The organism is Streptomyces sp. NPDC048603 (assembly GCF_043199475.1).
Taxonomy (GTDB): Bacteria; Actinomycetota; Actinomycetes; order Streptomycetales; family Streptomycetaceae; genus Streptomyces.
Genome location: NZ_JBICVY010000002.1, coordinates 279,910 through 510,595 on the forward strand (window position 1 = coordinate 279,910; position 230,686 = coordinate 510,595).

General features: G+C 73.4%; 169 protein-coding genes, 2 tRNA genes, 3 pseudogenes and 1 riboswitch (2 of these 175 running past the window's edge). Of the genes and pseudogenes, 86 read left to right on the forward strand and 88 right to left on the reverse strand.

Going from position 1 to position 230,686, the window contains the following annotated elements; genetic code table 11:
- Positions 1–189, forward strand: a riboswitch (cyclic di-AMP (ydaO/yuaA leader) (it extends 7 nt beyond the left edge of the window).
- A gap of 4 nt (positions 190–193) precedes the next feature.
- The 5 genes from ACGFQ9_RS04995 (at position 194) to ACGFQ9_RS05015 (ending at position 6,104) form a co-directional block, all read left to right on the forward strand.
- On the forward strand, positions 194–1,189 hold the full coding sequence (locus ACGFQ9_RS04995; protein ID WP_393571268.1) for a peptidoglycan DD-metalloendopeptidase family protein: 996 nt from the start codon (positions 194–196) through the stop codon (positions 1,187–1,189).
- Positions 1,190–1,369: 180 nt separating this feature from the next.
- On the forward strand, positions 1,370–2,164 hold the full coding sequence (locus ACGFQ9_RS05000; RefSeq protein ID WP_393571270.1) for an SGNH/GDSL hydrolase family protein: 795 nt from the start codon (positions 1,370–1,372) through the stop codon (positions 2,162–2,164).
- A gap of 163 nt (positions 2,165–2,327) precedes the next feature.
- Complete coding sequence (locus ACGFQ9_RS05005; RefSeq protein ID WP_393571863.1) at positions 2,328–3,482, forward strand: MBL fold metallo-hydrolase; 1,155 nt, start codon at positions 2,328–2,330, stop codon at positions 3,480–3,482.
- A gap of 686 nt (positions 3,483–4,168) precedes the next feature.
- Positions 4,169–5,494, forward strand: a complete 1,326-nt coding sequence (locus ACGFQ9_RS05010; RefSeq protein ID WP_393571271.1) for a hypothetical protein — start codon at positions 4,169–4,171, stop codon at positions 5,492–5,494.
- 97 nt (positions 5,495–5,591) lie between these two features.
- Complete coding sequence (locus tag ACGFQ9_RS05015; protein ID WP_393571273.1) at positions 5,592–6,104, forward strand: hypothetical protein; 513 nt, start codon at positions 5,592–5,594, stop codon at positions 6,102–6,104.
- A gap of 125 nt (positions 6,105–6,229) precedes the next feature.
- Here the strand turns inward: ACGFQ9_RS05015 and ACGFQ9_RS05020 are convergent, their stop codons facing one another.
- A complete protein-coding gene (locus ACGFQ9_RS05020; RefSeq protein WP_393571275.1) occupies positions 6,230–6,376 on the reverse strand; it encodes a WD40 repeat domain-containing protein in 147 nt (48 codons plus the stop codon).
- A gap of 222 nt (positions 6,377–6,598) precedes the next feature.
- Between ACGFQ9_RS05020 and ACGFQ9_RS05025 the strand changes: the two genes are divergently transcribed.
- The 4 genes from ACGFQ9_RS05025 (at position 6,599) to ACGFQ9_RS05040 (ending at position 10,926) form a co-directional block, all read left to right on the forward strand.
- Positions 6,599–6,898 (forward strand): DUF1490 family protein, encoded by a 300-nt coding sequence (locus ACGFQ9_RS05025; RefSeq protein ID WP_393571277.1) that lies wholly within the window; start codon positions 6,599–6,601, stop codon positions 6,896–6,898.
- A gap of 2 nt (positions 6,899–6,900) precedes the next feature.
- The gene (locus ACGFQ9_RS05030; protein WP_393571279.1) at positions 6,901–9,087 is read left to right on the forward strand and encodes a heavy metal translocating P-type ATPase; all 2,187 of its coding nucleotides are present in this window, start codon (positions 6,901–6,903) and stop codon (positions 9,085–9,087) included.
- Positions 9,088–9,272: 185 nt separating this feature from the next.
- On the forward strand, positions 9,273–9,827 hold the full coding sequence (locus tag ACGFQ9_RS05035) for an SUKH-4 family immunity protein (RefSeq protein WP_393571281.1): 555 nt from the start codon (positions 9,273–9,275) through the stop codon (positions 9,825–9,827).
- A 106-nt stretch (positions 9,828–9,933) separates the two neighbouring features.
- Positions 9,934–10,926, forward strand: coding sequence for a hypothetical protein (locus ACGFQ9_RS05040; RefSeq protein WP_393571283.1), 993 nt, complete (start codon positions 9,934–9,936; stop codon positions 10,924–10,926).
- A gap of 159 nt (positions 10,927–11,085) precedes the next feature.
- On the opposite strand, the gene ACGFQ9_RS05045 is transcribed toward ACGFQ9_RS05040, so the two are convergent.
- A complete protein-coding gene (locus ACGFQ9_RS05045) occupies positions 11,086–12,822 on the reverse strand; it encodes an FAD-dependent oxidoreductase (RefSeq protein WP_393571284.1) in 1,737 nt (578 codons plus the stop codon).
- A gap of 537 nt (positions 12,823–13,359) precedes the next feature.
- On the opposite strand from ACGFQ9_RS05045, the gene ACGFQ9_RS05050 reads away from it, so the two are divergent.
- Both ACGFQ9_RS05050 and ACGFQ9_RS05055 read left to right on the forward strand, forming a co-directional pair.
- Complete coding sequence (locus ACGFQ9_RS05050; protein WP_393571286.1) at positions 13,360–13,935, forward strand: hypothetical protein; 576 nt, start codon at positions 13,360–13,362, stop codon at positions 13,933–13,935.
- Positions 13,932–15,203 carry an MAB_1171c family putative transporter gene (locus ACGFQ9_RS05055; RefSeq protein ID WP_393571288.1) on the forward strand — a complete coding sequence of 424 codons (1,272 nt, stop codon included), beginning with the start codon at positions 13,932–13,934 and terminating at the stop codon, positions 15,201–15,203. The genes ACGFQ9_RS05050 and ACGFQ9_RS05055 overlap by 4 nt, the downstream gene beginning before the upstream one ends.
- A gap of 79 nt (positions 15,204–15,282) precedes the next feature.
- On the opposite strand, the gene ACGFQ9_RS05060 is transcribed toward ACGFQ9_RS05055, so the two are convergent.
- Positions 15,283–16,194: a helix-turn-helix domain-containing protein gene (locus ACGFQ9_RS05060; protein ID WP_393571289.1), complete on the reverse strand. Its 912-nt coding sequence runs from the start codon at positions 16,192–16,194 to the stop codon at positions 15,283–15,285.
- A 522-nt stretch (positions 16,195–16,716) separates the two neighbouring features.
- Here ACGFQ9_RS05060 and ACGFQ9_RS05065 point away from each other — a divergent pair.
- On the forward strand, positions 16,717–17,784 hold the full coding sequence (locus tag ACGFQ9_RS05065; RefSeq protein ID WP_393571291.1) for a substrate-binding domain-containing protein: 1,068 nt from the start codon (positions 16,717–16,719) through the stop codon (positions 17,782–17,784).
- Between the two features lie 37 nt (positions 17,785–17,821).
- Here ACGFQ9_RS05065 and ACGFQ9_RS05070 read toward each other — a convergent pair whose 3' ends face one another.
- From ACGFQ9_RS05070 to ACGFQ9_RS05080, 3 genes are read right to left on the reverse strand one after another with little or no spacing between them, the layout of a single operon-like run.
- Positions 17,822–18,532: a sulfite exporter TauE/SafE family protein gene (locus tag ACGFQ9_RS05070; protein ID WP_393571293.1), complete on the reverse strand. Its 711-nt coding sequence runs from the start codon at positions 18,530–18,532 to the stop codon at positions 17,822–17,824.
- The gene (locus tag ACGFQ9_RS05075; RefSeq protein WP_393571295.1) at positions 18,529–19,953 is read right to left on the reverse strand and encodes an amidohydrolase family protein; all 1,425 of its coding nucleotides are present in this window, start codon (positions 19,951–19,953) and stop codon (positions 18,529–18,531) included. Before ACGFQ9_RS05075 ends, ACGFQ9_RS05070 begins: the two co-directional genes overlap by 4 nt.
- Entirely contained in the window at positions 19,950–21,338 is a 1,389-nt protein-coding gene (locus ACGFQ9_RS05080; protein WP_393571296.1) for a uracil-xanthine permease family protein, read from the reverse strand. The genes ACGFQ9_RS05075 and ACGFQ9_RS05080 overlap by 4 nt, the downstream gene beginning before the upstream one ends.
- Before the next feature lie 339 nt (positions 21,339–21,677).
- Here ACGFQ9_RS05080 and ACGFQ9_RS05085 point away from each other — a divergent pair, with 339 nt between their 5' ends.
- Positions 21,678–21,875 (forward strand): antitoxin, encoded by a 198-nt coding sequence (locus tag ACGFQ9_RS05085; RefSeq protein WP_393571300.1) that lies wholly within the window; start codon positions 21,678–21,680, stop codon positions 21,873–21,875.
- 30 nt (positions 21,876–21,905) lie between these two features.
- Here ACGFQ9_RS05085 and ACGFQ9_RS05090 read toward each other — a convergent pair whose 3' ends face one another.
- Both ACGFQ9_RS05090 and ACGFQ9_RS05095 read right to left on the reverse strand, forming a co-directional pair.
- Positions 21,906–24,335, reverse strand: coding sequence for a protein kinase (locus tag ACGFQ9_RS05090; protein WP_393571302.1), 2,430 nt, complete (start codon positions 24,333–24,335; stop codon positions 21,906–21,908).
- A gap of 107 nt (positions 24,336–24,442) precedes the next feature.
- Positions 24,443–24,898, reverse strand: a complete 456-nt coding sequence (locus ACGFQ9_RS05095) for a GNAT family N-acetyltransferase (RefSeq protein ID WP_393571304.1) — start codon at positions 24,896–24,898, stop codon at positions 24,443–24,445.
- Positions 24,899–25,327: 429 nt separating this feature from the next.
- On the opposite strand from ACGFQ9_RS05095, the gene ACGFQ9_RS05100 reads away from it, so the two are divergent.
- From ACGFQ9_RS05100 to ACGFQ9_RS05130, 7 genes and pseudogenes are all read left to right on the forward strand, one after another.
- A complete protein-coding gene (locus ACGFQ9_RS05100) occupies positions 25,328–27,844 on the forward strand; it encodes an ATP-binding protein (protein WP_393571306.1) in 2,517 nt (838 codons plus the stop codon).
- A gap of 41 nt (positions 27,845–27,885) precedes the next feature.
- Positions 27,886–28,314: pseudogene (locus tag ACGFQ9_RS05105) on the forward strand (roadblock/LC7 domain-containing protein); the annotation flags it as partial.
- 80 nt (positions 28,315–28,394) lie between these two features.
- Complete coding sequence (locus ACGFQ9_RS05110) at positions 28,395–28,799, forward strand: DUF742 domain-containing protein (RefSeq protein ID WP_393571308.1); 405 nt, start codon at positions 28,395–28,397, stop codon at positions 28,797–28,799.
- Positions 28,777–29,376, forward strand: coding sequence for an ATP/GTP-binding protein (locus tag ACGFQ9_RS05115; RefSeq protein WP_393571310.1), 600 nt, complete (start codon positions 28,777–28,779; stop codon positions 29,374–29,376). Before ACGFQ9_RS05110 ends, ACGFQ9_RS05115 begins: the two co-directional genes overlap by 23 nt.
- Positions 29,373–29,945: a GAF domain-containing protein gene (locus tag ACGFQ9_RS05120; protein ID WP_393571312.1), complete on the forward strand. Its 573-nt coding sequence runs from the start codon at positions 29,373–29,375 to the stop codon at positions 29,943–29,945. The genes ACGFQ9_RS05115 and ACGFQ9_RS05120 overlap by 4 nt, the downstream gene beginning before the upstream one ends.
- An 89-nt stretch (positions 29,946–30,034) precedes the next feature.
- Positions 30,035–30,451 (forward strand): annotated as a pseudogene (locus tag ACGFQ9_RS05125) (MmcQ/YjbR family DNA-binding protein); the annotation flags it as partial.
- A 91-nt stretch (positions 30,452–30,542) separates the two neighbouring features.
- Positions 30,543–30,953, forward strand: a complete 411-nt coding sequence (locus ACGFQ9_RS05130; RefSeq protein ID WP_393571314.1) for a RidA family protein — start codon at positions 30,543–30,545, stop codon at positions 30,951–30,953.
- A gap of 291 nt (positions 30,954–31,244) precedes the next feature.
- On the opposite strand, the gene ACGFQ9_RS05135 is transcribed toward ACGFQ9_RS05130, so the two are convergent.
- A complete protein-coding gene (locus ACGFQ9_RS05135; RefSeq protein ID WP_393571316.1) occupies positions 31,245–32,180 on the reverse strand; it encodes a transketolase family protein in 936 nt (311 codons plus the stop codon).
- Positions 32,181–32,212: 32 nt separating this feature from the next.
- Positions 32,213–32,959, reverse strand: a complete 747-nt coding sequence (locus ACGFQ9_RS05140; RefSeq protein ID WP_393571318.1) for a transketolase — start codon at positions 32,957–32,959, stop codon at positions 32,213–32,215.
- 153 nt (positions 32,960–33,112) lie between these two features.
- Between ACGFQ9_RS05140 and ACGFQ9_RS05145 the strand changes: the two genes are divergently transcribed.
- Positions 33,113–33,186: transfer RNA gene (locus tag ACGFQ9_RS05145), tRNA-Pro, on the forward strand.
- A gap of 230 nt (positions 33,187–33,416) precedes the next feature.
- On the forward strand, positions 33,417–35,348 hold the full coding sequence (locus ACGFQ9_RS05150; RefSeq protein WP_393571320.1) for an APC family permease: 1,932 nt from the start codon (positions 33,417–33,419) through the stop codon (positions 35,346–35,348).
- Between the two features lie 66 nt (positions 35,349–35,414).
- On the opposite strand, the gene lysA is transcribed toward ACGFQ9_RS05150, so the two are convergent.
- Both lysA and ACGFQ9_RS05160 read right to left on the reverse strand, forming a co-directional pair.
- On the reverse strand, positions 35,415–36,752 hold the full coding sequence (lysA, locus tag ACGFQ9_RS05155; RefSeq protein ID WP_393571321.1) for a diaminopimelate decarboxylase: 1,338 nt from the start codon (positions 36,750–36,752) through the stop codon (positions 35,415–35,417).
- Positions 36,753–36,771: 19 nt separating this feature from the next.
- Positions 36,772–37,170 (reverse strand): SAV_915 family protein, encoded by a 399-nt coding sequence (locus tag ACGFQ9_RS05160; protein WP_393571323.1) that lies wholly within the window; start codon positions 37,168–37,170, stop codon positions 36,772–36,774.
- Between the two features lie 345 nt (positions 37,171–37,515).
- Between ACGFQ9_RS05160 and ACGFQ9_RS05165 the strand changes: the two genes are divergently transcribed.
- Positions 37,516–38,079 carry a hypothetical protein gene (locus ACGFQ9_RS05165; RefSeq protein WP_393571324.1) on the forward strand — a complete coding sequence of 188 codons (564 nt, stop codon included), beginning with the start codon at positions 37,516–37,518 and terminating at the stop codon, positions 38,077–38,079.
- A 46-nt stretch (positions 38,080–38,125) separates the two neighbouring features.
- Here ACGFQ9_RS05165 and ACGFQ9_RS05170 read toward each other — a convergent pair whose 3' ends face one another.
- A complete protein-coding gene (locus tag ACGFQ9_RS05170; RefSeq protein WP_393571326.1) occupies positions 38,126–38,791 on the reverse strand; it encodes a hypothetical protein in 666 nt (221 codons plus the stop codon).
- Positions 38,792–39,190: 399 nt separating this feature from the next.
- On the opposite strand from ACGFQ9_RS05170, the gene ACGFQ9_RS05175 reads away from it, so the two are divergent.
- Positions 39,191–39,970 carry an SDR family oxidoreductase gene (locus ACGFQ9_RS05175; protein ID WP_393571328.1) on the forward strand — a complete coding sequence of 260 codons (780 nt, stop codon included), beginning with the start codon at positions 39,191–39,193 and terminating at the stop codon, positions 39,968–39,970.
- A gap of 74 nt (positions 39,971–40,044) precedes the next feature.
- Here the strand turns inward: ACGFQ9_RS05175 and ACGFQ9_RS05180 are convergent, their stop codons facing one another.
- Positions 40,045–40,809, reverse strand: a complete 765-nt coding sequence (locus ACGFQ9_RS05180) for an IclR family transcriptional regulator (RefSeq protein WP_393571330.1) — start codon at positions 40,807–40,809, stop codon at positions 40,045–40,047.
- A gap of 400 nt (positions 40,810–41,209) precedes the next feature.
- Here ACGFQ9_RS05180 and ACGFQ9_RS05185 point away from each other — a divergent pair, with 400 nt between their 5' ends.
- On the forward strand, positions 41,210–42,625 hold the full coding sequence (locus tag ACGFQ9_RS05185; protein ID WP_393571332.1) for a phenylacetate--CoA ligase family protein: 1,416 nt from the start codon (positions 41,210–41,212) through the stop codon (positions 42,623–42,625).
- On the forward strand, positions 42,622–43,539 hold the full coding sequence (locus ACGFQ9_RS05190) for a hypothetical protein (RefSeq protein ID WP_393571334.1): 918 nt from the start codon (positions 42,622–42,624) through the stop codon (positions 43,537–43,539). Before ACGFQ9_RS05185 ends, ACGFQ9_RS05190 begins: the two co-directional genes overlap by 4 nt.
- A gap of 89 nt (positions 43,540–43,628) precedes the next feature.
- Here ACGFQ9_RS05190 and ACGFQ9_RS05195 read toward each other — a convergent pair whose 3' ends face one another.
- A complete protein-coding gene (locus ACGFQ9_RS05195) occupies positions 43,629–44,057 on the reverse strand; it encodes a Fur family transcriptional regulator (protein ID WP_393571336.1) in 429 nt (142 codons plus the stop codon).
- Positions 44,058–44,307: 250 nt separating this feature from the next.
- Here ACGFQ9_RS05195 and katG point away from each other — a divergent pair, with 250 nt between their 5' ends.
- Positions 44,308–46,533 (forward strand): catalase/peroxidase HPI, encoded by a 2,226-nt coding sequence (gene katG, locus ACGFQ9_RS05200; RefSeq protein WP_393571338.1) that lies wholly within the window; start codon positions 44,308–44,310, stop codon positions 46,531–46,533.
- A 99-nt stretch (positions 46,534–46,632) separates the two neighbouring features.
- Here the strand turns inward: katG and ACGFQ9_RS05205 are convergent, their stop codons facing one another.
- A complete protein-coding gene (locus ACGFQ9_RS05205) occupies positions 46,633–47,466 on the reverse strand; it encodes a DUF1206 domain-containing protein (protein ID WP_393571340.1) in 834 nt (277 codons plus the stop codon).
- Between the two features lie 199 nt (positions 47,467–47,665).
- On the opposite strand from ACGFQ9_RS05205, the gene ACGFQ9_RS05210 reads away from it, so the two are divergent.
- The 3 genes from ACGFQ9_RS05210 to ACGFQ9_RS05220 all read left to right on the forward strand — a co-directional run bounded on the left by ACGFQ9_RS05210 (position 47,666) and on the right by ACGFQ9_RS05220 (position 49,653).
- A complete protein-coding gene (locus ACGFQ9_RS05210; RefSeq protein WP_393571342.1) occupies positions 47,666–47,821 on the forward strand; it encodes a DUF6131 family protein in 156 nt (51 codons plus the stop codon).
- 711 nt (positions 47,822–48,532) lie between these two features.
- Positions 48,533–48,925, forward strand: coding sequence for a molybdopterin-binding protein (locus ACGFQ9_RS05215; protein WP_393571344.1), 393 nt, complete (start codon positions 48,533–48,535; stop codon positions 48,923–48,925).
- Between the two features lie 86 nt (positions 48,926–49,011).
- Positions 49,012–49,653, forward strand: a complete 642-nt coding sequence (locus ACGFQ9_RS05220; RefSeq protein ID WP_393571346.1) for a class I SAM-dependent methyltransferase — start codon at positions 49,012–49,014, stop codon at positions 49,651–49,653.
- A gap of 49 nt (positions 49,654–49,702) precedes the next feature.
- Here ACGFQ9_RS05220 and ACGFQ9_RS05225 read toward each other — a convergent pair whose 3' ends face one another.
- Positions 49,703–50,572 (reverse strand): hypothetical protein, encoded by an 870-nt coding sequence (locus tag ACGFQ9_RS05225; RefSeq protein WP_393571348.1) that lies wholly within the window; start codon positions 50,570–50,572, stop codon positions 49,703–49,705.
- 94 nt (positions 50,573–50,666) lie between these two features.
- Here ACGFQ9_RS05225 and ACGFQ9_RS05230 point away from each other — a divergent pair, with 94 nt between their 5' ends.
- Positions 50,667–51,917, forward strand: a complete 1,251-nt coding sequence (locus ACGFQ9_RS05230; protein ID WP_393571350.1) for a PP2C family protein-serine/threonine phosphatase — start codon at positions 50,667–50,669, stop codon at positions 51,915–51,917.
- 90 nt (positions 51,918–52,007) lie between these two features.
- Here ACGFQ9_RS05230 and ACGFQ9_RS05235 read toward each other — a convergent pair whose 3' ends face one another.
- The 3 genes from ACGFQ9_RS05235 to ACGFQ9_RS05245 all read right to left on the reverse strand — a co-directional run bounded on the left by ACGFQ9_RS05235 (position 52,008) and on the right by ACGFQ9_RS05245 (position 56,803).
- Positions 52,008–53,783 (reverse strand): Imm49 family immunity protein, encoded by a 1,776-nt coding sequence (locus ACGFQ9_RS05235; RefSeq protein WP_393571352.1) that lies wholly within the window; start codon positions 53,781–53,783, stop codon positions 52,008–52,010.
- A 177-nt stretch (positions 53,784–53,960) separates the two neighbouring features.
- The gene (locus ACGFQ9_RS05240; RefSeq protein WP_393571354.1) at positions 53,961–55,595 is read right to left on the reverse strand and encodes a von Willebrand factor type A domain-containing protein; all 1,635 of its coding nucleotides are present in this window, start codon (positions 55,593–55,595) and stop codon (positions 53,961–53,963) included.
- A gap of 128 nt (positions 55,596–55,723) precedes the next feature.
- A complete protein-coding gene (locus ACGFQ9_RS05245; protein WP_393571356.1) occupies positions 55,724–56,803 on the reverse strand; it encodes a trypsin-like serine peptidase in 1,080 nt (359 codons plus the stop codon).
- 229 nt (positions 56,804–57,032) lie between these two features.
- Between ACGFQ9_RS05245 and ACGFQ9_RS05250 the strand changes: the two genes are divergently transcribed.
- Together ACGFQ9_RS05250 and ACGFQ9_RS05255 are read left to right on the forward strand one after the other, a co-directional pair.
- On the forward strand, positions 57,033–57,389 hold the full coding sequence (locus tag ACGFQ9_RS05250) for a DUF805 domain-containing protein (protein WP_393571358.1): 357 nt from the start codon (positions 57,033–57,035) through the stop codon (positions 57,387–57,389).
- Positions 57,390–57,526: 137 nt separating this feature from the next.
- Complete coding sequence (locus ACGFQ9_RS05255; RefSeq protein ID WP_393571360.1) at positions 57,527–59,752, forward strand: NADP-dependent isocitrate dehydrogenase; 2,226 nt, start codon at positions 57,527–57,529, stop codon at positions 59,750–59,752.
- Between the two features lie 119 nt (positions 59,753–59,871).
- On the opposite strand, the gene ACGFQ9_RS05260 is transcribed toward ACGFQ9_RS05255, so the two are convergent.
- From ACGFQ9_RS05260 to ACGFQ9_RS05270, 3 genes are read right to left on the reverse strand one after another with little or no spacing between them, the layout of a single operon-like run.
- Positions 59,872–60,324 carry an iron chaperone gene (locus tag ACGFQ9_RS05260; protein ID WP_393571362.1) on the reverse strand — a complete coding sequence of 151 codons (453 nt, stop codon included), beginning with the start codon at positions 60,322–60,324 and terminating at the stop codon, positions 59,872–59,874.
- 43 nt (positions 60,325–60,367) lie between these two features.
- Positions 60,368–60,820 carry a pyridoxamine 5'-phosphate oxidase family protein gene (locus ACGFQ9_RS05265; RefSeq protein WP_393571364.1) on the reverse strand — a complete coding sequence of 151 codons (453 nt, stop codon included), beginning with the start codon at positions 60,818–60,820 and terminating at the stop codon, positions 60,368–60,370.
- Entirely contained in the window at positions 60,817–61,173 is a 357-nt protein-coding gene (locus tag ACGFQ9_RS05270) for a VOC family protein (RefSeq protein WP_393571366.1), read from the reverse strand. The genes ACGFQ9_RS05265 and ACGFQ9_RS05270 overlap by 4 nt, the downstream gene beginning before the upstream one ends.
- 219 nt (positions 61,174–61,392) lie before the next feature.
- Here ACGFQ9_RS05270 and ACGFQ9_RS05275 point away from each other — a divergent pair, with 219 nt between their 5' ends.
- Entirely contained in the window at positions 61,393–64,206 is a 2,814-nt protein-coding gene (locus ACGFQ9_RS05275) for an ATP-binding protein (protein WP_393571368.1), read from the forward strand.
- 40 nt (positions 64,207–64,246) lie between these two features.
- Here the strand turns inward: ACGFQ9_RS05275 and ACGFQ9_RS05280 are convergent, their stop codons facing one another.
- The 4 genes from ACGFQ9_RS05280 to ACGFQ9_RS05295 all read right to left on the reverse strand — a co-directional run bounded on the left by ACGFQ9_RS05280 (position 64,247) and on the right by ACGFQ9_RS05295 (position 69,534).
- Positions 64,247–65,191, reverse strand: coding sequence for a formylglycine-generating enzyme family protein (locus ACGFQ9_RS05280; RefSeq protein WP_393571369.1), 945 nt, complete (start codon positions 65,189–65,191; stop codon positions 64,247–64,249).
- A 70-nt stretch (positions 65,192–65,261) separates the two neighbouring features.
- Positions 65,262–66,677, reverse strand: a complete 1,416-nt coding sequence (locus ACGFQ9_RS05285; RefSeq protein ID WP_393571371.1) for a sulfatase — start codon at positions 66,675–66,677, stop codon at positions 65,262–65,264.
- 259 nt (positions 66,678–66,936) lie between these two features.
- A complete protein-coding gene (locus ACGFQ9_RS05290; RefSeq protein WP_393571372.1) occupies positions 66,937–68,916 on the reverse strand; it encodes a flavin monoamine oxidase family protein in 1,980 nt (659 codons plus the stop codon).
- Positions 68,917–69,093: 177 nt separating this feature from the next.
- Complete coding sequence (locus tag ACGFQ9_RS05295) at positions 69,094–69,534, reverse strand: hypothetical protein (RefSeq protein ID WP_393571373.1); 441 nt, start codon at positions 69,532–69,534, stop codon at positions 69,094–69,096.
- A 455-nt stretch (positions 69,535–69,989) separates the two neighbouring features.
- Here ACGFQ9_RS05295 and ACGFQ9_RS05300 point away from each other — a divergent pair, with 455 nt between their 5' ends.
- A complete protein-coding gene (locus ACGFQ9_RS05300) occupies positions 69,990–71,693 on the forward strand; it encodes a glycoside hydrolase family 71 protein (protein WP_393571375.1) in 1,704 nt (567 codons plus the stop codon).
- A gap of 166 nt (positions 71,694–71,859) precedes the next feature.
- Positions 71,860–72,999, forward strand: a complete 1,140-nt coding sequence (locus ACGFQ9_RS05305) for an aminotransferase class V-fold PLP-dependent enzyme (RefSeq protein WP_393571377.1) — start codon at positions 71,860–71,862, stop codon at positions 72,997–72,999.
- Between the two features lie 90 nt (positions 73,000–73,089).
- On the opposite strand, the gene cobF is transcribed toward ACGFQ9_RS05305, so the two are convergent.
- The gene (gene cobF, locus ACGFQ9_RS05310; RefSeq protein WP_393571379.1) at positions 73,090–73,842 is read right to left on the reverse strand and encodes a precorrin-6A synthase (deacetylating); all 753 of its coding nucleotides are present in this window, start codon (positions 73,840–73,842) and stop codon (positions 73,090–73,092) included.
- 18 nt (positions 73,843–73,860) lie between these two features.
- Between cobF and ACGFQ9_RS05315 the strand changes: the two genes are divergently transcribed.
- The 4 genes from ACGFQ9_RS05315 to ACGFQ9_RS05330 are packed head-to-tail and all read left to right on the forward strand — an operon-like array spanning position 73,861 to position 77,213.
- Positions 73,861–74,616 carry a (Fe-S)-binding protein gene (locus tag ACGFQ9_RS05315; protein ID WP_393571381.1) on the forward strand — a complete coding sequence of 252 codons (756 nt, stop codon included), beginning with the start codon at positions 73,861–73,863 and terminating at the stop codon, positions 74,614–74,616.
- 35 nt (positions 74,617–74,651) lie between these two features.
- Positions 74,652–76,118 carry a lactate utilization protein B gene (locus ACGFQ9_RS05320; protein ID WP_393571865.1) on the forward strand — a complete coding sequence of 489 codons (1,467 nt, stop codon included), beginning with the start codon at positions 74,652–74,654 and terminating at the stop codon, positions 76,116–76,118.
- Positions 76,115–76,816, forward strand: a complete 702-nt coding sequence (locus ACGFQ9_RS05325; RefSeq protein WP_393571383.1) for a lactate utilization protein C — start codon at positions 76,115–76,117, stop codon at positions 76,814–76,816. The genes ACGFQ9_RS05320 and ACGFQ9_RS05325 overlap by 4 nt, the downstream gene beginning before the upstream one ends.
- Before the next feature lie 4 nt (positions 76,817–76,820).
- Positions 76,821–77,213 carry a VOC family protein gene (locus ACGFQ9_RS05330; RefSeq protein WP_393571385.1) on the forward strand — a complete coding sequence of 131 codons (393 nt, stop codon included), beginning with the start codon at positions 76,821–76,823 and terminating at the stop codon, positions 77,211–77,213.
- On the opposite strand, the gene ACGFQ9_RS05335 is transcribed toward ACGFQ9_RS05330, so the two are convergent.
- Positions 77,210–77,710: a DUF309 domain-containing protein gene (locus ACGFQ9_RS05335; RefSeq protein ID WP_393571387.1), complete on the reverse strand. Its 501-nt coding sequence runs from the start codon at positions 77,708–77,710 to the stop codon at positions 77,210–77,212. The two genes, ACGFQ9_RS05330 and ACGFQ9_RS05335, sit on opposite strands and share 4 nt — an antisense overlap.
- Before the next feature lie 105 nt (positions 77,711–77,815).
- Here ACGFQ9_RS05335 and ACGFQ9_RS05340 point away from each other — a divergent pair.
- A tRNA-Pro gene (locus ACGFQ9_RS05340) sits at positions 77,816–77,892 on the forward strand.
- Between the two features lie 379 nt (positions 77,893–78,271).
- Here the strand turns inward: ACGFQ9_RS05340 and ACGFQ9_RS05345 are convergent.
- The 6 genes and pseudogenes from ACGFQ9_RS05345 to ACGFQ9_RS05370 form a co-directional block, all read right to left on the reverse strand.
- The gene (locus ACGFQ9_RS05345; protein WP_393571388.1) at positions 78,272–78,844 is read right to left on the reverse strand and encodes an antibiotic biosynthesis monooxygenase; all 573 of its coding nucleotides are present in this window, start codon (positions 78,842–78,844) and stop codon (positions 78,272–78,274) included.
- 194 nt (positions 78,845–79,038) lie between these two features.
- Entirely contained in the window at positions 79,039–79,776 is a 738-nt protein-coding gene (locus tag ACGFQ9_RS05350; RefSeq protein ID WP_393571867.1) for an SAM-dependent methyltransferase, read from the reverse strand.
- An 18-nt stretch (positions 79,777–79,794) separates the two neighbouring features.
- A pseudogene (locus ACGFQ9_RS05355) lies at positions 79,795–81,021 on the reverse strand (glycosyltransferase); the annotation flags it as partial.
- Positions 81,022–81,245: 224 nt separating this feature from the next.
- On the reverse strand, positions 81,246–82,463 hold the full coding sequence (locus ACGFQ9_RS05360) for a serine hydrolase domain-containing protein (RefSeq protein WP_393571390.1): 1,218 nt from the start codon (positions 82,461–82,463) through the stop codon (positions 81,246–81,248).
- 163 nt (positions 82,464–82,626) lie between these two features.
- Positions 82,627–82,821: a hypothetical protein gene (locus ACGFQ9_RS05365; protein ID WP_393571392.1), complete on the reverse strand. Its 195-nt coding sequence runs from the start codon at positions 82,819–82,821 to the stop codon at positions 82,627–82,629.
- Positions 82,818–83,822: a GNAT family N-acetyltransferase gene (locus tag ACGFQ9_RS05370; protein ID WP_393571394.1), complete on the reverse strand. Its 1,005-nt coding sequence runs from the start codon at positions 83,820–83,822 to the stop codon at positions 82,818–82,820. Before ACGFQ9_RS05370 ends, ACGFQ9_RS05365 begins: the two co-directional genes overlap by 4 nt.
- Positions 83,823–83,965: 143 nt before the next feature.
- Here ACGFQ9_RS05370 and ACGFQ9_RS05375 point away from each other — a divergent pair, with 143 nt between their 5' ends.
- Positions 83,966–86,890 carry an AAA family ATPase gene (locus tag ACGFQ9_RS05375; RefSeq protein ID WP_393571396.1) on the forward strand — a complete coding sequence of 975 codons (2,925 nt, stop codon included), beginning with the start codon at positions 83,966–83,968 and terminating at the stop codon, positions 86,888–86,890.
- A 257-nt stretch (positions 86,891–87,147) separates the two neighbouring features.
- On the opposite strand, the gene ACGFQ9_RS05380 is transcribed toward ACGFQ9_RS05375, so the two are convergent.
- Positions 87,148–88,353, reverse strand: a complete 1,206-nt coding sequence (locus ACGFQ9_RS05380; protein WP_393571397.1) for an MFS transporter — start codon at positions 88,351–88,353, stop codon at positions 87,148–87,150.
- A 111-nt stretch (positions 88,354–88,464) separates the two neighbouring features.
- Here ACGFQ9_RS05380 and ACGFQ9_RS05385 point away from each other — a divergent pair, with 111 nt between their 5' ends.
- The gene (locus ACGFQ9_RS05385) at positions 88,465–89,436 is read left to right on the forward strand and encodes a LysR family transcriptional regulator (RefSeq protein ID WP_393571399.1); all 972 of its coding nucleotides are present in this window, start codon (positions 88,465–88,467) and stop codon (positions 89,434–89,436) included.
- Between the two features lie 128 nt (positions 89,437–89,564).
- Positions 89,565–90,854: a phosphatase PAP2 family protein gene (locus ACGFQ9_RS05390; RefSeq protein WP_393571401.1), complete on the forward strand. Its 1,290-nt coding sequence runs from the start codon at positions 89,565–89,567 to the stop codon at positions 90,852–90,854.
- A gap of 73 nt (positions 90,855–90,927) precedes the next feature.
- Here ACGFQ9_RS05390 and ACGFQ9_RS05395 read toward each other — a convergent pair whose 3' ends face one another.
- Both ACGFQ9_RS05395 and ACGFQ9_RS05400 read right to left on the reverse strand, forming a co-directional pair.
- Positions 90,928–92,997, reverse strand: coding sequence for a phosphocholine-specific phospholipase C (locus tag ACGFQ9_RS05395; RefSeq protein WP_393571403.1), 2,070 nt, complete (start codon positions 92,995–92,997; stop codon positions 90,928–90,930).
- 186 nt (positions 92,998–93,183) lie between these two features.
- Positions 93,184–93,813, reverse strand: coding sequence for a TetR/AcrR family transcriptional regulator (locus ACGFQ9_RS05400; RefSeq protein ID WP_393571404.1), 630 nt, complete (start codon positions 93,811–93,813; stop codon positions 93,184–93,186).
- Between the two features lie 63 nt (positions 93,814–93,876).
- Here ACGFQ9_RS05400 and ACGFQ9_RS05405 point away from each other — a divergent pair, with 63 nt between their 5' ends.
- Positions 93,877–95,508 carry an FAD-binding oxidoreductase gene (locus tag ACGFQ9_RS05405; RefSeq protein ID WP_393571406.1) on the forward strand — a complete coding sequence of 544 codons (1,632 nt, stop codon included), beginning with the start codon at positions 93,877–93,879 and terminating at the stop codon, positions 95,506–95,508.
- A gap of 95 nt (positions 95,509–95,603) precedes the next feature.
- On the opposite strand, the gene ACGFQ9_RS05410 is transcribed toward ACGFQ9_RS05405, so the two are convergent.
- The 9 genes from ACGFQ9_RS05410 to ACGFQ9_RS05450 all read right to left on the reverse strand — a co-directional run bounded on the left by ACGFQ9_RS05410 (position 95,604) and on the right by ACGFQ9_RS05450 (position 104,899).
- Positions 95,604–97,010: an ATP-binding protein gene (locus ACGFQ9_RS05410; protein WP_393571407.1), complete on the reverse strand. Its 1,407-nt coding sequence runs from the start codon at positions 97,008–97,010 to the stop codon at positions 95,604–95,606.
- A complete protein-coding gene (locus tag ACGFQ9_RS05415; RefSeq protein ID WP_393571409.1) occupies positions 97,007–97,741 on the reverse strand; it encodes a response regulator transcription factor in 735 nt (244 codons plus the stop codon). Before ACGFQ9_RS05415 ends, ACGFQ9_RS05410 begins: the two co-directional genes overlap by 4 nt.
- A 213-nt stretch (positions 97,742–97,954) precedes the next feature.
- The gene (locus ACGFQ9_RS05420) at positions 97,955–98,566 is read right to left on the reverse strand and encodes a hypothetical protein (protein WP_393571411.1); all 612 of its coding nucleotides are present in this window, start codon (positions 98,564–98,566) and stop codon (positions 97,955–97,957) included.
- A gap of 128 nt (positions 98,567–98,694) precedes the next feature.
- Complete coding sequence (locus ACGFQ9_RS05425) at positions 98,695–99,489, reverse strand: cytochrome c biogenesis CcdA family protein (RefSeq protein WP_393571413.1); 795 nt, start codon at positions 99,487–99,489, stop codon at positions 98,695–98,697.
- On the reverse strand, positions 99,486–100,106 hold the full coding sequence (locus ACGFQ9_RS05430) for a TlpA family protein disulfide reductase (protein WP_393571415.1): 621 nt from the start codon (positions 100,104–100,106) through the stop codon (positions 99,486–99,488). The genes ACGFQ9_RS05425 and ACGFQ9_RS05430 overlap by 4 nt, the downstream gene beginning before the upstream one ends.
- On the reverse strand, positions 100,103–100,897 hold the full coding sequence (locus tag ACGFQ9_RS05435; protein WP_393571416.1) for a thioredoxin family protein: 795 nt from the start codon (positions 100,895–100,897) through the stop codon (positions 100,103–100,105). Before ACGFQ9_RS05435 ends, ACGFQ9_RS05430 begins: the two co-directional genes overlap by 4 nt.
- Positions 100,898–101,216: 319 nt before the next feature.
- Positions 101,217–101,780, reverse strand: coding sequence for a hypothetical protein (locus ACGFQ9_RS05440; protein ID WP_393571418.1), 564 nt, complete (start codon positions 101,778–101,780; stop codon positions 101,217–101,219).
- 110 nt (positions 101,781–101,890) lie between these two features.
- Positions 101,891–103,735 carry a VWA domain-containing protein gene (locus ACGFQ9_RS05445; RefSeq protein ID WP_393571420.1) on the reverse strand — a complete coding sequence of 615 codons (1,845 nt, stop codon included), beginning with the start codon at positions 103,733–103,735 and terminating at the stop codon, positions 101,891–101,893.
- Positions 103,736–104,041: 306 nt separating this feature from the next.
- Positions 104,042–104,899, reverse strand: coding sequence for a CAP domain-containing protein (locus ACGFQ9_RS05450; RefSeq protein WP_393571422.1), 858 nt, complete (start codon positions 104,897–104,899; stop codon positions 104,042–104,044).
- Between the two features lie 560 nt (positions 104,900–105,459).
- On the opposite strand from ACGFQ9_RS05450, the gene ACGFQ9_RS05455 reads away from it, so the two are divergent.
- The 3 genes from ACGFQ9_RS05455 to ACGFQ9_RS05465 all read left to right on the forward strand — a co-directional run bounded on the left by ACGFQ9_RS05455 (position 105,460) and on the right by ACGFQ9_RS05465 (position 110,005).
- Positions 105,460–106,551: a globin domain-containing protein gene (locus tag ACGFQ9_RS05455; RefSeq protein WP_393571423.1), complete on the forward strand. Its 1,092-nt coding sequence runs from the start codon at positions 105,460–105,462 to the stop codon at positions 106,549–106,551.
- 179 nt (positions 106,552–106,730) lie between these two features.
- Positions 106,731–108,056: a cytochrome P450 gene (locus ACGFQ9_RS05460; protein WP_393571425.1), complete on the forward strand. Its 1,326-nt coding sequence runs from the start codon at positions 106,731–106,733 to the stop codon at positions 108,054–108,056.
- A 134-nt stretch (positions 108,057–108,190) separates the two neighbouring features.
- Positions 108,191–110,005, forward strand: coding sequence for an ABC transporter ATP-binding protein (locus tag ACGFQ9_RS05465; RefSeq protein WP_393571427.1), 1,815 nt, complete (start codon positions 108,191–108,193; stop codon positions 110,003–110,005).
- An 82-nt stretch (positions 110,006–110,087) separates the two neighbouring features.
- Here ACGFQ9_RS05465 and ACGFQ9_RS05470 read toward each other — a convergent pair whose 3' ends face one another.
- Positions 110,088–111,116, reverse strand: coding sequence for a hemolysin family protein (locus tag ACGFQ9_RS05470; RefSeq protein ID WP_393571429.1), 1,029 nt, complete (start codon positions 111,114–111,116; stop codon positions 110,088–110,090).
- Positions 111,113–112,459: a hemolysin family protein gene (locus ACGFQ9_RS05475; protein WP_393571431.1), complete on the reverse strand. Its 1,347-nt coding sequence runs from the start codon at positions 112,457–112,459 to the stop codon at positions 111,113–111,115. The genes ACGFQ9_RS05470 and ACGFQ9_RS05475 overlap by 4 nt, the downstream gene beginning before the upstream one ends.
- 272 nt (positions 112,460–112,731) lie before the next feature.
- Between ACGFQ9_RS05475 and ACGFQ9_RS05480 the strand changes: the two genes are divergently transcribed.
- Complete coding sequence (locus ACGFQ9_RS05480; protein WP_393571869.1) at positions 112,732–114,009, forward strand: SLC13 family permease; 1,278 nt, start codon at positions 112,732–112,734, stop codon at positions 114,007–114,009.
- Positions 114,010–114,074: 65 nt separating this feature from the next.
- Here ACGFQ9_RS05480 and ACGFQ9_RS05485 read toward each other — a convergent pair whose 3' ends face one another.
- Entirely contained in the window at positions 114,075–114,698 is a 624-nt protein-coding gene (locus ACGFQ9_RS05485; RefSeq protein ID WP_393571433.1) for a TetR/AcrR family transcriptional regulator, read from the reverse strand.
- Positions 114,699–114,885: 187 nt separating this feature from the next.
- On the opposite strand from ACGFQ9_RS05485, the gene ACGFQ9_RS05490 reads away from it, so the two are divergent.
- The 4 genes from ACGFQ9_RS05490 (at position 114,886) to ACGFQ9_RS05505 (ending at position 121,330) form a co-directional block, all read left to right on the forward strand.
- Positions 114,886–116,541 (forward strand): APC family permease, encoded by a 1,656-nt coding sequence (locus tag ACGFQ9_RS05490; protein ID WP_393571434.1) that lies wholly within the window; start codon positions 114,886–114,888, stop codon positions 116,539–116,541.
- Between the two features lie 296 nt (positions 116,542–116,837).
- Positions 116,838–118,484, forward strand: a complete 1,647-nt coding sequence (locus tag ACGFQ9_RS05495; RefSeq protein ID WP_393571871.1) for an AAA family ATPase — start codon at positions 116,838–116,840, stop codon at positions 118,482–118,484.
- Between the two features lie 324 nt (positions 118,485–118,808).
- A complete protein-coding gene (locus ACGFQ9_RS05500) occupies positions 118,809–120,764 on the forward strand; it encodes a serine/threonine-protein kinase (RefSeq protein ID WP_393571436.1) in 1,956 nt (651 codons plus the stop codon).
- 110 nt (positions 120,765–120,874) lie between these two features.
- Positions 120,875–121,330, forward strand: a complete 456-nt coding sequence (locus ACGFQ9_RS05505; RefSeq protein WP_393571438.1) for a YbhB/YbcL family Raf kinase inhibitor-like protein — start codon at positions 120,875–120,877, stop codon at positions 121,328–121,330.
- Between the two features lie 31 nt (positions 121,331–121,361).
- Here ACGFQ9_RS05505 and ACGFQ9_RS05510 read toward each other — a convergent pair whose 3' ends face one another.
- Together ACGFQ9_RS05510 and ACGFQ9_RS05515 are read right to left on the reverse strand one after the other, a co-directional pair.
- Positions 121,362–122,549 (reverse strand): aromatic amino acid transaminase, encoded by a 1,188-nt coding sequence (locus ACGFQ9_RS05510; RefSeq protein WP_393571439.1) that lies wholly within the window; start codon positions 122,547–122,549, stop codon positions 121,362–121,364.
- Complete coding sequence (locus ACGFQ9_RS05515) at positions 122,542–123,525, reverse strand: DMT family transporter (RefSeq protein ID WP_393571440.1); 984 nt, start codon at positions 123,523–123,525, stop codon at positions 122,542–122,544. The genes ACGFQ9_RS05510 and ACGFQ9_RS05515 overlap by 8 nt, the downstream gene beginning before the upstream one ends.
- Before the next feature lie 264 nt (positions 123,526–123,789).
- Between ACGFQ9_RS05515 and ACGFQ9_RS05520 the strand changes: the two genes are divergently transcribed.
- From ACGFQ9_RS05520 to ACGFQ9_RS05545, 6 genes are all read left to right on the forward strand, one after another.
- Complete coding sequence (locus ACGFQ9_RS05520; RefSeq protein WP_393571442.1) at positions 123,790–124,272, forward strand: Lrp/AsnC family transcriptional regulator; 483 nt, start codon at positions 123,790–123,792, stop codon at positions 124,270–124,272.
- Between the two features lie 180 nt (positions 124,273–124,452).
- The gene (locus ACGFQ9_RS05525; protein WP_393571444.1) at positions 124,453–125,994 is read left to right on the forward strand and encodes a sensor histidine kinase; all 1,542 of its coding nucleotides are present in this window, start codon (positions 124,453–124,455) and stop codon (positions 125,992–125,994) included.
- A gap of 35 nt (positions 125,995–126,029) precedes the next feature.
- Positions 126,030–126,416, forward strand: coding sequence for a roadblock/LC7 domain-containing protein (locus ACGFQ9_RS05530; RefSeq protein WP_393571873.1), 387 nt, complete (start codon positions 126,030–126,032; stop codon positions 126,414–126,416).
- Positions 126,413–126,775 (forward strand): DUF742 domain-containing protein, encoded by a 363-nt coding sequence (locus tag ACGFQ9_RS05535; protein ID WP_393571446.1) that lies wholly within the window; start codon positions 126,413–126,415, stop codon positions 126,773–126,775. The genes ACGFQ9_RS05530 and ACGFQ9_RS05535 overlap by 4 nt, the downstream gene beginning before the upstream one ends.
- Entirely contained in the window at positions 126,756–127,376 is a 621-nt protein-coding gene (locus ACGFQ9_RS05540; protein WP_393571448.1) for an ATP/GTP-binding protein, read from the forward strand. Before ACGFQ9_RS05535 ends, ACGFQ9_RS05540 begins: the two co-directional genes overlap by 20 nt.
- A 273-nt stretch (positions 127,377–127,649) precedes the next feature.
- Entirely contained in the window at positions 127,650–128,744 is a 1,095-nt protein-coding gene (locus tag ACGFQ9_RS05545; protein ID WP_393571450.1) for a selina-4(15),7(11)-diene synthase, read from the forward strand.
- A gap of 27 nt (positions 128,745–128,771) precedes the next feature.
- Here the strand turns inward: ACGFQ9_RS05545 and ACGFQ9_RS05550 are convergent, their stop codons facing one another.
- Positions 128,772–130,130 carry a cytochrome P450 gene (locus ACGFQ9_RS05550; RefSeq protein ID WP_393571452.1) on the reverse strand — a complete coding sequence of 453 codons (1,359 nt, stop codon included), beginning with the start codon at positions 130,128–130,130 and terminating at the stop codon, positions 128,772–128,774.
- A gap of 268 nt (positions 130,131–130,398) precedes the next feature.
- Between ACGFQ9_RS05550 and ACGFQ9_RS05555 the strand changes: the two genes are divergently transcribed.
- On the forward strand, positions 130,399–131,778 hold the full coding sequence (locus ACGFQ9_RS05555; RefSeq protein WP_393571454.1) for a cytochrome P450: 1,380 nt from the start codon (positions 130,399–130,401) through the stop codon (positions 131,776–131,778).
- Between the two features lie 138 nt (positions 131,779–131,916).
- On the opposite strand, the gene ACGFQ9_RS05560 is transcribed toward ACGFQ9_RS05555, so the two are convergent.
- Complete coding sequence (locus ACGFQ9_RS05560; protein ID WP_393571456.1) at positions 131,917–132,507, reverse strand: dihydrofolate reductase family protein; 591 nt, start codon at positions 132,505–132,507, stop codon at positions 131,917–131,919.
- 90 nt (positions 132,508–132,597) lie between these two features.
- On the opposite strand from ACGFQ9_RS05560, the gene ACGFQ9_RS05565 reads away from it, so the two are divergent.
- The 3 genes from ACGFQ9_RS05565 (at position 132,598) to ACGFQ9_RS05575 (ending at position 136,664) form a co-directional block, all read left to right on the forward strand.
- Complete coding sequence (locus tag ACGFQ9_RS05565; protein ID WP_393571874.1) at positions 132,598–133,632, forward strand: enoyl-CoA hydratase/isomerase family protein; 1,035 nt, start codon at positions 132,598–132,600, stop codon at positions 133,630–133,632.
- A gap of 76 nt (positions 133,633–133,708) precedes the next feature.
- Positions 133,709–135,595, forward strand: coding sequence for a protein kinase (locus ACGFQ9_RS05570; RefSeq protein ID WP_393571458.1), 1,887 nt, complete (start codon positions 133,709–133,711; stop codon positions 135,593–135,595).
- A gap of 214 nt (positions 135,596–135,809) precedes the next feature.
- Positions 135,810–136,664, forward strand: coding sequence for an iron-sulfur protein (locus tag ACGFQ9_RS05575; protein WP_393571460.1), 855 nt, complete (start codon positions 135,810–135,812; stop codon positions 136,662–136,664).
- Between the two features lie 13 nt (positions 136,665–136,677).
- Here the strand turns inward: ACGFQ9_RS05575 and ACGFQ9_RS05580 are convergent, their stop codons facing one another.
- Complete coding sequence (locus tag ACGFQ9_RS05580; RefSeq protein WP_393571462.1) at positions 136,678–137,607, reverse strand: SDR family oxidoreductase; 930 nt, start codon at positions 137,605–137,607, stop codon at positions 136,678–136,680.
- Between the two features lie 200 nt (positions 137,608–137,807).
- On the opposite strand from ACGFQ9_RS05580, the gene ACGFQ9_RS05585 reads away from it, so the two are divergent.
- Positions 137,808–142,127, forward strand: a complete 4,320-nt coding sequence (locus tag ACGFQ9_RS05585; RefSeq protein WP_393571464.1) for an AAA family ATPase — start codon at positions 137,808–137,810, stop codon at positions 142,125–142,127.
- 4 nt (positions 142,128–142,131) lie between these two features.
- Positions 142,132–142,986: a serine peptidase gene (locus tag ACGFQ9_RS05590; RefSeq protein WP_393571466.1), complete on the forward strand. Its 855-nt coding sequence runs from the start codon at positions 142,132–142,134 to the stop codon at positions 142,984–142,986.
- A gap of 94 nt (positions 142,987–143,080) precedes the next feature.
- On the opposite strand, the gene ACGFQ9_RS05595 is transcribed toward ACGFQ9_RS05590, so the two are convergent.
- The 9 genes from ACGFQ9_RS05595 to ACGFQ9_RS05635 all read right to left on the reverse strand — a co-directional run bounded on the left by ACGFQ9_RS05595 (position 143,081) and on the right by ACGFQ9_RS05635 (position 164,273).
- Positions 143,081–144,337, reverse strand: coding sequence for an MFS transporter (locus tag ACGFQ9_RS05595; RefSeq protein ID WP_393571468.1), 1,257 nt, complete (start codon positions 144,335–144,337; stop codon positions 143,081–143,083).
- 63 nt (positions 144,338–144,400) lie between these two features.
- Complete coding sequence (locus ACGFQ9_RS05600) at positions 144,401–145,714, reverse strand: alkaline phosphatase family protein (protein WP_393571470.1); 1,314 nt, start codon at positions 145,712–145,714, stop codon at positions 144,401–144,403.
- A gap of 71 nt (positions 145,715–145,785) precedes the next feature.
- Positions 145,786–146,769, reverse strand: coding sequence for a galactokinase (locus tag ACGFQ9_RS05605; protein WP_393571472.1), 984 nt, complete (start codon positions 146,767–146,769; stop codon positions 145,786–145,788).
- Positions 146,770–146,774: 5 nt separating this feature from the next.
- Entirely contained in the window at positions 146,775–148,847 is a 2,073-nt protein-coding gene (locus tag ACGFQ9_RS05610; protein WP_393571473.1) for a class I SAM-dependent methyltransferase, read from the reverse strand.
- Entirely contained in the window at positions 148,844–150,025 is a 1,182-nt protein-coding gene (locus tag ACGFQ9_RS05615; RefSeq protein WP_393571475.1) for a glycosyltransferase, read from the reverse strand. Before ACGFQ9_RS05615 ends, ACGFQ9_RS05610 begins: the two co-directional genes overlap by 4 nt.
- Positions 150,022–150,855 (reverse strand): alpha/beta fold hydrolase, encoded by an 834-nt coding sequence (locus ACGFQ9_RS05620; protein WP_393571476.1) that lies wholly within the window; start codon positions 150,853–150,855, stop codon positions 150,022–150,024. Before ACGFQ9_RS05620 ends, ACGFQ9_RS05615 begins: the two co-directional genes overlap by 4 nt.
- A gap of 7 nt (positions 150,856–150,862) precedes the next feature.
- Positions 150,863–151,240 (reverse strand): acyl carrier protein, encoded by a 378-nt coding sequence (locus tag ACGFQ9_RS05625; protein ID WP_393571478.1) that lies wholly within the window; start codon positions 151,238–151,240, stop codon positions 150,863–150,865.
- 18 nt (positions 151,241–151,258) lie between these two features.
- Positions 151,259–156,211 carry a beta-ketoacyl synthase N-terminal-like domain-containing protein gene (locus ACGFQ9_RS05630; RefSeq protein ID WP_393571480.1) on the reverse strand — a complete coding sequence of 1,651 codons (4,953 nt, stop codon included), beginning with the start codon at positions 156,209–156,211 and terminating at the stop codon, positions 151,259–151,261.
- Entirely contained in the window at positions 156,204–164,273 is an 8,070-nt protein-coding gene (locus ACGFQ9_RS05635) for an SDR family NAD(P)-dependent oxidoreductase (RefSeq protein ID WP_393571482.1), read from the reverse strand. The genes ACGFQ9_RS05630 and ACGFQ9_RS05635 overlap by 8 nt, the downstream gene beginning before the upstream one ends.
- 459 nt (positions 164,274–164,732) lie before the next feature.
- Between ACGFQ9_RS05635 and ACGFQ9_RS05640 the strand changes: the two genes are divergently transcribed.
- The 3 genes from ACGFQ9_RS05640 (at position 164,733) to ACGFQ9_RS05650 (ending at position 168,337) form a co-directional block, all read left to right on the forward strand.
- Positions 164,733–165,626, forward strand: a complete 894-nt coding sequence (locus tag ACGFQ9_RS05640) for a LysR substrate-binding domain-containing protein (RefSeq protein WP_393571484.1) — start codon at positions 164,733–164,735, stop codon at positions 165,624–165,626.
- A 100-nt stretch (positions 165,627–165,726) separates the two neighbouring features.
- Positions 165,727–166,998 carry a putative Ig domain-containing protein gene (locus ACGFQ9_RS05645; protein WP_393571486.1) on the forward strand — a complete coding sequence of 424 codons (1,272 nt, stop codon included), beginning with the start codon at positions 165,727–165,729 and terminating at the stop codon, positions 166,996–166,998.
- Between the two features lie 64 nt (positions 166,999–167,062).
- On the forward strand, positions 167,063–168,337 hold the full coding sequence (locus ACGFQ9_RS05650) for a cytochrome P450 (protein WP_393571488.1): 1,275 nt from the start codon (positions 167,063–167,065) through the stop codon (positions 168,335–168,337).
- 76 nt (positions 168,338–168,413) lie between these two features.
- On the opposite strand, the gene ACGFQ9_RS05655 is transcribed toward ACGFQ9_RS05650, so the two are convergent.
- From ACGFQ9_RS05655 to ACGFQ9_RS05670, 4 genes are all read right to left on the reverse strand, one after another.
- A complete protein-coding gene (locus ACGFQ9_RS05655; protein ID WP_393571490.1) occupies positions 168,414–170,048 on the reverse strand; it encodes a molybdopterin-dependent oxidoreductase in 1,635 nt (544 codons plus the stop codon).
- A gap of 17 nt (positions 170,049–170,065) precedes the next feature.
- Complete coding sequence (locus ACGFQ9_RS05660; RefSeq protein ID WP_393571491.1) at positions 170,066–170,260, reverse strand: hypothetical protein; 195 nt, start codon at positions 170,258–170,260, stop codon at positions 170,066–170,068.
- A 175-nt stretch (positions 170,261–170,435) separates the two neighbouring features.
- Positions 170,436–172,670 carry an alpha-N-acetylglucosaminidase gene (locus tag ACGFQ9_RS05665; protein WP_393571493.1) on the reverse strand — a complete coding sequence of 745 codons (2,235 nt, stop codon included), beginning with the start codon at positions 172,668–172,670 and terminating at the stop codon, positions 170,436–170,438.
- 86 nt (positions 172,671–172,756) lie between these two features.
- Entirely contained in the window at positions 172,757–174,445 is a 1,689-nt protein-coding gene (locus ACGFQ9_RS05670) for a ricin-type beta-trefoil lectin domain protein (protein ID WP_393571495.1), read from the reverse strand.
- Positions 174,446–174,668: 223 nt separating this feature from the next.
- On the opposite strand from ACGFQ9_RS05670, the gene ACGFQ9_RS05675 reads away from it, so the two are divergent.
- Positions 174,669–175,313, forward strand: coding sequence for a TetR/AcrR family transcriptional regulator (locus ACGFQ9_RS05675; RefSeq protein ID WP_393571497.1), 645 nt, complete (start codon positions 174,669–174,671; stop codon positions 175,311–175,313).
- Positions 175,314–175,359: 46 nt separating this feature from the next.
- Complete coding sequence (locus ACGFQ9_RS05680; RefSeq protein WP_393571875.1) at positions 175,360–176,286, forward strand: serine/threonine dehydratase; 927 nt, start codon at positions 175,360–175,362, stop codon at positions 176,284–176,286.
- A 33-nt stretch (positions 176,287–176,319) separates the two neighbouring features.
- Here the strand turns inward: ACGFQ9_RS05680 and ACGFQ9_RS05685 are convergent, their stop codons facing one another.
- The 3 genes from ACGFQ9_RS05685 to ACGFQ9_RS05695 are packed head-to-tail and all read right to left on the reverse strand — an operon-like array spanning position 176,320 to position 180,543.
- Positions 176,320–177,654, reverse strand: coding sequence for a serine/threonine-protein kinase (locus tag ACGFQ9_RS05685; RefSeq protein WP_393571498.1), 1,335 nt, complete (start codon positions 177,652–177,654; stop codon positions 176,320–176,322).
- Positions 177,644–179,770 carry an AIPR family protein gene (locus tag ACGFQ9_RS05690; RefSeq protein ID WP_393571500.1) on the reverse strand — a complete coding sequence of 709 codons (2,127 nt, stop codon included), beginning with the start codon at positions 179,768–179,770 and terminating at the stop codon, positions 177,644–177,646. The genes ACGFQ9_RS05685 and ACGFQ9_RS05690 overlap by 11 nt, the downstream gene beginning before the upstream one ends.
- An 11-nt stretch (positions 179,771–179,781) precedes the next feature.
- Positions 179,782–180,543 (reverse strand): SAVMC3_10250 family protein, encoded by a 762-nt coding sequence (locus tag ACGFQ9_RS05695; protein WP_393571502.1) that lies wholly within the window; start codon positions 180,541–180,543, stop codon positions 179,782–179,784.
- 162 nt (positions 180,544–180,705) lie between these two features.
- Between ACGFQ9_RS05695 and ACGFQ9_RS05700 the strand changes: the two genes are divergently transcribed.
- The 3 genes from ACGFQ9_RS05700 (at position 180,706) to ACGFQ9_RS05710 (ending at position 186,397) form a co-directional block, all read left to right on the forward strand.
- Entirely contained in the window at positions 180,706–183,750 is a 3,045-nt protein-coding gene (locus tag ACGFQ9_RS05700) for an alpha-mannosidase (RefSeq protein ID WP_393571504.1), read from the forward strand.
- 157 nt (positions 183,751–183,907) lie between these two features.
- A complete protein-coding gene (locus ACGFQ9_RS05705; protein WP_393571506.1) occupies positions 183,908–185,935 on the forward strand; it encodes an FAD-dependent oxidoreductase in 2,028 nt (675 codons plus the stop codon).
- Positions 185,936–185,983: 48 nt separating this feature from the next.
- Positions 185,984–186,397: a PaaI family thioesterase gene (locus ACGFQ9_RS05710; RefSeq protein ID WP_393571508.1), complete on the forward strand. Its 414-nt coding sequence runs from the start codon at positions 185,984–185,986 to the stop codon at positions 186,395–186,397.
- Positions 186,398–186,422: 25 nt separating this feature from the next.
- On the opposite strand, the gene ACGFQ9_RS05715 is transcribed toward ACGFQ9_RS05710, so the two are convergent.
- The 3 genes from ACGFQ9_RS05715 to ACGFQ9_RS05725 all read right to left on the reverse strand — a co-directional run bounded on the left by ACGFQ9_RS05715 (position 186,423) and on the right by ACGFQ9_RS05725 (position 189,906).
- Positions 186,423–187,616 carry a cytochrome P450 gene (locus tag ACGFQ9_RS05715; protein WP_393571510.1) on the reverse strand — a complete coding sequence of 398 codons (1,194 nt, stop codon included), beginning with the start codon at positions 187,614–187,616 and terminating at the stop codon, positions 186,423–186,425.
- The gene (locus ACGFQ9_RS05720) at positions 187,606–188,343 is read right to left on the reverse strand and encodes a tRNA-dependent cyclodipeptide synthase (RefSeq protein ID WP_393571511.1); all 738 of its coding nucleotides are present in this window, start codon (positions 188,341–188,343) and stop codon (positions 187,606–187,608) included. The genes ACGFQ9_RS05715 and ACGFQ9_RS05720 overlap by 11 nt, the downstream gene beginning before the upstream one ends.
- A gap of 279 nt (positions 188,344–188,622) precedes the next feature.
- Complete coding sequence (locus ACGFQ9_RS05725; RefSeq protein ID WP_393571513.1) at positions 188,623–189,906, reverse strand: serine hydrolase domain-containing protein; 1,284 nt, start codon at positions 189,904–189,906, stop codon at positions 188,623–188,625.
- A gap of 237 nt (positions 189,907–190,143) precedes the next feature.
- On the opposite strand from ACGFQ9_RS05725, the gene ACGFQ9_RS05730 reads away from it, so the two are divergent.
- Positions 190,144–191,217 (forward strand): cation diffusion facilitator family transporter, encoded by a 1,074-nt coding sequence (locus tag ACGFQ9_RS05730; protein ID WP_393571515.1) that lies wholly within the window; start codon positions 190,144–190,146, stop codon positions 191,215–191,217.
- On the opposite strand, the gene ACGFQ9_RS05735 is transcribed toward ACGFQ9_RS05730, so the two are convergent.
- Entirely contained in the window at positions 191,214–191,981 is a 768-nt protein-coding gene (locus ACGFQ9_RS05735; RefSeq protein ID WP_393571517.1) for a carbonic anhydrase, read from the reverse strand. The two genes, ACGFQ9_RS05730 and ACGFQ9_RS05735, sit on opposite strands and share 4 nt — an antisense overlap.
- A 94-nt stretch (positions 191,982–192,075) precedes the next feature.
- Positions 192,076–194,595, reverse strand: coding sequence for a SpoIIE family protein phosphatase (locus ACGFQ9_RS05740; RefSeq protein WP_393571519.1), 2,520 nt, complete (start codon positions 194,593–194,595; stop codon positions 192,076–192,078).
- A 417-nt stretch (positions 194,596–195,012) separates the two neighbouring features.
- Here ACGFQ9_RS05740 and ACGFQ9_RS05745 point away from each other — a divergent pair, with 417 nt between their 5' ends.
- Positions 195,013–196,458: a glyceraldehyde-3-phosphate dehydrogenase gene (locus tag ACGFQ9_RS05745; protein ID WP_393571521.1), complete on the forward strand. Its 1,446-nt coding sequence runs from the start codon at positions 195,013–195,015 to the stop codon at positions 196,456–196,458.
- A gap of 88 nt (positions 196,459–196,546) precedes the next feature.
- On the opposite strand, the gene ACGFQ9_RS05750 is transcribed toward ACGFQ9_RS05745, so the two are convergent.
- Positions 196,547–198,766, reverse strand: coding sequence for an SdrD B-like domain-containing protein (locus tag ACGFQ9_RS05750; RefSeq protein WP_393571523.1), 2,220 nt, complete (start codon positions 198,764–198,766; stop codon positions 196,547–196,549).
- A gap of 148 nt (positions 198,767–198,914) precedes the next feature.
- Positions 198,915–200,132, reverse strand: a complete 1,218-nt coding sequence (locus ACGFQ9_RS05755) for a Dyp-type peroxidase (RefSeq protein ID WP_393571525.1) — start codon at positions 200,130–200,132, stop codon at positions 198,915–198,917.
- A gap of 77 nt (positions 200,133–200,209) precedes the next feature.
- Here ACGFQ9_RS05755 and ACGFQ9_RS05760 point away from each other — a divergent pair, with 77 nt between their 5' ends.
- Positions 200,210–201,559, forward strand: coding sequence for a right-handed parallel beta-helix repeat-containing protein (locus tag ACGFQ9_RS05760; protein WP_393571527.1), 1,350 nt, complete (start codon positions 200,210–200,212; stop codon positions 201,557–201,559).
- On the forward strand, positions 201,556–202,329 hold the full coding sequence (locus ACGFQ9_RS05765; protein ID WP_393571529.1) for a hypothetical protein: 774 nt from the start codon (positions 201,556–201,558) through the stop codon (positions 202,327–202,329). The genes ACGFQ9_RS05760 and ACGFQ9_RS05765 overlap by 4 nt, the downstream gene beginning before the upstream one ends.
- 13 nt (positions 202,330–202,342) lie before the next feature.
- On the opposite strand, the gene ACGFQ9_RS05770 is transcribed toward ACGFQ9_RS05765, so the two are convergent.
- A complete protein-coding gene (locus ACGFQ9_RS05770) occupies positions 202,343–204,196 on the reverse strand; it encodes a VanW family protein (RefSeq protein ID WP_393571531.1) in 1,854 nt (617 codons plus the stop codon).
- A gap of 172 nt (positions 204,197–204,368) precedes the next feature.
- Positions 204,369–205,046, reverse strand: coding sequence for a M15 family metallopeptidase (locus ACGFQ9_RS05775; RefSeq protein WP_393571533.1), 678 nt, complete (start codon positions 205,044–205,046; stop codon positions 204,369–204,371).
- A gap of 130 nt (positions 205,047–205,176) precedes the next feature.
- Between ACGFQ9_RS05775 and ACGFQ9_RS05780 the strand changes: the two genes are divergently transcribed.
- Together ACGFQ9_RS05780 and ACGFQ9_RS05785 are read left to right on the forward strand one after the other, a co-directional pair.
- Positions 205,177–205,815: a hypothetical protein gene (locus tag ACGFQ9_RS05780; protein ID WP_393571535.1), complete on the forward strand. Its 639-nt coding sequence runs from the start codon at positions 205,177–205,179 to the stop codon at positions 205,813–205,815.
- 103 nt (positions 205,816–205,918) lie between these two features.
- Complete coding sequence (locus ACGFQ9_RS05785; RefSeq protein WP_393571877.1) at positions 205,919–208,561, forward strand: SpoIIE family protein phosphatase; 2,643 nt, start codon at positions 205,919–205,921, stop codon at positions 208,559–208,561.
- A 44-nt stretch (positions 208,562–208,605) separates the two neighbouring features.
- Here ACGFQ9_RS05785 and ACGFQ9_RS05790 read toward each other — a convergent pair whose 3' ends face one another.
- The 6 genes from ACGFQ9_RS05790 to ACGFQ9_RS05815 form a co-directional block, all read right to left on the reverse strand.
- The gene (locus ACGFQ9_RS05790; protein ID WP_393571537.1) at positions 208,606–209,136 is read right to left on the reverse strand and encodes a winged helix-turn-helix transcriptional regulator; all 531 of its coding nucleotides are present in this window, start codon (positions 209,134–209,136) and stop codon (positions 208,606–208,608) included.
- Complete coding sequence (locus ACGFQ9_RS05795; RefSeq protein ID WP_393571539.1) at positions 209,126–209,659, reverse strand: flavin reductase family protein; 534 nt, start codon at positions 209,657–209,659, stop codon at positions 209,126–209,128. The genes ACGFQ9_RS05790 and ACGFQ9_RS05795 overlap by 11 nt, the downstream gene beginning before the upstream one ends.
- A complete protein-coding gene (locus ACGFQ9_RS05800; protein ID WP_393571541.1) occupies positions 209,656–211,218 on the reverse strand; it encodes a tryptophan halogenase family protein in 1,563 nt (520 codons plus the stop codon). Before ACGFQ9_RS05800 ends, ACGFQ9_RS05795 begins: the two co-directional genes overlap by 4 nt.
- A gap of 7 nt (positions 211,219–211,225) precedes the next feature.
- Positions 211,226–212,464: a pyridoxal phosphate-dependent aminotransferase gene (locus ACGFQ9_RS05805; RefSeq protein ID WP_393571543.1), complete on the reverse strand. Its 1,239-nt coding sequence runs from the start codon at positions 212,462–212,464 to the stop codon at positions 211,226–211,228.
- Positions 212,465–212,564: 100 nt separating this feature from the next.
- Positions 212,565–213,311: an SDR family NAD(P)-dependent oxidoreductase gene (locus tag ACGFQ9_RS05810; protein ID WP_393571545.1), complete on the reverse strand. Its 747-nt coding sequence runs from the start codon at positions 213,309–213,311 to the stop codon at positions 212,565–212,567.
- Positions 213,308–214,093, reverse strand: coding sequence for a thioesterase II family protein (locus ACGFQ9_RS05815; protein WP_393571547.1), 786 nt, complete (start codon positions 214,091–214,093; stop codon positions 213,308–213,310). Before ACGFQ9_RS05815 ends, ACGFQ9_RS05810 begins: the two co-directional genes overlap by 4 nt.
- 120 nt (positions 214,094–214,213) lie before the next feature.
- Between ACGFQ9_RS05815 and ACGFQ9_RS05820 the strand changes: the two genes are divergently transcribed.
- Positions 214,214–215,842, forward strand: coding sequence for a (2,3-dihydroxybenzoyl)adenylate synthase (locus tag ACGFQ9_RS05820; RefSeq protein WP_393571549.1), 1,629 nt, complete (start codon positions 214,214–214,216; stop codon positions 215,840–215,842).
- A gap of 62 nt (positions 215,843–215,904) precedes the next feature.
- Here ACGFQ9_RS05820 and ACGFQ9_RS05825 read toward each other — a convergent pair whose 3' ends face one another.
- The gene (locus tag ACGFQ9_RS05825; protein ID WP_393571551.1) at positions 215,905–217,107 is read right to left on the reverse strand and encodes a cytochrome P450; all 1,203 of its coding nucleotides are present in this window, start codon (positions 217,105–217,107) and stop codon (positions 215,905–215,907) included.
- 299 nt (positions 217,108–217,406) lie between these two features.
- Here ACGFQ9_RS05825 and ACGFQ9_RS05830 point away from each other — a divergent pair, with 299 nt between their 5' ends.
- Both ACGFQ9_RS05830 and ACGFQ9_RS05835 read left to right on the forward strand, forming a co-directional pair.
- Positions 217,407–217,613, forward strand: coding sequence for an MbtH family protein (locus tag ACGFQ9_RS05830; RefSeq protein WP_393571553.1), 207 nt, complete (start codon positions 217,407–217,409; stop codon positions 217,611–217,613).
- A gap of 95 nt (positions 217,614–217,708) precedes the next feature.
- Positions 217,709–218,110, forward strand: coding sequence for a winged helix-turn-helix domain-containing protein (locus ACGFQ9_RS05835; protein ID WP_393571555.1), 402 nt, complete (start codon positions 217,709–217,711; stop codon positions 218,108–218,110).
- Between the two features lie 37 nt (positions 218,111–218,147).
- Here ACGFQ9_RS05835 and ACGFQ9_RS05840 read toward each other — a convergent pair whose 3' ends face one another.
- On the reverse strand, positions 218,148–218,867 hold the full coding sequence (locus ACGFQ9_RS05840; RefSeq protein ID WP_393571557.1) for a tryptophan 2,3-dioxygenase family protein: 720 nt from the start codon (positions 218,865–218,867) through the stop codon (positions 218,148–218,150).
- 188 nt (positions 218,868–219,055) lie between these two features.
- Here ACGFQ9_RS05840 and ACGFQ9_RS05845 point away from each other — a divergent pair, with 188 nt between their 5' ends.
- The 4 genes in view from ACGFQ9_RS05845 to ACGFQ9_RS05860 are tightly spaced (at most 28 nt apart) and all read left to right on the forward strand, a layout consistent with a single transcriptional unit that may run on beyond the window.
- The gene (locus ACGFQ9_RS05845; protein WP_393571559.1) at positions 219,056–220,933 is read left to right on the forward strand and encodes an amino acid adenylation domain-containing protein; all 1,878 of its coding nucleotides are present in this window, start codon (positions 219,056–219,058) and stop codon (positions 220,931–220,933) included.
- Between the two features lie 28 nt (positions 220,934–220,961).
- The gene (locus tag ACGFQ9_RS05850) at positions 220,962–225,713 is read left to right on the forward strand and encodes an amino acid adenylation domain-containing protein (RefSeq protein WP_393571561.1); all 4,752 of its coding nucleotides are present in this window, start codon (positions 220,962–220,964) and stop codon (positions 225,711–225,713) included.
- Positions 225,710–229,747, forward strand: coding sequence for an amino acid adenylation domain-containing protein (locus ACGFQ9_RS05855; protein WP_393571562.1), 4,038 nt, complete (start codon positions 225,710–225,712; stop codon positions 229,745–229,747). Before ACGFQ9_RS05850 ends, ACGFQ9_RS05855 begins: the two co-directional genes overlap by 4 nt.
- Positions 229,744–230,686 carry the 5' portion of a Gfo/Idh/MocA family oxidoreductase gene (locus tag ACGFQ9_RS05860; RefSeq protein WP_393571563.1) on the forward strand. 179 nt of this gene lie beyond the right edge of the window, so only the first 943 of its 1,122 coding nucleotides appear in the window; the start codon lies at positions 229,744–229,746; the stop codon falls past the right edge of the window. Before ACGFQ9_RS05855 ends, ACGFQ9_RS05860 begins: the two co-directional genes overlap by 4 nt.

Consider the following 230,686-nt stretch of genomic DNA (forward strand, 5'->3'; position numbering starts at 1 on the left):
GAACGCCGAATCCTGCCGCCGCCCGGGAAACCGCAACCAGACCATTCACGTGTACGGCAGGAGCGGGGGAACCAGGTAGGCCGCCGTCCGGATCTTTGATTCCGGACGGCTCGGGGTTAAGCCGTGGTAACGGCCGGACATCTCCAGTCCGAACCCGACAGCTCACCCCGCAGGCGACGGAGAGGAATGCGCCATGCCCGGAAAGGGTAAGCACCGCCGTCCCAAGTCCCGCCCGATATCCCGCGGTTTCGTCGCGGCCGGCACCGGCGGCGCGGCGCTCGCGCTCCCGCTGCTGGGTGCCACCTCCGCGAACGCGGTCGAGCTCCCGGCCGCGCCCACCGTCACCGCACTCCCCGCGCAGGCTCCGGCCGCCGCCCCGGTCCAGGCGGTGCCCGCCTCCCTGCGGCAGGCCCCCTCCGTCTACACCGTGGTGTCGGGTGACTGCCTGTCGCAGATCGCCCAGGACCAGGACATTCCGGGCGGATGGCCCAGCCTCTACGCCGGCAACCGCGAGGCCGTGGGCTCCAACCCGGACCTGATCCGCCCCGGCCTGCGGCTCACCCTGAGCGGCGCGGACGGTGCGGACGCCGGGCAGGCCGAGGCCCCCGCCGAGCAGCCGGCGGCCCCCGAGGCCGAGGCGCCCGAGGAGGAGGTCCCGGCCCCGCAGGAGGAGGCCCCGCAGGCGGCCGCCCCGCAGCCGTCCGCCCCCAAGTCCGCCGCGCCGCAGCGGACCACGACCGGCACCGCCTCCCGCAGTGAGCGCGCGGCCGCCCCGGCGAGCGCCGCCGGCTTCGTGGCCCCGGTCATCGCCGGCATCAACACCCCGTACAAGGCGAGCGGCAGCATGTGGGCCAGCGGTACCCACACCGGTGTCGACTTCGGCGCGACCTTCGGCACCAGCGTCAAGGCGGTCGGCGCGGGCACCGTGGTCTCGGCCGGCTGGGCCGGCTCGTACGGCAACGAGGTCATCATCCGGCACGCGGACGGGCACTACTCGCAGTACGGCCACATGTCCCAGCTGTCCGTCTCGGTCGGCCAGACCGTCACCGCCGGCCAGGAGGTCGGCCTGGTCGGCTCCACCGGCAACTCCACGGGCCCGCACCTGCACTTCGAGATCCGCACCACGCAGAGCTACGGCTCGGACATCGACCCGCTGGCCTACCTCCGCTCGAAGGGCGTCTCCGTCTGACGGGACCCGGGGGATGCCGCACGCGCGGCGGAGGTGACCGGGGCCGGGATTCCGAGGGGGATTCCCGGCCCCGGTCGCATGCCGGGGCCTATTCCGCCCGTCCGGGTGGCAAAGATCACGGTCCGTCAACCCCTGGCTACGGTCGCGTAGGTCACAGGTGTCGGGGAAAGATAAGGCGTCGTGGCAGGCGACGACTCGACGAACTCGACATTTCAGACCATTGGCTCGTATACGGCGCTCGGCGACAGCTTCACGGAGGGTGTGGGGGACCCGGGACCGGGGGACACCTTCGTCGGCTGGGCCGACCGGCTCGCCGTACTCCTGGCCGACCGACGCGAAGAGCACGACTTCCGTTACGCCAACCTCGCCGTACGGGGGCGACTGCTGGACCAGATCGTGGCCGAGCAGGTCCCGCGGGCCAAGGAGCTCGCGCCCGACCTGGTCAGCTTCTGTGCCGGCGGCAACGACATCATCCGGCCGGGCAGTGACCCGGACGACGTGGCCGAGCGGTTCGAGGCGGCCGTGGCCGACCTCACCTCCTCCGTCGGCCTGGTCATGATCACCACGGGCTTCGACACCCGCGGGGTGCCCGTGCTCCGGCACCTGCGCGGCAAGGTGGCGACGTACACAGCGCACGTCCGCGCGATCGCGGACCGGTACGGCTGCCCGGTGCTCGACCTCTGGTCGCTGAAGTCCGTACAGGACCGCCGCGCCTGGGACGACGACCGGCTGCACCTGTCCCCCGAGGGGCACACCCGGGTCGCGCTGCGCGCCGCCCAGGTGCTCGGCCTGGAGGTGCCCGCGGACCCCGACCAGCCGTGGCCGCCCACGGCACCGCGCGGCTCGGCGGAGGTCACCCGGGACAACATCCAGTGGGCGCGCGAGCACCTCGTGCCCTGGATCGGGCGGCGCCTGCGGGGCGAGTCCTCCGGGGATCATGTGGAACCCAAGCGGCCCGACCTGCTGCCCCTGTGACCACGGGGACGGGGGCTGCCCGCGGAATCCTCCGGGGTGGGTGTGCGTTGGGAAGGGCAGAGTACGTTCGGAGGGCGACGTACGCACCGATGTCCCTACCCTCCCCACCGTCCCAGGAGGCGCCTTGACCGGCTCCCGTCCCCTGCGTCCGCGGCTGCGCGAGATGCGGCCCGAAGCCTTCGGCGCGGATCCGTCCGGCGAACGGCTGGAGCGGATCCGCCGCTCCCCGAACTTCGCCGACGGCGTCTTCCAGAACCCGGTCGGAGCCCGGACCCGGCCATCCGGCTCCACGCTGGAGTTCGCCAAGATCTACTTCCACCGGGAGAGCCGGATGGCGCGCGCTCCGCGCGAGCGCATCCCGGTCCACCCGACCACCCTGGCCGACCTGGCGAAACCGCCGGTCAGCGGTCTGCGGCTGACCTGGATGGGGCACTCCAGCGTGCTCGCCGAGATCGACGGGCGGAGGGTGCTGTTCGACCCGGTCTGGGGAGAGCGGTGCTCGCCCTTCCCGTTCGCCGGGCCGAAGCGCCTCCACCCGGTGCCGGTGCCGCTGGCCGCGCTGGGGCCGGTGGACGCCGTGGTGATCTCCCACGACCACTACGACCACCTGGACCTGCCGACGATCAAGGGGCTGGCCGGCACCGACACGTTCTTCGTGGTCCCCCTCGGGGTCGGCGCCCACCTGGAGCACTGGGGCGTGTCCGCGGACCGGATCCGCGAGCTCGACTGGAACGAGACCGCCAAGATCGCCGGGCTCTCGCTCACCGCGACCCCCGCCCGGCATTTCTGCGGCCGCGGCCTGCGCAACCAGCAGCACACCCTGTGGGCCTCCTGGGTGGTCGCAGGTGACGAGCACCGCATCTACCACAGCGGGGACACCGGCTACTTCCCCGGCTTCAAGGAGATCGGCGCCGAGCACGGCCCGTTCGACGCCACCATGATCCAGATCGGCGCGTACAGCGAGTACTGGCCGGACATCCACATGACCCCGGAGGAGGGTGTCCAGGCGCACCTCGACCTTCAGGGCGGCGTCCCGCACGGAGCCCTGCTGCCGATCCACTGGGGCACCTTCAACCTGGCCCTGCACCCGTGGGCCGAACCGGGGGAGTGGACGGTCGACGCCGCGGAGGAGGCCGGCCAGCCGGTGGCGCTCCCGCGTCCCGGTGAGCCCTTCGAGCCCGCCGGCGCGCTGCCCGTGGATCCGTGGTGGCGCCGGATCACCCGTCCGATCGCACACCCGTGGCGTCTCCCGAAGCCGGTGGGGCCGACGCCGAGCGAGCCCCTGGCCGGCGATCTCGACCTGGCGGGCGAGCGGTGACACCGGCTGCGGAGCCGAGTCGGGCGGCTCACTGACGGGGCTGACTGAGTCCCGAGGGGCGCGAGCGGGTCGTCCGTGGCACCGACGGGTCCGCTCACGCCGAGCCGCGGAACCGTCATGGCGTCTTCGTTCCCGTTCCGTCTTCGAACGCGGTGACCTGGGGTGGTCGTGCAGACGCGGAACGTGTGGCCGTAGAGCGGCATGGCACCAGATGGTCGACTCGATCCTGGCGTCTCATGCACTCACTGATCACGAGCGCCCGGGGCCATGGCACCCGGGCGCCCGGCGTGTCCCCAGGCGTGGAGGACGGTCAGTTCTGGCGTGAGAGGGGCGGCGGCGCCGGGAGGCGGTGGCCGGCGCCCGCGGCGGCCGGGGTGGTGGCCGAGTGGTGGGTCCGTGCGGCCAGTCGCCGATGAGGCGGGTTGCCCGCCCGGCGTTGTCCAGGACCACGGCCGGACCGTCTCTGCCGCCCCGACCGGGGCGAAGCGGCCGGGCTCGAATCAACCAACCGTATCCGTAAGGGAGTTGGACCTCTCCCGTACGCGTTGACGGTCAGTCGAGGATGCATCCGGCCGGCCGTGGTGGCTGGAAAAAATCGGCAGATGTGAACGCCCATTCGATGTAGCGTGCCGCAGATCACGCCGGGGGGCGTCGTTCTCCTCGGCCCGTGCTGACCGGGAGGACACGTGAAACGCACACTCATGCCCGTAACGCTCGGAGCGGCCGCACTGACGCTCGTGCTGGGCATCGCACCCGGTGTTGCCGCACCTCGGCCCGACGGCCCCACGCCCTCGCAGTCCGGGCAGGAAGCGGCCGCCCCGTACAAGGCCCTCGACCGCTCCGCCTGGACCGTGAAGCCCGGACCGCTTCCCGCCGGGCTCGATGCCACATCCCCGGCCGACGACGTCATACCCGTGGTCGCGGAACGCCTCCACGAGTTGGGGGCGGCCCGCGGATTCGCCCGCCAGGAAACCGACTATCCGGGCCGGGCGGTCACCGTCCTGTGGAAGGGCACGCCCCCGGCCGACGTCACCGCCTACGCCGACAGCCGCCCCTACGGCGTCAAGGTCACGATCCGCAGCGGCGCGAAGTATTCCCGAGCCGAAGCCGAAGCCGCCCGCACACGGCTGCTCAACCACCCCGCCGCTGCCCGCCTCGGCATCACCTGGAGCGAGCTGAACGCCGACGGCAGCGGCGTCACCGTGGGCGTCGCCGCCCGTATCCGGGCCGCCGTCGACCCCGTGCCGGAGCTGCGCACCGCGGCCCGCATCCCGGACGTAGCGCTGAAACTCGGCGTCGAGAGGGTGGCCGGCGACGCCCTGTTCTCCCGGGGCAACGACTCCCCGCCGTGGAAGGGCGGCATCCGCACCGCCCACGGCGGCAGCCTGTGTTCCACCGGTTTCGCCGTGCTGGCCGGGTCCACCGGAAAACTCATCAGCGCGAGCCACTGTGACCGTTCCGGAAACCTGGCCGTGCGGGACGGGGCCGGGCAGACCATCGCCCCCGGCGGGACCTCCGTCGCGACGATCGACAGCATCGACTCGATGCTGATCGACCCCTCCAGCTCGCCCGCCACCACGCCGAGCATCTTCCGTGGCGGCCACTCCTCCACCTCCACATCGCTGGTGAAGGGCTGGTACTCCAACTGGCCGGGCGACCCGGTGTGCTCCTCGGGCGCCAGCACGGGCGAGCACTGCGGCACCGTCTACGACGACTCCGACGTCTACGTGGACGAGAACGGGGTGAGGGTCGGCGTCATCCAGGTCGCGGCCCCGGCCGGTCAGATCATGGGCGGCCAGGGCGACAGCGGCGGCCCGATGTTCAAGAAGGTGACCGGCGGCGTGCAGGCCCGGGGAATCCTCATCAGTGCGGACATCACGGCGGGCTCCATGACCACCTCGTGCGGTTCCGTGGCCCCCGACGCCTCGGGCATCCTCTGCTCGCGGTGGGTCAACTACGTGCCGATCAGCACCATCCTGAACACGTGGGGCGTGCAGCTGGAAGTCGGCTGACAGACGGCCGTGCCGCCGTACGGAACCCGTGCGGCGGCACGGCCGTCCCACCCGGGAGCGCACACCAGTCGTGCGTCTGGCGAACGGACGGGATGCGATGACAGACCAGCTCGGCACGCCGACGAGAAGGACCGTGCACCGTGGCGTAGCGGCCGTGGCGGGAATCCTGCTGCTGGCGGGGGTCACCGGCTGCGGGTCGCCCACCGGCCAACCCCGGGCGGACCGGACACCGGAGGCGGTCCCCGTCACGGGGAAGACGACCGGCACGGCCGAGAACCCCGGGACGTCACCCCGGATGATCCTGCGCGGAAAGGACGAACCCACGGCCGGCCTGCTGGCGCTCCTACCGGGAACGCTGGTGGTCACGGACAAGAACTGCGTAGCCGTGAAGTCGGACTCCGACGGAGGAATCGTCGCCCTCAACTGGGGGTACGGATGGACGGCCCGGGTCGAGGACGGCAAGGCCGTCGTATCCGACGCGCACGGGAAGGTCTTCGCGAGAGAGGGCGACAAGGTGAGCCTGGGCGGAGGGACGTCCTCCCGGTTCGCCGACCACCCGTGCGCCGGACACAGCATGTTCGCGGTCAACGACGCACCCACCGACACGTAGAGCCGCCACGCCCCAGGCACGACACCTCCCTTGCGGATGCTGTTGGTTGATGCGGGCCCGGCCGCTTCGCCCCGCCGTCATGCCGGCGGGGCGAAGTGTGCACGGCGGGGACATCCGGCACCTGGCTAGATGTGGGTGCTCCACAGCTGGATGGTGCCGTCGTTGCCCGCGGCTGCGAGGATCTCGCCGTCGGGGCTGAATGCCGCGGAGGAGACCCCGGCCGCGCCGTCGGTGTCCACACTCAGGACGCCGGCGGCCTCACGTTTCCGCACGTTCCACAGGGTCACGGCGCTGCCCCCGCCCCCGTCTTTGGCCTGGTGGCCGGATCGCGGGTTCCCGTCGTGCTGCTCGGGCGTCCAGGTCCGCTCTACCTGCGGAAAGGCGGTCCGCGGCGATCGTCTGCCCGGCCCGCTCGACCGTGGGGGCGGCCCGGGGCCACACTGGAGGAGAGATCCGTTTCGCTCCTCCGGGAGCGGCACGGAAGGAGGCATTTCATGCATCCCCTCGCCATCGCCGGTGCGGCCGCCGGCAAGCTGGCCCATTACGCGGTGTGCGGTGTGGTGGGCGCACTCATCATCAAGAAGCTGCCCGACGCCGCGCCCACCGCGCGTAAGGCGCTGGTCGGCGGCATCGCGGGCGGCATCGTGGCGAGCCGGTGGCTGAACTCGGCTGCCGAGGAGGCCCGGCTGAAGGCCGGGGACGTGCTCGCGGAGGCCCGTACCTCCCTGGGCGAGGAGGTCCCGCCGCCCTCCGCGGTGAAAGTCGACCACGACGACCACGGCCACGAGCACTGATCATGTCCGCGGTAGTGGTCCGCTCGGTGGCGACGGGGCGGGCCCGGTTGATCGTCCCCTGGCTGCGCGACCGGCCAGGCTGCGCCGGCCTCGTGGACGATCGGCTGGCGGGCCTCAGCGGCTTCAGGGCCCTGCGGATCTTCCCGCGCACCGGCAGCGTCGTGATCTGGGTGGCGCCCGAGGAGCAGGACGTGGACGCCCTGGTCGCCGCCCTCGAAGAGGCCCCGCCCCCATCGGCCCCCGCCAAGGCCACCAGATCGGTCCCCGACTCCTCCACCAGCGAGATCGCCCGCCTCGTCGTGGGCGGGGCAGTCCTCGCCTTCGTCGCACTTCGCCGCATCCTCGCCCGGCCCCGCATCGGCATCGGCTCCTCCGGACTCCTCGGCGTGATCACCGTCTTCACCGGTCTGCCGTTCTTCCGGGGCGCGCTGCGCACCCTGCGCGGCAGGAGCAGCCCTGGCACCGACACGCTCGTCACCGCCGCGACCGTCATCTCCCTGGTCCTGCGGGAGAACGTGGTCGCGCTGACCGTGCTGTGGCTGCTGAACATCGGTGAGTTCCTCCAGACCCTCACCCTGCGCCGCACCCGCCGCGCGATCGAGGACCTGCTCACCATCGGCGAGGAGCGGGTCTGGCTGGTCCGGGGCGAGGGCGTAGAGGTCGAGGTCGGACTGGAGGAACTGGAGGTCGGTGACGTCGTCGCCGTGTACGAGCACCACCGCATCCCCGTCGACGGACATGTGGTGGGCGGCGAGGCCCTGATCGACCAGGCCGCCGTCACCGGCGAGGCACTCCCCGTCTACGCACACGAGGGTGCCCACGTCTACGCGGGCACCATCGTCACCTCCGGCTCCTTGACCGTCCGAGCCGATTCCGTCGGCCGGGACACCACCGTCGGCCGGATCATCACCCGGGTCGAGGAAGCCCAGACCGACCGCGCGCCGATCCAGACCGTCGCCACCCGCTTCACCCAGCGCTTCGTCCCGGTCTCCTTCGCCCTGGCGGCCCTGACGTACGTCGTCACACGCGACGCGCGGCGGGCGATGACCATGCTGCTGATCGCCTGCCCCTGCGCCGCCGGCCTGGCCACTCCGACCGCCATCAGCGCCGCCATCGGCAACGGAGCCCGCCGCGGCACCCTGATCAAGGGCGGTACCCACCTGGAGGGGATCGGGCGGGTCACGGCCGTGGTCTTCGACAAGACCGGCACCCTCACCTTCGGCCGGCCCCTCGTCACCAGCGTGGTCACTGTGAGCGAACGCTTCGGCGCCGACCAGGTGCTCAGCCTGGCGGCCTCCGGCGAGCTGCACGCCCGCCACCCGCTCGCCCAGGCCATCGTCGCCCACACCGAGGAGCAACACCTGCACGTGCCGCTCCACCAGGCCTGCGAGGTCGTCCTCGGCATGGGCATGCGCGCCGAACTCGACGGCACCCGCCTGCTCGTGGGCAGCCCCGCGCTGCTGCGCCGGCACGGCATCGACCTCACCGAGGAAGCCCAGGGATGGACCGACCACCTTCGCCAGAGCGGCGAGACCGTCATCTGCCTGGCCCTCGACCAGGACCTCATCGGCCTGCTCGGAGTCTCCGACGCCGTACGCGCCGGCGCCGACATCGTCGTACAGCAGCTGCGCGACCTCGGCGTCTCACGCCTGCTCCTCCTCACCGGCGACGCACCCGAGACCGCCCAGGTCGTCGCCGACGCCCTCGGCATCACCGAAGTCCACGCCCACGCCCTCCCCGAGGCCAAGCTTCAGATCATCCGCGACCTCCAGGCAGAAGGCCACGTGGTCGCCATGGTCGGCGACGGCACCAACGACGCCCCCGCCCTCGCACTGGCCGACGTCGGCATCACCATGGGCGAGCACTCCTCCCATGTAGCGCTGGAAACAGCCGACATCGCCCTCGCGGGCAACGACCTGCGCCAGGTGGCGGCCGTCGTGGAACTCAGCCGCCACACGCTGCGCGTGGTACGGCAGAACTACGGTCTCGCCATCGGCGTCAACCTGCTCGGCCTGGTCGCCGGCGCCGGCGGCTCGATCAACCCGGTGCTCGCCGCCCTGCTGCACAACACCAGCAGCATCGCCGTCGTCGGAAACTCCGCCCGGCTGGTCAATCACACCCCGCACCTGCCGCCCGTAGGAGCGGAGTTCCTGCACGCCGCGCCGCTGGAGGAACGCAGGGTGAAGTGAACTCCGGTGGCATGGGTGTCGCGGGCACGATTGGTGCAGCCAACGCCTACGTCACCGGCACCACGCTCGCGATAGTCGGCGGCGCGGCACTGGTGTGACCCAGATACCATCCGGGCCATCAACGCCGCTGAAAATGTGGCCAACCGGAACGAAGTCCGAAAAGCCCACGGGGAACAGGGTTGAAAGTGAACTTCAGCGTTACTCGAGAGAAACTGATCGAGGTCTATGGTCTCCGCGACGTTACCTACGTTCCCCATCAGGGTGCCACTGGCCTTGATGTTCGCACGGCCAACTTCCTGAGTCGGGTCGGGTTGCCGACGTCAGAGGTGTTCACCTCCCGCATGGATGTGGAAGACCTCTACCGGCCTGAGATTGACGCGATCACGATCGGATCCCGATTCGACCACCATGGGCTCCAGTGCCCCGACGAGAGTCGCTCGTGGTGGAGCCTGGGCTACTTGTTCACCTCGCTGTTGGCTTTGGACCCGGCCTCGGGAAAGGTGTATGCCTTCCCTGAAGGCGCCGTCGACTACATCGAGCTGCACCGGGACATCGAGTCCCTGGTGTTCGCCTTGATCGAGCTCCGCAAGGTGGAGATCGACCACGACAACGAAGCCGACCCGGAAGAGCTCGCCTCACGCTTCCGTGCGACCGTCGAGGCTTTCGACCCAACACCGTTCGCCGACGAAGAATCCCAGTGGAGTCTTTCCATGGAAGAGCTCGAACACGGGATCTGGTGACGCTACACCTCCTCCAACACCTCCTCCAACACCTCCTCCAACACCTCATGCGGTCGTGTTACGGTCGGCTCGTTTGTCGGGTTGTCAGGGGGGAACTGTGCGATTCGTGCGTGAATACGGTGCCGCCGTGGCGGTGGTGGTCACCATCGCGGCGTCAGGATCCGGGGCCATGGTGTCTCCGGCAGTGGCGGCGTCCTCGGTGTTCGACTTCCAGGTGGATCCGCCCAACGCGCCGGACGTGTACAAGGACGTTCCCGGTACCGAGGTCGTGTTCGACGCGGCCGCGGGGGAGAAGTCCTACCTGTGGTCGCGCCGCCTGTCCGCCGTCCCGGTGACGGAGCTGAAGGCGGGCGAGAACATCGGGGTGACGTTTGCCGTGCGCTGTCAGTACGCGAACGGCCAGTCGCTGCCACAAGGCACGGAGAGCGGTGCCTACTGGGCGGCGAACCTGGTCCCGCCGGGCGAATCCGCCCTGAACCCGGGCCTGCGCTGGCTGTTCCAGGCGCCGACCTCCGGCACCTACCGGTGCCGGCTGTCGGTCGTGGGCTACTCCAGTGTCGTCAACCCCGGCCGCCAGGTGACCATGCGTGTCCCCGCCGGTGCCGAACTGGGGATCCTGCCCATGGCCGTGGCGACCCGCTGGACTCTGCCCGACGCATCCGCCACGACGGTGGCGCGCGGCACGACGGCCACCACCCTCGGCTACACGTACGTCCCGGCAGCAGGCGGGCGCACCACGATCGTGCAGGACGCCAACCTCACCACCTGCGTCGCAGGCAGCCGCATTTGCGGCGGCGGCACGGACGCCTACAGCGGTACCACTGCCGAGACCTGGATCGAGGCCCAGCCCCAGCAGCCCGACGGGACCCCGTGTGGCGGGCCGGTCAAGGGCCCGGTTGCCAAATGGAAGATCTCCGACGCGAAGCACCACCAAAGCGCCACGAACACCCTGAACCTCACCAGCGACCAGTTGGGCGGCTGCACCAGGATCCGCGCCACCCTCAAGGTGAGGAACGTCGACGGCAACCCCGTCCGGATTCACGCGGGCCACGCTTCGGAGGGCATCGCGGCCACTCACGGCCTCGCCTACACCCTCTGAACAACGCGGCAGACGAACCCGTCCGGGTGCCGGCGCTCCGTATGCCCGTCGGTCTTGCGGCAAACCGCTCCGGCTGAACGGCGGGTACACCCGTGATGAGGCGGGCAGGCCGCGTTCGGTGCCGTCGCCGAGTACTACCGCGGGCACTGACGGCGTTCCTCAGGCGATGCCCATCAGGCGGGCGCCATGGGGGTTGGCCCAGCTGTCGGGGGCGTGGAGGAGCTCCTGGTGGAGTTCGGGGATGGTGTCGAAGGCTTCCAGGGCCTGCCGGGTGGTCATGGCGTGGCCGGCCAGGGCTTCGGCTGCGCGCCTGCGGGCGTGCCAGTTCTCCAGGGGCTCGTCGAGGGTGAGCAGTCGTGTCGGTACCTGCTGGCCGAGCAGGAGGAGGTCGATGGAGGCCAGCCCGTAGAGGAGGGGCGCGGAGCGCTCGGCGAGGGCGCGGACGACGGGGTCGCGTTGGCAGAGCGGAGCACCGGCCGCGTAGAGGTCGAGCAGCGGCTGGAAGCCGGAGACGTCGATGGTGGTGTTGCAGGCCTTCCAGAACGGGGTGTCGAGGCGGGTGTTGAAGCGGTAGTGGATGGCGAGGAGCCAGCGCAGTCCGTCCCACTGCTGCCCGAGGACGGTGTTGACGGCCTCCCGGGGCTGCGGGTCTGACCAGGAGGCGGGCAGGAACGCGGCCAGGGTCAGGATCTCCGTGGCGATCATGAGCAGTCCGCTGGATTCCAGGGGCTCGACGAATCCGTAGGAGTTGCCGATGGCGATCACGTTGCCGCGCCAGAGCTTTTCGTGACGGCCGCTGCGGAAGCGGACCTGCCGGGGCTCGGTGATGCCGGGGAAACGGGTGCGGAATTCGTGGACGGCCTGGTCGTCGGTGATCGCGTTCGAGGAGTACACGTAGCCGCGGTGGTCGTCCTCGCGGGTCGGGATGCGCCAGGCCCAGCCGGCGTTCATCGTGGTGGCCTGGGTGTAGGGGACGATGTCGCCGTGGTGGGGGGTGTTGCCGGTGATCGCGGAGTCGGTGAACAGGCTGCTGTCGTAGGTGAGGTAGCGGGTCCTGAGGGCCTGGCCGAGCAGGCGGGAGCGGAAGCCGGTGCAGTCGACGTAGAGGTCGAAGGCGAGGGCGCGGCCGTCGTCGGTGCGGAGGTGGTCGACCCACTCGTCGTCGGACAGCGCGACGTGCTCCAGGGTGGCCTCGACGTGGTGGACGCCGCGGCGGGCCGCGACCTCGTGGAGGTAGGAGACCAGGCGGCCGTTGTCGAGGTGGTAGGCGAACGGCAGGTACTTCATCAGCGACAGGACGCCGCCGTCGCCGTCGCCGTCGCCGGTCCGGTAGACCGGGGCGCGGTCGCGGAGCATCAGCACCGAGCCCAGTGTCGCGCCGTTGGGCGAGCCGTTGCCGGTCCGGATCGCGCCGACCAGGCCCACCGAGTCGCCGGCCCAGTCGAACGGGCCGATGAACGGTTTCCCCGGGCCCCAGTCGAACTTGATCCCGAGCTTCCAGGTCGGCAGGACCTTCGCGTACAGCTCGGCGGGATCGATTCCGAGGTAGTGGTGCAGGAACATCGTCAGGTGCGGGGTCGTCGCCTCGCCCACGCCGATGATCGGGATGCTCGTCGACTCGACCAGGGTCACCTCAAGCCACGGCCGCTTGGCCTTCAGCGCCAGCGCGGTCAGGAGGCCGGCCGTGCCTCCGCCGATGACCCCGACGTGCCGGATGCCGCGGGGGTCGCCGTCGGAGGCGGGACGGACGTCACCGCCCGCCGGCGCGAGGCGGGCCATCAGGCCCGACGGATCCGTTCCGGCGCCCGCCCGGTCCGCCAGCCAGGCCCGGACTCCGGCCGCCGCCTCCTGCGGGAACGACTCCAGCAGCCGGTCCAGTACGTTGCCCTCAGTCATCTCGCTCCCCGAGATCGCAGGCCGCCCACTCCGACGGGCAGGCGGCCGAAGCACGCCTGGTCGCGTCCAAGCGCGCCGAAGCACGCCGACGCATCCCCGACGCCCGCCCGTCCGTCACTCCGTCCGGCCAGCATGGAGTCGGGAGCGGGAGTCCGGTACGGCGCGTGAGCGGCCCCGCGGAGCACGCGGTCGGTTCGCGGGCGCACCCCCGGCGCACGGTTGGAGCCGTCGCCCGGACTCGAGTGTCCTGGCCATCGGGCCGCGGTGTGTGGCCGCACCGGTCCGCCGATATGCTGCGTCCGGGTCGGGATCTTGTACGACCGCTCCGGGGCGGTCGGCGGATCAGTGCCCGCGGCACGGTGAGCGCGGATGCCGGCCCTCCCGGCCGTGCGGTCGCGCGCGTCCACCGCGCGGTCCCCGGTCCCCGGCGACAGCCCGCGGGAAGCGGTGGCCGCGATGGCTCACCCCGACGATCACGTGCCGAGGGAAGTCGTCCCCCGCGGCGCCACCCACCGAAGGCCACTGGAGCGGCAGAACATGCGATGGAGACTGCGCAGGCGTGACCGCGCCGTCCCGAGCCATCGGGCGGTACGCGAGGAAGCGCAGCGGATCGTCGCCGGCATGCCCCTGCCGTGTCCGTTCACCCTCGCCGGTCTGGTCGGCAACGTCGCGGCGGAACGGGGACGGGAGATCCATCTCGTCCCCGTTCCGGACCGGCTGCTCGGCGGTTCGTCCCTGTGCGGCCTGTGGCTGAAGCAGGAGGAGCTCGGGCTGGACCTGATCTTCTACCCGCACAGCACGAGCAAGTGGCACCAGGAAAAGATCATCCTGCACGAACTGGCCCACCTGTGGTGCGACGACGCGGACGGCGTCACACAGCAGGAAATGGCGGAGCTCCTGGGCGATTTCCCCCCGGCCCTGATCGGCATGCTCGTCGGCCGCGGGCAGGCCGCGGCCCGCCGCCGCTACGGAACCCACACGGAGGCCCGGGCGGAGACCGTGGCCGACGTCATCCAGCAACGCGCCTACGCCCAGAGCGCCCAGGAGTCCGGCGATGCCGTGCTGCGGGCCCTGTCCGACTCCCTCACCTACCCCAACCGGACCAGCCCGTGACCCATGTGACCACCTACGTCATCGTGGCCCTGCTGATGCTGCAGGCCCTCTGGCGCGCCCCGGCGGCCCTCCGGGGCCGCACACGAGAGCGGTCCCTGTGGGGCACGCTCACCGCCATGTCCCTGGCCTGGGTGCTGCGTACCGGACCCGGACGGTCACTCGTGGACCGCGTCGGGGTCCACGACCTCGCCACCCTGCTGAAGCACGTCCTCGTCATCACCGCCATGACCGCCCTCCTGCGCTACGTCACGGCGATCGACGCGGCCGCACTCCGGTCGGGTGCCCCCGCCGGCCGGCGCATCCGCGTCACCGCGGCCGCGCACCGGCACATCATCACGATCAGCGCGGTCACCTCGGCCGCGATGGCCGCCGTCTTCGTCCTCGGACTGCGGCGCACCGCGGTGCCCACGGCGCCGGAGTTCCTGGACCGGCACACGGGCGAACCCGCCGTGGCCCTGTACATGGGCCTCTTCTACCTGTTCTCGGGTTCGCTCATCGGCCTGTGCGCCTACCAGTGGGGCAGCAAGGCCCGCGAGGCCCGAGGTCCGGCCCTGCGCGGCGGCTTGTGGATGATGACGGCCGGCATGATCATCGGTGCCATCTACGCCGCGATCCGCCTGGTCTACAGCGTGCTCGCCGGTCTCCACCCCGTCTCCGCCGGCCACGCGGCGGCCCAGGAGGCCGTCACCGACGTGGTCCTCGACTGCTGTTTCCTCCTCTGGGGAATCGGCGTCCTCCTGCCCGTGACGCAGGCCGCCGCGAACCGCTGCCGCACCCTCCGCAAGACCGTGACGCTCCACCGGATGTGGCGCGACCTCGCGCTGGCCGCCCCGGACCTGGTCGCCGTACCGCCCAGCCGCCTCTTCCCCGGCAGCCGTGCCGCCGTTCCGCTGAACACGGCACGCGACGTCCTCTCCCGCGCGATGACCCCCGAGTTCCGCCTGGGCCGGTACATCACGGAGATCCTGGACGCGATCCTGGAGCTGCGGCGCCGGGCTCCCGAGGGCCTCTACGCGCGGGCCCTCGCGATGGCCGGACGCGACGGCACCGAGGGCCAGGACACCGAGGCCCGCGCGCAGGCGCTGTGGATCCGTGCCGCGCTGACCGCGGCGAACGGCCCCGCCGGTCCGCCCGCCGAATTCCCGTCGGGCAGGGGCCGGAGCCTGGCGGAGGAGGGCGCCCGGCTGCTGGGTGTCGCCGCCGCCTACGCCGAGGTCACCCCCTACGAGGTGGTGACCCTCCTCGCGGAGGAGAGCCTGCCGGCCTGACCGGGGAACCGGGCCGGGCCGGCCGGTGACCGCAGGGCCTGACCGCATGGCCGGGCCGCGGGGCCTGACCACGGCGCGCTCAGTCCTTCTCGGGCCTGGTCCCGTCCCCCTGTCCCGCGGGCAGCCCGGACCGGATCCTGGCCACCGTCTCGTTGATGAAGTCGAGCAGCTGCGGCGTCAGCCGGTCGCCGTCCCCGCGGGCCGCCATGCCGGTGAAGCCGCTGGTCAGCAGACGCGCCGCGCCGACGATCCGGTGGACCTCCTCGTCCTCGCTGGACAGGAAGAACGGGGGAGCGTCCAGTGCCGCCGTGAGGGCCTCGAACTCCTCTTCCGAAGCGGTGGTCCGCGCCCCCGAACGGAGCGCGGCGACCAGTCCGGCCGTCAGCACCGGGCGCCCGAGCGCCGTGTTCCCCCGGAGGGCCAGGGCCTCGTCCGACGTGTCCGCGTCCGGGGCGCTCCGCTCGAGGAGGAAGGCGATCCGCTCGGCGATGCTCATCGGGGTGACGGCCGGCCGCTCGCCCGCGGGCGCCGGGGCGCCCGGCCCGGCCCGGCGGGCACCCGGCTCGGCCACCTCATGGCCGAAGGAGCGCTCCTGGGCGGCGAGGAGCGCCGCGACCGTCACCCCGTACGCCTCGGCCAGCAGGGGCACGTACGCGTCGGCCAGTCTGCGCTTGCCGCTCTCCGCCTTGCGTACGGCGCTCTCGCTCCTGGTGCCCAGCGCCTTCGCGGCCTCCTTCTGGGAGAGACCGGCATCGCAGCGTACGTCGCCCAGGTCCCGCAGGCCCTCGCGGGGGAACAACTCGTCCATGTCCACGGCGAGTTCCCGGGCGATCGCCGGGAACTTCTCCGGCCCGGGCCGGGAGCGCCCCGCCTCCCAGTTGGCGGCGGCCGCCTCCGACACCCCCAGCCGTCCCGCCAGTTCCGCCTGGGTGAGATCCGCGGCTCTTCGGGCCCGACGTACCAGGCCCCCATCGAAGCGACGATGTGGCATGCGGGCATCTCCTGTACTGACGGACGATGAACTTAGGGTCACCCTGAATCGAGCGACTTGAAGGGTCGCTGAATTAAGGATAACTTCAGTCCTGCGACCGCGGGGTCCGGTCCATGAGACCGCCGGCCCCGGTCGCGGGATCCCGGCATGCACCGCGGGTCCGCCCCGTTCCGCACCTCCGGAACCCGGCGCCGGCCCGCGCCGTCACGTTGCCTGCCCGGGAAGCCGCCCCGCGAGGGGAGGGCGGCTCCCCGGGCACCGCTTCGTCCGGCAGTACACCTCGCACCCGAGCCTGACCCACTGCGTCAGCGACGACGGGCCGGTCCACGCGCTGACCCTGCACATCCGGCATCGCTGCCACGGCTGCGGCCGACGGCCGGGCGACGGCAGGCTGCCGGCCCCCGGCCGTCGCCCGGTTCAAGGCGGCCGACGGCCACCGCCGCGCCGCGATCGGCGAAGATGAGGGAGTCACCGCGAAGACGAGGACGCCACGCGCCCCGACCGTGAGGAGCAGTCGCGCCGATGCCCGTTTCCGGCCCCGGCCCCGGCCCCGGCCCCGGCCCCGGCCCCAAGCCGCCGACCATCGCCGACGTCGCCCGCGTCGCCGGCGTCTCGCGCACGACCGTCTCGCACGCCCTCAACGGGCTGGGCAAGGTCGACCCCCGGACGCGCGAGCGCATCAAGCAGGTGGCGGCCGAGCTCGGTTACCGGCCCAACCTGCGGGCACAGCGGCTGCGGCGCGGCCAGGCCAAGGCCATCGCGCTGGCCTCCTCCATGCCGTTCGCGGTGGCCGGCGGGGCCTCCCGGCTCGGGTTCTACATGGAGATCGCCGCCGCGGCAGCCGAGAGCGCCCTGCGCCACGAGTACGCGCTGGTGCTCGTACCCCCCGTGCGGTCCGGGTCGGGCCTGCACTCCGTGGACGTCGACGGCGCGATCGTGGTCGAGCCGGACGTGGGCGACGCGGCGGTGGCCTCCCTGCGCGAGCGCGGGCTGCCGTACGTCGCACTCGGCCGGCCCGTCTCGCCCGACGAGCCCGCGCCGTACGTCGACCTGCGCGGCGGGCCGGTCGCCGAACTGCTCCTGCGGCACCTGCACGAGCAGGGTGCGCGGAACCCGGCGCTGATCATCGGGTCCGGTGCCCGGCACTCCTCCGTGGACGCGCGGGCCGCCTACGAGCGGGTCGCCGAGGAGTACGGCTGGGTGCCGGTCGTGGCGACGGCCCACGAGACGGGCGGCGAGGAAGCCGGCTACGCGTGCTGTGCGGCCCTGCTGGCCGAACACCCCGGCATCGACGCCGTGTGCGCCCTCGTGGACGCGTTCGCCGTGGGCGCGGTCGCGGCGATCCGGGACAGCGGGCGCGCCGTACCGGACGACGTCATGGTCGTCACCCGGTACGACGGGCTGCGGGCCCGGACCTGCCGGCCGCCGCTCACCGCCGTCGACCTGCACCTGGACCGGGCCGCCTCCGACGCGGTGGACCTGCTGCTGGGACGGCTGCGCGGCGACGTGGACACCGCCGCGGTGGCCACGCCGCCCGAGCCCCGGCTGGTCGCACGGGCCTCGTCGGCGCGGGTCACCTCCCCGGGATGAGACCCGCGGGTCACCTCCCCGGGATGAGACCCGCCGGTCACATCCCGAGGATGAGGCCCGTCCCGGAGACCAGTGCGAAGAGCAGGACGAACAGGCGCATCCTGCGCCCGTCCACCCGGTGGTGCACCAGACGGCTCGCCCAGGCCCCGGCGGCGATTGCCGGCACCAGCAGCGCCGCCCACCCCAGGTCCGCCGGCCGGCCCTCTCCCGTCGCGAACAGCAGGACGAGCGAGGCGACTTCGCCGACGAGGAAGCAGACGGCCACGGTCGCGCGGAGCTCGGCCGGCGGCCGGTGCTGGTAGACCAGGGCGAGCGGCGGACCGCCGACGCCGGTCGCGGTCTCCGTCAGCCCGGTCACCGCGCCCGCGCCGAGATAGGCGGCCCGCCCGGGGGCGAACGCGGGCGCGGCGAGGCTCACGACCGCCGCCAGGACCGTGGCGACGCCGGTGAGCAGGCCGATCGCACGGTCGGGGACGAGCAGCAGCAGCGCCAGCCCGCCGGGGGTCGCGGCGAGCCGCGCGCCGGTGATCCAGCGCGCCCCCCGCAGGTCGAGCGCATCCCGTTCGCGCCAGGCCACGTACAGGTTGAGGGGGATCATCGAGGCGAGGACGAACACCGGGAGCAGGCCGGGATCGAGGATGCCGGCCACCGGGGCGACGATCAGGGCGAAGCCGAGCCCGCTGCTGCCCTGTACGAACGCGGCGGCGGTCACCGTGACGGCGAGGACGGCCAGGGTCTCGGCGGTCATCGCGCTCCGCTCCGCTCGCGCGCCGCCGTGGAGGTGGGGTGCGCACGGGTGACGTTCGCCCTCGCCACGGCGGCGCGGGCCAGGCCGGCCGCCCGCCGGACCAGTGCCGGCCCGTCCCACTGTGTGGGGAGGCCCTGCCACAGCCGGAGCCGGCCGGCGGTGAACACGGCGGTGATCAGGTCGCGGTTGCCGCGCCGTACCAGCTCCCACGGCAGGTCCCAGGAGAGCGCGAGTTCCGGGCCGGAGACGTCGACGAGGAGGAAGTCGGCGGCCAGGCCCTCGGCGACGGCTCCGGTACGGGCGCCCAGACCGAGGGCCTCGGCGCCGCCGTGGCCGGCGCGGCCGAGCCAGGTCCACCCGGCGCCGCAGGAGGAGTCGCCGGTGGCCAGGCCGTACGCCAGGCGCTGGGCGAACTCGGCCGCGTCGGCGAGCCGGAAGCCGTCGCCCCGGGTGCCGTCCGTGCCGAGTCCGAAGCGGATCCCGCGCTCGGCCATGGTGCCGGCCGGGGCCACGGCGTTGCCCTTCCAGGCGCTGGCGACGGGGTTGTAGGCGACGGCGGTCCCGGTGTCGGCGAGCAGGGTGACCTCGCGGGGGGTGAGCAGGGTGGCGTGGGCGGCGACCAGCTGCGGGCCGAGGGCGCCGGCGTGGTGCAGGTACTCCAGGGGGCGCAGACCGTGCCGGACCAGGGAGCGTTCGACTCCGGCCAGGTGTTCGTTGACGTGGATCTGTACGGTGGCCCCGGCCTCCGCGGCCAGCCGGGCGGTGTGCGCCAGGGTCCGGGCGGTGGCCGACTCGGGTGTGGGGACGGCGAGGGAGGGGTGGACGAGCGGGTCACCCTCGTACCGGGCGAGGTGCTTCTCCGCGGACGCGAGGACGGAGGGGGCCTCGCTCCCGGTGTCGGAGCAGACCCGGCCGAGCACGCAGCGGATTCCGGCGTCGCGGGTGGCGGAGGCGATGACATCGGCGTCCACGTGCGCGCGGGTGCCGGCGTCGGCCACGGTGGTGAATCCGCCCCGCAGGGACTCGAACGCCGCCAACTTGGCGGCGACGTAGGCCGATTCCTCGTCCAGCGCACCCTCCAGCGGCTCCCATACCCGGCGGAAGATCTCCGACGGTTCACCGAAGGCGAGCGCGGCGCCGAAGCTCTGCGTCAGGTGGTGGTGGGCGTCGACGAAGCCGGGCATCAGGAGGTGGCCGGGGAGCCGTACCGGGTCCAGGCCGGGGTGCGTGCGCGCGATGACCTCCGCGGGGCCCACGGCCCCGAACGTGCCGCCGGTGACGACCACGGCGAAGCCGTCGGCCGGCCCTTCGGGAAGCAGGACGGTGTCCGGGACGAGGAGGAACGGGCCGGGGCCGTCCAGGAGGCGGGAGTCGATCCGGTCGTTCTGGCCGTTCTGGCCGTTCTGGTCGATCTGGTTCATCGGATGCTTTCCGTCCGGGTGCCGGCCGTGAGCCGGGCGGCGATGCCGGGCCTGACGTGGTGGAAGAGGATGTTGAGGACCGCCGCCGTGAACGCGCCGACGGCGACGCCGCTTTCGAGGAGGATGCGGAGGTTCGGCGGGAAGCCGGCGTACACACCGGGGATGAGGATGGGCAGCAGGCCCAGGGCCAGGGCGACGGCGCTGATGAACGTGTTCGTGTGCTTGTCGAGGTCCGAGCGCCCGAGCATCTGCACCCCGAGCACGGTGATCACCGCGAAGACGACCATGGCGGTGCCTCCGATGACCGCGGACGGGATGACGCTGATCGCGCGGGCCACGGGGGCGAGGAAGCCGATGACGATGAGGACCACTCCGGCCGCGGCGGTGACGAAGCGGCTGCGAACTCCGGTGACCCGGACGATCCCGATGTTCTCGCCGCTCGTCACCATCAGCGGCAGCCCGAAGAAGCCGCCGAAGAAGGAGGTGAGCGCGTCGCCCCGGATGGTCTTGGGGACGTCGGTGCGCTGGTCGATCGTCTTGCCCACGGCCTGCGCGTTGATGACGGTCTGGCCGGTGGCCTCCGCCATGGAGGCGAGGCTGTAGAGCATCAGCGGTACCGCGGCGAGGAGGTTGAACTCGGGCGAGCCGAACGGCATCGGCTGGGGCACGTTCAGCAGACCGCCCTCGGTGACGCCGACCGCGTCGATCGTGCCGAGGACCGCGGCCAGGGCGGTGCCCGCGAGCAGTCCGAGCATGACGGCGAGCTGCCGCAGCACGCCGGTGAAGAGCAGGTAGAAGACCACGGTGAAGCCGATCGTGGCCATGCCGAGGGCGAGGTTGGACGGGTCGGCGAAGCCGGGCTGCCCGGGACGGCCGGTGACGAGGACGGCTCCGACCTTCACGAGGTTGACGCCGACGATGACGATCATCGTTCCGATGACGAGGGACGGGAAGAAGGCGAGCAGTCGCGAGAACACCGGCAGGACGACGAAGTAGAAGGCGGCGGTGAGAATCACCGCTCCGGTGGCCGTCCGCAGTCCGTGCTGCTCGGCGATGGCGATGAAGAGGATGAGCGGCGCGCCGCCCGGCAGCATCACGAACGGCAGCCGCGGACCGAACTTCCACGGCCCGAGTGACTGGACGAGGGATCCGATGCCGGACAGGACGAAGGCCGCGGAGAGCAGCTTGACCGTCAGGGCGGGGTCGAGGCGGAGGGTGGCGCTCATCAGGAAGATCGCCGAGATGGGGGTGGCGGCCATGACCAGGACGTGCTGGATGCCGAAGAGGAGGATCCGGCCGAGGGGCCGGGACTCGTCGACGGGGTGGGTGGGTTGGTCCGCCGGCGAGGGGTCGGTACCGGCAAGGGTCTGACGCTGAGTGAACACGCAGGAGCTCCGTTCGGCGTAGGCACCTTCGGATTTCAGCCACGATCAGGCCCTGGACGGAGAGCTGAATCGATGAGGCCAAATCGATTTGGCCGCCAGTATGTGAGGGCCTGTGATCAGCGTCAAGGGTCGGTGCACGATGTTTTCTCGCCACGCCGGCCTTGGTTGGCGGTCGACCCGGGCCAGAACACCGGGTGGCGGGCAGCCGTTGACCGGCCGACTCGCGTACGCCGTCAACAGGCCCGCCGAGCTTGCGAACCCGCTGGTCACGGCTCCGCGGATGCGGGGCGCGCGGCGGGCCGCGATCCTGGGAGGCGAATCGGCAGCGAGGAGGCAGCGATGTCTGTGATGGACAAGCTCAAGCAGATGCTGAAGGGCCACGAGGAGCACGCCGCCAAGGGCATCGACAAGGCGGGCGACTTCGTGGACGAGAAGACCCAGGGCAAGTACAGCAGCCAGGTCGACACCGCCCAGGAACAGCTCAAGCGGCAGTTGGGCGCCGACCGCGAGCAGCAGCAGCGTCCGCCCGAGCAGTGACGGGTCGGCAGCCCTGGGTCGGCAGCCCTGTCAGCGCCAGCCCGGGTGGCCCTCCGAGGACCCCTCGGCGGTGAGGGCGCGGGCGTCCGTGCCGTCCGCGCGGACTGCCCAGACCACCGGCTTCTCGTACGGGCCGCGGACGAAGGCCAGCCACTGGCCGTCCGGGGACCAGGCCGGATCCATCTCGTGGTCGGGGGTCGACACGAGGGGCCGGTCGCCCGCCCCGTTGCTGCCGATCAGGTGGATGTTGCCCTGGGGCGCCGAGCCGGCCTCCGGCGCGGACACGCTCGCGGTGTAAGCGAACGTACTGCCGTCCGGTGACCACACCGCGTCGAGGGCCGGGTGCGGCAGCTGGGTGATCTGCACCGGTGGGGCACCCGGAAGGATCGGATCCACCGTGTGGATCTGGAAGTCGCCGTCCCCGAGGTCGATGGAGACCGCGATCCGCTTGCCGTTGGGAGACCAGGCGGGATCCTCCACCTGGCCCTTGCCCGAGGTCAGTTGCACGGCCTTGCCGTCGGCGACGTCCACCCGCCACAGCTGCTGTACGCCGTTGACCTTGCGGAGGACGGCGAGGTACTTGCCGTCCGGGGACCAGGCCACCCGGCCGCCCGCGATGGACGTGATCCGTCGCGGTTCCGAACCGTCGGCCGCGGCGACCCACACCGACGAGCCGTTCGCGTCGGTCCGGGTGAACGCGAACGAGAGCCGCTCCGGGGCCCATTGGGGGAGCATGTCGCAGGTGCTCCCGCTGATCAGCACCACCGGAGGGGTGCCCGCCGGGCCGCGCGTGGCGATGTCCCCCTTGCAGTCCTGTGGCCAGCCGGGGCCGGTGTCCCGCCGGATCAGCAGCGGCTGGGTGGGGAACGCCGCCGGAACGGGGCTGGTGCTGGGGCCGGGGCTGGAGCCGCCGGTCGTCTCGCCCTTGCCGTCGGGGGAGCCGGACGACCACGGCTGCCACAGTACGAGGCCGAGAACCGAGAGCGCGAGGGCCGCTGCCGCCACCGCGGCCAGGCCACGGCGGCGGCGCGCGGGTTCCGCCGGTGCGGCACTGTCGGTGGTACCCGGGAGCGGAGTGCCCGGAAGCAGAGTGCCCGGAAGCAGAGTGCCCGGCAGGGGCGTGCCAGGAAGAGGAGTGCCCGGAACCGGCGGTGACGTGACGGTCGGGGAGTCCGGGGGGCCGGCCTCCGGCCGGGCAGGGGAGGGGAGCGCGGGCGTGACCGATGGGCCGGGTACGCCCTCCGTGATGACGCCGCGGCGTGGCGCGGGGCGGGACGGCACGGCGGCGGACCCGGGACCAGGCGACGGCGAAGGGGCCGGTGAGGGGGACGGCGAGGCGTCCGAGGGAGGTGCGGGAGACGGGGACGGGGACGCTGGCTGTGACGACGCCGGGTCGGCCTCAGTCACCGGCGTAGGCGTAGGCGTAGGCGCGGGCTCGGCCACAGGGGCCGCTTCGGTGACGGGAGCGGGAGCCGCGGACTGACCGGGAACGACCGCCGGAGTGGGGACGGCGGCCTCCGCGGGGTCGGCCGCCACCGCCGCGGGTTCGGCACCCGGTGCGGGTTCCGGCACTGGCACCGGGGCGAGCCCCGGTACGAGGCCGGGGCGGGGCAGCAGGGCCGTCGCCGCGTCCGGCAGCCAGCCGTCGCCCTCCGGGTGGCGGACCGCCAGCCGGAGGAGGAAGTCCCCCGGGGAGGGCCGGCCCGCCGGGTCCTTGGACAGGCACTCGGTGACGAGCGCGTACAGCTCCTCCGGGACCGCCGACAGGTCGGGCTGCTCGTAGACCACCCTGAAGTGCCGGGACGCCGAGGGCCCGTCCCCGAACGGCGACCCGCCCGCCGCCTGGACGAGCACCACCCCGAGGGCGAACATGTCCACCGCGGGCGTGATCGTGCCCCCGGTGAGCTGCTCGGGCGCCAGGAAGCCCGGGGTGCCCACCTGGTAGCCGGTCTGCGTCAGCGCCGTACCGTCCAGCGCCCGCGCGATGCCGAAGTCGATGACCCGCGGCCCGTCCTCCGCGATGATGATGTTCGCGGGCTTGAAGTCGCGGTGGATCACACCGGCCCGGTGGATCGCCTCCAGCGCCTCGGCCAGACCGGCGGCCAGCACCGTCAGCGTGTCCACCGGCAGGGCCCTGACCCGGGCCAGCACGGTGGCCAGCGTCGGCCCGGGCACGAAGGCCGTCACCAGCCAGGCCGGATCCGCGTCGGGGTCGGCGTCGACGACCGGGGCGGTGTGGAAACCGCCCACCAGCCGGGCCGCGGCCACCTCGTCGGCGAAGCGGCGCCGGAAGCCGGGTTCGGTGCTCAGTTCGGGGCGTACGACCTTCACCGCCACGGCGCGTCCGGACGGCGAACGGCCCAGGTAGACCACGCCCATGCCGCCCTGGCCCAGCCGGTGCGTCAGCTGGTAGCGGCCGTTCCCGACCGAGGCGGGATCACCCGGTTCGAGCGGCTTCATGTACGTGCACCCCCCGTTCAGCAGCACCAACAGCGGGTGCCGGCACCCCCTGCCGGTCGCGCCGCCCGGCAGTGTAGCCCGCCGGGCTGCGGTGCATCAGTCCCGTGTCAGCGGCCGGGAGCCATGTCGTACGTGACCCACATCGTCCGGGTGGCCACCTGGTCGTACTTCGCCCGTGCCCGGTGGTTGTCGTCGGCGGTGATCCATCGCACCACGCTCCAGCCGCGCTCGGCCGCGATCTCGCGCAGGGCGCCGAGCAGCAGGTCGGCCGCGCCCGAGCCTCGCCGGTCGGGAGCCACGAACAGGTCGTCGAGGAAGCAGCCGACCGTCGCGGACAGCGGTCGCGCGAAGGGCCGGTAGTGCGCCAGCCCGATCAGCCGCCCGTCCGCGTCCTCGGCGACCAGGGCGTTGACCTCGTGGCCGGGGTCGTGCACCCACGACCAGACCAGCGCGGCCGCCTCCTCGGTCTGCTCCACTGCGTAGAAGTCGGCGTAACCGCGGTAGAGGGCGCGCCACTGCGCGAAGTCCTCGGGGCGTACGGCGCGGACCTGGATCTGGGACATCACGTGAACTCCGGCTCGAAGGGAATCGAAGGGATCGAAGGATCGAACGATCGAAGGATCGAAGGGAATCAAAAGGAAGGGCGCCCGCCGGGACGGCGGTGGGCCCGCGGGAGGACCGGCACCCGGAACCCGATCATCGGGGAACGCGGCGGGCGCGGGCAGTGGCCGGGGTGGCGAAAGACGGGCGGCGGGAGCACCGCGGTGGACAGGTGCGCGGGGCGCCGGGCCGCCGGTCCGGCGCCCCGGCGCGTGCGCTCCCGGCGCAATCGGGCGGCCGTACGAGCGCTCCTTCGGGAGCGGGAAGCACCCCGGTGAAGTTCTCCAACTGGCCGTCCCGGGCGGGATCGTGCGGTCTAGCGTGGGTACTCGGTGATCAACACCGGATCCCGGCCGGTGCCGGGGATCCGGCCCCACGTACCGAGGACGCCGATGTCCGGACTCCGAGCCCCCGCCCGCCACACCCCGTCGCGACACGCCGTCACCGGACCCGGGCGGCAGATACGGCCCCAGCTGGTCCGTGCCGCCGTGCTGCCCACCCTGGCCGCCGGGCTCAGCGGCGCGGCCGCCGTGATCTTCACCCTGCAGCTGGGTGGCGGTTCGGGCGACCGGGACGCCCGGCTGTGGCCGGTGCTGGCCGGCTGCGGGCTGCTGGTGGCCGGCGCGCTCGCCGCCGCGCTGCTCGGGGCCCAGCGCGCGGCCAGGACCGTACGCGACCGCTGCGAGGTGCTCCGCCGGTCCAGTACGCGCGGCCGCCAGGAGCTCCGCGTCACGGCGGAACGGCTGGAGCGCGGCGAGCCGCCGTCCCGGCCGGTACGGACCGGTGCCGTGCCGTCCGCCGCGGCCGGTGCGGTGCCCGCCGACGCCGACGAGTTCTGGCTGCTGGCCCAGGAGTTGCGGGGTGCCCGGGACCACGCCCAGGCGGTGCTGCTGCGCCTGGCGGGACCGGAGAACCGGACCGACAGCGAGCAGAAGGTGGAGGTCTTCGTCAACCTCGCCCGGCGGCTCCAGTCGCTGGTGCACCGGGAGATCTCGCTGCTCGACGGCCTGGAGGACACCGTCGAGGACCCCGACCTGCTCAAGGAGCTGTTCCACGTCGACCACCTGGCCACCCGGATCCGGCGGCACGCCGAGAACCTGGCGGTGCTCGGCGGAGCCGCCTCCCGGCGCCAGTGGACCCGGCCGATCGACCTGAGCGAAGTGCTGCGCTCGGCGGTCGCGGAGGTGGAGCAGTACACCCGGGTGAAGGTGGTGCCCCCGGCGGGCGGCACCGTACGCGGCCACGCCGTCGCGGACGTGGTGCACCTGCTGGCCGAACTCGTCGAGAACGCGACGGTGTTCTCGGCGCCCGACACGGACGTGGTGCTGCGCGCGGAACGGGTCACGGCGGGCATCGCGGTCGAGGTCGAGGACCGGGGGCTGGGCATGCCTCCGGAGGAGCAGCACCGGATGAACGAGCTGCTCGGCGACCCGGAGCAGATCAGTGTCTGCAATCTGCTCGCGGACGGCCGGATCGGCCTGTTCGTGGTCTCGTCCCTGGCCCGGCGGCACGGCATCGCGGTCGAGCTCAAGTCCAACATCTACGGCGGGGTGCTGGCGGTCCTGGTACTGCCGAGGGAACTGCTGGGTGCGGAGTCCGCGTCCGCCGACGCCGCGGCGGGCGGCTCCCGGCTGACCCGCGATCCGCTGCCACCGCTGGAGCCGGTACGGATCTCGGGGCCGCGGCCCGCCGGTCTGCCGGTGGAACACACCCGCGCGGCAGGACCCCCGCAGGGGGCAACGTCGGCGCCCCCGGGTGCGGCCTCCGCGACGGCCTCGTCCACCGCGGTCCCCCCGGCGACGGCCTCGGCCGCGCCGGGCCTGACGGACCCGGTGGCGCGCGTGGCGCCCGCGGACACCGTGGCTCCGGCGGAGCCGACGGCCTCCACAGCTTCCACGGCCTCGACGGCTCCCACGGCTCCCACGGCTCCCATGGCTGCACCGACTGCGGCTGACTCCCCTGCCCGGCCCGTGCCGGGCCCCCGGCTCACGCACGAGCGGCTGCCGGAGGACCGGCTCAGGGGCCACGGCTCCGGATACGACCGAGCCGCCGACGCCCGGCCCGCCGGTGCCTGGTCCGCCGATACCTGGTTCACGGATGCCCGCCCTGCGGATGCCTGGCCCGGCGACGGCCGCCCCGCCGACGCCCGGCCTGCCGGTGGCCGGCGCGCTGACGCCCGTGCGACCGATGCCTGGCCGGCGGACGGTGAGCCTGCCGACGCCCGGCCCGGGGACGCTCGCCCGGTTGACGCCGGGGCCACTGACGCCTGGCCTGCGGACGACCGGTCCGCCGACGCTCTGGTGACCCATGCCCGGCCGGCGGGCGAACGGCCCACCAATGCCTGGTTCCTCGATGCCCGGCCCACCGGAGAGCAGCTCACGGACGGCCGACCGGCAGTGGGCCGGCCGATCGGGGGCCCGCCGATCGGGGACCGGCCGACTGAGGGGACGCAGACGGAGGCTCCGCCGGCCGACGACCGGCAGGCCCGGGACCGGTCGGCCGACGACCGGCAGGCCCGGGACCGGTCGGCCGACGACCGGCAGGCCCGGGACCGGTCGGCCGACGACCGGCCGGCCCCGGCGCCGTCGACCGAGGGCCGGTGGCCCCAAGACCGGCAGGCCGAGGACCGGCAGGCCGAGGAGCGGCCGACGGCGGATTCACCGACGGAGGAGCGGCGGAACCAAGATCGGACGGCCTCCGCCCCGGCCCCGGCCGCGGGCCCGCCCGGCGGCGGGCGGCCGCCGCTGCCCCGGCGGCGCGCCCAGGAGCACCTCGCTCCGCAGCTCCGCGACGCGCCAGCGCCCCGGACCGCACACGCCGCCCGTACCGCCGAGGTGCCCGTCCACGACCCCGGCCTGATGGCCGCCTTCCAGCGGGGCTTCGGCCTCGCCCAGTCCGAGAACCCGTGACCCCACCCCATGACCCATCCCCCGATCGAGGAGCGCACCCCATGGCCGGCGAAGTGACGACCACCACGGGCCGACTGTCCGACCTGGACTGGCTGCTGAGCGGGCTCGTGCAACGGGTCCCGTACACCCGCAGCGCCGTACTGCTCACCGCGGACGGCCTCGTCACCTGCGTGCACGGCCTGGACGCCGACAGCGCCGACCACATGGCCGCCCTGGCCTCCGGCCTCTACTCGCTGGGCCGCAGCGCCGGTGCCCGGTTCGGTGACGGCGCCGAGGTCCGGCAGGTCGTGGTCGAGCTCGACTCCGCGCTGGTGTTCGTCTCGGCCGCCGGAGCCGGTACCTGCCTGGCGGTGCTCGCCGACCGCGAGGCCGACGCGGGCGTACTCGGCTACGAGATGGCCATGCTGGTCAAGAGCGTCCGGCCCTACCTGGCGGCCGCGCCCAGGCGCCCGGCCGGCGCTGCGTCCGCACCGGCTTCCACACCGGCGTCCGTGCCGGCGTCCGCACCGGCGTCCGTGTCGGCACCCGCGGCACCCGTCCGGTCCGAGCGATGAGGACCTACGCGCCCGGCGCCGCCCGCCGCGACACGCCGTGGCTCGACGACACGGCGGGCCGGGTCATGCGCCCTTACACGGCCAGTGGCGGCCGCACCCGCCCGGCCGTCGCGCTCGACCTGCTGTCCGTGGTCACCGCGACCGGCGTACGGCCACGCCCGCCGCTCGGCCCCGAGCACACCCTCGCGCTGCGGTTCTGCGCGGGAGCCGGGGCGGCCTCGGTCTCGGTCGCGGAGGTGGCGGCACAGCTGCGGCTGCCCGCCGTGGTCACCAAGGTCCTGCTGTCCGATCTGGTGCAGGCCGGCGCGGTGACCGCCCAGGCCCCGCACTTCCTGAACCGCCCGGCCGACGACCAGTCCCTCCTGCGGGCGGTGCTCGATGGTCTGCGCCGAAGGCTGTGAGGACCGCACCGACCTCCCCGCCACCCTGAAGATCCTGGTCGCGGGCGGGTTCGGCGCGGGCAAGACGACGTTCGTCGGCGCGGTCAGCGAGATCGAGCCGCTGTCCACGGAGGAGCTGCTCAGCGACCTCGGCGCGGAGAGCGACCTCCTCGACGGCAACGCGACGAAGTCGACGACCACCGTGGCGCTGGACTTCGGCCGGATCACCCTCGACACCCGGCCGCCGCACGTCCTGTACCTGTTCGGCACGCCCGGTCAGGAACGCTTCTGGTTCCTGTGGGAGGAGCTGTGCGCGGGCGCGCTCGGTGCCGTGGTGCTCGCCGACACCCGGCGCCTGGCCGACTGCTTTCCGGCGGTCGACTTCTTCGAACGGCACGGCATCGCCTTCGTCGTCGCCGTGAACGAGTTCGACGGCGGCCACCGGTACACGGCCGAGGAGGTGCGCGAGGCGGTCGGCCTCGGCCCGGGCGTCCCGGTCGTACGGTGCGACGCCCGGCTCGCCGTATCCGGTACGGGTGCCCTGGCGGCCCTCGTCCGCCATCTGCTGTCCGACGTCCAGGGGGAACAGGACATATGACGTACTACGAGTCGACCGGACACCTGCTGCTCACCCCGGTGGACCGGGACGCCGGGACACGGGTCCCGCGCCTGCGCGAACTGGCACTGGGGGAGCGGGCCGACCCCGAACTCGACGCGTTCGCGCGGCGGATCGCGGACACCGTCGGGGCCCCGCACGCCGGGGTCAACTTCCTCGGCGAGGAACGCCAGTTCTTCGCCGGCCTGCACCACGGCGGAGGTCCGGACGACGCGGGGGCGCCGGCGCCGGAGGCGCGCGGCTATCCGGCCCGGGTGCTGGCGCGGGACCACGGCTACTGCCCGTACGTGGTCGTGCGGCGGCGGGCGCTGGTGCTGGAGGACGTGCGGGACTTCGCCCGGTTCGCCGGGAACGCGGTGGTCGACGAGAACGGGGTCCGCTCCTACCTCGGTGCCCCGCTGACCGACCGCCGGGGGATCGTCCTGGGGACGGTGTGCGCGGCCGACGGGGTACCGAGGCGGTGGGGCACCGAGGGCCTGGGCACGATCAAGGCGCTGGCGGCGGAACTGGTGGACCGCATCCACCGGCGGGAGGACACGGGCGGCTGGTGAGGGAGCCCGCCGAGGAGCCCTGCCGGAGGGCAGGGCCGTAGGGCCCGGCCGAAGGGCCGCTGTCCGTGCCCGGCGCTACGGTCGACGACATGGCCGACAAAGAGGCGAAGGCTGAGGCGAAGGCGAACAGTGGCAGAGGGGCGAGCAAGGTGCCCACGGTGACCGCGGCGGACGTCCGCGCGATCGCACTGTCGCTGCCGGACAGCAGCGAGAAGCTGTCCTGGGGCATGCCCACCTTCCGGGTCGCCGGAAGGATCTTCGCCGCCCTCGGGGACGACGACACCACCATCGGGGTGAAGTGCCCCAAGGAGGACCGGGCCGAGCTGATCGCCGCCGAGCCGGACAAGTTCTTCGTCCGCGAGCGCCACGACGACAACTACGCCTGGCTGCGGGTCCGGCTCGGCGCCCTGGAGGACCGGGCGGAACTGCGCGCGATCCTCGCCGACTCCTGGCGCCAGGCCGCCCCCAAGCGCGTGGCTGCCGCCCACCCGGACCTGGACGCCCCCTGGCTTGTTCACTTGACCTCGCGCCACGTCGGAGGGTCGCGCGGTGGGAATTCGGGTGCGTGTCAGGGGACAGACTGGTCAGACTCACGGCATGACAGCGAAGATCAGCCGCATCAACCCCGATCAGTTGCATGAGACACCGGGCTACCACCACATCACCGTGGTGGAGACCGGCCGAACGGCCTATCTGGCGGGGCAGTGCCCCCTCGACCAGGGCGGCTCTCTCGTCGGCCCGGGCTCCCTCGAGGTGCAAGTCGATCAGGTTGTCCTGAACGCACTTGCCGCCCTTGCGGCGGTGAACGCTCAGCCGCAGCACGTGGTGCGTTCGGTGATCTACGTGCGGAGCGATGACAGGGGGGACCTGGGCCTCGCCTGGCACCGGCTTACCGCCTCCGCCCTCGGGCCGGCCTTCACGTCCGCCAGCACGCTCTTGGGGGTTGCGCAGCTGGGTTTCGCGGGGCAGCTGGTCGAGGTGGACCTCACCGTCGCGCTGCCCGACTGAGCGGCCTCACGCCTCGCACAGCCTCTCGAACTGCTCCGCCCACATGGTCATGCGCCGGACGCCGTGGCGGCCTCCGTCTGATCATGTGCTCCGACCAAGCCGTGAGGGTGAGTCTGCTAGGGCCTGTCGTCAAACTCGCGTCTGCCCCGCGGCGCCTGGCACGCACTCTCGCCGCACCGGGCGAGAGCCCGAGTACGTCCAGTACGGGGGCTCCCGCCCGGCACGCCGAGAGCACGCGCCAGACGCCGTGGGGCCGCCCTCCGGGCGACGACGCGAGTTCGACCACAGGCCCTAGCGGGTGCGGACCCCGGCCCCGGGCGTCTCCCGGCGGACGCCGAGGAAGTCCGTGATCCGCTGCCGCAAGCCGGCCGGGTCGAGCCCGTGCGCGGCGGTGTGCTCCTCCGCCGTGCCATAGCGGCGCAGCTCGGCGCGGCCCACGCCCAGCCCGAGGGCCCGGTGCGGGAGGTCGCCGAGCGCGTCGTTCGCGGCGGCCGTGGAAGTGCCCGCCAGGTACGGCTCGACCAGGACCACGTCCGCCGGTCCGTTCCCCACGGCGGCGCGCAGCCCGGCGGAGTCGAAGGGGCGGACAGTCGTCCCGTACAGCACGGTCACGTCCAGCCCTTCGGTCGCGGCGAGCACCCCGTCCAGGGTCGGGCCGACGGCCAGGACCACGCCCCGGCCGCCCTCGCGGACGGTCCGGAAACGGGAGCCGTCCACCGGCCGCGCCGAGCCGTTCGCCTGCAGCGACAGCCGGACGTACACCTTGCGGTCGCCGTCCGCGTACGCGTGCCGCAGCAGCGCCTCCGCCTCGTCGGGGTGCCCCGGTACGTGCACCGTCCAGCCGTCCAGGGTGTCGAGCAGGGCCACGTCACCGGGTGACATATGGGTGTAGCCGCCCGCCGGCCAGTCGTACGAGGCGCCGGCGCTCACCAGGACCCCGCCCGTGCCCTGATGTCCGAAGTCCAGCTTGACCTGCTCGAACGGCCGCTCCACCAGGAAGCTCCCGAACGTGTGCATCACCGGCCGCAGCCCGGTGAGGGCCAGCCCGCCGCCGACCCCGATGAGCAGCTGCTCCCGGATGCCGACGTTGACCACCCGGTCCGGGTGCCGCTGTCGTGCGGGCCGGAACCCGTCCATGGTGATCTCCGCCAGCACCACGGCCAGCCGCGGATCCGTGTCCAGCACCTCCGAGGTCACCGTGACGAACCGCTCCCGCATCGTGTCCATGCCGTCCACCCCTGCCCTTCCTCTGCCTCTGCCTATGCCTTCTTCTCGACCCGGGCGACGACCACGTGCGGCCGCCCCGGATGCGGCGCGGTGAACGCCTCGTGGAGCGCTGCGTGGTCCCGTCCGTCCACCGTGGCCGCCGACCAGCCGGCCGCCTCGAACCGGGAGGCGATCCCTCCGTGCCAGCCGTGCGTGGCGGAGTCGTTGTCGATCACCACGGTGTGGAGCCGTTCCAGCCCGGCGGCTCCGGCGTAGGCGAGGGCCTCGTGGTTGCTGCCCTCGTCCAGCTCGGCGTCCCCGATCAGGACCCACACGGCCGGATCGGTGAGCCCCTGGGCGCGCAGCCCCAGCGCGGTGCCGACGGCGAGCGGCAGCCCGTGCCCCAGGGACCCGCTGCCGATCTCCACACCGGGGACCAGGGTCCGGTCGGGGTGGTGGCCGAGCGGCGAGTCGTACGAGCCGAAGCCGGTCAGCCAAGCGACGGGCAGGAACCCCTTGGCGGCGAGCACCGCGTAGTACGCCATCGGCCCGTGCCCCTTGGAGAGCAGGAACCGGTCCCTGCCCGGATCCGCGGCCGTCGCGGGGCTGACCCGCAGCACCCTGTCGTAGAGCACCCAGAGCGCGTCGAGCGTCGACGTGGCGGCCGGACCGTGCTTCTCGGCCCCGGTCATGAGCGCCATGAGCCGGGTGAGTCCGTCGAACCCCGTGGGCTCCGTGCCCGCGGCGAGCCGGTCGGGCCCGGCGGCACGGAGCGTGATGACATCCGTTGTCTGCGTCATGCACCGATCCTGCAACCTCAACCACGCTTGAGGTCAACGGCCGCCCTCCGGCCCCGGCAGCCCGCCAGGCAAAAGGCGCGCGCGACCACGCCGCCGAGTGCGGTATTGTTCTCGTGCGCGCTCAACCGGGGGAAACCCCAGGTCAGCGGGCATCGGGACGTGGCGCAGCTTGGTAGCGCACTTGACTGGGGGTCAAGGGGTCGCAGGTTCAAATCCTGTCGTCCCGACTTGTGAAAGTCGGAGGCCAGAGGCCGCTTCGGAGTGATCCGGAGCGGCCTCTGGCCGTTTTTCGTGCCCGGCGGCGACGGCGCGCAGGCCGCCGAGGGGGTGGCGTTAAGGGCGCGTCAGGATTTCGTCGTAAGACCGTATGGGCGTTTTGGGTGCTGTCCCGCTGCGTACGCTGGCCCAGCCGTCCTCGTCGATGGCCCAATCCGTGCCGTACGACAGGAGCGCCCCGATGGCCACCCCTGCCCGCACCTCACGCCTGCGCGCGTGGATGCTGGAAGGCTTGACCGACCGCCGTCACAAACAGCAGCAGCCCGAGACCGCGCACGAGGGCAAGCCCTGGTACCGGGTGATGTGCCTGACCGGTCTCGACTACTTCTCCACCCTCGGCTACCAGCCCGGCATCGCGGCACTCGCGGCCGGGCTGCTGTCACCGGTGGCGACGATCGTCCTGGTGCTCCTGACCCTGTTCGGTGCGCTTCCGGTCTACCGGAGGGTGGCGCAGGAGAGCCCGCACGGCGAGGGATCGATCGCGATGCTGGAGCGGCTGCTGTCGTTCTGGAAGGGCAAGCTGTTCGTGCTGACCCTGCTCGGGTTCGCCGCGACCGACTTCCTGATCACCATCACCCTGTCGGCCGCCGACGCCACGGCCCACCTGGTGGAGAACCCGCACCTCACCAGCACCCTGCACGGACACGAGGTGCTGATCACCCTGATCATGATCGCGCTGCTCGGCGCGGTGTTCCTGAAGGGCTTCAGCGAGGCGATCGGGCTCGCCGTCGCCCTGGTCGTCTCGTACCTCTTCCTGAACGCGATCGTGGTCGCGGTCGGACTCTGGCAGGTGGCCACCGAGCCCCACGTGGTCACCGACTGGACCAGCGCACTGACCACCGAGCACGGCAACCCGTTCATGATGATCGCCATCGCCCTGGTGGTCTTCCCCAAGCTGGCGCTGGGCCTGTCCGGCTTCGAGACCGGCGTGGCCGTGATGCCGCACGTGCAGGGCGAGCCGGGCGAGGAGCCGGCGAACCCCACAGGCCGGATCAAGGGCACGAAGAAGCTGCTCACCACGGCCGCGGTGATCATGAGCGTGTTCCTCATCTGCTCCAGCTTCATCACCACGCTGCTCATCCCGGCGAAGGAGTTCGAGGCCGGCGGGGAGGCGAACGGCCGGGCCCTGGCCTACCTCGCGCACGAGTACCTCGGTTCCGCGTTCGGCACCGTCTACGACGCGTCCACCATCCTGATCCTGTGGTTCGCGGGCTCCTCGGCCATGGCCGGCCTGCTGAACCTGATGCCGCGCTACCTGCCCCGCTACGGCATGGCCCCGCACTGGGCCCGCGCCCTGCGGCCCATGGTGATCGTGTTCACCCTGATCGCGTTCCTGGTGACCTGGATCTTCGACGCCGACGTGGACGCACAGGGAGGCGCCTACGCCACCGGTGTGCTCGTCCTGATCACCTCGGCGGCCGTCGCCGTGACCATCGCCGCCCGGCGCGCCCGGGAGCGCGGCTGGACCATCGCCTTCGGCGTCATCTCGGCCGTCTTCGTCTACACCACGGCCGTGAACGTGATCGAGCGCCCGGACGGTGTGAAGATCGGTGCCTGCTTCATCGCCGGGATCATGGCCCTGTCCCTGCTGTCCCGTCTCGCCCGCGTCTTCGAACTGCGCGTCACCCACGTCGAGCTCGACGATATGGCCGAGCGGTTCGTCCGTGACACCGCCACCCGCACCATCCGCTTCATAGCCAACGAGCCGGACAGGCGCGACAAGGCCGAGTACCGGGAGAAGACCGACCAGATCCGGGCCGACAACGACGTCCCGCCGGGTGACGACTTCGTGTTCGTCGAGGTCACCGTCCTGGATCCGTCGGAGTTCGAAGCCGGTCTGAGGGTCAGGGGCGAGGTCATGCACGACCGGTACCGGGTCCTCACCCTGGAGTCCTCCTCCGTTCCCAACGCGCTCGCGGCCCTGCTGCTCCACATACGGGACGAGACCGGGCAGCGGCCGCACATCTACTTCGAGTGGACCGAGGGCAATCCGCTGACCAACTTCCTGCGTTTCTTCCTCTTCGGGCAGGGCGAGGTCGCTCCCGTCACCCGTGAGGTGATCCGCGAGGCCGAACCCGACCGGGCCCGCCGCCCGCACGTCCACGCCGGCTGACGGCCGCCGCCGCGTGGCGGGGGAAGTAACCGCCGGCGGCCGGCTGCTTCCCCCGCCACTCGCCCGTCAGTCGCCGAGGTCGCGGTGGCGCAGGTCGTCCAGGGTCTCCCGGCGGACGAGGAGCCGCGCCGCGCCCCCGCGCACCGCGACCACGGGGGGCCGGCCCACCATGTTGCAGCCGGAGGCCATGGACAGCTGGTACGCCCCCGCCACCGGTACGGCGACCAGGTCGCCGGGGCGGACGTCGCCGGGCAGCTCCACCCCGGCCGCGATCACGTCCCCCGCCTCGCAGTGCCGGCCGACGACCGTGGCCGTACGGGGTTCGGCGGCCGGGAGCCGGCCGACCAGCCGGGGGGCGTACCGCACGCCGTACAGGGCGGGTCGCGGGTTGTCGCTCATCCCGCCGTCCACGGCGACGAACAGCGTCTCCCCGGCCGGCTTGACCGCGAGCACCCGGTACACCGCGACCCCGGCCGGCCCGACCACGGCGCGGCCCGGCTCGACGATCAGCCTCGGCACCGGTATCCCGGCGGCCGCGCAGCTGCCGGCCAGTTCGGTGCGCAGCTTCCGGGCGAGTTCGGTGATGTCCAGGGAGGGTTCGCCGGGCCGGTAGGCGATGCCGTGACCACCGCCCAGGTCGAGCTCGGGCAGCACGACCCCGGTGGTGTCGCGGATGCGGGCCATCAGCCCCACCATCCGGCGGAGCGCCGTGAGGTAGGGCTTCGCACCGGTGATCTGGGAGCCGATGTGGCAGTGCAGGCCGGTCAGTTCCAGCTGCGGCCGGTGGAGGACACGGGCCACCGCGTGCAGCGCGGACCCGTCGGCCACGGACAGGCCGAACTTCTGGCCCTCCGTGCCCGTACGGATTTTGTCGTGGCCGCCCGCCGAGACGCCCGGCACCACCCGCACCAGCACCTTCTGGTGCCCGGCCGGCCCGACGGCGGCGGCGATGCGCGAGATCTCCGACGTGCTGTCGATGACGATCCGCCCGACCCCCAGCCGGACGGCGCTGCCGAGGTCGCGGGGTGACTTGGCGTTGCCGTGCAGCACGATCCGCCCGGGCGGGAACCCGGCCGTGACGGCCAGCTCCAGCTCTCCGGCCGAACAGACGTCCAGGCCCAGTTCCTCCTCCCGGACCCAGCGGACCATCGCGCGGGAGAGGAACGCCTTCGCCGCGTAGAGGACCTCGGCCCCGGGGAAGGCCTCCCGGTAGGCGCGGCAGCGCCCGCGCACCTCGGCCTCGTCCAGCACGTAGACGGGGGTGTCGAACCGTTCCGCGAGGTCCGCGAGGTCCACACCGCCCACGGCGAGTCCGCCGTGTGCGAGGAGGGACGTGGAGGCGGGCCAGACGGAGAGGCCGTCGTCCGTGGCGGACCCCGCTCCCGAAAGGATCACAGTGGTCATCGTGTGGTCCCCCTCTCCCTCAGGCGGCCCGGCTCGCGCCGGAGCGCCGTACGGCGGGGGCCGGAACGGGGTCCGCGGCCGGGGAGGCGCCCGTGGCGCAGCCGGCACCGGTGCCGGCCCCGGTCCCGTTGACCGCGGGTGCGGTGAACCTCGGGTCGACGGTCAGCAGCACCGCCCCCAGCGGCTCGGCCATCGCCCGGAGTGCCGGCTCGGACAGCCGGATCCACGGCTGCTCCGCGCCGAGCGTGGCGGCCAGCCGCTCCGGGTCGGTGAACCCGACCGCGGTACGCGCGCCCAGCGGAGTGCGGAACAGGCGCACCACCACCTCCGCCGTTCCCGGCCGGACCGGGACGTACAGGAGCCCGGCCGGGACCCGTTCCTCGGGTTCGGGGTCGTCGTCGTACTGGAAGAGACACATGGGGCCCTCCTTGAGGAGCCGTGCACGGCACGTGATGCCCCGGTGCGGGGAGGCGGTCCGGGGCGGGGCATCGAACGCTATGCCCGCACCGGGGCCGCCGTGTGCAGGCTCTGACGGGACCTTGACACGGGTCGGCCGAGTTCATACGCAACGCTGACGGCCGGGGCGGGGCCCTGCCGCGCCGCCGACCGGCGCACATCCCCGGGTTCCGCCGCCGTCCGGCGCCGGCGAACCCGCCCGCTGCGGTGGCGCGTTGGCCTGCGGTCGTTCCGATTCCACCAAGGGGGCGTAAGCGTCACGTCAGGACGCGCGGGAGCAACGGCATCCGCCTTTAGCGTCCTTCGCATGGACCGACATTTCACCCGCCCGGTACGGAGGCGTGCCCGGACCGGAACGGAAGCGCGCGGCGGCACCGCCGCACAGGATGCCCACTGGCCCGGTGAGCGCCGCACCGCGGTCCTCGCGGCCGGACTTCTCGTCCTGTCGCTGCTGGCCGTCGACGCGGTGGCCGGTTCCGCATCCTGGCCCCGGGCCGTCCTCTGGACCGGACTCGGCATGCTGCTCTACGCCGTCCTGCTGCCGCCCCTGGTGCGGGTCTCGCCCGGCCGTCTGACGGCCCGAAAGCTGTTCGTCGAGCGCTCCGTCCGCACCGATGCCCTGGTCTCGGTCCGCTGGTCCGAGGGGGTGGCCCAGCGGATGGTCCTGAAGGACGCCGAAGGACACCGGGTGGAGATCGATCCGGGTGTGCTGGTCCGCAATCCCGCCCTCTGGCACCGCTTCGACGCCGACGCACGGACATCGGTCCGGCAGGGCTCGCTGATGTGCGGGGGGACCGCGCTGCGCCAACTGGCCGCCCGGATCGACCGGGAGGCCGCCCGGTCCGTGTTCCGGGTCTCCGGGCTCGGCTGACCGCGACCGGCCGGCCCGCCCCCCTACGGGCCGGCCGGGGCCGCCGCTACGGGGTGTCGCAGAGGTTGGCGACGAACTTGCGGAGGCGGCCGGAGCGGACGGGGGTCACCCCGTGGATCACCTGGGCGCCGTACGCGACGGCCACGCCGGGTCCGGCATGGCTGGTCCAGCGGCTGCGGGCGGCGCCGGCCAGCCACTCGGGGGTGGTCTCGTGCAGGTCCGCGCGGTCGGGGGCGTGCTCCAGGACGTGGGTCAGGGGCGTGCCGGCGAGGTAGCCCTCGCTCTCGCCCACCTCCAGGCCGCTCCAGACGCCGGGGCTGGAGGTGGTCTCGACGTAGAACTCGCCGCCGGCCTCGGCCGCCTGGACTACCACACCGATACGGCCGATGCGGCGCGGTGCCCTCTCCGGGTGCGGTATGCCGTCGAGGTGGGTCTGGATCTCGTCGCCCGGACCGAGTTCGGTGTAGGCCCACTTGGCGGCCGCGGTGGCGGAGGGAATGGACCGCCGGATCGCCGGAAGCGCGCGTAAGGTCGCGGCCTGCAGGATGTCCCGGGCCGCGGCGGGAGCGGGGATCACCTCCGCCTGGAAGCGCGGCTTCCAGCCGGTGGCGGCCTGCTCGGCATCCATGATCTTGAGCAGTCGCGCGAGGTCGTCGTCGGTGAGGAACTCTTCGACGGTCTGCAGAACCAGGGTCTCACTGATGTGGATCATGGTGTCCCTCATGGTCAGGGCCGGATCGATTGACGCGAGCACTGTGGTCCGGCCGCGGGCCGCCGTCCAAGGGGTGTGGCAGGGGCGCATGGGCGCGCGGGGCGCGCGCGGCCGGGCGCCGGCCCGTCACCCCGGTGGCGCATCCGCTCGGCCTGGGAGTCCGGGCACCCGGGCGCGCTCCAGCGCGCCGACACGAGCGGTCTCGTCCGGCCGGGCCCTGCCGACGGCCGCGGTGGCCCGCCGCGCGCGTCCCGCGTGGCCGGAAGACAGCTGCCGGTCCAGGGGTGTGCGGGGGCGCACTCGGGGCAACGGCTGGTCTGCCCGTGCGCCCTGTCGGGCAGCCCGCGGCGGTGTTCCACTGTGCGCTGTCGGCGGCGCGGATGCTCGCGGAGGTGTGCGGTGCACCTGACGGGTCTGGCGGAGCGGGTCGTGGTGGTCACCGGGGCGGCGGGCGGCATCGGCACGGCCGTGTGCCGGGCCCTGGCCGACTCCGGAGCGTCGGTCGCGGCCGTCGACGTGGACGAGGACGGTCTCGCGCGACTGGAGGCACCCGCCGGGGCCCCGGGCGGACCGGTGCTGCGCTACGCCTGCGACGTCACGGCCACCGGCGCCGCGGAGGAGACCCTGCCGCGGGTGGAGAAGGACCTGGGGCCGGTGGCCGCGCTGGTGAACGTGGCCGGAGTGCTGCGCTGCGGCCCGGCGCTGTCCTGCACCCCCGCCGACTGGGCGGCGGTGATGGCGGTCAACGCCACCGGCGTCTTCCTGTGGTCGAAGGCCGCGGCAGACCTGATGGCCGGTCACGGCCGCGGAGCCATCGTCACGGTCGCCTCGAACGCGGCCGGGATCCCCCGGGCCGGCATGGCCGCGTACGCCGCCTCCAAGGCCGCCGCCGCCGCGTACACCCTGAGCCTCGGCCTGGAGACCGCCCCGCTGGGGATCCGCGCCAACGTGGTCTGTCCGGGCACCACCGACACCCCCATGCTGGGAAGGCTCGGTCCCGACGCCGCGGCCGCCGCCGTCCGCGGCGACCCGGCGGCCTACCGCACCGGAATCCCCACGGGCCGCGTCGCCGCGCCGGGGGACATCGCCGACGCCGTGCTCTTCCTGCTCTCCGATCAGGCGCGGCACATCACCCTGCACAGCCTGTACGTCGACGGGGGAGCGTCGCTGCACGGCTGAGCGAGCCGGCCGGGCGAGCCGGCCGCGTATCGACGTCGCGCGTCGCCGCGCTCCACCGGTGCGGCCCGCCGCCGTCAGGCCCCCCGGACGGCGGACGGTTCGCTCGCGCGCCGGGGCTGCCTGGACACCGCCGGCAGGCGGGACAGGTTGGTGCTGATCGCGGCCGCCGCCCGGCCCACGGCCTCCCCGAGCGCAGCGATCTGCCGGGGGTCCGGGCCCGTCGCCGCCACCGCGGCGACCACGCTGTCGCACGCCGAGAACACCGGCGCCGCCACCGACGAGAGCCCGCTCACGCACCGCCCGTACTCGAAGGCCCGCTCCCTCTCCCGGATCCGCACGGCCTCCCGGTACCACGCCGCCGCCGACCACCCCCCGGGCGGTTCCGCCTCCGGGCCGTGCGCCGCGAGGACCAGCTCGGCCGCGCTCCCGGGCGGCAGGACCACGCCGGGATGCAGCGGGAAGACCTCGTCCGCCTCACCGCGCAGGCCCCCGACGACGATCGTGTGCCCGGCCTCGGGAACCGACAGACTGAGGCTCAACCCGCCGCTCACCAGGGACAGTTCACGTAACGGGCGGGCCGCCGCCGCGCGCAGCGCCCGCGCCGGATGCCAGCCCACCCCCAGCCGGAAGGTCCTCGGGCCGAGCCGGTAGCGGCCCGCACTGCTCTGCACCGCGCCCAGCGCGACCAGCTGTCCCAGCAGCCGGTGGGCCGTGGCCTTCGGCAGATCGGCATCGGCCGCCAGCCTGGTCAGCCCCAACTCCTCGGTCTGGGCGAGCACTTCCATGAGTGCGAAAGCGCCCTCCAGAACTCCCCGCCCCTCAGTGCCGGATCTGGCCATGAGCGGTTTCCCCCTCTCCCGACGGATCCCGTCGGTCGGACGGACCCGTGATCCCCGTTCGTCCCGGCTGATCAGGGAGAAAGGTGTTGCCCCCCTCCGCTTCCGCCGGTCCGTTGAGCGGACCCGATCATTGCCCGTGCTTCCCGATCGCGCCAGTGTGTTGTCGACCGAGGACGCAAGGATCCGGCTCCCCCGGGAGGCCCGGACCGTGTCCGACCGAACCGAAACGAGGAGGAACAGATGAGCGCCATCAAGACCAGCGCCAAGCAGTTCAAGTACGTCATGTCCGCCATGACTGCGGTGTTCTTCGCTTCTTGTTCTGCCAGCTGACACGCACACCGGGGGTGGGGGCGGCGTGCCGCCCCCACCCCTTCGTCACGCACGCGAGAGGGAGGCACGAGTGCTGGAGACCGGTGTCCGGCAGGTGCGGGTGGCGACGTCCATGGTGTTCGGCCGGCGGCTGAACGTACGCACCGTGGAGCGGCTGGTCGCCGACGCCCTCGCCACGCTCGAGGAGTTCGGCTCGCTCGGCGACGACGTCGACGAACTGGCCGAAGGGCCGTTCGCCGACCCCGAGGAGCGCCGGGACCTGCAGAACAGGGCCCTCCAGCGGACCGTGCGCCGGCTCGCCAAACGCTCCCCCTTCTACCGGGAACGGCTCGCGGGGACCGACCTCGACGGGCTGACCACCGAGACGCTCACCCGGATCCCGGTGACCCGCAAGGCCGATCTGGTCCGGCGCCCCGCCGACTTCCTGTGCGGCAAGCCGTACCTGGTCACCCAGACGACCGGTACCACCGGCCGCCCCGTGCAGATCTGGCTCTCCCGCTACGAGATGGAGCTCTGGCCCGCACTGATCGCCCTGTCCGTGGTGCTGCGCGGCGACATCGGGCCCGGCGACCGGATGCAGATCAACCTCAGCTCCCGGGCGACGGCCGCCGTGCAGGAGGACGTCGAGGTGTGCCGGCTCGTCAACGCCTCCTGCCACGTCGTGGGCCAGGTCCCGCCGGAGGAGTCCGTCGAGCACCTGCTCGGCAGGAACTCCGACACCCTCCCCACCCTGCTCACCGGGAACCCCAGCTACCTGGCCCGGATGGTGACCGCCGCCCGCCGGCTCGGCTGCCGGCCGGAGGAGTTCGCACTGCGCTCGGTCTACGCAGGCGGCGAGATCATGTCCCGGGCCCTCACCGACGCCCTGCGCGACACCTTCGGGGCCCGGACCGTCGGCGACAACTTCGGCATGACCGAGCTGCTCCCGGTCGGCGGGCGCACCTGCACCCACCGCCACCTCCACATCGACCCCAACATGGGCTTCACCGAGGTGCTCGACCTGGAGACCGGGGAACCCGCCGGCCCGGGCCGCCTCGGTGAGCTGACCGTCACGCCGTACTACCCCTACCGCGAGTGCATGCCGGTCCTGCGGTACAACACCGGCGACGTGGTCCGCACCCTGGAGGGCGAACCGGACTGCGAACTCGCCGCCGTGCCCGCCGTCTCCCAGATCCTCGGCAAGGCCGGCCGGCTCCACCGCACCGCCGACGGCCTCGTCACCCCGCGCGACATCGTGGAAGCGCTCGACGGCACCCCCGGGCTGCCGTTCCCGCTGCGCCACGACGCCCTGGTCGGCGACGGCGGCCGGCTCCGCGTGGAGGTCGCCTCCCGCGAGCTCACCGCGGCCGAGGTGACCGGCCGCCTCCGGGACCGGGGGATCGACGCGGACGTCAGGGTCCTGCCGCTGGACGACGCGGAGGCCGCACGCCGCTTCCCCCTCCGCTGCGACCTGTTGGAGCACACCTTCACCCGGAGCCATGCATGAGCGTCTTCTTCCAGCTCGCGGTCACCACCGCCCTGGCACTGGCGGTGGTCGCCGGCGCGGTCGCGTACTTCCGCGCCGTACGCACCCCCAGACCGCCCGTCGGCGTGTTCAACGGCGCCGACATCTTCCTGATGATGGGCTTCGTCCTGGCCCTGCCGTACGTCTACCTCGCGCTGCCCGGCGCCGTCCTCCCGGTCGTGCTCGCCCTGGTCTTCGCGGGCGGGCTGTCGGTGGGCTACCAGCCGCTCGTGGCGAACGGCCGGCTGCGCTGGGCGCTGATCCTCGCGCTGATCGCGAGCGTGCTCGTGTGCCATCAGGCCTTCGGCGAGACCGCGCCCCCGTACTGGGTGGCGAACAGCGCCGTCGTCGGCCTGGTCGTCGTCTCCGCCACCAACCTCAACGTCCAGGGCGGCATCCGGCTGCGGAACGTCGCCCTCTTCCTGCTCGCGCTCGCCCTGTACGACGCCTTCTTCGCCTGGGTCGTGCCGCTGACCCAGGAGCTCGCCGACGCCGTCCAGGGCTACCCGTACGCCCCCGCCGCCGGCCTGCGCATCGGCGAGGACCTCGGCGGCGTGGTCGGCATGGGCGACCTGCTGGCCTACGCGCTCTTCACCACCACCGCCTACAAGGCGTACGGGAAGGCCGGTCTGCGGACCGGCACCGTGCTGGTGGTCCTGTGCGGCGCCGTGGCACCCGTGGCCCTGCAGCACCTGGTCTCCGCGGTCACCGGCGACGGCCCGGCCCTCGTCCCCGCCCAGGTGTTCTTCGGCCCGGCCGCCTATCTCGGCTACCGGGTACTGCGCCGCCGCGGACCGGAGCGGCGGATGGCCGAGGTGGTCTTCCGCCGCGACGCCGGCCGGGCCCCGCAGCAGCCCGCGGTCCGCGGCGCCGCCGCGGCCCGCACCGCGCCCTGAGCCGTGCCGTACGCCCTGCCCCTGCGCCACACCGAGGCCGCCGTCCCGTCCCGGGAGGGCGGCCTCCGGCGCGCCGCGGGCCGCCGGGGTCAGGAGCGGGTGCGCTCGCGGGCGCAGTCGGGGCACAGGCCCCGGTAGGTCATCTCGACCCCGGCGAGCGCGAACCCGAACCGCTCGGAGACGGGCAGGTCGCCCAGCGGGTCGCCGCCGGGGTGGACGTCCCGGATCGTGCCGCAGCCCGAGCAGACCAGGTGCTGGTGGGGGCGGTGGGCGTTCGGGTCGTAGCGCTTGGCACGGCCGTCGGTGGTCACCTCGGTGACCTCGCCCAGTGACACGAGCTCACTGAGCGTGTTGTAGACCGTCGCCCGGGACACCTCCGGCAGGCGGGCGGTGGCCCGCGCGAGCACCTCGTCCGCCGTGAGGTGAACGTGCTCGCCGTCGAGTACCTCGGCGACCACCCGGCGCTGGGCGGTCATCCGCCAGCCGCGTCCGCGCAGTCGTTCCAGCAGGTCGCTCACTGCCCCCACCAGCCTCACTTGAGCTCGTCTACAGAATGAACCGGTACGGTTCTGGTTCTCGCATTGACTTGGACAAAGTCCATCGTAGGATCTATTCCGGCGACAACCAAGGGACAGGACGACAGCAGGGACACAGCTGTGACGCTTCGGCGCGTGGTACTCACACCACTCACCAACGGCGCTCCGTTCTCCTGTTCCGCGTCCGTAGTTCCTGAGCACAGTGCGATCCGCCTGATCCGGAAGGATTCCCATGCCCGAGAACAATGATGCAAACGTGAGCACCCCGAAGCCGGAGGGCAGCGGAGGCTGCCCCGTGGCGCACGGGCGGGCCGCGCACCCGACGCAGGGCGGCGGCAACCGCCAGTGGTGGCCCGAGCGCCTCAACCTGAAGATCCTTGCCAAGAACCCCGCCGTGGCCAACCCGCTGGGCGAGGAGTTCGACTACGCCGAGGCGTTCAAGGGCCTCGACCTGCCGGCCGTGAAGCAGGACATCGCCGAGGTCCTCACCACCTCGCAGGACTGGTGGCCCGCCGACTTCGGCCACTACGGCCCCCTGATCATCCGCATGGCCTGGCACAGCGCCGGCACCTACCGGATCACCGACGGCCGCGGCGGCGCCGGCGCCGGCCAGCAGCGTTTCGCCCCGCTCAACAGCTGGCCGGACAACGCCAACCTGGACAAGGCCCGCCGTCTGCTGTGGCCGGTCAAGAAGAAGTACGGCCAGGCCATCTCCTGGGCCGACCTCATGATCCTCGCGGGCAACGTCGCCCTGGAGTCGATGGGCTTTGAGACCTTCGGCTTCGCCGGCGGCCGCGCCGACGTCTGGGAGGCCGACGAGGACGTCTACTGGGGCCCCGAGAAGACCTGGCTCGGCGACGAGCGCTACACCGGCGACCGCGAGCTGGAGTCCCCGCTCGGCGCTGTCCAGATGGGCCTCATCTACGTCAACCCCGAGGGCCCCAACGGCAACCCGGACCCGCTCGCCGCGGCCCGCGACATCCGTGAGACCTTCGGCCGGATGGCGATGAACGACGAGGAGACCGTCGCCCTCATCGCCGGTGGCCACACCTTCGGCAAGGCCCACGGCGCCGGCTCCGCGGACCACGTCGGCGTCGACCCCGAGGGCGCGTCGATCGAGGCGCAGGGCTTCGGCTGGCAGAGCACGTACGGCTCCGGCAAGGGCGCGGACACCATCACCTCCGGCCTGGAGGTCACCTGGACCACCACGCCCACCCAGTGGGGCAACGGGTTCTTCACGAACCTCTTCGAGTACGAGTACGAGCTCACCACGAGCCCGGCCGGCGCCCACCAGTGGGTGGCCAAGAACGCCGAGGCGGTCATCCCCGACGCGTTCGACGCGGAGAAGAAGCACCTCCCGACGATGCTCACCACCGACCTGTCGCTCCGCTTCGACCCGGTCTACGGCGAGATCTCGCGGCGCTTCTACGAGAACCCGGACCAGTTCGCCGACGCCTTCGCCCGCGCCTGGTTCAAGCTGACCCACCGCGACATGGGCCCGCTCGTGCGCTACCTCGGCCCGGAGGTCCCGTCGGAGGAGCTCATCTGGCAGGACCCGCTGCCGGCCCGCTCGGGCGAGCTGGTCGACGCCGCCGACGTCGCCTCCCTCAAGGAGCAGATCCTCGGCACCGGCCTCACGGTCACCCAGCTGGTCAACGCCTCCTGGGCCGCCGCCGCCTCCTTCCGGGGCAGCGACAAGCGCGGTGGCGCCAACGGCGCCCGCATCCGCCTGGAGCCCCAGCGCAACTGGGAGGTCAACAACCCCGACGACCTGGCCCAGGTGCTGCGCGCCCTGGAGAGCATCCAGGAGTCCTTCAACGCCGCCGCGTCCGGCGGCAAGCAGGTCTCCCTCGCCGACCTCGTGGTCCTCGCGGGCACCGCGGCCGTCGAGAAGGCGGCCAAGGACGCCGGTCACGACGTCGAGGTCCCCTTCACCCCGGGCCGTGTGGACGCCTCCGCCGAGCAGACGGACGCCGAGTCCTTCGCCGCCCTGGAGCCGGTCGCGGACGGCTTCCGCAACTACCTGGGCAAGGGCAACCGCCTGCCGGCCGAGTACCTGCTCGTCGACAAGGCGAACCTGCTCACCCTGTCCGCGCCGGAGACCACCGTCCTGGTCGGCGGTCTGCGCGCGCTGGGCGTGACCCAGGCGCAGTCCTCGCTCGGCGTCTTCACCGAGACGCCCGGCAAGCTGACGAACGACTTCTTCGTCAACCTGCTCGACCTGGGCACGACCTGGAAGTCGACCTCCGAGGACCAGACCACGTTCGAGGGCCGCGACGCGGCCACCGGCGACCTCAAGTGGACCGGCACCCGCGCCGACCTGGTCTTCGGCTCCAACTCCGAACTGCGTGCGCTGGCCGAGGTGTACGCCGGTGACGACGCGAAGGAGAAGTTCGTCACGGACTTCGTCGCGGCGTGGACCAAGGTCATGGAGCTGGACCGCTTCGACCTCGTCTGATTACGGTGTCGTGAAGGCCGCCCTCCCGTCAGCGGGAGGGCGGCCTTCCGCGTGTGCGCGGCCGCGGCACCCGAAGCGGCCGCACACCATTCATCCGCGTCATGTGCGGACCCAGGCCGCCAAGGCCCAGGAGAAGACACCGAAGAGCACCAGTCCGATCGCCACCGCTACCAGCAGCCAGGGACCGGCCGGGGTCGAGGCGAAGGCGCGCAGCGTGTCGTCGATGCCCTTGGCCTTGGACGGGTCGTAGCTCGCGGCCGCGTACACCAGGAAGCCGCCGGCCGTCGTGAACACCACACCCCGGGCGATCCCGCCGACCACCCCGAGCACGTCCACGGCCGTGCGGACCCCGTCCGGCAGACCGCCGGTGTCCATCTTGTCGTGGAAGGTGCGCCGCGCCGCGGCGACGGCGATCACCACGCCGCCGATCGCGAGGCCGATCCCCACCAGCGCCACCAGCCAGCCGCCGGCAATGCCGAGCAGTGTCGCCGTCGCGTCCCGCGACTCCTCGTCCCCGGAGCGGGTGCCGCCGACGCCGGCCGCGAAAGCCAGTACGGAGATGGCGGCCACCGCGTAGACGACCGCGCGGGCGGCCGCGAGGACGCGCTTGCCCGCCGTGCGGCCGTCCGGGCCGGCGCTGCCGAAGACGGCCTCCGACAGCCTCCACAGCGCCATGGCCACCAGGCCGATGCCGACGGCCCACACCGGCACCGCGCCGAACGGCTGCCGGGCGAGCTGGGCCACGGCGCCGGAGCGGTCGGCCTGCTCGTCCGTCTCCCCGAAGGCGATCCGCAGGGCCAGCAGCCCCACGAGCAGGTACAGCACTCCGCGCGTGGCCAGGCCGCAGCGTGCGGCCACCGTCACGGCGCGGCGGGTGCTCCGCTTCCGGACGGCCGCGCCGGACCGGGCGGGCGTCCGGGGGATCTGTGGCATGCCTCTCCCTTCCGTACCGGGGCCTTCGTTCCAGGGCGCGCCTGCCCCGGAGGGGCCGTACCATGCGCCGCCGGCACAACTCGGCACGCCGCACATGGTTTCCGGGCGCGTAACCGGGTAGCAGCGACATATCGGACGGTTGGTGTCGGCTTGTTCAGCGGTTCGGCGCCGTTCCCGTCATCGAAGATCGGAGTACGCCATGATCATTCTCGGCGTCATCCTGCTGATCGTGGGCTGGCTGCTGGGCCTGTCGATCCTCTATACGATCGGCATCATCCTGGTCGTCATCGGCCTGATCCTGTGGATTCTCGGGGCTGTCGGGCACGCCGTGGGCGGCCGTCGGCACTACTACTAGCGGGCCGGCGCCGGGCGTCATGAGCAGACCGCGTCGGCGGCTCTTCCGGTCCTTCCGCTTCCGTACCGTCCCTCCGGGCCCGCGGTTCCGGGCAGGCCTTCCGGTCCCCCGCCGCGGGCCCGGACCTGCCCCGGAGGGCGAAAGCGGCGGTGCGGACGCCGGTTGCTCCTTCACCCCCGGGGCGGGGGGGGGGGGGGGCCCCCCCCCCCCCCCCCCCGCCCGGGGGGGGGGGGGGGCCCCCCCCCCCCACCCCCCCCCCCCGCGCGCCCCCCCCCGCCAAGACCCCGGCCCCCGCGGGGGGCCGGGCCCCCCCCGGGGGGGGGGGGGCGGGGGGGGGTGGGGGGGGGGGGCCCCCCCCCGGGGGGGGGGCCCCCCCCCCCCCCCCCCCCCCGCCCCGGGGTTGCCGGGGGATTTCGCACTGACCGCCGAACGAACCGCCGAGGGAGGCCCTCCCGGTGAACTCGCCCGGATCGCGGGGAACCTGACCGGTCGGCGGTCCGCCGCGACGGCCGTGGAGATGGACCCGTTCGCCCCGCGAATGTTCCCGAGGCGCCCGGAAGCTTCTGGTGCGCGCCGGAGTGCGGTAACGCCGGACCACCGCACCGTCAGGACCCGGAGCAGCGGCGCCCCCTCCGGCATACCACGCTGGTCCGGCCGCCGGGGGAGGAGGCGGCGCGGCAGCACACCGGGCAGGGCCATAGGGTGGCGGTCATGGAGTCGTACACCATCGGTCAGGCGGCCCGGCTGCTCGGCGTGAGCGTCGACACGGCGCGCCGCTGGGCGGACGCGGACCGCTTCCCCACCCGTCGCGCGGGAAACCGGCGGATCGTCGACGGACCGGACCTCGCCGCCTTCTGCGTGGCCGTCGCCCAGGAGGGGGCCGACGATGACGAGGCGCCGTACACCTCGGCCCGCAACGCGTTCCCCGGCATCGTCACCCGGGTCCTGCTCGGCACGGTCGACGCCCAGGTCGAGATCCAGGCCGGGCCGCACCGCATCGTGTCCCTGCTGACCCGTGAGGCCGTCGAGGAACTGGGCCTGGAAGTAGGAGCCAGGGCCACCGCACGGGTGAAATCCACCAGCGTCTTCATCGACCGGGCCTAGCCTGGTCCATGGCCGGACGGCCGGACGGCCGGACGCACTGGACGGTGGGACGGCCGGACGCACCGGATTCCCCAGAGGAGGCAGCGGTGGACGATCGTGCGATGGAATCGGCGGCGGAACTGTTCGACGGGATGGGGGCCGAGTACGAGCGGGCCTTCGTGAAACTCCCCGGCCAGCTCGCCGCCCTCGACTGGCTGACCGGCCGGCTGCCCGCCGGCGCCCGGGTCCTGGACGTCGGCAGCGGCACCGGCCGGCCCGTCGCCGAGACCCTGGTCCGCGCCGGCTACGAGGTGACAGGCATCGACGTGTCCGCCGCGATGGTCGAGCTCGCCCGCGCCCAGGTGCCCGGAGCCCGGTTCGAGCAGCAAGACGTACGCGACTACCGGCCGCCGGCCGGCGGGTTCGACGCCGTGTGCGCCTTCTTCCCGCTGCTGGTGATGGGCCGCGACGAGGTGGGCGAGTCGCTGCTGCGGATCGCCGACTGGCTCGTGCCGGGCGGCTACTTCGTGATGGCCACCGTGCCCGCCGACATCGCGGACGTGGAGGTGGAGTGGATGGGCCGGCGGGTCCGGGTCTCCAGCTACTCCACCGACGAGTACCTGCGCCGGCTCCGCGAGGACTGCGGACTGGAGGTCCTGTTCCACTCGACCTCCACCTTCCAGCCCGAGAGCGAGATCGCCGGGCCGGAGGACCACCTGTTCTGCTACGCCCGCCGCCCCGCGGGCTGACTCCGGCCCGCCGCCGGCCGCGTGCCGGGCGGCGCGCCGCCTGCGGACGTCAGCTGTCCAGCAGGCGGTGCAGGGCCGCGGCGAAGGCGGCGACGAATGACTCCCGGGCCGGCTCGGCGAGCAGGTCCAGGGAGAGGTAGGGGTTGAGGTCCTCCAGCTCGACCAGGAGCAGCTCGCCGCCCGGGGCCCGGCAGGCGTCCACCCGCTGGATGCCGTGGCCGACGGTGTTCCAGTCGACGAACCGCTGCGCGAACTCCAGGTCCGCGGCGGTCGGCGCGTACGGCTCCAGCACCCATCGCTCCTCCGGCCGGGGCGCGTACAGCGCGTACTGGAAGGCGCCGTCGACGAAGTAGAACGACACCTCGTAGCGGAACGGGATGCGCGGCTGGACCAGCAGCGTGCCCGGGCCCGCGGCGCGCAGGGCCTCCCCGAGGGCGTCGTACGGCAGGAAGCGCAGGCCGATCGAGTCCGCGCCGAGCTTCGGCTTCACCACGTACTCCGCGTACGCGTCCGGGCCCGGCAGCCGGTCGAGGTCCGCCGCGCGGTCCACGGTCGGTATCACCGGCAGGCCCGCCGCGGTGAGGTCCGGCAGGTACTGCTTGCCCGCCATGTCGGCGCGGCCGGTCAGCTCGTTGTAGACGCGCGTGCCGCGCCGGACGGCCAGCTCGCGGAACGCGTCGTACCGGTCCTGGTACCGCAGGACCGGGCCGCTGTTCCGGACCACCACCGCGTCGAAGGACTCCATCAGGGCCGCCGCGTCCAGCGGGTGGCAGAGCGCGATGTCGAACCCCCCGTGGCCGCCGTCGGCCCCTTCGCGCAGCCGCGAGGTCAGGAAGATGTCCTCGTCGCAGTAGCGCCGGCCGCGGGCGGGATAGGCGAGGTCGGTGACGTACAGGAGCCGGGGCTGCGGTGCGGGCATCGCGTTCCTCTTCGTGTGCGGGTCCGCCCACGCTATCCGGGGCAGGGGCGGACCCGGCGCGCGGGTGCCGGTGGCCTGGTGGAATGGAAGTGTGGTGGCGGACCAGGAGTACCCGCAGTCCCCGGACCGCGAGCGAGCGGCGCTCCGCGCCAGGCTGCGGGCCATGGAGGACGCCGCCGAGCGGATCGGGACCACCCTGGACGAGTGGGCCACCTGCCAGGAGCTGGCCGGTTTCCTGTTCCGCAACCTGTGCGACGCGGCCGCCGTGGACCTGCGGCCCGAGGCGCCCGGCGGCCGGCCGCACCGGGCCGCCGCGGCCGGGCCGCCGGTGCTGCTGGAGGCGGCCGCCGGGGCGGCGGAGGCGGCTGCGGGCCAGGGGCGGCGCCACGGCGGCGCGGACGGTGACGCTGCCGGAGCCGGTGGCGGCGGACGCGTGCACGTGCTGTCCGTGCCGCTGGAGGCGCGGGACGAGACGTACGGGTCGCTGCTGGCGGTACGCGGCCCCGGCCGCGGGTTCACCGCCCACGACAGGGCGACCGTGGAGTTCGCGGCCCGGCTGGCCGCACTGCACCTCGGGCACGCACGGCAGCTGGCCGCCACCGAGCGGACCGCGCTCAACCTGCAGCGGGCGCTGGTGGCCGAGCCCGGCCGGCCCCACCCGAACCTGGAGATCGCCAGCCGGTACCTGCCGGTGGGGCAGCGGGCCCTGGTCGGCGGGGACTGGTTCGAAACGGTCCGGCTGCACTTCGGGCGCACCCTGCTGGTGGTCGGCGACGTCATGGGCCACGGACTGGACGCGGCCGTGGACATGAACCTCTACCGCTCCACCCTGCGTGAGGTCGCCGCGACGGACCTGGCCCCGCACCGGGTGCTCCGGCAGCTGGACCAGCTCGTCGCCGAGGACGACGCCCGGCGGCCGGCGACCTGCCTGCTGGTGCGACTGGACCCGGCCCGGCAGGTCGCGATGTTCGCCAGCGCCGGACACCTCCCGCCGGCGGTCTTCTCGGCCGACGGCACGGCCGGTCTGCTGGACGTCCCGGTCGGACCGCCGCTGGGTACCGGGATCGGCGGCTACGAGGCCGGGACCCGCACCGTGACTCCGGACGAGACCCTGCTGCTGTTCACGGACGGCCTGGTCGAGCGGCGCGACGAGGACATCGACACCTCCCTGGCCCGGATCGCCGCGCTGCACCTGCCGCCCGGTATGGAGGTGGAGGAGCTGGTCGACGCGGTGGTGGCCGGCCTGGACGCCCGGCACGCCGAGGACGACGTGGCCGTCCTGGCGGCCCGGATCCGCCGCCGCGCCCTCCCGGCGGACCCTGACGACGTGATCCACCCCTCCTGATCCGCGCCACCGGGACCAGGCCGACCCGCCGGCCGACCCGACCCGGTCGCCGACCCGCCGGTCGACCCGGCCCGGTCGACCCGGTCGCCGTCACCCGGACGGCAGCAGCTCCGGCAGATAGGGCGAGCGGACCGGCACCGGCCAGCCGATGCGGCGGGCGTGGCAGGCCAGGGCGAGCACGTCCAGGTCCAGGGCGGCTTCCGGCGCCAGGCCGCGGGCCGCCACCGCGTAGTGCTCCCGGTGCGCCTCCAGCGCGTCCGCCAGCGCCAGGGCGAAGCCCTCCCGGTCGCCCTCGACCAGCTGGGAGAGCAGCACCACCGGCGGGCCGAGGAAACCGTCCCCGGCCAGCCGGCCGGCCGCCCGCAGCGCACGGTCCAGGGCCGGTTCCGGGTCGGCACCGCGAAGGTAGTCGTGCAGTGCCGCGCAGTACGCGCCGCCCGGCGACTCGTACGGGCCCTGCTCGAAGAACTCGGGAGGCATCAGCACGCAGTCGGCCAGCGGGCCGCGTGCCCCCACCACCAGGGCGCAGGCCACCGCGTCCCGCCAGTGTCCGGGCCCCGGCTCGTACGCGCCACGCCAGGCGGGCAGGATCCGGCGGGTACCGCCGACGGTGACCCCGACCGACCCGCCGGGAGCGGTACGGGCCAGCCGGAACGCCGCCCCGCCGGCCTCCGCGCCGAGCCGCAGGTCCTCGTGCAGCAGCGGATCGCCGGGGGACTCCGCCGCCCGGGACAGGGCGCGCAGCCGCAGCCCGCGCAGCAGGCCGGTCATCCCCACGGCCAGGTCCGCCGGGTCGCTCGCCGGATCCCGGAACCGGGCCAGCCCGGCCCGGGCCGGATCGGCCGCCTCCGCTCGGGCCGGCCCGTGCGGAGGCGCCGGGTGTGCCGGGCGGTCGACCGTCAGCGGTCCGGAGGCCAGGGCGGTCAGGGCGTCCGGCCGCTTGTCCCGGCCGTACGCGCGTACCCGTGGCCCCGCCGTCGCGAACCCGGTGACCAGAGCCTCCGGCAGGTAGTCGGAGTCCACGGCGATCCGCCAGCCCAGCCAGCGGTGCGCCATCGCGGCCAGGGCGATCGCGGACAGCGGCAGCAGCGTCCGCGGCGGCGGGTTCGGCAAGGCCACCGCGGAGTCCCCGAACCGGCCGCGGTGTATCTCCAGCTGCCGGGCGAGGGCCCGGCCGAAACCCTCCTCGTCCTCCGCGGCCAGCGCCCGCAGCGCCGCCAGCGCGGCCCGCTCGGCCAGCCCGGTGTCGCCGGCCCCGAGACCGTCGACGATCGCGTCGATCACCGCGAGCCGGCCGGCCGCCTCCACCGGGTCGGGCGCGTCCCGGTTCTCCTGGCAGCCGTACACGTACGCCATCAGCGCGTGTACCAGCGCCGGGCCGGGCTGCCGCTCGTTGCCCCGGAGCGGGCCCGCCAGGTGCACCAGCAGCTCGCCGTAGTGGTCGGAGCGGGCGGTGACCACCGCCAGCCAGAGCACCTCCAGCCACTCGGCGGGCAGGATCGCCCGCCCGCGGTCGGCCTCCACCGTCCCGTCCGGCACCCGGCCGCCGGTGTAGCGGATGCCCTCCCCGACGTAGTGGATGAACACGTCCAGCCGCTCACCGGCGGCCAGTGCAACCGAGCCGACGGCCGCGGCCGTCGCCGACTCGACGGCCACCTGGATGTCCTTCCCGCCCAGCCCCGGATCGGTGACCGAGCGGGCCGCGACGTAGTCCAGCAGGTCATCGGAGATCATCTGCCAGCCGTACGACGGGCAGGCGTCGTGCCGCATGCGGTGGACCTCGCCGGCGAGACGGCCCGCGAAGTCGCGCTGGGCCGCGGACAGCGCCGCCGCGCCGACCCGGTGCCGCTCGATCCGTGCCCCCATGTCCGCCTCCCGCTCGTCCCCGCCCGTCGGCCCCGGAGCCCCCGGTCCCAGGGCTCCGGTCTCCGGTCGCTTTCATGATCAGTCGTGATCAGCATAGGAAGGGGGACTGACAACGCCCGGGCACCGGCCCCGAGTCCGTACCCGGTGCCCGACCCGTGCCCGGCCGAGACCCGTGCGTCAGCCCAGCAGCCGGTCCGCCTGCCGTACGGCCTCCGACAGCTGGCGCACCTCGGGGTCCTCGGTCCGCGCCGCCAGCCGCGAGGTGACCTCCGACAGCCGGTCCAGCCCGACCGCCCCCGGCACCGGTTCCCAGCCGCCGCCGCGCTCACGCAGCTCCGAGGCCAGGTACGCCGCCGCGGCCGTGACCTGGAACCGGGGCGCCGCCTGCTCCCAGCCGCCGCCCGTCAGCGCGGACGCCTCCACCCGCCCGGACTCCTCGTGCGGGGCCCGGCTGCCCGGGTCGAGCCACCGGACGGTCGCGGTGGCCACGTGCCCGGCCGCGCCCGGCCGCAGCCGCACCGCGTACAGCGCGGTCACCGTGTGGCCCGGGCCGACCTCGCCGCCGTCCACGGAGTCGTCGCGGAAGGAGTCGTCCGCGACGCGCCGGTTGTCGTAGCCGATCAGCCGGAATTGCTCGACGTTGCGCGGGTCGAAGGAGACCTGGGCCTTGGCGTCGCGGGCGCGCAGCTCGACCTGCGCGGGCAGTTCGTGGCAGAAGACCCGGCGGGCCTCCTCCTGGTCGGAGACGTACACGGTGTGCCCGTCGCCCTTGTCGACCAGCCGCTCCATGAAGGCATCGTTGTAGTCGCTGCCCACGCCGACCCCGAAGAGGGTGATGCCGTGCTCGCGGCGGTCGTTGTCGATCCGGTTCAGCAGGGCGTCGGCGGAGGTGGTGCCGGTGTTGGCGAGGGCGTCGGTGAGCAGCACCACCCGGTTGGTGGCGCCCGCGCGGCGTCCTGCCACGGCGGTGTCGTAGCCGCGGGTGATGCCGGCCTCCACGTTGGTGGAGTCGGTGGGGCGCAGCCCGTCGACGACCCGGTGCACCCGTTCGCGGTTGCCGTCCAGCCGGGTCATCGGCAGCCGGGTCTCGGCCTTGCCGCTGAACGCGACGACGGCGACCGAGTCGTCGCCGCGCAGCCGGTCGGTCATCAGGTCCAGCGAGGTGCGCACCAGGTCGAGCCGGCCGGTCTCGGCCATCGACCCGGAGATGTCGACGACGAAGGTGAGCGCGGCGGGCGGGCGCTCGGAGGGGCCGCGGCCGGCCCGGGTGGCCAGCCCCACGCGCATCAGGGACCAGTCCGCGGAGTCCGTGCGGGCGCCGTCGACGGTCACGGAGAACCCGTTGCCGTCGGGCTGCCGGTAGTCCTGCCGGAAGCTGTTGACGAACTCCTCGGGGCGGACCGTCCCCGGATCGGGCAGCTTGCCGTCGGCGAGGGTCCGGCGCGCGTAGCCGTAGCTCGCGGTGTCCACGTCGAGGGCGAAGGTGGAGAGGTAGTCGGGGGCCGGGGCGTCGGCCCGGCGGCCGTCGTCCTCGCCCTCGCCCGTGCCCTCGACCTTGCCCTCGCCCTTGCCCTGGGACCGGTCCGTGCCTCCGGGTGCCGGGGCCGGGGCGGGGTTGCCGCCGCCGCTCCGTCGGCCGGACTCGGAGGAGGTGCCGCTGCTGCGGTCGTGGCTGCCGTCGGCCGCGCTGCACCCGGAGAGCAGTACGGCCGCGGCCGCGAGCGCGGCGAGCAGGGCCGGTCTTCCCGGGCGGCGGGCGCGGTCGCGGTGGCCGTCGCGGCCGCGGTCGCGGCCGGGCGTGCGCAACATCATGGTGTCCCCCTTCGGACGAACGGTGTCTGCGAATGTGACGTCCGGGAAGGGGAGTTGGAACCGACGAGGGTGTTGCGAACGCGTCTCGAAAGGGCAACGGCAGGCGGAAGGTCAAGCTCTGGCGGAGATCAGGACACGATGCCGTCGCGCTGGGCGACCCCGGCGGAGCGCGTGTGCGCGCCGGCAGCCTGCTCGTAGAGCCGGCGCGCGTCCGCGCCGAAGGCCGGGCTGTAGGAGGTGTCGGGGTGGTCGCCGCCGGTCTGGTAGCCGCCGATGATGCCGATCACCTCGCCGGCCGGGGTGAGGAACGGGCCGCCGCTGGTGCCGCCGGGGTAGCCGGTGCAGCGGATCCGCAGGAAGGAGCCGGGGGAGCCGGCGTCGGGGCTGGTGAACCGGGTGGTGCGGTTGACGCAGAGGCGCGGCCGGGCGGCCCCGGCGGGGTGGCCGACGAGGCGTACGGTCGGATGCTCGTAGCCGGCACCGGTACGGAACGGGGCGGCGCCGGTCACGTCCTGCAGCTTCCGGCCGTCCTTGCGCGCGCCGACCTGTACGAAGGCGAAGTCGAGGGCGGCGGCACGGACGGTGCCCTGGCTGCGGTAGCGCGGGTCCGTCCAGATACGGCCGACCGGGAAGACGCCGTACGGCTGGGGGCGGGCGGCCGTGTAGCGCGGGACGAACGCGAGCTGCCGGGCGTCCCCGCCGAGCAGGCAGTGCGCGGCGGTGAGCACCAGGTCGCGGCCGGGCGAGGCCACCGCGCTCGCGGTGCAGAAGTAGGCTCCGCCGTTCCGCACCGTGAACATGCGCCCCACGACGGGCAGGCCCTCGAAGTCCTGCCCGATACCCGGTGCCACCGCGGCCCGCAGCTCGGGCCGATCCAGGCCGACGCCCCCGGTGCCGGCGGCGGTCCAGCGCTCGGCCCGGGCCCAGCTCCCCGTCCCGGTCCAGTCCCCGGTACGGTCGCCGGTCCGGTGCCCGGCCCTGGTCCCCGGCCCGGCCCGCCCGTCGGGGCTCTCGTCGCGTCCGGCAGCGGTGGGGACGGGCCGGGCCGAGGCCATCCGCTCCGGCGTCCAGAACGCGGCCGCCGCCGTCGCGGTCCAGCCGTTCGCGGCCGGGCCCCCTGGGGCTCCGGCACCGGGCGGGACCGCCACGGGCAGTACGGCGGCGGAGACCGCGGCCGCGGCCGCGCACAGGGTGACGATCAGGCTCATGGGCCCAGTCTTGGCCGCCGGGCCCGCCCCCGCACCGGAGCCGCCCCCGGCGTTCGCCCCTTCGGCCGACAGGCAGCGCGGCAAATCCTGCTGCCAAAAGGTGTTTTGGCGGGACAAGCAGGTTCTTCTCGGCCCGTGTGAAATACCTTGACCGGCCGATAAAGGCGGCATAAGTTCTGCCCCGCCTGCTCCGTGTGGACAGGGCGCCGGACCATCCTCAGGGGGACCAGTGAACATCTACCTCGACGTGCTGAAGCAGTACGCCGTCTTCAGCGGCCGGGCTCGCCGCCAGGAGTACTGGATCTACACGCTCTTCAGCGTCATCGCCTCCGTGATCCTCGCGGTGATCGACCTGTTCCTCGGCATCTACCCCGTCCTCACCGGCCTCTACTTCCTGGCCACCCTGCTGCCCTCCCTCGGGGTCTCGGTGCGCCGTCTCCACGACACCGGCAAGTCCGGCTGGTTCCTCCTGCTCAACGCCATCCCGTTCGTCGGCGGCATCATCGTGCTGATCTTCATGGCCACCGAGGGCGAGGCCCAGGCGAACGCGTACGGCCAGAACCCGAAGGCCGTCACGGCCTACTGACCGCCGCCCCCGCACGGCCCGAGCGCCGGTCCCGACGGAAGCTGTCGGGACCGGCGCTTTCGTGGTCCGCCGGCTGAGATATCTTGATGTCGAGCAATGTTGCAGACGAGAGACGCATACGTGGAGCGGAGCATCCGGTGACTGACTCGACCATCATCTACACCCACACTGACGAGGCCCCGGCCCTCGCGACGTATTCCTTCCTGCCTGTCGTCCAGGCCTACGCGTCGACCGCCGGTGTGACCGTCGAGACCCGCGACATCTCCCTGGCCGGCCGCATCATCGCCAGCTTCCCCGAGCACCTCGAGGAGGGGCAGCGCATCGCCGACGCCCTCGCCGAGCTCGGTGAGCTGGCCAAGACCCCCGCCGCCAACATCATCAAGCTGCCCAACATCTCGGCCTCCATCCCGCAGCTCAAGGCCGCCGTCGCCGAGCTCCAGGGCCAGGGCTACGCGCTGCCGGACTACCCGGACGACCCGAAGACCGACGAGGAGCGCGAGATCCGCGCCCGCTACGACAAGGTCAAGGGTTCCGCCGTGAACCCGGTCCTGCGCGAGGGCAACTCCGACCGCCGCGCCCCCGGCGCCGTCAAGAACTACGCCAAGACCCACCCGCACCGCATGGGCGCCTGGACCGCCGAGTCCAAGACCAGCGTCGCCACCATGGGCGAGAACGACTTCCGCTCCACCGAGAAGTCCGCCACCGTCTCCGAGGCCGGCACCCTCCGCATCGAGCACGTCGCCGCCGACGGCGCCGTCACCGTGCTGCGCGAGTCCGTCCCGGTCCAGGCGGGCGAGGTCGTCGACGCGTCCGTCATGCGCGCCGCCGCCCTGCGCACCTTCCTCTCCGAGCAGGTCGCCCGCGCCAAGGCCGAGGGCGTGCTGTTCTCCGTGCACCTCAAGGCCACGATGATGAAGGTCTCCGACCCGATCGTCTTCGGCCACGTGGTCCGCGCCTTCTTCCCGCAGACCTTCGAGAAGTACGGCCAGGTGCTGGCCGCCGCCGGTCTGTCCCCGAACGACGGCCTCGGCACCATCCTGAACGGCCTGGAGTCCATCCCGCACGGCCTGGGCGCCGAGATCAAGGCCTCCTTCGACGCCGAGATCGCCGAGGGCCCGGCCCTGGCGATGGTCGACTCCGACAAGGGCATCACCAACCTGCACGTGCCGTCCGACGTCATCGTCGACGCCTCGATGCCGGCCATGATCCGCACCTCCGGCCACATGTGGGGTCCGGACGGCCAGGAGGCCGACACCCTCGCCGTCCTCCCGGACAGCAGCTACTCCGGCGTCTACCAGGCCGTCGTCGAGGACTGCAAGGCCCACGGCGCCTTCGACCCGGCCACCATGGGCTCCGTCCCGAACGTCGGCCTGATGGCGCAGAAGGCCGAGGAGTACGGCTCCCACGACAAGACCTTCGAGATCGCCGCGGCCGGCACCGTCCGCCTCGTCGACGCCGCGGGCAACACCGTCCTGGAGCAGGAGGTGTCCGAGGGCGACATCTTCCGCGCCTGCCAGACCAAGGACGCCCCGATCCAGGACTGGGTCAAGCTGGCCGTCACCCGCGCCCGCGCCACCGGCGCCCCGGCCGTCTTCTGGCTCGACGAGACCCGCGCCCACGACGCGCAGCTGATCGCCAAGGTCAACACCTACCTCGCCGACCACGACACCGAGGGTCTGACCATCAAGATCCTCTCCCCGGTCGAGGCCACGAAGTTCTCCCTGGAGCGCATCCGCCGCGGCGAGGACACCATCTCGGTCACCGGCAACGTCCTCCGTGACTACCTGACCGACCTCTTCCCGATCCTGGAGCTGGGCACCAGCGCCAAGATGCTGTCGGTCGTCCCGCTGATGGCGGGCGGCGGCCTCTTCGAGACGGGCGCCGGCGGCTCCGCCCCGAAGCACGTCCAGCAGCTGGTCAAGGAGGACTACCTGCGCTGGGACAGCCTCGGCGAGTTCTTCGCCCTGGCCGCCAGCTTCGAGCACCTCGCCACCACCACCGGCAACGGCCGCGCCCAGGTGCTGGCCGACACCCTCGACCGCGCCACCGGCACCTTCCTCAACGAGGACAAGTCGCCGACCCGTCGCGTCGGCGGCATCGACAACCGCGGCAGCCACTTCTACCTCGCCCTGTACTGGGCGCAGGAGCTGGCCAAGCAGACCGACGACGCCGAGCTCGCCACCGCGTTCGCCCCGCTCGCCAAGACGCTCACCGAGCAGGAGCAGACGATCGTCGACGAGCTGATCGCCGTCCAGGGCAAGCCGGCCGAGATCGGCGGCTACTACCAGCCCGACCCGGCCAAGGCCGCCGCGGTGATGCGTCCGTCCGCGACCTTCAACCAGACCCTGGGTCTGCTGGGCTGAACACCGCCCTACGCGCACGCGTGAACCCGCCCCGGCCGGCATCTTCCCGGCCGGGGCGGTCCCGTATCCGCGTGCACGTCCCGGTGCCGCATGACCGCAGGTCGGCTGCCGGGCGCGCCTCAGCTCACCGCCTGCTTCACGAGTGCGGCGATCCGTGCCTCGACCTCGGCCGTCACCTCGGTCAGCGCGAAGCCGGCCGCCCACATGGGGCCGTCGTCCAGCTTCGCCTGGTCGCTGAACCCGAGCGTCGCGTACCGCGCCTTGAACTTCTCCGCGCTCTGGAAGAAGCAGACCACCTTGCCGTCCAGGGCGTAGGAGGGCATCCCGTACCAGAGCTTCGGTGCGAGGGCCGGGGCGTTGGCCGTGACGACGGCATGGACGCGCTCCGCCATGACGCGGTCCGAGTCCGGCATCTCGGCGATCTTCGCGAGCACGTCCCGCTCCGCCCCCGCCGCCTTCTCCGCGGCCGTGGTCCGGCGCGCGGTCTTCTTGAGTTCCTCCGCGCGGTCCTTCATCGCGGCCCGCTCCTCGGCCGTGAAGCCCTGGTACGTGCTGCTGCCGGTGCTGCTCATGGTGGATCTCCTTCTTGACGAGCCGGATGTGTGGAACGAGGTGTCAGACCAGCCAGCGGCCGTCGCGCATCAGCTCGCGGCCGGCCAGCTCGTTCTCCTCCCGCCAGGCCTGGACCCGGTGCGGGGTGATGCGGAACCAGCGGTACGCAGTGGTCAGGGAGCGCGGGTCGAAGCCGGTGCGCGAGGCGAATCGGTCACCCAGGTGCGGTGGCAGTGCGCCGATGTCGAGGACCTCGACGTCGCCCTCGATCATGGCGACGTCGCGGGTGTGGCCGAGGGCGAGCCGAGCGGTCCGGGTGGCGGCCAGGTTCCGGCCGGTGGGGCTTTCCGCGGGGGTGGCCGCCAGCAGCGCCTCGCCGTCCCAGTCGAAGGACAGCGGAACCAGATGCGGGGCGCCGTCAGCCGAGGCACTGGCCACCCAGACGTCCACGTCGTGGGTGAGCCGGTGCTCGGTGTCGCTGCGGCGCTGTGCGCGGGAGCGGGGTTGCGTGCTCATCGGTCCTGCAGCAGGCCGAGGAGGTTGCCGTCGGGGTCGATGACGGTGGCCACCAGGCGTCCGCCGCCGGTGTCGTGCGCGGGCTCCTTGACCGTGGCGCCCGCGGCGGTCACCTCGGCGAGCTTTGCCTCGATGTCGGGCACGTGCCAGTAGGCCAGCGGCGAGGTCAGGCCCTGCGGTCCGCCGCCCGGGAGGAGACCGATGTGCTGGCCGGCGACCTCGAAGCCGACGTAGTAGGGCCCGTCGGTCTGCGGCGCCACACCGAGCAGTGCGGTGTACACCGCCTTGGCCTGGGCGAGGTCGGACACGGGATGCAGCACGGTCTTGATCCCCTGGTTGGAAGAGCCGGTCACGGTCACTCCTGTCGTCGCGGTTCCGATCGGCCCGGTGTGGTTTGCCGGGCCCGTTCGTCGTGGTCACAGCTTCCCCCGGCAGGGGTACCGGGTGCCTCCGTGCTGACCACGGAAAGGACCACGGAAAGGACCACGGAAGGGACCACGGAAGGGACCGCGGAAGGGACCGCGCAAGGGACCACACGAGGAACTGCCGGGAGGAGTACGGATAATGACCCGGTGTCCACTCCAGTGATCTCGGCCAGGGAAACCGATGTGCTCGCGCTGCTCGGGGAGCACCTGAGCAATGCGGAGATAGCCGCGCGGCTGTTCATCTCCGTACGGACGGTCGAGTCGCATGTCTCCTCGCTGTTGCGGAAGTTGGAGGTGCCGGACCGGCGGGCGCTGTCCAGGCGCGCGCCCGGACCGGCGCGTGCCGAGCAGGAACGCCCGGCACCGGCGCTTCCGGTCCCCGGGCTTCCGGCACCGCTGACGGCGTTCGTCGGCCGGACACGGGAACGCGGGCGGCTCGCCGAGGCGGTGACGGAGCGTCGGCTGGTGACCGCCGTGGGTCTGGGCGGGGTGGGCAAGACACGGCTCGCGCTGGCGGTCGCGGCACAGGTGGCCGGCGACTTCGCCGACGGGGTGTGGTTCGTCGACCTGGTCCCGGTCACCGATCCGGGGCGGGTGGGCGCGGCGGTCGCGGCGGCCATGGGCGTGGGCGAGCAGCCCGGGCGCGGCATCGACGACGTGGTGGTGGCCGCGCTGGCGGACCGTCAGGCGCTGCTGGTACTGGACAACTGCGAGCAGGTGCGCGACGGGGTGGCACCGTTCCTGGAACGGCTGCTCGTGGCCTGCCCGGGCATACGGGTGCTCGCGACCAGCCGGGCCCGGCTGATGGTGCCGTTCGAATGGGTCTTCCCGGTCCCTCCGCTCTCGCGGGTCGGCGGCGGCGAGTCGGAGGCGGTCGCCCTGTTCCTGGAACGGGCGGCGGCGGTCGGCCGGACCCCGGCCCCGGCGGAACGCGACCAGGTCGCGGCCCTGTGCGAACGGCTCGACGGCATGGCACTGGCCATCGAACTGGCGGCGGCGCGATGGTCCACGCTCGGTCTGGACGGCCTGACCGCAGGCCTCTCCGACCAGCTCCGGATCCTCGCCGGCGGCCCCCGCGCCGACGGCAGGCACCGCTCGGTGCGGGCCGTCCTCGACTGGAGCCACGACCTGCTCGAACCGCAGGACCGGGCACTGCTGCGGCGGGTGTCGGCGTTCGTCGCTCCCTTCACCGCCGAGGCGGCCGCCGAGGTGGCCGGCTTCGCGCCGCTGGAGTCGGCCGCGGTCGCCGACGGCCTCGGCAGGCTCGCCGAGCAGAGCCTGCTCGCCGTGACACCGTCCGACACCGGCACTCGCTACCAGGCGCTGGAGACCCTCCGCCAGTACGGCACGGAGCGGCTCGCCGATGCCGGTGAGCTCGACGACGTCCGGTCGCGCCACCTGGCATGGTGCCTGGCCGGTGCGGCCTGCCTCCAGGAAGGCGGCGGCCCGGACTGGCGAGCCCGGTTCGACGCGGTCGCCGAGGACCTGCGGGCCGCCCTGACCTGGGCCGCGGGCCGGCCGGAGCAGCACGCGGACGCGTGCCGTCTCGCCCTGTCCATGGCCGGGCTGGCCTTCACCCGCAACCTGCTGGGAGAGGCCCAACAGCGGTACGAGCAGGCGGCCTCGCTCGCTTCCGGTGCCGACGCCGCCGCCGCATTGCGGCAGGCCGCCGGGGTGGCCGGATGCCGCAGGCTCGGCGACGACATGTACCGCCTGCACCGGGCCGCCGCCGAAGCCGCCCGCCGGGCCGGGGACGCGGCCGGGGCCGCCCGCGACCTGGCGGCCGCCGCCACCGCCGCCTACCGCTTCTCCAGCACGTTCATCAGCCCGGTTCCGCCCGTGGACGAAGTGACCGGCCTGCTCGCGGCGGCGCGCGAGCTGACCGGTGACGACGACCCGGCCGCCGAGGCGGCTCTCGCGCTGGCCGAGGCCGCGGTGGTCGCGGACGCGTTCGGCGCGGTCCAGGGGGCCCCGGACAACACCGCACCGGACACCGTCGCGTGCGCCGAACGGGCCGTCGGACTCGCCCGGCTCGCGGGCGACCCGGTGGCGCGGTCCGCCGCCCTCGACGCGCTCTCCGGCGCGCAGAGCTGGGCCGGCGAGAGCTTCGCCGCCGCGGCCGCCGCCCGGGCCCGGATCGACATCCTGACCTCGGCACCGAGCACCCCTGCCCGTACGCACGAGCTGATCGACGCCCTCGCCATGGCCGCCGCGACCGCCATCGGCGCGGGTGAACTGCCGGCGGCCCGCCAGTGGGGCAGGCAGCTCGCGGACCAGCCGCCGCTGGCCGAGGTGGGCGACCACGCCACGTCATGGCTTCTGGTCGCGGACGCGTTCGCCGGCCGTGCCGACGAGGTGCTCACCAGCAGCGTGCGCTTCCTCGACGCGTGGGAGCAGGCCGGCCGGCAACGGTCGTTCTCACTCGGTCCGGCCGCCGCCTCGGTGGCGATGATCCACGGCTTGCGCGGTGACCACGAGGCCCGCGCGACCTGGCTCACGATCACCGACCGGGCAGGCAGCAAGGAGGACCACCAGCACGGCCACGGCGCCGTCTTCGACGCCATGGTCCTGCTCCACCACGGGGACGCACACGCGGCCCTGGAGCGCGTCGCGCCCGAGCCGGAGCAGGTGTGGAAGTGGGTCTGCTGGGTCTGGCTGCACTGGTATGCGGCGCTCCGGGCCGAGGCGGCGGTCCTCGCCGGGCACCCGGACGCCCGGGGCCGGGTCGCCACCGCCCGGGCCGTGGTCGCCGGGAACCCGGTCGCCACCGCCCTGGTGGACCGGGCGGAGGCACTGCTCGGCGGTGATCTGCCGCGGCTGCTCACCGCCGCGGCGGCGTTCGAGGCGGCCGGCTGCCGTTACCAGTGGGCGCGCACGCTGTTGCTGGCCGGGGGCGAGCACACCGCGGCCGGCGCGTCCGGGCTGGCCGCCCTCGGACTCGCGCCCATGGCCGTCCGGTAGCCGAGGGAGCGTTGTCCGGTACGCCACTCCGACGCGAGGCTCAGTCCCGACGGGGATCCGCCGCCACCCGGAAGCCGATGTTGCCGGCCGAGCTGTCCGGGGTGTTCCGGGTGCGGGCCGCCACCCGGTAGCGGTTGCAGTACGAGTCGTGGCACATGTGGGAGCCGCCGCGCATCGCCCGCTCCTCCCCGCCGTGCGGGTGGAAGCGGTCCGCGCACCATTCCCACACGTTGCCGACCGTGTTGTACAACCCGTGGCCGTTGGGCCGGAAGGACTTCGCCGGGGCCGTGCCCGCGTACCCGTCGGCCCGGGTGTTGTGCAGGGGGAAGTCGCCGTTCCAGATGTTGCACATGAACCGCCCGTCCGGCCGGAGCACGTCCCCCCACGGGTAGCGGGCCTGCTCCAGCCCGCCCCGGGCCGCGTACTCCCACTCGGTCTCCGTCGGCAGCCGGGTGCCCGACCACACGCAGTACGCCTGCGCGTCGTTCCAGGAGACGTGCACCACCGGATGGTTCTGCCGGCCGGCGAAGGAGGAGCCCGGTCCCTCCGGGGCCCGCCAGCTCGCCCCGTCCACCGCCCGCCACCAGGGGGTTCCCGCGACCGCCGGGGACACGGCCGCCACCGGTTCGGCGAGGAACCCGGCGAAGACGAAGCTGAAGCCGAAGGACTCGGCCTCCGTCACATGGCCGGTGGCCTTCACGAAGGACGCGAACTGCACGTTGGTGACGGTGGTCGGCGCGATCCGGAAGTCCGGCACCTCCACCTCCCGCACCGGACCCTCGCCGTCCGCCGGGAACCCGTCCGGATCGTCGGTGCCCATCAGGAACCGGCCGCCCGCGATGTCGAGCAGATCACGGGCGGCCCGTCCGGCCGCCTGGTCGCCGCGCCGGACGGCCGGGGCGAGCGCGAGCAGCACGGGACCGGCGGGACCCGGTCCCGTGTGCCCGTGCTCCCGTCCGGGGGTGCAGCAGGACTTCGGCGACATGTGGTTCTCCTCTTCCGGAGCCGACTGGTGCCGGCAGGTGCAGGCCGGTGCTGGCTGCTGCAGGCCGGTGCTAGCCGGTGCGGTCGGCGGCCAGGGCGGCCGCCAGCGCGGGTATGCCGAGGGCCTGTTCCTGTGCCGGGGTCGCCCCGTACAGCAGGTTCGTCAGCTGGTACGGGTCACTGCCCAGGTCGTAGTACTCGCGGAAGGCCACCGCGCCCGTGCCCGAGACCGCGCCGGTGGCATCGGTGTGCAGGTCGTAGTACTCGGTGTATTGCCGGTCCTTCGCGACGTACGAGGCCCAGGTCTTTGGACCGGTGCCGCCGGTGCCCTGCTTCCACCACTCCACGAGGAGGTGGTCCCGGGAGGCCGTGCCCAGCAGGGAGTGGCCGTCCTGGCTGTGCGTGGGGGTGATCCCGGCCGCGTCCAGGATGGTCGGCGCGATGTCGAGGTTGGCGACGATCCGGTTGTCGGTGGTGCCCGAGCCGAGGCCGGCGGCCGGCCAGGACAGGTAGAACGGCACCTCGTGGGAGGGGGAGTAGGGCACCGATTTCTTCAGCCAGCCGTGGTCGGCCCAGGTGTAGCCGTTGTCCGCGGTGTAGATGACCAGGGTGTTGTCCAGCTGGCCGAGCGCCGCCAGCTTGTCGCGGATGGCCTGCACCGCGTCGTCCACGGACAGCAGGCTGCGCAGCTGCCGCTCCCGCAGGGCCCGCGCGTCGGCGAGGGTGGCGGTGGCGTTCTTGATGTAGCCGGGCTTGTCGCTGCGGTCGTCCTCCGGGACGGAGGGCCGGCCGTTCCACACCGGCACGGGGGTGTCGGCGTACTTCGCGGCGGGGGTGTTGGGCTCGTGCGAGGCGTACGGGGTGACGTACGCGAACCACGGGCGGGTGTCGGTGGCCGCCTGGTCGAGGAAGGCCAGGGTGCGGTTCTTGATGATGTTGGTCGTGTAGCCCGCGAGTTGCTGCACCGTGCCGTTGATGTTCCAGTTCGCGTTGTTGAAGGCGGGCTGGAGCAGGGCCCATTCCTCGAAGTGCGGCGGATTGTCGGCGAGCGGCCAGGAGTTGAGGTACTTGCCGAACAGGCCGGTGCGGTAGCCCGCCTGCTTGAGGTACCGCTGGACGGTGGTGGCCTGGTTCAGGGACGCCGAGGCGGCGTTGTTGCGGACGCCGTGGTTGTGGGCCTGGCGGCCGGAGAAGATGGAGGACCGGGACGGGGCGCACAAGGGGGTCGCCGAGTGCCCGTGGGTGAAGGTCACGCCCTGCCCGCCCAGCCAGTCGATCAGCTTCGGGGTGGCCCAGTGCGTGTGCTTGGGCTGGTCGTCGGTGACGATCAGCAGGATGTTCGGGCGGGAGGCGGAGGCGGAGGCGGAGGCAGCGGTGGGGTCTGCGGCCCGGGCCACGCCCGGGGTGGCCGCCGCGGCGGCGACGGCCGCGGCTCCGGCCAGGAAGCCGCGTCTGCCGACCGGGCTCTTCGGGGAGTGCTCGCTCACGGGGGTCTCCTGTACGTGCGGGGAAGGGTGACGTACGCAGGAAATGACCCTAGGGACGGCTTGCAGCGGCGCTGTGGCGGCCGTATGTCAGTGCCGTGGCAGTGGTGTGGCGTGTGAACGAGTAGCTGGACGTGCAGGTGAAGGAGCAACTGAACGGGCGGGTGAACGGGCGGGTGGGAGCGCCCCGCGCCGGGTCGGGGTGGGACCCCCGCACGGAGTGTGGGGGCGGACGGGGCGCTCCGACTCGTGTCGGACGAGGTCAGTCCGCCAGGTGTACCTCCAGCGCGGTCCGGACCGCCGACTCCAGCGCGCCCTCGATCCAGGCCGGCTTGACCGAGGTGTGGCAGCCCGCGAAGTGCAGCAGTCCCTCGGGACGCGCCACGTGCGGGAACAGCTCCGTGTGCTGGCCCGGCAGCAGCACCGACGCCTCGCCGTACGCGTACGGGTCGCGCATCCACGACTGGGTGCGGCCGACTCCGGTGTAGAACACCTCGATCCGCTGCCCGTACACGTCCTGCACTCCGGCCAGTGCCCGCGGGTACCGCTCGGCGTCGTCGAAGGAGTCCCACTTCAGGGCGTCGTCGGCCCAGCTGTACGAGGCCAGTACGACCCCGCCCGCGCTGCCCTCCACCGGGTGGGACGGCTGGAACATGAACCGGTTGGGGTTGTCGGTGGTGGACCCGCCGCCGACGACCTTCGCGGCCTCCGGCTGGTCCCGGGCGACCACGCGGGTGGCCGCGTAGTGCTCCCGCTGGTCCGCCGTCACATGCCCCTTCGGTACGGACGGGTGGGCGCCCAGCAGGGATCCGTCGGCCGGGGTCTTCCCCAGCTGGTAGGCGGAGTACAGGCCCGGGCGGACGGCCTCCAGTTCCCGCTTCCAGTCGGCCTCGCCGAACTCCCACCAGCGGCGGCTGAACTCCAGCAGCACCTTGGTGGCGGCGTCGTAGTGCAGTTCGGTCACCGCGCGCCGCTTCCCGTACGACAGCGGAGGCGAGACCGGGATGTGCCGGAGACCGGAGAAGGGCACGGTGACGACGGCGACGTCGCCGGTGAAGGTCTCCCGGCGCACCGCCCGGCCGCGGCCGCCTTCGGAGACGGTCTCCACGGTGACCGTCTTCTTCTCCCGGTCCTGGCTGATCCGGGTGGCCCGCCGGTCCAGCCGCACCAGGTCCTTCACCCGTTCGTACATCCGGTCGGCCAGGGTCGAGGTGCCGCCGGGGAGTTCGAAGAAGGCGGTGTCCGGGCTGATCAGGGCGGAGGAGATGAAGGAGTGCAGGAAGGTGAGGTGCAGGCGGGAGGTGAGGTTCTCCACCGTGCCGATCAGGTCGACGGTCTGCTCGTCGAGCTTGGCCTCGTCGGTGAGATAGCGGTACATCGACATGTGGCCGTAGCGCTGGATCACCCGGGCCCAGGCTTCGGTGAGCGCGCGGCCCTGCTTGCCGTCGATCTCCTTCCGGACGGGGGCGAGGGCCGCCTTGACGATCTGTCCGGCCGGGACGTTCTCGTACGCCGCAGGGACCCCGAAGGAGCGGTTCACGGCGCGCGGGTCGCGGGCGTAGTCGGCGCGCCGCACCCGGATGCCGTTGACCACGATCCAGGTGCGGTACGCGGGCTTGCCGGAGGCGTCCACGTCGACCAGGTGGAACCGGCGGCGGGCCAGACCCAGGTCGTCGATCAGCCCGGTGACCAGCGGGTGGCTGTCCGGGATGCGCATGGCGCCGGCCTCTGCGTACTGCTTCGGGTCGGCGAACGGCGCCGCGGACCGCTCGTGGCCGCCGGCCCGGAAGGTCTTGATCCGGCCGCCGACCCGGTTGGCGTTGGCCTCGATCACGGTCACCCGGTGGCCCGCCGACCGCAGCAGGTGGGCGACGGTCAGCCCGGCCGGTCCGGCGCCGATCACCAGCACCCTCCGGGGGGACCGGCGGGACCGGGGCAGCCCGGCCCCGAGCAGTACGTCCCGGTAGCGGGGCACCAGGGACTCGTCGTCCTCGTCCCGGACCAGAACCGAGCGGGCCACCGAGAGGCAGGTCGCCCAGTCGGCGGAGGGCGCCGCCGTGACCGCGGCGGCGGGCGCGACGGCCGGAGCCGCCGCGGCGACCCCGCCGGCCACGGCCAGGGCCCCGGCGCCGGCTCCCGCGAGCAGGGCGCGGCGGGTCGGGGCCCCGGCGGTGTGCGGGTGGGCCGGGGCGGGAGAGCCGGGAGGGGTGGGAGAGGCGGGCGGAGTGGGCTCAGTGATCATGAACTCACCCTCGGGGCGGGACGGGCCTCCCCGAAACCCGGACGCGCGTAGAACGGCGCGTTCCACCCGATCAGGGATGGTGTTCAACCCCCCGGTGACGAAAGGGGGTTCGGTGTCCGCACGTTGTTCCGCGGCCGCGGAACAACGTGCGGACACGGACGGGCCGGGAGCGCCGGGTCAGAGCCGGTGCACCCGCTCCTGGTCCAGTCCCAGCGGGAACCGTCCGGCCGCGAGGATCCGCAGCCCGGGCGCGACGGCCGGCAGTTCGCGCAGCCAGGCCAGGGCTTCCAGGGTGAGCCGGTCGGCGTCGTCGAGCACCAGCAGCATGTCCCGCTCGGCGAGGTACGAGGCCGCGTTCGCGGTGCCGCAGGGCAGGAACGGCATGCCGGGCACGCAGCCCAGTGCGGCGGTGAGCCGCCGCACGCCGAAGCCGTGGCGCACGGTGACCACGGCCGTGCCGTCGAGGAAGTTCGAGGTGAGCCGTTGTGCGATCTCGCGGACGAGGAGGCTGCGCGGCTCCCGGAAACGCCCGGTCACCGTCACCACCCGGCCGCGCCGCACGGCCGTGAGGAGTCCGGACAGTTCTTCGGAAGTGGTCGGCAGGGTCTTCATCGGCACGATGCCCCCATGCATACGTGTCCCATGCATACGCCATGCGACGGGCTGGTGATTTCAGGCCGTATCAACGACGAGTATGCGCCAGTTGTGCGGGATGGCCAGGGGAACGCCATATTCCGCCCAAACGCCCGCTATCCGGTGAGCCCTGCCCCATACCCGGCGCCGCACGTGCCGCCCCCGCCACCCGCGCCGGCCCCGGGGGCGCCGATGGCCTGCCGGCGGGCCTGCCGGCAGGCCGGTCGCGGGCCGGTGGCGGGATGTGCGGACCGGTGTCCGGCGCGGGCCGGCGCGGCTCCGCGGGGTTCCACGGCGCGGCTGACCGTCGTAGTTCCCGTGGTCCCTGTGACGTACGTGCCATGCCCGTCAGGCCGGGAAACGGTTGTCCGCCGGGCGGGAATCCGTTCTACTGCTGTTCAACCCCCGGACGGGGGCATATTCCAGGGAAGGACCGGGGAATGACTGCGCATCACCGAAGAGGGCGGTCGGCGCGTCGGCGCCGCCCGGCGCTGTCCTTCCTTGTCGCAGCCTGCCTGCTGGTGGCCGGCTGCGTCCTGGCCGGCATCGTCTGGAACCCCTTCTCCGCCGGTGCCGGAACCACCGGCGCGGCTTCAGGGCCGGCCAAGAACGGCGCGGCGGCCCCGGGCCGTCCGTCGGCGAGCCCCGCACCGCCCGTCCCGGGCAGCGGCGAGGCGCCCCTCGCGCCGGGGCAGATGCCCCCTTCGGCGAGCCCCGGCAAGGGCAACGGCGGCGGTGGCGGCCAGGACGGGCCTGCCGCGAGCCGCCCGGCGGGAGCCCTGCCCTTCGACCTCCCGCAGGCCGCGACCCTGCGGAAGAGCAAGAAGCTCGTCTTCGCCCACTACTTCACCCCCTACCCGCTCTCCCTCGACAACCTGAGCGCCGACCGCGACTACTACACCCGTCACTACCTGAACCCGGACGGCGAGGGCGGCAAGCACGGTGCCTACGGAGGGCTGCTCCGCGACCGGCCGCTGCCCGTCCAGCCCAAGGACGGCAACTGGGTGCTCGCCAACCTCAAGCAGGAGGTGCGCACCGCCCGCGCGGCCGGCCTCGACGGGTTCACCCTCGACCTGCTCTCCCTCTCCGGCCGCAACTGGGAGTGGTCCAACCTCCTGATGGAGGCCGCGCGGACCACCGACCCCGGCTTCAAGATCATGCTGATGCCGGACATGACCTCGCTGCGGACCGACGACCCGGCCGTCCTCGCCGACTCCCTCGCCAAGCTCGCCAAGTCACCCGCGGCCCACCGACTCCCCGACGGCCGGCTCGTCGTCTCCCCGTTCAAGGCCGAGCAGAAGAGCGTGGCCTGGTGGACGCGGGTGCTCGACACCCTGAGGACCAAGCACGGCATCCGCACCGCCTTCGTGCCGCTCTTCCTCGACTTCGGCGCGCACCACGCCGCCTTCACCCCGATCAGCCACGGCTTCTCCGAGTGGGGCAGCCGGTCCTACACCGGCCAGGAGAGCTCCACCCGCGACGTACGGAGCGCCCACGCGGCCGGCAAGATCTGGATGCAGCCCGTGTCCGTCCAGGACGCCCGCCCCAACCAGGGGATCTACGACGAGGCGGGCAACACCGCGACCCTGCGCGCCACCTGGACCCGGGCCATCGAGGACGGCGCCGACTGGGTGCAGCTCACCACCTGGAACGACTACTCCGAGGGCAGCCAGTTCGCGCCCTCGCTGCACAACGGCCACACCTACCTGGACCTCAGCTCGTACTACCTGACCCGGTTCAAGACCGGCTCCTGGCCGAAGATCACCCGGGACACCCTCTACCTCAGCTCCCGCACCCAGTTCGCCTCCGCCGATCCCACCGGCGACCAGTCGCTGCTGATGAACCTGCGCCGGGGCAGCGCGGCCCCGCGCGACTCGGTCGAGGTGCTCAGCTTCCTGACCGCGCCGGCGACCGTCCGTACGACGGTGGGGTCGGCGAAGGCCTCCCACGAGGCTCCCGCCGGGGTGCACGCCACGCTGCTGCCGCTCCGTCCGGGCACCAGCGAGGCGGAAGTGGTCCGCGGCGGGCGCGCCGTGAAGGGCGCCGGGGTCGAGCTGCCCTACCCGGTCACCCGGTCGGTGGACGTCCAGGACCTCCAGTACTACGCGGCGACCAGCGCCCGCTCCGTACCGGCCTGCTGCTGAAGGCACGTGCCGCGTCACGGAACCGCTCGGCGGGACCTTCGCGCCGCACCGGCGCCACTTTGACGACGGGACCCAGGTGTTTCGGGAAAGGGCGGGGCGGGGGAGATCACCGCAGGGCCACCGCCCCATGCGTCCCGCCCCGCCCCACACCCTGGAGCCCCGTACCGTGACCACCGTCGCAGAGTTCCCCGGCGGGCGGCAGCTGTTCCGGCTGTCGTCCGAGGTCGCCCACCTCAACCACGGTTCCTTCGGTGCCGTACCCATACCCGTCCAGGACGCGCAGACCGCCCTGCAGCGGGAACTCCACACCGACCCCGACGCCTTCTTCATCGGGGCCGCCGACCGCGTGGCGGAGGCCCGTGGCCGGATCGCCCGCCACCTGGGCGCCGACCCCTCCGGTCTCGCCCTGGTGTCGAACGCCACCGAGGGCGCCAACCTCGCCCTCACCGCGATCCCCTTCGGACCCGGCGACGAGATCCTCGTCACCGACCACGGCTACGGCACCGTCGTCGCGGCCGCCGCCCGCTTCGCCCCCGTCACCACCGCCCGGCTCGGCCCCGACCTGCCCGACGAGGACGCCGTGTGCGAGGCGGTCCTCGCCGCCCTCACCCCCCGCACCACGGTGGCCGTCCTCGACCACATCAGCTCGCCCACCGCCCGGATCGTCGCCGGCCCGCGCCTGCTCGCGGAGCTCCGCGAACGCGGCATCACCACCGTCGTCGACGGGGCCCACTCCCCGGGCATGCTCCCCGACCCCCTCGCCGGGCGCCCCGACTTCTGGTTCGGCAACCTCCACAAGTGGGGTTACGCCCCGCCCGGGAGCGCCGTGCTCGCCGTCGCCCCGGAACACCGCGGCCGGGTCCGCGCGCTGGTGCCCTCCTGGGAGGACCAGCACGGCTTCCCCAGGTCCGTCGAATACCGGGCCACCGTCGACTACACCAGCTGGCTGGCCGCCCCCGAGGGCCTGGACCTGCTCGACCGGCTGGACGCCGGCAAGGTCCGCGCCCACAACAGCGCCCTCGCCGCGTACGGCGCGGCGCTCCTCGCCGGACTCCCCGGCCTGCGGCCGCTCCCGCACTCCGAGGGGCTGGCCATGCGCGCCCTGCGGCTCCCGCCCGGCATCGCCGAGACCCGGGACGAGGCCACCGCGCTCCGCGAGGACATCGCCGCCCGGCACCGCATCCGTACGCTGGTCTGGCCCTGGCCGGGCGGCGGCGGCATCCGGCTCTGCGGGCAGATCTACAACCGCCCCGAGGAGTACGAACGCCTGGCCGCGGTCCTGCCCGCCTACCTCAGCCGAGCCTGAACCCTGACCCCGACCCGGACCCCGACCCGGACCCGAATCCGGGCCCGAATCCGGGCCCGGACCCCGAAACGAACCGCCGCGCGCGGGGCGTCAGCCCCGCCGCAGCAGGTAGGTGTCCATGATCCAGCCCTTGCGGGCGCGCGCCTCGGTCCGCAGCTCCTCGATCCGCCCGGACACCTCCGCCAGCTTCCCCTGCACCAGGATCTCGTCCGGCGTGCCGACGTACGCGCCCCAGTAGATGTACAGGTCCTGGTCCAGGTGGCGGGTGAACGCGTGCCGCGCGTCCAGCATCACCACCACGTCGTCCGCGTCGGCCGGCCAGCCCTCGGCCAGCCGCCGCCCGGTGGTGATCTGGACCGGGCGGCCGACCCGGTTCAGGTTCGTCCGGTGCCGGGCCAGCAGCGCCGAGATGCTGCTGACGCCCGGTACCACCTCGTAGGCGAAGTCCACCCGCCCGCGCTCGGTGACCTCCTCCAGGATCGCCAGCGTGGAGTCGTACAGGGAGGGGTCGCCCCACACCAGGAAGGCGCCGGTCTCGCCGTCGGCGAGGTCCTCCGCGATGAACCGCTCGAAGATCCCGGCCCGCGCGCTGCGCCAGCCGTCCACCGTCGGCGCGTAGTCGGCCGGGGTGCGGTCCCGGTCCGGGTCGAGGCCCTCCACCAGCCGGTGGCCGGGACGGGCGTGCTCGTCGAGCATCGCGCGCCGCAGCCCGGTCAGGTCCGCCTTCTCCTCGCCCTTCTCCAGGATGAGGAAGGCGTCCGCCGCGCCGATCGCCTTGACCGCCTGCAGGGTGAGGTGGTCCGGGTCGCCCGCGCCTATACCGATCACTGAGAACTTCTTCACCCGGCTATTCTGCCCGTCATGCGCGTCGCCCTGTTCGTCACCTGCGTCAACGACGCGCTGTACCCGGGAACCGGCATCGCCGTGGTCCGGCTGCTGGCGCGGCTGGGGGTGGACGTCGACTTCCCGGAAGCACAGAGCTGCTGCGGCCAGCCCCAGTACAACACCGGCTACCGCCATCAGGCCGAGCCGCTGCTCCGCCGCACCGCAGCGGCCTTCGCCGAGTACAGCCACGTGGTCACCCCGTCCGGTTCCTGCGCCGCGATGCTCCGCGAGCACTACCCGCGGATGGGCGCGAAGGCCGCCGCGGAGGGGCGCGGCGGGGCTCTCGCCGCCCTCGCGGCGGACCTCGCCCCGCGCGTGTACGAGCTCACCGAGTTCCTGGTCGACGTCCTCGGGGTGACCGACGTCGGCGCGTACTTCCCGCACACCGTCACCTACCACCCGTCCTGCCACGGCCTGCGCGGCCTGGGGCTCGGCGACCGGCCGCGGCGCCTGCTGGCCGCCGTGAAGGGGCTGGAGCTGGTCGAGCTGCCCGGCGCCGAGGAGTGCTGCGGCTTCGGCGGCACCTTCGCCGTGAAGAACCCCGACGTGTCCGCCGCCATGGCCGCCGACAAACTGCGCAACGCCACGGCGACCGGCGCGTCCGTCCTGTGCGGGGCGGACAACTCCTGCCTGGCCCACCTCGACGGCACCCTGCGCCGGGCCGGTTCGCCCCTGCGCGCCCTGCACCTCGCCGAGATCCTCGCCGCCACCGAAGCGGAGCCGCTGCTGTGACCGGAACCGGCCCCGGAGGGCACACCTTCGTCGGCATGCCCGCCTTCCCCGCCGCCGCGCGGGAGGCCGTACGCGACGCGACCCTGCGCGGCAACCTGCGGCACGCCACCCACACCATCCGCGACAAGCGCGCCCGTGCCGTCGCCGAACTCGCCGACTGGGACCGGCTGCGGGAGGCCGGCCGGGCCGTCAAGGACCACACCCTGCGTCACCTGGACCACTACCTCCTGCAGCTGGAGGAGGCGGTGACGGCGGCCGGCGGCACTGTCCACTGGGCCGCCGACGCCACCGAGGCCAACCGGATCGTCACCGGCCTGGTCCTGGCCACCGGCGAACGCGAGGTCGTCAAGGTCAAGTCCATGGCCACCCAGGAGACCGGCCTCAACGAGGCCCTGGAAGCCGCGGGCATCGCCGCGTACGAGACCGACCTCGCCGAACTCATCGTGCAGCTGGGCCACGACCGGCCCTCGCACATCCTGGTCCCGGCCATCCACCGCAACCGGGGCGAGATCCGCGACATCTTCGCCCGCGAGATGGGGGAGTGGGGCCGGCCCGCACCGGAGGGCATGGACGACACCCCGGCGGCGCTCGCCGAGGCGGCCCGGCTGCACCTGCGGGAGAAGTTCCTCCGGGCGAAGGTCGCCGTATCCGGGGCCAACTTCATGGTCGCCGAGACCGGCACCATGGTCGTCCTCGAATCCGAGGGCAACGGCCGCATGTGCCTCACCCTCCCCGAGACGCTCATCTCCGTCGTGGGCATCGAGAAGGTGGTCCCCACCTTCCGCGACCTGGAGATCTTCCTCCAGACCCTGCCGCGGTCCTCCACGGCCGAACGGATGAACCCGTACACCACCATGTGGACCGGGCCGGGGCCGTCGAAGGGGGCCGACGGCGACGGCCCGTCCGCCTTCCACCTGGTCCTGCTCGACAACGGCCGTACCGACACCCTCGCCGACGAGGTGGGCCGGCAGGCCCTGCGCTGCATCCGCTGCTCCGCCTGCCTGAACGTCTGCCCGGTCTACGAGCGGGCCGGCGGCCACGCCTACGGATCCGTCTACCCCGGCCCGATCGGCGCCATCCTCAGCCCCCAACTGCGCGGCACCGCCTCGGAGATCGACGCTTCGCTGCCGTACGCCTCCACCCTGTGCGGCGCCTGCTACGAGGTCTGCCCGGTGGCCATCGACATCCCCGAGGTCCTGGTGCACCTGCGCGAACGGGTCGTGCAGGGCGGCCCGGTGACCCGGGAGGGCGTACGGGTCAGGCTCCGCCCGGCCAAGGGGCACACGGCGGAACGCGCCGCGATGCTCGGGGCGACGGTGCTGCTCGACCACCCGGGCGCCCTGCGGGCGGCGGAACGGGTACTGGCCCGCACCCGCCGGTTCCGCCCGCGCCGCCTGCCCGGCCGCTCCGGCCGGGCCTGGACCGACACACGGGACCTGCCCGCATTCCCCGCGGAATCCTTCCGCGACTGGTGGACCCGGGAACGAGGCACGGAGAAGTGAGCAGCAAGGACGTCATCCTGGGCCGCATCCGGCGGGCCACGGGCAGCGACCGCGACGGCGGGGGCACGGCGGAGCCGGCCTACCGGGAGGCGTACCGGGACATCCCCCGGGACTACCTCACCGTCCATGCGGACCGCACCCCGGCGCAGCGCGCGGACCTCCTCGCCGCCAACCTCACCGAGTACCGCGCCAGGGTCCACCGCACCGACGGGGAGGGCATCGCCCCGCTCCTGGCACACCTGCTGGCCGAGCGCGGCGCGAACACGGTCCTGGTCCCGCCGGCCCTGCCCCCGCACTGGCTCTCGGCCGCAGACGCCGTGCGGATTCACGACCGGGCCGCGCAGACCACCGCCGAACTCGACGCGGTGGACAGCGTGGTGACGGGCTGCGCCCTGGCCATCGCCGAGACCGGCACCATCGTCCTGGACGCCGGACCCGACCAGGGGCGCCGCCGCATCACCCTGATCCCCGACCACCACATCTGCGTGGTCAGGGTCCCCGGCCAGGTCGTCGACTCCGTTCCGCAGGCCCTGGTCCTCCTCGACCCCGCCCGCCCGCTGACCTGGATCTCCGGCCCCTCGGCCACCAGCGACATCGAGCTGGACCGGGTCGAGGGCGTCCACGGCCCCCGCACCCTGGACGTCGTACTCCTCGCCGACTCCGCCGACTCCGCCGACCTCGGCGGCCCGGCAGAATGAGGGGATGCCCTCCCACATCGCCCTGACCGCCCTCGTCGTCGCCGACTACGACGAGGCCATCGACTTCTACACCCGCGCGCTCGGCTTCGAGCTCGCCGAGGACACCCCGCGCCCCGACGGGTCGCGCTGGGTGGTGGTCAGGCCGCCGGGCGCCAAGGAGTCCGCCCTGCTGCTCGCCCGTGCCAAGAACGACGCCCAGCGCGCCCGCGTCGGCGACCAGACCGGCGGCCGGGTCGGCTTCTTCCTCCACACCGACGACTTCGCCCGCGACCACGCCCGCATGACGGCCGCGGGCGTCCGCTTCCTGGAGGAGCCGCGGCACGAGGCGTACGGCTCGGTCGTGGTCTTCGAGGACCTCTACGGCAACCGCTGGGACCTCCTCCAGCCGGCCGGTTAGCCCGCGGTCAGCCGCGGCGCCTCCCGCGCGGCGTCGATCGGTTCCCCCCGCTCCACCCGGTGGGCCAGCTCCCCGGCCCACCGGACCAAGCCGTCCAGCTCCAACCCGTACGGCACCCTTCCGAGCCCATCGAGCCCATCGAGCCCTTCGAACCCTGCCAGTCCTCCGGCCCCGCGGCGCAGCAGCCGGGCCCCGCCCACGGCGTTCCCGCGCGCGGCATGCGTCAGCCCCACCGCGAGCTGCGCCAGCGCCCGCCACAGCCCGGCCTCGCCCGCCGGACCGGTCTTCCACGCGTCCTCGAACACCTCGTGCGCGTGGAACGGCATCCCGGCGTCCAGCAGCCGCTGCGCCTCCCGCACGGTCTCCTCCGGACTCCGCACCACCCCCTCGGGCTGCCGCGCCACCCCGGCCTCCCCGTAGGGCAGCGGCCTCCCCAGCCCGTCCCGCGGCCGCGCGCTCCGCGCCCGCCCGGCACCGTCCCTGTCCCTGTCGCTCACACCCCCATCCTCGCGCGCCGGTGACCGGTGCGTGAGCACCCTTCGGCGTGGGGTAATGTTCTTCCTGCACCGCCGCCCGGGGATCACTCCGGGTGACAGGAGCATCGGGACGTGGCGCAGCTTGGTAGCGCACTTGACTGGGGGTCAAGGGGTCGCAGGTTCAAATCCTGTCGTCCCGACCACGCGGAAACGCAGGTCGGAGGCCGTTCTCTCACTCGTGGGAGGGCGGCCTTTCGTGCGTCCGGGGCCATGGTGGTCGCAATGTGGCCGCGCGTCCGGTCCGTGGCCGGGCGGCTGTGGTGCCGAAGGCCGGCGGCGCGGGGGAGCGGAGCCGACGGAGGGTCTCGCGATCACGGTTCACCGCGGTGGTCAGGGAGGCCCATCCGGAGTCGGGGCGGGTGGCGGCCGTCGACCACTTGGACCGTCGGGCGCCGGCCTCGCTTCTCGCTCCCACGGCGATGGGAGGCCCGGCCGGACCGGCCCCCTTGTCGCGGGTCCGACCTGCCTGCGGGGGACAACGATCCGGCGGCCACGAGGTGTTGAGCGCACCGGCGAGGAGCGTTACGGCGTGAGCCAGCCGCGCAGGAGTCTGCTGACAGCGGGCATCGCCACGTACGTCATCAGCACGTTGAACACGGCGGCTGTGATCAGGCTGTTGAGCAGGAGGGGGAGTGCCGTGAGGTGCGGCATGAGGAGGAGGCCGCCGAGAACGGAGATCGGGTAGATCGCCAGTGTCGCGCTGATCGCCATCTTCCACCGGGGCGGCGCCGGCCGTGTCGAGCCCGGTTTGGCGAACCAGGTCTCCATGCCGGTCAGGGTGCGCCGGGCGATCTCGGTGTGGTGGTGTCCCTTGCAGTCGGTGAACCATGCCGCCCGCTCGGGGGACTCCTGCCAGGCGCGGCAGGCCTCCGCGTCCCGGAACCGGTGGACGAGGAACCAGGGGGCGTCGCCGCCGGAGGAGCGGAACAGGCCGTAGCCCAGGTGGCCGGGGAAAGTCGCCGCGGTTTCGAGGATGCCCTTCGCCCACTGCTCGAAGTCGGCTTCATGGCCGGGGTCGACCCGGCGGGCTATCAGAAGGGTCACCTCGCCGGTGTCGGCGGGGACGGTAGTGCGCTCAAGGCTGACCGCTGTCACACCTGCTCCTTGTGATCACGCCGCGCCCGAGCACACTCTACGCGTTGTTCCGCCGGGAGCTCAGCGTCCCAGCCGGGCGTGGAGCCAGATGTACGGGCAGTCGGCCAGCCAGTGGCGCCGGAGCCCCCGAGTCCGCCGCAGCCGCGGGAGGTCCTGAGCCCCGGCCGATCGGAAAGCTGGGCAACAGCGGGTCCTCAGTGCGATGTTCGGCGCAGGACCAGGCAGAGGAAGCCGAAGCTGTCCCGGTACCCTCGCAGCCACTCCGAACGTGCGGCGGTGGCCGTCTCCAGTACCTGTCCGGCGGCCGGATCGTCAGCGTGGTCCAGAGCCCACGCGGCCAGCGAGCCCCAGCAGGCCCACTCGTAGGCGTCCAGCTCACTTCGCGTGCTGACATGGCCGTGGACCGGGGTCCATCCGTCGGCGACGACCAGGTCCACCGTGGTCGCCAGGTCGTCGAGCTCACCGAAGATCTCCATGGCCTCCGGTGAAGGGGCCCGGTCCCAGAACGACTCACCGATCAGAACGCGGCCGCCGGGAGCCAGGTGCTCGCGGGCCGCCGCGAGTGTGGGGAGGAGACCTCCGAAGGCATGCGTGGCGCCGACGCTGATCACCAGGTCGAACGGCTGCGTGGAGACGAAGTCCGCGGCCTCCTGACGGTGGAGGGCCAGGCGCTCGCCGACCCCGAGGTCCCTCGCTGACCGGCGGGCCTGCGTCAGGGCCACTTCGGAGACGTCGACGCCCTCGGCGTGCAGCTGCGGGCGAGTTGCCAGGGCTCGCAAAAGCCACTCCGCCGTGCCGCATCCCAGGTCGAGCACCCGCTCGTCGCCCCGCGGAAGGCCGCGCGTGAGCAGCTCGCTGACCGAGTCGTCGGCGAGCGGAGACTTTATCGGGTGGTCGGCATGGGCGATCGCGGAGATCTGTTCGCGGCTCATCGGCGCAGCATGCCCCGCATCGAGCAGCAGCTCCGCGGCCACCGCCGCCCCATCCGTGCGGACCGTGTCGGCAACGGCCTTCGCTCGTGCTTCCGTCTCGGGGGTCAGGGCCGTCGCGAGTGCGGCCGACAGGGAATCGAAGGTCGGGGTCGGGCCGTGGTGGGCCACACCGATGCCCAGCTCGGCCACGCGGGCGGCCCAGTACGTCTGGTCCACGCACCGGGCCAGCACCACCTGGGGCGCACCGGCCCGGGCGGCGGTGGTCGTGGTGCCTGCGCCGCCGTGGTGTACGACGGCCGCGACCCGGGGGAACAGGGACTGGTGGTTGACGTCCCCGACGGCGAAACAGTCGTCCGCGTCGTCCGCCAGGCCCAGGTCTGCCCAGCCGCGGGAGACGAGCACGCGGCGGCCCTGCGCGCGGACCGCCTCGACGGCTGTCCGGGCGATCTCGGTGGCCGCGTTCAGTGTCATGCTGCCGAAGCCGACGTACACCGGTGGGGTGCCGGCGTCCAGGAACGCCTCCAGATCGGCGGGCAAGGGGCGTTCGTCGCGCAGGATCCACGCGCCCGTCTGTACGACGTCGAGGTCCGGAAGCTGCTTCCACGGGCCCAGGACCGGGTCCACCGCCAGCCAGGGCCGCTCGGTGAGGACGTGGGTGCGTACGTCGTCCACCGGTGCAAGGCCGATCGCCGCGCGGTGGGCGTTGAGGGGCTGCAGGTAGAGGGCGTTGGCCTTCTGGGTGTCCGGCTCCCACAGGGCCTGGTTGGCGGTCGTGTCGGGCGTGTCGGTCGTGTCGGGCTGGGCCGGCGGGGTCGGCGGGGCCGGCGGGCCGGGCCGCGGCGGCGGTACGCAGTGCGGGGAGGGCATCTCGAAGGGGTGGAAGCCCGCGTACACGTAGCGGATGCCCAGCTTCTCGGCCACCGAGCGGGCACCGGCCGGCATCAGGCCGCTCGCCACCAGCACGTCACAGTCCTCGGCGGCCTTGCCGACCGTCTCGAAGTACGCGGCGACCAGTTCGGCCGCGAACGCGGCCGCGTCCGACGGTGGCGCTCCCGTCCGCAGCGCGCGCACGTCCCGCCCGAAGGGCAGCAGCTCCGCACCGACACCGGCCAGCAGTTCGGCGAACTCCTCGTCCGGAGGTGCGCACACGCGCACCTCCGCGCCGAGATGGCGCAACTGCGCCGCCAGTCCCGCCAGCGGCGCGATGTCGCCGCGGGATCCGTACGCCACCAACAGCACACGCATGTCGTGTTTCTCATCTCTATAGGTGTCGGCATCGGCCGGCGTCGGTGCGGCAGGCCCGGGTCTTCCGTGGGCCAGGGCCGTTCGTGGGTTCCTTCGGCTCCGGTGAGCAGACGAGGCGTCGCAGTACATCGCAGCGTGGGCCTCGGCCTGCTTCGGGGCCTGGCATGGGTGCCGTCGAGCCGGTGCCCCATCAGCTTGTGCCGATGGGACGGACTCGCCGGTGATCAGTCCTCGATCGCTTGGTACAGCGTGGTCCAGAAGTCGTGCATCAGGTGGACCGAGTCGGGGGCCGAGGTGCCGACCTGGGTGAGGAGGATGCCGACGACGTTGTTGACGGGGTCGGCGTAGGTGGAGGTGCCGGAGCCGCCGTCCCAGCCGAACTGGCCGACGGGAGCGTAGTCGCCGCGGTAGGTCCGCACCGCCATCCCGAAGCCCCAGCCGCCGTGCTGGCCCTGGCCGAAGGAGATGTGGACGTTGTGGGTGGCCAGCTCGGTGCGGGCGGCGTTCTGCGCGGGGGTGAGGCGGTTGGTGGTCATCAGTTCCACCGCCTGCCTGGACAGGATGCGCTCGCCGCCGTGCTTGCCGCCGTTCAGCAGCATCCTGAAGTAGGCGTGGTAGTCGTCCGCGGTGGAGACCAGACCACCGCCACCGCCATGGAACGCCGGAGGGATGTTCCACCGGCCGCCCTTGGACTCGTCCCATACGTGGAACTCGCCGGACTGCGGGTCGGGCGCGTAGAGGACCGGCAGCCGGTCGATCCTGTCGTCCGGGACGTGGAAGCCGGTGTCCTCCATCCCCAGAGGGCCGAAGACGCTGTCGCGCAGCGCCTCCTCGAAGGTCTTGCCGGTCACCCGGGAGACCAGTACGCCGGCCAGGTCGCTGGCGATCTGGTACTGCCAGTGGTCGCCGGGCTGGTGCATCAGCGGCAGGGTGCCCAGGCGGCGCAGCCACTCGTCCTGAACGGGCATCGGTGTGGGCAGGTTGGGCGTCAGCCCCTGTGCGAAGACCTCGTTCATGATCGGCGTACCGATCGAGGTCATGTCCATACCGAGGCCGAAGGTGGAGGACAGCACGTCCCGGACGGTGATGGGACGGCGCGCCGGGACCGTCTCGTCGAGGGGGCCGTCGAACGCCTTCAGCACCTGCCGGTCGGCCAGCTCCGGCAGCCACCGGTCCACCGGGTCGTCCAGCCGCAGCCGGCAGTCGTCGAGCAGCACCATCGCCGCCGCAATCGAGACCGGCTTGGAGGTGGACGCCATCCGGAAGATGGTGTCCCTGCGCATCGGCGCGCAACCGCCGTGCTCCGTCGAGCCGAGCGTTATTACGTGGGTCTCGTCGTCCTTGCTGTACAGGGCGACGACGCCGGGGATCCTGCCGGAGTCGACGTGGCGGGCCAGCACGTCGCGGATCCTGCGCTGCCCTGAAGCGGTGAACTGGGACATGGCGGGTTGCTCCCTGGTCGGTGGAGGTGTCGGCGGAGGGGGAGGAGATGACGGATGAAGGGCGGTCAGAGGGGGCGAGCCGAGATGCCGCCGAGCCGGCCCTCGGTGCGCACCTACGCGGCGGAGGTGGCCTCGACGCGGGAGCCGGTGGGCAGCCGAACCGTCACCTCGACGGATCCGGGGTTGCCCGCTTGGCGGGCCGGGCCTCGGCGCCCTTGCGGAGCAGCCTGATGCCGGGGGCGGCGCCCCTTCGAGTCAGCGGTACGAGGTCGTCGCCGGCCGGGGCGACCTGGCAGCCGGGGCGGGTGGTGAGGACGGAGGGGCTCGGGATGCCGGTGGCCGCCGTCGTACGGATCACGGCGTGGCCAGGTCGAGCTGGAACTCGCGGGTGCGCCGGTACGACCGGTAACCGAGCGACCGGTTGACCGCGAGCATGTGGACGTTGTCCTCGGCGTTGTCGGTCTCGACTTCGGTGACGCCGGGGTGCTCGGCTCGCAGCCGCTCTGCCATCGCCGCCTTGAGCCACAGCCCCAGGCCGTGCCCGCGATGCGCCGGCGCCACCGCCGTGTCGTACTGCTGGGCCCGCTGCGGCGCGCCCCCGGGGAGCACGATCTCGGTGTAGCCGGCCATGGTGCCGTCCGCGTGGACGGCGGCGAGGGTCAGGAGAGTGTCGCCGCGTCCGGTGACCACGCGGCCCATCTCCCGTACCCGGTCGGCGTCCCAGTCGACGCGTCCGTAGTCCACATCGCCCATGGGCATGTCGTTCATCGCGTTCTTCGCGGCGGCGAAGGGCCCGGCCAGCTCGTCGGGGACCACGCCGCTCCAGCCGGTGAGCCGGTAGCCGGGGTGCTCGGCGTCGGCCATCTGACGGATTCGGGCCAGGTCCTCGTCCTTGTCGAGGGCCATGACCAGGTGGTCCAGTGTCAGGACCGCCTCGAAGCCCCAGCGCTCGGCGAAGGCCTCGCCGGGCCCGTCGGCACCGGCCGCGACGACCAGGCTGCGCCGGTCCTCCGTACGGCAGGCCGCCACGACTGCGGAGAGGAGCTGGGACCCGGTGCCGCGGCGCCGGTGCTCGGGGTGGACGTGCAGTTCGAGTTCGGCGAGGTGGTCCTGACCGGGTTGGGTGAACAGGCGCAGAGCCGCGACGCCGACGCCCGTGCCGTCCTCGGCCGTGGCCAGCCAGGTCAGCCTCTGGCTGCCGAGGGCGGGCTTGGTGAGCTGGGCGTGGACGTGCCCGGCGCTGGGCGCCGGGACCCCCGGCAGGTCGAGGGCGGTCGAGGCGGCGACGACCCGGTGCCAGGCGGCGGTCTCGGTGACGGTGATGCGGTGGAGCGGGGTGATGTGGACGCGTGCGCTCAAGGCGGCGACTCCCGGGACTGAGGTGAGGACGATGCAGGTCGGTTGAACTGAGCGGAAGCTATGGGGAACTGACCTACCGGCACATCGGTCGGTGCGACGTAATGCGACCGTCCGTGATCGGAAACCTTGGGTAGGTTGACCGCATGTTGTACGGGCGAGGGACTGAGCAAGACCGGATCGAGCAGCTGCTGGCACGTGCCCGGGAGGGTATGAGCGGGGCGCTGCTGATCCATGGCGAGGCGGGCATAGGCAAGACGGCCCTGCTGGGGTTCGCGGTCGAGGCGTACGAGGCCGCGGCGGGCGGAGCCGCCGACGGCGTGGGCCGGGTCCTGCGCACGGTCGGCATCGAGTCCGAGATGGAGTTGCCCTTCGGCGGCCTGCACCAGCTTCTGCGGCCGGTGAGCGACCACTTCGACGAGCTCCCCACCCCCCAGGCCGCCGCCCTGAAGGCGGCCCTCGGCCTGACCGGGGAGCCGGTGCGCGACCGCTTCACCGTGGGTGCGGCGGTGCTCGCGGCCCTGACCGCCGCGGCCGGCGGGGGCCCGCTGCTCTGCGTGGTCGACGACGCGCAGTGGCTGGACCAGGCGTCCCTGGACGCGCTGACGTTCGCCGCGCGCCGGCTGCACACCGAGGGCATCGTCATACTGTTCGCCGTACGCGACGGGGCGCAGGGCGGCCGGATCGCCGGCCTGCCGACGCTGCGGATCGCCGGCCTCGGCGCGGCGGCCGTCGACGCTCTCCTCACCGACCGGATCGCCGACCTCTCCCCGTACGCCCGGGGACGGATCGTGGAGCAGGCGCAGGGCAACCCGCTGGCCCTGATCGAACTCCCCACCGCGCTCACGGCCGAGCAGCGCGCGGGCCGCCTGAACCCGGTCACCCTGCCCGCGGGGCTCGCCTCGCCGGCGGGCCGGATCCAGGAGTCGTTCCAGGAACAGATCCGCCGACTGCCCGAGACCACCCGCGCGATGCTGCTCGTGGCGGCCGCCGACGACTCGGGCGGGCTCGACCTCGTCCTGCGGGCGTCGGCGCGGTTCGGTGCCACGCCGGAGGACCTGGAGCCCGCCGAACGCGCCACGCTCGTCATCCTGACCGAGCACGCCCTGGCCTTCCGGCACCCTCTCATCAGGTCGGCCACCTACCAGGACGCCGCCCTGGCCCGGCGCCTCGCGGCCCACCGGGCGCTGGCGGACGCCCTGGACGGCGCCACGGTCGCCGACGGGGCCGCCGACCGGCGGGCCTGGCACCTGTCCGCGGCCACGACCGGCACGGACGAGGCCGTCGCGGACGAGATGGTGGGCGTGGCCCGACGGGCGGGCGGCCGGCAAGGCACCGCCGCGGCCTCGGCCGCCTACGAGCGCGCCGCGCAGCTCACGGCCGACCCGGCCCGCCGGGCGCGGTTCCTGGCCGCCGCGGCCATCACCTCGGCCGAGGCGGGGCAGTTCCACCGCACGGCGGGGCTCTCCGACCGGATCAACGCCCTCGCCCTGGACCCGGCGACGCTCGCCGACTTCGCCCGGGTCCGCGCCGTCGTCGAGCTCGACCGCGGCACACCGGGCGAGGCCACCCGCATCCTCCTCGCCTGCGCGGACCGCATCGGCCCCACCGACGATCTTCCGGTGGTCCTCGCCGAGGCCGTGCAGACGGCGCATTCGGCCGGCGACCCGGACCTGCTGGCCGAGGTGGAGTCCCGGATCCCGGCGGCGGCGCCTGGTTACGCCCTGACGAGGGCGCTGGCGGAGGCGCTCGTGCTGTCGCCCGTCGGCGAGGCTGCAGGGGAGACGGGAGATCCCGGGACCGGGGACGCGGCTTCGGCCGCCCGGGCGGGTGTCTCGGCGCCCGGTCCCGCCGAGGCGAGGCCGGAGTCGATCCAGCCGGATGCGATCGTGCCCGACGACTCCAGATCCGTCGGCACAGGTCCGGAGGGCTTCGGTCTCGTCGGCACCGGGCTGTACGAGACCGCTTCCGACGACGTCGGCTTCGCCGAGAGGGCTACCGCAGGTGTGCTCGCCCAGCTGCTCGCGGATCACGTCACCGCCTACGAGACCGCCGCCGCGCACGTGCAGGAGTGCCGGGCCCTGGACGTGGCCGGCTGGCTGCACACCGCGCTGCACCACCTGGCCGAGGCCCAGCTGGCCCTGGGGCGCTTCCGCGAGGCGCAGGCCGCCGCCGAGGAGGGGCTCGCTGTCGCCGAGGAGTTCGGCCGACACCACCGGGGCACGTACCTGCGAGCGACCCTGGCGACGCTGGCCGCCCTGCGGGGTGACCAGGACGCGTGCGCCGCGTTCGCCGAGGCGGCACTGCAGCGCGCCGACGGGCACGGCATCGCCCTGGCCGCCGCGCACGCCCACCGGGCCCTCGGCCTGCTCGAACTCGGGCTCGGCCAGGCGGAGAGCGCCCTCGCGCACCTGGAAGCGGCGAGCGCGCGGGTGGGCCAGCCGGCCCTGGCGGCCTGGCCGGCGCCCGACCTCGTGGAGGCCGCGGTACGCGCCGGGCTGGCGGACCGGGCGGCGGAGCCGCTGGCGCGCCTCGCGGACTGGGCGGCTGTTGCCCGGCACCCGACGGCCACGGCCCTGCTCCGCCGCTGCCAGGCACTCACCGGCACGGACAACGATGCCGAACGGCACTTCAGCGAGGCACTGGCTCTGCACGACGAGGCGCAGCTGCCCTTCGAACGAGCCCGCACAGAGCTCTTGTACGGCGAGTGGCTGCGCCGAGAGCGGCGCCGTACCGATGCCCGCCGCACCCTCCGCGCCGCGCTGGAGACCTTCGAGGAGCTCGGCACGGAGCCGTGGGCCGCCAGAGCCCGCACCGAACTCCAGGCCACGGGCGAGCAGATGAGCGGGAACGAGACGGCGAACGTGCCCCTCCGTCGCCTCAGCCCACAGGAGCGCGAGGTCGTCCGCCTGGCCGCCGCCGGCGCAACCAACCGCGAGATCGGCACCGCCCTGTTCCTGAGCCCGCGCACGGTCGGCCACCACCTCTACCGGGCCTTCCCGAAGCTCGGCATCACCTCCCGCACGGAACTCCCCGGACTCCTCGACCGGGCCGACGAGGCGGAGGACTGAGCCGAGTCCGCGGTCGTCGGCCTGAGCTCCAGGAGGGGACCTCGTGTCAACGGCGCCGGCGTGGCCTGCGCGTCCCGCCGCACCGGGTCATGCGCTACCCATCGGACGGTCAGGTGCGGACGGCCGGGACGTGGGGCCGCTGGATGTCCTCGGGGTGGGCCGTGTGCTGCACGGCCTCCTGGCAGGCGATAAACGACCGTGGAGAAGGCCGGCTCGGAGCGGCGGACCATGTGTTCTCGGTGACGCCGGAACCGGCCTCAAAGACGTCCGGAATCAGGGGACTTGCCGAGCGCGGTCACCGCGAGGGCCGTCACGGCCAGGCCCCCGCCCAGCCACATCACGGCGGTGACGCCGATGCCGTCGGCGGTCAGCCCGCCCAGCAGCGCGCCCAGCGCTATGGCTCCGTTGAACACGCCGACGAACAGGGCGGACACGCCCTCCCGCGCCTCGGGCGCCGAGGCCAGCAGCCAGGTCTGGGTGCCGACCGACACCCCGCCGTACGACAGTCCCCACACCGCGAGCAACACCCCGGCGGCCGGGACCGAGCCGCCGAGCAGCGGCATCAGCGCGACCGTCGCCGCCAGGACGGCACTGATCACCAGCAGGGTGGTGCGCGGCGAGCGCCCGGCTCCCGCGCCGGAGGCGAAGTTGCCCGCGACGCCGGCGAGTCCGTACACCAGCAGCAGGGTGCCGATCGTCCCGGCGCTCGCCCCGGAGACATCCTCCAGCACGGGCCGCACGTAGGTGTAGGCGGCGAAGTGGCCGGTGACCAGCAGCGCCACCACGGCCAGTCCCGTGCGTACCCGGGGGCTTCCGGACAGCCGCAGCACACCGCCCAAGCGCACCTCCGGTCCGGCGGGGAGCCGCGGCAGCAGCGCCGCCAGCGCGACCAGCACCACCAGCGCCAGCACGCCCACGGTGACGAACGACGCGCGCCAGCCGACCAGTTCACCGATGTACGTGCCCGCGGGTACGCCGAGCACCGACGCCACCGCGATCCCGCTGAAGACGAGGGAGGTCGCCGGCCCGACCGACTCCGGCGGTACGAGCCGCACCGCCAGCCCCGCCGCGATCGCCCAGACCCCGCCCATCCCGATGCCGACGAGCACACGGGCGGCCACCATCACCGCGAAGTGCGGTGACCACGCCGCGAGCAGATTGCCCACGGCCAGGACCGCCATCAGCCCGCACAGCACCGCCCGCCGGTCGAACCGCCCGAGCAGCGGGGTCAGCAGCGGTGCCGACACCGCGCCCACCAGTCCGGTGACGGTCAGGGTCAGTCCGGCGGCGCCCCCGGTCACCTCCAACGCGTCACCGATCGGCGTCAGCAGGCCCACCGGCAGCATCTCCGACGTCACCACGGTGAACGTCGCGCTCGCGACCGCCGCCACACCGAGCCGGCCGCGCACCGCGGACCGCCCGGTCGTCCCGGTGGTGTCCGCAATCTCCTCAGTCTCTGCCATGCCCTCAGCCAACCCGCCCCCACCTGCGGGAACAACGGCCGATCCGTCATCCTTCGATGAGCAGGGCTACTCGATCAGCCACGGCGGGGACATCACGGGGGCGGCAACGGCATGAGCGGTGTGGAGATACGTGAACTGGAGGCGTTCCTGGCCCTGGCCGCGGAGCTGCACTTCGGCCGGGCGGGGGAGCGGCTGTACGTCTCGCAGAGCCGGGTCAGCCAGCTGCTGAGGTCGCTGGAGCACCGCATCGGCGCCCCGCTCGTGGAACGCACCAGCCGCCGGGTGGCCCTGACCCCGCTCGGCGAGAGCTTCCTCGCCGGTCTGCGCCCCGCGTACGACGCCCTGCGCGCCAGCGTCGACGAGGCGCGGGCCGCCGCCCGCGGCATGGGCGGAGTGCTCCGCATCGGTTTCCAGGGAACCGTCGACGACGGTCTCAGCCGGGCCATCGCCCGCTTCGGGGACCGCCACCCCGAGTGCGCCATCGACATCGTGGAGATCCCGCTCTCCGACCCCTTCGGGCCGCTGCGCCGCCAGGAGGTGGACTGCGCGGTGGTCCTGCTGCCGGTGGCCGAGGAGGACCTCGTCCTCGGGCCGGTCTTCTCGCGGCAGCCGCAGACCCTCGCCGTGTCGGCGCGGCACCCGTTCGCCGCCCGGGAGTCGCTGTCCGCCGAGGAGCTCGCCGGCTGCCGGCTCATCGGCATCGCCGGGGGCGCCCCGGACTACTGGCGGCAGGCCCAGGCGCCCGGCCTGACCCCGGGCGGACTGACGGTGCCGGCCGGGCCCAGGGTCAACACGCTCCAGGAAGGACTGAGCCTGACCGCGGCCGACCGCGGCGCCATGCTGCTGTGCCGGTCCACGGCCGAGTACCACGGGCGCCGCGACTCCCTCACCTTCGTCCCGGTACACGGCCTGCCCGACTCCGAGCTGGGCCTGATCCGGCACCGCCGCCGGCCCTCGGCCCAGGCCTCCGCCTTCGCCGAGACCCTCACCGAGGCGGTCGCCGGCACGACCGGCGCAACGGAGCCGCCCGCCCGGTGGGCGACGGCCGCCCGACGGCCGGGGGAGAAGCCGGTGCTCCGCTAGCATGTTCGGGCCAACAATGACCCGTGAAGACATGAACATCGGCTGAAACAGTGATATCTGGGATATCGCGAGCTCTTTCGCGAACAAGCGGCGGCCCCGAATCCCCTGCTCCGCGCCGACCACGGGTCGTGCTCTGGGCCGCGCTGGGGGTGGTGGGACTCGGGTTCCTCGTCGCGCTGGAGATCGCCGCGCACCGCTACGGGGTGCCGGGACCGATCACCATCCAGACGCGGGAGGTGATCTTCGCTCCGCAGTCGGGCACCGTGCTGTACGCCGGCCTGGCGCTGCTGCTGGTGGTGCTCACCTGGCGGCAGCGGTTCATCGCGGTCGGTGCGGCGATCGGGATCGACCTGGTCTTCTGGCTCGTGCGGCGGGCGGTCGACGCCGAATCGATGTTCGGCAGCGGCGCGCTGTGGGTGACCTTGGCCTGCGCCGTGATCGCCGTCACACGCCGCAGCGGCCGGGAGCGCCTCCTGTTGCTCAAGGGCGTCGGGCTGGCCCTGCTGCTGGTGGCCGGCCGCAAGACCGGCTACACCTGGCTGATGCTCACGTCGCGGACCCGCCCGACGGTGCTCGACCCGTACGTGGCGGCCGCCGACCGGGCCCTGGGAGACCCGTCGTGGGTGGCGGGGCGGATCGTCGAGGCCACCGGCACGGTCGGCTTCCACGTCCTGGAATGGGTCTACATCCAGCTCCCCGTGATGGCGGTCGCCGTCGCGCTGTACCAGCTGCGCGACGTGGCGGCCGAACGCCGCTTCCCGCGCCACCACCTGGTGCGCACCTTCCTGGTGATCGGCCTCCTCGGGCCCGGCATCTACATGCTCTTCCCGGTGGTCGGGCCGATCTTCGCCTACGGGGCCGACGGCGGGCAGTGGGCGGTGGCCGCCCTCTGGCCGGACACGCCTCCGCAGGTCGGTGCGCCGCAGGCGATGCTCTTCGACGGCAAGACCCCGCGCAACTGCATGCCCAGCCTCCACACGGCATGGGCCACCGCGATCTTCATCCATTCCCGCAGGGGCCCGCGGGCCCTGCGCTGGGCGGGCACCTTCTGGCTGGTCGCCACACTCGGCGCGACGCTGGGATTCGGCTACCACTACGGCGCGGACATCCTCGCCGGCGTGGTCTTCACGCTCACGATCGAGATGGCGCTGCGCGCGCAGGCCCGTGGCGCGTACCGCGAGGGAATCCGGGCGGCCGGATACGGCGCCGCGGTCTTCGCCGCGCTCCTGCTGTCGTACCGCTTCCTGGCGGCGGAGATGGCGGCGCACCCGTGGGTGTACGGGCCGCTGCTCCTGACGGTGACCGCTTCCGTGATCGTCGGATACGTACGGACCACCAGGCGGTGGGAGCGGCGGGCGGAGGCCGCGTCGGTGCGTGTGCCGCAGCCGCGCCGCGAAGCGCAGCCCGAACGGGTCTGAGACCGCCGGGCAGGTGTCCCCTCTCCGCTCCCGGGAGCGGGGGAGCGGACACCTGCCGCGGCGGAGTGCTCCGTCAGGAGGACTGGTCCGTCAGGATCGCCGGGTCCGAGAAGCCTGCGGCGCCGGTCTCCACCTTGCCCGCGAAGCGGCGCAGGAAGTCCGGGGTCTCGGAGGCCGTGACCGTGACGTCGTACCAGCGCTTGGTGTTCTTCAGCGGGACGCTGTAGGTGACGGTGGCGCCCTTGGCGACGGTCAGGCGCTTGGGTCCGCCGCCGTAGGAGTTGGTGACCGTCAGCGTGGCCGTCGTGCCGCCGGCGTTGGTGAGGGTGAGGTCCAGGTTGCCGGTGGTGGCGTTGTGGCGGGCCGTGACCTCAGGGCCGGGGGTGGTGCCCGGGTTGCGGAAGCCGCGCAGGAAGCCGTTGGGGCCGTGCACGGTCAGGTCGGTGACCCCGGCCGAGTACCGGGTGTTCCAGGTGTCCGCGATCGACTTGCCGGCCTCGGTGGTGTACGTCCAGGGGGCGTCGGTGCGGTTTCCGGAGGTGACGTGGAACTGCGCACCCAGGTCCGGGCCGCCGCTGAACGTCAGCTTGAACTTGCCCTCGGCGGTGAGGGCCGCGCCGTCCACGTACGGGGCGTACCGCAGTGCGCGGGTGGGGCGCAGGCCCTTCTCCTGGCGCGGCATGGCGCCCACCGCGGGCGGGACGGCGCGGAAGTCGGGGTGCCGCTCGCGGTCCTGCGGCTCGAAGCCGCCGGTGTCGGGCAGCAGGACCTCGCCGGTGTCCTTGCGGGTGAAGTCGAAGGCCGAGGTCAGGTCACCGCAGACGGCACGGCGCCAGGGCGAGATGTTGGGCTCCTGGACACCGAAGCGCTTCTCCATGAAACGGATGACCGAGGTGTGGTCGAAAGTCTCGGAGCAGGAGTAGCCGCCGGTGCTCCACGGGGAGACGACCAGCATCGGCACCCGCGGGCCCAGGCCGTACGGGCCGGCGACGTATCCGGCCTTGCCGGGGAAGACGTCCAGCGCGGTGGGCGTGGTGGACAGGCCCTGGTTCGCGTTCGCGGGGGCGTACGGCGGGACGAGGTGGTCGAAGAAGCCGTCGTTCTCGTCGTACGTGATGAACAGCGCGGTCCGCGCCCACACGTCGGGGTTGGAGGTGAGGGCGTCCAGCACCTGCGCGATGTACCAGGCACCGAAGTTGGACGGCCAGTTGGAGTGCTCGCTGAAGGCCTCGGGAGCGGTGATCCAGGAGACCTGCGGCAGCTTGCCCGCCTGGACGTCCGCGCGCAGCCGGTCGAAGTAGCCCTCGCCGGCCTTGGCGTTCGTGCCGGTGCGCGCCTTGTCGTACAGCGGGTTGCCCGGCTGGGCGTCGCGGTAGTTGTTGAAGTAGAGCAGGGAGTTGTCGCCGTAGTTGCCGCGGAAGGCGTCGTTGATCCAGCCCCAGGATCCGGCGGCGTCCAGGCCGTCGCCGATGTCCTGGTAGACCTTCCAGGAGATCCCGGCCGCCTCCAGGCGCTCGGGGTAGGTGGTCCAGCCGTAACCGGCCTCGGCGTTGTTGAGGACCGGGCCGCCGCCCGTACCGTCGTTGCCGGTGTGGCCCGACCACAGGTAGTAGCGGTTGGGGTCGGTGGAGCCGATGAACGAGCAGTGGTACGCGTCACAGATGGTGAACGCGTCGGCGAGGGCGTAGTGGAACGGGATGTCGTCGCGCGTCAGGTAGGCCATGGTGGCCGGGGTCTTGGCGGGCACCCAGTTGTCGTACTTGCCCTTGTTGAAGGCGCTCTGTCCGCCGGCCCAGTCGTGGTTGAGGCCCTGGAGGTACTCCATGCCCAGGTCGTCCGACGGCGGCCGGAACGGCAGGGTCTCCTTGCCCGCGTTGTCGGTCTGGTGCCAGACGGACTTCCCGCCGGGCAGCGTCACCGGGCGGGGGTCGCCGAAACCGCGCACACCGCGCAGCTTGCCGAAGTAGTGGTCGAAGGAACGGTTCTCCTGCATCAGGACCACGATGTGCTCGACGTCGGCGATGGTGCCGGTCGTCCCCTGCGCGGGGATGGCGGCGGCGCGCGCGATGCTCTCGTTGAGCACGGCCAGCGCGGCGGCGCCGCCGGTCAGCTGGAGGAAGCGGCGGCGGTTGAGTTCTGCCATGGCGATGGGGACCTCTGCTCCGATTGGGGGGTGCGTGAGCGCCCCCAGCACAGCGTGCCCGGGGTACCGGAGGGGGAGCCTGGCATGACGGGTGCGGATACACCAGGCGAACGCCGGCCGGATTCAGGGGAGTTCGGACACCGCCCAGGGGAGCTCGGGCACGGCTCGGGGGAGCTCGGACACGGCTCAGGGGCGGCCGCCGGGGGTGAGGGCCGCGGCGGCCGCGAAGAGGCGGGTGCAGCGGGCCGTCATGGCCGCCGGTGACTGTTCCGGGTGCTTCACCCACCAGCGGACGAGCGTGGCGACGAGGTCGCGCCAGACGTACCTCAGGGCGTCGGCGTCGAGCGGGTCGGTGGATCCGGTGACGCGCAGCAGGTCGGCGGTGCCGTCGGCGGCGAGCCGGTCGACGGCCGACCAGTAGCCGGCCGCGCGCGCGGCGGCCTCGCCGCCGGGCGGCAGGGAGGTGTCGTAGAGGACGAACCAGGCCTCCCGCTGCCCCTCCAGTGCCGTGAAGATGCCGTGGAGCACCCGGAGCGGGGTGTCCGGAGTGGTCCCGTCCTGCCCCATCGCGTCCCGGATCGCACCCAGCAGCCGGTCGCCGACGGGGACCAGGCAGGCGACGTACAGGTCCTCCTTGGTGCCGAAGTACTGGTGCAGCAGCGTCTTGGTGACGCCGACGCGGGCGGCGATCGCGGCGAGCGAGGCGCCCGCATAGCCGCGGGTGCCGAACTCCTCCGTGGCGGCCGCCAGGATCTGCCGCCGGCGCTGCTCCCGGGGGACTCCCTTGGTGCCGGCCTTCGAGTGTGGGGTTGCCATGGACGGATATTATCCGTAAGTAATTTACCCCTGGGTAAATTACTGCGACCTACGGAGCGCACCATGACCGGCACCACCCCGCAGCCGACGTCCCGCACCCGCTCCTGGTGGGGTTGGGGCTGGACCGACGCGCACCCCGGCGACGACGAGTGTGCCGCGATGGGCGCGCTGCTGCCCGGCACCCTCGCCCGCCCCCTCCCCGTCCCGCACGTCCGCGACCTGCGCATCGGCGGCCCCGCCGTCGAGCCCCCCGCGAGCCTGGCCCACCTGGTCACCGACGACCCCGACGACCGCGCCGCCCACGCGATGGGGAAGGCGTACCGCGACGTGATACGCGCCCTGCGCGGGCGGCCCGGACGCATCCCCGACCTCGTCGCCCGCCCGACCGACGACCGCGAGGTGGCCGACCTCCTGGACTGGGCCGGTGACCGGCAGGTGGCCGTCGTCCCGTACGGCGGAGGGTCCTCCGTCACCGGAGGCGTCGAGTACCGCGGCGACGCCCACCGCGCCGTTCTGTCCCTGGATCTGACCGCGATGGGCCGGGTCCTGGAGGTCGACACCGTCGGCCGGGCCGCGCGCATCCAGGCCGGAGCGCTGGGTCCGGGCCTGGAGGAGCAGCTGCGGCCGCACGGCCTCACCCTGCGGCACTTCCCGCAGAGCTTCGAGTTCTCCTCGCTGGGCGGCTGGCTCGCCACCCGGGCGGGAGGCCACTACGCGACCGGACGCACCCACATCGACGACTTCGTCCAGTCCCTGCGCGTCGTCACCCCGGCCGGCACCAGCGCCTCCTGGCGGCTGCCGGCCTCCGGCGCCGGCCCCTCGCCCGACCGGCTGTTCCTCGGGTCCGAAGGAGCGCTGGGCGTGATCACCGAGGCGTGGGTCCGGCTCCAGGAGCGCCCCGTCCACAAGGCGTCCGCAGCGGTCTCCTTCACCGGGTTCCACGATGCGCTCCGGGCGGTGCGGGCCGTCGCGCAGTCCGACCTGGCGCCGGCCAACTGCCGGCTGCTGGACGCCGGGGAGGCCGGTCTCGCCGGGGCCGCGCAGGACGGGTCCGCCGTGCTCGTCCTCGGATTCGAGTCGGCGGACGCCCCCGTCGCCGACCGCCTCGAACGGGCCGTCGGCCTGGCCCGCGGGTACGGCGGCCGGCGCGACGGGACCGACGGCGCGGGCGGTGCGGGCGGCGCCGGCGGTACGGCGGACGGGGCCCCGGCAGACGCCGCCGTCTCCACGTGGCGTTCGGCCTTCCTGCGGATGCCCTACCTCCGCGACGGCCTCGCCAGGATGGGCGCCATCGCCGAGACCTTCGAGACGGCGGCCACCTGGGACCGGATCCCCGCCCTGATCGAGGACGTCCGCACCGAGCTCGGTGCGGCGGCGCTGAAGGCGACCGGGTACCCGGCCACCGTCAACTGCCGCCTCACCCACGTCTACCCCGACGGGGCGGCCCCCTACTTCACGGTGCTCGCCGCCGGCCGGCCCGGCGACGAGGTCGCCGTCTGGGACGACCTGAAGGCCGTCGCGAGCGAGGTCCTGCACCGGCACCGGGCCACCATCACCCACCACCACGCCGTCGGGAGGGACCACCGCCGCGACTACGACCGCCAGCGCCCCGACCCCTTCGCCCTCGCGCTGCGCGCCGCGAAGGGCGCGCTCGACCCGAAGGGCATCCTCAACCCGGGTGTGCTCGTCGACTGACCGGGTCCGCAGGCGGGGCCCGCCGCACCGGAGCCGGCCCGTCCGGCCGGCTCCGGTCCGGTCGGCCTGCCCTGCTCTGCCCTGCCCTGCTCTGCCTACGCCTTGCGCGGCCGGGCCGTCCGGCGGCGGGAGATGCGCGGGCGGCGTCCGGACAGCGCCGGAGCGGCCAGGGCGAAGGTCACGGTGATGTGCGCGCCCCCCAGCGGGCCGCGGGCGATGCGCATCGAGCCGCCCGTGGCGTTCGCCGCCCGGTGCGCGATGTCCAGCCCGAGCCCGGTGGACCCGGTGCTGCTCCCGCGGGAGAGCGCCCGGTCCGGTTCGGGGATGCCCGGTCCGCCGTCCTCCACGACCAGCTCCACGGCCTGGGCGGTCCGGACCACGCTGACGCCGAACGGGGTCCCCGGCGCGGTGTGCCGGAAGATGTTGCCGATGAGCGCGTCCACCACGGCGGCGACGTCGTCGTCGGAGAGGCCGACGGCCGTGGGCTCCTGGGTGAGGTCCAGTGAACAGCACCGGTTCTGCTGCTCGGCCAGGACCGACCAGAAGGCGGTGCGGCGGCGGACGACCTCCGCCGCCTCGCAGCGCGGGCCGGCCGCCTCCGCCGCGCCGCCGGCGGGCCGGCCGGCGGGCGGCTCCGTGCCGAGCAGACCCTGGCCCATCGGGCCCACGGCCAGCGGGGTGCGCGCCGCGGCGATGATGGCCTGGAGTTCCGTCTCCAGCTCCCCGACCGCCGCCTCGACCCGGGCCGACTCCGGCGTGCCGGCCATCCGTTCCGACGCCAGGTGCAGGGCGGTCAGCGGGGTGCGCAGCCGGTGGGACAGGTCGGCGACCAGTTCCCGCTCGACGGCGAGCAGCTCGGTCATCCGCTGCGCCATCGCGTTGAAGGCCAGGCCGGCGTCCCGCAGTTCCCTCGGCCCCATGGGATCCACCCGGGTGTCCAGGTCCCCCCGGCCGAGCGCGTGCGAGGCCTGCGCGAGCCGCTTCGAGGACCTGACCACCTTCGCCCCGAGCCGGTCGGCGACCAGGACGGAACCGCAGACCAGGCCCACCGCGAGGAAGGTCATCACGGCCCACGACTCCCTGACTCCGCGGGTCAGTTCCTCCTCGGGGACGAAGTTCTCGATGACCGCGACCCGGTCGCCGGGGAGCACCACCGGCTGCAGACAGATCCAGCCGTCCGGGATCTCCTGGGAGATGGACTCCCGTCCCTCCTGCGCCCGTCGCAGCAGCGCCTCGGGGGCCCTGGAGCTGCCGAGGGGCCCGGAGTCGGGCAGGTGGACGACCAGGCGCTCGGCCGAGTCCAGGCTCGCCGCGGACTCGCGCAGGGCCGCCGGATCGGTGGTCAGGGTGAGGACCGGGGCCAGGGCGGCGGCCTGCTGTTCGGCCGCGGTGACGCCCTGCTCCTTGACCAGCGACAGCACCAGCGCGGCCAGCGGTATGAGGAAGGAGAGCGCGACCATGGAGGTCACGGCGAGCGCCACTCCGGCCAGGGAGCGTCTCAACGCGGTGCCACCAGCTTGATGCCCACACCGCGCACGGTCAGCAGGTAGCGCGGGGCCGCAGCGCGCTCGCCGAGCTTGCGGCGCAGCGAGGACAGGTGCACGTCGACGGTCTGGTCGTCGACGTACGGCTCGCGCCAGACCTCGGTCAGCAGCCGGCGCTTGGAAACGACCTGTCCGGCGTGCAGGGCGAGGAACGCCAGCAGGTCGAACTCCCGGCGGGTGAGGCGGAGCTCACGGCCGGCCAGGCAGGCGGTGCGGGCGCCCGGGTCCACGACCAGTTCGCCCACGGTGGTGGGGCGCAGCGGGTCGGCCGCCGCCGGTGCCACCGCCGTACCCGGCACGCCCGCCGCGGTCCCGGCGGGGGACACGTGGCTGGTGCGGCGCAGGACGGCGGACAGCCGGGCGATGAGCTGCCCCCCGGAGAAGGGCTTGACCAGGTAGTCGTCGGCGCCCGCGTTGAGGATCTTGATGATCTCCGTCTCGTCGTCCCGCGCCGTGGACACGAGCACGGGAACGGAGGATATGCCCCGGATCATCCGCAGCGCGTCGCCTCCGTCCAGATCGGGCAGCCCCAGGTCCAGGACCACCGCGTCGACGGGCGACTGCGTGACCTCGCGCAGACCGCCGAAACCGTCGGCCGCGCTGCGCACGGCGTACCCGTGCTCCGTCAGGACCTCGATCAGTGACTGGCGGATGCTGGGGTCGTCTTCCACGACCAGGACGCTCGGCATGTGGACACCTTAGGGGCTGGGAGCCAGCGGTCCGCGGACAGGTGGCGGAGGTTCTGGAACGTCCCGTTCCGTCCCGCCCGGCCGGGCTCGGCGCCGTTCCGCCCTGCCGTCCCCTCGCGCGGCAGGGCGGAACCGGAACTGACCGGAACCGGGCACCGGCGCCGGACCGGAACCGACCGGGAACCGGGCGCGAGCGCCGGGGAGCGGACACCCCTAGGACGAGGTGAAGGCCGGGCCCTCGCCGGTGACCTGCAGGTGCACGGGCCGGTCGGAGACCGGAATGGTGCAGCCCTCCTGCGAGCTGCAGCTCGCGTAGCCGAACAGCACCGTCGCCTCCCCGTTGCGGTCCGCGCGGACGGGCAGCGTGGTGGTGACCGGCCCGTCCGGGTAGACGGGGACCGGTGCGCCCACACCGGGCACGCGGATCTTCTGCACCGGTGCGGAGGCGGCGAGCCTCCCCTCCGCCGTGAGGGCCCCGGTGACGGCCATCGCGGTCGGCCGGCCCACGCCCTCCACGCCGGTGGCGGGCAGGTCGGTGCTGTAGAGGTGGAACCCCTTCTCCTCGGGCGTGAAGACCGCGGTGAGGGTGCCCTTCGAGGCCTTCCAGTCGGACACCGTCAGCGTGACGGTGACCCCGTTCTCGGTGAAGCGCGTCGTGGCGGGCCCGGATGCCGCGGCAGCCCCGGGCGCCTTGGCCGCCGTGGCCGCGGAGGCGCCGGAGTCCCCGGCGGGCTGCTCGCCGCACGCGGAGAGGGCGGCCAGGCAGAGGAGGGCGGCCGCGGCGCGAGCCTTGCGGGAGTGCCGCGGGTGGGTGGAAAGGGTCATGGCTGCCTCAGTCGTGCGGGGACCGGATCGGTCCGGGATCTTCGGGAGAGTGGGGGGCGTGGGGGGGGGCGTGGGGGGCGTGGGGGCGCGGGGGGTGTAGGGGCGTGGGGGCGTGACGAACGGCGTTTCTAGAGCGCCGTGTTGAAGTTCGCGCTCCACAGCTGCATGCGGTACACCAGGTCGTTCCACACGCCCGTGGCCAGCAGTACGCCGACCAGGACGAGCAGGCCCCCGCCGATCCGCAGCACCCACGCGTAGTGGCGCTTGACCAGGCCGAAGGTGCCGAGCGCCCGGCGGAAGGCCAGTGCGGCCAGGACGAACGGGAGGCCCAGCCCCAGGCAGTAGGCGGCCATCAGCAAGGCGCCGCGGGCCGCGCTCGCCTCGCTCCAGGCGAGGGCCTGGACGGCGGCCAGGGTCGGGCCGATGCACGGGGTCCAGCCCACCGCGAACACCGCGCCCAGCAGGGGAGCTCCGGCGAGCCCCAGCGCCGGGCGCCGGTGGCTGCGGAACTCCCGCTGGGTGAAGCCCGGCAGGAAGCCCATGAAGGACAGCCCCATGAGCACGGTGAGGACCCCGAGCACCTGGTTGACCGCCTCCTGATGGGACAGGAGGCTGCGGCCGAAGTAGCCGAAAAGGGCGCCCCCGGAGACGAGGACCGCCGTGAAGCCCAGGACGAACAGCAGCGCCCCGGTGGCCATGCGGCCGCGGCGTCCGCCGCGGGCGTCCGCCAGGTCGGCGACCGACAGGCTGGTCACGTAGCTGAGATAGCCCGGTACGAGCGGCAGGACGCAGGGGGAGAGGAAGGAGACCAGTCCCGCGGCGAAGGCCACGGGGGCCGCGATCACGAGTGTGCCGGTGATCAGGGAGGAGGCGTCGGCCGCGAGCGTCAGACCGGTGACGGCTCCGTCCGTGACCGGCGTCATGACTCCTCCTCCGTCACGCGGGTGAGCAGGGGTCGCAGCTGATCGTCGGTCACGGCGCCGCCGATGGCGACGGCGACGCGTCCGCGCCGGTCGATCACGAGGGTCGAGGGGATGGCCTGCGGGTTGAGCAGCTCGGGCGGGAAGCGGAGCAGGAGTTCGCCCGCGGGGTCGTGGAGGCTGGGGAAGCCCAGGCCGTGGGCGCGGACGAAGGAGCGGGCGGCCGCCCGGTCCCGGTCCCGGGTGTTGATCCCCAGGAACCGGACCCCCTCGGCCCGCGTCTGCCGGCTCAGCCGCTCCAGGTCGTCGGCCTCGGCCCGGCAGGGGCCGCACCAGGAGCCCCAGACGTTGAGGACGACCACGTCCCCCCGCATCCCGGCCAGGCTCAGCCGCTTCCCGTCCAGGTCCGCGCCGGCCAGCTCGGGAGCCTGCCGCCGGGCGCCGGGGTCCAGGACGGCCGCCCGGGCCGCGGCCGTGACGGCGCCCGTCCCTCCGCCCGCCGGCCCGGCGCCGCCGGTGCCCGTACCGCCTGCGGCGAGGACACAGCCGGCCGCCGCCACCACCAGGCCGGCCCCGGCCAGGACGGCGGACAGCGGGCGGCCCCGTACCGGTCTTCTCACGACGCCCACTTGCGCAGGAAGGAGTTGATGCCGTCCGAGGTCAGGGAGGGGTTGCCGGTGACATGGGTGTCGGTGCGGACGCTGCCGGACGGGGAGACGACGACCAGGACGGGCATCTTGTAGGTGCCGCCCGAGGGGCTGTACTTGCGCAGCAGCGCGGAGTTGGCGGAGTTGTTGCCGCCGATGTCCACCTTGACGAGGTGGTAGGAGGAGCCGAGGATCTCCGCGGTCTTCGCCTGGCCGAACACCTTGTCCGCGGCCTTGCAGTTGCCGCACCAGTTCGCGCCGAAGTCGAGGAGCACCATCCGCCCGTCGGACTTGGCCGCGCGCAGCGCCGCGTCGATCTGCTTGCCCGCGTCGCCCGCCGGGTAGCCGGGGCCGGGGACCTTGGCCGGCGGCTTGGGCGCGGCGGACGTACGGGCCGGCTTGGCGGACGTACGGGCGGGGGCGGCGGACCCGGTCTTGCCCCGCGCGGGAGTGGCCGAGGAGCCGGGCCCGGTGCCGGGGGAGGCAGAAGCGGAGGCCGGCGCGGAGGGCGATGCCGTGGCGGAGGCCGAGGCCTCGGGGGACCCGCTCGCGATCGGGGACTCCGCCGCGGAGGGGAAGGCCTCCGAGGACTGCCCGGCCACGGACGCGGCGGCGGACCCGGCGGACTGGGAGGAGGACGGACCGCAGGCCGCGGTCAGCCCCGCCGCGACCACGGCCGCGGCCACCAGCGGCAGCCGCTTCCCCAGGGGCGCGGCCGGACGGGACTGTGCCGCACGGCGGTCGGCGCGGACGGGTCGGAGCATGCGGGAACTCATGACGAAGACACCCCAGGGGACGGTGAGGACTGCGGGACGGCAGGACGGCGGAACGCGTCCGCTCGGCGGACGCCGGCGGAGGGCCGACAGTCCGGCGGTTGGCCGGGGAGTCACGCCCCGGTGCCGCCGGCCGCTCGGATGACGTGAGCATAGGACCGTTCGGGGCCGCCGGAACCGGATCGGGGCGATCTTGAGGATGCCCTAAGGAAGAGCTCACCTTCCGCTTCGCCGGAACCCGGTCCATGAGTGCACACAGCCCGCCGAACAGGGCAGAACGGACCGGGCGGGGCGAGTGTCGCGGCCCGGGTCAGAACGAGGTCTCGCGGACGCTGGCCCGGGCGCCCGAGTCCACCGTCGCCGTGATGACCGACCGGTGGTCGGAGCTGCTGAAGGTGACCGTGAGGGTGGTGTCCGAGGTCTGCGATGTGGTGGCCTTGAAGCCGCGGCTGGGGATCGCGGAGATCAGGCACACGCCCCGGCTGCCGTAGCGCACCGTGGCCTTGCCGCCCTGGGAGGGGACGGTGTGCAGGCCGGCTCCGCCTTCCTTGCAGTCGACGGAACTCTTCGACGGGGTGGTCCGCGGGGTTCCCGTCGTGGCCTTGGCGGGCGTGGGGGTCGTGGCCGTGGGCGACGGGCGCGTGGCCGAGGGGGAGGCGCTCGCGGACGGGGAGGCGCTCGGGGACGGGGAGCCCGGCGCCGGGCTCCCCGCCTGCCAGGCCGGAGGCGTCTCGATGACCGTCGGTGCGGACCGGGCGACCGGGGGCGTGTGCCGGGTCGTGCCGACGACGAACTGGACCGTGGCGAGCACGGCCGTGACGCTGGCGGCTGTGCACGACAGCCATATGAGCAGGTAACGCGGAAGTCGGGGCACCGCCATATAGTGGCCGACGCGCGGGCCGGCCGGTCACCGCCTCCCCCGGGCGCCCGGAGCGCCCGGAGCGCCCGGAAGAGTCCGGAAGGGCCCGTAAAGACCCGCCGGTGTCAGGATGCCCTGCGGCGCCTGAGGGCGTAGAAGGTGATGCCGCCGAGCAGGAGGACCCCGGCGCCGGCACCGGCCGGCAGCGCGAGCCCGCCCATGGGCGAGTCCTCGTCCTTCGCGGCAGCCGTCGTGCCGCCGGTACCGCCCTGTCCGCCGTTCCCGTTCGCACCGGGCTGCGAGGGGCCCTGGGCGGCGTCGTCGCCGAAGAAGAACACCGGGCTGTTGCCGGCGCGGGGTGTGCCGGAGACGTCCACGGTCAGCGAGATCGGTACGACGATGCCCTTCGCCTTGTCGTCCGGCTCGGCGACCTGTGCCTGGATGTAGTACGTGCCGGGCACGTCGTATCCGTTGGAGTCGGGGCTCTTCGCGTCGTGTCCCTCGGTGATCTCCCAGGGCCCGCAGACCCGGTCGAAGTGCCCGGTCCTGCCCATGAAGAGCTCGGTCGAGCGGAGGTCCGCGTTGCACACCGTCGACTCGCGCTGGGCGTTGTAGAGGGTGACGCTCCACCCGCTCGGGGTGGAGTTGGGGAAGTCACCCGGGATGTCCACGCCGGCCTTGACCTTCAGTTTCTGGCCTGCCTTCAGCTCCACCCGCCAGAAGGGGGCCTCGCCGACGGCGATGGACTGCCGGTGCGTGCCCGGACCGATCGGGGTCGCGCTGTTGAAGGAGAAGCCGCCCTCGGCGTCGGCCCCGGTGCGGGGCTCCGGAGTCCGCACGCCGGCCCCCTGGGTCGTCCCGTCGGCGATGCCGACGAGAAGCTCGACCGGCATCGGCTTGTCGCCGGACCGGGTCACCTTGTTCTCGATCACGATGCAGCCGGTGTCGTCGGGCGCGGGCGTTTCGCCGCTCGCTCCGGGCTTGCTGCGGCCTCCGGCGGAGATGACGTTCGCCCACCCCATCGACTGCGTGAACTCCCGCAGCCAGGCGCTGGGTTTGCCGTTGCCCGCGGGGCCGGCGGCGACGGTGATGATGGAACCGCGGGAGTACCCCTCTTCGGCGACGGCGGTGGCGCTCACCTGGAGCTGCTGGTCCGGCCGCTTCTTGACCTTGTAGTAGAGGTCGCGCCCCCCGGTGAACCTGTCCAGGTACTGGCCGGGCGTGACCAGCGGGGCGTCCTGACAGCCGTTGAGGGAGCCCTGGACCGGCTTTCCGGTGGCGTCGTAAGTCCGCCACCCCTTGCGGAACAGCGTGCCCAGGTTGGCGGTCAGGGAGTCGGCGTCGTCGGCGTCCGCGTACGACCCGCCGGTCACCTCGGCGATGCACTTCAGCTGCGCACGTGCCGGGTCGGGCGTCCGGAACCCGACCACGTCCACGGCGAGGCCGATCCCCTGTGCCTTGAGCTCGCGGGCCACTTCGCACGGGGGCGGTGGCGCACAGGTGTCCTCACCGTCCGAGACCAGGATGATGCGGCGCTCGCCGCTCGTGCCGAGGTCCTTGGCGGCTTCGCGGAGCGAGACGCCGATCGGTGTGAACCCGACCGCCTTGAAGTCCGCGACCCGCTTCTTGGCGTCGGCACGCGCCGCCCGGTCCATCGGCGTGACCGGCAGGACCTGCTGCGTGTCGGCGCAGCCCGGCTTCTTGTCCTTTCCGGGATACGTGGCGCCGTAGACGCGCAGTCCCAGCGGGGCCTGTTCGGGGGCGGTGTCGATGATTCGGGTGACCGCCTGCTTGGCGGCGGTGAGGCGGGTCTGCCCGCCGGCGTCGTTCTGGTTCATCGACCCGGACAGGTCGAGAACCAGGTCGATCCGGGCAGGCCCGGGAGGCCCGGGTGTCGCCGGGGAGGCGCTCGCGGTCGCCGCCGGCGCCAGGAGCGCGCCGAGTATCAGCACGGAAACACCGGCGGGCACGCGTCGTCGGTGTGGTCTCGGATTCATGAAGGTGATCTCCAGGAGGCTTGTCTGTCGGCCCCTTTGCGCATACCGGTCAGGGAACGGGCGCTCGGGGACAGGGACGTGTTCCAGGTGGTCCGAACCGCTGTACTGGGCAATGTCTTTGAGCGCGGCGCCGAACTCCCTTCAATCGACGATAAGCAGATGCGAATGGTTCCACGATCGTTTCGATCGCATCCCGAGCCTGTGAACGCAGACGTCCTCCGTACCCGGATACGGGTACGGAGGACGTCTCCTGTGGGGGGTGTTTCCGGTGTGGTCCGATTACCTCGAGGCGCCGAAGTTCTGCGTCCACCACGGGCCGCCGTCGCCCTTGTGAACGCCTATGCCGATCTCCTTGAACGAGCAGTTGAGGATGTTGGCCCGGTGGCCGGGGCTGTTCATCCAGGCCTTCATCACCGCGTCGGCGTCGGCCTGGCCGCGGGCTATGTTCTCGCCCAGGGTGGACCACTTGTAGCCGGCGGCCTCCACCCGGCTGGTCATGGTCGACCCGTCGGGGCCGGTGTGGGACATGACACCGGCGCGGGCCATGGTGTCGCTGTAGGCGCGTGCGGCGTTGCTCAGCTTGGCGTTCGAGGTCAGCGCGCCGCAACCGGCCGCGGCCCGCTCCTTGTTGACCAGGGCCAGGACCGCGGACTCGGCCGAGGTGTTGACGGTGCCGCCGCCGGAGCCGGAGCCGCCGCCGGAGCCACCGGAACCGCTGGTCTTGGTCGGCGTGGCCTTGCGGGTGGGCTTGGCGGTCGGCGTCGACGGCTTCGCCGGGGTGCCGCTGTTCTTCGCCGCGGGCTTCGTGGGGGTGGCCGATGCTCCGGCGGCTCCGGCGGCGGGCGAACCGGATGCGCTCGCGCTCGCCGAGGCCGGGGCGTCGGCCGTGAGCAGCGGGTCGGAAGAGGCGGGGGTCGCGGTTCCGGTCGCGTCACCGGCGCCGGCGGAGGCGGACTTCGAGCCGGTCGACGCTTCGGCGCGCCGGTCCTTGCCCTCGCCGTCGGAGTCGGCCACCGCGACTCCGACCGCCACCGCCGCGGCCGCCGCCGTGACGGACAGCACGATGCGCGTGCGCACCGCCTTCTTCCGGCGGACCTCGGCGCGGGACGGCGTTTCGGGAGTACGGCTGCGGCTCATGCCGGTAACACCTCACAAGGGCGGGGGAGTGGATCTGGGACCGAGCCTAGGACGCTGACCAGCGAAAAAAGGCCCCAGGAGCTGTTCTTCAAGGTCCCTTAAGGAAGCCCGCAGGCTCGGCGAAGGAACGATTCGGGCAATTCCCGCGACTCGGCGTCCGGTTCGGATCGGCCGCTCGGATGATGCGACGAGATCCGCGCGGGGAATCCGGTGGATGTGCCGGTTTCCCGCTCGGGCGGCTCCGTGGATGATCTCCCGGTAACCGGAAGCACTCCGTCCGCTTCTCTGTCTCGACAAGCCGAACGAGGACTCATGCTCGCCCAGCTTCCCGCCCGAGCCGGTCATGGCGGGTGGAAAACCAGTGAAGATCCTGTCCCCGGCGGAGGAGCGCTGGTCCATTGAGGTTCCGGAAGACCCGCCCAGGCAGCCCGCCCCCACTTCAACCCCCGCGCTCCTCCGCCGGGTTCCGGCCCCCGCACCCGTCCGAACCGGCACCCGAGCCCGCGGCACCCGCCGAACCACCCTTCTTAGAGCACGAGATACGACTCATCAGGGCGTCGGTGTCGGTGGTCGAACCGCTCGCCGCCGACATGACGGTGTACTTCTACGCGATCCTCTTCGCCCGCCACCCCGCGGTCCGCCCGATGTTCCCGCCCGGGATGGACACCCAGCGCGGCCGCCTCCTGCGCGCACTGCTGCGTATCGTGGACCTCGTCGACGATCCCGCGGCGCTGATCCGGTTCTGTGGCCACCTCGGCCGCGACCACCGCAAGTTCGGCACCCTCGCCGCGCACTTTCCGGCCGTGGGGGAGTGCCTCCTCGCCTCCCTGGCCCGCTACGCGGGCCCCGCCTGGACCACCGAGACCGCCGCGGCCTGGACGAAGGCGTACGGCGTGGTGGCCCAGGTCATGATCAGTGCCGCCGAGGAGGACGAGGCGGTACGGCCCGCCGTCTGGCCGGCCACGATCGTGCACAAGCTCCCGCGAGGCAACGGCATCGCCGAGATCACCGTACGCCCCCACCTGCCGTACGAGTACTCCGCCGGGCAGTACGTGAGCCTCGAAACCCCGTGGTGGCCGAAGCAGTGGCGCTACTACTCCCCCGCCAACGCCCCCCGCGAGGACGGCACCCTCACCCTCCACGTCCGGGCGGTGCCCGGCGGCACGGTCAGCAAAGCCCTGGTGCACCGGGCCGCGGTGGGTGACGTCCTCCGGCTGGGCAGCCCGATGGGCGACATGGTGCTGGACACCGCCGAGCACAGGGGCCTGCTCTGCGTGGCGGGTGGCACGGGTCTCGCCCCGATCCGCGCGCTGCTCGAGGAGGTCGCCCGGCGCGGGGAGGAGCACCGGGTCGACCTGTTCCTCGGCGCCCGCACCGGAGCCGAGCTGTACGGCGTGAACGACATGCTCCGGATGTCCCAGCGCCACCACTGGCTGACCATCAGAGGAGCGGTCTCGCACGAGTACATCCCCGGAATCCGGGGGTCCCTGCCGGATGTGCTCGCCGAGTACGGGCCCTGGTACCAGCACGACGTCTTCCTCAGCGGCCCCGCTCCCATGGTCGTCTCCGCGCGGGAGACGCTGACCCGGACCGGCACCCTGCCCGAGCACATCCACCACGACCCGTTCGAGCCCGTCCTGTCCGTCGGCTGAACGGCCCGCCCGCCCCGCCAGGAGAAGCCACCCGTGACCGTTCCCCCGCGCCCTGGTCCGGGCACGGAGCACTTCACCGCGCCCCGGGACGAGTGGGGCGCGAGGCGGGGTGTCGCCCACCGCGCCCGCTCCCCTACAGTGCGTGATGCCCGCTGCGTCGCAGAACAGGAGCAGACCCCGTGGCCACCCACGCCCGCCCCGGCTCCTTCCCGAGCCAGTCCCCGGCAGGCCGCCGGGTGCCCGAGCTGGATCCCGCACTCGTCGTGAAGTGGCAGGACGGGGGAGGGCAGCTCATCGACCTCTTCGCCGAAGCGCGGCAACGGCTCGGCGGTGTCGCCGCGTTCCGCCTCGCAGGCCCGCGCCCGACCGTCCTGGTCACCGCTCCCGAGGCCGTGCAGCACGTGCTCGCCCTCCACCCCGGCCGCTACGTGAAGCGCTCGCACCGTGCCCGGGTGCTGATCGGGGACGGGGTCGTGGCCGCCAACGGCGAGGCCTGGCAGCGCCAACGGCGGCTGCTGCAGGCCCAGTTCACCGGGCGGGGAATGCGCCGCTACGAGCAGCGCATCACCGGTGCCGCCCGGAGCGCCGCCGAGCGCTGGGCGGCGTACGCCCGCACCGGTGAGGTCTTCGACGTCGGCGAAGAGATGCGCCGCTTCGCCCTGGACGCCATCTGGCGCTCCCTGACCGGGCATCCGCTCGACCCCACCGCGGAGGCCGACCTGGCCGCCGTGCCCGCGGTGGTGGCCGCACTGCCCCAGCTGCCCGCCGACCAGGCCGCGGCCCAGGGCGTCGTGGCCGCCGAACTGGCCAGGATCGACGCCCTCGCGCACCGCGTCATCGCCGCCGCCCGCGACGACGGGCCCGGGCCCGACGGGCCGGGCCTGCTGCACGCCCTCCTCGACGCCTCGGGAACCCGCGCCGAGTACACCGACCGGCTGATCCGCGACGAGCTGGTCACCCTGCTGCTGGCCGGCCACGAGACCACCGCCTCCACCCTGACCTGGCTCCACCTCCTGCTGGACCGGAACCCGGAGGCGCGGGAGCGGGCCCTGGCCGCAGGCCCCGAAGGTTCCGCCGAGCGGCGGCAGGCCGTGCAGGCGCTCGTCCACGAAACGCTGCGCTTCTACCCCTCGGCCTGGATCCTGCCGCGCTGCGCCGCGGAGGGCGACGTCCTCGCCGGGTACCGGATCGAGGCCGGCACCGATGTCGTGGTCTGCCCCTACCTGACCCACCGGGACCCCGCCCTCTGGGACGATCCCGAGCGGTTCGACCCGGGCCGCTTCACCACCCCCGGCCGGCGCCCGGACCGTCCGGGGAGCTACTTCCCCTTCGGGATGGGCCCCAGGGCCTGCCTGGGCCTGCAGTTCGCCCTCAAGGAGTCGACCGTGCTGCTGGAGCACCTGCTGCCCGACCGCACCCCCCGGTTCCTCTCCACTCCGGCAGGGGCGGCGTACAGCATCACCGTCCGTCCGGACGGGCCGGCCCCGGCCGTGCTGGACGGCTGACGGGCGGGGGGCCGGGCGGGGGGCCGGGCGAGGCCCGGGCCGGTGCCGCGCGGCGAAAAACACTTGGACGCCGCCGGGGCCGCCACGGGACACTGCGAATCTTGTCCCCAGTGGTCCGACAAGGCAGGGTTGGAATGGATTCGCCTGATTCGAGCAAAGGTTCGCCGGGCCGGGGTCCGGTGCTCCTCGCACTCCGCTACTACGGACGGGAGTTGGCCAGGCTCCGCCGGCTGACGGTGCCCGCCATGCTGCTCCCGGCGCTTGGCAACATCTGCATCAACTACCTCGCGCCGCTGATCGTCGCCAAGCTCGTCGGCCACATCGCCGGGGGCGCCGGCACCGGCTTCGACGCGATGCTCCCCTACGTCCTCTGTTTCGCGGGCGTCCTGCTGCTCGGCGAGACGCTGTGGCGCGTCGGGCTTCACTGCCTCAACCGTCTCGACGCGCGCGGCATCGAGCAGCTCTACGTCGTCGGAATGGACGAACTCTTCGCCAAGGACGCCGCGTTCTTCCACGACAACTTCGCCGGCTCCCTCACCAAGCGGGTCCTGAGCTTCGCCTCCCGCTTCGAGGAGGTCGTGGACACGCTCACCTTCTCGGTCATGGGCAGTTTCGTGCCGCTGCTGTTCGCATCGGTGGTCCTGTGGCAGTACGAGCCGCTGCTGGTGGCCGGACTGCTGCTGATGATCGTGCTGACGGCGCTGTGCGTCGTCCCGCTGATCCGGCGCCGGCAGAGGCTCGTCGCCCAGCGGGAGGAGGCCATCGCCCGCGTGTCCGGCCATGTCGCCGACAGCCTGATGAACATGGACACGGTCCGCGCGTTCGCCGCCGAGCGGCGCGAGGCCGCCGAACACCGGTCCAGGGTCGCGGAGTCACGGCGGCTGACGCTGCGCTCCTGGGACTACGGCAACCTGCGCATCGACACGGTGGTCGCGCCGATGTCCGTGCTGACCAACGTCCTGGGGCTGGTCGTCGCACTCTCCCTCGGAGCCGGGCAACACGGCGTGGAGGCGGTCATCGTCGCCTTCACCTACTACGCGAGCGCCACCCGGATCATGTTCGAGTTCAACCAGATCTACCGCCGTCTGGAAAGCTCGATGACCGAGGCTGCCCAGTTCACCGAACTGCTGCTGACCCCGGCGACCGTGCTCGACCCGGAGTCCCCCGAACCGCTGCGGCCCCGGGCCGCCGACGTCCGTTTCGAACAGGTCAACTTCACCCACGGTGGCGCCAAGCCGCTCTTCGAGGGCCTCGACCTCGATGTGCCCAGCGGATCGAAGCTGGGCCTGGTCGGCCGGTCCGGCGGGGGGAAGACCACGCTCACCCGGCTGCTGCTGCGGATGACCGACGTCGAGGCCGGCCGGATCCTCATCGGCGGGCAGGACATCAGCCGCTTGTCCCAGGCGGACCTGCGCAGCCAGATCGCCTACGTGCCGCAGGACCCCGCGATGTTCCACCGGACGCTGCGGGAGAACATCGCGTTCGCCCGGCCGGACGCCACCGACGCCGAGGTCCGCCGCGCGGCCGAGGCGGCACACGTCACGGAGTTCGCCGACGCCCTCCCGGACGGCTTCGACACCATGGTGGGGGAGCGCGGTGTGAAGCTGTCCGGCGGGCAGCGGCAGCGGGTGGCCCTCGCCCGCGCCATCCTGCGCGACGCACCGATCCTGCTGCTCGACGAGGCGACCAGCGCCCTGGACTCGGAGAGCGAGATCCTCGTCCAGGAGGCGCTGTGGCGGCTCATGGAGGGGCGCACGGCCCTCGTCGTGGCCCACCGGCTGAGCACGGTCGCCGGCATGGACCGGCTGGTCGTGCTCGACCGCGGCCGGATCGTCGAACAGGGCACGCACCAGGAACTGCTGGCCACCGACGGCGCCTACGCCAAGCTGTGGCAGCACCAGTCCGGCGGCTTCCTGGACGACACCCCGGCAACGGCGGAGCCGGTCTGAACCCGGCCCGTCCGGCCTGGCCCGCCCGGCCACCGCCCAGCCCCGGAGGGCCGGGCGGTGGCCGGGCCCTGCGGGCCTCCGGTCAGCGGCTGCCGGGGGTGGCGGCCTCGCCCACCAGTTCCTCCAGCACGTCCTCCATGGTCACGAAGCCGATCACCGTGCCCCGGGCGTCCGTGACGGCGGCGAGGTGCGTGCCCGCGGTGCGCATCGCGGTCATGGTGTCGTCCAGCGGGGTCGTCAGCGGCACCTCGGTGACCGTGTGCAGGGCGCTCCGCGGGAACGGGGCCGAGCGGTCCGCCGCACCCAGGGCGTCCTTGATGTGGAGGAAGCCCAGGATCGCGCCGCCGGGGCCGGTGACGACCAGACGGGAGAAGCCGTGTTCGGCGGCGACCCGCTCCAGCCGGCGCGGGGTCACGTCCCGGCCGACCGTCACGAACCGCTCGCGCGGGATCATGATCTCGCCGACGGTGCGGGTGCCGAGCTCCAGGGCGTCCTGGAGCCGCTCGCTGCCCTCGGGCCCGATCAGTCCGGCGTCCCGCGAGTCCTTGACCAGGCGGGCCAGTTCGTCGTCGGTGAAGACCGCGCCGACCTCGTCCTTCGGTTCCACCTTCAGCAGCCGCAGCAGGGCGTTGGCGAAGGCGTTGATGCCGAAGACCAGCGGGCGCAGCCCCCGGGTGAGCGCGACCAGCGGCGGCCCCAGCAGCAGAGCGGTCCGCGCCGGGGCGGCGAGCGCGATGTTCTTGGGGACCATCTCGCCGATCAGCATGTGCAGGTACGTGGCCAGGGCCAGCGCGATCACGAAGGCGATCGGGTGGATCAGCGCCTCGGGCACGCCGATCGAGGCGAACGGCGGTTCCAGCAGGTGTGCGATGGCCGGTTCGGCGACCGCGCCGAGGACCAGCGAGGAGACGGTGATGCCGAGCTGGGCGGTGGCCATCATCGCGGAGAGGTGTTCCAGACCCCACAGGGTGGTCCGCGCCCGCCGGTCGCCCTTGGCGGCGGCCGGTTCGATCTGGCTGCGGCGCACGGAGATCAGGGCGAACTCGGCCCCGACGAAGAAGGCGTTGCTCACCAGGGTCAGCGCGCCGATCAGCAACTGCACGGCGGTCATCGGTCCTCCTCCCCGGAAGCGTTCTCGTTCTCGTTGCCGGCGGCCGCGGGCGCGGTGACGCTCACCCGGTCGGCCCGGTGGTGGTCTATGACGAGCACGGTCAGTTCCCACGCGCCGACCGTGACCGTGTCCCCCTCGACGGGGATGCGTGCCAGTTCGGTCGCGATCAGGCCGGCCAGGGTCTCGTACGGGCCCTCCGGCGCGTCCAGGCCGATCGCGGCGAGCTGGTCCAGGCGGACGGAGCCGTCGGCCTGCCACACCCTGCGGCCCTCGTGCGAGGGGGCTTCGAGGAGGTCGGGGACCTCCAGCGGGTCGTGCTCGTCGCGGACCTCGCCGACGACCTCTTCGACGATGTCCTCCACGGTGGCGACACCGGCCGTGCCGCCGTACTCGTCGATCACCACGGCCATGGTGCGGGCCTTGCGGAGGCGTCCGAGCAGGGTGTCCACGGGGAGCGAGTGCGGGACGAGCAGCGGCTTTGTCATCAGACCGGTGACCGCGGTCAGGGCCCGCTTCTCCTCCTCCAGGGCCAGCACGTCACGGATGTGGACGGTGCCGATCACCTCGTCGAGGGTGTGCCGGTAGACGGGGAACCGGGAGGTGCCGGTGGCCAGGGCGAGGTTCGCGGCGTCCAGCGCGGTGGCGTGGGCCTCCAGGGCCCGCACGTCCACGCGGGGCGTCATCACGTTCTCCGCGGTCAGCTCGCCCAGGTGCAGGGTCTTCACGAACAGTTCGGCGGAGTCGGCGGCCATCGCGCCCTCGCGGGCCGAGTGCCGGGCGAGGGCGACCAGCTCCTCCGGGGTGCGGGCGGAGGCGAGCTCCTCTGCCGGCTCCAGTCCGAAGCGGCGCACCAGGCGGTTGGCGGTGTTGTTCAGGTGCCGGATCAGCGGCGCGAACACGGCGGTGAAGGCCCGCTGCGGGCCGGCCACGACCTTGGCCACGGCCAGCGGGTGGGAGATCGCCCAGTTCTTCGGGACCAGCTCGCCCACCACCATCAGCACGATGGTGGAGAGCGCCACGCCCAGCAGGGTCGCCACAGTGGAGACCGCCCCCTCGGACAGCCCCAGCGCAGTCAGCGGACCGTGCAGCAGCGCCGATACGGAGGGCTCGGCGAGCATGCCGATGACCAGCGAGGTCACCGTGATGCCGAGCTGGGCACCGGACAGCTGGAAGGTCAGCTTCCTGGCCGCCTTCAGGGCACTTTCGGCGCCGCGCTCACCGGCGGCGGCAGCCCGTACCAGCTCGCTGCGCTCGACCGTGGTCAGGGAGAACTCGGCGGCGACGAACACCGCGCACGCCAGCGTCAGCGCGAGCGCGAGGAGGAGCAGCAGGATCTCGGTCACCGTGCCACCCCCGTTCCCGGCTCAGCGACCCTCGGGGTCTGCGGGCAGGACGTGGCACGGCAGGGACTGGGAGGTTCACCCATTGCGGGGCGCTGCTCCATTCGTTTCTCGGCGGGCCCCGCAGGGCCCGGAAGGCTATTTGGTTACGCACAGTATCCGACCGCAAGGGTAAAGGGCAAGTAAATTCATGCTCCGCTCCGACCGGGTGAGATCCTGTGCGGGGGTCGCGGCCGCTGTCCGGCCCGGTCGGGTTCCATCGCCGGGAGTGCGTGCTGAGTACCGTCATAGCCGAGTCGCTGTCGCTTGCCCTGCTGCTCTGCGTGCTCGCGTTCGCCGTCGTGCGCCCGCGCGGGCTGCCGGAGGCCGTGGCCGCCGTGCCGGCCGCCGGGCTGCTGGTGGCGCTCGGGGTGATCTCCCCGCGGGACGCGTGGGAGCAGGCCGCCGACCTGATGCCGGTGGTCGCCTTCCTCGCCGTGATCCTGGTGCTGGCCCGGCTCTGCGCCGACGACGGCCTGTTCCGGGCGGCCGGAGCGGTGGTGGCCCGGCGGTGCGGGCGCAGTCCGGACACCCTGCTGGGCGGGGTCTTCGCCGTGGCCGCCGTCATCACCGCCGTGCTGAGCCTGGACGCGACGGTGGTCCTGCTGACCCCGGTGGTCTACGCGACCGCCGCCCGGCTGGGCGCCGCACCCCGGCCGCACGTCCACGCGACCGCCCACCTCGCGAACTCGGCCTCCCTGCTCCTGCCGGTGTCCAACCTCACCAACCTGCTGGCCTTCACCGCGAGCGGGCTGTCCTTCACCCGGTTCGCGGCGCTCATGGCGCTGCCCTGGGCGGCCGCGATCGGCGTGGAGTACCTCGTCTTCCGCCGCTTCTTCCGCGCCGACCTGGCCAAGCCGGCGGGCGGCGTGGAGCAGGGGGTGGTCCCGGCCGGGGAGGAGGACGGCGTCCGGGTGTCCCGCTTCACCGTGGTCGTGCTCGTCCTGACCCTGGCCGGGTTCGCCGCCGCCTCCTTCGCCGGAGCGAGCCCGGCCTGGGCCGCGCTGGCCGGCACGCTGGTCCTGGCCGTCCGCGCGCTGCTGCGGCGCCGTACGACGGCCGGGCGGCTGGCCGCCTCCGCCGCGCCGGGCTTCTGCCTGTTCGTGCTGGCGCTGGGGATCGTCGTACGGGCGGTCGTCGACCACGGCCTCGGCACCGCCCTGGCGGGCGTACTGCCGGACGGCGGCTCGCTTCCGGCGCTGCTGGCCGTCGCCGGGACCGCCGCCCTGCTGGCCAACCTGATCAACAACCTGCCGGCGGTCCTCGCGCTGCTGCCGCTCGTCGCCCCGGCCGGACCCGGCCCGGTGCTGGCGGTCCTGATCGGGGTGAACATCGGTCCGAACCTGACCTACGCCGGCTCGCTCGCCACCCTGCTGTGGCGGCGCATCGTGCACGCCCACGACGACCGGGTGTCCCTGGGGGAGTTCACCCGCCTCGGACTCCTGACCACGCCGGCCGCCCTCGCGGCCGCCGTCGCGGCACTGTGGTGCGGCCTGTCCTTGACCGGGACCTGACCGGGGCCTGGCCGGGGACCCGACCGGGACCTGGCCGGGGACCGGACCGGGTCCGGTCGCCCGCCTCAGGAGGAGGCCAGGCCGCGCATCAGGAGGCGGAGGCCGAGGTCGAAGCCCCGGGCGTCCAGCCCGTCCAGACCGCCCGGGCGGTCGTCGGCGGCCTCCAGAGACGCGGCCAGGTCCGGATAGTGCGGGAGGTAGTCGGCGGGGGAGCGGGTGAAGCCGGCCGTGAAGGTCTCCAGCGCCGAGCCCAGCACGAGGTTGTCCAGGGCGGCGGCGGCCTCGGCGGCCTCCGCCGGCGTGCAGCCGGCCCGGACCAGCGCCCCCAGCAGGGCGTCGTAGCCGCGCAGCGCCTTGTCGGAGGAGACCCGGTGGCGGGCGACCAGCGGGATCATGTGCGGGTACCGGAGGTAGACGCGGCGGTACCCGTGGGCGTACGCGGCGATGCCGTCCGGGCCGCCCGGGTCGGTCAGCGGACCCAGGTCGATCTCGTCGTTGATCAGCTCCGCGACCGCGTCGAGCAGGTCCTCCTTGGACGCCACGTGGTGATACAGGGAGGCGCCGCGCACGCCAAGCCGGTCGGCGATCGTCCGCATCTTCAGGGCCTCCAGGCCCTGTTCGTCCAGCAGCTCCAGGGCCGCGCGGGCGATGATCGCGCGGCTGAGCAGGGTCTGGCTCGGCCGTGCCATCCGTGACTCCTCCGTGACTCTCCGCGTCCGGCGGGCCGCTTGTCCGCCGGAGCTGCAGGTTACCTGCCGGAAACGCTTCACAAGCCCGTGGGTCCCCCGCTACATTCCAGCCACCTCGTTTACCTAACGCGGTTAGATTTAGCGCTCGCGGGACCGGAGACGGCCCGGAGCGCCCGGTGAGGTGATCATGAACAACACGCCGAACGGCCGGCCCCCGGCCGGCCCGCCCGATCCGGTGCTGCAGCCGGCCCCGGCCCCGGCCCCGGCCCCGGCCCCGGCCGACGCGGACGCGGACGCCGCCCGGCTCCGCGACCTCGGCTACCGCCAGGAACTCCGCCGCAGCCTGGGCATCCTCGGCAACATCTCGATGGGCTTCGCGGTGGTCTCACCGGTGGTTGCCCTCTACGCCGTCTCCATGGTGGGGACCACGGTCGCGGGCCCGCTCTGGGTGTGGGCCCTGCCGCTGGTGCTCGCCGGACAGTGCCTGGTGGTCAACGTCTACGCCGAGCTGACCTCGCAGTGGCCGCTGGCCGGCGGCCCGTACCAGTGGGGCCGGCGGCTGCTGGGCCCGGCGTTCGGCTGGCTGAGCGGCTGGGTGTGGCAGTTCGCCGTCATGTTCGGCAACACCACGGTCGCCTACCTCGCGGCACCCTGGGTGTACGCCCTGGTGGGGGCCACTCCCACACCGGGCGGCCTGGTCGCCGTCGCCGTCGGCATCCTGCTCGCCTGCATGCTGGTGAACGCGTACGGCATCACCCTGCTGCGCTGGTTCGTCTCGCTCGGGATAGCGGCCGAGGCCGTCGCGTCCGTGCTGGTGGGCCTGGTCCTGCTGCTGTTCTTCCGGGAGCACGGCTTCCCGCTGTTCACCGAGACCCTCGGCGCCGAGGCCCTGTCCGGAGGTTCCACCGTCCTCGGCTTCCTCGCCGCGGTCGCCGTCGCCGGATGGGCCTTCATCGGCTTCGACGCCTGCGTCTCCACCGCGGAGGAGACCAAGGACGCCGGCCGTCAGGTGCCGCGCGCCATGTGGTGGGCCCTGCTCAGCGTCGGACTGGTCGTCATCCTCAACGCGATGGCCGTGGCCCTCGCCCACCCGAAGCCCGAGGACGTGGTGGCCGGCCAGGACATCGACCCGGTGACCACGGCGGTGGTGCACGCCTTCGGCGGCTGGTCCGACAAGCCCTTCGTGGTCGTGGTGCTGGTCGGCTTCCTCGCCTGCGCGATGGCCTCCCAGGGCGGTGCCGCCCGCGGGCTGTTCTCGCTGGCCCGCGACGGGGTCTTCCCCTTCTCCCGGCAGGTCCGCAAGGTCAACCGGCGCCAGGCCCCCATCGGCGGGCTGGTCGCCTCCACCCTCATCAGCGGCAGCGCCCTGGCCCTGGGCCTGAACGCCACCGCCATCGGCAGCCTGATCTCCTTCGGCACCGCGGCCACCTACCTTCCCTTCTTCCTCGTCTCGCTCGCCGCGCTGGTGGCCCGGCTGCGCGGGACCTGGGTGCCGTCCGGGCACATCAGGCAGGGCCGCAAGGGCACCGTCCTCAACGTCCTCGCCGTGGCCTGGACCGCCTTCGAGGTGGTCAACGTCTGCTGGCCGCGCACGATCCTCGCGCCGCCCGGCGCCCCCTGGTACCAGGTGTGGGCCGCCCTGCTGGGCACGGGCGTGGTGCTGGGCACGGGTCTGGTCTACCTGATCGCCCGCCGCCCGCACGAGAAGCTCCGCGAGGGCGACCGGGCCGCCGCCGGGCCGGTCGTCGTGCCGGTCGTGGGGAGAGGCGCCGACACGGCCGTCACCACGGCCGCCCCCGAGGCTCCGGAGACCGCCGCCGTCCCGGCCTCCGAGCGCCCCTGAGACGCGGCCGGCGCCGCGCGGCCCGCGGTGCCGGCCCGGCCTCCGGTCGCGGTCCTGGGAGTGGGCCTACGTCAACGCATTCCACGTGTCCTCCGGCGACATGACCGCCAACGCCTTTCAGCGGTATCCGGACGGCAGCTCTGAGGTATCACTTGCAGGGCGTGAGGAGAAGAGCGCTTCGTGTGGGCGCATCATGTGGTCAATCGACAGCAGGGGAGGTCTGGGTGCCGGGTCCATCCGTTTCACGGCGTTCGATCAGGAAGTGCGAACAGGCATGGCTCCACGGGGTTTCGCAACTGGCGGCAGGCAATCGAGCAGCCGCAGCCGACGCCTTCCATGCAGCTGTCGGGTATGACCCCCACGCTGCTGACGCGTGGCTTGGGCTCCATGCCGTGGGGCAACTCCAGGACCAGGCCATCGAAGCGATGCACGCCCAAGCGCACTCGTTCGGTGCCATGCGTGCCAAGCTCCACAGGACGCTGTCCTCGCGGTTCCAGATCGGGAGTTACGTATCCTTCCGGCTGGCGAACAGCCGTGACTTATGGCTCGCGAGGGCGGCACAGCTGCTGGACCAGGGGCAAGTCGACCGAGCGTGGAGCAACATGCTCTGCCAGGCTGTGCTCGACTGCGATGAAACCCGTTTCGTCTGTACTCGATACGCTTTCCTCGACAGGCACTGGCCACTCGTTCTGTCTTTCGCCGAAGGTATTCGGGACCCCTTCATGCGGGACGAGTCGCAGCTCTATGTTGCGACCGCCCTCATCGCTCAAGGAGTCTTCCACGAGGCGCTCAATGTGCTGGATTCGCTGCCGCAGGCGCTTGGGGACCAGGCTCATTTTCTGGGGGAAACCGCTTATCTGCGAGGACGCGCATATGAAGAGCTCGGCCGTGCCGAGGACGCCCTGAAGCAGTTCCAGACAGCGTTCCGGTACAGTCCCACCCTCGCCGATGTGGCCGAGCGGGCGAAGGCGACGGCTCCGGCCACTTCTCAAGTCCCTGCTCGGGGAACTGCGTCTTCCGGGCAGCGGATGGGCGACTCCTCCGACGTCACACCCGGCGAAGAGGAGCGGTCGGCGCTGTTGGGCGAGGCGCTGGCCGAGCTGGACGGGATGGTGGGTCTCGCCCCTGTGAAACGCCAGGTCCGCAGTCTGTCGGCGCAGCTCCGGATGGCTGCAGTCCGCAGGGGGCAAGGACTGGCTGCGGCGCCGACGCCCCACCACCTGGTGTTCGCCGGGCCGCCTGGCACGGGCAAGACCACCGTTGCCCGCATTGTCGGGAAGGTCTTCGCCGGGCTCGGCCTGCTGGCACGAGGCCACGTCGTTGAGGCCCAGCGCGTCGACCTCGTGGGACAGCACCTCGGGGAGACGGCCGTCAAGACGACCAAGATCATTGACGAGGCGTTGGACGGCGTCCTCTTCATCGACGAGGCGTACGCGCTGTCCAACAGCGGCTACGTGGGGGGTGACGCCTTCGGTGATGAGGCCCTCCAGGTACTCCTCAAGCGGGCAGAGGACGATCGGCACAGGCTCGTCGTGGTGCTGGCGGGGTATCCGGACGAGATCGCCGAGCTCCTGTCCGCGAACCCCGGCCTCGCCTCCCGGTTCAATACGCGAGTGGATTTCCCGTCGTATTCTGCCGATGAGCTCGTTCTGATCGCGGAATCGCTCCTTGACCGTCAAGGAGACGTCCTCGCGGAGGATGCCGCAATCACGTTGAGGGTTTCGTGCGACCTTGCCGTTTCCGGTGGGGTGATCGACCGTCTCGGAAACGGCCGCTTTGCGCGCGAGTTCATGCGAAAGGCGGCTGCTGCGCGAGACCTGCGGATCTACGATCTCCATGGAAGTTCCGGAATGCCGTCACAGTCGGAGGTGACTACCCTCCTCGCCGGTGACGTCATGGACGCATATCAGGAGCTCACTGCGGGCATTCCGCCCGAGGCGTAGCCGAGGCGTACCGGTGTCATGGAGGCGGGCCGAGGCGCGACCTGCCTCTCGGCCCGCCGACCGGTCGAACGCGGTGGACGACCCAGCCGCACGGACGTGCCCGGCGGTTCCCTGGGCTTCGCCGGGCTGTTCCCGGGCCGTGGGGTCGTCGGCACACCGACGCGCGTCCTGGCCTTGGCGGCGGGATCCACTGCGTCACGCAGCACGTGCCCGCCCTGTCCTGAACCCGGCCCGAGGAAGGTGGCGAGGGGCGAGGGGGCCGTTCCGGAGCGGGCCGGGACGGCCCTATACGATCTCAACTTCGAGATCACCAAGGGGGAACGGATGCCCAACGCCGAAGACGCCGTACTGAGCCCACTCGGGCCGAACGATCCACAGGAGATAGCCGGTTACCGGCTGCTCGCCCGGATCGGCGAGGGCGGCATGGGATCCGTCTACCTTTCCCGGACCCGGGGCAACCAGCCGGTCGCGCTGAAGGTCATCCGCCGCGAGTTCGCGCAGGAGTCCGACTTCCGCGCCCGCTTCGAGCACGAGGTACAGGCGGCCCGCCGCGTGCAGGGCTACCACATCGTGCCGGTCCTCGACCACGACACCAGCGGCGAACAGCCCTGGCTGGCCACCGCGTTCGTGCCGGGCCTGGCCCTGGACACCGCCCTCGCCGCGCACGGACCGCTGCCGCTCCCGGCCGTGTTCCAGCTGATCGGCTGCACCGCGCAGGCGCTGCACTCCGTGCACGCCGCCTCGGTGATCCACCGGGACCTCAAGCCCAGCAACATCCTGCTCGGCCAGAACGGCCCCTTCGTCATCGACTTCGGCATCGCCCGGGCCACCGACACCACCCAGCTCACGCGCAGCGGCGGCTTCATCGGCACCCCGCAGTACATGTCGCCCGAGCACGCCCTGGGCCGGCAGGTCACCGCCGCCACGGACATCTTCGCGCTCGGCCTGATCGCCGCCGTCACCGCCACCGGCCGCCACCCGTACGGTGACGGGGGCGGGATCTCGATCGCCGCCTCCATCGCCAACACCCCCCAGCAGGCGCCCGACTTGAGCGGCTACCCGGACGAGCTCCGGCCGCTGCTGGAGCGCTGCCTGGCGGCAGACCCCGCGGCGCGCCCCGGACCGGCCGAACTGGCCGAGTGGTGCCAGCGGTCCGCGGGCCGCCAACTGCGCGACTTCAATGACTGGTTGCCCGCCCCGCTCGCGCAGGCCATCGCCCGGCGCGAGCAGCTCGCCCAGACTCCGCCCCCGCCCGCACACTCCCCGGACCGGGCGTCCGCGGCCCCGGCTCCGCCGGCCTACGCGCCCGCCCAGACGCCGCAGCCCCAGGCCCCGCCGGCCTACGCGCCCACCCAGGCGCCGCAGCCCCAGGCTCCGCCCGCGTACGCGCCCACCCAGGCCCCGCAGGCCCAGCCCGCGCCCGCGTACGTACCGACGCAGGCCGCGCCCGCCCCGGCCCCGTCGCCGTACGCCGCCACCCAGGCCCCGACCGGCACGGCCCACCCGGCGTACGCGCCCACGCAGGGGCCGGGCAGCGGCCCGTACCCGGGGGCCATGCCGTACGCGGCGCCCACGGTGTCCGCCGCGCCCGCTCCCGCGGCCCCGGCGGGCGGTGGCGGCCGCAGCAAGGTGCCGCTGATCGTGGGCGCCGGAGTCCTGGTGCTCGCCCTGGCGGCGGGCGGGACCTGGTACGTCACCCGCGGCGACGACGAGGGCGGCAAGCGCACCGAGGCCACCGGCACCGGCGGCAAGGCCGCGGAGCCGGCCAAGAACACCCCGTCCGGGACCCCGACGGCGAGCGGCGGGGCGAAGCCGTCGGGCTCGTCGGCGTCCGCGTCCCCGGCCGCCCCCGCCTACACGGTCGTCTTCAAGAACAAGTCGCTGAAGCTGCTGGCGCCCCGCTCGTTCGGTGATTACAACGACGTCGACCTCGACTTCCCGAAGGTCGCGCCGTACATGCAGGGCATCAAGAGCGGCGACCGGGAAATGCAGATGGCCTACGACGGCGTGAAGTCCGACACCCCGTTCGGCAAGAGCAAGGGCTCCACCCCGGAGGAGTGCGAGACGGGTGCAGCCACCAACCCGATCCCGAACAAGCTCGGCGAGGCCGACGTCACCGGGGCGGGCCCCCAGATCGCCAAGGACGACCTGCTGTGCACCGTCACCTCCGAGGGCAACCTCGCCATGGTGAAGATCGTGAGTGTCGAACAGTCGACCGACACCCGGTACACCGTGCCGACCTACCACACCGAGGTCACCCTCTGGACGCGTAAGAAGTAGGCCGGGGTCCGGTACTCCGGTAGCCCGGCCGGGTCGGTCCACAGGCGCGATCGGGTGTTCTGCCCGGCCACCGGGTGGGCCGTGCCCGCCGGCCGGGTAGGGCGCCGACCGTGACGACGATCGAACTCAGCAGCACCGCGTTCGCCGACGGGCAGGCGATCCCGCGCCGCCACAGCCGGGAGGGCGACGAGGTCTCGCCCCCGCTGACCTGGTCCGCGCCGCCGGACGGGACAGCGGAACTGGTCCTGCTGTGCGAGGACCCCGACGCGCCCAGCGGTACCTTCCTCCACTGGCTGGTCACCGGGATCGCCCCCGACACCGCCGGCCTCGCGGAGGGCGGCACGGCACCCGGCGGCGAGCCGCGCCCCAACGGCTTCGGGGACATCGGCTGGGGCGGCCCCATGCCCCCGACGGGGCACGGGCCGCACCGCTACTTCTTCCGGCTGTACGCGGTGTCCGAGCCGCTCCCGCTGCCCGGCCGGGCGAAGACGGAGGACGTCCACCGGGCGCTGGAGGGCCGGAAGCTGGCCGAGGGCACCCTGATGGGCACCTACGAGCGCCGCTGAGGGCGGCTCTGCGACGCGGGCCGCGGGCCGGTCAGCCGCCGCTGACGGCCGCGATGCCCCGGGCCAGGCAGGGGATCCGCTCCGCCTGGATCCCCGCGATGTTGATGCGGCCGGTGGTGGTGCCGTAGATCGCGAACTCCCCGCGCAGCCGCAGCATCTGCTCCTCGCCCAGCGGCAGCGTGGAGAACATGCCCTGCTGGCCCGCGAGGACCGCCGCCAGGGCCGGCCTGCCGAGGTCGGCCAGCCGGGTGGTCAGGTCCGCCCGGTTGGCGCGGATCCGGTCCCGCATGGTGTCGAGTTCCGCCTGCCAGGACGCGCGCAGGACATCGTCCTCCAGGATGGTCGCGACGATGGCCGCGCCGTGCTCCGGCGGCATCGAGTACAGGGTGCGGGCGGCGTTCTGCAGGGCCGTGTCCACGTGGCGGAGCGCCCGCGCGGACGGGCTCAGCACGATGGCGCAGCCGGTGCGGTCGGCGTAGAGGCCGAAGTTCTTGGAGCAGCTCACCGCGATCAGCAGCTCCGGGAGCCGCTCGGCCAGCATCCGGGTGGGCGCGAGGTCGGCCTCCAGGCCGTCGCCGAGCCCGTGGTACGCCAGGTCGACCAGCGGGACCCAGCCGTTCCGGCCGGCCAGGTCGGCGAGGTCCGCCCAGGTCCGCCCGGACGGGTCGACCCCGGTCGGGTTGTGGCAGCAGCCCTGGAGCAGCACGACCTCGTCGCGGCCCGCCTGTCCCAGGTCCTCCAGCATGCCCGCCGCGTCGTGGTGCCCGTCGGCCCCCACCCAGCGGTACGTACGCACCCGCAGGCCGGCCGCCTCCATGATCGGGCGGTGGTTGACGTAGGCGGGGTCGCTGATCCAGACGGTGGTGCCGGGGCGGGTGTGCCGCACCAGGTCGGCGAGCAGCCGCAGGGCGCCGGTGCCGGCGACGGTCTGTATCGCGGTCGCCCGGTCCGCCGGGGTGCCGCCGGCACCGAGCACGGTACGCAGCATCGCGCGGTTGAAGGCGGTGTTGCCGGACAGGCCCCGGTACTCCTTGGACGCGGACCGGTCCGCCAGCACGATCTCGGCCTCGCGGACCGCACGCATCACGGGCGTGGTGCCCGCCTCGTCGCGGTACACCCCGAGGACCAGGTTCAGCCGCTCGGGGCGGTCGTCGGCACCGTACGCCGCGGTCAGCTCCCACAGCGGGTCTACGGGCGGTGCGGGGAGCAGCTCAAGCATCGGTGGGGACCTCGGTTCGCGTGACGGGGCTTTTCGCAGGGCGGGTGGCGGAACGGTTGGCGAGCAGGACGCCCGCGGTGATGACGGGGACGCCGAGGGCGACGGCGAGGGTGGGGGCCTCGTCCAGCAGCGGGATGGCCAGCAGGACGACGAGCACCGGGCTGAGGGTGCCGATCACGGCGCTGCGCTGCGCCCCGAGCCGGCGGATCGCGAAGGCGTAGAGCAGCCCGGCGCACAGGCCGACGCCCAGGCCCTGGACCAGGGTGAAGAGGAGGATGTCGGAGGCCGTCGCACCGCCGAGCGAGGTGGGCAGCGCCCCGGTGGCCACCAGGAGCGCGATCACCAGGAAGGAGGGGACGCACAGCAGGCCGATCGACCCGACCGGGTCGAGGGACACCTCCTGGAGTCCGACCGTGTACAGCGCCCACAGGCCGCCGGCCAGCAGCAGCATCCCGGAGCCGGCCAGGACGTCGCTGTCGACGGGGACGACGTAGCGCCAGACCAGGGCGAGCACGCCGGCGGCGATCAGCGTCAGGCCGGCGGCCCGGGTGCCGCGGGGCAGCCCGTGCCCGCGGGCCGCCATCAGGGCGGAGACGAACAGCGGGACCACGCCGGGCACGATCGAGCCGACGAAGGCCGCGGAGGTCAGGGAGCCGCCGTACATGGCGGCCAGGAAGAAGGGCACCCCGGCGCCGCAGGCGATCTTCAGGGCCGGGCCGGGGCGCACGGCGGCGATCTGGCGGCGGCGCCGCCAGAGGGCCGGGGCGAGCAGCAGCGGGGGCAGTCCGAAGCGGATCAGGGCCGCGTCGGCGGGCTGGAGGGTGGAGGAGGACAGGGCCCGGGCGCTCAGTGCGAACGCGGCCCAGATCATCACGGTCAGCACCAGGGCCAGCAGGCCGGCCGTCTGCGGGGACGGCCCGCGGCGGCCCGCCGGCGGCGCCGCGGATGCTCCCGTCGCAGCCGTCGCAGCCGTCACAGCGGGTTCAACCGTCTCCGCTGTCGCCGCGGCACTCCGCCGCCTGCTCGTCTTCGTGGGCACCGCGTCCCTCCCCGATCTCTCTTGAGGTCATACGTTTCCGGACACCTCCGGAAGCCGTACGGGCGCGGTCCCGCGCCTGTACGCAACGCTAGGCCCTGGGCCGGGGCAGCCGATTGCCAGTTCTGCCGCTGGAACATACGTTTGGGGCAGGATCTGCCAAAGAGTGGCCGGGAAACGGCCCGTACCGGCCCGGGAGTGCCCATGGACGCCGTAGACCTCCAGATCATCCGCGAGCTGCAGACGGACGGCCGGCTGAGCAACCAGGACCTCGCCGACCGGGTCCGCCTCTCCCCGTCGCCGTGTCTGCGCCGGGTCCGCCGACTGGAGGAGTCGGGTCTGATCCGCGGCTACACCGCGATGATCGACCAGGTCGCCTACGGGCTGCCGATCACCGTGTTCGTGCGGATCCGGCTGGAGAGGCACACGGCCGAGGCCGTCGCCGCCTTCGAGGCGCACGTGGCCGTGATCGAGCACATCCAGGACTGCTATCTGATGGCGGGCAGCAGTGACTACCTGCTGCGCGTGGTGATCGAGAGCCTGGAGGCGTACGAGGCCCTGGTGCGGACCCGCATCCATGCCATTCCGGGCATCTCGTCGATCGAGTCGAGCTTCGCCTTCGGCAGTGTGAAGCAGTCCCGCACCTATCCCGCCCCGACGCCCCCCGCCCGCTCCCGAGCCCGGTGAGTACCGGTCTGCCCGTCTCGCGGACTATCGGCTGATCGATCAGTTTCGGCCAACTGGCGTGAGCAGAGCATCCGTAGGCGTCTCGATTTCGTGACCGGCTGTCAAGTCCCCTGCAGGGAACCGCTAAGCTTCCGGGCCGTTGTCCAATGATCATTCGCTTTCGATCGTTTGAGGGTTCTGATGGTTCGAGTGGGATCGTCGCCCGGAAGCCCTGGGTCCACCTCAACTGCCCTGTGGGCGCTGCCCGCGGTGGTGACGGCAGTGGCGGCCGCGGTCACCGCGCTGGCGGTGTCCGCCCCGGCCCGGACCCCGGTCGGCTGGGTGGGCGCTGCGGCCTTCGTCTCCGTGGCGCTGATCTGTGCCGCCGCCGCCCGGGTTGACCGGCTCAACGCGGAGTTGAGGGCCAGGGCGGAGGGCCAGGCCGAGGCGCTGGCGCGGCAGGAGGCGGAGACCGCGCGGCTCGCCCAGGTGCTGCTGCCCGACGTCGTGGCGCGTCTGCGCAAGGGCGAGTTCCCCGAGGACGTGCTGGCCTCCCTGCAGGCCGGCGACGTCTACGGGCCGGGCCTCACGCCGGAGTTCCGGGCGGCGCACCTCGCGGTGCTGCGCTCCGTCCTCGACGCCGTGGTCGCCGAAGAGGACCTGCGCGACTCGGCGCAGCGCGCATTCGTCAACATCGCCCGTCGTGTTCAGGCCATTGTTCACCAGCAGGCCCAGGAACTCCGGGAGATGGAGGACCGGCACGGCCGGTCCCCGAGCGTCTTCGGCGACCTGCTGCGCCTCGACCACGGAACCGCGCTGATCGGACGGCTCGCCGACTCCATCGCCGTGCTCGGCGGCGCCCGCCCCGGCCGCCAGTGGAACCGGGCCGTGCCGCTGTACAGCGTGCTGCGCGGTGCGATGTCGCGGATCATCGACTACCAGCGCGTCGAGCTGCACTCGGTCTCCCAGGTCGCCGTGGTCGGACCCGCCGTCGAGCCGCTCATCCACGCGCTCGCCGAGCTCCTCGACAACGCCACCCGCTACTCCCCGCCGCAGACCAAGGTCCACGTGACCGCGGTGGACGTGAACTCGGGCATAGCCGTCGAGATCGAGGACGGCGGCCTGAGCATGAGCGAGGAGGCCCGGGCCCGCGCCGAGCGCATGCTCCGCGAGGCGCAGCAGGGCATCGACCTCAACGACCTCGGTGAGACCCCGCGCCTCGGCCTCGCGGTCGTCGGACGCCTCGCCCAGGCGTACGACTTCAAGGTCTCGCTGCGCTCTTCGGCGTACGGCGGTGTCCGCGCCGTCCTCGTCATCCCGCAGGGGCTGATCACCACGGCCGCGTCCGCGACCGGTGTCGCCCACGGCATCGGCACCTCCTCCGGGCCCCGCGCGGCCATCCCGCCGGCCGAGCCCGCGGCCGGGACGGCACCCCGGCCGGCCACCGGGCCCACCCGCAGCCCCGCTCCGGCGGAGGCGGACGACGAGGTCCCCTTCGTGACCGAACGGACCCCCAACGGGCTTCCGCAGCGCCGCCGCAAGAACCGTGTGGCGCTGCCGGAGGAGCCCTACCAGGCCGCTGCCGCCCTTCCGGAGCAGGCAGCAGCCGAACCCGCACCCCAGGTCCAGCCCGGCATGTGGCTGGCCGCCTTCCAGAGCGGCCTGTCAGGGGACAGCCAGGCGGGTGCGAGCCACCACACCGAAACCTCGCCGTCCACGGCGAGCAAGGGAGAACAGCCGTGAGTCAGCAGCAGAAGCACCAGACCAGCCCGACCAACATGGACTGGATGCTCAAGGACCTGGCCGAGAGCGTCCCGCAGACCCGCCACGTCATCGTGCTCTCCGCCGACGGCCTGCGCATGGCCCAGTACGGCGCCGAGACCGACACCGCCGACCGGCTCGCCGCCGCCTGTGCCGGTCTGCAGAGCCTCGCCGGTGCGGTGGCCTCCGAACTCCCGCACAGCAGCGGCCGGATGCGGCTCGTGGTGATCGAGATGGACGGAGGCTTCTTCTACCTGATGGCGGCCGGCGCCGGGGCCTACCTCGCCGTCCTCGCCAACGAGGGCGTCGACGCCGGACTGATGGGCCAGCGGATGCGCGACCTGGTGGCCCGAATCGGATCACATCTGAGCAGCCCGCCGCGCGACGACAGGCAGCCCGCGTGAGTGACGCGGGCCGGAACTGGGACGAGGGCGGCCCCGAGCGGCTCTACGTCATCACCGGCGGTCGCAGCGAGCCCTTACAACCCACCACCACCCTCGACCTGGTCACCCTGATCGTGGCCAAGTCGGGGCCCAAGCCGGGCATGCAGCCGGAACACGCGGCGATCATGCGGCTGTGCCAGGCGCCGCTTTCGGTGGCCGAGGTCTCCGCGTACCTCGGCCTGCCCGTGAGCGCGGCGACCGTACTGCTCGACGACCTGCTCGTCGCGCAGCAGGTGCTCGCCCGTGCGCCCGTAGCCCGGGCCCAACTTCCCGACCTGGCACTGATTGAGGCAGTGATCGATGGACTTCGTAAACTCTGAGCTGCCCGCGGGTCCGCGGTGCGAGGACGAACTGCCGGCCACGGCCGCCGCGGCCGTCAAGGTGGTCATCGTCGGTGGCTTCGGGGTCGGCAAGACCACCCTGGTCGGTTCGGTGAGCGAGATCCGTCCGCTCACCACCGAGGAGACGATGACCCAGGCCGGGGTCGGTGTCGATGACACCGCCGGGGTGGAACGCAAGACCTCCACCACCGTGGCCATGGACTTCGGCCGCATCAGCATCAACGAGGAGCTGGTGCTGTACCTCTTCGGCACCCCCGGCCAGCAGCGCTTCTGGTTCCTGTGGCGCGGCCTCTTCGAGGGCGCCCTGGGGGCCGTGGTGATGGTGGACACCCGCCGCCTGGAGGTCAGCTTCGACGTGATCGGCCGCCTGGAGGAACGCGGCGTGCCGTTCGTCGTCGCCGTCAACTCCTTCCCGGACGCACCGCAGTACCCGCTGGACGAGCTGCGCGCCGCCCTCGACCTGCCCGCGTCCGTGCCGATGGTCGTCTGCGACGCCCGGCACCGGGAGTCCAGCCGCGACGTCCTGCTGACGCTGATGCGGTACCTGCACTCCCTCGCCGTGGCCCCGCAGGTCTCCTGACGCGATCTCAGGACCGCCCGCCCCGCCCCGAGCGGCCTCCGCGCCGCGAAGGGCGGGACGGGGTGTGCGGGCACACCCGCACATGTCAACTACCTGAAATTCAGGGGAAGTTGTTCGTCCGTATGAGGCGGCTGTGCGGATCTGGTCAGATTGCCCCACTGGCCGGGCGCTCTTCTGTACCGCATGATCACGACTCGATGTGTGCGTACGGGTGCGCACGGTCGCGCGAACGGAGCGCGGATCTGGCAGCCCGCGACAGAGGAGACCCCACTCGTGACAGTCATCCCCCCACTCTTCTCCCCCATACCGACGGCGATCCATCCGAGCCACGCCGAGGTCGACAGACAGACGGCAGCCTGGGCGGAGGCGCACGAGATCGGGTCCGCCGAACTGCGCCGACGGCTCGTCCGGCACGAGATCGGCGTCTTCGCGGCGCGGATCCTGCCCCACGGCCGCGAGGAAGTCGTCCGGATGCTGGCGGACTTCGTGCTGTGGCTGTTCGGGGTAGACGACGGGTACTGCGAGGAGAGCAACCTCGGACAGCGCCCGGGTGATCTTGCAGGAACGTTGCACCGCCTGCTGCGCGTCGCTCAGAACCCCGAACTCCCGATGCTGGACGGCGACCCGCTGGCGAGCGGTCTGCGCGACCTCCGGCTCCGCGTCGACGCGTACGGCACGGACAGCCAGGCCGTACGCTGGGTCGCGTGCCTGCGCGAGTACGCCTTCTCGGTGGTCTGGGAGGCGTCCCACCGGCGGGCCGGCACCGTGCCCAGCCTGACGGACTACACGCTGATGCGACTGTACGACGGGGCGACCACGGTCATCTTCCCGATGCTGGAGATGGGCCACGACTACGAGCTCGAATCCCATGAGCGGGACCACCCCGCCGTACGGGCGGCGGAGGAGATGGCGTCGTTCGTGATCACGTGGGACAACGACATCCTCTCCGACCACAAGGAGCGTTCGGCGGGGGGCTACTACCTCAACGTGCTGCGTGTGCTGGAGACCGACGGGTTCAGCCACGGGGAGGCCATGGTCCGGGCCGTCGCCCAGCGCGACCTGGTGCTGGGCGCGTTCGTCCGCCTGACCGACCGGCTCGCCCAGGAGGGCAGCCCGCGGATCCGCCAGTACGTGGCCGGCCTGCGCAGCTTCATCCGCGGATCGCAGGACTGGGGCATCAGCTCCGTCCGGTACACCACGCCCGACGACCCGGCCGGACTCCCCACGTCTTTCTCGGAGACCGTCACCGGCGACAGCCTGGCGGTCCTGGACATCGAGGCGGTCGCCTGGTGGTGGGACCTGGTGCCGGACGGACCGTCCCCGGCAGGCTCCGGCCCGCGGCTCGGCGGGCTGATCGGCGCCCGCTGAGCCACGGGCGGCACCCGCCCGTCGGGGTCACCCCCGGGCGGTCACCGTCATCGGAATGGAGTCGGCGTGCGCGACGGCTGACGCGACCTCCTGCGGCGTGTGCCCGGCGACCGGGACCAGCTGCCACTGCCGGAGGATCGTCGCGATGGCGATGGTGGCCTCCGTCCACACGAACTGGTCGCCGATGCACTTCCGGTTCCCGGCGCCGAAGGGGACGTAGGCGCGGCGGCCCGGCCCGGCCGCCTGCCGCTCGGGCAGCCACCGGTCCGGGTCGAACCGGTCGGCGTGCTCGTACACCCCAGGATCGCGGTGCAGTGCGTACAGGCTGAACGCGACCTCGGTGCCGGGCGGCATGGTGACCCCGCCCAGGTGCACGGTCTCGGTGGTCCGCCGCATCAGAAGGGTGACGCCGTGGAGCCGGATCACCTCGTCGATGACCCGCCGTATGCCCTGCAGCCGGGGCACGTGGTGCGCGGCCACCGGGCCGTCGCCCACGACCTCGCCGATCTCCGCGAGGACGGCCGCCTCCACGTCGGGACGGGCCGCCAGTTCGTGGAAGGTCCAGGCGAGGGTGGCGGCCGTGGTCTCGGCGCCGGCGAAGAGGATGGTGGACAGCTCGTCGCGCACCGCCTCGTCCGACAGGCCGGCGCCGCTCTCGGGGTCCTGCGCGGCCAGCAGCAGGGACAACAGGTCGTCGTGGTCCGCCGGGCCGGCCGAGCGGGACGTGGTGATCACCTCGTCGATGACAGCGCGCAGACTGGCAGCGGCGCGGTCGAAGGCGCGGTTGGCGTGTATCGGCAGCCGGTCCAGGGCCTTCGGGGAGGCCGCGCGCACCAGCAGGTTGGTGAGCAGCACCGGCAGGTGCTGCCGTACGGCGTCGACGGCGGGCCGGCCGATGTCGGTGGAGAACAGGGTGCGGGCCAGGGTCTCCACGGCGTATCCGGCCATGGCGGGTTCCAGGTCGATGACGTCGCCGGGTGCCCAGGAGTCGGCGAGGGCCTGGGCGTTGCTGCTCATGATCTCGGAATAGCCCACGATGCGTTCGCGGGAGAACATCGGCTGGATCAGTCTCCTGTGGCGCCGGTGCAACTCGCCGTCCGAGTTCGCGAGTCCGTTGCCGGCGAGCGGCTTCAGCCGGTCGAAGAAGCGGCCCTTCTCGAACGAACCCGCCTGGCGGACCGTCACTTCGTGGACCAGGTCCGGCGTGGTCACCACGTACATCGGCATCGTGCCGAGGTTCACGCGCACCAGGTCGCCGTACTGCCGCAAGGAGGAGAGGAACGGCAGCGGGTTGCGCCACAGGGCGAGGGCGTGACCGAGGAGCGGGACGGCTCCCGGCACCCGCGGAACGGACGTGAGGGGGCGCAGCTCGGCGACTGACGTCATGGTGGGGTTCCTCTCCGGGGGGACTCTGCGGGACAGGATCTCCTGCCCGGAGGTAAACGGAACCGACGCCCCCGAAGAAATCGATCGCCGGCCGGACGTCAAGATCGTTCCTGGCCAAGTGCGGCCCGGAGGCGGCGCGGTTGGGCCTCTCCCCGTGCGTCGCCCGGCACGGAGCCGCCGGTAAGCTGCGCGGTGCCGAACCATCGTTACTCCCTGTGCGGGCCCACCCCCGAAGCCGTGCGGAGCCCGCAACCTGTCCGGAGGACCTGTGACCACCCCACCCCCCGACTCCACCCACTCCGCCCGAACCGCTGCGCCCGGCTGCCCGATGCACGCCGCGGGCGGCGGCGGAGTACGCCAGCTGTACGGGGCCGAGGCGGAATCCCAGCCGTACGCCCTGTACGAGCAACTGCGCGCCGAGCACGGGACCGTCGCCCCCGTCCTGCTGTACGGGGACGTGCCGGCCTGGCTGGTCCTGGGACACCGGGAGAACCTCGACGTGATGCGCTCGCGCCTGTTCTCCTCCGACTCGCGGCACTGGCACGCGATGCGGGACGGCACGCTTCCGCCGGACTCGCCGCTCCTGCCCATCACCGCGTGGCAGCCGCTGGTGGCACTGACCGACGGAGCCGAGCACGCCCGCCTGCGGCGCGCCGTCACCGAGAGCTTCGGCCGGGTGAACCGGCACCGGATGCGCCGCAGCCTCTCCCGCTACGCCACCCGCCTCGTCGACGAGTTCGTCGGGCGGGGCCAGGCCGATCTCGTGGCCGACTTCGCCCGGAAGCTGCCGGCGCTGGTCATGGCCCAGCAGCTCGGCATCCGGGAGGCCGACGCCCTGCCCGTGGGGAGGGCGGTGGCCGACATGCTCAGCGGCACCGAAGCCGCCCTCGCCGGAAACCAGCTGGTCACCGATATCGTCCGCGAGCTGGTGGAACGCAAGAGGCTGGAGCCGGGGGACGACCTCACCAGCTGGCTGCTGGTCCACCCGTCCGGGCTGACCGACGAGGAGGTGGGCGAGCACCTGCGCCTGGTGCTCGTCGGCTCGCTGGAGCCCACGTCCAACCTGATCGCCAACACGCTGCGCATGGTCCTGACCGACGAGCGGTTCCGCGGCAACCTCTCGGGCGGCCAGATGACCCTCCCGGACGCGCTGGAACAGGTGCTGTGGGACCACCCGCCGCTCGCCGTGGTCCCCACCCGCTGGGCGACTGCGAACACCACGATCGGCAGCACCCCGATCCGGGCCGGGGACATGGTGATGCTCGGTATCGCCGCCGGAAACGTCGACCCGGGCATCCGCCCCGACGGGCGGCCCATGCACGGCAACCGGTCCCACCTGGCCTTCGGCGCCGGCGCGCACGAATGCCCGGGCCAGGACCTCGGCCGGGCCATCGCCGACACCGGCATCGAGCTGCTCATGGAACGCATCCCCGACATCCGACTCGCCATCGTCGACGCGGAGTTGCAGGTCGTGGGCTCGTGGATGTCGCGGCGGCTCACGGGCCTGCCCGTCGTCTTCACCCCGCAACGGCAGACGGCACGGCCGGTGGCGGCTCCCGTGCAGCGTGCGGAGGAGCCCTTCCTGCCCGCTCCCGAAGCCGAGCCCGCCGCGGAGCGGCCCCGCGCGAGGTGGTGGCGCCGCGGGTGACCCCTCGGGGCGGGCCGTCGTCGGCCCGGCGGATGCCCGGCCGCGACCGGCCATACACCCGCCGGGCCGGGTCTCCCGCCCAGGGCCGGGTGTCCCGGATCGGGCCGGGTGTCCCGGATCGGAGCGGGCCCGGCGTGATCAGGAAGAGCCAGCCCGGTCCCGCGGGGTGAGGTAGCGGAGCAGGACCACGCCGTTGCCGAACGTGTGACTGCCCGCCGGGAGCAGGTTGGTGCGGATACCCGTCCGCGGGAAGAGCGGCCTGCCGTCGCCCAGCACCACCGGGTGGACGTACAGCCGGAACTCGTCGATCAGGCCGTGCCGCATGAACGTGGCCGCCAGGTCGGCGCCGCCGAGCCCGAGGTCCCCGCCGGGTGCGGCCTTGAGCGCTTCGATCTCGGCCGGGTCCACGTGCCGGACCACCGTGGTGTTCCACTCCCGGTGCGCTCCCGGGTCCCAGGTCCGGGAGAACACGTATTTCGGCATGGACCGCCAGATCTCCGCGAACTCCGCCTCCGGCGCGCTCGCGTCCGGGTTCTCGTCGGCGGTCGGCCAGTACTGCTCCATCAGCTCGTGGGTGACCCGGCCGGAGAGGAAGGCGGCCATCCGGGCGGCCTGCTCGTTGAAGTGGGTGTGCAGCTCTTCGTCGACCAGATGCCAGTCGAGCTCGCGTCCGGGTCCTTCGAAGTACCCGTCGAGGGAGACCGACACCGGCAGGATGATCCGTCCCATGGAGGATGAGGATAGGACCGGGCCGCCCCTCCGCGCGGGAGGCGGGCGGCGAACGAGGCGAAACGACGGGAGCGCACGGGAGTGGACGGGATGACGGTGGCCGGGGACGACGGCGTACTCATCGGGCGGGAGGGCCGGACCGGGCGGATCGTCCTCGACCGGCCGGCCGCCCTGAACGCGCTCACCCACCCCATGGTGCTGCGGATGACGGAGGCGCTGGACGCCTGGGAGCACGACCCGGAGGTCACTCAGGTGCTCGTCACCGGGGCCGGGGAACGGGGGCTGTGCGCGGGCGGCGACGTCCGCGCCTTCCACCGGGACGCCCTCACCGGAGGCACCGGGTCGGTGGACTTCTGGCGGGACGAGTACCGGCTCAACGCGCGGATCGCGCACTACCCCAAGCCGTACGTCGTCCTGATGGACGGCATCGTGATGGGCGGCGGAGTGGGGGTGTCGGCCCACGGGAACGTCCGGATCGTCACCGAGCGGTCCCGCGTGGCCATGCCCGAGACCGGCATCGGCTTCGTCCCCGACGTCGGCGGCACCTGGCTGCTGGGCCGGGCCCCCGGCGAGCTCGGCACCCACATGGCCCTCACCGGGGCCGCGGTGGGCGCCGCCGACGCGCTGCTGTGCGGGCTCGCCGACCACTTCGTACCGGCGGCGCGGCTGCCGGAGCTGGTCGCCGCGCTGAGCCGTGGCGCGGCCGCCGAGGTGCTGCCCGAGTACGCCGGGCCCGCCCCGGCGGGGGAACTGGGCGCCGCCCGCGAGTGGATCGACCCCTGCTACGCCGCCGACACCGTCGAGGAGATCGTGGAGCGGCTGCTCGCCCACGGAGCGCCCGCCGCCAAGGAGGCGGCCGAGGCGATCCTGGCGAAGTCCCCCACCGCCCTGAAGATCACCCTGGCCGCGCTGCGGCGCGCCCGCTCGCTCGGTTCGCTGGAGGAGGCGCTGGAGCAGGAGTTCACGGTGTCCTGCGCGGCCCTGCGGAGGCTCCCGGACCTGGTGGAGGGGATCCGCGCCCAGGTGATCGACAAGGACCGCGCCCCGCGCTGGTCCCCGGCCACCCTCCCGGAGGTCGACGAGGCCGAGGTGGTGTCGTACTTCACCCCGCCCGAGAGCCGCTGAAGGGGCGTCAGGCCGCCTCCTGACGGCCCCGGCCCGTCCCGCATAATGTCGGGGCCGCGGAAACAGGAGGCGTGGGGTGCGGGTACGGGAACGGATCGAAGACCGGTACGAGCTGGAGGAACTGCTCGGCCGTGGGGGCTTCGGGGAGGTCTGGCGGGCCTGGGACGACCGGGTCGGCCGGTGGGTCGCCGTCAAGATCGGATACCCGGGGACAGCCGATGACGTCCGCCGGCTGGAGCGGGAGGCGAACCTGGCCGGGAACCTCTCGCACCCGAACATCGCCACCGTCCACGACGTGGGCCGCGGCCTGCGGGAGGGCCAGGACATGGTCTTCCTGGTCATGGAGCTGGTCCAGGGAGACACCCTCGCCACGGTCCTGAAGGCCGGCCTCCCCGAGGTCGCGGACGTCCTGGAGTGGGCCGTGCACATCGCCGACGCGCTCGGCGCCGCACACCGGGCGGGCATCGTGCACCGGGACGTCAAACCCGCCAACGTGATGGTCACCGGGAGCGGGGTCGTGAAGGTCCTCGACTTCGGCATCGCCAAGGCGCAGGGCGGACCGGCGCCGGCCCTCACGAACCTGACGGCCACCGGCATGATCATCGGCTCGTTCCCCTACATGGCCCCGGAGCGCTGGACCGGCGGCGCGGACGGGGTGCCGGTGGACGGGCGGGCCGACCTCTACGCCCTGGGCTGCGTCCTGGCCGAACTGCTCACCGGACGGCTGCCGTTCACCGGCGGCGAGCTGCACGAGCTGCTGGCCCAGCACCTCCAGGTCCCGCCGCCCGTCCCCAGCGGCCTGCGTCCCGGGATTCCCGCCGCGCTCGACCGGCTGGTCCTGGACCTGCTCGCCAAGGACCCCCGGCAGCGTCCCGCCGACGCGGCGGAGGTCGTCCGCCGCCTGAGGGAGATCGCGCACGGGCAGGCCGGCGCCCCGGCCGGGGCCGCTGCCGGCTTCCCGCCCGTGACCGTCGTGGACGCTCCCGGAGCGATCCCGCCGCCCCCCTCCCACCCGCCGACGGTTCACGAGGCCGCACCCGCCGTGCCCGGTGCCACCGCGCCCGCCCCTTGGGCCAACCCGGCCGACGACCCGATCCGCCACTTGCTGGACCGGCGTCTCGAGCAGCTCGTGGCGAACCCTCCGGCCGATTACGGCGACCGGCTGCGCATGCTCGTGCAGGACTTCACCGAGGAGCTCGGCCCCGAGGACTGGCTGACCGTGGAGGCCACGTACCTGTGGGCGCGGGAAGTCCACCGCGAGGCACCGGTCGAGCTGGAACGGATCCTGCCACGCATGATGCGCGTCTTCGGAGTGGACAACCGGGACACCATCTACGCACGTGCCGTGTGCGTCGGCGAGGCGGCGGCATACGGCTCCGGCGACGGCCTCCACCACGAGCGCGAGCTCCTTGAGATCATCGAGCAGGCGACCCGGGTGCTCGGCGCCTCCGACACCGTCACCCTGCTGGCTCGCTACTACCTGGCCTGTGCCTCGTACCGGGGTTCCGGCGTCCTGGACGAGGTGTGGGCGCGGCGCACCCCCGAGGAAGCGGCCCGGCAGTACGCACTGCTGGCCCCGCTCGTGCCGGAGCTGATGCTGTCGGCCGACGACCACGCGTCGTACGACGTACGCCGGCGGGTGGTCCACAACGCCTGGCTGACAGGTGATTTCCACACGGCCGCCGCCTTGTACCGTCAGCTCTACCCGGACCTGGACGAGTTGGCCCTGCGGGGCGACGAGGAGGTGGCGTACCGGGTGGCCCGCAGCATCGGCGAGGCGGGTGACCCGGAGCGGGCCCTGGCCATGGTCCAGCCGCTGCTGCACCGGCTGGACACTGTCTACGGCGCCGGCCACTGGCTGACCCGGGAGGTGAAGGACACCCGCACGCGCCTGAAGCGGCTGCTCCGGGAGGAGCGGCGGGCCTCCGGAACGGGCCGGTCCTGGGGGTTCGGCCTGCGCTGACCGGGGCCCGCACCGGGCGTCCACCGCTGCCCGCCGGAGGGTCCGGCGGCCCCGGGCGCACGGGGTCTCCCCCGGCCGTGGGCCGTATGGGTGATCGTGTATCGACTCCTCGATCCATAACCGGTAAGGTAAGGCTTACCTTTGACGGGTTGGCGTGTCCGGACCGGGCGCGGCGCGGGACGGGAGTCGTTGTGGTGCAGCACGAGGAGAGCCGATGACCACGGCCACCACCGGGGTCGTGACGGCAGTCGCCGAACCGGCCGCGTCCGACCTCCTCGCCCGCGGGTACCTGAGCCTCATCGCCCTCTGCGAAGACCTGGGCGCGCGGATCGCACAGCCGGACTCGCCCGAATGGGCCGACGCGGTGGCCCCCGCGGACGGACCCGCGGAGCTCGACGCGTTCGTCGGGGCCGAGGCCGCCCGCATCCGCGAGGCCACCGGCCACGAGCCGCGCGGCGACGCCGCCGCCTCGCGGGCGCTGAACCGGCACCTCTGGGGCGTCAGCCTGCTGATGAGCGGCATGTGGTACCTGGAGCGGCGCGTGCCCCGCATCCGGCCCCGAGAGATCCGCTGCGACCGGGAGACGAACAGCCTTCAGGTCCTCCCCGGTTCGGTCTTCGCCTGCCTGCCGGACGACCCCGCCGCCGGACTCCGCGGCGCCCGGGTGGTGGCCGACGAGGAAGCCCTGCGCGCCGAGCTGCGGGCCGCCGTCGCCGACCACGCCCGCCCCCTGCTGGCGGCCATCGGCCCCCGCACCCGGCGCGGCCCCCGCGCCTCGTGGGGGATGGCGGCCGACTGCCTCATCTCCGGGATCTGGTACCTGGGCCGGACGCTGGGCCAGGAGGAGCACGCCGTACGGGCGGCCGGCGAACTGCTCCCGGAGGCCATCGCGCCGTTCCCCGGCGGTGCCGGCTTCCGCCTCCTGACGGGCAGTGGGGGCAAGGAGTACCGGACCCGCACCCGGCTCGGCTGCTGCATGTACTACACCCTCCCCGAAGCCCGTGCCTGCCAGGCCTGCCCCCGCACCTGCGACACCGAACGCCTGCGGCGGCTGGAGGAAGAGGGCTGACCCGGACCCCGGCTCAGCGGTAGCCGGTGGTGTCGGCCGGGTGGCCCGGGTCCTGGACCTCCACCAGGTAGCGCCAGGCGTCCGGGCGGCTGCCGTCGAGGTCGGTGAAGCCGTACTCTCGGGCCAGCTGCCCGCTCGACAGGGACTGCCCGTTCCAGCGCGCCACGTGCGGGTCCGCCGCCAGGGCCGCCACCGCCCGGCCGACGTACGACGGGGTCTCCGAGATCGCGAAGTGCGGGACCCGCTCGCAGGCCTCGCGCCAGTTCTCCTCCGCCACGCCGAAGGCCTCCAGCATCATCTCCGAGCGCAGCCAGCCCGGGGTCAGGGCCACCGCCGTCGCACCGCGCGGCCCCAGCTCGTGCCCGAGCGCGAAGGCCATCCGCAGTACCGACGACTTGGCGAGGTCGTAGAAGAACGACACCCGGTAGTTGGCCCGGTTGTACTCGTCCGTCCCGTCCGTCATCTCCACCACCAGACCGCCGCCGCCCGGCGTGCGCAGCAGCAGCGGCAGCGCGATGTGGTTCGTGACCGCATGGGTCTCCACCGCCAGCCGGAGCAGCCGCAGCCCGTTGTCCAGGTCGTGCTCCCACACCGGGGCGTCCCACTCGAACAGCCGCTCTCCGCCCCAGACGTCGTTCACCAGCACGTCCAGCCGGCCCTGCTCGGCGTCGATCCGCCCGACCAGCGCCTCGACCTGGTCCCGCTCCAGGTGGTCGCACACCACCGGGATCCCCTGACCGCCCGCCGCCGTCACCAGGTCCGCGGTCTCCTCCACCGTCTCCGGACGGTCGTACTCCGACCGCCGGCCGGCGGTGCTGCGCCCCGACACGTACACCGTCGCACCCGCCGCGCCCAGCTGTACGGCGATGCCCCGGCCCGCGCCGCGGGTGCCGCCGGCGACGAGGGCCACCCGGCCCTTCAGGCTTCCCGGCGCCGCAGGCATTCCGGACGGTCCGTTTGCCTCGGGCGGTCCTGCCGGTTCGGGCGACATGTCACGAGCCTACGCCCGCACAGGCCCGCCATGCCGCAACCCGCGCTCTTCTACACTCGGGCCAGGCGAGTCAGGGGAGGGGAGGGGCTTTGGTCACAGCGCTCATCGTGGGGATGGGCAGTTTCGAAGCCGGACGGGTGACTGCAGGTGATGTGCCGGGACCTGCACCGCTCCATCCGCTGGCCTTCATACCGGAGGCGGCCGCAGGTGTCGCCGCAGCGCTCGGCAACCACCCCGGCATCACCCTTCACGGCGAAGGACCGTGGATCGACCTGTCGTACACCGCGTTGGAACAGTCGTGGCGTGATGCCTTCGAGGCTTCCGCGCGTGCCGGCTCGGGACTGATCGTGCACTTCCTCGGGCACGGAGTCCCCGGGGCGACCGACAACGAGCTGTACCTCGCCGCCCGTGACACCCGGCTTCGCGAGCTGGCGTTCACAGCCGTCGACGTGGACCGGTGGCTGAAGCAGGTGGAGAACACCGAGAGCGGGCCACCGGTACTCCTTCTGCTCGACGTCTGCGGAGCGGGCAGGGCCGCGCTGCAGCAATGGTTGCACCGCCTGTCCGTGGATCGGCGCCGGGCTTGGGTGATCGCCGCCTGTGCCGACGACGAGAAGGCGTACGGGGCACGTTTCTCGCGGGCCACCGGCACCGTCCTGGCCCGCCTCAAGGCGGGCTGGCTCGATCTGTCGCCCGGTGTGAGCCATGTGCCGGTGGAGACGTTCGCGCGTGAGATCGACAGGGAGTTGGCGCGTCTCCTGCAGGCCGAGGACCGGGCCCCGCAGCGGGTGCTGCGCACGGCCCACCCAGAGGCCGACGGACCTGTGCCGCCGTTCCTGCAGAACCCGGCCTTCCGCGAAACGGCAGGCGGCCGCTACCGGCAACAGGTGGAGAACGGACTGTGGCAGTTCGCGTCCGCAGTCGATCCAGGGCTCGATGTCGTCCACTTCGTCTCCCGCGCCTCGGGCACCCCGCACCAGCAGAACATCACCCGCCGCTGCTTTTTCACCGGTCGCCGGCACCAACTGGCCGCACTGAAAGCCTGGCTGGAGAACGAAAGAGCGCCCGCACTGTGCGTGGTGACCGGAAGTCCGGGCTCGGGGAAGTCGGCATTGCTCGGCGTCCTCACCTGCCTGGCACACGATCAGTTGCGCGAAGTGTCCGGGTCGATCCGCTCCGTCGTGCCGAGCGAGCTACGCGTTGAGCCACATCCCAGGTTCGCCGCTGTGCACGCAAGGCAGCGCGACCCGGCAGCCGTGCTCGCCTCCATCGGCCGCCAGTTCGGGTACGACGACGTACCGCACCGCGGCTGGACCACCGATGTGCTCCTGGAGCGCCTGCGCCAGCACGGATCTACCCGGCAGCCCGCGGTCGTCGTCATCGACGCCCTCGACGAGGCGTCCCTCGACAAGGAGCTACTGCGTACGGTTCTGCTGCCCCTGGCCCGTGCGCCCAGGAACGCGCACGGTGCCCCGCTCTGCAAAGTCGTCATCGGTGTACGCCCCTGGTGGGACAGGTTTCCCGAACTCCAGCCACACGCCGGCCCCGTGTTCTCCATCAACCTCGACGACGCACCTGCCGAGGAGCGCGAGCGGGAACTGGGCGACTACCTCTCGGACCTTCTGGAAGAGGTGCCCTCGTACAGCGGCCCGGGTACGTCCGCGGCGCGCGGAGAACTGGCCCGTGCGGTCGCCCGACGGCTCGCCGCAGCGCAGCACAAGGGCGGATTCCTGCTGGCCTCGCTCTTCGCGCACTATCTCGCCGAGCATGACACGCCGCTCACAGCGGCCGAGGCGGTCCGGCGCGTTCCGGACGATCTGCCCGGCATGCTCGACCTGCATCTCGGCGTGCTGACCCGCGAGCGGCCGTCCATCCGCGCGGTCCTGTCCGCCGTCGCCCACGGCCTCGGTCAGGGCATGCCCCTGGAGATCATCCAGACAGTGGCCGCTGTCCTCACCGCACCGCCGGGCACCCCACCGGACATCGAAGAGGTCCGGGACGCCATCCAGGCGGCCTCGTTCTATGTGCGTACGGCCACGGACACCGACGGGCGCCGCCTGTACCGGTTCTTCCACCAGAGCCTGACCGACCACCTGGCCCGGGCCGATGACGCGGACCGCCGTCGCCTCTACGAAGCCCTGCGCTGCTCGGTGCCGGGCCGCGACGAGCGCGGCGAACCGGCGTGGGACCTGGCCCTTCCCTACGTACTGCGGCATGCCGCGCAACATGCCGTCGACGCCGGGAAGTTCGACGATCTCCTCAGATCGCCGGCGTTCCTGGTCCACGGCGATCCCACCGCTCTGCGGGCGCAATTGGGCAACGCGAGATCCCTTCGGGCTCGGCAGGTCGCCGAGCTCGCCGCCTCGGCGCTCGCCCCGCAGGACGATCCGTGGGTGCGCTGGGAATGGCTGCGCACCAACGCCGTGGCCTGGCGGGAGGAGTGGCTGGTCCAGGGACTGGACGGGCTGCGCACTCCGGAGAACAGACCGCGCGACGTGCTCACGCTCCAATGGGGCTCTCAGACGCGTGAACTGGACACGGGTGACTTGCGATTCCCCGGGCAGACGGTCTTCGCCGGGCCGGAGGCGGGGCTCGTCGCCGTTGTCGCGTATCCGGGGGGCGCGATCCAGATCCGGGACGCCGGAACCGACGGGGTGCTGGTCACTCTGGAGTCGTCCGACGGCGACATCACCGCACTCGCGTCGAGCGCGCTGGACGACACCGTGTCGGTGGCGATCGGCACGGGATCGGGTCACCTGGAGTTGTGGCACATGGGAGGCGACCGGCCGGCCTGGACGGTCGAATTGCAGTACGAGGTGACCGGTATCGCGATCGGCACCCTGCGCGGCGCATGGGTGGTGGCCGCGTGTACGGCTGCGGACGTCTCGGTGTACTCGGTCGACGGCACCCACCTGTGGACGGCCGACCTCCAGGACACCTGGTTCGGAGACCTGGAGGCGCGCGGGCTGCTCGGCTCCTTCGGCGACGGGGACCCCGCCGGCGACTTCGACGCGTTCGACGACACGGATCCGTTCGACGATCCCGACGTGGGCGAACCGGCGCTGGAGTGCACGTGCATCGCCCTCGCCGAATTCGACGGCACACCCGCGGTGATCGTGGGCACCTCGGCCGGCACCGTCGAACTCTGGGACGCCGATGGCGGCGGCCATCGCACCCGCGCCGTCCACGCGTCGCGCATCCACAGCGTCACACCGAGCCGGACGGGCAGTACGCGCCACATCGTGACCTGCGCGGACGACGGAGTACGGACACTGAACCCGGATGACGGCCGTGTCGAGGACCTGCCCGACTCCGGCGGCATGGCACAGGCGGTGACCCTGCTCGACATCAACGGGGAAGAGCACACGGCCATCGGACGCCTCGGCCGCGTCGAGATCCGCACGCCGAGGGGCACGACCTCGCACGCACCGGCCTGCCCGGACGGAGTGAGCCTCCGCGCCCTGGCCGCGGACGGCCCGCGCCTCTACGCCGTCGCGGAGACCCGACAGCATCAAGCGGCCGTGCTCACCTGGATCGCCCCCGACCGGCAGCTGTCCACGTGGCAGGGGCACGACGATGACATCCTGTCCGTCGCCCTCGTCGGCCACCGGGGCCGGCAGCTGGCCCTGAGCCTGAGCGACGACGGGACACTGCACACCTGGGACACCCAGGACGGCCTGTGCGTGCACTCCGGGCGCCACCCCCATGCCGTCTCCGCCACGGCGGGTCTGCTGGACGGCGAACCGGTCGCCGTCCTGAGCGAGATGCACGGCTTCGGGCGCCTCATCGGCCTGACGGACGGCCGCACGCGCCGCACGTGGTGCTGGCCGTCCGAGCTCCGGAGTCTGCGCTGGATCCGCTACCGGGGCAGGGACACCCTGTGCGGATTCGACGCGTCCGGCCTCGTCCTCGCCGATGCCGCCGCGCCTGAATCCCTGTACCGCATCCCGGACAGCGAAGCCGTCGAATACGCGGTGGGTGACGTCGGTGACTTCAGCCTGGTTGCGCTCGCGCGCTGGCACGGCGGCCTGGCCGTTCACGACGGCCGCCGCACAAGGGACATGACGGTCCGTCAGGATCAGTTCGAGGAGGGAGAACCGGCGGCACCCGAAGCACTCGCGTTCGGCCTGCACGACCGCAGACCCATCGTCGTCGCGGCCCTTGACGATGGCCGCATCACCGGGCACGACGTCGTCGGCGGGCGTGAGGTGTTCTCGTTCCGCACCGGCGTGGAAGAGCCCGTACCGGCGCTCCACACGGTGGCCCGGGGCTCGTCGTTCCACCTGGTGAGTGCCTCGTACGAGGGAGCGATCCGCGTGTGGTCACCCTTCGGCGGCTCGGAACTGCTGGGTTCGGTTCAGGTCGCCGGACAATTCCGGGCGCTGGCGGTGTCGGACGCCGGAGTGCTCGCCGCGTACGGGAGCCGCATCACGTACTTTGGGTGGACCACCGGCCAGCAGGCGGAAGGATGATGCCGTGACGCGACACGACGTGGTGATGGTGCACGGCGTACGGAACTGGATGCCCGGCGTGTTTCCTGCCGAGGCCGCAGCCGCACTCGCCGACGACTGGTCGGAGCAGCTCGCCGCAGGCTACATGGCAGCCGGGATCGGCCATGTGCCGCCACCGCACGTGCACGCCGCGTACTACGCCGACCTGCTGAACGACGCGGATGCCCAGGGCGCGTGGGACGACGAGGTCGAGGCTCTCGGACCGGGTGAGCAGGAGCTCCTGACGGCCTGGTTCAGGGCGGCGGGCCTGCCGCCGGAACCGGATGACGGCCAGGCCCCGGGCACGATGCCGGTTCGCCAGGCACTCTCGTGGCTTGCGAGTCGGCACGGCCTGCCGAGCAGGGTGGTGGCGCGGATCGCCGTCGCGCTGATGCCCGAGGTGTACACGTACCTGACTTCGCCGCAGCGGCGCAAGGCGGCGCGTGAGGTCGTCGCCGACGCGGTACGTGCATCGGGTGCCAGGGTCGTCGTCGCCCACTCGCTCGGCTCGATCGTCGCCTACGAGGCCCTGCACGCCCACGCGTTGCCCGGCGTCGAACTGCTCGTGACCCTCGGCTCACCGCTCGGCCTGCCGGGTGGTGTCTTCGACGCACTGGAACCTGCGCCGACCGGCGGCCGGGGCAGCAGACCCCCAGGTCTGGCGCGCTGGGTGAACATCGCCGATCCGGGTGATCTGGTCGCCGTCCCCCGCCGTCTCGGTGACCGCTTTCCGGTGGACAGCCACCACGAGGCACACATCGCTGCCGTCGACTTCCACACCATGGGCAAGTACTTGGGTTGCGGGCTGACGGCGACCGCGCTGGCGCCCTACCTTTCCTGAGGGGTGCCGTCGTCCGTGGATCGTCTCCCGCCTTCCGGTCCTGCGCACCGGCAAACGTCCGGACGTCTTCGAGACGTCGTGCACGGCCGAGAGCCTACTCCGGTGCGAGGCCCCGGCCCGGGGCTCGTACGGGCGCCAGGACACAGAGCGCCACCAGTACGGCGGCCAGTCCCGCGGCCGCCGCGGACAGCGCCGCGTACGGTCCCCACAGCGTCCACGCGGCCCCGAACAGCAGGGAACCGCCGAACCGGGCCAGCGCCTGGACCGTCTGCAGCACGGCCAGGCCGGTGCTCCGCAGCCGCTCGGGCAGCAGGGGTCCGGCCGCAGCCATCAGCACGCCGTCGGTGGCCGCGTAGAACATGCCGAGCAGCGCCAACACGCCCAAGGCGAGCGGGAGTCCGGCCGGGACCGGGGCCAGCACCAGCAGGCACGCGCCGAGCAGCAGCGCGTGCCCGCCGAGGAACACCCGCCGCCGTCCGAGCCGGTCGGCGAGCCGCCCCGCGGGCAGGGCGCACAGCAGGAACCCGGCCGCCGTGCCCACCGGAAGCAGCGGGAACCAGGCGGCCGGCAGGTCCAGCCGGCGCTGGAGCAGCAGGTACAGGAAGGAGTCGCTGACCGTGACCAGCCCGAGCAGTGCGGCGGCCAGGCAGAGCCGCCACAGGCCCGGGATCCGGGCCAGGGTCCGCAGCGGGGGGAGCGGGGCGCGGGCGGCGGCGCGCGCGGGCGCCTCCCGCACGAACAGGGCCAGCACCACCACGCCGAGGACGGCGAAGCAGAAGCTGACCGTGAACACCGCGTCGTAGGCGTCCACCGCCACCCACAGCACGCCGAACGCGGCCAGCGGGCCCAGCAGGGCACCCGCCGTGTCCATCGCCCGGTGCACGCCGAAGGCCCGGCCCTGTTCACCGGGCGGCGCGGACAGCGAGATCAGCGCGTCGCGCGGGGCGGTGCGCAGACCCTTGCCCGTGCGGTCGGCGGCCAGCACCGCCGCCACCGCCCAGGGGGTGGTGACGGCGAGCAGGCCCGCCTTGCAGACGGCGGACAGGGCGTAGCCGGTCCCGGCGACCACCTTGCGCCGCCGGGTACGGTCCGCGACGTGCCCGCCGGCCAGCCGGAACAGTGCGGTGGCGCCCTGGTGGAGCCCGTCCAGGGCGCCGAACGCGAGCGGAGACATGCCGAGTCCGGCCATCAGGTAGAGCGGCAGGACGGCGGTGACCATCTCCGCCGAGATGTCCGTGACCAGGCTGACCAGGCCGAGCACGAGCACGGTGCCGGGCACCGCCCCGCGCCGTGTGGTCCGTACGGGGATGCCCCGGGCGGAATCCGCCGCCCGGCCTGCGGACAGGTACACGGAGGTCTCCCTCGGACGAAGGTGGTGAAGGTGCTGATGGTGCTGAAGGTTCTGAAGGTGCGGCTAGAACCAGTTGACGGTCAGCTGGAAGGCGGCGGACGCCGTGGCTCCGGTGGAGTCGGTGGCGGTCGCGGTGATCTGGATCGGTCCGCTCGCCCAGGGCTTTCCGCTGATGCGGCCGGTGTTCTGGTCGATGGACAGGCCCCAGGGCAGGCCGGTCGCGGTGTACTTCAGGGGTGCCTTGCCGCCGGTCGCGGTGATCTGGACGGTGCAGGACTGGTTGAACTTGCAGGTCTGCGGGCCCGGGTTGGCCACCTTGAGGTCACCCGGCGTCGGGGTTGGAGTGGGGGTGGGGGTCGGTGTGGGCGTGGGTGTCGGTGTCGGCGTGGGTGTCGGCGTCGGGTCGGTGCCCGCCGTGAACACCTCGCTGATGGGCTGGACGTTGGCCGCGTTGCCCGCGTGCGTCGTGCCGAACAGGTCCTCGAAGGTGCGCAGCAGGTGGTGGTGGTTGAAGGCGGTGGCGTAGGTGCCCTTCTTGACGTTCGCGCCGTAGAACACGGTCGCGATCTGGTTGGAGCCGAGGTAGTTGTCCTCGTCCCAGGTCAGCACCAGCAGGCTGTTGTTGTTCTTCGCCCACTGCGCGTACGCGTCGATGTTGTTCTTCGTCCAGGTGTCACCGGTCGACACCGAGCAGGAGTGCATGTCGTTGCACTGGTTCGGCACGATGAACGACAGGTGCGGCAGGGCCGCGAAGTTCCCCTGCGGGAACTGGGTCCACGTCTTGCCGGTGTTCAGCGGCACGTTCTTGAACGCGAACCACGGGTTGTGCTTCTGCGCGTACTGGCCGTTGGTGCACGCGGTCGAACCCTCGCTCGGCAGGTCCTCGTTGTACGTGGCGAAGGTCTTGCCGGCGGCGATCAACTCCTGCCCCAGGTTGGCCGCGGTCATCGACTGCGGGGTGTAGCAGCCGTCGCCCGTGATGCCCTGGGTGGACCCCGAGAACAGGTTGAAGTAGTTCGGCTGGCTGGGATGGGTGAGGGCCTTCATGCCGGTCAGGCTGGCCCCGTTGTTGGCGAGCTGGTTGATGTACGGCGCGTTGCCGCTGCCGATGATCTCGCCGTACTGCTTGTTCTCGTAGACGACGACCACCACGTGGTCGTACGCCGGCAGCGCGGCGGCCGCCGAGGCCGACGAGGCCGCCGCGGTCGTCCGCGTGCCCGAAGCGGTCTCGGCGGCCTGCGAGTTGGCGACGGTGAAGGCGCCGAGCAGGCCGAAGGCGCCGAGCGCGGCGACGACCGCCGCCCGCCGGCGGGGCCGGCCGCGCCGTCCGGCCGGTCGCGGCCCGTGGGGTGCGGGATGTGACGGTGTGTCTGGCATGGTTCGTTCCTCCTGTTTCCGTTCTCCGTGTCGTGCGGTCCGTGCCCGTCTCCCGGTGCGGTTCCGGTGGCTCATTCCTCCCGCCGGGCCGCTCCGGCCACGGGCACGTTCAGGAACCGCGGCACGGGCCGGCTCCGGCCGCGGAACTCCGCCGCGACCCCGGCCCGTGCCGCCGTCACGCGTTCCTCCGGCAGCAGCACCAGGACGCTCCGGCCGGCCCGCCTCCCGGGAGCCCATACCGCCGCCGCCCCCGCCCGCTGCAGGAGTTCCGCGGCCTGCCCGAGGTCCGCGGCCCGGTCCGCCGGAGCACCGCGTACGGCCATCAGCAGCAGCCGCACCCCGGATCCCGGCGGGTCGAAGGGCACGTAGCGCCGGGGCCCGCCCGGCTCCGGCAGCAGGGCCTCGCCGGGCCGGGCGAACAGCACCGCGCGGCGCAGCCCGTCGTCACCGCCGGCCGGGCCGGCGGGCAGCGCCTCCGCCAGCAGCCCGGCCAGTTCCTCGCGGTCCGGTCCGGTGCCGGCCGGCCCGTGTACGTCGGCCACGGCGAGGGCGACCGCGCAGTCCGCCGGCTCGGCTGTGGACAGGCCGGCGGCGGGGGTCAGGGCGCCGTGCACGTGCAGGTCCGTACCGCCGCGCCCGTGGCCGGCCCGGGCCAGGGCCCGCAGCAGCCCGTACGTCCGGGCCGCCCAGTCCGGTACGCCGTCGGGCGGCGGCCCGTCCAGGGCCAGGGGCAGGTCGCAGCTGTGCGCGGGATGGCTGAGCGAGCTGAGCCGGACCAGGCCGTCGGCGCGCGGGGCGGCGGCCGCGGCGACCGGCCACCCGGCCGCGGCCACCCGGTCCGGCCCCGGGGCCGGAGCGAGCCGGAAGGCGTGCGGGGCGCTCCACACGGCCGTGGGCCGGCGGCCGTGCGCGGCCTCCAGCGCGTACGTGGCCAGCCGGAACAGCGGGTCGGCGGTGGCCCGGCGGGCGAGGCCGAGACCGAGGTCGGGTGCGGGGCCGGGGCCGGGGCCTGGCGCGGGGCCGGGCTTGGCGTCGGGCGCGGCGTCGGTGGACACGGGCGTCACCTCTCGTCCTTGCGGGCCAGCACCCGGTACGCGTTCCCGCCGTCGGTGCGCCGGGCCGCCGCCCCGCGCAGCCGGTCCAGGACGGCGGCGACGGCGAAACAGGGCGCTGCCGCCACCCGCACCAGACGGCCGGCCGCGCGTCGGCGGAGGGTCGCCGGTGCGGCCCACGGGGTGCCGGGGTCGGGGGCCAGCCGGGTCACGGTCAGCGCGACCGCGCCGACGAACTCGTTGGCCTGGTGGGCCGGGCCGTGCTCCTCCGCGAGCACCGTGAACCCGCGGTCCGCGAGCGCCTCGCGGAGATTGCCGGCCGGTACGAGGTGCTGGTGCTGAGGCTGGAACCAGGGCAGCCAGACCTGCCGCAGCAGGTCCGCCATCCGCGACTCGGGATCGGGCACCTCGATCATCAGATGACCGCCGGGCACGAGCACCGCGGCCGCCGTGTCCAGCTCGGTCAGCGGATCGCGGGTGTGCTCCAGATAGTGGTACATGCTCACGACCTCGTACTGGCCGGCCAGCTTCTCCGCGAACTCCGGGAACTGGCCCTGGAACCCGGTGCCCACCCAGCCGCGCAGCTCCGCCCCGCGCACCCCGTCGCCCATGTCCAGCCCGTCGAACCGGGTGTCCGGCCACACGGCGCGCGCGGCGTTGCAGAAGTGCCCGTGGCCGGTGCCGACGTCCAGCCAGCCGGCGGGCCCCGCGGCCGGCACGTACGGGCGGATCATCCCGGCGCGCTCGCGGTAGGTCGCGCCCATCCCGCCGAAGACGCTGTCGGCGCTCGCCCCGCCCTGCCCCGCGTAGAAGTCCCGGTAGTAGAACTCCAGTCCCTCCGGGGTCAGCCGCGGGTTCTGGAACACGTGGCCGCAGTCCGCGCACCGCTCCAGGGTGAACCGGCCCGGCTTGCCCTGGAGTTGGTCGGGGACCGCGCGTACGCGGACGGTGAGCTGCCCGGAGCCGCACCACGGGCAGTCGCAGCGGCGGGACTCCAGGAACCGGTCGGTGCCCGCGGCGATGCCGGCCCGGTAGGCGGCCTCCTCGGCCGGGCTCGCGACCGGGCGGTGCCGGTCGGGCGTGGTGGCCGCCCCGTACGCCGTACGGAGGGCCGCGCGCAGGGACAGCAGTGGCCGGGCGGCGGTCGCGACGGGCAGGTCGTGGGGCCGCAGGGGCGCGCCCGGACCGCCGCCGCCCAGTACGGCGTACGGCTGCAGCCAGTACAGCGCGGCCGCCGCCGCACCCCAGCGGCGGTGCCGCCGCCGTACGCAGAGGAGGGCGAGCAGCCCGAGGCCTGCCAGCCGGGCGGTGGTGAGCAGACCGGCGGGGAGGCGCTGGGCCCGCAACTCCGCCGCATGGTCGACCGGTTGGAGACCGCCTCGGCTCAGCCGGGGGGCGACGGCGAGCCCCGTGCCGTCCGGCGCGAACTCCCTGAGGCGGCGGACCAGTGTGTGCAGCCCGGCACGGTCCGGGCGGCCGGGCGGCCCGTCGTCGCCGGGCGCGTCGCTGCCGGGCCGGTCGCCGGTGGGTCCGTCGCCGGTGGGTCCGGCGCGCAGCAGGAGGTCCTCGGCGACGAGGACGGCGTACCCCGCGCCGCGCCCCTCGGCCAGCCGGTCCCGGCGGTACGCCACCGGGTCCACCAGCCGGAGCAGACCGAGCGCGGATTCCGTGTCCAGATCCCCCGGGAGGAGGTCCAGGACCCGCAGCCCTTCGCGCTCGGCGTAGGCGCAGGCGGCCAGGAACGTCTCCGGGCCGGGCTCCACCCCGGCCGCCGTGATCAGCCGCCAGCCGGCGGGCCGCGGCGCCGCCGTGACGGCCGCCCTTCCGGAGCCCGCCGCCCGTCCCAGGCCTGCGGTTCCCCCGGATCCCGCGGGCGCGGCCGGGCCGCCCGGTCCAGGGCCGGGCAGGACGGGGAGGGCGCGCTGCCGCAGCCGGGACCGTAGGGTGCCGGCGGCGAGGGCGGCGATCACCGCGAGCGGCAGCCAGGGGAAGGAAGCGGACGGAGGGCGGGCCGGGCCGCGCCGGCCGAGCAGCGGGTGTCCCCGGCCGGCCCGGCCGCGGGAACGGAACGACGGGGTCATGCCAGCTTCTCCAACCGGTCGGCCGCGGCGGCGGCACCGCCCGCGGCGGCGAAGGACACCTGGACGCGCCGGGCACCCTGACGATGGACCGGGTCGTCCAGGACGGCGGTGACCGCGTCCCGGAGCTCCCCGGCCCCGGTCCGGCCGAACCGGATCCGCAGGCCCGCACCGGCGGCGACGACCTGCTGGGCCACGATCGGCTGGTCGTCCCGGATCGGTGCGACGACCAGGGGGAGGCCGTGCGCGAGCGCCTCGCACACCGTGTTGTGGCCGCCGTGGGTGACCACCGCGTCCAGGTGCGGCAGCAGGGCCGGCTGCGGGACGGTGTTCTGGAGCAGAGTGCCCTCCGGCAGCGGTCCGGGCACCAGGGCGGGCGGTGCGGCCAGCACCAGCTGTACGCCGTCCGCCGCCAGCCCCTCGGCGGCACCGGCCACCGCGGCGTAGAACCTGCCGCCCGCCTCGCGGTTGAGGGTGCCCAGTGACACCAGCACCCGGCGGCGCGCGGGATCCAGGAGCCGCCACGGGAAGCCGGGGGAGGGCGGCCGGGAGCCGAAGGCCGGGCCGACGAAGGCGTAGTGGCCGGGGAACGCCCGCTCCGGGCCGACGAGTTCGGGGGTCGAGAACACCAGGACCAGCCGCTCGGAGAACCGCGGGTCCCAGTCGGATCCCGAGCCGGGTCTGGCCGCGCCGAATTCGGCGAGCAGCGAGGAGATCTGCCCCGACACCCAGTCGGCGACCTTGGGGAAGCCCTCGAATGGCCCGGTCAGCTCCGCCGAGGTGCTCGCCGAGGTCGCCCAGGGCACACCGAGCCGGCGCGCCACGACCGGTCCGGCCAGCGCCTGCTGGTCGGCGACCACCACGTCCGGGCGGAACGTCCGGACGGCCTCCGTCACGCCCGGAGCCATGGCCCGGGCCAGTGGCACCAGCGCCTCCTCCCAGAGGAACCGCAGCGCCGCCACCCCGCGCAGGTCCCGCCACCGCTCGTGCAGGGCGGCGTACCCGCCGCCGGTCGGCTCGCCGGCGGGCAGCACCCGGGCGTGGGCGGGCAGCAGTCCGGCCAGTACCCCGTACGGGCCGGCCCAGGCCACCTCGTGGCCGCGGGCGGCGAGTTCACAGCCCACGGCGACGGTCGGATTGACGTGTCCGGCCAGCGGCGGGACCACGAAGAGCACCTTCACGACACCAGCTCCTCCGTCCGCCGCGGATCGGCAACGGCATCGAGATGGGTGAGGACGGCCTTCCGGAGCGAGCCGCTGGTCTCCTTCAGCACGTCGTGACCGAGGCCGGGCAGGATCTCGACCGTGCAGCGGGGTGTACGGCGGGCCATCTCCAGGGCTCCCGGCACGAGTTCGGAGTGCTCGCCGCAGACGACGAGCACCGGGCAGCGCAGCCGGGCGTAGTCGGCGGCGGTGAAGGTGCGGCCGGCGGCGATGTCGTCGATGAGCGTGGTCCGGTTGAGCAGCTCGTCGGCGATGGCGGTCAGGTTGGCCGCCTTCCGCAGCCGCAGCGAGCGGAGTTCCGCCGGGACGGCGCTGTCCTCCAGGCTGAGTGCGGCGGCCGACAGCGTGTCGACCATGTTCTCCACCCACGGCCCGCTGAGCGGCGGCTCCAGCAGGGTCAGCCCGGCCACCAGGTCGGGCCGGGCCAGGGCGGTGTGCACGGCGAGGGTGCTGCCGTAGCTGTTGCCGACCAGGTGCACGGGACGGGGCCGCGTGCCGAGGGCGCCTTCGTCGAGGGCGGCGAGGAGGGCCAGCAGGTCCCGTACGGCGGTGTCGGCGTCGTAGCCGGTGGCCGGGCGCTCGGTGCGGCCGTGCCCGCGCAGGTCGTACAGCAGCACCTCGTGGCCGGAGCGGGCCACCGGCAGGGCGAGCGGGCAGTAGAAGGAGGACAGGTTGTCCACGACCAGCCCGTGCAGGAACACCACGAGGGGCCGGCCCGGGTCGGCTGCCGGCTGTGCGGGCAGCCGCTGGACGTGGAAGCGGAGGGAGTTGGCGGCGGTCTCGGCCATGGCGGGCTCAGCCGGCCGCGCGGGTCAGGGCCGCAGTCGTCACCCGGCCGATGTGGGCGACGAGTTCGCCGACCGACATGGCCAGGATCGCCTCCATGTCCTTCTCGGCGAGGAATCCCATCAGGTCGACCTCGGAGCCGTAGCGCCGGTGCAGCTGCTCGGCGAGGGCGACGAACTCGATGCTCTCCAGGGCCAGATCGTCGTTGAAGGTGGTGCTCATGCGGACCTCCTCGGCCAGGAGGAACTCGTCGCCGACGATCTCCACGAGCATGCCGGTGATCTCGGCGAGGATCCCGGAATGGATCTCGCTGTCGGTGTCGGTGTCGGTGTGGTTGCCGGTGTCGGTGTGGTTGTCGGTGCGCGGGTCATGGGGGTCAGATGCCATGGCTGGTCTCCGTCGCGGTCAGTGCACGGTCAGGGGGAAGAAATCGGTGGGGGGCGGGACGGGTGCCGCTGCCGGGACGGCCGTCCAGGCGACCACGTGCTCGGCCGGGTCCCCGTGCAGCGCGTGCAGGACCGCCGTCCGGACCGGGTGCCGGCCGCCGCCGGGGGAGAGGACCAGCAGCGCGTCCGGGTCCGGGCCCGCCACGACGGCCCACTCCCGCGGCCGGCCGCCGAGCCCGGAGCCCTCCGCCTTGGCGGCGGCCTCCTTGGCGCACCACAGCGCGGTCAGCGCGGCCGCCGGACCGAGACCGCCCCGCGCGGCCAGTTCCTCGGCCAGCCGCAGTTCGCCCGGGCCGAGCGCGACCCGCACCAGGGCGGCCGGGTCGGCGGCCGGGGTCTCGACGTCGATCCCGACGGGCCGGTCGCGGTGTGCCAGGGCCACGGCCACCCGGTCCTTGTGCGCGATGGACAGCCGGAACCCCTGGGCGCGCGCCCCCTGCGGGACGGGCCGGCCGTCCGGGGCGTTCACCACGGGCACCTCGGCGGGGAACACCGGCCCGGCGCCGCCGTCCCACAGCAGCTGCCGCAGCGCGTCCTTCGCCGCGATCCGGCCCAGCAGCCAGGCGGGGCGGGCGCGCGGCGACAGCCGCTCGTACGCGGTGCGTTCGGCGGCGCCCAGGTAGCGGCGCATCACCAGCTCCTGCGAGGCGGGGTCGGTCCACCGGCGGCGGGCCGCGCACCAGCCGCCGGGCCGGGGCTCGCCGATCCCCCAGACCTCCGGGGTGAACTTCATCGGCCAGACCCGCTCGTCGGCGGCGAACCGCCGGTACGTCCACCCCTCGATCCGCGCCAGGACCGCACCGGGAACGCCGTCCTCGCCGATGCCGGTGAGCTCGACGTCGCCGCGTACGGTGAGGTCGCGGACCTCACGGACCCGGGCGGTGGCCCGGACCGGACGGCCGGGGGCCGGGGGCGGACCGTACAGCCGGATCCGGTCGACGGTGGCGGGGAACACCAGCCGGTCCACGGGCAGCCGCAGCTGCATCCAGTGGCCGAACAGCTGACCGGCGGCATCGAGCAGCGCTCCGGGTGCGGGGAGCGCGCGGAGCACCCCGCGGATGCCGTCGGAGGCGACCGCGTCGACGCGGTGCACGCCGGCGAAGCCGGGGCCGTGGAACATCCAACGGTCCCGGTACAGCGCCTCGGCGCTGACGGGCGCGGGCTCCTCGTCCCGCAGCGGGGCCCGGTCCGGGGCGGGACGCCGCTCCGCGGCACGGTCCCCGAACACCACGACGACGTGCGCGAACCCGCCGAACTCCACCCGCACGCGCCGGTGGCCGGGGAGGGCCGGCCCGGGCTCCGCGGGCCGGACGAGGAGGTCGACCTCGGCGGCGGGCTCGACGGCCAGCCAGCGCAGCGCACGCACGTCGTCGTAGCCGACGACGCTGCCGCCGGGGTACGCGCTCCGGGCGGCGTCGGCGGCGAGCTCCAGCATGGTGGTCATGGGCACCACCGGAAACCGGTCGGAGTCCTCCGCCCACCCGTCCGGCTGCGCGTACACGCAGTGATCGCGCACGTAGGGCAACTCCCGCAAGGACAACCGCACCCGCTTCCGGACCCCGCCCTCCGCGGTGCCCGGTCCGGCCGGGCGCGGATCCACGGGGCCCCGCGCCCCCGTTCCGGCCCCTGAAGGGCTGGTCGGCTGCCGGCGTGCGGGGCGTTGCGGGTCGGTGCCCTGTGCACCTAGCCGTCCCGGCGCCCCGGCGTTCGTGGGGTGCGGCACCACGCCCGGCCCCACCCGGTCGCCCTCACCGGGCATGAGGTCCAGCCCGGACAGCATGGCGGGCGCCGGAAAGGCGTGCCCGGCCCCGGCCGGAGTCCCGGCCGCTGCGCCACGCGGAGCGTGCCGTGCCGCGTGCGCGGCGGCCGGTGTCCCCGGGCCGGCACCCGTCTGACCTTCTCGGCCCGGTCGGCCGCCGTCTTGTTCGGCGGTGCCGGCAGTGTCGGCCAAGGCAATCGGGGGTGCGGACGCCGCAGGGTGGGGGAGACCCGCGGCCGCCCCCAGCCGGACCAGCGGCGAGCCCAGGTCCAGCACGACCCGGAGCGGCGGTGCGCCCACCCGCCCGGACGGGGTGGCCGAGAGCGCGGTGGCAGCGGAGCCGGCCGGTGCCGGACCTGTCGGGGCGTCCGGGCGGCCGGAACGGCCGGGGGCCGCGGCAGCGGGCGGCGCTGCCGCGGGGCCCAGCCGGGCCCAGGACGGGGCCAGGCCCTCGGTCCAGAGCGCGGCCACGGCACGGCGCAGGCCCGGCAGACCCGCCCCCACCCCCACCGCCATGTGCCCGCGGCCGCGCAGGGTGTCCTCCACGAAGCCCGGCAGCCCCCCGGGCCCCGCGACCACGAAGCCCCGCACGCCCGCGTCCTCGTACAGCCGCAGGGTGAGCCCCCGGAAGTCCACCGGTTCCAGCAGGTGCCGGACCACCAGCTCCCGTACGCCGTCCGCCGAGGACGGGTAGGGCGCGCACGTGGTCGCCGACCACACCGGCACCGACGGCGGCAGCCGCAGCGGCAGCCGCTCGAAGGCCCGCCGCACCTGCCCCAGGTACGGCTCCCACATCGGCGTGTGGAACCCCGACCGGAACGGCAGTTCCTGCCCCAGCACCCCCTCCGTCCGGAGGCGTCGCAGCACCTCCGCCACCGGCTCCGGCTCTCCGCACACCACTGACTGGTGCGGGCAGTTGTCATGGCTGAGCACCACCCGGTCGCCCAGCCCGTGCAGCGCCGCCTCCGCCCGCTTCGCCCCGCACCCGAGGGCCGCGTACACCAGGTCGGGGACCTCCAGCGAGTCCGGCCGCAGCGAGCCGAGGAAGGTGTCGACGGCCTCCCGCGGGTACATGCCGGCGACGACCATCGCCGCCCACTCGCCCAGGCTGTGCCCCGCCAGGACGTCGGGCCGGATGCCGAGCCCGCCGAGGGCGGCCGCAGTGAAGCGGCCGACCGCGATGGCGTCCAGTGCCCGTTCCATCAGCGCGCCGCCGCCCGTGAGCGGGGGCCGCGGCAGCCCGAACCGCTCCGCCACGTCGTCGACCACCGGCGCGAACTCCGGTTCCAGACCGGGGAAGAGGAACGCGACCCTCCCCCTCGCTCCGCTGGGGTCACCCGCATCCCGCCCCGGGCCGAGGAGGGGGTCCGCCGTGAACCAGACATCGCCCCGGCCGCGCCACGGCCGTCCCCGTGCCACCACCTTCGCGGCCAGCGCCAGCCGCTGCGGGGTCGGCCCCGCGATCGCCAGCCGGCACGGTCCGTCCCCCGGGCCACCCGCCGCGGGCGCCTGCACGGGTGCGGAGCCGGCCGCCGCCAGCAAGTCGGCCAGCTCCTCCACCGTGTCCGCCGCCAGCAGCAGTACGTCGTCCGGCGCGCCCGGCACCGGCACCGAAATCGGCACCGACACCGGATCCGCCCCGCCGGCCGGCGGCAGGAACCGCCGAACCGGCGGGGGAGGGGCGACCGCGACCGCGCGCGGCGCCTCCTCCAGCACCGCATGGGCGTTGATCCCGCCGAAGCCGAACGCGTTCACCCCGGCCCGTCTGGGCGCCGCGCCCCGCTCCCAGGGCTCGGACTCCCGCAACAGCCGCATCCGGGTGCGGGACAGCAGCTCGTGCGGCTCGTCCACGTGCAGGGTGGGCGGCAGCACACCCCCGTGCACCGCCAGCGCCGCCTTGATCAGCCCGGCCATGCCGGACGCCTGCATGGCGTGCCCGAGCATGGACTTCACCGAGCCGAGTCCGACGCCTCCCCTTCCCGGAGCCTCCGGCCCGCCGAACACCCTGGCCAGGGTTTGCAGTTCGGCCGCGTCACCGACCGGCGTACCGGTCCCGTGCGCCTCCAGCAGCCCCAGCGCCTCCGTGGCCCGCGGATCCAGTCCCGCCTCCCGCCAGGCCCGCTCCAGTGCCCGCACCTGCCCGTCCACGAGCGGGCTCATCAGGCTCGCGGCCCGCCCGTCACCGGACACCCCGGTCCCGCGGATCACCGCGTAGATCCGGTCACCGTCCCGTTCCGCGTCCGCCAGCCGCTTCAGCAGGACCACCCCGGTGCCCTCGGACAGCAGCGTGCCGTCCGCCCGCCGGTCGAACGGCCGGATCCGCTCGCTCGGGCTCAGCGCCCGCAACTGCGTGAACACGCTCCACAGCGTGGCGATGTGGCAGTGGTGCACCGCACCCGCGACCACCGCGTCGCACCGGCCCGCGGCCAGCAGTCCCACCGCCTGGTCCACGGCGAGCAGCGAGGAGGCGCAGGCCGCGTCCAGGGTGTAGGCGGGGCCGCGGAAGTCCAGCCGGTTCGCGGTCCGGGCGGCCGTGAAGCTCGGCACCAGGCCGATCGACGCGTCCGGCCGCTCCGGGCCCAGCGCCCGCTGGAACGCCGCCCGGACCTCCGTGATCCGCCGCTCGCCCAGCTCCGGCGCGACCTCCCGCAATGTCTGCGCCAACTGGTGTGCCGTACGCACCCGTTGGTCCAGGCGTGCGGTGGCCGTCCCCATGAAGCCGCCGCGCCCGAGCACCACCCCGATCCGGGAACGGTCGGCCGGCAGCCGGTCCTCGCCGCCCGCGTCCGCCACCGCCTCGGCCGTCGCGTGCAGTGCGAGCAGCTGGTCGGGCTCGGCGCCGTCGACGACGGCCGGCATGATCCCGAAGCGGGTCGGCTCGAAGACGGCCAGTCCGTCCACGAAGCCGCCGCGCCGGCAGTAGAAGCGGTCGCTGCGTGCCTCCGCGCCGCCCCCCGGGCCTTCCGGGCCCGCGCCCTCGGGGTGGTAGTACACGGCGGGATCCCAGCGTCCCGGCGGCACCTCTCCGATCGCGTCCGTGCCCGCGAACAGGTTGCGGCGGTAGGCGGCCAGGTCCGCGGCGCCCGGGAAGACCGCGCCCATGCCGACGATGGCGGCGTCCGAGGGCCGCGGACCGCGGCGCGGCTCAGTCACGGCCGCCCCCCTCGCCCCCGGGCGCGGCGGCCGGGGCCATCAGCACCACCTGGACGTCGGCCTCTCCCGCCGGCCGGGCGAGCTCGTCGAGGAAGGCGGCCACCCCCGCCTCCGGATCGATCAGCGGTATCCCGCGACGGGCGTACGCGCGCTCCAGCTCGGGCGTGACCATGCCGCCCGCCCCGGCCGCCCACGGCCCCCAGTCGACGGCCAGCACGCGTCCGGGGAAGGACCCGCTCCAGGCGGCTGCCAGGGTGTCCAGGGCGTCGTTGGCGGCGGCGTAGTCGGTCTGGCCGCGGTTGCCGTAGACCCCGGCGACGCTGCCGAACAGGGCGAGGAAGGCGGGGGCGGGGCCGGTGCCGTGCTCGGCGGCCGCGGCCGCGAGGTGGCGGGCCCCGGCCACCTTGGTGGTGAACACCTCGGCGAACGCGGCCGGTTCCTTGTCGCGGAGCAGCCCGTCGCGCAGGATCCCCGCCCCGTGCACGATCCCGTCGAGCCGTCCGTGCCGTGCGCGTACGTCGGCCACCACCGCCCGTACGGCGCTCTCGTCGGTGACGTCCGCGCAGTGGTAGCGCACCGAGGCGGCGCTTCCGGCGAGGGCGGCCAGGGTGGCCCGTACCTCACGTTCGGCCAGGATCCGCGAGGCGGCCGCCTCGATCTCGGCGGGGGTGCGCAGTCCGTCGGCGATCAGGGCGGCGCGCAGCGCGACCCGGTCGCCGGCCTGCGGGTACGGATCCGCGCCGTTGTCCGGTTCGGGCCCCGAGGAGGGGAGGGGCGTACGCCCGACCAGTTCGACGTGGCAGCCGGTGGCCCGGGCGAGGGCGAGGGCGGTCCGGGCGGTGATGCCGCGGGCGCCGCCGGTCAGCAGCACCACGGAACCGGCGGAGAGCGGCATCCCGGCGGCGGGCGGCCGCGCGGCCGGTGCCGGTACCGCGCGCAGCGTCAGCCGGCGCCCGTCGGCCGGGTACCCGACGGACACGGGAGCTTCCGGTCCCTCCGGTCCGTCCGCTCCGTCCGTCCGGCCCGGCGTGCACAGTTCGGCGACCAGGTGCGCGGCGATCCGCTCCGTCTGGTCCTTGGGGTCGACGTCCACCGCCCGGACGACCACGCCGGGGTATTCGAGGGCGACGCTGCGGGCGAACCCGTGGAGCCCGGCTCCGGGCAGCGGATCGGCCCCGGTGCCGTGGCCGAAGCGTCCGCCGCCCCCCGTGACGAGCAGCAGTCGCCGGACGCCGCCGGTCAGGGCCCGCCGGAGGACGGGGAAGGCGGCGGGCAGCACGGGCCGGCCCCCGTCACGCAGACCGGACAGCTCGACCAGGACGTCCGCCCCGTCGAGCCCCATGGCGGGTTCGGCAGGTTCGGCGGATTCCGCGTCCTCGGGCAGGGGGCGTACGTCGGCCCCCTGCGCCCGCAGCAGCCCGGTGAGCGCGGAGGCCACCCCGTGCCCGTCACCGCGGACGGCGACCACCTGCCCCCGGAGCCCGGCGCCCCCGTTGCCCCCGGCCCCGTCGAGCGAGGCGATTTCCACCGGCTCGACGCGCAGCCGGGTCAGGCCGGGCGGCAGGGTGTCCGCTCCGGTGCCGGGAGTGCGGCGGGTGATCCAGTCCACGATGCCGCGCAGGGTCTTGATCCGGGCCAGCTCCTCGACGGCGGTCTCGCCGGAGGCGTCCTCTCCGGAGGTGTCCCCGCCCCGGGGCAGCCCGATCCGGTCGGCGAGGGCGCCGATGATCTCGACGCGCTTGATGGAGTCGATGGAGAGGTCGGCCTCCAGGTCGAGTTCCGGGTCCAGCATGTCGAGCGGGTATCCGGTGCGGGTGTGGACGATGTCCAGGACGACCTCCATGACCTCCTCGGGGACCGTGCCCCTCCCGGCGCCGCTGTCTCCGGCATCGCCGTGGCCGGCCGCCATGTCCCCGCCGACGGCCTCGGTGCGCAGCGCCTCGGCGGGCCAGGGTTCCGTGGGCCACGGCTCCGCCCCGGGAAGGGGAAGGCCCGTCACCGCGGCCCGGCCCGGGTCCCCGTTCGTGAACGCCCCGTCGAACGGCGCCCTGCCCCCTCCGGATCCCCCTGCGGGGACCCCCGCCGTGCCGTCCGCCGGCGGGTACGAAGGCCGTGGTCCGTACTCGCCCCCAACGGCAGCCGGAGCCTCCGCCGAAGCCCCGGCTGTGCCGGGGGCCTCCGGTGCCCGGCCGTACGGGGCGTGTCCGTCGAGTGCGAGCCGGGGTTCACCGGCGGCCAGGGCGGCGTACCCGTTGGCCAGTGCGGTTCCCCGGGTTCCGTCGGGGCCCGTCCGTCCGGTGGCGGCGCCGGCTCCCAGGTAGTTCAGCAGCACGTCCCGCTGCGCGGCCACCAGCTCCCTCATGCCGAGCAGGTACTCCTGTACGACCTCGTCCCGCGGGTCTGGATACACCGGTCCTCCTGCCAGTCCGTGTCCGTCAGCGCCTGCCTCGCGCCATGTCCTCGTGCCCGGTTCCGCCGACGGCGCGACCGGCCGCCCGGACCCGTTCCCGCCGTTCCCGCTGGTCGCGCCGTTCGTGCCGTTCCCGCCGTTGCCGACGGGGGAGCGGCCCCCGTCCGGCGGCGCCCCGGGGCCTGACGCCCGGCCGCCTCGCCCCCGGTACGGGGATCGCGGCAGCGCAACCGGGTCACGGCCGGTCCCCCCACCCCAGGCCGCGTCCGGACCCGCTCCGGCCGGAGCAGGGGCTGCCGACGGCGCGGCGGACATCAGGCCCGCCGGCGCGGCCGCCCGGGCGGGAGCCTCCCGGAGGGGCGGTCCCGCGGCCGGTCGCGGCGTCACCTCCGGCGCCGGGCTCGGCGTCCCCCCTGGCACCGGCGCCACGCGCGAGGCCGGCCGGAGGCCGCCCGGGACCGGGGCGCCGTCCGTGGTGCGGACCAGGTGGCCGTCGACCAGCCAGCCCGGACGGCGCGGCGCGCGCTCCGGCAGGGGCACGGCCCGGCCCCGGAACAGCGGCTCCGGGTCCACCGGGACGCCCGCGGCCACCAGTTCCGCGACCGCCGTCACCAGCCTGGCCAGGCCGTGCTCGCCCGGTACGTCCAGCGGGACCACCGTGTGCGGCCGGTCCCCGAGGATCTTCCGGACCAGCCCGCTCAGCACCCGCCCGGGGCCCGCCTCCACGAACGTCCGTACCCCGGCCGCGTACATCGCCTCGACCTGCTCCACGAAGCGCACCGGTTCCGCCACCTGACGGGCCAGCAGCTCCCTGATGGCCCGCGCGCCTTCGGGGTAGGGGCCGGCCGTGGTGTTCGACCAGACCGGGACGGCGGCGTCGGCAACCGCCGTCCCGGCCAGCTCCGCCGCGAGCGCCGTGCTCGCGCCCGCCACCACCCCGCTGTGGAACGCGCAGGCGACCGCCAGGGGTTCGGCGGACAGGCCGGCCGCCCGCAGCTCGGCCACCGCCGCCGCGACCGCCTCCGTGGGACCCGAGATCACGCACTGCCGGGGCGCGTTGTGGTTCGCCACCACACACCCGTGCCGCTCCGCGACCGGACCCGCCCGCTCCGGCGTCGCCGCCACCGCGGCCATCGCCCCCGGGTCCGACCCGGCCGCCGCCAGGATCGCCTCCGCACGCCGCGCGCTCAGCCGCAGCAGGCTCTCCGTGTCGTACGCACCGGCGGCCCACAGCGCGGTCAGCTCGCCGTACGAATGCCCGGCCACGCAGTCCGGGCGTACGCCCAGAGCGCCCAGCAGCAGGTGAGCGGCGGCACCGGCCAGTCCCAGGGCGGGCTGGGCCACCCGGGTGTCGGTCACCGCCGCCCGCTGGGCCGCCCGGTCCTCCGCCGAGAACGCGGCCGGCGGGTACACCGCCGAGGCCACCGCGGCCACCGGCTCGGGTGCCCGGTCCAGCAGCTCCTCCCGGAGCCACGGGAAGGCGACGAACAGCTCGCCCAGCATGCCCGGACGCTGGCTGCCCTGACCGGGGAAGAGGAACGCCACCCGCCCGGGATCCGCCACGGGATCCGCCACGGGATCCGCCCCGGCATCCGCCACGGGATCCGACGTCCCCTGTTCCGCCGCCCCCCGCTCCGCCGGCGCCGGGTACACCCCGTCGCCCGCCTCGAAGGCGCGGGCCCGTTCCAGCCGGACGGCCAGCTCGTCCAGGCCGCCCGCCACCACCGCGACCCGGACGGGCGCTGCCGCGCCGCCCGCCGAGCCCCCCGGGGCCGCGGCCTCGGCCGCCAGGTCGCGCAGCGCCCACGGCCGGCCCGCCGCGTCGTTCTCCTCCAGCCGGGCCGCCAGCCGCGCCATCGCCCGCCCGGCGGCGCGACGGTCCTCGCCCCGGAAGCAGAACACCTCCGCCGGCCATGCCTCCAGCCCGTGCCGGAGCGGATCACCGCCCTCGTACCCGGCCAGCACGGCGTGGTAGTTGGTGCCACCGAAGCCGAACGCGCTGACCCCGGCGTACCGCCGCCCCGCCGGCACCCCCCACGGCCGGGCCGCCGCGTCGAAGCGGAACGGGCTCGTCGCGCGGTCCCATGCGGCGTTCGGGCGTTCCAGGTGCAGCGTCGGCGGCCGCACCCCGGCGTGCACCGCCCGTGCCGCCTTGATCAGCCCGGCCAGTCCCGCCGCGCACTTGGTGTGCCCGAGCTGGGACTTCACCGAACCCAGCGTGCAGGACCCGGCCGCCGCGCCGGATTCCTCGAACAGGGCGGTCAGCACACCGAGTTCGGTGCTGTCGCCGACCACCGTGCCGGTGCCGTGCGCCTCGACCAGACCCACCTGGCGGGGTGCCACCCCGGCCCGCCGGTACGCCTGCTCCAGCGCCCTGCGCTGGCCGTCCGGGCGGGGCGCGGTCAGCCCCAGCGACCGCCCGTCGCTGGACGCGCCCACCGACTTGATCAGCGCGTACACCCGGTCGCCGTCCCGCTCGGCATCCGCCAGGCGCTTGAGGACCAGCACGCCGACGCCCTCGCCGAGCGCGATCCCGTCCGCGCTCGCGTCGAAGGGCCGGCACCGGCCGGTCGGCGACAGGGCCCGTACGGAGGCGAACATCAGGTAGTCGTTGATCCCGTTGTGCACGTCGGCGCCACCGCACAGCACCATGTCGCTGTCCCCGTCCCGGAGCTGACGGCACGCCAGGTCTAGTGCGGCGAGCGAGGAGGCGCAGGCGGCGTCCACGGTGCAGTTCGCGCCGCCCAGGTCGAGCCGGTTGGCGACCCGGCCGGCGATCACGTTGGCGAGGATGCCCGGGAACGAGTCCTCGGTCAGCCTCGGCAGCTGTTCGTCCAGCCCGGGCGGCAGCTCCCCGAGGTACGCGGGGTGCAGCGCGCGCAGCCCGTACGCACCGGCCAGCTCGGTGCCGGCCTCCGCGCCGAACACCACCGAGGTGCGCGACCGGTCGAACTCCCGGCCCTCGGCCGCGCCCGCACCCGTCCCCGGCCCCGTCCCCGCACCCGTCCCCTTCCCCGCACCCGTCCCGTAGCCGTATCCGGCGTCCGCCAGGGCCCGTGCGGAGATCTCCAGGGCCAGCAGCTGCACGGGCTCGATCCCGGCCAGGGAGGCCGGCGGGATCCCGTGCGCGAGCGCGTCGAAGGGGATCGGCGGCAGGAAACCGCCCCACCGGGAGGGGGTCCGCTCGCCGGCCCGCGCGGGGTCCGGGTCGTAGTACACGGCGGGATCCCAGCGTTCCGCCGGCACCTCGGTCACCGCGTCCGTCCCGTCCAGTACGGCCGCCCAGTAGGAGGCGAGGTCGGGCGCGCCGGGGAAGGCGCAGGCCATGCCGACGATCGCGATGTCGCAGGCGCTCCCCTCCGCTCCCGGGGAGGTGTCCCCGTCCGGAGCCGATCGGGGCTCCAGGTCCCGGGCCCGGCGTTCGAGCAGCGCCGTCGCGCCCTCCGTGACCTCCGTGTGCAGGGCGGACACCGTGGTCACGCCGGAGCGAAGGGCCGCCGCCTGCCCGAGCATGAACAGTCCCTCCGCCCGCTGGACCTCCTCAGGCACCGGCACCGGCCGGCCGTCCTCGCCGTGCCGCAGCCCCTTGCTGGCGATCCGCAGCCGCCCGAGGTTCAGCCGCTCCAGTTCCTCCCACACCCGGCGGGGTTCGGTGCCGGTCTCCTCCAGCCGGCGCCGGGTCTCGTCGAAGGTCTCCGCGTACGGGGTGTCCGCGCACCGGGTCGCGTGGCCCGGCGCGGTGTGCAGCAGCACCGTGTCCGTGCACTCCAGTGCCGCCCGCTGGAACCCCGGCAGCACCGCCCCCGCGGCCACCGCCTCCTCGGTGAACAGGTAGGCGGTGCCCATCAGTACGCCGATCCGCGCGCCCGCCGCCGCCAGCGGAGCGGCGGCCGTCGCGGCCATCGCCGCCGACCGCGCGTCGTGGATGCCGCCCGCGAACAGCACGTCCAGCTCCGCCGGGTCCGGGCAGCTGAGCAGCCGCTCGATCTGCTCCTCCCACAGCGGGAAGGAGGCGCGTGGCCCGACGTGCCCGCCGCACTCCAGGCCCTCGAAGACGAACCGCCGTGCCCCGTCGGCCAGATAGTGCTCCAGCAGCCCCGGGGAGGGCACGTGCAGATGGGTCCGCGTGCCGGCCGCCTCCAGCGGCGCGGCCTGCGCGGGAGTGCCGCCCGCGATGATCGCGTACGCCGGCCGGACCTCCGCCACCGCCGCGAGCTGCTCCCGGCGCAGCTCGGGAGGGGCGAACCCGAGCAGGCCCACTCCCCAGGGCCGCCCGGCCAGCCGCCCGGCGGTCTCGGCGAGCAGCTTCCGCACAGCCGGACCCTCCATCACGGCCAGCGCCAGGTAGGGAACGGCGCCTCCGTCGGCCACGGCCTCGGCGAACGCTGCCTGGTCACTGACCCGGGTCATCGGCCCCTGGGCGACCGGGAGCGGGCCCCCGTCGGTCACGGGCCGCAGCGGGTCCGCCCGTACCACCGCCTCCAGATGCCCGGCCGAGGCGGTACGAACGGCCCGCAGCAGCGCACCCGTGGTGCGGTGACGCCGAGCCAGCCGGGCGGCGAAGGCCCCGTCCTGCCCCACGGGCAGCAGCTGCTCCCGCAGGCTCCGCGCCCCGAGCAGCCCCGCCACGGCCCCCTCCGGCGGGGCGAGGCCGGGACGGACGTACACCCGGTGGCCGTCCCGCACCCGGGTCTCGCTGCCGTCCATCGCCCGCAGGGCGGCGGCCACTTCACCGGGCAGGTCCTCCTCACCTTCGGCGGTCAGGGCGAGTTGTACGTCGAGCAGTACGCCCGCGGCTCCGCCGGCCAGGGCCGCGGCCGCCGTGTGCGGCCCGATCCCGCCCTGGGCGAGCACCGGCACGGAGGTCGCCGGATCCGCCAGCAGCCGCTGCAGCAGCACGAAGACCGTGTCACCGCCGACCCGCCCGCCGGCCTCGTGCCCCTTGGCCACGAGCGCGGCCACGCCGGCGGACACCGCGGCACCGGCCTCGGCCACCCCGGTGACCTCCGCCCACACCCGCCGCCCGCCTCCCCGCCCGTCTCCCCGCCTGTCCGTCCGGTCGTCCGTCCGGTCGTCTCCCCGGCCATCGCCGCTTCCCTCGGCGGATCCGCTCCCGGCGCCCGCCCAGGCGCCGATCCAGGCCGGGGCGAACACCCCGGGGTCCGCGAGGAGCACGGTGTCCACGGCGGACGGCAGGTCCTCCGGACCCAGGGGGCAGCCGGGCGGCACGCGCACGCCGAAGCGGCGCGCCGGGAGGCGGCGGGCCACCTCGGACAGGGCACGGCGCGCTGCGGCGGCGTCCCGGCCGAGGTCGAGCAGCCCCAGACAGCCGGCGCGTTCGGCCGCGACCACGATCCGCGGATTCGGCTCCTCGAAGGGGCTCAGCGCGACCACGCGGTCCCGTGCGGCTGGCCGCACGGCCCGAACGGCCCCCACGGGCTGCTCGGATGATGCGGGCCTTGAGGGCAGCGGCGGCGCCGGTGGTGCCGGCGACGCCGAGGGTGCCGGCGGTTCCGGCGGTTCCGGTGGCGCCGGTCGTGCCGGTCGTGCCGGTCGTACCGGTGGTGTCGGCGGTGCCGGAGATGCGGACTGACGGGTCACGGACGCTCCCTGAGGCTGTGTCACATGTGGCATTGCCGGGTCACACGTCATGGGGCGGGCGCCACGCGGGGTCGCGACGGCGCGGCGGAGCCGGTGGCGGGGCGGAGCGGGTGGTGAGGTGTCGGCGGGGTCCGGTCCGGGGCGTACTCCCGGAGGGCCGCGGCGCGCGGCGCCCGGAGTTGAGCGGCGATCAATCCCCGACGCCGCGATGCATCGTGCGGGGACCGCCCTGTACTGTCAACGGTCATGCGGAGGCGGTCCTTTCACCCCGGGACCACGGCCGGCCGCCCCCGCCGGAGGCGGTCCGGACCCCCGCCCCCCGCTCCGACCTGCACGTTGCCCGGCCAGTCGGTGTGACCCGGGGCGCGGGACCGCGTACCGCGGGTAACAGCCGTCATGCCGCCGCGGCATGTCTTCTGACCGACCCGGCATGAACGCCGCTCGAACGGCGTCCAGTTGTTCACCTTGCTGCCCCTTACACCTGCAAGGCCCCGCCGTTACCTTCCGGGGATGACCCCCACACTCGCGCAGCTTCGCTACCTCGTCGCCGTCGCGGACTGCCGCTCCATCACCGGTGCGGCCGCTTCGGTCTTCGTCGCCCAGTCCGCCCTCTCCCGGGCCGTCCAGGCCATGGAGCGCGACCTGGGTGTGGAACTCCTGGCCCGCCGGGGCAGGGGAGTGGACCTCACTCCCGAGGGCGCCCGGGTGGTACGGCTGGCCAGGACGGTGCTGGACGCGGTCGAGGCCATCGACGACATCGGCACCGCGCACGGCAGGAACGCCCGGGCCACCCTCACCCTGGTCACCACCCCCACCCTGGCCCTTGACCTGGCCGCGGACCTGGTGCCCGCCTTCACCGCCCGGCATACCGGAGTGGACGTGCGGCTCACCCAGTACGACGGGCGGGAAGCGCTGGTCCAGACGCTCCTCGACGGCCGGGCCGAGCTGGCGCTGGTGGACCTCCCGGTGGACAAGGAACTGTCCACCCACCACATCCAGGAGCGCGAGGTCGTCCTGGTCTCGCCGATCGGATCCCGGCTGCCCGACCCCCTGCCGTTCCGGTCGCTCGACGGGCTTCCGATGGTGCTGCCGACCCCGGGAACCGGCCGCCGTACCGAGATGGAGGCCATGTTCAGCTGCCTAGGGGTGCGGCCCGTGCCCAGCCTGGAGGTCGACGAGCGGCTGGCCTGGGTGACCGGCGTGACGGACGGCAAGGGCTCGTTGATCTGGTACCGGGACGTGGCGCTGCGGGCCTTCGGGCACCGCGCCGAAATGCGGTCCTTCACGCCCTCGCTGCTGCGCCCGGTGGGCATCGCCCACGCCCGCCGCCCGCTCAGCCGGGCCGCACGGGCCTTCATCGCCGACGCCCGCCACAACGCGCCGATCCGGGAACCGGCGCGATGAACCACCCCCGAGGTACTCATGCCGGTACGGCATTGAACGATGCTCAAACAGTGTCCGGCCGGCTCTGGCCGCCGTACTGACGACTCGTCACATTGGCGGCATGTCTCTACGCCTCAGCTCCCGGCGGCCGGCCCTGTTGGCCGTGACCGCCTTCGCGATGATCCTGTGGCCACTGCCGGCGGCCGCCTGGATGAACGGGGACGCCGGCACCCCCGTCACCACCGCCTCGGCTCCCGCCACTGCCCCGGCACCCGAGAAGAAGTGCACCCTGCCCTCCGGCATGACCGAGATCAGCGGTCTCGCCATGAGCAGGAAGCACCCCGGCGTCTTCTACGCGGTCAACGACAGCGGCAACACCAACCAGGTCTTCGCCGTCGACTGCTCGGCGGCCACCGGGCGCCTCGTGGCCACCCTCACGGTGTCCGGCGCCGCCAACACCGACTGGGAAGGCCTCGCCCTCGGCAAGGACGCCGACGGCCGCGCGTCGCTCCTGGTCGGCGACATCGGCGACAACTTCGGCAGCAGGGCCGAGATCCAGGTGCACAGCTTCCCGGAGCCCGACCGGCTCGCCGACGCCACCGTCACCCCGACCACGTACCGCTTCGCCTACGCCGACGGTCGCCACGACGCGGAGTCCCTGCTCGCCGACCCGGTCACCGGCCGGATCCACGTGGCGAGCAAACTCATCGGCGCGGCGGGCCGGTTGTACCAGGCTCCGCTGCCGCCGCAGGCCGGCCAGGTCAACACGCTCACCGCGGTCGGCGCGGCTCCGGTGTTCGCCACCGACGGCGCGTTCTCACCCTCCGGCGCCTCCTACGCCCTCCGCAGCGGCGGGCCGGTCGGCGCCAACACCGCCTCCGTGTACGGCACGTCCGGCGCCAGGCTCGCGGACGTGGCCCTGCCCGCGCAGCCGCAGGGCGAGATCGTCACCTACTGGGACTGCACCAGCCTGCTGGTGGGCTCCGAGAACGACGCCCAGATCTGGCGGGTCCCGCTCCCACCCGAGGCCACCCCCGGCTGCGACGGCCCCACGCCCACCCCGACACCCACCCCGACACCCACACCGACCCCCACACCGACCCCCACCCCCACCCCGACGCCGACGCCGGGTGACCTCAAGGTGGCCAACCCGGGTCCGCAGACCTGCAAGTTCAACCAGTCCTGCACCGTCCCGATCACCGCGACCGGCGGCAAGGCGCCCCTGAAGTACTCCGCGACCGGCCTGCCCTGGGGCCTGTCCATCGACCAGAACACCGGCCGCATCAGCGGAAAGCCCTGGGCGAGCGGTGCGATCCAGATCGCCGCGACCGCCACCGACTCCACCGGAGCCACGGCGTCCACCGCCTTCCAGCTGACCGTCAACTGGTTCTGAGACATCGGGACAGGGCGTGTGCCGGACTTGAACAACCCCCTTTCCTCCCTGCACTGTTCGTCGGGTGACCGAACAGATTGACGACGCCGCCGCCCTGCCCCACCGGATCGACCCGGCCGGTGGCTGCCCGCACGCCCTCAACGCCCGCCTCCTCGACCGCGGTGACGTGGCCGAAGTGGTCCTCCCCGGTGGAGTGCCGGGCGCCGTGGTCCTCGGGCACGAGGCTCTCCTGGAGTTCCTCGCGCACCCCGACGTGGCCAAGGACGCCCGGCATTTCACCGACCTGCAGGAGGGCCGCATAGCCCCGGACTGGCCGCTGCGCGTCTTCGCCAACGCCCAGGGCATGCACACCGCGGACAATGAGGACCACCGGCGGCTGCGCTCCATCGTCGGCAACGCGTTCAACGCCCGCCAGGTGGAGCGGCTCCGCCCCCGTATCGAGACCCTCACGGCCGAACTCCTCGACGACCTCGCCGCAGCCGCAGCCGCAGCCGCCGCCGCCGCCGACGGCATCGCGGACCTCCGCCGCCACTTCGCCCTGCCGCTCCCCATGAGCGTGATCTGCGAACTGCTCGGCGTGGACCCGGAACACCGGGGCCGGCTCCACGAACTGTCCAACAAGGTCATCATCGCCACCGACACCACCCCGGCCGAGGCCATGGCCGCCGTCCGGGAACTGGTCGAGCTGATGGGCACCATCGCCGCGACCCGCGCCGAGGCTCCCGGCGAGGACCTCACCAGCGCGCTGATCGCCGCCCGGGCTGCCGACGGCGACCGGCTCAGCGAGGCCGAGCTGATCGGCACGATGCGGCTGATGCTGGTGGCCGGCCACGAGACCACCCTCAACCTGATCACCAACGCGGTCCGTGCCCTCTGCACCCACCGAGACCAGCTCGCCCTGGTCCTCTCCGGCAAGGCGAGCTGGAACGACGTGGTCGACGAGACGCTCCGCTGGGACGGCCCGGTCAGCTGGTTCCCGTTCCGGTACCCCACCCGCGACCTGCCCCTGGCCGGTACGGTCATCCCCAAGGGCACCCCGGTCCTCGCCGGCTACACCGCCGCCGGCCGGGACCCGCAGGCGTACGGCCCTGGTGCGGACCGCTTCGACCTCACCCGCCCCACCACCGCCCGGAACCTCTCCTTCGGCCACGGCGCCCACTACTGCGTGGGCGCCCCGCTCGCCCGCCTGGAGGCCACCATCGCCCTGGAGGCCCTCTTCACCCGCTTCCCGGACCTCGACCTCGCCACCCCGGAAACCGCCCTCCGTCACCAGCCCAGCTTCATCGGCAACAGCGTGGAAACCCTCCCGGTCCGCCTGATCCCGGCGGACGCCCGCTAGTCCCGGACCGGACCGGACCGGACCGGACCGGACCGGCGGGCCGGGCCGGTGGCCCGTTCCGGTCCGCCGACAGGCCTCAGCGCGTTCCGGCCGACGCGCTGCCCGGCTCGGCCACGTCGACCGTCACCCTGTGCCATCCCGTCGCCCCGTCCGGGAGCACGCCCTGGCGCGTGCCGGTCTGGACGGCACCCGTGCCGTCCGTGGCCCGGACCTCCAGGGTGTGCCCGCCGGGGGCGGCGTCCCACCGCCACACCCACTGCCGCCAGGTGTCGACCCCGTCCGCCGCGGCCGGCCGGGCCGGCTCCCACCGGCCGCCGTCCACCCGGACCTCCACCGCCTCGACGCCCCGGTGCTGGGCCCAGGCCACCCCCGCCACCATGACCGGCCCCGCCGCCAGGCGCGCGAAGGGGCCGGGGGTGTCGATCCGCGACTGGGTCTTCACAAGTGCGCGCTCTGCCCAGCCCCGCCGCACCCAGTACGCGTCGTACGCCGCGAACGTGGTCAGCCGCAGCTCGCGCAGCCACTTGCAGGCGGAGACGTACCCGTACAGCCCCGGCACCACCATCCGCACCGGGAAGCCGTGGGCGAACGGCAGCGGTTCGCCGTTCATCCCGACGGCCAGCAGCGCGTCCCGGCCGTCCATCACCGTCTCCACCGGGGTGCCGAGGGTCATCCCGTCGACCGAGCGCGCCACCAGCTGGTCGGCGGGCCCGCCCCGGGACGGCGGCCGCACCCCGGCCTCGCGCAGCAGGTCGGCCAGCGGTACGCCGAGCCAGCGGGCGTTGCCCACGTACGGGCCGCCCACCTCGTTGGACACGCAGGCCAGCGTGATGTCGCGTTCCACCAGCGGCCGGGCGAGCAGCTCCCGGAAGCCGAGCGTCAGCGGCCGGGTCACACCCTCGCCGTGGATCCGCAGGGTCCAGCCGTCGGCGTCCAGCCGCGGCACCACGAGTGCGGTGTCCACCCGGTAGAAGTCCGCGTTCGGGGTGAGGAAGGGGGAGAGGCCGGGCACCTTCAGGTCCGCTCCGGCCGGGACCGGCCGGGCAGGCACGGCCGGCGGCGGCAGCTGCACCCCGGCCCGGGACGCCGTGGCGTCCGCCGACCCGTACGCCCCGAGCCGCCGTCCGGCCAGTCCGGCCGCGGCGGACCCGGCGAGGACCGAGACCAGCAGCCGGCCGAACCCGCGACGGTCAAGCGCCCACGCCCCGCGGGCTCCGGTGGGTCCGCGGGCGTCCTCAGGCCACCCCTCCGGCGGGGGTCGGCCCAGCGCCGTGGCCAGCAGGAACAGCGTCCCGGCGGCAGCCGCCCCGCCGGCCAGCGAGGGCACCGCGTCGAGGGCCGAGGACTCCGGGCGGCTCAGCGCCGCCACCGCGCCGACGAGCCCGAAGCCGAAAGCCACGGCCGCTCCGGCCGCGCGGCTGCGCAGCGCCAGCAGCCCGGCCGCCGCCGCCACACCGGCCAGCAGCAGCACGATCCCGGCGAGCAGCACCGCCTTGTCGGCGGTGCCGAACTGGCGGACCGCCCATTCCTTGACCACGGTCGGTGTCCGGTCGACCACCGCGCCGCCGACCGCCGTGACCGGTCCCGCCTCCGGTCGTACGAGCACGGTGACCAGCTCCGCCACGGCCAGCCCGGCGCATCCGGCGGCCAGCCCGGCGACGGCGCCGAGCCTGCGGCGCCGCCGTTCCACCGCCGAACGAGCCGCGTCCATGCCTCCTTCCTACCCGGTCAGGAACCGCAGGGTAAGTCGATCATCCGCGGGCGGCCCGCCTTCTCCGCGGCGCGGCGGGCCAGTGACTCCAGGCACTCCTCCGCCACCGGGCCGTGACCGGCGCGCTTCCGGAGCTCGGCCACCCCCTCCAGGAGCGGCGGGGGGACGGGCGGCGAGGGGGAGGGGGGCCGTCCCGGCTCGGTTTCGGACATGCGATGGACTCCCTTCAGCGGCGGGGCCCGGTGACCCTTGGCGGCCCGGTGACCCGGGGCGGCCCGGTGACCAGAGTGTCCCGGTGACCCCGGTGTCCCGGTATCCAGAAAAGGGTGGGCGGGCCGCGGGATCCGCGCCCGCCCGATGCCGCCGATTCCTCCGCCCGGGTGACCCTCAGACGAGTGTTCGGGCGATCTCGCGGGCCAGGGCGTAGGGATCCCCGGCCGGCTCGGTGGGATGCCGGGTGGTCAGCCGTGCCCAGGACTCCTCGAAGGCGTACCAGTCGATCACCCGCGGCGCGGACCCAGTGGCCAGCGCCTCGCCCCAGGCCTCGAACTGGGCGGCCCACCTGCGCGCGTACAACTCGCCGATCAGTCCCGCCCATTCGCGGTTGGCGTAGTCGTGCAGGAACCCGCCCTCGCTGGTGCTCCGCCCGCCCCACACGCTCAGCAGCGACCGGGCGTCGTATTCCAGGCGGTCCTTCTCGGCCTCGTCGGCCCCCCAGGACCGGGCGGCCGCCAGCCGCGCACCCAGCAGGAAGTTCGGGTCGGACGCGGTCAGTGCCTCCAACTGCCGTTCCCGTTCCTGCCATTCGGCCACCAGTGTGCGGTACAGGGGCCGGTCCTTCCGCTCGTACGCGGCCCGGATCTTCGGCAGCAGCACCCGCGAGTGGTTGGCGAGCGCCTGCCGGGCGGTGTCCACCAGGTCGAACCGGTACGCGCTGGATCCGCGCAGCGCCGGATCCACCGCCAGCAGGTGGTCCAGGGCCCGCCGCACCCGGGCCGCGTCGTAGCGCATCGACTGCGGGCTCCAGTGGGCCGCGCTCGCCACCGTCAGGCCGGGCCGGGCCGTGAACAGGCTGTCCTGCGACTCCGACCACAGGCCCGAGGAGGTGCTGTACGGGCCCAGCCGGAGCTCCTCCCAGGCCGCCGCGGCATGCGCGTCCGGGCGCCCGTAGCGGCGGGCGGCGAAGCCGGCGAACCACTGCCTGTGGTCGACCGGCCCGGGTTCCCAGGCCAGATCGGTGAACAGGTCGAAGGCCGCCGGATCGGTGCCGGTCGCCTCCGGGAGGTAGGCGGTCCCGCGCAGCGCGCTGTCCGGCTTGCCGCGCCAGGCCTCGAACCGCTCGGTCCACACAGAGGTGTTGGCGCCGGGGGTGGTGTGCCCGCCGAAGTTGTGGATGGTGCCCAGCGCGTACGGCGCGCCGCCCCAGCGGGTCTCCCGGTCCAGGCGGTTGTACCGGTCCGACAGCCCGTCCAGGATCAGCAGCTTCGAGGTGTCCACCCCGGCCAGCAGCTCCGCGGTCGGATCGTCCTGCCAGCCCAGCACCGCCCACAGGGCCCCCGGACGCGCCGCGTGCAGGGCCGCCTGCACGGCACCGGCCGCCGCCTTCACGTCCACCGTGCCGGTCTGCCCGCCCTCGTGCAGCGGGCTCATCCGGTACATGGCCGAGTCCCCGAACACCGCGCGCTGTTCGGCGTAGTAGGCGGCCGCAAGCCGGGCGAAGACCGGGTCCGTCGGGTTCAGCCACTCGGGCCGGTCGAAGCCCGCCCAGTCGCCCTGCGGCACCACCTCGGCGCCGCCGTTGCGGGCGGCGAAACCGGGTGGGACCGTCCCGAAGTACCCGGGCAGTACCGGGGTCATGCCCAGCCCGCGCAGCTGCCCGGCGACCTTCCGGCCGATACCGGCCCGCGCGGTGAGGAGCTGCTCGCTCACCGGGCCGCCGAAGCCGCTCAGGTTCTGCAGCAGCCACCAGCTCTGGTGGGCGGGGCCGGGGATCCACTCGCGCAGCTCCCGCGCGGTGTACCCGAACTGCTGGAGTGCCCTGTAGTACGGGTACTCGGCGCCCACCTGCACGAACACCTCGTTGACCCCGTGCAGGGCCAGCAGGTCGATCTGCCGCTGGTGCTGCTCGAAGGAGCGGTACGGGCCGGAGTACCCGTCGTCGGTGTCGTTGAGCGCGTACCGGTGCGGCACCAGCGCGCTGCGGCTGACCGGTTGCGGCACGGCGGGCAGCACCTCGGGGAGCTCGCCGAGGCTGTCGCCCGGCCAGCCGATGTCGACCCCGGCGACGTGCTGCAGGTACCAGCCGACCCCGGTGAGCTGGGTGGCCGGGGTGGTGCCGCGGACGGTGATCGCCCCCGCGGTGCCGGACACCGTGAAGGTGTCCCGGGCGCCGGGCGCGGGCCCGGCCGGCTCCAGGGTGAACTGGCGGGCGTGGCGGGGCAGGAGCCGTTCGAGCGCGGCCCGGGCCGGAGCGGGGTCGAACTCCTGGGCGCGGATCGAGCCGACCGGGCGTACGGGCGTGGCGGCACCGAGGCACAGGCATGCCAGCAGGGCCAGTGCTGCGGGGAGGACACGCTGCGCGAGCGGTGCGCGCCGCAGTGCCGGTCGCCCACCCTCCCCCAAGTTCTCGGCTTCGCTCGAACAGGGGGCGCCCCCAGCGCCCAGCGGCACGACTGCCCGACCGGCCGGGTAGAGGAGGTGGCGGGCCATCAGACGGGCAGCGACCAGAGCTGGTTGACCTGGTGGTCGCCGCAGGGGCGGAGGCCGAGCGGGGGCGCCGGGGCGTCCGGGACGGCCGCCGGCAGCGGAGCCTCCAGGCACATGCCCTCGGCGCCGTCCGCCGTCAGGGTCCCCGTCCTGGTCTGCGTCCAGCGCTGGGCGGGACCGCCGCCGTCCGCGGCGCAGCCCGCGAGGGACGCGGTGCCGTCCCCGCCCGCGGTCAGGCAGCGCCCGAGCAGACGTACCGTCCGGTCGGGGCCGAGCGTCCACCGCTGGTCCTCGCCGCCGGTGCACGGCGACATCACGAGCGCGCCCACGGCCGTGGTGTTCTGCCCGTCGGCGCACCTGACCCCGTCACCGGTGATCTGGCCGGTGGGCACGGGTTCGGCGCAGCCGCGCGGGGTCAGCCGCCAGATCGCGGTGCCGTGCGCCGGCACGGTGGCGGTCAGCGCCCCCGTGACCTCCGAGACGGCGCCGGTCCACAGGTCGGTGGCCTCCACCGGGCAGGACCGCAGACCCACGTCGGCGAGCCGCACCGAGGCCTCCTGCGCGGTGGCGGAGCGGTTGAGAACGGCGACGGCCCGGTCGCCGTCGGCCAGCGGCCGGACCAGCACGTCGAAGGTGCCGTCGGTGGACACCACCGCGCCCTGCCGGCCCAGCGGGTCCTGGTCGAGCGCGATCAGCGCGTCGTTCTTGAGTGCGGCCAGCCCGGCCCCGCTGATCCGCGCGACGTCGGAGGACAGGATGAACGGCGCCGCCATCATCGCCCACAGGGCCACCTGGCTGCGGCTCTCCTCGTCGGTGAGGCCGGGTGCGCCCGCGATCAGGAAGTCCGGGTCGTTCCAGTTGCCCGGTCCGGCGTAGCGGGCGAGCCAGCGGTTGTAGCCGTAGTTGCCCAGCACCGAACTCCACCGGGAGGTGGCCGGCGCGGCCGGGCTGTACACCTTGATGTCCTTGCCCTCGCGCCACAGCTGGCCGGTGTCCCCGACCCAGCCGAGCACCCGGTGCCAGTCAGGGCCGCCCCATTCGCCCTGCTGGAAGTAGGCGGGGGCGGAGGCCGACAGCACCATGTCGCGGCCGCTGTCGCGCAGTGCCCGGGCGACCTTGTGGTACGCGTCCCGGTAGGCCTCCTGCTTGGTCTGGCCGGGCGGCACGTACATGTTGCAGCCGTCCATCTTGACGTAGTCCACCTTCCAGGAGGCGAACAGCCTCGCGTCCCGGTCGAAGTGGTCGGCGCCGCCCCCGTCCGGTGTGCCGCTGCCCGGATAGCGCTCGCAGGTGAGGTGTCCGGCGTCCTGGTAGATCCCGAACTTCAGTCCTCTGGCGTGCAGGTACTCGCCGAGCCAGGCCATGCCGCGCGGGAACTTCACCGGGTCGGTCACCAGGTTGCCGTCGGCGTCCCGGCTCTTCGTCATCCAGCAGTCGTCCACGGTCACCGTGTCGTAGCCCTTGGCGGCGAGACCGGTGGCGACCAGCGCGTCGGCGTTGGCGACCATCTTCTGTTCGTCGATGTCGCACATGTAGTGCGCCCAGTTGTTCCAGCCCATGGGCGGGGTGAGGGCGAGCGGGGTGTCCGAGGTCGCGGTGGGTTCGGCCACCGCGGGGGCGGCGGCCAGGGACACGGCGAGCAGGGCGGCGGCGGTGAGGCAGCCGGGGAGCGCGCGCAGACGAGACGGCACGGAGACTCCTTCGCGTGGCATGGGGAGTGGGAGTGGAGGTGGGGCGTGGGGCGTGGTTCACGGGCGTGGAGCGGGGCGTACCGACGGGCTGTCGTGCGCTCAGTGCAGCGAGGTGGCTACCGACTGTCAACGGAAGTCCCCATTCCGGGCACCCTTGTCACACGAAAGAGATCACCACACGCTCAATACGGCGTACGATACGACGTCTGTTACGATGTATCTCATGCCGAGGACATCAGCCGCCCTGGACCGCGCCACCCCCGAGGCCATCGCGGTGGCCGCGCTCCGCCTGATCGACGAGGAAGGGCCCGGCGCGCTCAGCTTCCGGACCCTCGCCGACCGGCTGGGCATCTCCCACGCCACCGTCCAGCGCCGCTGCACCGACCTCGCCGGACTCCTTGACCTGTGCACCGAGCACCTGGCCGGGCAGATCCCCGAGGTGCCGCCCGGTACCGGCTGGGCGGAGGCCAGTGAACTCCGCTTCACCGCGCTCTACCGGCTGCTCACCGCCCACCCCGGACTGCTGGTCCTGCGCGGCGGACGCCCCTGGATGGGCCGTCAGCTCCTCGCCCGCCTCGTCGAGCCGCAGATCGCCGACAGCCTCGCCGCCGGCTTCACCCCGGCCGGCGCGATGACCGCCTACCGGCGGCTGTACCTGCTCACCCTCGGCAGCGCCGCTTTCGTCGACCACCGCGACCCGGCGGGCGCCACCGCCCGTTCCCGCTCCGCCCTGGCCGCCCTCGACCCGGCGGAGTTCCCGGCGCTCACCACCGACATCGCCGCGCTGCTGCCCACACTGACCGACCACGACGTGTACCTCGGCGCCCTGCGCCAGCTGATCGAAGCCGCCCGCCCCGACACCGCCTGACGGGAGCCCCATGGAACCGCACACGGACCAGCACACGGACCAGCACATGGAGAAGCACCTCGACCACGCCGCGATCCGCGCCGCCGCCGCCCGTATCGCCGGTCACGTCCGCCCGGTCTCCGTCGTCCCCGCCGCCGAAGGCACCTGGTACGCCCTCGAACACCTCCAGCACACCGGATCCTTCAAGGCCCGCGGCGCCCGCAACTTCCTCGCCGCGCACGCCGCGGCCGGAGCCCTGCCCGGGGCCGGCGTCACCATCGCCTCCGGCGGCAACGCCGGACTGGCCTGCGCCTGGGCCGCCCGGGACCTGGGCGTACCCGCGACCGTCTTCCTCCCCGCCACCGCCCCGCCCGTCAAGATCGAACGGCTCTACCGGTACGGCGCCGACGTCCGGCTCACCGGCGACCGATACGCCGAGGCCCTGGCCGCCTGCCAGGAGTTCGCCGCGGACAGCGGGGCCCTGCTCAGCCACGCCTACGACCACCCCCTGATCGCGGCCGGCGCCGGAACCGTCCTGGAGGAGATCCGGACCGCGCTGCCCGGCCTGGACACCGTGGTCGTCGCGGTGGGCGGCGGCGGGCTGTTCGCCGGCGTGGCCACGGCCGCCCGCGAGCACGGCGTGCGCGTGGTCGCCGCCGAACCGGAGGACTGCCGCGCCCTGCACGCCGCCCTGGAGGCCGGCCGTGTGGTCGACGTCCCCGTACGGTCGGTCGCCTCCGACTCCCTCGGCGCCACCCGGGTCTCCCGGGACGCCCTGGACGCCGCCCGGCTGGGCAGGACGCACTCCGTCCTCGTCCCGGACACCGCCATCACCGAGGCCCGGCACGCCCTGTGGGAGGAACACCGCCTCGTGGTCGAAGCGGGCGCGGCCACCGCCCTCGCGGCCGTCCGCACCGCACCGGAACCCCTGGGCGACCGCGTCGCCGTCCTCCTGTGCGGCGCGAACACCGACCCCTCGGACCTGATGTCCTGACGGCGCCGACGACGACCGTCGCGGCCGTCGGCGTCAGCAGAGCCGGCGGATGGTGTTCAGCGCGGCACGTACCTCGGCCGTCTCCACCGAGTCCGGCCCGAAGACCGACTCCACGGCCGTATGCACCTCTGCCAGCGCCTCCAGGGCCGGAGCCCACTGCCGGGCCTCGGTCAGCAGCAGCCCCATCTGCCGCCGGACGTCCAGCAGCAGGCGGCTGTCCCCGCAGGGGAACGCCGCCAGGTCCGAGGCCAGGGCCCGGAACTCCTTGAGAGCCGTCGCCGTGTCTCCCAGGTAACGCCGGCAGGTCGCGGCCCGGGCCCGGTACGCGGCGGCGTCGGACGGCTCCGGGCGGTCGGCCGCCGTACCCTCGGCCAGCGCCAGGTATTCGGGCAGGGCGGCGCCGAACCTCCCGTCCGCGAACAGTGCCGCCGCCTGCTCTGCGCGCAGGCCCGGCGGCAGCGGCCCCGGACGGGCCGCACGGGCCGGGGGCGCGGTCACCGTCGTGCCGGGGCCGGCCCGGTGCCCGGCCAGCCGGTCCCGCAGCTCATCCGCCGAGCCGGGCCGGTCGGAGGGGTCCTTGGCCAGCGTCGCCAGGACCAGATCGTCCAGCCCCGGGTCGATCTCCGGACAGTGCACCCGCAGGGGGAGCGGTGCCCGGGAGGCGTGGTCGCGCATCACCTGGCTCGGCGGTCCGGTGAACGGGGGCTGTCCGGCGGCCATGTGGTACAGGACGCAGCCCAGCGAGTAGAGGTCGCTGGGCGGGCCCACACCGAGGGACGAGTCGAACTGCTCCGGTGCCATGTAGCCGACGGTCCCCACCAGGTCCCCGGCGGTGGTGAGCCGGGGGTGGTCGGAGCCGAACACCGCGGCGGTCCCGAAGTCGAGCAGCTTCACCCGGTCGCCGGTGGTGAGCATGATGTTCGAGGGCTTGAGATCGCGGTGGATGACCGGCTCGCCGTGCAGCAGGCCGAGCACCTCGCAGATCTGGATGCCGACGGACACCAACTGCTCACCGGGCAGCCGGTGATGCTGCTCCAGGACCGCTTCGAGGTCCTCGCCGACCACCAGCTCCATCACCAGGTACGGGTGCGCCGCGTCGTCATCCAGCCGGGCGTCGTAGAGCACGGGAACGGCGGGGTGGCTGAACCGGGCGATGAGCCTGGCCTCCCGCCGGAACCGCTCGCGGAACATCTCCGGCCGCTTTCCCCGGGCGCCGCCCGGCGCCAGCCGGTACGGCTGGATGAGCTTCACCGCGACCGTCCTCCGCAGCTCCCGGTCGAAGGCGTGCCAGACCTGTCCCATCGAACCTTCGCCGAGCAGTGTGCGCAGCTCGTAGCGGCTGTCCAGGACCTGGGTGTCAGGGAGCACCGGCACCGTCCCCCACGGGACTCTCGCCGATGAGCCCGGCCGCCAGGTGCACCAGCGACCCGTGCCCCGGCACGAACCAGCGGCTGGTGCCCTGGACCGCCACCGGCGCATCCGTCCACCCCGCGTCCTGCCAGATCCGCAGGACCAGACCGGACGGCGAGTAGTTCCTCCCGTCCACGTCCCACACCAGCGGTCTGCGGTGGTCATTGACCCAGGTGGCGAGAAACCGGGAGGGGTCCGAACCGATCCAGGCGCCCACCGCCTGTTCCTCGGAGGCCGTGGTCGGCCGGTACAACAGTCGGGTGCCGTCCTGGAGGCGTCCGCGGGCCACCAGCAGGCCGACGGTGTTCGGTCGGCGGGTTCGCCGTGCCGTGGCGGGCACCGGATCTCCGCCGTCGGCCTCCCCGGAGAACGCGTCCACCACGGCGTCCGCCAGCTCATGACACCGGTCCGGGTCGGAGAAGACGTGCGCCATGAAGACGTGCGAGCCGTAGAGGCGGTCCACCAGGGGGATCAGCAAGGACAGGGCACGGCCGCTGCGTTCCAGGACCCCCTCCAGGCGGTCTTCCCAGCCACTGCCGGTGTCGCCGACCCCGTCGAGTCCGACGACGCGGAACACGATGTGCGTGATGAGCAGGTACGCGTGGTCACAGACGGCGCGGGCGCGCGGGGGAAGGCTGTGCGTCAGCTCCCCGAGCGACTGCCGGACGGCACGCATCAGCAGCACGCAACGCCAGATCCGCAGGGCCCCGGGGCGCGGGGTGCCGAACAGCCGGGTGTAGGCCCCGTCCGGGGCCCGGCGCCACACGAGGTCGCTGTCGCGCAGGAGCCGTGCGGTCAGTGAGCCGTCGGGGTGGGCGCAGGCGAGCGCGTACGCCGCTTCGGCCACCGTGCAACCCGCCGCCGGGGCAGGGTCCAGCGACCCGCGTTTGAGGGCGTACTCCTTGTCCAGCAGCAACGCGAACTCATCCCGGATCTCCAGCTGTTGTGGATCCAGCGCCACGAAGTCGCGGGCTTCCATGCGGTTCTGGGTGTTCGTCGCCGAGGTGATCTCCGTGGCCAGTGCGTCCGAGGCGCCCTCGACGCAGATCACCCGGACCATGACGCGGGCCTCGACCACGGCCCGGGGATCGGTCGCGAAGACCTGGGCGACCGATCCGACGGTCTGGGCGCCGTTGACCACGCTCGCGCCCACCAGTTCCAGCCGGGCGGGTTGTCCCACCGCACGGCGTCCGAAGTACTCGATCCGGACCCGCTCGCACAGCACCGTGATGCCGTTGTTGAAGTACCAGAACTCGTCCGGGCGGTCCCTGAGACTGTTCAGCAGGCCGGAGTTGACCGAGGTCACCCCGAGGTGGCGGCGTACGTTGCCCTCGAAGAGCCGCTCCCCGTGGAGCTGGTACCAGCGGGCCAGCTCGTCCGCCGCCATCGTGCCCATGTACGCCTGGTAGGGGGCGGGCATCGCGAACCAGCCGTCGGCCAGAGTGACCGGGAGGGTCACCGGCTTCGGGGCGGCGTCCCGGCGGGCGGCGGAGTGGAAGTCCGCGAGGCCCAGGACCCGCACGTCGACCAGGTCCCCGGAGGCGTTGAACCCCGCCACCGCCTTCCGTAGCACGGCCTCGGCCTCCGAGGAGAGGTGGCCGTCGCCCGTCACCGCGACCACCAAGTGGATCTTGACGTCCGGCCGGAGGAGCAGTTGGCCCACCCGGTCGGCGAGCCGGAGGAGCCGGTGGTCGAACCGGTCGAACTGCATCTCGGCGAGCCGGCGCAGAGCCGCCGCCATCCGCTGCGCGTCCTCGGCCCGCAGCAGGGTCCTGCCGCGGTCGCTCCACCGTGACTGGACCAGCCAGATCTCGGGGGTGGCCGGCGAGAACCCGATCGCGTCGATCCCGCCGTCGCCCGGACCGTCGACCACCGCCGCCGCCGCGGTCTCGGCGGTGCAGTCGGTCACGATGCGCACCGCCTTGGCGGCGAGGGCACGGGAAAGGAACGCCGCCTCGCCTTCCCCGGCCGTACGGCCGTCCCGGTCACCCGGGCCGAGGAGTCCGCCGAACTCCTTGGTGAGGGCCCGGTGGACGAACCGGACGCGGGTGTCCTCCGGATCGGGCGCGGGCATGTGGTCGCTCGTCATGGCAGGTCGGGCGCGACTTCCACGGTCAGCGGGCTGGCCACGACACAGCGGGGGGTGCCCGGGTCCGCGCCGGGCAGTACGGTGACGCGCGCGTAGCCGCGCATCCAGACGGCCGTGCCGTCGAGCACCGGGCTGCTGTCGATCGCCCGCAGGAGAGCGAGGACGCCGTCCCGCCCCGCCGGGCCGACGGCCTCCCCTGCCGGTTCCGGGTCACCGGCGGGCGGTTCCGCCTCGCCGGGGGCCGGGTGTGAGGCCGCCGCGAGGGCCGCCACCACGCGCCCGGCATGGGTGAGGAAGACGCTGCCGTAGCTGGACCCGAAGTCCTCGTACCGCTCCAGGGGCGGGCCCTCGACGGGGACGGGCGCGTGGCCGAGCAGGTGGTGGGCCGAGCCGTGCATCAGGAGACGGCAGCCGGCCTCGCGGTCGTGCTCCGGTTCCCGGCCCGGAGCGGTGTCGGCGAAGAGGACGAGGTTGCGGTAGGTCCCGCCGAGTGTGACGCAGTGCAGCGGTGCCTCGAACTGCACCCACTGACCGGGCCGCAGGTCCGGCTCCGCGAACCAGCGGGCCGACTCCTGCAGGTGCCGGTCCACCTGGTCCAGCCGGCGTAACCGCTGCCGCTCCGCGTCCGCGGCCGGCGCGTCGACGTCGATCCCCCCGACCGGTGTGGTCAGGCGCAGGGCCCCGGTCCGGGGCGTCCGGCGGGCCGCCGGTACGAACTGGTGCAGTTTCCCGTCCGACAGATAGATCAACTCGCGCATTGCCACCCCGCATCGAATGCCCCGCCCGTGTGACCTCATCCTGCCACCGGCTGCCGACACCCACAGGAGAACCGGCCGGCGGAAGCCAGGGCCGCTGCACCTGTTTGCTCCGTTCCTCCGCTTCTGCTACAAGGGCGGCACACGCCGGAAGGGGCAGCCGCGATGCATGACGACCGGAGCGTCACCGAGCACCGGCTTCGGCGGGTTCTCGCGGAGCGGGTCATGCCCGCCGTGCGCGGGGAGTGCGTGCCGCTGGAGGTCGGACGCTGGGACGTTCCGGGGGAGCCCGTGCCCGTGGGGGAGGGACTGGGCGCGCCGTACCGGCCGTGTGCCGTCGGGGACCTCTGGGGGCCGGCCTGGGGGACCACCTGGTTCCGGGTCACCGGGACCGTGCCCGACGGATGGGCCGGCCGGACCGTGGAGGCCGTGCTCGACCTGGGGTTCGACCGGATGATGCCCGGGTTCCAGTGCGAGGGCCTGGTGCACCGGGCGGACGGTGGCGAGGTCAAAGGGCTCCATCCGCTCAACGACTGGGTTCCGGTGGCCGACGCGGCGCGGGGCGGCGAGCGGATCGAGTGGTACGTCGAGGCCGCCGCCAACCCGATGCTGACCGCCCACGCGCCCACGGCCGAGGGGGACCGGCTGACCAGCGGCGACCAACCCCTCTACCGGCTCGGCCGGATGGACCTCACCGTCGTGGAAGCCGAGGTCCGGGAGCTCGGCCGGGACCTCGACGTCCTCCGGGAACTGATGGCGCAGCTCTCCACCGCCGATGCCCGCCGGTACGAGGTCCTGCGCGCGGTCGAACGCGCGCTGGACGCACTGGACCCGGCCGACGTAACGGCCACGGCGGCCGCGGCCCGTGCCGAGCTGCGCGGCGTACTGGCCGCCCCGGCCGCCGCCTCCGCGCACCGGATCAGCGCCGTCGGGCACGCGCACATCGACTCGGCGTGGCTGTGGCCGCTGCGCGAGACCGTCCGCAAGGTGGCGCGCACCACCGCCAACGTGCTCGCCCTGATGGAGGACCACCCGGAGTTCGTGTTCGCCATGTCCCAGGCCCGGCAGTTCGCCTGGATCAAGGAGCAACGGCCCGGTCTCTTCGAGCGGATCAGGCAGAAGGTCGCGGAGGGGCGGTTCGTGCCGGTCGGCGGGATGTGGGTGGAGTCCGACACCAACATGGTCGGCGGCGAGGCGATGGTCCGTCAGTTCCTCTACGGGAAGCGTTTCTTCCTGGAGGAGTTCGGGATCGAGACCGAGGAGGTGTGGCTGCCCGACTCCTTCGGCTACACCGCCGCGCTGCCGCAGATCGTGAAGCTCTCCGGCTCGCGGTGGTTCCTCACCCAGAAGATCTCCTGGTCACAGGTGAACGCCTTCCCGCACCACACCTTCCGGTGGGAGGGCATCGACGGCACCCGGATCTTCACCCACTTCCCGCCCGTGGACACCTACAACTCCGATCTCGGGCCGGCCCAGCTCGCCCACGCCGCACGCAACTACCGGGAGAAGGGCCGTGGTTCACGGTCCCTGGTGCCCTTCGGCTGGGGCGACGGCGGGGGCGGTCCCACCCGTGAGCACCTGGCCCGGGCGCGGCGCCAGCACGACCTGGAGGGCTCGCCGCGGGTCGGGATCGAGCGCCCCGCGGCCTTCTTCGAGAAGGCCCGCGCCGAATACCCCGACGCACCCGTCTGGGCCGGCGAGCTCTACCTGGAGCTGCACCGCGGCACGTACACCTCGCAGGCGAAGACCAAGCAGGGCAACCGGCGCGCCGAATCACTGCTGCGCGAGGCCGAACTGTGGGCGGCCACCGCGGCCGTCCGGGTGCCCGGCCACCGCTATCCGTACGAGGACCTGGAGCGGATCTGGAAGACGGTCCTGCTCCACCAGTTCCACGACATCCTGCCGGGTTCCTCGATCGCCTGGGTGCACCGGGAGGCCCGCGCCGCGTACGGGACCGTGTTCCGCGAGCTGCAGGCGATCACCGGGGCCGCCCAGGCCGCGCTGGCCGGCCCCGGCGGCACCGGACCCGTCGATCTCGTCGAACTCGTCTTCAACTGTGCCCCGCACGCCCGGAGGGGCGTCCCGGCCGGCGGCGCCGCCGCACCCGCCCCCGACCGTGACCCGGTCACCGTCGGGGCGCGGCCCGGCGGCGGACACGTCATGGCCAACGGCCGGCTGCGGATCGAGATCGACGGCCGCGGCCTGGTGGTCTCCGCCCGTGACCTGGCCGCCGGCCGCGAGGCCGTCGCACCGGGCGCGGCCGCCAACCTGCTCCAGCTGCACCCCGATTTCCCGAACATGTGGGACGCCTGGGACGTCGACTCCTTCTACCGGAACACCGCCACCGACCTCGTGGAGCTCGACTCCCTGGAGGTCACCGGCACCGGCCCGGACGCGGCGACGGTCACCGTCACCCGCTCCTTCGGCGCGGGCTCGACGGCCGTCCAGTCGATGACGCTGCGCTCCGGGTCCTCCGTCCTGGACATCACCACAGAGATCGACTGGCAGGAGACCGAGAAGTTCCTCAAGGCCGCCTTCCCCCTCGACGTGGCGGCCGAACGCTCGGCCGCCGAGACCCAGTTCGGGCACGTCCACCGGCCCACCCACACCAACACCTCCTGGGACGCCGCCCGGTTCGAGATCTGCGCGCACCGCTGGATCCGGGTGGCGGAGCCGGGCTGGGGCGTCGCACTCGTCAACGATTCGACGTACGGGCACGACGTGACCCGGGACGTCCGGCCCGACGGCGGGGTGACCACCACGGTCCGGCTCTCCCTGCTGCGCGCCCCGCGCTACCCGGACCCGGAGACCGACCGGGGCCGCCACACCCTGCGGTTCGCCCTGGCCCCGGGCGCCACGGTCGGCGACGCCGTGCGCGAGGGCCACCGGATCAACCTCCCGGAGCGCGTCCGCCGCGGGGCGGGCCCGGTCGCCCCGCTGGTCGGGGTGGACGATCAGGCCGTGGTCGTCGAGGCGGTCAAGCTCGCCGAGGACCGCAGCGGGGACGTGGTCGTCCGGCTCTACGAGTCCCGGGGCGACCGCGCCCGAACCGTCCTGCGGCCGGGCTTCGCACTCGCGGGGGCCGCCGAGACCGATCTCCTGGAGCGGCCGGTGGAAGCCACGGCCCTGGGCGAACCGTCCCCGGACGGCTCGCTCCCCCTGAGCCTGCGCCCCTTCCAGATCGTCACCCTCCGACTCCGCCGCCCCTGACGCCGGAGTGTGAGCTGTGCCACGGCCGTCCGGGCGCCGGCCGCTCGTGGACGGTGCCGGCGCCCGTGCCGTCGCCCCCGTGATTGTGCACCTAGTTGCATAACGGGGGCCGCCTCGCTACAACAGGGTGACCACATCCGCGCGAGGAGGCGCCGCCATGTCCACCGACCAGAGCCAGTACCCGCACCTGCTGAGCCCCCTGGACCTCGGCTTCACCACACTGCCGAACCGCGTGATCATGGGCTCGATGCACACCGGTCTGGAGGAGCACGAGCGCGGCTTCGAGCGGCTCGCCGCCTTCTACGCCGAGCGCGCCCGCGGCGGCGCCGGCCTGATCGTCACCGGCGGCATCGCCCCCAACGACGCCGGCCGCCCCTTCGCGGGCGGCTCGCGCCTCACCACCGAGGAGGAGGCCGCCGAGCACCGGGTCATCACCGAGGCCGTGCACGCCGAGGGCGGGAAGATCGCCATGCAGATCCTCCACTTCGGCCGGTACGCGTACCACGAGGACCTGGTCGCCCCCTCCGCGCTGCAGGCCCCCATCAGCCCCTTCGTACCGAACGAGCTCAGCGACGACGAGGTCGAGCAGACCGTCGAGGACTTCGTCCGCGCCGCCCGGCTCGCCCGGCTCGCCGGCTACGACGGCGTCGAGATCATGGGCTCCGAGGGCTACCTGATCAACGAGTTCATCGCCGCCGCCACCAACCGGCGCACCGACCGCTGGGGCGGCTCGTACGAGAACCGGGTCCGCTTCCCGCTGGAGATCGTCCGCCGCACCCGCGCCGCCGTCGGCGAGGACTTCATCATCGTCTACCGGCTCTCCATGCTGGACCTGGTGCCCGGCGGCTCCACCCTGGACGAGGTCGTGCACCTGGCCAAGGAGATCGAGGCGGCCGGCGCCACCATCATCAACACCGGCATCGGCTGGCACGAGGCCCGCATCCCCACCATCGCCACCTCCGTCCCGCGCGGCGCCTACACCTGGGTCACCCAGAAGCTCATGGGCGCGGTGGGCGTCCCGCTGGTGACCAGCAACCGCCTCAACACCCCCGAGATCGCCGAGCAGGTCCTCGCCGAGGGCCGTGCCGACCTGGTCTCGCTGGCCCGCCCCTTCCTCGCCGACGCCGCGTTCGTCAACAAGGCGAAGGCCGGCGCCGCCGACACCATCAACACCTGCATCGGCTGCAACCAGGCCTGTCTCGACCACACCTTCAGCGGGAAGATCACCAGCTGCCTGGTCAACCCGCGGGCCTGCCACGAGACCGAACTCGTCCTCCTGCCCACCCGGACGAAGAAGCGCGTCGCCGTCGTCGGAGCCGGTCCGGCCGGACTGGCCTGCGCCGTCTCCGCCGCCGAACGCGGGCATGCCGTCACCCTCTTCGAGGCCTCCGGCCACATCGGCGGCCAGCTCGACATCGCCCGCCGGATCCCCGGCAAGGAGGAGTTCGAGGAGACCATCCGCTACTTCGGGACGCAGCTCGCCGCGCACGGCATCGAGGTCCGCCTGAACACCCTCGCCGACGTGGCCGCCCTCACCGGCTACGACGAGGTGGTCGTCGCCACCGGTGTCACCCCCCGCATCCCCGGGATCGAGGGCGCCGACGGCCCGAACGTGGTCAGCTACCTCGACGTCCTCCGCGACGGCGCGCCCGTCGGCGAGCGCGTCGCCGTCGTCGGCGCCGGCGGTATCGGCTTCGACGTCGCCGAGTACCTCACCGACAGCGGCGAGGGCGCCGCCCAGGACCCCGCCGTCTACTTCCGGCACTGGGGTGTGGACACCTCGTACGAGGCGGCGGGTGGCCTGACCGCCCCCAAGCGGCCGGCCACCCCCCGCACCGTCACCCTGCTCCAGCGCAAGCCCACCAAGGTCGGCGCCGGGCTGGGTACCACCACCGGATGGATCCACCGCGCCGAGCTCAAGCACCGCGGGGTCACCACGGTGGCCGGTGCCACGTACGAGCGGATCGACGCCGAGGGCCTGCACATCACCGTCGGAGGTGAACCGCACCTGGTGCCCGCCGACACCGTCGTGCTGTGCACCGGCCAGGAACCGCGCCGCGGCCTCTACGAGGAGCTCCGCGCGGCCGGCATCGAGGCGCACCTGATCGGCGGCGCCGACGTGGCCGCCGAACTCGACGCCAAGCGCGCCATCAAGCAGGGCACCGAACTGGCTGCCTCGCTCTGACCCGTACGGGGTGTTGTGGCGGTCCCCCCGGGCCGCCACAATCGCCGGATGAGCCTCGCACCCGCTGAAGCCGACAAGATCCTCGCCGACAACTTCGCCCCCTGGGTGCTCGACCTCGGCCTGACCGTCCAGGAGACCGGACCCTCGCACGCCGTGCTCCGGCTGCCCTGGTCGGACCGGCTCGCCCGGGACGGGGGCGGCCTGTCCGGCCAGGCCATGATGGCCGCCGCCGACACCGCGACGGTCATCGCGATCTCGGCGGCCCGCGGCGCGTACGGCCCGATGACCACGGTCCAGCAGTCGACCAGCTTCCAGCGCCCGGTCATCGGCGCCGATCTGCTGATCGACGTACGGATCACCAAGCTGGGCCGGCGGATGGCCTTCGCGGACGTCACCCTGACGCCCGAGGGCGCCGGGGAGCCGGCCGCGAAGGCGTCCACCGTCTACGCCCTGCTGGGCTGAGCGGCCGTCACCGGATCAGCGGCTGCTACCACATCACCGGCATGCGCTCGGGGATCCGCTTCATGAAGCGGGTCCGCCACACCAGCTGGTCGACCGGCACCGCGAGCTTCATCTCGGGCATCTTGTCGAGCAGCGTCTCGATGGCGATCTCGGCGTGCTTCTTGCCGAGCGCGGTGGCCGGGCAGTAGTGGCCGCCGCCGCCGAAGGAGAGGTGCGTGTTGTTGTTCGGGCGCTCCAGGTCGATCTCGTCCGGGTTCTCGAACGCCTCCGGGTCGAAGTTGGCGCCCTCGACCAGCACCAGCACCAGCTCGCCCTTCTTCACCAGGACGTCGCCGAGCTGCATGTCCTCCGTGGCCAGCCGCGGCAGGCCGTCCGCGATGGACAGGTTGATGCGCAGCAGCTCGTCGAGCGCGGCCGGGATCTTCGACCGGTCGGCCTTGAGTTCCTCCCACAGCTCGGGGTGCTGCAGCAGCGAGAAGATCGCCATGGTCAGGAAGCCCATGGTGGAGATCACGCCGGCCCCGAAGAAGGTCACGCCGACCGTCGCCAGCATCTCGTCGGTCAGGTGCGCGTAGTCCGGGTCCTCGCGCAGCGCGGCGAGCTCGGCCATCAGCCCGTAGGTGGCGGGGTCGTCCAGCCGCTCGACCATGTAGGCCATGTCCCGGTCCCAGTTGAGCTTGGCACCGGTGACGGGGCAGGCGGAGTTCATGAATGCGATGTCCAGGCTGGCCGCCAGCTTCTGCGCGTCCTCGAACGGGATGCCCAGGATCCGGCAGTGCATCGCCTCCGAGTACGGGCTGGTGAACGCGGCCCGCAGGTCCACCGGGGCGCCGGTGGCGAGGATCGTGTCGACCAGCTCGGCGGCGTTGGCGCGCATGTACTCCACCAGGCCCTCGGCCTTCGGGTTGATCGCCTTGAGCACGGCCTTGCGGAGCCCCGCGCCGGTGATGTTGCCCATGTTGTTGACGACCTCGGGCGGGATCGTCAGCGCGTACTGCCGGGGCACGCCCGGCGCCGAGGTCTCCTTGAGGCTGAACCGCGGATCCTCCAGAACCTGCTTGCACAGCTGATAGGAGGACACCAGCCAGGCTTCGTCGCCGGCTATCGTCCGGACCTTCTTGACCGGCTCGGACCGCAGCGCCTCGATCTCCGCCGGCAGACGGTCACCGCGCGAGTCGAACGGGAAGTCGATCAGCTCGGGAAGTGTCTCAACGGTCATCGGAAGCTCCTTCGGCGGGCGTGATGATGGCGTGGCCCTGGTTTCTGGAGGCACGCAGACCGGCGCCCCGGGAGTACAGCAGCTCGGCCATCGGCAGGAGCTGGTGGTAGCAGTTGAGCGAGGACGGAACCCCGAAGATGGCCGGGGTGTCCAGGAAGAGCGGGGCTTCGGCGCAGATGTACTTCAGGCAGACTTCGCGCTGCCGCTGCGTGCTCGGTTCCCCGTTGGACTTGGTGGACAGGAAATAGGTGGCGAGTTCCTCGCAGATCTTCCTGAACTCGTGGTCCGAGTCGAGGAGTTTGATGATCCGCGCGTGGATCTCCAGGTACGCGTCGTTCTCCAGGAACTCGGAGAGCTTGCGCGACCGGATCCGGCCGTCGCCCGGGTCGAGCTCGGCCGCGGCGTTCTGGACCTTGGCCCGGACACCGCGCAGGTTCTTGACCGCCTTGCGCTGGGCGTCGACGGGATCGTACCCGAACGCCTCGTACATCTCGGCCACATGGAGGTCGGTGTACAGGATGTCGACCTCGTTGAAGTTCTCGAATCCCCATCGTCCGAGATCCAGCACGCGCTGGGCCGAGAAATAGCTGTTGCCGGGAGATATGCCGATCAGAGCATGATCCCCAGCAGAATGAATGACCTCGCAGTGCAATGTATATGGCTGAACGTTAAACAGTTCAGTTGCCCTGGCTGTCGCTGTCGTTGTCGTTGTGGTCAACGTCGTCAACGGAGAGCGTCCTCCGCGTCGCTAGTCGCAAGAGCCTCGTGCTCTTGGTGTGGCGACGACGCCGTGAAGTTAACGAGCGAGCACGGAGCGTGTCAATGTCGTCTTGTGAAAAGCATGTTGCCTGTGGCGGCCACGTTGTTTGGCCTGATCAGGGCTACCAATCGGTAGTACGCGTCCGCACTGACGGAACGACAGAAAGACGGCAGATGACGTTGATCGAAACAGAACGGCGGAGTGCGCACCCGGTGGTGAGCACTCCGCCATTGCCGCCTAGGATGGTCAGTGCGCGTTGCGCTCCGGCAGGTCGACCTCCGCCGGGGCGAGCACCGCCGAGGCGGCACCCCGCTCGGTGGTCGCGAATCCGCGCGCCGCACCCGATGCCTGCCCGGCCGACGCCTGCGCGGCCGGTGCCTTGCCGCAGAACGCCGCCTCCAGGGTGCCGCCGAGCACCGTGTTGGCGGATCCCTTGTTGGAGGTGTTCGCCATCGCGGCCAGGCTCCGGCGGCCGTCGCGGGTGGTGAACGCGTAGGTGTAGAAGCCCTGTACGGTGCCCGTGTGACCGTAGACCGAGGTCCCACAGGACAGGTCGTAGCGGCGCAGCCCCAGCCCGTAGTGCCGGGTCTTCGCCGCGTCGGTCGGGGTCACGTTGAGCATCTCGTCCAGCTGTGCGGCGGGCAGCAGCCGCCCGCCGAGCAGCGCGGACGTGAAGGTGTTCAGATCGGCGGGACTGGAGATGACCGCTCCGGCGGACTGCGCCCAGGACACCGTCTGCTCGGTGGAGTCCACCAGCGGCGCGCCGGCCTCGTCCGGGTGCAGGTAGCCGCGGGCGTGCGTGCCCTTGATCCGCGTGTCCGGGTGCACGTAGGAGGTGTTCTTCAGCTTCAGCGGCTTGAAGATGCGCTTCTCGTACTCCTTGGCCACCGGCTTGCCGGTGATCTTCTCGATCAGCATGCCGACGACCACGAAGTTGGTGTTCGAGTACTTGTACGCCACGCCGGGCTCGGTGGTCCGCGGCTTGCTCAGCGACAGCTCGACCAGCTCGCGGTAGCCGAAGGTACGGTTGCGCACCGCCTCGAAGCCGGGGACGGTCTGCTGGAACATGTCCTCGGTGTAGTCCCACAGGCCGCTGCGGTGGGTGAGCAGGTGACGGACCGTGATCCGGTCGTCGGGCAGCAGCTTCGGCAGGTACGTGTTCACCGGCTCGTCCAGCTTGATCCGGCCCTCGGCCACCAGCTGCAGCAGCACCACGGAGGAGAAGGTCTTGCTGACGCTGCCCACCCGGAAGCGGGCCTTGGTGTCCATCGCCGCGCCCGAGACCCGGTCGCGGACGCCCTCGGCCTTCGTGACCACGCCCTCCGGGCCGGTGTAGCGGGCCATCGCGCCCGGGGCCCCCTCGGCCATCGTGTTCCGGAGGACCTGCGCCAGCGCGGCGGAATCGGGCGCTCCGGAGACGGGCGGCGCGGACGCGGCGGTCGCGGCCGGGGCCAGACCCGCGAGCAGCGCCAGTGCGACGGCGGAGACGGTCGCACCGCGGCGGGCGGACGGACGAACGGACAGGGCCATGACGCTCCTTGACTCGTGATCAGCTGCAATCACCGCAGAGCCTACGGAAGATCATGTCCGGACTCCGCACAGCCGCGTCGCGGCCGTGCCGCGGACTTGCCACGACCTCGTCGCGGAATCGTCACCGCCACTTCACCGCGCCCCGCACGAACGGCGTAGCTGCGAAGGCATCGCACCTGGTCGGCGGCCGTATCGCGGCAGTAGCCGCAATGCGTTCGGCGTGCCAGATTGAACGGCATGGCAGGCAATCACTCCCACCCGCACGGGCGGGCCCGCACCCGCCACCGGATCGCCCATCTCCTCACCCCGCACAGCCATGACACGCGCGACCGGGTCGACGCCGGCATGGAAGCCTCCCGCGAAGGCATGCGCACGCTCTGGCTGTCCCTCGCCGTGCTCGGCGCGACCGCACTCGTCCAGGCCGCCGTGGTCACCCTCTCCGGATCGGTGGCGCTGCTCGGCGACACCGTGCACAACGCCGCCGACGCCCTGACCGCCGTCCCCCTCGGCATCGCCTTCGTCCTCGGCCGCCGCGCGGCCGACCGCCGCTACACCTACGGCTACGGCCGCGCCGAGGACCTCGCCGGCATCGCCGTCCTCACCACCATCGCCGCCTCGGCCGCCTTCGCCGGGTACGAGGCGGTCGACCGGCTCCTGCACCCGCGGGAGATCACCCACCTGTGGGCGGTGGCCGCCGCCGCACTGGCCGGATTCCTCGGCAACGAATGGGTGGCCCGCTACCGCATCCGCACCGGCCGGCGGATCGGCTCGGCCGCACTGGTCGCCGACGGCCTGCACGCCCGCACCGACGGATTCACCTCGCTGGCCGTGCTGCTCGGCGCCGGGGGAGCCGCGGTGGGGCTGCCCCACGCCGACCCCGTCGTCGGCCTGCTGATCACCGCGGCGATCCTGCTGGTCCTGCGGGACGCGGCGAGGGAGGTCTTCCGGCGGCTGATGGACGCCGTGGACCCCCGGCTGGTCGAGGCGGCGGAGGCCGCGCTGCGCGGGGTGGACGGCGTACGGGACACCGGACCGGTGCGGATGCGGTGGATCGGGCACGCCCTGCGGGCGGAGGCCGCGATCGTCGTCGACCCGCACCTGACCGTCGTCGAGGCCCACCGCCTGTCCGTGGCCGCCGAACACGCGCTCATCCACGCCGTACCGAGGCTCACGGCGGCCACCGTCCACACCGACCATCTCCCCACGGCCGCCGCCCCCGACCCGCACGCCGCCCTCGCGCACCACCTGCCGCACTCGCACCCCCACCCGCACCCCCACCCGCATCCCCACCCGCATCCCGCCGGCGGCTAACCGACCCGGTGGACCCGCTGGCTGCCGAGTTCGTAGCGGGCGCCGACGACGGCCAGCCGTTTCGCGGCGATCCGGGCCGCCAGCTCCGGCTCGGCCGCCAGCCGTGCCCGGACCAGCAGCACGTTCGCGGTGATCGCGGCGTCCACCCGCGCGTCACCCCGGAGCTTCCGGTCGATCGCGGGACGGATCTGGTCGACCAGGTACTGCATGTGCGCGGGCAGCTCCGCCCCCGAACCGTCGGCGTGGACCGCGGCCGCTACGGCCCCGCAGGACTGGTGCCCCAGCACCACGACCAACGGGATGTCCAGCTCCAGGACCCCGTAGGCGATGCTGCCCAGGACCGCCTCGTCGAGCACCTCGCCCGCCGAACGCACCGTCAGCAGATCGCCGAGCCCCTGGTCGAAGACCAGCTCGGGCGGCACCCGGGAGTCGACGCAGCCGAGCACGACGGCGAACGGGTGCTGCCCGCCGAGCAGGGCCTGCCGCACCGTGCGGGTCTCGTCCGGATGCTTCTCGTGCAGGGTCCGCCAGCGCCGGTTCCCCGCCGCCAGTTCGCGCAGCGCGGTGTCCGGTCCGGCCGGTCTCCGCTTCGCGGTGCCCGGGCTCGTGGCCCCGGCGCTGCCGCTGCCGGGGCCGGCCGGGGCCGGGCCGGGGCCGGAGAGCAGTCCGGCGCTCAGCACGGCCGCCCCGGTCAGGACGGTCCGCACCAGCCGCCGGCGCCCCGGCACCCGTTCGGCCGCGGCGGGTTCCGCATCGCCAGTCATGGGCGGTCACGGTAAGGGGACACGGGGCCGGGCCGGCCCCCGGCACGGGCATACGCTATGAATTTTGGGCAATTTTGATCAAATCGGGCAGTGCTCAGTCGGCGGCGTCCCACAGGGCCTGGAAATCGGGGAATCCCGGCGGGGCGGCCCCATCGCCGTCGGTGTCCGGGAAGGACTGCTCGGCCCAGATGGTCTTCCCCCGGTCGTGGTAGCGCGTGCCCCACAGCTGGGTGAGCTGCGCGACCATGAACAGGCCCCGCCCGCCCTCGTCGGTCTCCAGCGCCCGCCGGATGTGCGGGGAGGTGCTGGCGCCGTCGGACACCTCGACGATCAGCTCCCGGTCACGGATCATGCGCAGCCGCACCGGTGGGCTCCCGTACCGGACGGCGTTCGTGACCAGTTCACTGACCACCACTTCCGTGTTGAAGGACAACTCCTCCAGTTCCCATTCCGCCAGCTTCGCCGTCGCGAGCGCGCGGGCCCGGCCCACCTCGGCCGGCTGCGCCGCCAGCTCCCAGGTCGCCTGGTGGTCCCCGTCCAGCCCGTGCACGCGCACCATCAACAGGGCCGCGTCGTCATGCGGCAGGGTCGGCAGCAGCCGGCCCATCAGCCGGTCGCAGGCGGATTCGAGCCCGCCGCCATCGCGGCCGGGGCCGTCGGCCGGGAGTGCCGCCAGCGCGGCCCGGAGCTGTTCCTGCCCCGCGGCGAGGTTCTCCTCCGCCGCCGTCACCAGGCCCTCGGTGTAGAAGACCAGCAGCTGCCCGTCGTCCAGGGTCACCTCCCGGCTCTCGAACGGCAGCCCGCTCCCGCCGAGGACGGGGCCGTCGGGGAGTTCCAGGAACTCGACCGAGCCGTCCGCCGACAGCAGCGCCGGCGGCGGATGCCCGGCGCCCGCCAGGCCGCACCGCCGCGACACCGGATCGAAGACCGCGTACACGCAGCTGGTGCCGGCCGCGCCGCTGCCCGCGAGTCCCTGCCCGTGCTCGTCGTGGAACCGGTTGACCTGGTCGTCGAGCCGGCCCAGCAGTTCCTCCGGTGCCAGGTCCAGGTCCGCCAGGGTGCGTACGGCGGTGCGCAGCCGTCCCATCGTCACCGCGGAGTGCAGCCCGTGCCCGGCCACGTCGCCCACCACCAGGGCGACCCGGGCGCCCGACAGCGGGATGACGTCGTACCAGGCGCCGCCCAGCACGGTGTGCCCGGTGGCCGGCACGTAGCGGGCCACCGCGTCGACCGCGCCGAGGTCCGGCAGCCGCTGCGGCAGCAGACTCCGCTGGAGGGCCAGCGCCGTGGTGCGTTCCCGGGTGTAGCGGCTCGCGTTGTCGATGCAGACGGCGGCCCGTGCCACGAACTCCTCGGCCAGCATGACGTCGTCGGGCTCGAAGGGGTGGGCGCGCGCGGACCGTACGAACACGGCCGTGCCCAGCGCGGCCCCGCGCGCGAACATCGGCACGAGCAGCCACGAGTGCACGCCGTACTCCCGCACCAGGTCCGCCCGCGCGGGGTCGGCGGGGGCGAACTCGTCGATCAGCTCCTGCCCGCTCATCAGCCGGGGCTCGCCGCCCGCGAGGGCGAGCCGGGTCGGTGATCCGCGCGCCGAGGCGTGCGCGTCGACCTCGCCCAGCGGGACCATGGCCTCGCTGCGGGCCGCCTCGGCCACCGAACTCGCGGCACGGCGCAGCGGGACCCAGTCGGCGGTCGGCCCCGCCGTCGGCTCCTCACCGCCGAAGACCGGGTCCAGCAGGTTGACATAGGAGTGGTCGGCGAACTGCGGCACGGCCAGGTCCACGAGCTCCTGCGCGGTCCGCAGCACGTTCAGGGTGGTGCCGATCCGGGTGCTGGCGTCGTTGACCAGCGCCAGCCGTTCCCGGGCCCGGGCCCGGTCCGTGGCGTCGACCACCACGTGCGCCAGCGCGATCACCTCCCCGGCGCGGCTGCGCAGAGGCAGGATCGACTCCGACCAGACGTGGTCCCGGTACGGGTCGGCCGGGGTGCGGCCGTGCACCTCCTCGGCGATCTGCGCCTCTCCGGTCTCCAGGACGTGCCGCTGGCGGGCCTCGAAGGCGTCCAGGTCCAGCAGGCCGTCCGGGGCCACCTCCGCCATGGTGCGCCCGGTGAAATCGACGCCGGCGAAGGTCCCGGTGCTGCGCTGGGCCGCGTTCTGCGCCAGGAAGCGGAGCTCGGTGTCGAAGACGTCGATGACCGCCGGGGAATCGGTGAACATACCCCTGAGCAGGGCGTCGCCCAGTTCCCGCCGCCGTGCGGCGCCACTCTCCACGATCTGGACCAGCCACTGCCGGTCACCGCCGGTGGCCATCATGGGGCGGGCCCGCAGGGTCACGTCCACCGGGTGCCCGGTGCGGTGCCGCAGGACCGCCGGGCCCAGCTCGGCCACCGGGTCCGTACCGCACCGCGCCATGATTCCGGCGGCGTCCGAGCGCGTGTAGAGCAGGTCCGCCGCGCGCCGTCCGCGGAGTTCCTCCGCGGACCAGCCGAGCAGGGCCTCCGCCCCCGGGCCGAGGCCCAGCAGCACTCCGTGCACGTCCATCAGGGCGTAGGTCTCGTCGCCCGACTCGGTGAAGACCCCGGAAGGATCATGGAACAGCGGGTCGTGCATCACTCCGCCCTACTCCGTGCCGGTCCCGCTGTCATTGTCCCTTCCGGTGCCGCCCGGCGCAGCCCGGTCGGGCGGGGGAGGGCGGGCGTGGGCGGGCGGGGACACGAGGGCGGGGCGGGTGTGAGGAGGGGTGGAAAGCTCCGCCCGTCGAACACCGCTGATCGGCGGGCGGAGCATCCGGTACCGGGCCCTCCGGCAGCGAGAGCCGCCAAGCGGCCGGGAGGGCGGGCGTTTCACAGTGAATCATTCAAGAGGCAAGCATGCCAGATGGCCTTGCAAATGCCAGGCGATAAGCGTGAAGGGGCGGGCTCCTGCGTATGGCCCGTCCGACCCCCATCCCGCCAGGCGGGACCGTTGGAAGGATCTTAGGGAGGTCGGGTTAGCATATGAGCACCGCCTAGCTCGAAAGATGAACCTGTGACTGCCAAAGAGGACTCGTTCACCAGCTGGAAGAACCGCGAGGAGATCGCGGAGTCGATGATCCCGATCATCGGGAAGCTGCACAGGGAGCGGGACGTCACGGTCCTGCTCCACAGCCGCTCCTTGGTGAACAAGTCGGTGGTCAGCATTCTCAAGACCCACCGATTCGCCCGCCAGATCGCCGGCGAGGAGCTCTCGGTCACCGAGACGTTCCCCTTCCTGCAGGCCCTGACGACGCTCGACCTCGGTCCCTCCCAGATCGACCTGGGCATGCTCGCGGCCACCTACAAGGCCGACGACCGCGGCCTGTCGGTCGAGGACTTCACCGCCGAGGCCGTCGCCGGTGCCACCGGTGCCAACAAGCTGGAGCGCGGCGCGGGCCGTGACGTCGTCCTCTACGGCTTCGGCCGCATCGGGCGCCTCGTCGCCCGCCTGCTGATCGAGAAGGCCGGCTCCGGCAACGGCCTGCGGCTGCGCGCCATCGTCGTCCGCGGCGGCGGCGACCAGGACCTCGTCAAGCGCGCCTCGCTGCTGCGCCGCGACTCCATCCACGGCCAGTTCCAGGGCACGATCACGGTGGACGAGGAGTCCAGCACGATCTACGCCAACGGCAACGCCATCCGGGTGATCTACGCCAACGACCCCTCCGAGGTCGACTACACGGCGTACGGCATCAAGGACGCCATCCTCATCGACAACACCGGCAAGTGGCGCGACCGCGAGGGCCTCTCCAAGCACCTGCGCCCCGGTATCGACAAGGTCGTCCTGACCGCGCCCGGCAAGGGCGACGTCCCGAACATCGTCCACGGCGTCAACCACGACATGGTGAAGCCGGACGAGCGGATCCTGTCCTGCGCCTCCTGCACCACCAACGCGATCGTCCCGCCGCTGAAGGCGATGGACGACGAGTACGGCGTGCTGCGCGGCCACGTGGAGACCGTCCACTCGTTCACCAACGACCAGAACCTGCTGGACAACTACCACAAGGCCGACCGCCGCGGCCGTTCCGCGCCGCTCAACATGGTCATCACCGAGACCGGTGCCGCCTCGGCCGTCGCCAAGGCCCTGCCGGACCTCAAGGCCCCGATCACCGGCAGCTCGATCCGCGTGCCCGTGCCGGACGTCTCGATCGCCATCCTCAGCCTGCGCCTGGGCCGTGAGACCACGCGCGACGAGGTCCTCGAGTACCTCCGCGACGTCTCGCTGCACTCGCCGCTGAAGCGCCAGATCGACTTCACCACCGCCCCCGACGCCGTCTCGATGGACTTCGTGGGCTCGCGCCACGCGTCGATCGTCGACGCCGGCGCCACCAAGGTCGACGGCGACAACGCGATCCTCTACCTCTGGTACGACAACGAGTTCGGCTACTCGTGCCAGGTCATCCGGGTCGTCCAGCACGTCTCCGGCGTGGAGTACCCGACCTTCCCGGTCGCCAACGCCTGATTGCGGCGCTCCTGAACAAAGGGGTGGAGCCCGGTGCCGATGCGGCACCGGGCTCCACCCCTTTCTCCGTGCGGTCCGGTGGTGCGGGTCAGAGGCGGTTGATGTAGAGGCCGGCGTCGATGGTGTGGTCGACGGTGCCGGGCTCGCCGGTGGTCACGTCGGCGGTGGCCGTCCGGGCGTACTGGGGACCGTCGGCTGCCGGGTCGGAGTCGACGTCGGCGGTGGCCCCGGCGACGTTCTGGGGAGACCAGTACAGCTGGGTGGCGGGGTCGGGCGGCGGCCGGACGCCGATGGCGGCGAGGTTGGCGGTCGACTTGTCGAACCGGACCTTGTACGGGGTGTTCGGGCGGACTCCGTGCTCGGGGCCGAAGTAGTAGGCCCCGTCGGCCCCGGTGGTCACGGTCGCCAGCACGCGGGCGCCGTCCGCGGACAGCAGCTGGACGGTGACGCCGGGGATGCCGGGCTCGTCGTTGTCGACGCTCTGCGCGCCGCCCCTGTTGCGGTCGAACCAGACGCGGCTGCCGATCTGGACGGCCGGCTCGTCGCAGAGCACTTCGAGGTCGCCGAGGCCGTTGGCCTTGCCGAATCCTCCGTCGAGCGGCTGGTTGAGCTTCTGGATGCTGAAGCCGTGCTCGAAGGTGTTGGTGCCGCGGCTGCCGGTGGTGCGGTCGAAGAAGGCGCTGCCGCCGGTCCACGCCTGGTTGGTGGGGTCCAGGGCGGTACTGGCGATGCGGTCCTCGCGCAGCGAGAGGGCGAGGGCGCCCTGGGCGGTCTCCTGGTGCACGCCCGGCCAGTTCTCACCCGGGTAGTACTCGACGACGTTGGCGGGCTGGCCGCCGTTGGGCCGGGTGGGCGCGTTGTTCGGGCAGGCCCCGGTGCCCTCCCACTCGAAGGTCCCGTCGCTCTTGCGGCAGGCCCGGTTGATGTCGCCTCCGGAGACGGTGGAACCGCTGTTGGAGTACGCCGGGTTGGGGTTGGGCATCTCGTAGCCGGTCATGTCCGCGAAGCGGTCGCGGAAGCCGAGGACCAGGTCGCCGTTGCTCTCGACGACGATGTCGGACAGCAGGGGCTCGGGATGGGCGGCCAGGTTCTGGGGGAAGGTGGACGCGCCGGTGGTCCAGGGGAACCAGCGGTTGAAGCCGGGCACGGAGACGTTGGGCTCGCCGCGCGGGAAGGTGAGGGCCTTCCGCAGCACCGGCGTCGGTGAGAAGACCGCGGTGACCGGGTTGTACGTCCACACCACCGCTTCGAGGTCGTTCGCGTTCTGCGAGGACTCGGCGGAGCAGACGCCGCCGACGTAGACGACGCCGTCGCGCACCCCGAGGCCGAAGGGCCGCCAGTCCGAGGCCGCCCGGCAGCCGGGGTCGGGGATGGCCACCGAGGCGATCGGGGCGACCGCGGTCGGCTGGGTGGCGTTGTAGGTGTACAGGCGGCGGTCGTTGAGGTTGACCGCGTAGAGCTGCCGGTTGTCCTCGGAGATGTCGATGTCGCCGAGGGACTCCTTGCCGACGGTGCCGACGAACGGGCCGTCGAACCGGACCGAGTCCTGGTGGGCGGTGGTGCCTGCGTTCGGCACGGTGGTGAAGAGGGTGGTGGCGCCTCCGGCACGGGGGGTGACGTAGATGGCGCCCTGGCCCCCCGGTCCGTAGACGGTGTGCCGCTTGGCGTGGGCGCCGGTGAAGATGCGCCGCTGCGAGGTGTGGTAGGCGAGGCCGTAGGTGTTGCCGGTGTCGTTGCGGGTGGCGAGGGTGGTGGTGTTGCCCGTGTTGCTGTCACCCCGGTCGCGGTAGTTGAAGGTGACCGTGGTGCGCACGGTGCCGGACTTGTTGGCGGCGACCTGGCACGGTGTGGCCAGGCGTGGGTTGTCCTCGCACCAGTCGGCCGGATTGCGTACGCCCAGGGTCAGCTGGGCGTCCTCGCCGTTCCGGACGTCGACGATGGCCCCCTCCGAGGCCAGCCCGCCGGCCGCGCCGAAGGACGGCTTGAGGAAGGAGTTGGGGGGCAGGTTCATCCGGACGTAGTACTTGCCGCCGTACAGGGTGGTCGTGGGCGGGAAGACCGCGTACCCGTCCGGCCCGGTGACGGCGGTGACCTTCACGCCGTCCATGTCCTCCAGCTCGACGACGATGCCGGCCACCCCGAGTTCGGAAGCGGCGTCGTTGCGGCCGTTGGTGTTGGAGTCGCGGACGACCTTGATGCGGACGGTGCCGTCGCCCGGGTCGGCGCCGAGGGCGGGTTGGTGCAGGATTCCTGTGGTCAGGGCCAGTCCGGCGGCAAGCGCCAGCGCGGCCCTCCTCAAGGCTTTCAAGGCTCTCCCCTTGGGTCACACAAAGTGATGGTGAACACGTTGCGTAACCATCATCGGGGGTTGTTGATCAAGCCTGGATATCCGGGAAGCGAGATTCGCACTTTTGAGTGACGTGACCCGCGACGGGGCGAGGTCGTGCAGAACCGGTTCAGCGCCCGTCCCGGAACAGCGCCGCGCCGAGCGGGAGTTCAGGGCCGAATCCCGGAAGGATCAGGAAGGCCCCGGACGCCGTGGCGGTGACGAACCCCATCAGTTCGTCCCCGTCGTCCAGGCGGCGCTGGGTGGCGGTGAAGGTCCGCAGCTGCCGCTGGAAGCTGACGAAGAGCAGTCCCTGGTCCTCGGGGCCGTTGTGGTAGCTGTACCCGCGGCGCAGCATCCGGCCGCTGCCGGTGGCGTTCGGATTGGCCCGCCGGGCGTGGGCCATCGCGGGCACCAGGTAGCGGCCGCGCGGCGACTTCGCCGACAGGTCCGGCCGGTCCAGCGGTCCGCCCCCGCTCAGGGGCGAGCCGTCCGTCTTGCGCCTGCCGACCGCCTCTTCCTGCCGGGCGGTGGGCTGGGCGAGGAAGCCGGGCACGTCGATGCGCAGCCGCCGCACCACCGCGATCGTGCCGCCGGCGGCGGGACCGGGGCCGGGCAGCCACACCTCCCGCTCCAGCTCGCCGCGGCTCCGGGGGATCTCGATCCCGTCCGGGAAGCCCAGCAGATTGCGCACCGGACCGCCGCCCGGCGGCCGGAACCCCGTCTGCGACCAGCGGCGGGACGCCCCCTCCGCGGTCAGCCGCGCCGCCAGGCGCACGTCCGCGAGGAGCAGGGCGACGGGGTCGCTCGCACACGTCTGCACCAGCAGGTCGCCGCCCCACGTTCGAGCGGTCCGCTCCTCCCGGGCGAAGGCCGGCAGCTCCAGGTCGCCCGGCCCGCCCCGGCCCGCCCCGGCGGAAAGCCGCGGTCCCACCCCCACGGTCACGGTCAGATCGCCGGCGGCCACCCCGTCCAGGGCGGCCCCGGACGACCCGGTCAACTCCAGTACCTCCCGGCCCAGTCGGGCGAGGACCTCGCCGAACGGCGCTTCCGGAGGGAACCCGTACACCGAGACCACGGCGTGGCCCTGGGGCTGCGCGGGCCGGTCCACCCCGGCCTGGCGGCCCCCCGCGGCCGCCACAGCCCTCGCGGGGACCTCGCCCGGCGGCCGCGGATCGGCGGTTCCCCCGGTTCCTCCGGCTCCGCCGCGGGCGCCGCCGGGCGACGGCGTGCCGGACCGGCACGCGGTCAGCGCGGCGAGCAGGGGAACCCCGCCCAGCAGTGAACGGCGCGCCGTGGAACGCCTCTCACGCGTATCGGCCTGCGGATTGTCACTCTGCGTCGTCATGTGCGTACTCTACGTGCGACTGATCGGCCGCCTGATCCGGCGGCCGGCTCCGCCCGCCCGGATGAGGACGTCCCCCCGTGCCGTCTCCCCGCACCAGAACCCCCGCCGCGCTGTTCGCCACCGCCGTCACCACCCTGGCCGCGATCGTCGCCTCCGCCTGTACGGCCGCCCCCGGGCCGGCCGACGACGCCCCCCGCGCCCCCGTCACGATCCGCGTGCCCGCCGACGCGTCCACCGTCAACGCCGCGCTGGACCGGGCCCGTCCGCGCGACCTCGTCCTGGTCTCCCCGGGCGTCTACCGGGAGAGCGTCCGCGTCCGCACCCCGCGGGTCACCCTGCGCGGCACCGACCGCAACCGGGTGGTCATCGACGGAGAGGGCCGCCGGGGCAACGGCGTCGTGGTCACCGCCCCGGGCGTCTCGGTGGAGAACCTCACCGTCCGCAACCACCTCCAGAACGGAGTGCTCGTCACCGGCCTGAAGAGCGGCGGCGAAGGCGTCGGACGCGGCAGCGACGGTTACCACCGCCTCGACCCGGCCGCCGACCCGCCGCTCACCGGCTTCCGCGTCCGCTACGTCACCGCCGCCGACAACGGCCTGTACGGCATCTACGCCTTCAACGCCCGCCGCGGCACCATCGAGCACAACTACGCCTCAGGCAGCGCCGATTCGGGCCTGTACGTGGGCCAGTGCAAGCCCTGCGGCATCCTCGTGCGAGGGAACGTGGCCGAACGCAACGCCGTCGGCTACGAGGGCACCAACGCCAGCGGACCTCTCTGGGTCGTCGGCAACCGCTTCACCGGCAACCGCGTCGGGATGACCGTCGGATCCGACTACCTCGAAGCCCTCACCCCGCAGACCGGCGCCGTCATCGCGGGCAACCTCATCGCCGGCAACGCCGCCCCCGACACCCCCGAACAGGCCGACGGCGGCTTCGGTATCGGCCTCGGCATCGCGGGCGGCCGCGACAACACCGTCGCCCGCAACCGGATCACCGGCCATCCCCGGGCGGCCCTGATCCTGTCCTCGACCGAGGACCTCCCGCCGATCGGCAACCGCATCACCGGAAACCTCTTCACCGGCAACGCCGTTGACGCCGCCTACCTCACCTCCGCGCACGCCCCCGGCAGCGGCAACTGCTTCGCCGGTCCCCTCGGCCGCACCCTGCCCGCCGACCTGGCGACCACCCTGGCCTGCCCCGCGGGCAGCAGCCCGGTCCCCGGCCCCCGGACACCGCCGGCCTTCGCGCCCGCGCCGGTGGGAGTGCCCTTCCTCGACGTGCCCCTGCCGCCCGTGCAGCCCCAACTGCCCGGTGCGGCAACGGCGGTGGCCGAACCGGTCACCGGACCCACCGGCCCCGTCGGCCCGGAGTCCGTCCCCGTGCCCACCGCCACCCTGCTGGCCGACCGCAGCCGGGACCGCCGATGACGCTCGCCCGGACCTTCCCCCGCCGGGGCATCCCCCGTCGCCGCACCGCTCTCGCGGCCGCCCTGCTCTGCCTGCTCGCGCTCACCGCCTGCTCGTCGCGCGGCGGCGCCGACGAAAAGGCTCCCGAACCCCGGCCCCTCACCGCCGAGGAGGCCGACCGCGTGGCCCTGGCCCGCTTCACCACGTACCGCCGGGGCACCGGCGAGGTCACCGCGGCCATCCCCTCCCGCGGCCGCACCGTCACCCTCACCGGCCGCATCGACTGGCGCCGCCACCGCGGCTACGCCGAGATCCGCGACGACGCCGAACCCCCGGCCCGCGAACTCGTCCACTGGACCACCGCAGCCGTCGCCGTCCACCCCGGGTGGCCCGGGGGACTGCCGGACCGGCCCCCCGCCTCCGGCTGGCAGGTCCACCGGCTGGTCCCGCGCGGCTCCGCCCTCGACAGCGCCCTGGTGCTCCTCCTCCAGCTGGGTGCCGACCGTCCCGACAACGCCCAGCTGCTGGCCCGCAGCGACGCCCGCCGGCTGCGCGACGACCGCATCGGCAAGACCCCCGTCATGGTCGTCGCCGGCCCCGGAGCCCCCGGCGCGCCGACGGGCAGTGGCCGGCTCGGCAACACCCGCTACTGGATCGACGCCGACGGCACGCTGCTCCGCTTCAAGGCACGGGTGGGCGGCGAGGCCCGCTGGACGTCCGCCGAACTGCCCCCGCGGCCCGCCGCCCCGCTGCCCGCCCCGCCACCCGGACTGCTCCAGGGGACGCAGTAGCGGTCAGGCCGGATCAGCCACGCTCGACGGCGGTCGAGTCCGTGTCCGTGGCCGAGTCCGTGGCCGAGGCCGGGGCGACGGGAGCGCCCGGCGTCCCCGTGGCCCCGGCCGACGGCGAAGGCGGGGCGGCCGACGCCTCGGGCTCGCAGACGACCTCGTCGCGCGGCGTGTAGTGGGTCTCGTAGGTCTCCCGCCCGACCTCCTTGCCGCCGTTCACGAACACCCGGTCCACGGACACGTCGAAGCCCTCCAGCGGCGTCTGCACCTCGCACGTGGGCCCGGTGCCCGTGCGCTTCGCCGGGGGCACCACGTTCGTCCGCGGGCCCTGGGTCGCGCGTATCTCGTCGTACTTCTTGGTGCCGAGCAGGGAGATGGTCACCGAGGTGTCCGTGGACTGCGCCCGGACGTACAGGGCGTGCCCGGTGTCGTTGCGCCAGCGCAGGTCCAGCGTGCCCCAGGCGACGGTCGCCTCGCGGCCCTCGGGGTACCGCTCGATGTAGAACGAGTGGGCGCCGTGCTCGACCGGCTTGACGCCCGCGAAGAACGCGGCGTTGTACATGGTGGTCGCGACGGCCGAGACGCCGCCGCCGGGCGACTTCACGTACTGCCCGTCGTTGATCATGATGCCGTCGACGAACCCGTTCTCCTCGGTGCGCTCGCCGACCGTGTCGTTGAAGCTCCAGGTCTGGCCCGGCAGCACCAGGGATCCGTCGATCAGATCCACCGCACGCCCCACGTTGGTGGTCCGGTAGGGGGCGGAGGGGAACTGGACGGTGAAGGAGGACACCTTCTCCTTGATACCGAGCCGCTGCGCCTCCTCGGCGGTCAGCTTCGGCTGGACCCGGGTGGCGGGCAGCTCCCCGGTGCGGGCGGCGGTGTCCGAGCCCGTCAGCAGCGGCATCACGGCGCCGCCGATGGCCTGCTCGTCCACCCGCAGTCCGGTGCGGGCGTCCGTGGCGACGACCGCGCGGTCCGCGGAGTCGACGCGGAAGGTGGCGTTGCGGGGCTCCGTGCTGGCCGCGGCGACCTGACGCGCGACGGCGCCGTCGGCCAGCAGGCCCTCGGAATCCAGTTCCGGTACGAGCCGGCCGCGGTCGTCGGCCTCGACCTTGAGGTGTCTGCCGAGCACCGTGGGGGTCAGGGATATGGACTTCCCGTCGACGGTGAGGGTCACCGGCGCCGACATGGCCGGTTCGGCGAACTCGCGCATGGCCCGTTCGGTCTCCTGCGCGCCGACGGCCGGTGCCGTCCGCAGCACGGGCAGTTCCACGGGGGTCGCGGCGGCCTGCGGGCGCAGGTAGGCGGCGCGGACGGCGTCCGCGGCCCGGTCGGCGCGCAGGGCGACGCCCGTGACGGGCGAGGTGGCCCGGGCGGTGCCGTTCTCGAAGCTGACGGCGCCGTCGCGGACCGGCTGCCCGGCGGCGGACAGCCGTTTGACGGCGGTCGCGCTCGCGGCCTCGTCCATCCGGACCACCGGTTCCACCTCGCCGCCCTTCTTCGGGGCGACGACCCGGCCGATCACGTCGAAGGGCCCCGAGCCGGAGGGCCCGGCGGCACGGTCCACGGTGGCCTCCGCGTCGAAGGACAGCCCGAAGGAGGCGGGGGACATCCGCTCGACCCGGTCACCGACGCGGAGGCTCATCGGCGCGGTCGCCGCGGTCCCGAGCCCCCGGTGCAGGGCGGTCTCGGCCTCGGCGCGGCTCATGCCGCCGATGTCCACCCCGCGCACCCGGGTGCCCTCGGCGATGGTGTCGCCGCCCATGATCAGACCGGTGGCGTACAGGCCGCCCACTCCGAGCACGGCGGCCCCGCCCACCAGGGGCAGAGCCATCCGCCAGTTGCCCTTCCAGCGGTGTACACGTCGCATGTCTCTCCCGTGCCCTCGGCGAGTCGGCGTCCTGTCCGGCATCGACCAGCATGCGGCAATTCGGGCCAAATGGATGAAAGATGTGTGTGTTCTCACGGTCCGGCTGGTTCGAACATCCGAACGCCTGAATGTCCCGATGCGCGAACGGCGCCGTGCCCGGCAGCCGGCCCGCTCACCGGCCGTTGGCCGAGAAGTGCTGGTAGTCCGGGGGGCTCCACCGTCCGCCCCACTCCCAGCCCGCCGCGCGGAACGCCTCGGTCACGGCACTGTCCGGGCGGACCACGCCGGGCCGGGCGGCGTCCCGGCGCCCGAGGTGCCCGTCCGCCCGGGGTGGGTGGACGGTGCCGGTCCGGTCCACGTAGGGGTTCTCCAGGGGGTTGATGTCCACGGCGTCGCCGTAGGAGTGCTGGGACAGCCTGCCGGGCCGTCCCGTCACGGGCCGGCAGTTGTAGGCGGAGGTGTTGTCGTCGGCCATCGCTGCCGCGTCGTCGCCGCCGTACGCCGCCATCACCTGCATCCGGCGGATCGGGAACCCGGCCTCGAAGGCGCTCCCGAACGCCTGCAGGACCGGTCGCACCGCGCTCTCGTGGACCACCATCTCCCCGCGGTGGATCCTTCCGTCGAAGCCCCAGTGGTTCATCCGGATCAGCCGCAGCCGGTCCACGGGGACCGGGCAGCCGGGGCGGTGGCTCCCCCCGAGCCGGTCGGGCGGCACGGGCGTGACCCGGGCCGCGAAGGCCGGCGGCGCCGGCACCACGGCGGGTGCGGGTGGGGGTGGGCCGGCCGTGCACGCCGGGGCGGCCGCGCACAGGACGGCCGTCAGGGCCAGGGCGATCTCGCGCCGGTGCACAGGATCAACGGTAGGGGAAAGCCGATATGTCGACACCTCGCGGCAACCCCACCCCGATGATCATGAACGGGGGTGCGTCGGGGAGAATGCGGACCGGCACGAGCAAGCGACAGGAAGAGGAGCAGGCCCGTTGATCGCGGACGCGGAGAAGCACGAATACGTACGGCCGTTCGTGCACTTGGGGGAGCAGCTGATCGCGGTGTGTTCCTACGAACTGGGTCCGGGGGTGCCGCGCCCTCCCGAGGAGCTGCTCGCTCCGCCTCCGCCCTCCGACCTCCACCGGCGGATCGAGGACAAGCTCCCGCAGCCGCTGCGCCGGCTGGCCAGGTCCGGGCTGCTCGACCCCCGGCGCTCGCGGCCGGCGGCCGCCGCGAACGCGGTCGACCGCCTGCCGGACGCGGTGGACGACCTCGGTACCCGCCTGATGCACGGCAAGAGCATGGAAGGCGGCTGGCAGAGCGCCGCCGGACACTTCCGTGTCAGCCTCGCCAACGCCCGCGGCTCGGCCACCGGCGGCCTGCTCGCCGTCACCGACCGGCGCTGGCTCACCCTCGCCGACACATCGCCGCTGTGGCAGCTCACCCCCGCGATGCGGCAGGCGTGGGAAGCACCCCGTCCGGCCGTCGCCGCCCTGCGCGTCAACCCCAGGGGCGTGCTCCAGAAGGGGCGCATGGACCTCGAATTCACGGACGGCTCCTGGATCGCCCTGCTCGCCTCGGTCCCCGCGCACGCGGCTCCCTTCGCCGCGGAAGCCGCCCGCTACCGCTGACGGCCACGGCGGCCCGGCGCGCCCGGCGCGCCGGGCAGGAGCCGGGACGGCCCGGAAGTGCTACAACTGGGTTCGTGACCCTTACCCGCCACCCGTGCCGGGCATGCCGGTGCGGTCACCTCTAGGCAACAGGTTCAGGAGCGTCGCCGGACAGGTCTTCGTCCTCCAGGTGGCGATCGTGGTGTTGCTCGCGGCCAGCGCCCTGCTGGCCCTGGTCCTCCAGTCGCGGCACGACAGCGATCGCGAGGCGCGAAACCGGTCGGTCTCCGTCGCCGAGACCTTCGCCCACTCCCTCGGACTGCAGGACACCCTGAAGAGCTCCGATCCGTCCGCCGTCCTGCAGCCGCTGGCCGAGAGCACCCGCAAGGCCGCCGGGGTGGACTTCATCGTGGTGATGGACACCAAGGGCATCCGGTACAGCCATCCCCAGCCCGACCGCATCGGGAAGCGCTTCGTCGGCACCATCGAGCCCTCGCTGGACGGGAAGGTCCACACCGAGAGCGTGCAGGGCCCGCTGGGCAAGGAGATCCAGGCGGTGGTCCCGGTCACCTCGGAGGACGGCAAGGTCGTCGGCCTGGTGTCCGCGGGCATGACGGTGAAGAACGTCGCCGGGGTCGTCAACCGCCAGCTGCCCGTCATCCTCCTGGCCATCGCCACCGGTCTGGCCCTGGCCACCATCGGCACCGCCCTCATCAGCAGACGCCTGCGCCGGCAGACCCGCGGTCTCGGCCCGCAGGAGATGACCCGCATGTACGAGCACCACGACTCGGTGCTCCACTCCGTCCGCGAAGGCGTGGTGATCACGGACCGTGACGGGCGGCTGCTGCTCGCGAACGACGAGGCCAAACGCCTCCTCGGGCTGCCCGAGGACGCCGAGGGCCGCCGCATCGACGAGGTACCGGGCCTGGACAGCGGGATGGCCGACCTCCTCCTGTCCGGCCGCACGGCCTCCGACGAGGTACTGGAATGCGGGGACCGGCTGCTCGTGGTCAACCAGCGGCCCACCCACACCCGGGGCCGCGCCGCCGGCAGCGCCGTCACCATCCGCGACTCCACCGAGATGCAGATCCTGACCAGCCGGGCCGAGGCGGCCCGCCGGCGCCTCAAGCTGCTCTACGACGCCGGAGGCGACATCGGCACCACCCTCGACGTGGTCAGGACGGCCGAGGAGCTCGCCGACGTCGCCGTCCCCCAGTTCGCCGACTACGTCACGGTGGACCTCGCCGACCCGGTGCTCAAGGGCGACGAGCCCGGACCGGGCGCCGACATGCGGCGCACCGCGGTCAGCGGCATCCACTCCGACGCCCCGCTCTACCCCCTCGGCCGGCTGATCGACTTCCTGCCCTCCACCCCGCAGGCCCGGGGCTACGGCACCGGCCGGGCCGAGCTGGTGACCGACCTGTCCGACGCCCCCGGATGGCACGCCCAGGACCCGCCCCGCACCCGGGCCATCGTCGACTACGGCATCCATTCGCTCATCGCCGCCCCGCTCGCCGCCCGCGGCGTCGTCCTCGGAGTGGTCAACTTCTGGCGGTCCGAGAAACCGGAGCCCTTCGACGAGGACGACGTGTCCCTGGCCGTGGAGCTCGTCGCCCGGGCCGCCGTCAGCATGGACAACGCCCGCCGCTACACCCGTGAACACGCCCTCGCCGAGACGCTCCAGCGCAGCCTGCTGCCCCGCGCCCTGCCCGAGCAGAGCGCCGTGGACATGGCCCACTTCTACCTCCCCGCGCAGTCCGGGGTGGGCGGCGACTGGTTCGACGTGATCCCGCTGCCCGGCAGCCGGGTCGCCCTGGTCGTGGGGGACGTCGTCGGGCACGGCCTGCACGCCGCGGCGACCATGGGACGGCTGCGCACCGCCGTGCACAACTTCTCCAGCCTGGACCTGCCGCCCGACGAGATCCTCGCCCGGCTGGACGACCTCGTCCAGCGCATCGACCACGACCGGGACGACACCGGAAGCGGCTCGGACGGCGGAGTCCTCGGCGCGACCTGCCTCTACGCCGTCTACGACCCGGTCTCCCGGCTCTGCACCATGGCGCGGGCCGGCCACCTGCCGCCCCTGCTCGTCGCCCCCGACGGCGCGACGGAGATCGTGGAGCTGCCGGCCGGGCCCCCGCTGGGGCTGGGCGGCATGCCCTTCGAGAACGTGGAGATGAGCCTGCCGGAAGGCAGCCAGCTCGTCCTGTACACGGACGGACTGGTCGAGCAGCGCACCCGGGACATCGGCGAAGGACTGGAACGGCTCCGCGCCGCGCTGAGCGCCCCGGACCGGGACCCGCACGAGAGCTGCCGGGCCGTGCTCGACCTCCTGCTGCCGAACCGGCCGGCCGACGACGTGGCCCTCCTGATCGCCCGGACCCGGGTCCTCGGCCCGGACCGGGTCGCCGAGTGGGACGTACCGTTCCACCCGAGCGAGGTCGGCACCGTACGGAACGCCGCGGCGAAGAAGCTCGACGAGTGGGGCCTGACGGAACTCGGCTTCGCCACCGAGCTGATCCTCAGCGAGCTCGTCACCAACGCGCTGCGGCACGGCACCGCCCCGGTCCGGGTCCGCCTGCTCTACGACCGCACCCTGACCTGCGAGGTCTGGGACGGCAGCAACACCGCCCCGCACCTGCGCTACGCCGCCACCACGGACGAGGGCGGCCGCGGCCTCTTCCTGGTCGCGCAGCTCAGCGAACGCTGGGGCACCCGCTACACCCCCCAGGGCAAGGTCATCTGGGCGGAACAGGAACTGCTCTGAACCGCCGGGCCGGCTCAGGTCAGGTCACGTCAGGTCACGTCAGGTCACCGCTTCGGCACCTCCGGGTAGCGCGCGGTGATCGGACCGCTCGCCCGGGGGCCCCGGGCGAAGACGAAGCCGGCGCCGTCGAGGCGGCGGCCCGTCCGGCGGTCGACCACGACGGGGTCCGCCTCCACACCCGTCTCCGCGTCGACCAGCACCAGGCTGCGGTCCTCCGGCGCCAGCAGATGGTTGCCCCACGCCGCCATGACCAGGATCAGCGGGCGCAGCGCACGGCCCCGGCCGGTCGCCCGGTACTCCGTGCCACCGGGGTCCGCGGCCCCCTCCACCGTTTCCAGCAGGCCCCTGGCCAGCAGGGAGGCCAGGCGTTGCGCCAGCACGCCGGGGTCCATCGCCAGGTTCCGGCGGATCGCCTCGAACCGGGTGTGGCCGTCGAAGACCTCGTGCAGGATCTCCAGGGTCCACCACGGGCCCACGGCCCCCGCCGTCCGCGCCAGCGGACAGTCGGGGATCCGCGCCCGGGGGCCTTCCGCCTCCGCGGACGGCACCCGTCCGTCGTTCCCGCTACCGCTCACCCTCGCCTCCCGGGGCCTTCAGCGACCAGTACTGCCGCATCCCGTACAGCAGCGGACGCACCGGCCGCTCCGAGTGCTCCTGCACCCGGAACACCTCCCCGAACACCACCACGTGGTCTCCGACCGGAAGCGTGGCACTGACCCGGCAGTCCGCGACCGTGTGCGCGTCCTCCGTCAGATGGGGCAGCCCCGACTCCGGCGCCACGGCCCATTCGACCTTCTCGAAGCGGTCCGGGGAGCCGGAGGCGAACAGGTTCGCCGCCGGCTCGGCCCGGTCGTGCAGCAGGTTGACCGCGAACGCCGACACCCGGAGCAGCGCCGCCAGCGTCGGGCTCTCCGCGCGCAGGCACACCAGCAGGGTCGGCGGACGCAGGGCGACGCCGGACACCGACGAGCAGGTCATCCCCCACGGTTCGCCGTCCGGGGCCGTGGTCGTCACGATGGCGACCCCGGCCGGATGCCCGGCCATGAGGGAACGGAACTCCACCGGGTCCACCGGCGTCCGTGCGACGGTGCCGGTCATCGGTGGTGGATGTGCGCCAGGTAGTCCCAGTGCGTCGGCAGCTGCTCGACCAGCGAGGCCGCCTGGTCCCGGACCAGCTGCAGCTCCTTGGTCGCGGCCGTGTCGTCCATCAGGGCCAGGCCGGGCCGCGGCCGCAGGTCCAGACCGCCCAGTCCCAGGATCATCGCGGTGTACGAGTACGGCTCGAAGCCGTGGTAGTAGGGGAAGACGCTGTCCTCGTCGGGCAGCTTCACCTTCCACTGCTCGATCCGCTCGGCCAGCGCGTCCGGCATCGTGCGGGTCTTGGCGTCCCGCCAGTAGTCGTTGTCGCTGCGCTTGGCGGCGACGTAGTGGAGCACCAGGAACTCCCGTACGCCGTCCATGACATGAGCCACCTGGCGGTTGTAGGACCTGCGCAGCTGCTCGTCCTCCCGGCCGCCGGGGAAGTGCTTCACCAGCTGCTCGACCGCGTTCTGGATGAAGAAGATCCCCGTCGACTCCAGCGGCTCGACGAAGCCGCTGGACAGGCCGATCGCCACGCAGTTGTTCACCCAGGAGTTCTCGCTGCGGCCGATCCGCATCCGGATGTGGTTGGCGGTCAGGTCCTCCGCGGCCGGCCCCACGTACGCGCGGAGCGTCCGCTCCGCCTCCTCCGGGGTGCAGTAGTCACTGGCGTAGACGTAGCCCGTGCCGATCCGGCCGAACAGCGGGATGGTCCAGATCCAGCCGGCGGCCTGCGCCGAGGCCCGGGTGTACGGCCCCATGCCCTGGTCGGCCATCTCCATGGGGACACGGAGGGCGACCGCGCTGTCGTTCGGCAGGGTGTCCTGGTAGGAGCGGAACGGTACGCCGAGCCGCTGGTTGAGCAGCATGCCGCGGAAGCCGGTGCAGTCGATGAACAGGTCACCCGAGAGGTCGCCGCTCTCCTTGGTGCGCACGTACGCGATGTCGCCCCGCTCGTCCACGGCCGTGTCGACGACGTCGTCGAGCACGTGCCGGACCCTGCGGTCGGTGCCGTAGCGGGTGAGCAGCCGGGCCAGCAGCGTCGCGTCGAACTGGTAGGCGTAGGGGAACTGGTTGTTCTGCTCGGCCATGGTGGAGCGGGACGGGTCGTCGGTCGCGATCCCGAAGTCGAAGCCCATCAGGCTGTTGCCGTGGGCCATCCGCGGCGAGCGCTTGGCCTCGCAGAGCGCGGCGATCACCGAGCAGTCCCGGTCGTAGTCCGTGCTTTGACGCTCGTGCCGCTTCTGCAGCCACCAGTCGGCCAGGGACACGCCCTCGACCACCCGCGGGCGCTCGAAGGGGTGGTAGAAGTGGTGGCCCTCGGCCCGCCAGTTGTCGTAGCGGATCGCCAGCTTGTACGTGCCGTGGCACTCCGGCATCCAGTCCCGCTCGGCCAGGCCGAGGTAGGAGAAGAAGTGCCGGATGGTACTGAAGGAGGCTTCGCCGACGCCGATCGTCGGTACGTTCTTCGATTCGACCAGCGTGACCGCCAGCCGGTCGCCGAAAGCCGCCTTCAGGTACGAGGCGGTCATCCAGCCCGCGGTTCCGCCGCCGACGATGACAACACTCTTGGCCATGGCTTCCTCACTTCCGTCCGGACTCGGCGACGAACTCCAGGATCTTGCGCACGCCGGTCTCCAGCGCCGCCGGATCCACGCAGAAGGCGATCCGGACCAGGTGCCGCGCCCACGGCGCGTAGTCGTGGGAGGCGATCCGTCCCTGGGCGTCGAGTTCGGGACGCATGGCGAACCCGTTGCCCGGCACCACCGCGACGCCCTTGCGCTCCAGCAGCCGTGCCGCGAACGTCTCGGCGTCCAGGCCGGTCCGGGCCACGTCGAGCATCGCGTACCAGCCGCCGGCCGGCAGTGCGTTGAGCAGACCCTCCTCGACCAGCGGGGCCAGCAGCACGTCCCGGTTGTGCTGCACCAGCTTGCGGTTGACCGCGGCCGCCTCGGCGCGGCTCTGCAGCGCGGCGATTCCCGCGTACTGCACCGGGGTCGAGGTGCCGATGATGTTGGCTTCCTGGCTGACCTTCATGATGTCGGCGGCCCGGTCGTTGGCCAGGGCGACGTAGCCCAGCCGGTATCCGGTCATCGCGAAGCTCTTGGAGAAGCTGAAGACGCTGTGCACGATGCGCTCGCCGACCGGGACCTCGTGCTCCAGCGAAGCGGTCGAGACGTGCTCGCCGTCGTAGAGGAAGTGCTCGTACGCCTCGTCGCTGATGACGTGCCAGCCCCGGCTCCGGGCCAGCTCCAGCAGGGCGCCCAGCTCCTCGCGGGCGAGCACCACACCGGTCGGGTTGGCGGGGGAGTTGATCAGCAGCACCCGGGTGCGCGGGGTCGCGGCGGCGGCGATCGCCTCCGGATCGGGCCGGAAGTCCGCGCCCAGCGGATACAGCACCGGACGGAAGCTGGCCAGCAGGCTCTGCTGCAGGTGGACCGGCCAGTGGAGCTCCGGCAGCAGGATCTCGGCGCCGGGCTCGGCCAGCGACTGCAGCAGCGCCGCCAGGCCCTGGCAGGACCCCGGGGAGATCAGCAGCCGGGACACGGCGCTGTCGATGTGGTTGTCCGTGCGGAGCTTCTCCACCACGGCCGCGCGCAGTTCGGGCAGGCCCTCCACGCCGGTGTACTTGGTGTGGCCCCGCCGTACGGCGTCCACGAAGGCATCGGCGACGTTCCCCGCCGGGTCGAAGTACGGATCGCCGACGTGCAGTTTCACCACTCCGACGCCGGTCTCCTCCTCTCGGGCCTCGGCTGCCCGGAAGATCCGGTGCAGACACGAAGAGGGAATGGATTCGGCGGTGGACAGGATGTCTGGACTCACGCTGGTACCCCTTGAATCGATTGAATGCCCGTCAGAAAGCCAACAAACGCGACACATTCGAGAACCACGCCGTGCGTCAAGCCGTGCGTCATGCCGTGCGTCATGCCGTGCGGCCGCCGTCGACCGGCACCAGAGCCCCGGTGACCCAGCCGGACAGCTCCGGATCGAGCAGCAGACACACCCAGTGGCCGATCTCCGCGGCCTCGCCGAACCGGCCCATCGGCGTGGAGGAGAGAAGGCCGGCCCGCAGCTTCCCGGTGTCCGCCCCGTCCAGACCGGTCTCGTTCCACATCGGGGTGTCCACCGGTCCGGGCAGGACGGCGTTCACCCGTACGTCCGGGGCGAGTTCCCTCGCCAGGGAGCGGGTCAGGCTGTTGAGTGCCGCCTTGGTGGCCCCGTAGAAGGCGCGCCCAGGCATGGACAGCACCGCGCCGACCGAGGAGATGTTGACGACGCTGCCGCCGTGGGCCCGCAGCTGCGGCAGCGCGCACCGGATCAGTTCGGCCGGCGCCCGCACGTTGACCGCGAACATCGCGTCGAACAGCTCCGGACCGGTCCCGTCGATCGCGCCGAACCGGGCCAGACCCGCATTGTTGACCAGCGCGTCGAGCCGGCCGAAGCGTTCGGTGGCCGCCGCGACGATCCGTTCGGCGGCGCCGGGCGCGGACACGTCCTGGGCCACGACCCCGACGGAGGGGCCGTACCGGTCCGCGAGCTCCCGCAGCGGTTCCTCGCGGCGCCCGACGACCGTGACGTCGGCTCCCGCCTTCAGCACGGACTCCGTGATCCCGCGGCCGATGCCGGTGGCGGCACCCGTGATCACGACCGACTTCCCGGCGAGCGTCATCGCGCGACCCCTGTCCCGGCACCGAACCCGGCCTCCGCGAGTACCTCCACGATGTCGCCGATCAGCGCGGCCGGGTCCGAGAACAGGCGGAAGTGCCCGCCCGGCCAGGCCCGCACGCTGAAGGGGCCGGTACCGACCTCGGCCCAGGCGTCGATCCGCGGACCGTCCACCAGCGGATCCCCGGTGTTGTAGTGGCAGCGCACCTCGCAGCCCAGCGGGACGGCGTCCGGCGCCGGCCGGTACGCCAGGCTGAGCGCGATGTCCGCACGGAGGACCGGCAGCATCAGGTCCCGCAACTCGGAGTCCCGCGCGACCGCCGGGTCCATTCCGCCGAGATCGCACAGGGCGCCCCACAGCTCCTCCTCCCCGGCCTCGTGCGTGATCCCGCCGCGGTGCTGCGACGGGGCCGGCGCACCCGACGGGAACAGAGCGCGCACGGGTCTGCCGTGCTCCTGCAGCACGCGCGCCGCCTCGTACGCGACCAGGGCGCCGAGGCTGTGCCCGAACAGGGCGCAGGGAGCCGGATCCAGCCGCAGCAGGTCCGCCGCGACGCCGGCTCCGAGCTCGGCGACGCTGCCCGCGAGCGGTTCGGCGAGCCGGTCCGCGTGCCCCGGATACTGCACGGCGAGGAGGGACAGGTCCGCGGGCACCGCCGACGGCCAGGCACGGTAGGTTGCCGCCGAACCCCCCGAGTAGGGAAGGCAGACCAGCCGTCCGGCCGGGCTCTCCACGGTGTTGAGGGCCCGCAACCAGCCCCGGTCGCGCGTTCGTATGCCATTCACGCCATCGAGCTTCACGGAAGGCCCCGGCCCGCCCCCGGCAATCTGTCAAAGCTCTGTCGGGCGTGGCACGGCCCCCCGTCTCCTGGCCGAACCTGAAGGCGTCGCAACCTAGGAGGACACATGCTGGACGGGTTCGTGCCCTGGCCCCCCGACTTCGCCGACCGTTACCGCCGTGCCGGCTACTGGCAGGGTCTTTCGCTGCGGCAGCTGCTGGACGACCGCGCCGGACGCACCCCGGACAAGACCGCCGCCGTCGACGCGACGGGCCGCACCAGCTACGCCGAGCTGCTCTCCGAGGCCGACCGGATCGCGTCCGGCCTGCTCGAACTCGGCATCGGCCGCCGCGACCGGGTGGTGGTGCACCTCCCGAACCGGACCGGATTCCTGACCACCGTCATCGCGCTGTTCAGCATCGGCGCCATCCCGGTGATGGCGCTGCCCGGCCACCGCCGCGACGAGATCCTCCACCTGATGCGCTCCTCGGACGCGGTGGCCTACGTCGGCCAGGACCGGTTCCAGGGCTTCGACTACCGGAACCTGGCCCGCGAGGTCCGCCGCGACGCTCCGGGCCTGCGGCACGTCGTGATCACGGGCGACGCGCAGGAGTTCACACCGCTCTCCGAGCTCGCCCGCGCCGCCGCACAGGACCTGCCGCCGGTCGACGCCTCCGAGGTGGCGCTGCTGCTGCTGTCCGGCGGCACCACCGGAGTGCCCAAGCTGATCCCCCGGACCCACGACGACTACGCCTACAACATCGCCGCCTGCGCCGCGGTGGTGGGCTTCGACGACACCGGCGTCTACCTCGCCGCGAACCCCGTGCCGCACAACGCCGCCCTCGGCTGCCCGGGAGCGCTGGGCGCGCTGGTCCTGGGCGGGAAGGCCGTGCTGGCCGCGAACCCGAGCCCCGACCTGGTGTTCCCGCTGATCGAGCGGGAAGGCGTCACCCTCACGACCCTGGTGCCGGCGCTGGCCCTGCTGTGGGCCGAGGCGGCGCAGAGCACCCCGGTGGACATGAGCGCGGTCACCATCCAGGTCGGCAGCTCGAAGTTCGGACCCGCGGCGGCGGAGCGGGTGAGCGAGAGCCTGAAGTGCCGGATCCTGAACGTGTACGGCATCGGCGAGGGGCTGATCACCCACACGCGCCCGGACGACCCGGAGGAGGTGGTCTTCGGCACCGAGGGCCGGCCGGTGTGCCCGGACGACGAGATCAGGATCGTCGACACCGAGGACCGGGACGTCGCCCCCGGGGTCACCGGCGAACTGCTCACCCGCGGCCCCTACACGATCCGCGGCTACTTCGCCGCGCCGGAGCACAACCGCCGCTCGTTCACGGAGGACGGCTTCTACCGCACCGGCGATCTGGCCCGGATGACCGGCGACGGCAACGTCATCATCGAGGGCCGGCTGAAGGACATCATCCACCACCTGGGCGAGAAGGTGTCGGCCGAGGAGGTGGAAGGCCACGTGCTGACCCACCCGCTGGTCCGGGACACCGCGGTGGTCGGCATCCCCGACGAGGAACTCGACGAGCGGCTCTGCGTGTTCGTGGTGCTCGGCGCCGGCGCGGACACCGCGGCGGCACCGATCTCGCTGCGCACGCTCCGGGACCACATCCGCGGCCGCGGGCTGGCGCCGTACAAGCTGCCGGACGAACTGATCGTCCTCCCCGGCCTTCCCCGCACACCGGTCGGCAAGATCGACAAGAACGCGCTGAGGAGCGCGCGGCGGGAGGGCCGGGCGAGCGCGTGAGGGAGTGGGCACCAGCGGCCCGTGCGGGGCAGTGGCCGGCGGCCGCTGCCCCGCCGGCCGTTTCAGCGGCCTTCGAAGGACACCGGAAGGCTCTCGTACCCGTTGAGGAAGTTCGAGTAGACGGGGCGGGGAGTCCCGCGCAGCTCCATCCGCGCGACACGGGCCGTCAGGGCGTCCAGCAGTGCACGGAGTTCGGCCCGGCCGAGGAAGGCGCCCAGGCAGTAGTGCGGGCCGTGGCCGAAGGAGAGGTGCCTGTTGGGGGAGCGGGACAGGGTGAACCTGCGCGGCTCCTCGAAGACCGACTCGTCGTTGTTCCCGGATATGTTCCACAGCGTGACGATGTCGCCCTCGCGCACCGTGTGACCACCGACCTCCAGGTCCGCGACGGCGGTGCGGGCCAGGTGGATCCCCGGGGTCGCCCAGCGGATGACCTCCTCCACCGCCGACTCGTGCGAGACCTCGCCCGTCCGCAGGGCGTGCCACTGGGCGGGGTTCTCGATGAGGGCGAGCACGGCGCAGATCGCCGAGAGCCGTGAGGTCTCGTCGCCGCCGAGAATCAGGCTGTAGCAGTTGACGGCGATGTCCTCGACGGTGAGCGGACGGTCGTCCACCTCCGCGGTGGCGAGCATGCTGATGACGTCGCTGCCGGGGCGCTCGCGCCGGTCCTGGGCCAGGTCCATGAAATACAGCACGATCTCGTTGCGGGCGCTGAGCGCGTCGAGCTCACTGCCCTCCGCATGGCCCGAGGACAGCGCGGTCTTGCTCCATTCGAGGAGGTCCTTCCGGTCCGCCGGCGGAATGGACAGGAGATCGCAGATCGTGTTCATCGGAATCTTCTCGGCGACTTCGGCCGCGAAGTCGAACGCGTCCGCCCCGACGGCCGCCGACACCAGCTCGTCGGCGCGCCGGCCGACCTTCTCGACGACCTCGCCGAGCACCCGCGGCGTGAACGCGCCGAACATGAGGTTGCGCAGGCGGCGGTGGCGCGGGCCGTCGGTGACCGCCAGCATGCTCCCGCCGGCGGAGTCGTCGCCGCGCAGCACGACGTCGAGGACGTTTCCCCGGACGGAGGTCAGGGACGCGTCGAGGTAAAGGGACTGGATGTCGGCATATCGGGAAACCACCCAGAAGCCGGGGTTTCCGCCGGTGGGCTCGTGCCAGTAGACGGGACGCTCGGCACGTACATCACGCCAGAACGCGTGGATGTCGTTCTCGGCGAACGTGACGGGATCGGTGAGATCCAGGGAACGGACACGGGAAGTCATTGTCCGATCGTGGCAGGCTGCCCCGGGCGGTCGCGGGAACTCTTGCCGGTTCCTTTCCGCGGACCCGTGACCTGCCGGCGATGGTCCGCCCGGCGCCGCCGATGATACCGCCGGTCCCGTCCGGAGGGGACCCGCCGACGCCTTGTCAATATGCAGAACGCACGGCTTCGGATGTGGAGTGAATCTGTCTGCCGTTATCTCGGACTGGTAACGTCGGCCTTGCTCCCGGGCCCGGCGCAGGTCATGGGAAATCGGCTCGGAATACAGATGCCTTTCTGCTCGGTGAGGGGATTGAGTGCATGTCTGATCCATTCGAGGACGACAGCCGGGACTATTTCGCCCTGCGCAACGACGAGGAGCAGTATTCGCTCTGGCCGCAGGAGATGGCCGTTCCCGACGGCTGGCAGGTCGTCTACGGGCCCGAGTCCCGGGACCATGCCATCGACTACATCGAACGCGCCTGGACGGACATGCGGCCGAAGAGCCTGCGGGACGGGGCCCTGTGAAGGCGGATGTGAAGAACCGGGTCACATTCGTTCGGTGGCCCGCCGAAAGCAATATTCGCGAACAGTGCAAGGTCCGCGGACAGCTCTGTCTCCTCGTGGTCGAGCACGGGGCCGCTCCGCCGGAGCGGCTCAGCCTCCACGAGGACTGGGTGCGCCCGCCCATCGTCCGGGAAGACCTCCAGGCCCGCCTCCGTCAGCTCGCGGACCGGGCCGTTCTCAAGTCGAAGCCCGTGCTCGACCCGGCGGGCATCCTCTACTTCAAGGACTCCTCCGTCACCGTCTCCCTGACGCAGTGCGAGATGCTGGCCCCGCTGGTCGCCGAATACGGCGAGATCGTCTACCGCACCGAACTGCGGGAGATCCTCGAGAGCTCCGGTGCCAGCTCGTCCAGCAACGCGCTGGACCTGCACGTCATGCGGCTGCGCCGGCGCCTGCAGCTCGTGGGTCTCGCGGTGCGGAACGTCTGGGGGCGCGGGTTCGTCCTCGAGCCCGTCTAGTCCCCGGACCAGCCCCGGACCAGCCCCGGACCAGCCTTCAGGACGACGCGACGCTGAGCCCGACGTGCGCCTGGCTCCGCAGCTCGCGCAGCTCCGCGAAGGGCAGGGTGCAGTGGTTCACCAGATGGCCGGCCCCCGAGGTGCCGCCCGTGCCGGCGTGGTTCCCCATGATCCGGGTGATCAGGCTGATGTGGCTCACCTGCCAGCGCCAGTACCCGTTGCCGATGTCGAGCAGGGCTTCGATGATGCGGTAGTACACGTCCGCGCCGATGCCGCGCCGGGCGATGTCGGAAACGGTGTGCCCCGACCGTGTCACCCAGGCGGCGAAGGATTCGTAGAGCGGACCGTCCTGCTCGGCGTTCCCGATGAGCCGGGCCAGTCGCCGGAACTGCTCCGACTGGGCACCGCTCGCGGTCCCCAGCAACTGCCGGAAAGCGGCGAAATCGCGCAGCGGCAGCCGGTCGAGCGCGGTCAGCTGGGTGTGCAGGACCCGGACCAGTTCGCCGGCCCGCTGCAGGAGGTCGACGACCCATTCCGCATGGGACGTGTCATCGCTCGTCGTGAACGCGTCGATGACGGCTTCCAGGTCGGCGATGATCTGCCTCAGCCAGAGTTCGCTGGCCTGGTGCGCGATGATGAAGAACTGCTCCGACAAAACAGTCGACTTCAATCCCGGGGATCCGGCCGCACGCGGGTTCTGGAGAGACAGCAGGGTATCCAATTCGAGATAGTTCTGATACTTCAGTTCATCGGTCACTTTGATTCCCTCTCTCCGTGACGAAGCCGAACGGGTACGCGCCGGGCACTGGCCCATCATGGACGGATCGGCGGCCCCCCGCGCATCCGGGGAAAGAGTTCTTTCACGGCACGGTCACCCGGCGGACCTCCATGACATCGTCCATGACTGTTGACCGTGTGGGCACGCGCGCAGGAGGGGGAGCGGAGTTGAAGACTGTTTCGGATCTATTCGAGTCCGTGGTTGCCGGATCGGGTGATGCTCCGTCACTTGTATTCGGGGATACCGTCATCGATTACGCGGAGCTGAACGCCGGCGCGAACCGACTGGCCAGACGCCTCATCGCGGCCGGCGTCGGCCCCGACGCACTGGTCGCGGTCGCCGTCCCGCGGTCGCCCCGCCTGATCACCGCCGTACTCGCCGTGCTGAAGGCGGGCGGCGCGTACCTCCCCCTGGACCCGGCGTATCCGGCGGACCGGCTGGCCCACATGGTCGTGGACGCACGGCCGGTCCTGCTGCTGCGCACGGAGAGCGTCTCCTCCCTGGGGCTGGACGTCACCGAGGTCGTCCTCGACGACCCGTCCTTCGAGGACGCCTGCGCGCGGGAGCACGGCGGGAACGTCACCGCGGACGAGCGCCCGGCACCGCTGCTGCCGGCCCACCTGATGTACGTCATCTACACCTCCGGCTCGACCGGCCTCCCCAAGGGCGTCGCGGTCAGCCACACCGGAGTCGCGGATCTGGTCTCGACCCAGCAGCGGCTGTACGGGGTCGGCCGCGGCGACCGCGTCCTGCAGTGGGCGTCGTTCAGCTTCGACGCCTGGTTCTGGGACTTCGCCCTGGCCCTGCTCAACGGGGCGACCCTCGTGATGGCCTCTCAGGACGACCTGATGCCGGGCGAGTCGCTGCGCGAGACCATGCTGAAGCACGAGGTCAACCACGCCGTGCTGCCGCCCGTGGCCCTGGGGATCACCGACAGCGAGGGTCTGCTGGCCGGCGGCACCATCACCTCCACCGGCGACGTCTGCACCAGGTCGCTGGCCGAGGAGTGGTCCCAGGGCCGGCGCCTCTACAACGCCTACGGCCCCACCGAGGTGACCGTCGGCGCGTCGATCGGCGGGCCGGTCGAAGGCGTCCAGGACGAGGTGACCGTGGGAACGCCGTGGGACGGCGGCGCCGTGTACGTCCTCGACGACCGGCTGCGGGAGCTCCGCGACGGCGGCGAGGGCGAACTGTACCTGGCCGGCAGCGGAGTGGCCCGCGGCTACCTCAACCGTCCGGGGCTGACCGCGAGCCGGTTCGTCGCCGACCCCTACGGACCGCCCGGGAGCCGCATGTACCGGTCGGGCGACCGGGGCCGGCACGGGGACGACGGCGAGCTCTACTTCGCCGGCCGGATCGACGGCCAGGTGAAGGTCCGCGGCTTCCGCATCGAACTCGGGGAGATCGAGGCGCGGCTCGAAAGCCACCCGGAGGTGGAGATCGTGGTCGCGGCCGTGGGCGGCGAGGAGGTCGCCACCCAGTACATCACCGCCTACGTCAAGACCTCTGCACGTCAGGACGTGTCCGAGGCGGAGCTGCGCGAGTACGCCCGCCGGGCCCTCCCCGAGCACATGGTCCCGTCGCGGATCGTGCTGCTGGAACGGTTCCCGACGCTGCTGAACGGCAAGGTCGACCGCAAGGCGCTGGCGGAACGGGCACGGGCGGCCGGGGCCGCACCGTCCCCCTCGGGGCCGTCCGCCGGGGCGCCGTCCACCGCCTCCGGCGGGGGCGAGCCGGAATCCTGCGAGCGGATCCTGTGCCGGATGGTCGCGGAGACCCTCCAGGGCGCCGAAGTGACCCCGCAGGACAACTTCTTCGACCTGGGCGGCCATTCGGTGCTGGTCGCGAAGCTGGCGGGGCGGATCCGCAAGGAGCTCGGTGTGACCGTGCCGATGCGCGCGATGTTCGCGGCCGGGACCCTCGCCGAGCTGGCGGAGTTCGTGGAGCAGGGCAAGCAGGGCGAGCAGAGCAAGCCGGGTGAGCAGAGCAAGCCGGGCGGGCAGGGCGGGCAGGACGAGCAGAGCGAGCAGACCGAGCAGGACTGATTTCGGAAGCGTGCAAGGGAGCTTGGGAATGTCATCGGGGAACGTTGACCGCGGAGCGGCGGACACGGCCGCCACGCAGACCGCCACGCACCGGGACGCCCTGCGCGGTGCGGTGTCCGACCTGCTGGGCATCGAACTGACCACGGAGGACGACGACAGCAACCTCTTCGAACTCGGCCTGCAGTCACTGGAGATGATGCGACTGGCCAACCGGCTCTCCCGGGCCGGCTCCGAGGTCACGTTCGCCCAGCTGTCCGAGGACCCGCGGCTGTCGGCCTGGTTCGGCCTGCTCACTCCTGGTACCGGCACCGGCTCCGGCACCGGCACGGGTGCCGGCCCGAGGTCGGAAGCGGACGAGCCCGCTTCCGACCTCACCGGCCCGCCGGACCTGCCCTTCCCGCTCACCCCGGTGCAGCAGGCGTACCTCATCGGCCGGGCCGGCGACCAGCCGCTCGGCGGCGTCAGCTGCCACGCCTATCTGGAGTTCGACGTCGAGCAGGCCGACCCCGAGCGCCTGGAGCGGGCGGTCCGCGCACTGATCGCACGGCACCCCATGCTGCGCGTCTCCTTCGGCGAGGACGCCACCCAGCGCGTACTGCCCGGATCCGCCTGGCCGGGCGTGACCGTCCACGACCACCGGGGACTCGCCGGCGACGAGGCGGCGGCGCGGGCACTGGCGCTGCGCGACCGGCTGTCCCACCGGCGCATGGACGTCCACCGGGGCGAGGTCATCGACGTCCAGATGACCCGGCTCCCCGGCGCGAAGGACCGCCTCCACTTCAACGTCGACCTCCTGGCCGCCGACCTGGCCAGCATCCGGGTGCTCCTCGCCGACCTCGCCGCCCTCTACGACGGCCCGGTCGGCCGGGGCGGGCCGCACGACCCCGAAGGCCCCGGCGCCCTCGAGGACCTCACGTACACCTTCGGCCGGTACCTCGCGGACCAGGACGTGATCCGCGGCGCCGAACGCGAACGGGCCCGCGGCTACTGGCAGCAGCGGGTTCCGACGCTGCCCGGAGGGCCGAAGCTGCCGCTGGCGGTCGACCCCACCGCGGTCACCGCACCGAGGTTCGTCCGCCGTTCCCGCGAGCTGACGGCACAGGAGTGGGCGGTCATCGAGCGCCGGGCCGGCGAGGCGGGCCTGACCCCCTCGGTGGTGCTGGCCACGGCCTTCGCCCTGGTGCTCGGCCGGTGGAGCGGGGAGGACCGCTTCCTCCTCAACCTGCCGCTGTTCGACCGCGACCTCGACGCACACCCCCAGATCAACCGGATCGTGGCCGACTTCACGGGCCTGGTGCTCCTGGAAGTCGACCTGTCCGGCGACAGCTTCACCGACTGCGCCCGCGCCGTGCAGAAGCAGATGCACGAGGACATCGGCCACGCCGCCTACTCCGGCGTCGACGTGCTCCGCGACTTCGTCCGCACCGACCCGGACACCCCCCGCACCGCGCCGGTCGTGTTCGCCTGCGACCTGTCGGCACCGCTCGTACCGGACGGCTTCGCGGCCCGTTTCGGCGAGCCGGCGTGGATGATCTCCCAGACCCCGCAGATCTGGCTCGACCACCAGGTCTACCGCAACCGCGACGGCGGAGTCCTGCTGGTCTGGGACGCCGTGGAGGAGCTCTTCCCGGACGGTGTGCTCGACACCATGATGGCCGCCTACGAGGCACTGGTCCGCGGCCTGCTCTCAGGCCGGTGGGAGACCGCGCTCCCCGGCATCCCGCTGCCCGAGGAGCAGCGGCAGCGGCGGCTCGCGGTCAACTCGCGCACCCGTACGCTGACTTCGAACCTCCTGCACACGGCGTTCTTCGAGCACGCCGACGAGCGGGCCGGGCGGCCGGCCCTGCTCTGGGGCGACGACGGGGCCATGACCCACGACGAGCTGGCGCGCCGCGCCCTGGCCGTCGCCGGTGTCCTGGCCCGGCGCGGGGTCGGCCGCGGCGCGTACGTCGCCGTGACCGCCCCGAAGGGCGCGGGGCAGATCGCGGCCGTGCTCGGGGTGCTCGCCGCCGGTGCCGCGTACGTTCCGATCGGGGTGGACCAGCCGGCCGAGCGGCGCACCCGCATCCTGCAGCTCAGCGGCGCCCGGCTGGTCCTCGACGGCAGCGGTCTCCTGGAACCCGCCGAAGCCGGGGTCGAGGTCCTGGACATCGACACGGTGATGAAGGGCCCGCCCCTGCACGCCCCGGTCCTCGCCGACCCCGGGGACCCCGCCTACGTGATCTTCACCTCGGGCTCCACGGGCCTCCCCAAGGGGGTGGAGCTCAGTCACCGCGCCGCGGTCAACACCGTCGAGGACATCAACGAGCGGTTCGGCATCGGAGAGGGCGACCGGGTCCTCGCGGTGTCCGCGCTGGACTTCGACCTCTCCGTGTGGGACGTCTTCGGGTTCCTCGCGGCGGGCGGTGCCGCCGTCCTGGTGGCGGAGTCCGGCCGGCGCGATGCCGCCGAATGGCTGGACCTGTGCCGGCGGCACGCGGTGACCGTCTGGAACACCGTCCCCGCCCTGCTCGACATGGCGCTGACCGCGGCCGGCGAGTCCCCGTTCCCCGGCACACTGCGGCTGGCGCTGCTGTCCGGCGACTGGATCGGCCTCGACCTGCCCGGCCGGCTGGACCGCTCCTCGGACGGCCGGTGCCGGATGATCGCACTCGGCGGCGCCACCGAGGCCGCCATCTGGTCGAACGCCTACGAGGTCGCCGGAGTACCGGACGGCTGGCGGTCGATCCCGTACGGAGAGCCGCTGCGCAACCAGAAGTTCCGTGTGGTGGACGGCCGAGGCCGGGACTGCCCCGACTGGGTGCCCGGTGAGCTCTGGATCGGCGGCACCGGTGTCGCCCTCGGCTACCGCGGTGACCCGGAACTGACGGCCGCCCGCTTCCCGGACGAGGACGGCGAACGCTGGTACCGCACCGGCGACCTCGGACGCTACTGGCCCGACGGCAACCTGGAGTTCCTGGGGCGTCTCGACCACCAGGTGAAGATCAACGGCTTCCGGGTCGAGCTGGGGGAGATCGAAGCCTGCCTGCAGGCCCATCCCTCGGTGGCGCAGGCCGTGGTCGTACCGTTCACCGAGGGCCGCAGGGAACTCGTCGCCGCGGTCGTGGAACACCCGCCGGCGCCCGGCCGGGACCCCGGGGACGCGGACCCCGGGGACGCGGAGCGCACGGCAGCGGACCGCACGGCCGCGAGCGGTCACCGGGGCACCCCGTTCCTGCCGCCCGCACCCGGTGCCGCCCCGGAGCCCGGTCCCCACCTGCACGAGCACCGGCTGGTGGAGGCGCTGCTCGCCGCCGTCCTCGCACCGCTGACCGGACCCGACGGCACCGCGGCCCGGCGTACCGCCGTCAGCGCGCAGCAGCAGCCGGTGGCGGACATCTGGCTCGAGTACCTCGTACAGCGCTCCGTCCTGACACCTCAGCCTGACGCGGAGGACGCTGAGGAAGCGCAGTACGGGCACGGCCCGCGCTGGAGCGAGGTGACCGACCCGGCCTGGATCAAGCAGGCCCGCGAGGCCACCCGCGGGACCTGCCTCGACACCGTCGCCACCGCCCTGGAATGGGCCGGGCCGCTGCTCACCGCCGTCCTGGCCGGCGATGCCGACGCCGCCGCGCTGCTGGACGACCCGGTCCTGGCCCCCGAGGCACTCAACAATCTGATGCCGGGCACCGCCACCTGCCTGGGCGCCGTCGCGCGGGACCTGCGCGCGCGGACCGGCGGGGCCGCGCCGCCGCGGGTGGCGGAGTGGGACGTGACGAGCGCCCGCGGCACCGCGCGGCTGCTCGCCGCACTCGCCACGGACCCGGCCCCGGACCTCGGCCCGGACGCCGACCCGGCCCCGGACCCGGTCGCGTACACGCTCCTCGGCTCCTCGGCGCCGTCCCTGGCCAAGGCCGCCGCACAGCTGCGGGAACAGGGGCACGGAACGCACACGGCGGCGCAGGGCACCGGCGCGATCGCCGACCGGCACGTCCACGCGTTCGACGCCGTCGTGGCGAACAACGTGCTGCACCGGATGCCGGACCCGGAGACGGCCGTGGCCACCATGGCCCTGCTGCTCGCCCCCGGCGGACGCCTCTACCTGCTCGAACGCGAACACCCCGCGCCGCTCGCCCTGGTGACCGCACTGCCGCTGGAGGCCCGCGCGGGCAGGTTCGGCGAAGGCCGGCCGCAGTCCGCCTGGCTGCACGGCCGCGAGCGGTGGACGCGGGCCTGCGCCGCGGCCGGACTGACCGGTGTGCGGGTCCTGCACGCCGAGGCCACCGGCGAGGTCCTCCTCGTCGCGGAGCGGCCCGGCACGGCCGAGGGCATCGACGGTGAGGGCCTGCGCCGGTGGACCGCGGAGCGGCTGCCCGAGCACATGGTCCCCGCCCGCGTCGCCGTGCTCCCCGCCCTGCCCCTCAGCGGCAACGGAAAGGTCGACCGGCGGCGGATACGGACCGTCCTCGAACAGTCCGCGGACCGGCCGCGCGACCTGGGCGAGCCGCCGCAGGGCCCCACCGAGACCTTCCTGGCACAGCGGTGGACGGGGCTGCTCGGCCTGGAGTCGGTGGGCCGGGACGAGAACTTCTTCCGGCTCGGCGGTGACAGCCTCCTCGCCACGCGCTTCGTCGCCGAGGTCCGCGGGGCCTGGGGCGTCGAACTGCCCATGCGCGAGGTCATGCGCACACCGACCGTCGCCGCGCTGGCTGCGCTGACCGACCGGCTGCGTGCCGCCGCCGGGGACCGGCCGGCCGACGACCGGGACAACGGGGACGACTGCGAAGAGGGTGCGGTGTGAACGCCAACGATCCGAACGCCACCGACGTGTTGGAAGAGTTCCGGAGCGCCGGCATCCGCCTGTGGCGCGAAGGCGACCGGCTGCGCTTCCGCGCCCCCCGCGGAGTGATGACCGACGAGCGGCTGGCCGTACTGCGCCGCTCCAAGGCGGCGCTGCTCGCCCTGGTCGCCGACACCGCGGCGGGCCCGGAGGGAGACCGGCCGCACACCGGTGAGCCGGTGTGGCAGGCCCGGCCGGAGGACCGCCACCGGCCCTTCCCGCTGACCGACATCCAGTCCGCCTATCTGTTCGGCCGCAACGCGGCCTTCGACTACGGCGGCGTCTCCTGCCACGTCTACCTGGAGTTCGAGTACCCGGCCGACCTCGACCCCGACCGGTTCCAGCAGGCCTGGGACGGCCTGGTCCGGCGCCACGACACCCTGCGCACGGTCATCTCCGAGGACGGCACCCAGCGCGTCCTGCCCGAGCCGCCCGACACCCGCATCGAGGTCGCCGACCTCCGCGGAGCGTCCCCCGACACCGTGGCGAAGGCGGTCGCCGGAGTGCGCGACGACCTGTCCCACGCGGTGCACCCCGCGGGCGAACGCCCCATGTACGAGCTGCGCCTGACCCTGTCCGGCGAGCGCGGCCTGCTGCACGTGTCGGTGGACTTCATGGCCCTGGACTGGCTCAGCATGCAGCAGGCGCTCGACGAGCTGGACCTCCGCTACCGGCGCCCGGACTGCGAACTGCCCCCGGTGGACGTCACCTTCCGGGACTACGTGCTCGCGGAGCGCGCGCTGCGCGACACCCCCCGGTACGAGCGCGACCGCGCCTACTGGTGGGACCGCATCGACGGTCTGCCCGGCGCGCCGGCGCTTCCGCTGCGCGACGACCACGACCCGGCGGCGACGCCGCCGCGGTTCCGCAGGCTGACCGCGACCGTGGACAACGGCGTGTGGCGGGCACTGAAGGAGCGCGCGGCACGGCACGGCAGCACCCCCGCCAACGCGGTGCTGGCGGCGTACGCGGAGACGATCGGCCGCTGGAGCGGCACCGAGCGGTTCTGCCTCGGCCTGCCCGTGCTCAACCGGATGCCGCTGCACCCGCACGTGGACCGGCTGCTCGGCGACTTCACCTCCCTCAGCCTGCTCGCCGTCGAGCCCCGGGGCAGGAGCGGCTTCGCCGAACGGGCCCGCGCCCTGGGCGAGCGGGTCTTCGACGACCTCGACCACCGGCTGTACAGCGGGGTGGAGGTGCTGCGCGAGCTCGCCCGGCGCCGCGGGCGCGAGGCCGCCGCGGTGCTGCCCGTGGTGTTCACCGGGAGCATCGGCGTCGGCGGCACCACGGTGTCCCCGGCCGGCCGGAAGCCGCGCCCGGTGTACGGGATCAGCCAGACCCCGCAGGTCTGGATCGACTGCCAGGTCGGAGACCCGTACGGCGGCCTGGACATCAACTGGGACGTACGCGAGGGCGTCTTCCCCGACGGCATGGTGGACGAGATGTTCGCCGCGTTCGAGGGGCTGCTGCACCGGCTCGCCGCGAGCGACGGGACCTGGGCGGCGGTGGATCCGCAGCCCCTGCCCGACCGGCAGCGCGCCCGCCGGACCGCGGTGAACGACACCGGGGCGCCGGCCCCGGACGGCCTGCTGCACGACCCCCTGGTGGCCTACGCCCGCACCCACCCGGACCGGCTCGCGGTGGTCGACCCGGCCGGCTCGCTGACCTACGGGGAGTGGCTGGGGCGCGCCGCCGGGGTGGCCGAGAGGCTGAGGGCGGCCGGCTGCCGCCCCGGCGACTTCGTCGGCGTCCTGATCGACAAGAGCCGGGAGCAGGCCGTCGGCGTGCTCGGCGTGCTGCTCGCGGGGGGCGTGTACGTGCCCGTGGACCTCGGCCAGCCCAGGGTCCGCCGGGACCGGATCCTCACCGGCAGCGGCGCCCGGTTCGCGGTCGTCGCCGGCACCGCGACCGCCGCGCCGCCGCCGGGGGTCGAGGCGGTGGACGTCACCGGTGTGCGGACGGTCCCCCTGGACTCGGTTCCCCTGGATCCCGCCACCGGGGACGCCCCGGTGGCCCCCGGCGACCTCGCGTACGTCATGCACACCTCGGGCTCCACCGGCGTGCCCAAGGGCGTGATGATCACCCACCACGCCGCCGCGAACACGGTGCACGACATCAACCTGCGCTTCGGCGTCGGCGACCGCGACCGGGTCCTCGGGCTCGCGGCGCTCGGCTTCGACCTGTCGGTCTACGACCTGTTCGGCCCGCCGGCCGTGGGCGCCGCCCTGGTGCTGCCGGACCCCGCCCGCCGCGGCGACCCCTCCCACTGGGCCGCGGTGGTGGCCGGGCACGGTGTCACGCTGTGGAACTCGGTGCCCGCGCAGCTGCAGATGCTGATGCACTACCTGGACGTCGAACCGGCCGCACTCGGCAGCCTGCGGCTGGCCCTGCTGTCGGGTGACTGGATCCCGCTGTCGTTGCCCGCCCACGCAGCACGGCACGTACCGGACGCCGAACTGGTCAGCCTGGGCGGCGCGACGGAGGCCGCGATCTGGTCGATCCACCACCGCATCAGGAGCGTCGAGCCGCACTGGCGCAGCATTCCGTACGGGATCCCGCTCGCCAACCAGCGGTTCCACGTGCTCGACGGCGCCCTGCGCGACCGCCCCGACCTGGTCGTCGGCGAGCTGTACATCGCGGGCACCGGACTGGCCACGGGCTACCTGAACGACCCCGCGCGCAGCGCCGAGCGGTTCTTCCCGCATCCGGACACGGGAGAGCAGCTGTACCGCACCGGCGACCTCGGCCGCTACCTGCCGGACGGCGAGATCGAGTTCTGCGGCCGTGCGGACCAGCAGGTCAAGATACGCGGGCACCGGATCGAACTCGGCGAGATCGAGGCGGTCCTCGGCGAGCACCCGGTGGTCGGCACCTGCGTGGTGCTGGCGGCCGGCAGCGACGCCTTCGAGCGTGCCCTGATCGCCTTCGTGATCCCGCGGGAGCGGACCGCGTCCGCCGATGGTGCCGAGCTCGTGGCGTGGGTGGCCGAACGGCTGCCCGCGCACATGGTCCCGGCCCGGGTGCGCATCGTCGACACCCTGCCCCTGACACCCAACGGCAAGGTCGACCGCGCGCGGCTTCTCGCGTCGGTGCCGGCGGGCGGCGCGCCGCGGACCGAGACCTCGGAGCCTCCGCGGCCCGGCCTGGAACAGCAGCTCGCCCGGCTCTGGGGCGAGGTGCTGGGAGCCGAACCCGGCGGCCGCGACCTGGGGTTCTTCGATGCCGGAGGCAATTCGCTGCTGGCGGCGCAGCTCGTCGGGCAGGTCCGCGAACGCATTCCCGAGGCCGCCCCCGTCACCTTCGACGTACTGCTGCGCGCCCTGCTGGACCTGCCCACCGTCGCCGGCCTGGCCGCGCGGCTGCAGTCGGCGGCCGCGGCCGCGACCGCGGAGGCCCCCGAGCCTGCGGCCCCGGCCCGGCGGTCGCCGCTGGTCCCGCTGGGCGGATCGGGGCACGGGCCGGTACGGCTGCTCGTGCACGGCGGATCGGGATCCCTGGAGCCGTACCGGGAGCTGATCGCCGAACTGTCCTCCGGCGGGCCGCTGTCGGGACTCGCCGTACCCGAAGGGGAACGGCGGCCCGACCTCACCGCGCCGGGGCTCGTCGAGGAACTGGGCGTCACCTACGCGCGGGAGGTGCGGGCCGCCGGACACGGGGAGGTCGAGATCATCGGCCACGGCCCCGGCGGCCTGATCGCCCTGGCACTGGCCCGGGCCCTGAGCGAGGCGGACGTGACGGTGCGGCGGCTGGCCGTCGTGCCCGGCCACGGGGCCGGGGGCCGGCCGGCGGACCATCAGCCGCTGCCGTACGCCGGGGACATCACAATCCTCCGCCCGGCCGGAGCGCCCTCGGACGCGGTCGGCTTCTGGCAGGAGGTGTGCCTGGGCGAGCTGACCGTGGTCGACGTACCGGGCGATCACCTGGGCTGCCTCGCGCCGCCGCACGTGGCCCGTACGGCGGAGGCCCTCGCGGCGCCCGCGGCGGACCGCCGGTGAACGCCGCGGAGCAGGGCCCGATGCGGATCGTCGTGTGCGGCACGCGGTTCGGCCAGGTGTACCTCTCGGCCCTGGCCCGGGCCGAGCCCGGGCGGTTCGAGCTCGCCGGGATCCTCGCCCGGGGCAGCGCCCGGTCCGTGGCGCTCGCGGAGCGGTACGGCGTCCCGCTGTACGACAAGGTCGAGCAGCTGCCCGGGGACGTCGACGCGGCCTGTGTCGTGGTGTCGACCGCGGTCGGCGGGGGCCGGGGCGCCGAGCTGGCCCGGGCCCTGCTCGAACGCGGCATCCACGTGCTGCAGGAACACCCGGTGCACCCGGACGAGCTGGCGGACTGTCTGCGGGTGGCCCGCCGGGCCGGGGCGCAGTACCAGGTGAACACCTTCTACCCGCACCTCGAACCGGTCCGCCGCTTCACCTCGGCCGCGCGCCGGCTGCTGATGCTGCGCGAGCCGGTGTTCGTGGACGCCCTGTGCGCGGTGCAGGTCTCCTTCGACCTGCTGGACATCCTGGCGGGGATCTTCGACGGGCTGCGCCCCTGGGCGCTGGCCCCGGTCACGGGGACGGCCGGCCGCCCGCTGGTCAGCGTGGACGGGACGGTGGCCGGTGTCCCGCTGACGCTCCGGATGGAGAACCGGATGCAGCCGGGGGACGACAGCACCAGCCTGCTGCTGCACCGGATCACCATCGGCACCGACGCGGGCAACCTGATGCTGGCCAACACCCACGGGCCGGTGATCTGGAGCCCGGTGCTGCGGATGCCCTCCGGTACGACCGGACAGTTCCTGCCGGACCCGTCCGACGCGGCGGAGCGGTGGCCGCACGGCTCGGGCACCACCGGCGCCTGCGTGGGCGGCCCCGGGACGCCCACCTGGGCGGCCGCGATGCACGAGGTGTGGGGGGAGGGGGTGCTGACCGCCCTGGACGGGCTGCGGGAACGCG

Coding starts and splice junctions, on each gene's coding strand:
- ACGFQ9_RS04995 (WP_393571268.1), top strand. CDS start 194: ATGCCCGGAAAGGGTAAGCACCGCCGTCCCAAGTCCCGCCCGATATCC.
- ACGFQ9_RS05005 (WP_393571863.1), top strand. CDS start 2,328: ATGCGGCCCGAAGCCTTCGGCGCGGATCCGTCCGGCGAACGGCTGGAG.
- ACGFQ9_RS05015 (WP_393571273.1), top strand. CDS start 5,592: ATGACAGACCAGCTCGGCACGCCGACGAGAAGGACCGTGCACCGTGGC.
- ACGFQ9_RS05025 (WP_393571277.1), top strand. CDS start 6,599: ATGCATCCCCTCGCCATCGCCGGTGCGGCCGCCGGCAAGCTGGCCCAT.
- ACGFQ9_RS05030 (WP_393571279.1), top strand. CDS start 6,901: ATGTCCGCGGTAGTGGTCCGCTCGGTGGCGACGGGGCGGGCCCGGTTG.
- ACGFQ9_RS05045 (WP_393571284.1), bottom strand. CDS start 12,822: ATGACTGAGGGCAACGTACTGGACCGGCTGCTGGAGTCGTTCCCGCAG.
- ACGFQ9_RS05050 (WP_393571286.1), top strand. CDS start 13,360: ATGCGATGGAGACTGCGCAGGCGTGACCGCGCCGTCCCGAGCCATCGG.
- ACGFQ9_RS05060 (WP_393571289.1), bottom strand. CDS start 16,194: ATGCCACATCGTCGCTTCGATGGGGGCCTGGTACGTCGGGCCCGAAGA.
- ACGFQ9_RS05065 (WP_393571291.1), top strand. CDS start 16,717: ATGCCCGTTTCCGGCCCCGGCCCCGGCCCCGGCCCCGGCCCCGGCCCC.
- ACGFQ9_RS05070 (WP_393571293.1), bottom strand. CDS start 18,532: ATGACCGCCGAGACCCTGGCCGTCCTCGCCGTCACGGTGACCGCCGCC.
- ACGFQ9_RS05075 (WP_393571295.1), bottom strand. CDS start 19,953: ATGAACCAGATCGACCAGAACGGCCAGAACGGCCAGAACGACCGGATC.
- ACGFQ9_RS05085 (WP_393571300.1), top strand. CDS start 21,678: ATGTCTGTGATGGACAAGCTCAAGCAGATGCTGAAGGGCCACGAGGAG.
- ACGFQ9_RS05090 (WP_393571302.1), bottom strand. CDS start 24,335: ATGAAGCCGCTCGAACCGGGTGATCCCGCCTCGGTCGGGAACGGCCGC.
- ACGFQ9_RS05095 (WP_393571304.1), bottom strand. CDS start 24,898: ATGTCCCAGATCCAGGTCCGCGCCGTACGCCCCGAGGACTTCGCGCAG.
- ACGFQ9_RS05100 (WP_393571306.1), top strand. CDS start 25,328: ATGTCCGGACTCCGAGCCCCCGCCCGCCACACCCCGTCGCGACACGCC.
- ACGFQ9_RS05110 (WP_393571308.1), top strand. CDS start 28,395: ATGAGGACCTACGCGCCCGGCGCCGCCCGCCGCGACACGCCGTGGCTC.
- ACGFQ9_RS05115 (WP_393571310.1), top strand. CDS start 28,777: ATGGTCTGCGCCGAAGGCTGTGAGGACCGCACCGACCTCCCCGCCACC.
- ACGFQ9_RS05120 (WP_393571312.1), top strand. CDS start 29,373: ATGACGTACTACGAGTCGACCGGACACCTGCTGCTCACCCCGGTGGAC.
- ACGFQ9_RS05130 (WP_393571314.1), top strand. CDS start 30,543: ATGACAGCGAAGATCAGCCGCATCAACCCCGATCAGTTGCATGAGACA.
- ACGFQ9_RS05135 (WP_393571316.1), bottom strand. CDS start 32,180: ATGGACACGATGCGGGAGCGGTTCGTCACGGTGACCTCGGAGGTGCTG.
- ACGFQ9_RS05140 (WP_393571318.1), bottom strand. CDS start 32,959: ATGACGCAGACAACGGATGTCATCACGCTCCGTGCCGCCGGGCCCGAC.
- ACGFQ9_RS05150 (WP_393571320.1), top strand. CDS start 33,417: ATGGCCACCCCTGCCCGCACCTCACGCCTGCGCGCGTGGATGCTGGAA.
- lysA (WP_393571321.1), bottom strand. CDS start 36,752: ATGACCACTGTGATCCTTTCGGGAGCGGGGTCCGCCACGGACGACGGC.
- ACGFQ9_RS05160 (WP_393571323.1), bottom strand. CDS start 37,170: ATGTGTCTCTTCCAGTACGACGACGACCCCGAACCCGAGGAACGGGTC.
- ACGFQ9_RS05165 (WP_393571324.1), top strand. CDS start 37,516: ATGGACCGACATTTCACCCGCCCGGTACGGAGGCGTGCCCGGACCGGA.
- ACGFQ9_RS05170 (WP_393571326.1), bottom strand. CDS start 38,791: ATGATCCACATCAGTGAGACCCTGGTTCTGCAGACCGTCGAAGAGTTC.
- ACGFQ9_RS05180 (WP_393571330.1), bottom strand. CDS start 40,809: ATGGCCAGATCCGGCACTGAGGGGCGGGGAGTTCTGGAGGGCGCTTTC.
- ACGFQ9_RS05190 (WP_393571334.1), top strand. CDS start 42,622: ATGAGCGTCTTCTTCCAGCTCGCGGTCACCACCGCCCTGGCACTGGCG.
- katG (WP_393571338.1), top strand. CDS start 44,308: ATGCCCGAGAACAATGATGCAAACGTGAGCACCCCGAAGCCGGAGGGC.
- ACGFQ9_RS05205 (WP_393571340.1), bottom strand. CDS start 47,466: ATGCCACAGATCCCCCGGACGCCCGCCCGGTCCGGCGCGGCCGTCCGG.
- ACGFQ9_RS05210 (WP_393571342.1), top strand. CDS start 47,666: ATGATCATTCTCGGCGTCATCCTGCTGATCGTGGGCTGGCTGCTGGGC.
- ACGFQ9_RS05215 (WP_393571344.1), top strand. CDS start 48,533: ATGGAGTCGTACACCATCGGTCAGGCGGCCCGGCTGCTCGGCGTGAGC.
- ACGFQ9_RS05225 (WP_393571348.1), bottom strand. CDS start 50,572: ATGCCCGCACCGCAGCCCCGGCTCCTGTACGTCACCGACCTCGCCTAT.
- ACGFQ9_RS05235 (WP_393571352.1), bottom strand. CDS start 53,783: ATGGGGGCACGGATCGAGCGGCACCGGGTCGGCGCGGCGGCGCTGTCC.
- ACGFQ9_RS05240 (WP_393571354.1), bottom strand. CDS start 55,595: ATGATGTTGCGCACGCCCGGCCGCGACCGCGGCCGCGACGGCCACCGC.
- ACGFQ9_RS05245 (WP_393571356.1), bottom strand. CDS start 56,803: ATGAGCCTGATCGTCACCCTGTGCGCGGCCGCGGCCGCGGTCTCCGCC.
- ACGFQ9_RS05260 (WP_393571362.1), bottom strand. CDS start 60,324: ATGAGCAGCACCGGCAGCAGCACGTACCAGGGCTTCACGGCCGAGGAG.
- ACGFQ9_RS05265 (WP_393571364.1), bottom strand. CDS start 60,820: ATGAGCACGCAACCCCGCTCCCGCGCACAGCGCCGCAGCGACACCGAG.
- ACGFQ9_RS05280 (WP_393571369.1), bottom strand. CDS start 65,191: ATGTCGCCGAAGTCCTGCTGCACCCCCGGACGGGAGCACGGGCACACG.
- ACGFQ9_RS05290 (WP_393571372.1), bottom strand. CDS start 68,916: ATGATCACTGAGCCCACTCCGCCCGCCTCTCCCACCCCTCCCGGCTCT.
- ACGFQ9_RS05300 (WP_393571375.1), top strand. CDS start 69,990: ATGACTGCGCATCACCGAAGAGGGCGGTCGGCGCGTCGGCGCCGCCCG.
- ACGFQ9_RS05315 (WP_393571381.1), top strand. CDS start 73,861: ATGCGCGTCGCCCTGTTCGTCACCTGCGTCAACGACGCGCTGTACCCG.
- ACGFQ9_RS05320 (WP_393571865.1), top strand. CDS start 74,652: ATGCCCGCCTTCCCCGCCGCCGCGCGGGAGGCCGTACGCGACGCGACC.
- ACGFQ9_RS05330 (WP_393571385.1), top strand. CDS start 76,821: ATGCCCTCCCACATCGCCCTGACCGCCCTCGTCGTCGCCGACTACGAC.
- ACGFQ9_RS05350 (WP_393571867.1), bottom strand. CDS start 79,776: ATGAGCCGCGAACAGATCTCCGCGATCGCCCATGCCGACCACCCGATA.
- ACGFQ9_RS05360 (WP_393571390.1), bottom strand. CDS start 82,463: ATGTCCCAGTTCACCGCTTCAGGGCAGCGCAGGATCCGCGACGTGCTG.
- ACGFQ9_RS05375 (WP_393571396.1), top strand. CDS start 83,966: ATGTTGTACGGGCGAGGGACTGAGCAAGACCGGATCGAGCAGCTGCTG.
- ACGFQ9_RS05380 (WP_393571397.1), bottom strand. CDS start 88,353: ATGGCAGAGACTGAGGAGATTGCGGACACCACCGGGACGACCGGGCGG.
- ACGFQ9_RS05385 (WP_393571399.1), top strand. CDS start 88,465: ATGAGCGGTGTGGAGATACGTGAACTGGAGGCGTTCCTGGCCCTGGCC.
- ACGFQ9_RS05395 (WP_393571403.1), bottom strand. CDS start 92,997: ATGGCAGAACTCAACCGCCGCCGCTTCCTCCAGCTGACCGGCGGCGCC.
- ACGFQ9_RS05400 (WP_393571404.1), bottom strand. CDS start 93,813: ATGGCAACCCCACACTCGAAGGCCGGCACCAAGGGAGTCCCCCGGGAG.
- ACGFQ9_RS05405 (WP_393571406.1), top strand. CDS start 93,877: ATGACCGGCACCACCCCGCAGCCGACGTCCCGCACCCGCTCCTGGTGG.
- ACGFQ9_RS05415 (WP_393571409.1), bottom strand. CDS start 97,741: ATGCCGAGCGTCCTGGTCGTGGAAGACGACCCCAGCATCCGCCAGTCA.
- ACGFQ9_RS05420 (WP_393571411.1), bottom strand. CDS start 98,566: ATGACCCTTTCCACCCACCCGCGGCACTCCCGCAAGGCTCGCGCCGCG.
- ACGFQ9_RS05425 (WP_393571413.1), bottom strand. CDS start 99,489: ATGACGCCGGTCACGGACGGAGCCGTCACCGGTCTGACGCTCGCGGCC.
- ACGFQ9_RS05435 (WP_393571416.1), bottom strand. CDS start 100,897: ATGCTCCGACCCGTCCGCGCCGACCGCCGTGCGGCACAGTCCCGTCCG.
- ACGFQ9_RS05450 (WP_393571422.1), bottom strand. CDS start 104,899: ATGAGCCGCAGCCGTACTCCCGAAACGCCGTCCCGCGCCGAGGTCCGC.
- ACGFQ9_RS05465 (WP_393571427.1), top strand. CDS start 108,191: ATGGATTCGCCTGATTCGAGCAAAGGTTCGCCGGGCCGGGGTCCGGTG.
- ACGFQ9_RS05470 (WP_393571429.1), bottom strand. CDS start 111,116: ATGACCGCCGTGCAGTTGCTGATCGGCGCGCTGACCCTGGTGAGCAAC.
- ACGFQ9_RS05485 (WP_393571433.1), bottom strand. CDS start 114,698: ATGGCACGGCCGAGCCAGACCCTGCTCAGCCGCGCGATCATCGCCCGC.
- ACGFQ9_RS05490 (WP_393571434.1), top strand. CDS start 114,886: ATGAACAACACGCCGAACGGCCGGCCCCCGGCCGGCCCGCCCGATCCG.
- ACGFQ9_RS05500 (WP_393571436.1), top strand. CDS start 118,809: ATGCCCAACGCCGAAGACGCCGTACTGAGCCCACTCGGGCCGAACGAT.
- ACGFQ9_RS05510 (WP_393571439.1), bottom strand. CDS start 122,549: ATGCTTGAGCTGCTCCCCGCACCGCCCGTAGACCCGCTGTGGGAGCTG.
- ACGFQ9_RS05520 (WP_393571442.1), top strand. CDS start 123,790: ATGGACGCCGTAGACCTCCAGATCATCCGCGAGCTGCAGACGGACGGC.
- ACGFQ9_RS05525 (WP_393571444.1), top strand. CDS start 124,453: ATGGTTCGAGTGGGATCGTCGCCCGGAAGCCCTGGGTCCACCTCAACT.
- ACGFQ9_RS05530 (WP_393571873.1), top strand. CDS start 126,030: ATGGACTGGATGCTCAAGGACCTGGCCGAGAGCGTCCCGCAGACCCGC.
- ACGFQ9_RS05540 (WP_393571448.1), top strand. CDS start 126,756: ATGGACTTCGTAAACTCTGAGCTGCCCGCGGGTCCGCGGTGCGAGGAC.
- ACGFQ9_RS05550 (WP_393571452.1), bottom strand. CDS start 130,130: ATGACGTCAGTCGCCGAGCTGCGCCCCCTCACGTCCGTTCCGCGGGTG.
- ACGFQ9_RS05560 (WP_393571456.1), bottom strand. CDS start 132,507: ATGGGACGGATCATCCTGCCGGTGTCGGTCTCCCTCGACGGGTACTTC.
- ACGFQ9_RS05565 (WP_393571874.1), top strand. CDS start 132,598: ATGACGGTGGCCGGGGACGACGGCGTACTCATCGGGCGGGAGGGCCGG.
- ACGFQ9_RS05575 (WP_393571460.1), top strand. CDS start 135,810: ATGACCACGGCCACCACCGGGGTCGTGACGGCAGTCGCCGAACCGGCC.
- ACGFQ9_RS05580 (WP_393571462.1), bottom strand. CDS start 137,607: ATGCCTGCGGCGCCGGGAAGCCTGAAGGGCCGGGTGGCCCTCGTCGCC.
- ACGFQ9_RS05600 (WP_393571470.1), bottom strand. CDS start 145,714: ATGCCAGACACACCGTCACATCCCGCACCCCACGGGCCGCGACCGGCC.
- ACGFQ9_RS05610 (WP_393571473.1), bottom strand. CDS start 148,847: ATGACCCCGTCGTTCCGTTCCCGCGGCCGGGCCGGCCGGGGACACCCG.
- ACGFQ9_RS05620 (WP_393571476.1), bottom strand. CDS start 150,855: ATGGCCGAGACCGCCGCCAACTCCCTCCGCTTCCACGTCCAGCGGCTG.
- ACGFQ9_RS05625 (WP_393571478.1), bottom strand. CDS start 151,240: ATGGCATCTGACCCCCATGACCCGCGCACCGACAACCACACCGACACC.
- ACGFQ9_RS05635 (WP_393571482.1), bottom strand. CDS start 164,273: ATGACGTGTGACCCGGCAATGCCACATGTGACACAGCCTCAGGGAGCG.
- ACGFQ9_RS05640 (WP_393571484.1), top strand. CDS start 164,733: ATGACCCCCACACTCGCGCAGCTTCGCTACCTCGTCGCCGTCGCGGAC.
- ACGFQ9_RS05645 (WP_393571486.1), top strand. CDS start 165,727: ATGTCTCTACGCCTCAGCTCCCGGCGGCCGGCCCTGTTGGCCGTGACC.
- ACGFQ9_RS05655 (WP_393571490.1), bottom strand. CDS start 170,048: ATGGACGCGGCTCGTTCGGCGGTGGAACGGCGGCGCCGCAGGCTCGGC.
- ACGFQ9_RS05660 (WP_393571491.1), bottom strand. CDS start 170,260: ATGTCCGAAACCGAGCCGGGACGGCCCCCCTCCCCCTCGCCGCCCGTC.
- ACGFQ9_RS05675 (WP_393571497.1), top strand. CDS start 174,669: ATGCCGAGGACATCAGCCGCCCTGGACCGCGCCACCCCCGAGGCCATC.
- ACGFQ9_RS05680 (WP_393571875.1), top strand. CDS start 175,360: ATGGAGAAGCACCTCGACCACGCCGCGATCCGCGCCGCCGCCGCCCGT.
- ACGFQ9_RS05690 (WP_393571500.1), bottom strand. CDS start 179,770: ATGCCCGCGCCCGATCCGGAGGACACCCGCGTCCGGTTCGTCCACCGG.
- ACGFQ9_RS05695 (WP_393571502.1), bottom strand. CDS start 180,543: ATGCGCGAGTTGATCTATCTGTCGGACGGGAAACTGCACCAGTTCGTA.
- ACGFQ9_RS05700 (WP_393571504.1), top strand. CDS start 180,706: ATGCATGACGACCGGAGCGTCACCGAGCACCGGCTTCGGCGGGTTCTC.
- ACGFQ9_RS05705 (WP_393571506.1), top strand. CDS start 183,908: ATGTCCACCGACCAGAGCCAGTACCCGCACCTGCTGAGCCCCCTGGAC.
- ACGFQ9_RS05710 (WP_393571508.1), top strand. CDS start 185,984: ATGAGCCTCGCACCCGCTGAAGCCGACAAGATCCTCGCCGACAACTTC.
- ACGFQ9_RS05715 (WP_393571510.1), bottom strand. CDS start 187,616: ATGACCGTTGAGACACTTCCCGAGCTGATCGACTTCCCGTTCGACTCG.
- ACGFQ9_RS05725 (WP_393571513.1), bottom strand. CDS start 189,906: ATGGCCCTGTCCGTTCGTCCGTCCGCCCGCCGCGGTGCGACCGTCTCC.
- ACGFQ9_RS05730 (WP_393571515.1), top strand. CDS start 190,144: ATGGCAGGCAATCACTCCCACCCGCACGGGCGGGCCCGCACCCGCCAC.
- ACGFQ9_RS05735 (WP_393571517.1), bottom strand. CDS start 191,981: ATGACTGGCGATGCGGAACCCGCCGCGGCCGAACGGGTGCCGGGGCGC.
- ACGFQ9_RS05740 (WP_393571519.1), bottom strand. CDS start 194,595: ATGCACGACCCGCTGTTCCATGATCCTTCCGGGGTCTTCACCGAGTCG.
- ACGFQ9_RS05755 (WP_393571525.1), bottom strand. CDS start 200,132: ATGACGACGCAGAGTGACAATCCGCAGGCCGATACGCGTGAGAGGCGT.
- ACGFQ9_RS05765 (WP_393571529.1), top strand. CDS start 201,556: ATGACGCTCGCCCGGACCTTCCCCCGCCGGGGCATCCCCCGTCGCCGC.
- ACGFQ9_RS05770 (WP_393571531.1), bottom strand. CDS start 204,196: ATGCGACGTGTACACCGCTGGAAGGGCAACTGGCGGATGGCTCTGCCC.
- ACGFQ9_RS05785 (WP_393571877.1), top strand. CDS start 205,919: ATGCCGGTGCGGTCACCTCTAGGCAACAGGTTCAGGAGCGTCGCCGGA.
- ACGFQ9_RS05795 (WP_393571539.1), bottom strand. CDS start 209,659: ATGACCGGCACCGTCGCACGGACGCCGGTGGACCCGGTGGAGTTCCGT.
- ACGFQ9_RS05800 (WP_393571541.1), bottom strand. CDS start 211,218: ATGGCCAAGAGTGTTGTCATCGTCGGCGGCGGAACCGCGGGCTGGATG.
- ACGFQ9_RS05810 (WP_393571545.1), bottom strand. CDS start 213,311: ATGACGCTCGCCGGGAAGTCGGTCGTGATCACGGGTGCCGCCACCGGC.
- ACGFQ9_RS05820 (WP_393571549.1), top strand. CDS start 214,214: ATGCTGGACGGGTTCGTGCCCTGGCCCCCCGACTTCGCCGACCGTTAC.
- ACGFQ9_RS05825 (WP_393571551.1), bottom strand. CDS start 217,107: ATGACTTCCCGTGTCCGTTCCCTGGATCTCACCGATCCCGTCACGTTC.
- ACGFQ9_RS05830 (WP_393571553.1), top strand. CDS start 217,407: ATGTCTGATCCATTCGAGGACGACAGCCGGGACTATTTCGCCCTGCGC.
- ACGFQ9_RS05850 (WP_393571561.1), top strand. CDS start 220,962: ATGTCATCGGGGAACGTTGACCGCGGAGCGGCGGACACGGCCGCCACG.